This window comes from Hyphomonas sp. J20-32, from assembly GCF_055808555.1.
The window spans coordinates 1,838,955-2,068,928 of sequence record NZ_CM147873.1 but is presented as its reverse complement, the minus strand read 5'-3'; the positions used below and the strand labels follow the sequence as shown (position 1 = coordinate 2,068,928).

Annotated in this window: 205 protein-coding genes, 2 tRNA genes and 4 pseudogenes (2 of these 211 running past the window's edge); 95 read left to right on the top strand and 116 right to left on the bottom strand. The window is 59.6% G+C overall.

Annotation, left to right across the window (positions count from 1 at the left end):
- The 5 genes in view from addA to tsaE are tightly spaced (each overlapping or abutting the next) and all read right to left on the bottom strand, a layout consistent with a single transcriptional unit that may run on beyond the window.
- Positions 1-337, bottom strand: partial view of a double-strand break repair helicase AddA gene (addA, locus tag AC0L7I_RS10185; RefSeq protein ID WP_473396322.1) — the 5' end (the start) only. Its footprint begins 3,194 nt before the window's first position; the window shows 337 of its 3,531 coding nt (coding positions 1-337); it begins with the start codon at positions 335-337; its stop codon lies off the left edge, out of view.
- A complete protein-coding gene (addB, locus tag AC0L7I_RS10180; RefSeq protein WP_473396321.1) occupies positions 330-3,389 on the bottom strand; it encodes a double-strand break repair protein AddB in 3,060 nt (1,019 codons plus the stop codon). The genes addA and addB overlap by 8 nt, the downstream gene beginning before the upstream one ends.
- A complete protein-coding gene (locus tag AC0L7I_RS10175; RefSeq protein ID WP_473396320.1) occupies positions 3,379-4,104 on the bottom strand; it encodes a nucleotidyltransferase family protein in 726 nt (241 codons plus the stop codon). Before AC0L7I_RS10175 ends, addB begins: the two co-directional genes overlap by 11 nt.
- Positions 4,101-5,195, bottom strand: coding sequence for an aminoglycoside phosphotransferase family protein (locus tag AC0L7I_RS10170; protein ID WP_473396319.1), 1,095 nt, complete (start codon positions 5,193-5,195; stop codon positions 4,101-4,103). The genes AC0L7I_RS10175 and AC0L7I_RS10170 overlap by 4 nt, the downstream gene beginning before the upstream one ends.
- Positions 5,179-5,634: a tRNA (adenosine(37)-N6)-threonylcarbamoyltransferase complex ATPase subunit type 1 TsaE gene (gene tsaE, locus AC0L7I_RS10165; RefSeq protein WP_473396318.1), complete on the bottom strand. Its 456-nt coding sequence runs from the start codon at positions 5,632-5,634 to the stop codon at positions 5,179-5,181. Before tsaE ends, AC0L7I_RS10170 begins: the two co-directional genes overlap by 17 nt.
- Before the next feature lie 165 nt (positions 5,635-5,799).
- Here tsaE and AC0L7I_RS10160 point away from each other — a divergent pair, with 165 nt between their 5' ends.
- The 3 genes from AC0L7I_RS10160 to AC0L7I_RS10150 are packed head-to-tail and all read left to right on the top strand — an operon-like array spanning position 5,800 to position 8,180.
- Entirely contained in the window at positions 5,800-7,047 is a 1,248-nt protein-coding gene (locus AC0L7I_RS10160; protein WP_473396317.1) for an NAD(P)/FAD-dependent oxidoreductase, read from the top strand.
- Positions 7,048-7,064: 17 nt separating this feature from the next.
- The gene (locus AC0L7I_RS10155) at positions 7,065-7,385 is read left to right on the top strand and encodes a 2Fe-2S iron-sulfur cluster-binding protein (RefSeq protein WP_473396316.1); all 321 of its coding nucleotides are present in this window, start codon (positions 7,065-7,067) and stop codon (positions 7,383-7,385) included.
- A gap of 3 nt (positions 7,386-7,388) precedes the next feature.
- Positions 7,389-8,180 carry a thioesterase family protein gene (locus AC0L7I_RS10150; RefSeq protein ID WP_473396315.1) on the top strand — a complete coding sequence of 264 codons (792 nt, stop codon included), beginning with the start codon at positions 7,389-7,391 and terminating at the stop codon, positions 8,178-8,180.
- A gap of 15 nt (positions 8,181-8,195) precedes the next feature.
- On the opposite strand, the gene AC0L7I_RS10145 is transcribed toward AC0L7I_RS10150, so the two are convergent.
- From AC0L7I_RS10145 to AC0L7I_RS10115, 7 genes are all read right to left on the bottom strand, one after another.
- The gene (locus AC0L7I_RS10145; protein WP_473396314.1) at positions 8,196-8,603 is read right to left on the bottom strand and encodes an ATP synthase F1 subunit epsilon; all 408 of its coding nucleotides are present in this window, start codon (positions 8,601-8,603) and stop codon (positions 8,196-8,198) included.
- A gap of 17 nt (positions 8,604-8,620) precedes the next feature.
- Positions 8,621-10,048 carry a F0F1 ATP synthase subunit beta gene (gene atpD / locus AC0L7I_RS10140; RefSeq protein ID WP_473399139.1) on the bottom strand — a complete coding sequence of 476 codons (1,428 nt, stop codon included), beginning with the start codon at positions 10,046-10,048 and terminating at the stop codon, positions 8,621-8,623.
- Positions 10,049-10,374: 326 nt separating this feature from the next.
- A complete protein-coding gene (locus AC0L7I_RS10135; RefSeq protein ID WP_473396313.1) occupies positions 10,375-11,253 on the bottom strand; it encodes a F0F1 ATP synthase subunit gamma in 879 nt (292 codons plus the stop codon).
- Between the two features lie 45 nt (positions 11,254-11,298).
- Positions 11,299-12,834, bottom strand: coding sequence for a F0F1 ATP synthase subunit alpha (gene atpA / locus AC0L7I_RS10130; RefSeq protein WP_473396312.1), 1,536 nt, complete (start codon positions 12,832-12,834; stop codon positions 11,299-11,301).
- Between the two features lie 8 nt (positions 12,835-12,842).
- A complete protein-coding gene (gene atpH, locus AC0L7I_RS10125) occupies positions 12,843-13,403 on the bottom strand; it encodes an ATP synthase F1 subunit delta (RefSeq protein ID WP_473396311.1) in 561 nt (186 codons plus the stop codon).
- Positions 13,404-13,582: 179 nt separating this feature from the next.
- Positions 13,583-15,751, bottom strand: coding sequence for a primosomal protein N' (locus AC0L7I_RS10120; RefSeq protein WP_473396310.1), 2,169 nt, complete (start codon positions 15,749-15,751; stop codon positions 13,583-13,585).
- Positions 15,752-15,976: 225 nt separating this feature from the next.
- Complete coding sequence (locus AC0L7I_RS10115) at positions 15,977-17,035, bottom strand: glycosyltransferase family 2 protein (protein WP_473396309.1); 1,059 nt, start codon at positions 17,033-17,035, stop codon at positions 15,977-15,979.
- 286 nt (positions 17,036-17,321) lie between these two features.
- On the opposite strand from AC0L7I_RS10115, the gene AC0L7I_RS10110 reads away from it, so the two are divergent.
- The 3 genes from AC0L7I_RS10110 (at position 17,322) to AC0L7I_RS10100 (ending at position 20,477) form a co-directional block, all read left to right on the top strand.
- The gene (locus AC0L7I_RS10110; RefSeq protein ID WP_473396308.1) at positions 17,322-18,014 is read left to right on the top strand and encodes a hypothetical protein; all 693 of its coding nucleotides are present in this window, start codon (positions 17,322-17,324) and stop codon (positions 18,012-18,014) included.
- A 120-nt stretch (positions 18,015-18,134) separates the two neighbouring features.
- The gene (locus AC0L7I_RS10105) at positions 18,135-19,127 is read left to right on the top strand and encodes an AAA family ATPase (RefSeq protein ID WP_473396307.1); all 993 of its coding nucleotides are present in this window, start codon (positions 18,135-18,137) and stop codon (positions 19,125-19,127) included.
- A 6-nt stretch (positions 19,128-19,133) separates the two neighbouring features.
- Positions 19,134-20,477, top strand: coding sequence for a vWA domain-containing protein (locus AC0L7I_RS10100; RefSeq protein WP_473396306.1), 1,344 nt, complete (start codon positions 19,134-19,136; stop codon positions 20,475-20,477).
- On the opposite strand, the gene AC0L7I_RS10095 is transcribed toward AC0L7I_RS10100, so the two are convergent.
- The 5 genes from AC0L7I_RS10095 to AC0L7I_RS10075 all read right to left on the bottom strand — a co-directional run bounded on the left by AC0L7I_RS10095 (position 20,468) and on the right by AC0L7I_RS10075 (position 28,733).
- Positions 20,468-21,073 carry a DUF1294 domain-containing protein gene (locus tag AC0L7I_RS10095; RefSeq protein ID WP_473396305.1) on the bottom strand — a complete coding sequence of 202 codons (606 nt, stop codon included), beginning with the start codon at positions 21,071-21,073 and terminating at the stop codon, positions 20,468-20,470. The genes AC0L7I_RS10100 and AC0L7I_RS10095 overlap by 10 nt on opposite strands.
- A protein-coding gene (prfB, locus tag AC0L7I_RS10090) for a peptide chain release factor 2 (protein WP_473396304.1) occupies positions 21,060-22,179 on the bottom strand; the annotation gives its coding sequence in 2 pieces (ribosomal slippage) (positions 21,060-22,109 and positions 22,111-22,179; 1,119 coding nt in all). Before prfB ends, AC0L7I_RS10095 begins: the two co-directional genes overlap by 14 nt.
- Positions 22,180-22,265: 86 nt before the next feature.
- Positions 22,266-24,896: a penicillin-binding protein 1A gene (locus AC0L7I_RS10085; protein WP_473396303.1), complete on the bottom strand. Its 2,631-nt coding sequence runs from the start codon at positions 24,894-24,896 to the stop codon at positions 22,266-22,268.
- A gap of 107 nt (positions 24,897-25,003) precedes the next feature.
- Entirely contained in the window at positions 25,004-26,917 is a 1,914-nt protein-coding gene (locus tag AC0L7I_RS10080; protein ID WP_473396302.1) for a tetratricopeptide repeat protein, read from the bottom strand.
- Positions 26,918-27,050: 133 nt separating this feature from the next.
- The gene (locus AC0L7I_RS10075; RefSeq protein WP_473396301.1) at positions 27,051-28,733 is read right to left on the bottom strand and encodes an electron transfer flavoprotein-ubiquinone oxidoreductase; all 1,683 of its coding nucleotides are present in this window, start codon (positions 28,731-28,733) and stop codon (positions 27,051-27,053) included.
- 92 nt (positions 28,734-28,825) lie between these two features.
- Here AC0L7I_RS10075 and AC0L7I_RS10070 point away from each other — a divergent pair, with 92 nt between their 5' ends.
- Genes AC0L7I_RS10070 through AC0L7I_RS10060 form a run of 3 tightly spaced genes read left to right on the top strand, consistent with a single transcriptional unit; the run spans position 28,826 to position 30,580 of the window.
- On the top strand, positions 28,826-29,638 hold the full coding sequence (locus AC0L7I_RS10070; protein ID WP_473396300.1) for a uracil-DNA glycosylase: 813 nt from the start codon (positions 28,826-28,828) through the stop codon (positions 29,636-29,638).
- A gap of 41 nt (positions 29,639-29,679) precedes the next feature.
- Positions 29,680-29,889: a hypothetical protein gene (locus tag AC0L7I_RS10065; RefSeq protein ID WP_473396299.1), complete on the top strand. Its 210-nt coding sequence runs from the start codon at positions 29,680-29,682 to the stop codon at positions 29,887-29,889.
- A gap of 7 nt (positions 29,890-29,896) precedes the next feature.
- A complete protein-coding gene (locus AC0L7I_RS10060) occupies positions 29,897-30,580 on the top strand; it encodes a TIGR04283 family arsenosugar biosynthesis glycosyltransferase (protein ID WP_473396298.1) in 684 nt (227 codons plus the stop codon).
- 66 nt (positions 30,581-30,646) lie between these two features.
- On the opposite strand, the gene AC0L7I_RS10055 is transcribed toward AC0L7I_RS10060, so the two are convergent.
- Positions 30,647-31,705, bottom strand: a complete 1,059-nt coding sequence (locus AC0L7I_RS10055) for an aspartyl/asparaginyl beta-hydroxylase domain-containing protein (protein WP_473396297.1) — start codon at positions 31,703-31,705, stop codon at positions 30,647-30,649.
- A gap of 237 nt (positions 31,706-31,942) precedes the next feature.
- Entirely contained in the window at positions 31,943-32,500 is a 558-nt protein-coding gene (locus AC0L7I_RS10050) for a hypothetical protein (RefSeq protein ID WP_473396296.1), read from the bottom strand.
- A gap of 63 nt (positions 32,501-32,563) precedes the next feature.
- On the opposite strand from AC0L7I_RS10050, the gene AC0L7I_RS10045 reads away from it, so the two are divergent.
- From AC0L7I_RS10045 to AC0L7I_RS10035, 3 genes are all read left to right on the top strand, one after another.
- Positions 32,564-33,178, top strand: a complete 615-nt coding sequence (locus tag AC0L7I_RS10045; protein ID WP_473396295.1) for a TIGR04282 family arsenosugar biosynthesis glycosyltransferase — start codon at positions 32,564-32,566, stop codon at positions 33,176-33,178.
- Positions 33,179-33,264: 86 nt separating this feature from the next.
- Complete coding sequence (locus tag AC0L7I_RS10040; RefSeq protein ID WP_473399138.1) at positions 33,265-34,398, top strand: PA0069 family radical SAM protein; 1,134 nt, start codon at positions 33,265-33,267, stop codon at positions 34,396-34,398.
- A 185-nt stretch (positions 34,399-34,583) separates the two neighbouring features.
- Positions 34,584-35,666, top strand: coding sequence for a DNA methyltransferase (locus AC0L7I_RS10035; RefSeq protein ID WP_473396294.1), 1,083 nt, complete (start codon positions 34,584-34,586; stop codon positions 35,664-35,666).
- On the opposite strand, the gene AC0L7I_RS10030 is transcribed toward AC0L7I_RS10035, so the two are convergent.
- Complete coding sequence (locus AC0L7I_RS10030) at positions 35,663-36,706, bottom strand: A/G-specific adenine glycosylase (protein ID WP_473396293.1); 1,044 nt, start codon at positions 36,704-36,706, stop codon at positions 35,663-35,665. The two genes, AC0L7I_RS10035 and AC0L7I_RS10030, sit on opposite strands and share 4 nt — an antisense overlap.
- 42 nt (positions 36,707-36,748) lie before the next feature.
- Between AC0L7I_RS10030 and AC0L7I_RS10025 the strand changes: the two genes are divergently transcribed.
- From AC0L7I_RS10025 to AC0L7I_RS09985, 9 genes are all read left to right on the top strand, one after another.
- Positions 36,749-37,321: a DUF721 domain-containing protein gene (locus AC0L7I_RS10025; protein WP_473396292.1), complete on the top strand. Its 573-nt coding sequence runs from the start codon at positions 36,749-36,751 to the stop codon at positions 37,319-37,321.
- A gap of 26 nt (positions 37,322-37,347) precedes the next feature.
- The gene (locus AC0L7I_RS10020) at positions 37,348-38,010 is read left to right on the top strand and encodes a DsbA family protein (RefSeq protein WP_473396291.1); all 663 of its coding nucleotides are present in this window, start codon (positions 37,348-37,350) and stop codon (positions 38,008-38,010) included.
- Positions 38,011-38,072: 62 nt separating this feature from the next.
- Positions 38,073-38,738 carry a DsbA family protein gene (locus AC0L7I_RS10015; RefSeq protein ID WP_473396290.1) on the top strand — a complete coding sequence of 222 codons (666 nt, stop codon included), beginning with the start codon at positions 38,073-38,075 and terminating at the stop codon, positions 38,736-38,738.
- A 15-nt stretch (positions 38,739-38,753) separates the two neighbouring features.
- The gene (smc, locus tag AC0L7I_RS10010; protein ID WP_473396289.1) at positions 38,754-42,215 is read left to right on the top strand and encodes a chromosome segregation protein SMC; all 3,462 of its coding nucleotides are present in this window, start codon (positions 38,754-38,756) and stop codon (positions 42,213-42,215) included.
- Between the two features lie 149 nt (positions 42,216-42,364).
- The gene (locus AC0L7I_RS10005) at positions 42,365-42,715 is read left to right on the top strand and encodes an AtpZ/AtpI family protein (RefSeq protein WP_473396288.1); all 351 of its coding nucleotides are present in this window, start codon (positions 42,365-42,367) and stop codon (positions 42,713-42,715) included.
- Positions 42,716-42,732: 17 nt separating this feature from the next.
- Positions 42,733-43,491 (top strand): F0F1 ATP synthase subunit A, encoded by a 759-nt coding sequence (locus AC0L7I_RS10000; protein WP_473399137.1) that lies wholly within the window; start codon positions 42,733-42,735, stop codon positions 43,489-43,491.
- 115 nt (positions 43,492-43,606) lie between these two features.
- On the top strand, positions 43,607-43,843 hold the full coding sequence (locus AC0L7I_RS09995; protein WP_034737903.1) for a F0F1 ATP synthase subunit C: 237 nt from the start codon (positions 43,607-43,609) through the stop codon (positions 43,841-43,843).
- A gap of 72 nt (positions 43,844-43,915) precedes the next feature.
- Positions 43,916-44,464 carry a F0F1 ATP synthase subunit B family protein gene (locus AC0L7I_RS09990; RefSeq protein ID WP_473396287.1) on the top strand — a complete coding sequence of 183 codons (549 nt, stop codon included), beginning with the start codon at positions 43,916-43,918 and terminating at the stop codon, positions 44,462-44,464.
- A 4-nt stretch (positions 44,465-44,468) separates the two neighbouring features.
- Complete coding sequence (locus AC0L7I_RS09985) at positions 44,469-45,059, top strand: ATP synthase F0 subunit B (protein ID WP_473396286.1); 591 nt, start codon at positions 44,469-44,471, stop codon at positions 45,057-45,059.
- Between the two features lie 85 nt (positions 45,060-45,144).
- Here AC0L7I_RS09985 and AC0L7I_RS09980 read toward each other — a convergent pair whose 3' ends face one another.
- Positions 45,145-46,056: a toll/interleukin-1 receptor domain-containing protein gene (locus AC0L7I_RS09980; protein ID WP_473396285.1), complete on the bottom strand. Its 912-nt coding sequence runs from the start codon at positions 46,054-46,056 to the stop codon at positions 45,145-45,147.
- A gap of 147 nt (positions 46,057-46,203) precedes the next feature.
- Here AC0L7I_RS09980 and ychF point away from each other — a divergent pair, with 147 nt between their 5' ends.
- From ychF to AC0L7I_RS09960, 4 genes are all read left to right on the top strand, one after another.
- Positions 46,204-47,301 carry a redox-regulated ATPase YchF gene (gene ychF, locus AC0L7I_RS09975; protein ID WP_473396284.1) on the top strand — a complete coding sequence of 366 codons (1,098 nt, stop codon included), beginning with the start codon at positions 46,204-46,206 and terminating at the stop codon, positions 47,299-47,301.
- A gap of 84 nt (positions 47,302-47,385) precedes the next feature.
- Positions 47,386-47,475 (top strand) — tRNA-Ser (locus AC0L7I_RS09970).
- 272 nt (positions 47,476-47,747) lie between these two features.
- Entirely contained in the window at positions 47,748-48,332 is a 585-nt protein-coding gene (locus AC0L7I_RS09965; RefSeq protein ID WP_473396283.1) for a DUF4145 domain-containing protein, read from the top strand.
- The gene (locus AC0L7I_RS09960) at positions 48,325-48,699 is read left to right on the top strand and encodes a hypothetical protein (RefSeq protein WP_473396282.1); all 375 of its coding nucleotides are present in this window, start codon (positions 48,325-48,327) and stop codon (positions 48,697-48,699) included. The genes AC0L7I_RS09965 and AC0L7I_RS09960 overlap by 8 nt, the downstream gene beginning before the upstream one ends.
- A 10-nt stretch (positions 48,700-48,709) precedes the next feature.
- Here AC0L7I_RS09960 and AC0L7I_RS09955 read toward each other — a convergent pair whose 3' ends face one another.
- The 4 genes from AC0L7I_RS09955 to AC0L7I_RS09940 form a co-directional block, all read right to left on the bottom strand.
- Positions 48,710-48,961, bottom strand: a complete 252-nt coding sequence (locus AC0L7I_RS09955; protein WP_473399136.1) for an HGGxSTG domain-containing protein — start codon at positions 48,959-48,961, stop codon at positions 48,710-48,712.
- 512 nt (positions 48,962-49,473) lie between these two features.
- On the bottom strand, positions 49,474-50,904 hold the full coding sequence (locus AC0L7I_RS09950) for a YfjI family protein (protein WP_473396281.1): 1,431 nt from the start codon (positions 50,902-50,904) through the stop codon (positions 49,474-49,476).
- Positions 50,901-51,872, bottom strand: a complete 972-nt coding sequence (locus AC0L7I_RS09945; RefSeq protein ID WP_473396280.1) for a bifunctional DNA primase/polymerase — start codon at positions 51,870-51,872, stop codon at positions 50,901-50,903. The genes AC0L7I_RS09950 and AC0L7I_RS09945 overlap by 4 nt, the downstream gene beginning before the upstream one ends.
- Before the next feature lie 96 nt (positions 51,873-51,968).
- Complete coding sequence (locus AC0L7I_RS09940; RefSeq protein ID WP_473396279.1) at positions 51,969-52,187, bottom strand: helix-turn-helix domain-containing protein; 219 nt, start codon at positions 52,185-52,187, stop codon at positions 51,969-51,971.
- A gap of 330 nt (positions 52,188-52,517) precedes the next feature.
- Between AC0L7I_RS09940 and AC0L7I_RS09935 the strand changes: the two genes are divergently transcribed.
- Positions 52,518-54,275, top strand: a complete 1,758-nt coding sequence (locus AC0L7I_RS09935) for a hypothetical protein (RefSeq protein WP_473396278.1) — start codon at positions 52,518-52,520, stop codon at positions 54,273-54,275.
- Positions 54,276-54,404: 129 nt separating this feature from the next.
- Positions 54,405-58,121, top strand: coding sequence for a nuclease-related domain-containing protein (locus AC0L7I_RS09930; protein ID WP_473396277.1), 3,717 nt, complete (start codon positions 54,405-54,407; stop codon positions 58,119-58,121).
- Between the two features lie 64 nt (positions 58,122-58,185).
- Here AC0L7I_RS09930 and AC0L7I_RS09925 read toward each other — a convergent pair whose 3' ends face one another.
- Both AC0L7I_RS09925 and AC0L7I_RS09920 read right to left on the bottom strand, forming a co-directional pair.
- A complete protein-coding gene (locus tag AC0L7I_RS09925; protein ID WP_473396276.1) occupies positions 58,186-58,896 on the bottom strand; it encodes a hypothetical protein in 711 nt (236 codons plus the stop codon).
- A complete protein-coding gene (locus tag AC0L7I_RS09920; RefSeq protein WP_473396275.1) occupies positions 58,889-60,097 on the bottom strand; it encodes a tyrosine-type recombinase/integrase in 1,209 nt (402 codons plus the stop codon). Before AC0L7I_RS09920 ends, AC0L7I_RS09925 begins: the two co-directional genes overlap by 8 nt.
- A gap of 97 nt (positions 60,098-60,194) precedes the next feature.
- Between AC0L7I_RS09920 and AC0L7I_RS09915 the strand changes: the two genes are divergently transcribed.
- The 3 genes from AC0L7I_RS09915 to AC0L7I_RS09905 all read left to right on the top strand — a co-directional run bounded on the left by AC0L7I_RS09915 (position 60,195) and on the right by AC0L7I_RS09905 (position 63,360).
- Positions 60,195-60,899: an IS6 family transposase gene (locus tag AC0L7I_RS09915; protein ID WP_473396274.1), complete on the top strand. Its 705-nt coding sequence runs from the start codon at positions 60,195-60,197 to the stop codon at positions 60,897-60,899.
- A gap of 290 nt (positions 60,900-61,189) precedes the next feature.
- Positions 61,190-62,185, top strand: a complete 996-nt coding sequence (locus tag AC0L7I_RS09910; protein ID WP_473396273.1) for a DUF7064 domain-containing protein — start codon at positions 61,190-61,192, stop codon at positions 62,183-62,185.
- A gap of 107 nt (positions 62,186-62,292) precedes the next feature.
- Positions 62,293-63,360 (top strand): phosphotransferase family protein, encoded by a 1,068-nt coding sequence (locus AC0L7I_RS09905; RefSeq protein ID WP_473396272.1) that lies wholly within the window; start codon positions 62,293-62,295, stop codon positions 63,358-63,360.
- 38 nt (positions 63,361-63,398) lie between these two features.
- Here AC0L7I_RS09905 and folE read toward each other — a convergent pair whose 3' ends face one another.
- The 9 genes from folE to AC0L7I_RS09860 all read right to left on the bottom strand — a co-directional run bounded on the left by folE (position 63,399) and on the right by AC0L7I_RS09860 (position 75,696).
- Entirely contained in the window at positions 63,399-64,097 is a 699-nt protein-coding gene (gene folE, locus AC0L7I_RS09900; protein WP_473396271.1) for a GTP cyclohydrolase I, read from the bottom strand.
- Positions 64,087-65,628 carry an acyl-CoA synthetase gene (locus AC0L7I_RS09895; RefSeq protein ID WP_473396270.1) on the bottom strand — a complete coding sequence of 514 codons (1,542 nt, stop codon included), beginning with the start codon at positions 65,626-65,628 and terminating at the stop codon, positions 64,087-64,089. Before AC0L7I_RS09895 ends, folE begins: the two co-directional genes overlap by 11 nt.
- Before the next feature lie 90 nt (positions 65,629-65,718).
- Positions 65,719-67,140 (bottom strand): aldehyde dehydrogenase family protein, encoded by a 1,422-nt coding sequence (locus AC0L7I_RS09890; protein WP_473396269.1) that lies wholly within the window; start codon positions 67,138-67,140, stop codon positions 65,719-65,721.
- A complete protein-coding gene (locus AC0L7I_RS09885; protein WP_473399135.1) occupies positions 67,137-68,330 on the bottom strand; it encodes a CaiB/BaiF CoA transferase family protein in 1,194 nt (397 codons plus the stop codon). Before AC0L7I_RS09885 ends, AC0L7I_RS09890 begins: the two co-directional genes overlap by 4 nt.
- Before the next feature lie 438 nt (positions 68,331-68,768).
- Positions 68,769-70,283, bottom strand: coding sequence for an FAD-dependent oxidoreductase (locus AC0L7I_RS09880; RefSeq protein WP_473396268.1), 1,515 nt, complete (start codon positions 70,281-70,283; stop codon positions 68,769-68,771).
- Positions 70,284-70,298: 15 nt separating this feature from the next.
- Positions 70,299-71,375: a phosphotransferase family protein gene (locus AC0L7I_RS09875; protein WP_473396267.1), complete on the bottom strand. Its 1,077-nt coding sequence runs from the start codon at positions 71,373-71,375 to the stop codon at positions 70,299-70,301.
- Between the two features lie 68 nt (positions 71,376-71,443).
- Positions 71,444-72,481 (bottom strand): DUF7064 domain-containing protein, encoded by a 1,038-nt coding sequence (locus AC0L7I_RS09870; protein WP_473396266.1) that lies wholly within the window; start codon positions 72,479-72,481, stop codon positions 71,444-71,446.
- 67 nt (positions 72,482-72,548) lie between these two features.
- Positions 72,549-73,847, bottom strand: coding sequence for a cytochrome P450 (locus AC0L7I_RS09865; RefSeq protein WP_473396265.1), 1,299 nt, complete (start codon positions 73,845-73,847; stop codon positions 72,549-72,551).
- A gap of 85 nt (positions 73,848-73,932) precedes the next feature.
- Entirely contained in the window at positions 73,933-75,696 is a 1,764-nt protein-coding gene (locus AC0L7I_RS09860) for an N-acyl-D-amino-acid deacylase family protein (protein WP_473396264.1), read from the bottom strand.
- A gap of 259 nt (positions 75,697-75,955) precedes the next feature.
- Between AC0L7I_RS09860 and AC0L7I_RS09855 the strand changes: the two genes are divergently transcribed.
- A complete protein-coding gene (locus AC0L7I_RS09855; RefSeq protein ID WP_473396263.1) occupies positions 75,956-76,720 on the top strand; it encodes a tyrosine-protein phosphatase in 765 nt (254 codons plus the stop codon).
- A 115-nt stretch (positions 76,721-76,835) separates the two neighbouring features.
- On the opposite strand, the gene AC0L7I_RS09850 is transcribed toward AC0L7I_RS09855, so the two are convergent.
- Both AC0L7I_RS09850 and AC0L7I_RS09845 read right to left on the bottom strand, forming a co-directional pair.
- On the bottom strand, positions 76,836-79,307 hold the full coding sequence (locus tag AC0L7I_RS09850; RefSeq protein WP_473396262.1) for a TonB-dependent receptor: 2,472 nt from the start codon (positions 79,305-79,307) through the stop codon (positions 76,836-76,838).
- Positions 79,308-79,386: 79 nt separating this feature from the next.
- Entirely contained in the window at positions 79,387-80,493 is a 1,107-nt protein-coding gene (locus tag AC0L7I_RS09845; RefSeq protein WP_473396261.1) for a phosphotransferase family protein, read from the bottom strand.
- A gap of 326 nt (positions 80,494-80,819) precedes the next feature.
- On the opposite strand from AC0L7I_RS09845, the gene AC0L7I_RS09840 reads away from it, so the two are divergent.
- The 4 genes from AC0L7I_RS09840 (at position 80,820) to AC0L7I_RS09825 (ending at position 84,118) form a co-directional block, all read left to right on the top strand.
- The gene (locus tag AC0L7I_RS09840) at positions 80,820-81,278 is read left to right on the top strand and encodes an Lrp/AsnC family transcriptional regulator (protein ID WP_473396260.1); all 459 of its coding nucleotides are present in this window, start codon (positions 80,820-80,822) and stop codon (positions 81,276-81,278) included.
- Positions 81,275-81,754, top strand: a complete 480-nt coding sequence (locus tag AC0L7I_RS09835) for an Lrp/AsnC family transcriptional regulator (RefSeq protein ID WP_473396259.1) — start codon at positions 81,275-81,277, stop codon at positions 81,752-81,754. Before AC0L7I_RS09840 ends, AC0L7I_RS09835 begins: the two co-directional genes overlap by 4 nt.
- 373 nt (positions 81,755-82,127) lie before the next feature.
- Positions 82,128-83,216 (top strand): phosphotransferase family protein, encoded by a 1,089-nt coding sequence (locus tag AC0L7I_RS09830; RefSeq protein WP_473396258.1) that lies wholly within the window; start codon positions 82,128-82,130, stop codon positions 83,214-83,216.
- 59 nt (positions 83,217-83,275) lie between these two features.
- Entirely contained in the window at positions 83,276-84,118 is an 843-nt protein-coding gene (locus tag AC0L7I_RS09825; protein ID WP_473396257.1) for an SDR family oxidoreductase, read from the top strand.
- Here AC0L7I_RS09825 and AC0L7I_RS09820 read toward each other — a convergent pair whose 3' ends face one another.
- The gene (locus AC0L7I_RS09820) at positions 84,119-85,510 is read right to left on the bottom strand and encodes a cytochrome P450 (protein WP_473396256.1); all 1,392 of its coding nucleotides are present in this window, start codon (positions 85,508-85,510) and stop codon (positions 84,119-84,121) included.
- A gap of 330 nt (positions 85,511-85,840) precedes the next feature.
- On the opposite strand from AC0L7I_RS09820, the gene AC0L7I_RS09815 reads away from it, so the two are divergent.
- The 4 genes and pseudogenes from AC0L7I_RS09815 to AC0L7I_RS09800 form a co-directional block, all read left to right on the top strand.
- On the top strand, positions 85,841-86,677 hold the full coding sequence (locus AC0L7I_RS09815) for an SDR family oxidoreductase (protein ID WP_473396255.1): 837 nt from the start codon (positions 85,841-85,843) through the stop codon (positions 86,675-86,677).
- A 59-nt stretch (positions 86,678-86,736) separates the two neighbouring features.
- Complete coding sequence (locus AC0L7I_RS09810) at positions 86,737-87,441, top strand: IS6 family transposase (RefSeq protein WP_473396254.1); 705 nt, start codon at positions 86,737-86,739, stop codon at positions 87,439-87,441.
- A 376-nt stretch (positions 87,442-87,817) separates the two neighbouring features.
- Positions 87,818-88,045, top strand: a complete 228-nt coding sequence (locus AC0L7I_RS09805; RefSeq protein ID WP_473396253.1) for a hypothetical protein — start codon at positions 87,818-87,820, stop codon at positions 88,043-88,045.
- A gap of 60 nt (positions 88,046-88,105) precedes the next feature.
- A pseudogene (locus tag AC0L7I_RS09800) lies at positions 88,106-88,237 on the top strand (IS6 family transposase); the annotation flags it as partial.
- 257 nt (positions 88,238-88,494) lie between these two features.
- Here the strand turns inward: AC0L7I_RS09800 and AC0L7I_RS09795 are convergent.
- Complete coding sequence (locus AC0L7I_RS09795) at positions 88,495-89,628, bottom strand: iron-containing alcohol dehydrogenase (RefSeq protein ID WP_473396252.1); 1,134 nt, start codon at positions 89,626-89,628, stop codon at positions 88,495-88,497.
- Between the two features lie 62 nt (positions 89,629-89,690).
- The gene (locus AC0L7I_RS09790) at positions 89,691-90,596 is read right to left on the bottom strand and encodes an SDR family oxidoreductase (RefSeq protein ID WP_473396251.1); all 906 of its coding nucleotides are present in this window, start codon (positions 90,594-90,596) and stop codon (positions 89,691-89,693) included.
- 272 nt (positions 90,597-90,868) lie between these two features.
- On the opposite strand from AC0L7I_RS09790, the gene AC0L7I_RS09785 reads away from it, so the two are divergent.
- The 3 genes from AC0L7I_RS09785 (at position 90,869) to AC0L7I_RS09775 (ending at position 96,271) form a co-directional block, all read left to right on the top strand.
- The gene (locus tag AC0L7I_RS09785) at positions 90,869-93,187 is read left to right on the top strand and encodes a TonB-dependent receptor (RefSeq protein WP_473396250.1); all 2,319 of its coding nucleotides are present in this window, start codon (positions 90,869-90,871) and stop codon (positions 93,185-93,187) included.
- 149 nt (positions 93,188-93,336) lie between these two features.
- The gene (locus AC0L7I_RS09780; protein WP_473396249.1) at positions 93,337-94,656 is read left to right on the top strand and encodes a TetR/AcrR family transcriptional regulator; all 1,320 of its coding nucleotides are present in this window, start codon (positions 93,337-93,339) and stop codon (positions 94,654-94,656) included.
- A gap of 142 nt (positions 94,657-94,798) precedes the next feature.
- On the top strand, positions 94,799-96,271 hold the full coding sequence (locus tag AC0L7I_RS09775; protein WP_473396248.1) for an aldehyde dehydrogenase: 1,473 nt from the start codon (positions 94,799-94,801) through the stop codon (positions 96,269-96,271).
- Between the two features lie 36 nt (positions 96,272-96,307).
- Here AC0L7I_RS09775 and AC0L7I_RS09770 read toward each other — a convergent pair whose 3' ends face one another.
- Positions 96,308-98,398 carry a PQQ-dependent dehydrogenase, methanol/ethanol family gene (locus AC0L7I_RS09770; protein WP_473396247.1) on the bottom strand — a complete coding sequence of 697 codons (2,091 nt, stop codon included), beginning with the start codon at positions 98,396-98,398 and terminating at the stop codon, positions 96,308-96,310.
- Between the two features lie 46 nt (positions 98,399-98,444).
- On the bottom strand, positions 98,445-98,726 hold the full coding sequence (locus AC0L7I_RS09765) for a hypothetical protein (RefSeq protein WP_473396246.1): 282 nt from the start codon (positions 98,724-98,726) through the stop codon (positions 98,445-98,447).
- A gap of 113 nt (positions 98,727-98,839) precedes the next feature.
- Here AC0L7I_RS09765 and AC0L7I_RS09760 point away from each other — a divergent pair, with 113 nt between their 5' ends.
- Positions 98,840-99,802, top strand: a complete 963-nt coding sequence (locus tag AC0L7I_RS09760) for a hypothetical protein (RefSeq protein ID WP_473396245.1) — start codon at positions 98,840-98,842, stop codon at positions 99,800-99,802.
- A 41-nt stretch (positions 99,803-99,843) separates the two neighbouring features.
- Complete coding sequence (locus AC0L7I_RS09755; RefSeq protein ID WP_473396244.1) at positions 99,844-100,716, top strand: hypothetical protein; 873 nt, start codon at positions 99,844-99,846, stop codon at positions 100,714-100,716.
- Between the two features lie 184 nt (positions 100,717-100,900).
- Here the strand turns inward: AC0L7I_RS09755 and AC0L7I_RS09750 are convergent, their stop codons facing one another.
- Together AC0L7I_RS09750 and AC0L7I_RS09745 are read right to left on the bottom strand one after the other, a co-directional pair.
- Positions 100,901-102,886: a flavin-containing monooxygenase gene (locus AC0L7I_RS09750; RefSeq protein ID WP_473396243.1), complete on the bottom strand. Its 1,986-nt coding sequence runs from the start codon at positions 102,884-102,886 to the stop codon at positions 100,901-100,903.
- Positions 102,887-103,008: 122 nt separating this feature from the next.
- Positions 103,009-103,806, bottom strand: a complete 798-nt coding sequence (locus AC0L7I_RS09745; protein ID WP_473399134.1) for an SDR family NAD(P)-dependent oxidoreductase — start codon at positions 103,804-103,806, stop codon at positions 103,009-103,011.
- Positions 103,807-103,982: 176 nt separating this feature from the next.
- Between AC0L7I_RS09745 and AC0L7I_RS09740 the strand changes: the two genes are divergently transcribed.
- The 5 genes and pseudogenes from AC0L7I_RS09740 to AC0L7I_RS09720 form a co-directional block, all read left to right on the top strand.
- The gene (locus AC0L7I_RS09740; protein ID WP_473396242.1) at positions 103,983-104,516 is read left to right on the top strand and encodes a carboxymuconolactone decarboxylase family protein; all 534 of its coding nucleotides are present in this window, start codon (positions 103,983-103,985) and stop codon (positions 104,514-104,516) included.
- 42 nt (positions 104,517-104,558) lie between these two features.
- Positions 104,559-106,160: an AMP-binding protein gene (locus tag AC0L7I_RS09735; protein ID WP_473396241.1), complete on the top strand. Its 1,602-nt coding sequence runs from the start codon at positions 104,559-104,561 to the stop codon at positions 106,158-106,160.
- On the top strand, positions 106,157-107,113 hold the full coding sequence (locus AC0L7I_RS09730) for an alpha/beta hydrolase fold domain-containing protein (RefSeq protein ID WP_473396240.1): 957 nt from the start codon (positions 106,157-106,159) through the stop codon (positions 107,111-107,113). The genes AC0L7I_RS09735 and AC0L7I_RS09730 overlap by 4 nt, the downstream gene beginning before the upstream one ends.
- Positions 107,114-107,134: 21 nt before the next feature.
- On the top strand, positions 107,135-108,085 hold the full coding sequence (locus AC0L7I_RS09725) for a LysR family transcriptional regulator (RefSeq protein WP_473396239.1): 951 nt from the start codon (positions 107,135-107,137) through the stop codon (positions 108,083-108,085).
- A gap of 80 nt (positions 108,086-108,165) precedes the next feature.
- A pseudogene (locus AC0L7I_RS09720) lies at positions 108,166-108,297 on the top strand (IS6 family transposase); the annotation flags it as partial.
- Between the two features lie 208 nt (positions 108,298-108,505).
- On the opposite strand, the gene AC0L7I_RS09715 reads toward AC0L7I_RS09720, so the two are convergent.
- The 7 genes from AC0L7I_RS09715 to AC0L7I_RS09685 form a co-directional block, all read right to left on the bottom strand.
- The gene (locus AC0L7I_RS09715) at positions 108,506-109,174 is read right to left on the bottom strand and encodes a hypothetical protein (RefSeq protein ID WP_473396238.1); all 669 of its coding nucleotides are present in this window, start codon (positions 109,172-109,174) and stop codon (positions 108,506-108,508) included.
- 64 nt (positions 109,175-109,238) lie between these two features.
- Positions 109,239-111,356 (bottom strand): beta strand repeat-containing protein, encoded by a 2,118-nt coding sequence (locus AC0L7I_RS09710; RefSeq protein ID WP_473396237.1) that lies wholly within the window; start codon positions 111,354-111,356, stop codon positions 109,239-109,241.
- A 158-nt stretch (positions 111,357-111,514) separates the two neighbouring features.
- Entirely contained in the window at positions 111,515-112,342 is an 828-nt protein-coding gene (locus AC0L7I_RS09705; RefSeq protein ID WP_473396236.1) for a hypothetical protein, read from the bottom strand.
- Between the two features lie 194 nt (positions 112,343-112,536).
- Positions 112,537-113,436, bottom strand: coding sequence for a CsgG/HfaB family protein (locus AC0L7I_RS09700; RefSeq protein ID WP_473396235.1), 900 nt, complete (start codon positions 113,434-113,436; stop codon positions 112,537-112,539).
- Between the two features lie 73 nt (positions 113,437-113,509).
- On the bottom strand, positions 113,510-113,983 hold the full coding sequence (locus tag AC0L7I_RS09695) for a curli assembly protein CsgF (protein WP_473396234.1): 474 nt from the start codon (positions 113,981-113,983) through the stop codon (positions 113,510-113,512).
- On the bottom strand, positions 113,976-114,782 hold the full coding sequence (locus AC0L7I_RS09690) for a hypothetical protein (protein WP_473396233.1): 807 nt from the start codon (positions 114,780-114,782) through the stop codon (positions 113,976-113,978). The genes AC0L7I_RS09695 and AC0L7I_RS09690 overlap by 8 nt, the downstream gene beginning before the upstream one ends.
- 333 nt (positions 114,783-115,115) lie before the next feature.
- A complete protein-coding gene (locus tag AC0L7I_RS09685; RefSeq protein WP_473396232.1) occupies positions 115,116-116,276 on the bottom strand; it encodes a helix-turn-helix transcriptional regulator in 1,161 nt (386 codons plus the stop codon).
- A 128-nt stretch (positions 116,277-116,404) separates the two neighbouring features.
- Between AC0L7I_RS09685 and AC0L7I_RS09680 the strand changes: the two are divergent.
- The 3 genes and pseudogenes from AC0L7I_RS09680 to AC0L7I_RS09670 all read left to right on the top strand — a co-directional run.
- Positions 116,405-116,494, top strand: a pseudogene (locus tag AC0L7I_RS09680) (IS6 family transposase); the annotation flags it as partial.
- A gap of 14 nt (positions 116,495-116,508) precedes the next feature.
- Positions 116,509-116,679, top strand: a pseudogene (locus AC0L7I_RS09675) (IS6 family transposase); the annotation flags it as partial.
- A 281-nt stretch (positions 116,680-116,960) separates the two neighbouring features.
- Complete coding sequence (locus tag AC0L7I_RS09670; RefSeq protein WP_473396231.1) at positions 116,961-117,641, top strand: Crp/Fnr family transcriptional regulator; 681 nt, start codon at positions 116,961-116,963, stop codon at positions 117,639-117,641.
- An 11-nt stretch (positions 117,642-117,652) separates the two neighbouring features.
- Here the strand turns inward: AC0L7I_RS09670 and AC0L7I_RS09665 are convergent, their stop codons facing one another.
- The 4 genes from AC0L7I_RS09665 to AC0L7I_RS09650 form a co-directional block, all read right to left on the bottom strand.
- Positions 117,653-119,398: a TRAFs-binding domain-containing protein gene (locus AC0L7I_RS09665; RefSeq protein WP_473396230.1), complete on the bottom strand. Its 1,746-nt coding sequence runs from the start codon at positions 119,396-119,398 to the stop codon at positions 117,653-117,655.
- Positions 119,399-119,446: 48 nt separating this feature from the next.
- Positions 119,447-120,034 (bottom strand): hypothetical protein, encoded by a 588-nt coding sequence (locus AC0L7I_RS09660; protein ID WP_473396229.1) that lies wholly within the window; start codon positions 120,032-120,034, stop codon positions 119,447-119,449.
- 30 nt (positions 120,035-120,064) lie between these two features.
- Complete coding sequence (locus AC0L7I_RS09655) at positions 120,065-121,687, bottom strand: toll/interleukin-1 receptor domain-containing protein (RefSeq protein ID WP_473396228.1); 1,623 nt, start codon at positions 121,685-121,687, stop codon at positions 120,065-120,067.
- Between the two features lie 298 nt (positions 121,688-121,985).
- A complete protein-coding gene (locus tag AC0L7I_RS09650; protein WP_473396227.1) occupies positions 121,986-122,270 on the bottom strand; it encodes a hypothetical protein in 285 nt (94 codons plus the stop codon).
- Positions 122,271-122,295: 25 nt separating this feature from the next.
- On the opposite strand from AC0L7I_RS09650, the gene AC0L7I_RS09645 reads away from it, so the two are divergent.
- Entirely contained in the window at positions 122,296-122,556 is a 261-nt protein-coding gene (locus tag AC0L7I_RS09645; RefSeq protein WP_473396226.1) for a helix-turn-helix transcriptional regulator, read from the top strand.
- A 197-nt stretch (positions 122,557-122,753) separates the two neighbouring features.
- On the opposite strand, the gene AC0L7I_RS09640 is transcribed toward AC0L7I_RS09645, so the two are convergent.
- From AC0L7I_RS09640 to AC0L7I_RS09600, 9 genes are all read right to left on the bottom strand, one after another.
- A complete protein-coding gene (locus AC0L7I_RS09640) occupies positions 122,754-124,469 on the bottom strand; it encodes a hypothetical protein (RefSeq protein WP_473396225.1) in 1,716 nt (571 codons plus the stop codon).
- Between the two features lie 12 nt (positions 124,470-124,481).
- Entirely contained in the window at positions 124,482-125,570 is a 1,089-nt protein-coding gene (locus AC0L7I_RS09635; protein ID WP_473396224.1) for a protein-glutamate methylesterase/protein-glutamine glutaminase, read from the bottom strand.
- A gap of 5 nt (positions 125,571-125,575) precedes the next feature.
- On the bottom strand, positions 125,576-126,433 hold the full coding sequence (locus AC0L7I_RS09630; protein WP_473396223.1) for a CheR family methyltransferase: 858 nt from the start codon (positions 126,431-126,433) through the stop codon (positions 125,576-125,578).
- A 106-nt stretch (positions 126,434-126,539) separates the two neighbouring features.
- Positions 126,540-127,025, bottom strand: coding sequence for a chemotaxis protein CheW (locus AC0L7I_RS09625; protein ID WP_473396222.1), 486 nt, complete (start codon positions 127,023-127,025; stop codon positions 126,540-126,542).
- A complete protein-coding gene (locus tag AC0L7I_RS09620) occupies positions 127,022-128,842 on the bottom strand; it encodes a methyl-accepting chemotaxis protein (protein WP_473396221.1) in 1,821 nt (606 codons plus the stop codon). The genes AC0L7I_RS09625 and AC0L7I_RS09620 overlap by 4 nt, the downstream gene beginning before the upstream one ends.
- Positions 128,843-128,972: 130 nt before the next feature.
- Complete coding sequence (locus AC0L7I_RS09615; RefSeq protein WP_473396220.1) at positions 128,973-129,485, bottom strand: chemotaxis protein CheW; 513 nt, start codon at positions 129,483-129,485, stop codon at positions 128,973-128,975.
- Positions 129,486-129,487: 2 nt separating this feature from the next.
- Positions 129,488-131,509: a chemotaxis protein CheA gene (locus AC0L7I_RS09610; protein WP_473396219.1), complete on the bottom strand. Its 2,022-nt coding sequence runs from the start codon at positions 131,507-131,509 to the stop codon at positions 129,488-129,490.
- Entirely contained in the window at positions 131,506-131,874 is a 369-nt protein-coding gene (locus tag AC0L7I_RS09605; RefSeq protein ID WP_473396218.1) for a response regulator, read from the bottom strand. The genes AC0L7I_RS09610 and AC0L7I_RS09605 overlap by 4 nt, the downstream gene beginning before the upstream one ends.
- Entirely contained in the window at positions 131,871-132,182 is a 312-nt protein-coding gene (locus tag AC0L7I_RS09600) for an STAS domain-containing protein (protein ID WP_473396217.1), read from the bottom strand. The genes AC0L7I_RS09605 and AC0L7I_RS09600 overlap by 4 nt, the downstream gene beginning before the upstream one ends.
- 659 nt (positions 132,183-132,841) lie before the next feature.
- Here AC0L7I_RS09600 and AC0L7I_RS09595 point away from each other — a divergent pair.
- Genes AC0L7I_RS09595 through AC0L7I_RS09585 form a run of 3 tightly spaced genes read left to right on the top strand, consistent with a single transcriptional unit; the run spans position 132,842 to position 135,866 of the window.
- Positions 132,842-133,486: a hypothetical protein gene (locus AC0L7I_RS09595; RefSeq protein ID WP_473396216.1), complete on the top strand. Its 645-nt coding sequence runs from the start codon at positions 132,842-132,844 to the stop codon at positions 133,484-133,486.
- Positions 133,487-133,546: 60 nt separating this feature from the next.
- Complete coding sequence (locus AC0L7I_RS09590) at positions 133,547-135,151, top strand: long-chain-fatty-acid--CoA ligase (protein ID WP_473396215.1); 1,605 nt, start codon at positions 133,547-133,549, stop codon at positions 135,149-135,151.
- A 46-nt stretch (positions 135,152-135,197) separates the two neighbouring features.
- A complete protein-coding gene (locus tag AC0L7I_RS09585) occupies positions 135,198-135,866 on the top strand; it encodes a TetR/AcrR family transcriptional regulator (protein ID WP_473396214.1) in 669 nt (222 codons plus the stop codon).
- 16 nt (positions 135,867-135,882) lie between these two features.
- Here AC0L7I_RS09585 and AC0L7I_RS09580 read toward each other — a convergent pair whose 3' ends face one another.
- Both AC0L7I_RS09580 and AC0L7I_RS09575 read right to left on the bottom strand, forming a co-directional pair.
- Complete coding sequence (locus AC0L7I_RS09580; RefSeq protein WP_473396213.1) at positions 135,883-137,568, bottom strand: carboxylesterase/lipase family protein; 1,686 nt, start codon at positions 137,566-137,568, stop codon at positions 135,883-135,885.
- A complete protein-coding gene (locus AC0L7I_RS09575; protein ID WP_473396212.1) occupies positions 137,565-138,893 on the bottom strand; it encodes a spinster family MFS transporter in 1,329 nt (442 codons plus the stop codon). Before AC0L7I_RS09575 ends, AC0L7I_RS09580 begins: the two co-directional genes overlap by 4 nt.
- A gap of 419 nt (positions 138,894-139,312) precedes the next feature.
- Between AC0L7I_RS09575 and AC0L7I_RS09570 the strand changes: the two genes are divergently transcribed.
- From AC0L7I_RS09570 to AC0L7I_RS09550, 5 genes are all read left to right on the top strand, one after another.
- Positions 139,313-141,601 (top strand): TonB-dependent receptor, encoded by a 2,289-nt coding sequence (locus AC0L7I_RS09570; protein ID WP_473396211.1) that lies wholly within the window; start codon positions 139,313-139,315, stop codon positions 141,599-141,601.
- Positions 141,602-142,158: 557 nt separating this feature from the next.
- Positions 142,159-145,248, top strand: coding sequence for a TonB-dependent receptor (locus AC0L7I_RS09565; protein WP_473396210.1), 3,090 nt, complete (start codon positions 142,159-142,161; stop codon positions 145,246-145,248).
- Between the two features lie 109 nt (positions 145,249-145,357).
- Positions 145,358-146,101, top strand: coding sequence for a SapC family protein (locus tag AC0L7I_RS09560; RefSeq protein WP_473396209.1), 744 nt, complete (start codon positions 145,358-145,360; stop codon positions 146,099-146,101).
- Positions 146,102-146,114: 13 nt separating this feature from the next.
- Positions 146,115-147,146 (top strand): cupin-like domain-containing protein, encoded by a 1,032-nt coding sequence (locus AC0L7I_RS09555; RefSeq protein ID WP_473396208.1) that lies wholly within the window; start codon positions 146,115-146,117, stop codon positions 147,144-147,146.
- 21 nt (positions 147,147-147,167) lie between these two features.
- Positions 147,168-148,661, top strand: coding sequence for a tryptophan halogenase family protein (locus AC0L7I_RS09550; RefSeq protein WP_473396207.1), 1,494 nt, complete (start codon positions 147,168-147,170; stop codon positions 148,659-148,661).
- Between the two features lie 62 nt (positions 148,662-148,723).
- On the opposite strand, the gene AC0L7I_RS09545 is transcribed toward AC0L7I_RS09550, so the two are convergent.
- The gene (locus AC0L7I_RS09545; RefSeq protein WP_473396206.1) at positions 148,724-149,335 is read right to left on the bottom strand and encodes a hypothetical protein; all 612 of its coding nucleotides are present in this window, start codon (positions 149,333-149,335) and stop codon (positions 148,724-148,726) included.
- A gap of 161 nt (positions 149,336-149,496) precedes the next feature.
- Here AC0L7I_RS09545 and AC0L7I_RS09540 point away from each other — a divergent pair, with 161 nt between their 5' ends.
- A complete protein-coding gene (locus AC0L7I_RS09540) occupies positions 149,497-150,963 on the top strand; it encodes an amidohydrolase family protein (RefSeq protein ID WP_473396205.1) in 1,467 nt (488 codons plus the stop codon).
- Between the two features lie 44 nt (positions 150,964-151,007).
- On the opposite strand, the gene AC0L7I_RS09535 is transcribed toward AC0L7I_RS09540, so the two are convergent.
- A tRNA-Thr gene (locus AC0L7I_RS09535) sits at positions 151,008-151,084 on the bottom strand.
- A 62-nt stretch (positions 151,085-151,146) separates the two neighbouring features.
- Positions 151,147-151,761, bottom strand: a complete 615-nt coding sequence (locus AC0L7I_RS09530; protein WP_473396204.1) for a GNAT family N-acetyltransferase — start codon at positions 151,759-151,761, stop codon at positions 151,147-151,149.
- A 207-nt stretch (positions 151,762-151,968) separates the two neighbouring features.
- Between AC0L7I_RS09530 and AC0L7I_RS09525 the strand changes: the two genes are divergently transcribed.
- The gene (locus tag AC0L7I_RS09525) at positions 151,969-152,442 is read left to right on the top strand and encodes an OmpA family protein (RefSeq protein ID WP_473396203.1); all 474 of its coding nucleotides are present in this window, start codon (positions 151,969-151,971) and stop codon (positions 152,440-152,442) included.
- 110 nt (positions 152,443-152,552) lie between these two features.
- Here AC0L7I_RS09525 and AC0L7I_RS09520 read toward each other — a convergent pair whose 3' ends face one another.
- Positions 152,553-152,963, bottom strand: a complete 411-nt coding sequence (locus AC0L7I_RS09520) for a DUF1761 domain-containing protein (RefSeq protein ID WP_473396202.1) — start codon at positions 152,961-152,963, stop codon at positions 152,553-152,555.
- Between the two features lie 116 nt (positions 152,964-153,079).
- Between AC0L7I_RS09520 and metG the strand changes: the two genes are divergently transcribed.
- Positions 153,080-154,810: a methionine--tRNA ligase gene (gene metG, locus AC0L7I_RS09515; RefSeq protein WP_473396201.1), complete on the top strand. Its 1,731-nt coding sequence runs from the start codon at positions 153,080-153,082 to the stop codon at positions 154,808-154,810.
- Here the strand turns inward: metG and AC0L7I_RS09510 are convergent.
- From AC0L7I_RS09510 to AC0L7I_RS09450, 13 genes are all read right to left on the bottom strand, one after another.
- Positions 154,807-155,718 (bottom strand): 5'-nucleotidase, lipoprotein e(P4) family, encoded by a 912-nt coding sequence (locus AC0L7I_RS09510; RefSeq protein WP_473396200.1) that lies wholly within the window; start codon positions 155,716-155,718, stop codon positions 154,807-154,809. The genes metG and AC0L7I_RS09510 overlap by 4 nt on opposite strands.
- 49 nt (positions 155,719-155,767) lie before the next feature.
- Complete coding sequence (locus AC0L7I_RS09505) at positions 155,768-156,430, bottom strand: DUF938 domain-containing protein (protein ID WP_473396199.1); 663 nt, start codon at positions 156,428-156,430, stop codon at positions 155,768-155,770.
- Positions 156,427-158,178 (bottom strand): class I adenylate-forming enzyme family protein, encoded by a 1,752-nt coding sequence (locus AC0L7I_RS09500; protein ID WP_473396198.1) that lies wholly within the window; start codon positions 158,176-158,178, stop codon positions 156,427-156,429. The genes AC0L7I_RS09505 and AC0L7I_RS09500 overlap by 4 nt, the downstream gene beginning before the upstream one ends.
- 154 nt (positions 158,179-158,332) lie before the next feature.
- Complete coding sequence (locus AC0L7I_RS09495) at positions 158,333-158,992, bottom strand: hypothetical protein (protein WP_473396197.1); 660 nt, start codon at positions 158,990-158,992, stop codon at positions 158,333-158,335.
- Positions 158,993-159,111: 119 nt separating this feature from the next.
- Positions 159,112-159,708, bottom strand: coding sequence for a hypothetical protein (locus AC0L7I_RS09490; RefSeq protein WP_473396196.1), 597 nt, complete (start codon positions 159,706-159,708; stop codon positions 159,112-159,114).
- A gap of 61 nt (positions 159,709-159,769) precedes the next feature.
- Positions 159,770-161,692, bottom strand: coding sequence for a 1-deoxy-D-xylulose-5-phosphate synthase (dxs, locus tag AC0L7I_RS09485; RefSeq protein WP_473396195.1), 1,923 nt, complete (start codon positions 161,690-161,692; stop codon positions 159,770-159,772).
- 75 nt (positions 161,693-161,767) lie between these two features.
- Positions 161,768-162,664, bottom strand: a complete 897-nt coding sequence (locus AC0L7I_RS09480) for a polyprenyl synthetase family protein (protein WP_473396194.1) — start codon at positions 162,662-162,664, stop codon at positions 161,768-161,770.
- A 13-nt stretch (positions 162,665-162,677) separates the two neighbouring features.
- Positions 162,678-162,923, bottom strand: coding sequence for an exodeoxyribonuclease VII small subunit (locus tag AC0L7I_RS09475; protein WP_473396193.1), 246 nt, complete (start codon positions 162,921-162,923; stop codon positions 162,678-162,680).
- Positions 162,924-162,992: 69 nt separating this feature from the next.
- Positions 162,993-163,595 carry a histidine phosphatase family protein gene (locus AC0L7I_RS09470; RefSeq protein WP_473396192.1) on the bottom strand — a complete coding sequence of 201 codons (603 nt, stop codon included), beginning with the start codon at positions 163,593-163,595 and terminating at the stop codon, positions 162,993-162,995.
- Positions 163,596-163,727: 132 nt separating this feature from the next.
- Positions 163,728-164,582 (bottom strand): signal peptidase I, encoded by an 855-nt coding sequence (gene lepB / locus AC0L7I_RS09465; protein WP_473396191.1) that lies wholly within the window; start codon positions 164,580-164,582, stop codon positions 163,728-163,730.
- 125 nt (positions 164,583-164,707) lie between these two features.
- Entirely contained in the window at positions 164,708-165,772 is a 1,065-nt protein-coding gene (locus AC0L7I_RS09460; RefSeq protein ID WP_473396190.1) for an MBL fold metallo-hydrolase, read from the bottom strand.
- 37 nt (positions 165,773-165,809) lie between these two features.
- On the bottom strand, positions 165,810-166,310 hold the full coding sequence (locus AC0L7I_RS09455) for a gluconokinase (protein WP_473396189.1): 501 nt from the start codon (positions 166,308-166,310) through the stop codon (positions 165,810-165,812).
- On the bottom strand, positions 166,307-167,272 hold the full coding sequence (locus AC0L7I_RS09450; RefSeq protein WP_473396188.1) for a pseudouridine synthase: 966 nt from the start codon (positions 167,270-167,272) through the stop codon (positions 166,307-166,309). Before AC0L7I_RS09450 ends, AC0L7I_RS09455 begins: the two co-directional genes overlap by 4 nt.
- Before the next feature lie 108 nt (positions 167,273-167,380).
- Here AC0L7I_RS09450 and AC0L7I_RS09445 point away from each other — a divergent pair, with 108 nt between their 5' ends.
- Positions 167,381-168,562 carry an MFS transporter gene (locus AC0L7I_RS09445; protein ID WP_473396187.1) on the top strand — a complete coding sequence of 394 codons (1,182 nt, stop codon included), beginning with the start codon at positions 167,381-167,383 and terminating at the stop codon, positions 168,560-168,562.
- A gap of 10 nt (positions 168,563-168,572) precedes the next feature.
- Here the strand turns inward: AC0L7I_RS09445 and AC0L7I_RS09440 are convergent, their stop codons facing one another.
- Positions 168,573-170,342, bottom strand: a complete 1,770-nt coding sequence (locus tag AC0L7I_RS09440; protein ID WP_473396186.1) for an acyl-CoA dehydrogenase — start codon at positions 170,340-170,342, stop codon at positions 168,573-168,575.
- A gap of 123 nt (positions 170,343-170,465) precedes the next feature.
- Between AC0L7I_RS09440 and AC0L7I_RS09435 the strand changes: the two genes are divergently transcribed.
- The 7 genes from AC0L7I_RS09435 (at position 170,466) to AC0L7I_RS09405 (ending at position 179,144) form a co-directional block, all read left to right on the top strand.
- On the top strand, positions 170,466-171,188 hold the full coding sequence (locus tag AC0L7I_RS09435) for a YceI family protein (protein WP_473396185.1): 723 nt from the start codon (positions 170,466-170,468) through the stop codon (positions 171,186-171,188).
- Positions 171,189-171,204: 16 nt separating this feature from the next.
- The gene (locus AC0L7I_RS09430; protein ID WP_473396184.1) at positions 171,205-172,416 is read left to right on the top strand and encodes a cytochrome b/b6 domain-containing protein; all 1,212 of its coding nucleotides are present in this window, start codon (positions 171,205-171,207) and stop codon (positions 172,414-172,416) included.
- A gap of 37 nt (positions 172,417-172,453) precedes the next feature.
- A complete protein-coding gene (locus tag AC0L7I_RS09425) occupies positions 172,454-173,395 on the top strand; it encodes an L-threonylcarbamoyladenylate synthase (protein WP_473396183.1) in 942 nt (313 codons plus the stop codon).
- Between the two features lie 50 nt (positions 173,396-173,445).
- Positions 173,446-174,063, top strand: coding sequence for an FMN-binding negative transcriptional regulator (locus AC0L7I_RS09420; RefSeq protein ID WP_473396182.1), 618 nt, complete (start codon positions 173,446-173,448; stop codon positions 174,061-174,063).
- Positions 174,060-175,472, top strand: coding sequence for an FAD-binding oxidoreductase (locus AC0L7I_RS09415; RefSeq protein WP_473396181.1), 1,413 nt, complete (start codon positions 174,060-174,062; stop codon positions 175,470-175,472). The genes AC0L7I_RS09420 and AC0L7I_RS09415 overlap by 4 nt, the downstream gene beginning before the upstream one ends.
- 433 nt (positions 175,473-175,905) lie before the next feature.
- The gene (locus AC0L7I_RS09410; RefSeq protein ID WP_473396180.1) at positions 175,906-177,684 is read left to right on the top strand and encodes a DUF1800 domain-containing protein; all 1,779 of its coding nucleotides are present in this window, start codon (positions 175,906-175,908) and stop codon (positions 177,682-177,684) included.
- 23 nt (positions 177,685-177,707) lie between these two features.
- Positions 177,708-179,144: a DUF1501 domain-containing protein gene (locus AC0L7I_RS09405; protein ID WP_473396179.1), complete on the top strand. Its 1,437-nt coding sequence runs from the start codon at positions 177,708-177,710 to the stop codon at positions 179,142-179,144.
- Between the two features lie 6 nt (positions 179,145-179,150).
- On the opposite strand, the gene AC0L7I_RS09400 is transcribed toward AC0L7I_RS09405, so the two are convergent.
- From AC0L7I_RS09400 to mutL, 3 genes are read right to left on the bottom strand one after another with little or no spacing between them, the layout of a single operon-like run.
- Positions 179,151-180,299, bottom strand: a complete 1,149-nt coding sequence (locus AC0L7I_RS09400; RefSeq protein WP_473396178.1) for an alpha-hydroxy acid oxidase — start codon at positions 180,297-180,299, stop codon at positions 179,151-179,153.
- 17 nt (positions 180,300-180,316) lie between these two features.
- Positions 180,317-181,021, bottom strand: a complete 705-nt coding sequence (locus AC0L7I_RS09395) for an HAD family hydrolase (RefSeq protein WP_473396177.1) — start codon at positions 181,019-181,021, stop codon at positions 180,317-180,319.
- Entirely contained in the window at positions 180,993-182,852 is a 1,860-nt protein-coding gene (gene mutL / locus AC0L7I_RS09390; RefSeq protein WP_473396176.1) for a DNA mismatch repair endonuclease MutL, read from the bottom strand. The genes AC0L7I_RS09395 and mutL overlap by 29 nt, the downstream gene beginning before the upstream one ends.
- Positions 182,853-182,989: 137 nt before the next feature.
- Between mutL and AC0L7I_RS09385 the strand changes: the two genes are divergently transcribed.
- Positions 182,990-183,547 carry a c-type cytochrome gene (locus tag AC0L7I_RS09385; RefSeq protein ID WP_473396175.1) on the top strand — a complete coding sequence of 186 codons (558 nt, stop codon included), beginning with the start codon at positions 182,990-182,992 and terminating at the stop codon, positions 183,545-183,547.
- A gap of 7 nt (positions 183,548-183,554) precedes the next feature.
- Here the strand turns inward: AC0L7I_RS09385 and AC0L7I_RS09380 are convergent, their stop codons facing one another.
- The 4 genes from AC0L7I_RS09380 to AC0L7I_RS09365 all read right to left on the bottom strand — a co-directional run bounded on the left by AC0L7I_RS09380 (position 183,555) and on the right by AC0L7I_RS09365 (position 186,942).
- Positions 183,555-184,247 carry a hypothetical protein gene (locus AC0L7I_RS09380; RefSeq protein WP_473396174.1) on the bottom strand — a complete coding sequence of 231 codons (693 nt, stop codon included), beginning with the start codon at positions 184,245-184,247 and terminating at the stop codon, positions 183,555-183,557.
- 91 nt (positions 184,248-184,338) lie between these two features.
- A complete protein-coding gene (locus AC0L7I_RS09375; protein WP_473396173.1) occupies positions 184,339-184,833 on the bottom strand; it encodes a MarR family winged helix-turn-helix transcriptional regulator in 495 nt (164 codons plus the stop codon).
- 258 nt (positions 184,834-185,091) lie between these two features.
- Positions 185,092-185,808, bottom strand: a complete 717-nt coding sequence (locus tag AC0L7I_RS09370; RefSeq protein WP_473396172.1) for a DUF805 domain-containing protein — start codon at positions 185,806-185,808, stop codon at positions 185,092-185,094.
- A gap of 72 nt (positions 185,809-185,880) precedes the next feature.
- Positions 185,881-186,942: an enoyl-CoA hydratase/isomerase family protein gene (locus AC0L7I_RS09365; protein ID WP_473396171.1), complete on the bottom strand. Its 1,062-nt coding sequence runs from the start codon at positions 186,940-186,942 to the stop codon at positions 185,881-185,883.
- Between the two features lie 133 nt (positions 186,943-187,075).
- On the opposite strand from AC0L7I_RS09365, the gene AC0L7I_RS09360 reads away from it, so the two are divergent.
- Complete coding sequence (locus AC0L7I_RS09360) at positions 187,076-187,330, top strand: PilZ domain-containing protein (RefSeq protein WP_473396170.1); 255 nt, start codon at positions 187,076-187,078, stop codon at positions 187,328-187,330.
- An 11-nt stretch (positions 187,331-187,341) separates the two neighbouring features.
- On the opposite strand, the gene AC0L7I_RS09355 is transcribed toward AC0L7I_RS09360, so the two are convergent.
- The 3 genes from AC0L7I_RS09355 to AC0L7I_RS09345 all read right to left on the bottom strand — a co-directional run bounded on the left by AC0L7I_RS09355 (position 187,342) and on the right by AC0L7I_RS09345 (position 191,976).
- Complete coding sequence (locus AC0L7I_RS09355; protein WP_473396169.1) at positions 187,342-188,181, bottom strand: TauD/TfdA dioxygenase family protein; 840 nt, start codon at positions 188,179-188,181, stop codon at positions 187,342-187,344.
- Between the two features lie 48 nt (positions 188,182-188,229).
- Positions 188,230-190,761, bottom strand: a complete 2,532-nt coding sequence (locus AC0L7I_RS09350) for a zinc-dependent metalloprotease (RefSeq protein WP_473396168.1) — start codon at positions 190,759-190,761, stop codon at positions 188,230-188,232.
- A gap of 75 nt (positions 190,762-190,836) precedes the next feature.
- Entirely contained in the window at positions 190,837-191,976 is a 1,140-nt protein-coding gene (locus AC0L7I_RS09345) for an isobutyryl-CoA dehydrogenase (protein ID WP_473396167.1), read from the bottom strand.
- Between the two features lie 62 nt (positions 191,977-192,038).
- Here AC0L7I_RS09345 and AC0L7I_RS09340 point away from each other — a divergent pair, with 62 nt between their 5' ends.
- Both AC0L7I_RS09340 and hemB read left to right on the top strand, forming a co-directional pair.
- Positions 192,039-192,575 carry a GNAT family N-acetyltransferase gene (locus tag AC0L7I_RS09340; protein WP_473396166.1) on the top strand — a complete coding sequence of 179 codons (537 nt, stop codon included), beginning with the start codon at positions 192,039-192,041 and terminating at the stop codon, positions 192,573-192,575.
- 30 nt (positions 192,576-192,605) lie between these two features.
- Complete coding sequence (gene hemB, locus AC0L7I_RS09335; RefSeq protein ID WP_473396165.1) at positions 192,606-193,601, top strand: porphobilinogen synthase; 996 nt, start codon at positions 192,606-192,608, stop codon at positions 193,599-193,601.
- A gap of 84 nt (positions 193,602-193,685) precedes the next feature.
- Here the strand turns inward: hemB and AC0L7I_RS09330 are convergent, their stop codons facing one another.
- The gene (locus tag AC0L7I_RS09330) at positions 193,686-196,052 is read right to left on the bottom strand and encodes a TonB-dependent receptor (protein WP_473396164.1); all 2,367 of its coding nucleotides are present in this window, start codon (positions 196,050-196,052) and stop codon (positions 193,686-193,688) included.
- 143 nt (positions 196,053-196,195) lie between these two features.
- Between AC0L7I_RS09330 and AC0L7I_RS09325 the strand changes: the two genes are divergently transcribed.
- On the top strand, positions 196,196-196,726 hold the full coding sequence (locus AC0L7I_RS09325) for a GNAT family N-acetyltransferase (RefSeq protein WP_473396163.1): 531 nt from the start codon (positions 196,196-196,198) through the stop codon (positions 196,724-196,726).
- A gap of 12 nt (positions 196,727-196,738) precedes the next feature.
- On the opposite strand, the gene AC0L7I_RS09320 is transcribed toward AC0L7I_RS09325, so the two are convergent.
- Complete coding sequence (locus tag AC0L7I_RS09320; protein ID WP_473396162.1) at positions 196,739-197,287, bottom strand: hypothetical protein; 549 nt, start codon at positions 197,285-197,287, stop codon at positions 196,739-196,741.
- Between the two features lie 178 nt (positions 197,288-197,465).
- Between AC0L7I_RS09320 and AC0L7I_RS09315 the strand changes: the two genes are divergently transcribed.
- Positions 197,466-197,816, top strand: coding sequence for a hypothetical protein (locus AC0L7I_RS09315; RefSeq protein WP_473396161.1), 351 nt, complete (start codon positions 197,466-197,468; stop codon positions 197,814-197,816).
- Between the two features lie 79 nt (positions 197,817-197,895).
- Here AC0L7I_RS09315 and AC0L7I_RS09310 read toward each other — a convergent pair whose 3' ends face one another.
- Entirely contained in the window at positions 197,896-198,666 is a 771-nt protein-coding gene (locus AC0L7I_RS09310; protein WP_473399133.1) for an SDR family NAD(P)-dependent oxidoreductase, read from the bottom strand.
- Positions 198,667-198,787: 121 nt separating this feature from the next.
- Between AC0L7I_RS09310 and AC0L7I_RS09305 the strand changes: the two genes are divergently transcribed.
- Entirely contained in the window at positions 198,788-199,273 is a 486-nt protein-coding gene (locus AC0L7I_RS09305; protein ID WP_473396160.1) for a flavodoxin family protein, read from the top strand.
- 28 nt (positions 199,274-199,301) lie between these two features.
- The gene (locus AC0L7I_RS09300) at positions 199,302-200,015 is read left to right on the top strand and encodes a VOC family protein (RefSeq protein WP_473396159.1); all 714 of its coding nucleotides are present in this window, start codon (positions 199,302-199,304) and stop codon (positions 200,013-200,015) included.
- Between the two features lie 7 nt (positions 200,016-200,022).
- Here AC0L7I_RS09300 and AC0L7I_RS09295 read toward each other — a convergent pair whose 3' ends face one another.
- Complete coding sequence (locus tag AC0L7I_RS09295) at positions 200,023-200,589, bottom strand: GNAT family N-acetyltransferase (protein ID WP_473396158.1); 567 nt, start codon at positions 200,587-200,589, stop codon at positions 200,023-200,025.
- Between the two features lie 200 nt (positions 200,590-200,789).
- On the opposite strand from AC0L7I_RS09295, the gene AC0L7I_RS09290 reads away from it, so the two are divergent.
- From AC0L7I_RS09290 to AC0L7I_RS09280, 3 genes are read left to right on the top strand one after another with little or no spacing between them, the layout of a single operon-like run.
- A complete protein-coding gene (locus AC0L7I_RS09290; protein ID WP_473396157.1) occupies positions 200,790-202,955 on the top strand; it encodes a hypothetical protein in 2,166 nt (721 codons plus the stop codon).
- Positions 202,952-203,323, top strand: a complete 372-nt coding sequence (locus AC0L7I_RS09285; RefSeq protein WP_473396156.1) for a hypothetical protein — start codon at positions 202,952-202,954, stop codon at positions 203,321-203,323. Before AC0L7I_RS09290 ends, AC0L7I_RS09285 begins: the two co-directional genes overlap by 4 nt.
- Before the next feature lie 41 nt (positions 203,324-203,364).
- Positions 203,365-205,137, top strand: a complete 1,773-nt coding sequence (locus AC0L7I_RS09280) for a M48 family metalloprotease (protein WP_473396155.1) — start codon at positions 203,365-203,367, stop codon at positions 205,135-205,137.
- Between the two features lie 74 nt (positions 205,138-205,211).
- Here the strand turns inward: AC0L7I_RS09280 and AC0L7I_RS09275 are convergent, their stop codons facing one another.
- The 4 genes from AC0L7I_RS09275 to AC0L7I_RS09260 all read right to left on the bottom strand — a co-directional run bounded on the left by AC0L7I_RS09275 (position 205,212) and on the right by AC0L7I_RS09260 (position 208,047).
- A complete protein-coding gene (locus AC0L7I_RS09275; protein WP_473396154.1) occupies positions 205,212-205,646 on the bottom strand; it encodes a DUF1801 domain-containing protein in 435 nt (144 codons plus the stop codon).
- Between the two features lie 15 nt (positions 205,647-205,661).
- Positions 205,662-206,096, bottom strand: coding sequence for a DUF1801 domain-containing protein (locus tag AC0L7I_RS09270; protein ID WP_473396153.1), 435 nt, complete (start codon positions 206,094-206,096; stop codon positions 205,662-205,664).
- An 81-nt stretch (positions 206,097-206,177) separates the two neighbouring features.
- A complete protein-coding gene (locus AC0L7I_RS09265; protein WP_473396152.1) occupies positions 206,178-207,179 on the bottom strand; it encodes a TIGR00341 family protein in 1,002 nt (333 codons plus the stop codon).
- Positions 207,180-207,183: 4 nt separating this feature from the next.
- On the bottom strand, positions 207,184-208,047 hold the full coding sequence (locus AC0L7I_RS09260; RefSeq protein WP_473396151.1) for an NAD(P)-dependent oxidoreductase: 864 nt from the start codon (positions 208,045-208,047) through the stop codon (positions 207,184-207,186).
- A gap of 171 nt (positions 208,048-208,218) precedes the next feature.
- Here AC0L7I_RS09260 and AC0L7I_RS09255 point away from each other — a divergent pair, with 171 nt between their 5' ends.
- From AC0L7I_RS09255 to AC0L7I_RS09225, 7 genes are read left to right on the top strand one after another with little or no spacing between them, the layout of a single operon-like run.
- Positions 208,219-208,863 carry a flagellar motor protein MotB gene (locus tag AC0L7I_RS09255; protein WP_473396150.1) on the top strand — a complete coding sequence of 215 codons (645 nt, stop codon included), beginning with the start codon at positions 208,219-208,221 and terminating at the stop codon, positions 208,861-208,863.
- Positions 208,864-208,907: 44 nt separating this feature from the next.
- Entirely contained in the window at positions 208,908-210,752 is a 1,845-nt protein-coding gene (locus AC0L7I_RS09250; protein ID WP_473396149.1) for an SLC13 family permease, read from the top strand.
- Positions 210,753-210,769: 17 nt separating this feature from the next.
- Complete coding sequence (locus tag AC0L7I_RS09245; protein ID WP_473396148.1) at positions 210,770-211,528, top strand: arginyltransferase; 759 nt, start codon at positions 210,770-210,772, stop codon at positions 211,526-211,528.
- Positions 211,529-211,571: 43 nt separating this feature from the next.
- A complete protein-coding gene (locus AC0L7I_RS09240; RefSeq protein WP_473396147.1) occupies positions 211,572-212,681 on the top strand; it encodes a TRAP transporter substrate-binding protein in 1,110 nt (369 codons plus the stop codon).
- A 13-nt stretch (positions 212,682-212,694) separates the two neighbouring features.
- Positions 212,695-213,369, top strand: a complete 675-nt coding sequence (locus tag AC0L7I_RS09235) for a TRAP transporter small permease subunit (RefSeq protein ID WP_473396146.1) — start codon at positions 212,695-212,697, stop codon at positions 213,367-213,369.
- A complete protein-coding gene (locus AC0L7I_RS09230) occupies positions 213,359-214,942 on the top strand; it encodes a TRAP transporter large permease (RefSeq protein ID WP_473399132.1) in 1,584 nt (527 codons plus the stop codon). Before AC0L7I_RS09235 ends, AC0L7I_RS09230 begins: the two co-directional genes overlap by 11 nt.
- A complete protein-coding gene (locus AC0L7I_RS09225) occupies positions 214,915-216,069 on the top strand; it encodes a pyridoxal phosphate-dependent aminotransferase (protein ID WP_473396145.1) in 1,155 nt (384 codons plus the stop codon). The genes AC0L7I_RS09230 and AC0L7I_RS09225 overlap by 28 nt, the downstream gene beginning before the upstream one ends.
- On the opposite strand, the gene AC0L7I_RS09220 is transcribed toward AC0L7I_RS09225, so the two are convergent.
- Together AC0L7I_RS09220 and AC0L7I_RS09215 are read right to left on the bottom strand one after the other, a co-directional pair.
- Positions 216,066-216,395, bottom strand: coding sequence for a hypothetical protein (locus AC0L7I_RS09220; protein WP_473396144.1), 330 nt, complete (start codon positions 216,393-216,395; stop codon positions 216,066-216,068). The genes AC0L7I_RS09225 and AC0L7I_RS09220 overlap by 4 nt on opposite strands.
- 52 nt (positions 216,396-216,447) lie before the next feature.
- Positions 216,448-217,011 (bottom strand): LemA family protein, encoded by a 564-nt coding sequence (locus AC0L7I_RS09215; RefSeq protein WP_473396143.1) that lies wholly within the window; start codon positions 217,009-217,011, stop codon positions 216,448-216,450.
- Between the two features lie 153 nt (positions 217,012-217,164).
- Here AC0L7I_RS09215 and AC0L7I_RS09210 point away from each other — a divergent pair, with 153 nt between their 5' ends.
- Positions 217,165-217,914, top strand: coding sequence for an SIR2 family NAD-dependent protein deacylase (locus tag AC0L7I_RS09210; RefSeq protein ID WP_473396142.1), 750 nt, complete (start codon positions 217,165-217,167; stop codon positions 217,912-217,914).
- On the opposite strand, the gene AC0L7I_RS09205 is transcribed toward AC0L7I_RS09210, so the two are convergent.
- A complete protein-coding gene (locus tag AC0L7I_RS09205) occupies positions 217,911-218,507 on the bottom strand; it encodes a hypothetical protein (RefSeq protein ID WP_473396141.1) in 597 nt (198 codons plus the stop codon). The two genes, AC0L7I_RS09210 and AC0L7I_RS09205, sit on opposite strands and share 4 nt — an antisense overlap.
- A gap of 17 nt (positions 218,508-218,524) precedes the next feature.
- Positions 218,525-220,759, bottom strand: a complete 2,235-nt coding sequence (gene parC, locus AC0L7I_RS09200; protein WP_473396140.1) for a DNA topoisomerase IV subunit A — start codon at positions 220,757-220,759, stop codon at positions 218,525-218,527.
- A gap of 120 nt (positions 220,760-220,879) precedes the next feature.
- On the opposite strand from parC, the gene AC0L7I_RS09195 reads away from it, so the two are divergent.
- The 3 genes from AC0L7I_RS09195 (at position 220,880) to AC0L7I_RS09185 (ending at position 222,715) form a co-directional block, all read left to right on the top strand.
- On the top strand, positions 220,880-221,563 hold the full coding sequence (locus AC0L7I_RS09195; protein WP_473396139.1) for an extensin-like domain-containing protein: 684 nt from the start codon (positions 220,880-220,882) through the stop codon (positions 221,561-221,563).
- An 81-nt stretch (positions 221,564-221,644) separates the two neighbouring features.
- Positions 221,645-222,073, top strand: a complete 429-nt coding sequence (locus tag AC0L7I_RS09190; protein WP_473396138.1) for an MAPEG family protein — start codon at positions 221,645-221,647, stop codon at positions 222,071-222,073.
- A 30-nt stretch (positions 222,074-222,103) separates the two neighbouring features.
- Positions 222,104-222,715: a glutathione S-transferase family protein gene (locus AC0L7I_RS09185; RefSeq protein WP_473396137.1), complete on the top strand. Its 612-nt coding sequence runs from the start codon at positions 222,104-222,106 to the stop codon at positions 222,713-222,715.
- Here the strand turns inward: AC0L7I_RS09185 and recO are convergent.
- From recO to rpoZ, 9 genes are read right to left on the bottom strand one after another with little or no spacing between them, the layout of a single operon-like run.
- A complete protein-coding gene (recO, locus tag AC0L7I_RS09180; RefSeq protein WP_473396136.1) occupies positions 222,712-223,443 on the bottom strand; it encodes a DNA repair protein RecO in 732 nt (243 codons plus the stop codon). The two genes, AC0L7I_RS09185 and recO, sit on opposite strands and share 4 nt — an antisense overlap.
- The gene (locus AC0L7I_RS09175) at positions 223,440-223,724 is read right to left on the bottom strand and encodes a hypothetical protein (RefSeq protein ID WP_473396135.1); all 285 of its coding nucleotides are present in this window, start codon (positions 223,722-223,724) and stop codon (positions 223,440-223,442) included. The genes recO and AC0L7I_RS09175 overlap by 4 nt, the downstream gene beginning before the upstream one ends.
- 12 nt (positions 223,725-223,736) lie before the next feature.
- Positions 223,737-224,684: a GTPase Era gene (era, locus tag AC0L7I_RS09170; protein WP_473396134.1), complete on the bottom strand. Its 948-nt coding sequence runs from the start codon at positions 224,682-224,684 to the stop codon at positions 223,737-223,739.
- Entirely contained in the window at positions 224,681-225,436 is a 756-nt protein-coding gene (gene rnc / locus AC0L7I_RS09165) for a ribonuclease III (protein WP_473396133.1), read from the bottom strand. Before rnc ends, era begins: the two co-directional genes overlap by 4 nt.
- Complete coding sequence (gene acpS, locus AC0L7I_RS09160) at positions 225,433-225,840, bottom strand: holo-ACP synthase (protein ID WP_473396132.1); 408 nt, start codon at positions 225,838-225,840, stop codon at positions 225,433-225,435. The genes rnc and acpS overlap by 4 nt, the downstream gene beginning before the upstream one ends.
- A complete protein-coding gene (locus AC0L7I_RS09155) occupies positions 225,837-226,580 on the bottom strand; it encodes a pyridoxine 5'-phosphate synthase (RefSeq protein ID WP_473396131.1) in 744 nt (247 codons plus the stop codon). The genes acpS and AC0L7I_RS09155 overlap by 4 nt, the downstream gene beginning before the upstream one ends.
- Positions 226,580-227,161: an orotate phosphoribosyltransferase gene (gene pyrE / locus AC0L7I_RS09150; protein ID WP_473396130.1), complete on the bottom strand. Its 582-nt coding sequence runs from the start codon at positions 227,159-227,161 to the stop codon at positions 226,580-226,582. The genes AC0L7I_RS09155 and pyrE overlap by 1 nt, the downstream gene beginning before the upstream one ends.
- Positions 227,151-229,415, bottom strand: a complete 2,265-nt coding sequence (locus AC0L7I_RS09145; protein WP_473396129.1) for a RelA/SpoT family protein — start codon at positions 229,413-229,415, stop codon at positions 227,151-227,153. Before AC0L7I_RS09145 ends, pyrE begins: the two co-directional genes overlap by 11 nt.
- A gap of 8 nt (positions 229,416-229,423) precedes the next feature.
- On the bottom strand, positions 229,424-229,774 hold the full coding sequence (gene rpoZ / locus AC0L7I_RS09140) for a DNA-directed RNA polymerase subunit omega (protein ID WP_473396128.1): 351 nt from the start codon (positions 229,772-229,774) through the stop codon (positions 229,424-229,426).
- Between the two features lie 158 nt (positions 229,775-229,932).
- Between rpoZ and AC0L7I_RS09135 the strand changes: the two genes are divergently transcribed.
- Positions 229,933-229,974, top strand: partial view of a LabA-like NYN domain-containing protein gene (locus AC0L7I_RS09135; RefSeq protein WP_473396127.1) — the 5' end (the start) only. 531 nt of this gene lie beyond the right edge of the window; only the first 42 of its 573 coding nucleotides appear in the window; its start codon is at positions 229,933-229,935; its stop codon lies off the right edge, out of view.

Below are 229,974 nucleotides of genomic sequence, written 5' to 3'. Positions count from 1 at the left end.
GCCCTTCGAGCTTCGCAAGTTCCGTACGGAGACTGTCATCCTCCATCACCGACCAGCGGCCCAGCGTCTTGAACAGGCGCGACAGCATTTCGCTGGCCGCCGCCTTCGTATACGTGATGCAGAGGATGGAATCCGGCGCGGCTCCCGGTCGGCCGTCCTCGCGGCGCAACAACAGGCGCGCCACCCGGTCGATCAGGACTTTGGTCTTGCCGCTGCCCGCATTGGCAGACACGAAGGCCGGAATGGCCGGATTGGCCACGGCAGCCTGAACACCGATTGCAGCAAGGAATGCCTCGGCCGAGTTGCTTTCGAAAATGGGGGCGTCCGGATCAGCCATTGTCGCCCTCCCCGTCCTCGGTATCGCCCGCCCATTCGGCGCGCCGCGCCAACCGGTTGAAGCCATTGTCATACTTCACGAATTTCACGCGCGGCGCCGACAGGAAGGTCGTATCCGGCTGGCGATAGTTCGCGATCAGGCGTTTGACGCCTTCTTCCGCCTTGTCGGCCAGCTCATCCGGCGTTGCCGTGAGCGCCTTGGACATGCCCACCAGCCGTGCATCGGGTTTTGCCTTGAAGGCCACATATTCCAGCGCAGCAACCGACGCGGCCGCGACGCCCTTGTAGGCACCCGCGCGGGCAATCAGCGCCTGCAGCGGCATCTGCTGGCTCAGCTCTGCCGCGATCTCCTTGTCCGATGGCGGATTGCCCGTCTTGAAATCGACAATTACCAGTTCGCCGGTCGCGTTGCGTTCAATACGGTCCGCCGTCGCAGACAGCGTGAAGGGGTGGCCTGCAATCTCATAGTCGATCAGGCCTTTGACCTCGAGCTTCGGCCGCGCCCCGCCAGTGTCGCGCCCGGCCCGCCATGTGAGATACCAGTCGACTGTCTTCTTCCACACCGCTCGGCGCGCAGCCCAGTCTTCTTCAGGCTCCCCGACACGCGCCAGCTCCTGTTCCAGGAGAGCCATCAGGTGGTCCGCTGTCTTCGGCGCGCCATCCTCTTCGAGCAATTCCAGCGCATGGTGGATCGCCGTTCCGCGCGGCGCAGGCCCCAGCGGAGCATTCATCGGATCGAGGGGCGACAGGCCAAGCACGTTCTCGGCCCACATCGCATAAGGGTCGCGCTGCAGCAGGTCGATACGGGTGACAGACAGCCGTTTCGGCCAGCCTTCCGGGTGTCGGGTCGGCCGGGGTTCGGCAGAGAATTCAGGCGGCAGGCTGCCCGTGCCGCGCGCTTGCATCGCGGCCACCCATTCCAGCGGATGCCCGTTATCCGGTGCCAGCGCATTGGCCGCCTTGTCGTCCAGCGCGCCCTCGGCCAGCGTCTTCAGTCGCCAGACCCAGCGCGAGGCAACGGCTGGCGCATCGTCGCGCCGAGCCGAATGCAGCATCACGACCTTGGGCGCACAGGCGAGTTGCGCGAAGTCGTGCGCCGACAGGCCGAGGCGGTCTTCAGGGTCATTCAGGCCAAGCTCGGACCGGAACCGGCGCAGCAGGAACGCATCCGGCGAAGGTCGATGCGGCCAGACATCCTCGTTGAGGCCTGCCAGGATAACTCGCCCCGCCGATTGAAGGCGCGCTTCCAGTGGACCCCATATCGCGAGGCGCGGATGTTCCACCAATCCGGCACTGACGGTCATTTGTGCACTTTGCGCATGGATCAGGTCGACCAGCGCATGCGGCGGCATCGGCCCCAACTGGTCGGAAATATCCCTTATGCTGATGAACAGGTCCGATGCCTTGCGGCCGTCCTCGCCCGCCCAGGGCAACGGCGCTTCACTTATCCGGCCCGCCAGCGCGGCGATTTTTTCCGCTGCATCGGTGCCGTCGACCTCCGCCAACCCCGACAAATCGGCACCAGTCTCCTCAAAATCCGCAATCAACCGGTCAACAAGGGCGATGGCGGCATCCTGGTCGGCCCGGTCAAAACCCGGATAGGGCTCGATCTGGTCGCGCGTATCGATACTCTCCCGCAGGCCTGCCAGGTCGCGCCAGCGGCGTGGGCCTCTCAGGAAATGACGTTCCAGCGCGGCCAGCCCTTCCCGGTCCTTCACGAAACCATGCTTCATCGCAGCGGTCAGCGCGACCGGTTCGGACGGGTCAACCGCCCATGTCGCACACAGGCCGATCAGGCTGCCGGCAGGCGTTCGCCCCAGCGGCACACCCGCGGACGGCGGCACATCCACCCCCCAGCGCTTCAGCAGGGCCGACACCCGCCGCGCCATGCCGGCGTCGGGCGTCACGAGCGCCGCCGTGTCTCCCGGCGTTTCCAGCGTCTCGCGCATCAGCAGGGCGGCGGCCTCCGCCTCTGCGGCCTCGTCGGGCGCTTCGATCACGACCAGGCCGTCCAGCGCATCAGTCGCAAATCCGGGAACCGTGGCGCCGGTGGCCTTGGCCAGTGTCTTCAGCGTGTCCCGCCAGTCCGCCGTCGCATCGGCGGGCGCCAGTGCCTCATGGATCATTCGGCGGCGGGCCGAACCGGTGTTGCTCTCGGCAATTCCGGGCCAAGCCCCCACATCACCGGTGGCAATATCCAGGTGGTCCAGCGCATCGATCAGGGAGTTCTGCGGGTGGCTCACGGACGCGCGGATCGCATCCCACGCTGCGTCATCGGCGTCCATGTCGAGCCCCGGCAGCACAATCAGTCCCTTGGGCAATTTGAGCGCAGCCTTCATCAGCACGCGCCCGGCAGGCGTCGCACCAGTCGAACCCGCGATCACGACCGGTGCTTCAGGCGGCTTGGCGGCCCAGTCTGCCGCGAGCGCCTTGGCTGCCGCCAGCCGCCGGGCGAACGGGTCCATCGCATTATTCGCTGCCAGCCATTCCGGCCAGGCATCGGTAATGATCTTCAGGAATTCGACCGAGCCGTGCCAATGCGCCGCCAGGTCAGCTTGCGCGACAAGACCATCCAGCTTGGTCCAGTCGACTTTTTCGCTGAGCGCCGCCTGGTCCAGCAGGCGTGAAAGCTCCCGCGCGGCCGCCAGCGCCGAAGCAGGTGGCAGGTCGATCCTGTATTTTGCCGCATAATATCCGCGCACGAGGCTCGCCAGAGCGCCAAGGCGCCGTGCTGGCGACATCGCTGGCGGCAGGCCGGCCAGCGCCGTCTCGGCATTCGGCGGCGCCTCCTCGCTTTCAAGGTCTCCCAGCGTGCGCACATCCGGCGGCAGGATCGGCTTGCCGCCAGCCGCGTCGAACAGCGCAAGTGTCAGCGCCCGCGCCGAGCGGCTGTTGGGCACATAGACCACCGCCTCGCTCAGGGCATCCGGCCGGTCCGCGAGGCCGGTCTCTTGCGCCAGCGTGTTCGCCAGGGCCCGCAGGAAATCCGCCCCCGGAGGGATCGACCAGACTTTCGGACGCCCGGCGCCGAAGACCAGTGCCTCATGCGCCATGGCAGCGCAGCCACATCTCGGCATCTTTCAGCGCGCCGGGATCACCCACATGCAGCCAGAACCGGTCCAGCGACCAGCCCATCAGGCGGCGCTCTGCGATCAGCCGGTCCCAAACGCGCAGCGCCGAAAAGCGCTCGACCGGTTCGGCATCGTATAGCTGCGGCCTGATGATCCGCGCGCCGGCATAGGCCCAGGGCGCCGACTTGGCGTCGCCCCGGCGCACCATGCGGTTGTCCTCGCCAAGGAAGAAATCGCCCGCGCCGTCAAAGCCAAGGCACTTCCCCGTATCGGCCACCATCAGCAAGGCATCCGCATGGTCCGGGTCGAACGCGTCGGCCAGCGCCACGAGCGGCGCGCCCGATTCCGGCGCCCAGAAGGCATCCGTGTTGATCACGTAGATCGGGTCATCTCCCAGCAATGGCCGCGCCTTCGCCAGCGCTCCGCCGGTTTCCAGCACCTCGCCGCGCTCGTCCGAGATGACGATCTCGATATCTGTCCGCGTCGCCAGGTGCGCCTCCACCTGCTCGGCGAGATAATGCACGTTCACGATCGCCCGCTTGACCCCTGCTGCAACCAATGGATCCAGCATCCGGTCGATCAGCCGCTTGCCCGCCACCTCGATCAGCGGCTTGGGCATCTCGTCCGTCAGCGGCCGCATCCGGGTGCCAAGCCCGGCGGCGAGCACCATGGCCGTATGCGGAACGGGAACACTCATGGCTTGGCCTCGAAGACGAAGGGCGTGGTCTCGCGCACGAAGGCCGCCATGCCTTCAAGCGCTGGGTGCGACAGGTTCCGGGCGAGAATGGACAGTTGGCGCGGCTGGAAGTCGCCATAGCGCGGCTTGCCATCGCGGATCATCAGGCGCGCAAATAGGCCTGCGATCCGCAATGCGTTGAGCGCCCCGATGACCGCGAGCCGCTCTTCAAACCCGGTGCGGGTTTTCCCCGTCTTGTCGAGATAGTGCCGGATCGCCGCCTCCGCCGCTTCGGGCGACACGGCCCGGCGCGCATCCTGCGTGAGCATCGCCATGTCCCACGCGTCCCAGCCCTTCACCGCGTCCTGGAAATCGAGCAGGCCGATCCGCCCGCCCTCCAGCCACAGCAGGTTTTCCGCATGGAAGTCGCGCAACGTGAATGTCCGGGGAAACCGCATCGCCTGTTCGATCAGCGCGTCGCGCTCACGCTCCCAGCGCGCCCGCGCCTGTCCCGTCAGCGCGCCGCCGCCCGCCTGCTGCGGCAGCCAGTCGGCATAGAGATCGGCATTGGTTGCCAGCGCCAGCCTGTCGAAGTCCAGGATCGGCCAGATCTCACCCTTCGCTTCCAGCCGCTCAGGAACTGGCGCGGCGTGCAGTTTCGTCAACACATCGGCGGCCGCGACATAAGCCTCGGTCTCGTCGACCAGTCCGCTTTCGATCTGACGGGCCAGTTCCTTCCGGTCGCCGAAATCCTCGATCAGGGCGAGGCCGGCCGCCGTATCGTGCGCCAGCACCCGTGGCGGGTGAAAGCCCAGCGAAGCGAGATGCCCGGCCAGCAGCACGAAGGCATCCACGCGCGACGCCGCCAGACGGGTCTGCGCATTCCAGCCCATGGCGTTGCGCACCAATTCATCGGCGTCCGGCGGGCACGGATCGGCTTCGATGCGCGGGGCATCCATCAGCAGGGCCCGCGCGGCATCTGGCCGCACCAGCCTGATATAGCGGCGCGTCGACGCGTCCTGCCCGAGCGGAGTTCGCGTTGCATCGCCCCACCCGGCTCCCGCCAGGAAGGTATCGATCAGGGCCGTCCGGTGACTAGAATCGAAATCCATCCAGCCGCTTCTGCCAGTCTTCGCCAACCGGTTCCAGCCTTGCCCGGCGCTGCTCCCCAAGCATTTCGAGCGTCAGGTCCAGTCGCGCCGCCGGCAAATAGCGCCCGGCCCGTTCCGGCCATTCGATCAGGGCGACCCCGTCCTGGGTTTCGTCCCAGCCCAGCTCCATCACCTCATCCGGCCTGTCCAGACGGTACAAATCGAAGTGCCACAAGGGGAATCCGGGCCCGTCATAGGCCTGCACCAGCGTATAGGTCGGGCTCGGCACCTCCTCACCTGGCCCGCACAATGCCTGCACCAGGCCGCGCGTCAGGGTCGTCTTGCCCGCGCCGAGGTCGCCATGCAGTGCAATCACGTCACCAGCCTTCAGCAGGCCAGCCAGCGCCGCGCCAAGCGCCCGCGTCGCCGCATCGTCTGCAAGAGTAAACGTGTGTTCCATGCCTGACTATATAGAGGATCAGGCTATATTCGCTATCGCCATCTACCCTTGGCCGTCGGGGCAGTTCTTGACACCCGGCCCTGCGGCTGGAACTTCGGTGAGAGAAAGCATTGCAAAGTTGACGCTAGCGTCATAATTTGCGCGAACCGAATTGGGAGCGGCACTTTGGACCTGACAGGCGCATCACGTATCGTCGTCATCGGCGGCGGCCAGGCTGGCGCGCAGGCGCTGCAGTCCCTTCGTCAGGGCGGCTATGACGGTTCACTGACGCTTGTCGGCGATGAACCCGCCCTGCCCTACCAGCGTCCGCCGCTCTCGAAAGCCTATATGAAGGGCGAGATGACCGAGGAGCGCCTCTATTTCCGGCCCGCCCCCTGGTATCAGGACCAGAATATCGAAGTCATCCTGTCGACCCGCGCCACCCGCATCGACCGCGCCAATTGCAAGGTCGAACTCGCCCATGGTGGCCACCTCGACTATGACGCCCTGATCATCGCGACAGGCTCGCGCCCACGTGTGCTGCCGACCAAGGGCGCAACGCTTCAGGGCGTCCACGACCTGCGCGACCTGGCAGACGTCGAGAGCATCCGGCCGAACATGGTTGCTGGCCGCAAGATGGTCATTGTCGGGGCAGGCTATATCGGCCTTGAGGCCGCCGCGGTCGCCCGGCAGATGGGCCTCGACGTCACCGTGCTGGAAATGGCGCCGCGCGTGCTGGCCCGCGTCACCAGCCCCGTGATGAGTGAGTTCTTCGAAACCGAGCATCGCGCCCAGGGCGTGCAGATTCTCACCGGCGCCCGCCTCGACCATCTCGACGGGGCCGACGGCAAGGTCTCCGCCGCCATCCTTGCCGACGGCACCCGCATCGACGCCGACATCGTGCTCGTCGGCATCGGCATCCTGCCAAACGAGGAACTCGCAAAGGACGCTGGCATCGCCTGCAATAACGGCATCCTTGTCGACCGCGACGCGCGCACCTCCGATCCGCGGGTCTTCGCAGCAGGCGACTGCGCCAGCCGACCGCTCGTGCATTATGGCCGCTCAGGCCGCCTCGAAAGCGTTCACAACGCGATCGAACAGGGTAAGCTCGCCGCCGCCGCCATTCTCGGCAAGCCGCGCCCGGCCGAAGACTGCCCGTGGTTCTGGTCAGACCAGTACGACCTCAAGCTCCAGATTGCGGGCCTCAGCCAGGACTATGACCAGATCGTCGTGCGCGGCGATCCGAAAGACCGCAAGTTCGCTGCCTTCTACCTGCGCGACGGCACCCTGATCGCAGTGGACGCAATCAACAGCCCGCCAGAGTTCCTCGCCTCGAAAAAGCTCATCATGTCAGGGGCGAAGCTTGCGCCTGACCTGCTTAGCGATACATCAACCCCCATGAAAGATATTGCTGCGGCAGCCCTTGCCGCCTGAAGGAGACAATACAGCCCATGACCAAGATCACTTACGTAGACAATGATGGCACCGAACGCGTTGTCGACGCCACGAATGGCGAATCCGTCATGGAAGCAGCCGTGAAGAACTCGATTCCCGGCATTGATGCTGACTGCGGCGGCGCGTGTGCCTGTGCGACCTGCCACGTCTATGTCGATGCGGCCTTCATGGACAAAGTGGGCGAGCAGCAGGAAATGGAAAAGTCGATGCTCGACTTTGCCGAAAACGTTCAGCCAAACTCGCGCCTGTCCTGCCAGATCACCATCTCCGACGCACTCGACGGCCTGAAGGTCACGACGCCGGAAAGCCAGCACTAACACTTGGCCGCCTATACAGACCTTCTTGCCGGCATCACCCGTGATGCCGCGAACGCTGCTTCTGTGGTCATTCCTGACACATGGATGCAGGGCCGCACCACCTATGGCGGCCTGACGGCGGCCCTCTGCCTCGACGCCGCGATGCCATTGGCGCCCGGCATGCCGATCCGGTCGGCGCAGGTCGCCTTTGTCGGCCCGGTGGGCGGCGCAGTGACCTGCGCGCCGACCCTGCTGCGCCAGGGCAAGAACACGGTCTTCGTGTCCGTCCGCATGATGGGCAGCGAAGGCGTTGCCGCCGAGGCAATCTTCGCCTTCGGCATCGCGCGGGACTCGGCGCTGCGTTTCGCCAACCTTCCGGCGCCGGACGTCACTGCGCCGGATGCCACGCCAAGCTATTTCGGAGACAGCCCCCAGCGTCCCAACTTCACGCGCAATTTCAACATGCGCATCGCGGCAGGCGAGCGGCCCGTCTCGGCATCGGACAAGGCCGACGTGTCGATCTGGATGCGCCACATCGATCCGGCCGCACCGAACGACGCCGTTGCGCTGCTGGCTATTGCGGACGCGCCGCCGCCAGCTGCCATGTCGATGTTCACCGCGCCAGCCCGCATCAGCTCGATGACATGGATGGCCGAATTCCTGACCGACGATATCACCACGACCGACGGATGGTTCCTTGCCCGGCACATCGCTGAAACAGCACGGGACGGCTATTCCAGCCAGGCCATGACCCTGTGGAACAGCGCCGACGAGCCGATGATGGTCGGCCGCCAGACGATTGCGATATTTGGATAGCGCTGTTTGCCCGTCCTAGTGGACGAGCGCGGCTTTCAGGCTTTCGAGATAGTCGAAATGCTCCTGCAGCGTGGCCTTCGCCGTGTCACCCTTGTCGAGCGACTGGATCTTCAGCAGCGTTGCATCCATTTCCGCCTGGACCTCTTCGACCTTCACGCCGTCAAGGTTGCGCGCCTCCTCGGCGAGGATTGTCAGGCCGTCAGGCGTGATGTCGGCAAAGCCGCCCCGGACGAAGATGCGCATCTTCACGGCGTCGCCTTCGAGGACACGCACGATGCCGTTCTTCAGCGTCGTCATGAACGGTGCATGGTTCACCAGCACGCCGAACTCTCCGTCCGTGCCGGGCGCGATCACGTGATCGACCTCGCCGGAGAAGAGTTCTTTCGCGGGAGACACGAGAGAGAAGTGCAGTTTGTCGGCCATAAGGCTGATCCTGTATCTTAAGCGGCGTCAGCCGTCATCTTGGCAGCCTTGGCTTTCGCCTCTTCGATGCCGCCGACCATGTAGAAGGCCTGCTCTGGCAGGTGGTCGAACTCGCCGGCGATCAGGCCCTGGAAGCCCTTGATCGTGTCTTCGAGTTTCACCTGCACGCCTGGCGAACCGGTAAAGATTTCGGCCACGTCGAACGGTTGCGACAGGAAGCGTTCCACTTTCCGGGCGCGGGCCACGGCCAGCTTGTCGTCTTCCGACAGTTCGTCCATGCCGAGAATGGCGATGATGTCCTGCAGTTCCTTGTACTTCTGAAGGATTTCCTGCACGCCACGCGCGATGTTGTAATGGTCTTCGCCAACGATCCGCGGGTCAAGGATGCGGCTCGTGGAGTCGAGCGGGTCCACAGCCGGGTAGATGCCTTTTTCCGAGATCGCGCGGTTGAGAACCGTGGTCGCGTCAAGGTGGGCAAACGATGTGGCTGGCGCAGGGTCGGTAAGGTCATCTGCAGGCACGTACACGGCCTGGACCGAGGTGATCGAACCCTTGTTGGTCGACGTGATGCGTTCCTGCAGCATACCCATGTCGGTGGCCAGCGTCGGCTGGTAGCCCACAGCCGAAGGAATACGGCCGAGAAGCGCGGACACTTCGGCGCCGGCTTGGGTGAAGCGGAAGATGTTGTCGACGAAGAACAGCACGTCCTTGCCTTCTTCATCGCGGAAGTATTCAGCCTGGCACAGGCCGGTCAGCGCGATACGCGCACGCGCGCCCGGAGGCTCGTTCATCTGGCCGTAGACCAGCGCGATACGGCTTTCGCCTTCCAGGTTGATAACCTTGGATTCGATCATCTCGTGGTAAAGGTCGTTACCTTCACGCGTCCGCTCGCCGACACCGGCGAACACCGAGTAGCCGCCGAACAGTTTCGCGATGTTGTTGATCAGTTCCATGATCAGGACGGTCTTGCCAACGCCGGCACCGCCGAACAGGCCGATCTTGCCGCCCTTCACATAAGGGCACAGCAGGTCGATGACCTTGATCCCTGTCACGAGCACTTCGGACTCGGTCGACTGGTCGGTGAAGTCAGGCGCATCAGCGTGGATCGGGCGCTCCATGGTCGAACCGATCGGACCACGCTCATCGATCGGCTCGCCGATGACGTTCATGATGCGGCCAAGCGTTGCCGGGCCAACCGGGACAGTGATCGGGCGGCCAAGGTCAGCCACCGGATTGCCGCGAACCAGGCCCTCGGTGGAGTCCATGGCGATCGTGCGGACCGTGTTCTCGCCGAGGTGCTGGGCAACCTCCAGGACGAGGCGGTTGCCGTTATTGTCGGTCTCAAGTGCGTTGAGGATGCTCGGAAGCTCGCCGTCGAATTCGACGTCGACCACGGCGCCGATGACCTGAGATACGCGGCCTTTTGCGTTTGCGGGAGTGCTCATGCGGGTCGTCTCCTTTGGAGCGGATGTCGTCTTGGGTTTTGAAACGGGGGCGGCTGCAGCCTGGGCCGGCGCGGCAGCGGGTGAAGCGGAGGTCTTGGCTTGGGCGGGCTTGCAGACGCCGCATGCGCGGGTGTCTTTCTGGCCCAGCGCCTTGGCGGCAGCGTCGGCTTCGGCATAGGCCGCGAAGGGACCGTGCCACTTGTCGTCGTCATTGGTGGCATCGCCGCCAACGCCCGCGCCGTTATTGCAATAGCGGCAGTCGGACGCGTGGATACGCGCCCGCTTGCTGCCAAAGTTCTCGTAGATCCAGAAGCTCATCTTGTTTCCTACACCGCCTCTGCACCGGAGATGATCTCGATCAGCTCCTTGGTGATCTGCGCCTGACGGGCGCGGTTATATTGCAGCGACAGGGCATCGATCATGTCACCGGCATTGCGCGTCGCATTGTCCATCGCGGTCATGCGGCTCGCCTGCTCGCCAGCCGCGCTTTCCAGCATGGCCGACAGGAGCTGCGTATTGATATAGCGCGGCAGCAGCGTCTCGAGGATCTCCGTTTCCGACGGCTCGTAGCGATAGATCGCGCCTTTCAGGTCAACGGTCTCGGCATCTGTCGGCGCGGACGCCGGGATGATCTGCTGCGCTGTCGGAACCTGGCTCAACACGTTCTTGAACTGCGAATAGATCAGGTGCGCAACGTCGAACTCGCCATCGTCGAACCTTTTCGTCAGCGAATGACCAAGGCCGATGGCGGACTCGGTATAGTCGCCGCCCTTCACATCGCCGAGGTCGACGTGCGCGATGAACATGTCGCCATAATCGCGCGACAATTGCTCACGGCCCTTCTTGCCGACAGTCAGGATCTTGACCGTCTTGCCTTCGGCCCGCAGCTCGCCAATCTTCTGCCTGGCCAGCTTCACGACGTACGAGTTGAAACCGCCCGCCAAGCCGCGTTCAGCGGTCATCACGACGACGAGGTGCGTCTTGTCCTCACCCGTACCCGCCAACAGCGCGGGTCCGCCGGCACCGGCCGAAGCCGACAGGTTCGCCAGCACCGAGGCCATGCGCGAGGCATAGGGCCGCGAGGCCGTCGCGGCGTCTTGCGCACGCTTCAGCTTCGCTGCGGCCACCATCTGCATGGCCTTCGTGATCTTCCGCGTGGATTTCACGCTGGCGATCCGGTTCTTGAGGTCCTTCAAGCTGGGCATGTCAGGCCTTCTGGTTATTCAAACTAAGCGTCAGGACGGGCGGGATCAGGCGAATTTCGACGTGAAGTCTTCGAGCGCCGCTTTCAGCGCCTCTTCCGACTTGTCCGACAGGACTTTCTCGTCGCGAATCGTTGCCAGCAGGTCCTTCTTGGCACCGCGCAGGTGGGCCAGGAGTTCCTTCTCGTAACGGGTCACATCGCTCACGCCGACCTTGTCGATATAGCCGCGCGTACCGGCATAGATCACGCAGACCTGCTCTTCCATGAGAAGCGGCGAGTATTGCGGCTGCTTCAGCAGTTCGGTCAGGCGCGCACCACGGTTCAGCAGGCGCTGGGTGGCAACATCGAGGTCGGAACCGAATTTCGCGAACGCGGCCATCTCGCGATACTGGGCGAGTTCACCCTTCATCGAGCCGGCAACCTTTTTCATCGCTTTCGTCTGGGCGGCAGAGCCCACGCGCGACACCGAGAGGCCGACGTTCACGGCCGGGCGGATGCCCTGGTAGAACAGGTCGGTTTCAAGGAATATCTGGCCGTCGGTGATCGAGATCACGTTGGTCGGGATATAGGCCGACACGTCGTTGGCCTGGGTCTCGATGATCGGCAGGGCCGTCAGCGAACCGGCGCCAGCCGCGTCGCCCATCTTCGCCGCGCGCTCAAGCAGGCGCGAGTGGAGATAGAACACGTCGCCCGGATAGGCTTCACGGCCCGGAGGACGGCGCAGCAGCAGCGACATCTGGCGATACGCAACAGCTTGCTTCGACAAGTCATCATAGATGATCAGGGCGTGCATGCCGTTGTCGCGGAACCATTCGCCCATCGCGCAACCGGTGAACGGCGCGAGATACTGCAGCGGGGCAGGCTCGGACGCCGTCGCCGAGACGACGATCGTGTAGTCGAGCGCGCCGCGCTCTTCGAGCGTCTTCACAACCTGCGCAACCGTCGAACGCTTCTGGCCGATAGCGACATAGACGCAGAACAGCTTTTCCTTGTCGGACTTGGCCGCGTCATTGGTCTGCTTCTGATTCAGGATCGTGTCGATGCAGACAGCGGTCTTGCCGGTCTGGCGGTCGCCGATGACGAGTTCGCGCTGGCCGCGGCCAACCGGGATCATCGCATCGATGGCCTTGATGCCGGTCATCATCGGCTCGTGAACGCCCTTGCGCGGGATGATGCCCGGCGCCTTCACGTCAACACGTGCGCGCGCTGCAACGTTTTTCAGCGGGCCCTTGCCGTCGATCGGCTCGCCCAGCGGGTCGACAACCCGGCCCAGAAGGCCCTTGCCGACCGGCGCGGACACGATCTCGCCCGAACGCTTGACGGTGTCGCCTTCCTTGATGGCGCTGTCGCTGCCGAAGATCACGACGCCGACATTGTCGCTTTCCAGGTTCAGGGCCATGCCCTTGATGCCGCCGTCGAACTCGACGAGTTCGCCAGCCTGCACGCTGTCGAGGCCGTAGATGCGGGCAATACCGTCACCCACTGAAAGCACCTGGCCGACATCGGAGACTTCAGCGTCGACGCCAAAGTTTTCGATTTGCGACTTCAGGATGCCCGAAATTTCTGCTGCGCTGATATCCATCGAGCTGACTATGCTCCCTTCATGGCGGTGTTCATGCGATCAAGTTTGGCGGCAATGCTGGCATCGACGAGTTTCGACCCGATGCGCAGCTGGATGCCGCCGATGAGCGAGGGATCAACCTCGCTTGTAAGTTCAACCTCGCCGCCAACGGCCTTGGCGAGGATCGATTCGATGCGGGCGCGCTGGTCGCCCGTCATGTCTTTTGCGGTGCGAACGACGGCGCGCTGCACGCCGCGCTGCTTCGCGTAAAGTTCGTCAAAGGCGACCTGCGCCTGCGTGATCTCGCCCGACCGGCCATTCGTGGCCATCACGCCGACGAAATTCGACAACAGGGCGCCAAGGCCCGACTTGGCCATGATGTCGGCCAGCGAGCGGACCTTTTCCTCACGCGAGAAGGCGGGCGATTGCAGCAGCACGGTCAGGTCTTTCGACCCCTTCGCCAGTTCGGCGAATGCCTTGAAATCGCTGTGGACGTCGGCCAGCTGGCCCTTGTCCTGCGCCAGTTCGAACAATGCCCGCGCATAGCGCCGGGCAGCTTCGCTTGCATGTGTAGGTGTCGATGCCGCCAAGGGTCCAGGATCCGTTGCTTGTCGGGGCGGGTAAGGCCCGGAATTATATAAAGAGACAGCGTGCCCGACACGCGCGCCCCATTGATCTGTGCGCCGCTTAGCACCAGAAAATCACCCTGACAACATGACCACAGCGCCAATTTCTGCGGCGGAATGGCACGTAAGCAGGAGAACGCAGCCTACATGAACGAGTAAGGGTCGATATCCACCGATATCCTTACGGGGCGCGGCAGCTTCAACCGGGCTGTCCAAACGGCCATATAGGCTGAAAGATCAACGTTTCTGGGCGATTTGACCAGGAATCGCCGCCTGTGGCGTCCGCGCAGCACCGTAATCGGCGCCGGGGCCGGGCCGAACAGCTCGATTCCCTCACCGTTTGGCGCCGCCAGCGATATGTCGCGGGCCGCCTCATCCACCATTTCCGCGCTCGGCGCCGAGATGATCAGGGCCGCCAGCCGCCCGAATGGCGGCAAACCCAGTTCGGCACGCACATCCCGCTCGATCTGCAGGAAGCCGTCCCGGTCTCCGTCGGCCAGCGCCATCATGGCCGGATTGTCCGGCGCATAGGTCTGCACCAGCGCCCGCCCCGGGCGTTCCGCCCGCCCGGCCCGGCCCGCCACCTGGCTCAGCAGCTGGTAGGTCCGTTCCCCGGCCCGCAGGTCGCCGCCCTTCATGCCCGAATCGGCATCGACCACGCCGACCAGTGTCAGGTTCGGGAAATTGTGCCCCTTGGCCACGATCTGCGTCCCGATCAGCACGTCGATCTCGCCCGCCTCCATCCTCTCGATAATGCCCTGCGTCGCCTCGCCGCCCATCGCCGTATCCGACGAGAATATCTCGATCCGCGCCTCCGGCATCAGCACACGCACCTCCTCGGCCACCCGTTCCACGCCGGGCCCGACCCCCATCAGCGAATCCTTCGCCCCGCAGCTCGGGCACACTGACGGCTTGGGAATCGAATAGCCGGTCACATGGCACACCAGCCGCCCGCTATAGCGGTGCTCGGTCAGCCAGTTCTCGGTCCCCGGCGTCTTCAGCCGCTCGCCGCACGCCTTGCACAGGACAAGCGGCGCATAGCCCCGCCGGTTCAGGAACAAGAGCGTCTGCTCGCCCGCCGCCAGCGTCTCCTGCATCGCGTGGATCAGGTGTGGCGACAGCCAGTGATTCTTTTCCGGCGGCGCCTTGCGCAGGTCTACCAGTTCCACGTCAGGCAACCGCGCCATGCCCGGCCGCGCCGCCAGCATAAGCAGCGTGTAGCGCCCGGCCTCCGCATTCACCACCGTCTCCAGCGCCGGCGTCGCCGACGCCAGCACCACGCCCGCCCGCTCCAGCTTCGCCCGCATCACCGCCATGTCGCGCGCATGATAGGTGACGCCGTCTTCCTGCTTGTAGCTGCCGTCATGTTCTTCATCGACAATGATCAGTTTCAGGTTGGCATAGGGCAGGAACAGCGCCGAACGCGCCCCGATCACGATCCGCGCCCGCCCGTGCGCCGCCTCGCGCCAGGTCCGTCGGCGCTCCTTGTCGGACAGGCCTGAATGCCACGGCGCCGGCGCTGCGCCGAACCGGTCCTCGAAGCGTGACAGGATCGCCTGCGTCAGCGCAATCTCGGGCAGCATGACCAGGATCTGCGAATCCGGGTCCGCCCGCAGCGCTTCGGCAATTGCCTCGAAATACACTTCCGTCTTGCCCGAACCGGTGACGCCATCCAGCAGGAAGGCCGCAAAGCCCCCGGCCCGCATCGCCGTCTTCAGCGCCTCCGCCGCCTCGGCCTGCTCGGCCGTCAGGTCCGCGCCCGGCAGGTCCGGCTGCGGCACGGCAAACGGCGCATCCGCCGCCATCTCCTCGGCCTTGAGCGCCCCCGCGCTTACCAGCCCCTTCACCACCCCGCTCGACACGCCCGCCGCTGCCGCCAGCGTCGCCGCATTCGCCGGGCCTACCTCCCCGGCCGCATCCAGCACGCGCCGCCGCGTATCGGTCAGCTTCTTCGGTTCCTCGCCGGTCAGGTGGAATACGGTCTCCGTCGGCGAGGGCGACAGCCCGCCCCGCGCCCGCAATGTCATGCCCAGCACATGGCCCGGATGCGACACGGTATATTTCGCCGCCCATGAAATGAACTCGCGCATGGCCGCAGGCATCGGCGGCACATCATACACAGAGAGAACAGGCTTCAACTCGCGTCCCGCCGCCGCTTCATCCCCCAGCAGGTCCCACACAACGCCCAGCCGCTCGGTCTGGCCCAGCGGCGCGGTGACATAGCTGCCGACGCTGACATCCATCCCCTCCGGCACCGTATAATCGAACGGTTCGGGCAGGGGCAGGACAAAGAGAATCCGGGCGACAGGCATGGACGAATCCCTACCCCCTCACCTCTACCCTGTCGAACCCCTCACGGCACCCTGTCGCCCCATATCTGAAGATGCCTGCGCAGGCAGGGGCGTCCATGGACGACGGGAGCACGGCGTGCCGAAGGACAGGCCAACCCCATATTCCCTTGCCTTCGAACGGGTCTGCGGAGCATATCCAGGGCGGGTCGCGTATCGCGAACCCACTCCACGCCTGCGCTGCCGCAGTTAGCTCTCGACGGACTCTTGCGACCGCGTATCACCAACGTTTGACTGGCGGGAAATGTCATACCGCCATGACAAAACGGAAGTTGCCGCATGCAGGCACATATTCACTGGCCGCGAAGCTCGCTCAACGAAGCCCCAACGTTTCCCCAATACGGGCACATGAGAAAGAGTCGGCCTTGTGACGTGATCCATAACCCGCCAGTCAGCCAGGGCACGCCGTGAACTGATAAATCCGTCCTCTCGCATATTCCACTTCGCTTTCAACGCATCATGACTGCGTTTCTGCCACGCGCGTGACCAGCGAAGCAAGAAATAGGACAGGTCACTGACCTTAACCGGATCATCGTCGGACGGAACAAGAAAGGTAATAACGGCATTCGGTTCGAACCAGATCGTTTCCCCTGCGTCTCGCGCGCGCCATGAAAAATCCAGGTACTCCTTGGAAACGATGTCAGGATCAAATCTCCCGATACGGTCAAAGACACTCCTGCGCACCATGAAGCAGTGCATTTCGACGCTTTGCGTCCGTCGCCTCTTGAGGTGCGGTCTGATCTGATCAAGCGTATTGCCCTGCAGATAGAACTCTTCATTGAAGTCCTTGCAGCCGTCGTCGGTCTCGTCCAGCGTTTCGTTATTGTTCTCTTCGGGACCCATATGGTGCACAATTGTATGGATCGGACGGCCTTCACACGTAAGGGGGGCAACGATCCCGGCATTGGTCTCGTCTGCGCATGTGACCAAGGCCTCCAGCCAGCCTCTGGAATACACAATATCGTTTTCGACAAAGACGATATACTCGGTTGAGGCATTGTCTATTCCGACATTTCGCGCTTCCGCTGGCGTCATTGCCCCAGCGCATGACACGTAACGAAATCCCCGCCTGTCAGCCTCTTCCCGGCACCACCGCACGACGCTCGCCGGCGCCCCGCCAGTGACCAGCACCAGCTCGAACGGGAAGTCTGTGTGTTCGTAAAGGTTGGCGATTGACTCGCGCATGACACTGTAACGATCCCGCGTCGTAATCACGATAGTCGCACGCACGCTATTGCCTTGCGTCATACCCTGGCCTTTCGTTCTGTTTGGTCCGCGTCTGCTGGTTGGTGTAATTTACTTGCAGACAAGAAATTGTCAAAAATCCCCTGAAATTTGAACCGCTTGGGCGATCCACAAAGGAGATCAGACAGGGCGCTGCAAAACCTTCAGCACCGGCTCGAACCAGGCGCACTTTGAAACCCTTCCCGGCATTGGGCAGGAATCGTGACGAGGAAACGGCAGGTATCACGAGGCGTCAGCCATCCAGTTTCAACGTTGTAATGGCCCGCTCGATATTCTGGAGCAAGGTAGGGTGGCGCGATATCCACCCACCGGCCGCGCCTCTCTCATCCGCCTTATCCAACCCATATCCGGCCTGCGCTATACTGCCCGCATGACCGGCAGCGGCGATCTCATCTCCCATGGCCTGCGCGAAGCCAGCCTCGCGCTGGCCAGCATCATCGGCATGACCAACATTCACCTGAAGCCGCTGACATTGCCGCGCAGCCTCCTGCGGCGGGCCTCCGGGCGGCTGAAGCAGCTGGAAGTGATCGTGCGCCGCCTGCTCACGCTTATGGCCTTGGCGCTGGAACTGGCCCCGGTCCGTCCGCGCCTCACCCCTGCCACCCCCATGCTGCTCCCCGAGGGCACCGAGATCGCCACCTTCCCGGCCCCGCGCCGTTTCGCCCTGTCGGGACGTGTGCAGCCCGCCGTCGATCCGGACGCGTTCGGGCTGTTTCCGGGGTGTGTCCGGGCCTCCGGTCCGGTCCCCGCCGCACCCTTCCTCGCCCATGTCAGCGCCCTCTACAAAGTTCTCGAAGCGCCGGACCTCTATGCCAGACGCCTCGCCCGGTCACTGGATCGCCAGCAGAAGCGCGGCGACCCGAAGCCGGTCGCCCTGCCCATGGCCAGCGCGTACCGTCTCCGCCCCGAACTCGGCGCCATTGCCACGGCCCTTCCGGGCCTGCTCAACGCCGCGCTGGAAACATGGGACAATTCAAGCTGAGTCCGACTGGCTTGTCAGACAGGCATGCCGGGCACCGGGCGGGGTGCCCGGACAGCCGCGCAGCACCTGCCCCAGCGATATGCCTTGCCAGCCTTTCGCCCGCCCCCTACCCCTTCAGGCATGGCAAAAGACATTTCCACCGGCTATGAGCCGCTCACCTCGATCGAGGCCGTCACGTCGGGGCTCGCCAGTGTGGGCTATATTTCCACGCACGAGATTTCGACCGCTGTGTTCCTGGCCCATGGCCTGCGCAAGCCTATCCTGATCGAAGGCCCGGCCGGCGTCGGCAAGACCGATCTGGCCCAATCGCTCGGTCGCTGGCTCGACCTGCCGATCCTGCGGCTGCAATGCTATGAGGGCCTCGACGAGGGCAAGGCATTGTATGAATGGAAATACGGCAAGCAGCTGCTCTACACGCAGATTCTCAAGGAGAAGCTGAACGAGCTGATCGGCTCGGCCGACAATCTCTCCCAGTCGCTGGGCAAACTCGCCTCGTTCGAAGACCTGTTCTTCTCAGAGCAGTTCCTTGAATCCCGCCCCCTGCTGACCGCCATGCAGCAACCGGCCGGTTCGGTCCTGCTGATCGACGAAATCGACAAGTCGGACGAGGAGTTCGAGGCCTTCCTGCTGGAAGTCCTGTCGGACTACCAGGTAACCGTGCCTGAGATCGGTACGATCCGCGCCAATGTCCCGCCGCTGGTGATCCTGACCTCGAACAATGTCCGCGAGCTCGGCGACGCCCTCAAGCGCCGCTGCCTCCACCTCCATATCGGCTTCCCGGACGCCGCCCGCGAACGCCAGATCGTCCAGGCCCGCGTGCCGGATGTCTCGGACATCCTGCTCAAACAGCTCGTCAGCTTCGTTCAGGGCGTGCGCGAAACCGACGTCAAGAAACGTCCCTCCATCTCCGAAACCGTCGACTGGGCCCGCACGCTCCTCCTCATGCACACAACCGCGCTTGATGAGACGTTCGTGCGCACCACGCTCAATGTCCTGCTGAAACACGAGAGCGATATCGCGGCTGTTTCCAAGGAAGTCCCCCGCCTCGTTCGCGAGGCTACTGGGCCAGACAAGACCGGGCGCACGGCCTCCGGCTATCCCGAACTCGGGTAGCGGCGAATGGAGCGTACGCTCACCAATTTCATCCGGGCGCTGCGGTCTTCCGAAGTCCGCGTGTCCACAGGTGAAGCCCTCGATGCGACCCGTGCCGTCGCGCTGATCGGCTATGGCGACCGCTCGCTGCTGAAGGATTCCCTCGGCTGCGTGCTGGCCAAGTCGACCGAGGAGAAAGCAGTCCACGACCGCCTGTTCGACCTCTACTTTTCCCACTCCGATTCCCCGGCAGAGGCTGCCTCCGGCGAACCCGAAGGCGGAACAGACGAAAGCGCCTCCCGGTCATCGCCGGAAGATCTCGTCGAGCTGCTCCAGTCGGGCGACGAGTCGGCAATTTCAACCGCCATGGAACGCGCCGCCGAGGCCGCCGGGATCGAGGACATCCGCTTCTCCACCCAGGTCGCCTATTACGCCCAGCAGATCATCAGGCAGATGGGCGGCGAAGGCCTGCAGCAACGCCTGCTCGAAGCCCTCCAGGGACGAGAGCCCGAAGACGAGGCCGAAGCGCAGGACCTCATCGACATCCGCCGCGACCTGACAATGCGCGCGCGCGAACGGGCCGAGCGCGCTTTCGACGTGTTTGGCGCTGGCGAAACCCAGCAATTCCGCGACGACTTCGCCGCCGAGAAACGCCTCAACGCGCTCGACCGCTATGACATGGAGCGCATGAAAGGCCTGATCGCCAAGATCGCCAAACGCCTCGCCGTCAAGCATTCCCGCCGCCGCCGCAAGCGCAATCGCGGCCAGCTCGACGTACGCCGCACGATGCGCGCCAATGCCGGGCTCGACGGTGTGCCGTTCAACGTCATCTGGCGCCAGAAGAAGAAGGACCGCCCGAAAATCGTGGCGATCTGTGACGTTTCGGGCTCGGTCGCCCAATATGTCCGCTTCCTGCTGCTCCTGCTCTATTCGCTGGCAGACGCGGTGCCGGACATTCACGCCTTCGCCTTTTCCCACCGGCTAAAGCCTGTCGACGACATTCTCGCCGACAATGAATTCGAAGCGGCGATGACCAAGATCATCCGCGAGCTCGGCATGGGCTCGACCGATTACGGCCAGGCCTGGTCTGACCTCAAGGTCGGGCATGAAAACATCATCGACCGGCGCACCACAGTGATCGTCCTCGGCGACGGAAGGTCAAACTATGGCGACCCGCGCGCCGACCTGTTCCGTGAGTTTGCCCAGCGGGCGAAAAGCATGATCTGGCTCAATCCCGAAGGCCGCGCCCTCTGGGGCACTGGCGACAGCGCCATCCCGCGCTACCTGCCCTTCTGCACACAGATGAGCCATGTCGCGACGCTGAAGGATCTTGAACGCGCCGTCGATGAAGTGCTCAGCGCCTATGGATGAGGCATGCCCAGCACATTGATCTGCACGAAAGCGGCCATGTTGATGGCAACGGTCATCCAGAACAGGTACCGGAACGTGCCCTTGCGTGTCTTGTGGCGGAATATTTCCTGCGCCGCGATCGCGCCCGGCCAGCCACCAACAAGGCCAAGCAGGAGCAGGACCGTTTCCGATATCCGCCAGTTCTTCTGGATCGCGGCCTTCTTGTCGATCCAGTAGGCGATGATGCAGCCCAGACTGGCGACGCCATAGATGATGTACCAGTTCGGGGAAACCGTGATTACGCTGGCGATGGACGCAACAATGCCGATGAACGCTGCGATTACCAGGAACGGCGGCAAATGCCGCAGGTACGACAAAAGGGACCGTCTTTCCACCACGACCGGTTCCAGGATCGGCACGGCATTTTCAGCGCGCTCGCGACCGGTCGGGTCGAGCACCGCGTCAAACGCATAGACCTGGCCGATATCGAGCCGCTTGTCGGTCTTCGGCAGGCTCTTGATATGAAGGAAAACGTTCGGTCCGCCGTCATCTGGCGCGAGGAAACCGAAACCGCGGTCCGCGTACCATTCAACAAGCCGGCCTTCACGTCGCGTCATCGGTTCCGTTTCCTTGTTCCACAGCCGCGGCAAGGGCCGCACTGAGGAAGAGATCAATATCGCCGTCGAGTACACCTTGAGTATCCGAGGTTTCAACCTCCGTACGCAGGTCCTTCACCATCTGATAGGGCTGCAGCACATAGGAACGGATCTGGTGGCCGAATCCGATGGCGCTTTTGGCCGCGTTGGCATCGGAAGCGGCATCGCGGCGTTTTTGCAATTCCTGCTCATAGAGTTTCGAGCGCAGCATGCGCCAGGCCTGGTCGCGGTTCTGGTGCTGCGAGCGTGACACCTGGCAGGCAACGACAATCCCGCTGGGCGCGTGCGTCAGGCGCACGGCACTGTCGGTCTTGTTGATATGCTGGCCGCCCGCTCCGGAAGCGCGGTAAGTATCGGTGCGCACGTCGGACGGGTTGATCTCGATCTCGATATTGTCGTCGATCACGGGCGAAACGCTGACCGAGGCAAAGCTGGTATGGCGCCGCGCCGAACTGTCGAACGGCGAGATGCGTACAAGCCGATGTACACCCTGTTCCGATTTCAGCCAGCCATAGGCGTTCTCGCCCTTGATCTGGACGGTGGCCGACTTGATGCCCGCCTCTTCTCCTTCGCGTTCGTCAAGTTCCTCGACCTGCATGCCGTGGGCATCGGCCCAACGCATGTACATGCGCCTGAGAATGCTCGCCCAATCCTGGCTCTCGGTGCCGCCTTCACCAGCATTGATCTGGACGAAGGCGTCATTGGCATCCACTTCGCCGGACAGGAGGGCTGCGAGTTCGGCCTTTTCGGCGCGCTCGGCGGCTTTTGACAAGGTGCGTTCGATATCCGCGATCATTGCGGCATCACCATCGGCGAGTTCGAGCAATTCCTCAGCGTCTTTTGCTTCCCGTTGCAGGGATTCGACCATCGCGATGCCGTCGGCAAGGCGCTGGCGTTCGCGCATCATGGCCTGCGCTGCCTGCGGATCGTCCCAGAAGTCCGGGCGCTCGGAAAGGTTGGTCAGCTCATCGAGTCGTTTTGTGGCTGTATCCCAGTCAAAGACGCCTCCGCAGCAAGTCGGACGACTGGCGGATCTGGTCGATCAGGGATTTTATTTCTGCGGACATGTGAACAAGCCTTTTTGGGCGCAATTGCGGAAATGGAACAGCAGGGCCCGGGATAGCCGAGCAACCCCCTGCGGTCAAAAGCCTGGTCAGAAAATACCGTCGAGATTGTCGTCGGCAGTCGCTTCTGGCGCCTTGGGCGGCATGCCATCCTCCGGGACAGGTTGCTCGCCTGTGCGCGGATCGAAAGTGCCGAACGTACCGGAACCGGAGCCCGAATTCCCGCACGCACCCGAAATCGACAAGCAATCATCGGTGCCGTTGAAGGCCGCCATGCCGGGCTCGGTGCCCGGCCGGAATGCTTCGTCGATGACAACTGAAGTGCCAGGGCCAGGCAACTCGCCGGAACGGGCATCGATCTTCACCAGGCGCACGCCGGGAGGTATCCGGAACGGGATGGCTGGCGTGGTCTCGAGCGCCTTTTCCATGAAATCGGTAAAGATCGGTGCCGCCACCGAACCGCCCGCCTCACCTTCGCCCAGTGAACGGTTGTCGTCGAATCCGACGCGCACACCGACCACGATATCTGGTGAGAAGCCCATGAACACCGCGTCGCGATAATCATCGGTCGTACCTGTCTTACCGGCGAGCGGCTTGCCGACGCGCAGGGCCCGGCGACCGGTCCCCCGCTCGACCACGCCTTCCAGCATGTGGGTGATCTGGTAGGCGATGATCGGGTCGAGCACCTGTTCGCGATTGTCGGCCAGTTCCGGCGGCCCCTGACCATTCCATTCCTCAGCATTGCACCCTTCGCAAGCGCGTTCATCGTGCCGGAACAGGGTGCGTCCATGACGGTCCTGCACCCGGTCGAGCAGCGTCGGGGTCACCATCTTGCCGCCGTTGACGAACGACGCGTAGCCGCGCGCCAGATTGATCAGGTACGCATCGCCCGCGCCGAGGGACATGGCCGAGTAGGGCGGCAGCTTGTCATAGACACCGAGACGCTCGGACAGCTCGGAGACCGCCTCCATGCCGATATCCTGGGCCACGCGGGCCGTAACCTGGTTGAGGGACTTCTCGAGCGCAACGCGCAGCGTGACCATGCCGTAGGAACGGCCTTCGGTATAGTTGGCCGGGCGCCAGTAGTCGCCGGTAGACACATCGAACGAAACGAATGGCGCGTCCAGCATCCGGGTCGCCGGCGTGTACCCTTTCTCGAGCGCCGCCGCATAGACGAAAGGCTTGAAGCTCGATCCGGGTTGGCGCTTCGATTGCGTGACGCGGTTATAATTGCTCTTGAAGAAGGAATAGCCGCCCTGCATCGCAAGGATCCGGCCTGTGTGCGGGTCAATGGCGATCAGCGATCCATCGACCTCCGGCACCTGGCGCAGCGTGGCATTGCCCACGGGCAGGAACATGGATTGCGCCGCCGGCTTGGCGATCGGATTGCCCTCTTCGTCAAGCTGAGGCGTCTCTGGGTCCGGCGCGCCTGTCTCGCTGGCGTTCAGGACCTGTCGCTTCAGTTCGGCCAGGACGACGAAGCCGACCTGCAGGCCCGGCTTGCCAACCCCAGGCTTGAAGGTCTTGGCCCATTCGAGCTCTTCTGCTGGCAGCCTGATCTTTGCGCCATCGGTCAGCAGGAGTTCGGCGCCCTTGGAATTGATCGAGGTGACGAGGCCTGCTTCCCATGTGCCATAGCCGCCGGGCAATGCGACTGCATTCAGCGCCTCGAGCATGCCATCACCAATCGGCAGTGTCGCCACGGGCCCGCGATAGCCATGGCGGCGGTCGTAGGCAACAAGGCCATCCTGCAACGCTTGCTGGGCGGCCAGTTGCATGCGCGTATCGATCGTCGACCGGATCGACAATCCGCCCTGTCCAAGCGTTTCTTCGCCATAAGTCTTGATCAGGTCGCGGCGCAATTCCTGCACGAAATACGTGGCTGCCGCATATTCTGGCCCCCGCAGGCGTTTCGTCGTGGTCAGCGGCATCGCAATCGCCTCATCGGCCTGCTCGCGCGAAATGTAATTGTCCTCGACCATGCGGTTCAGGACGTAGTTGCGGCGGAAGAGGAGCTTTTCCGGATTGGTGTAAGGGTTCACCGCCGAAGGCGCCTTGGCCAGAGAGGCCAGTACGGCAGCTTCCGAAAGGTTCAGCTCCGGCAGGGACTTGTTGAAATAATTGAGCGCAGCTGAGCCGACGCCATACGAGCGTCCGCCGAGATAGATTTCGTTGAGGTAGAGTTCGAGAATTTGTCCCTTGGTGAACTCTTTCTCCATGCGTTGGGCGACGATCGCTTCCTTGGCCTTGCGCTTGAGGTTCTGGTCGCGGGTCAGCAGCATGTTCTTGGCTACCTGCTGCGTAATCGTCGATCCACCCTGCAGGCCGCCCGACCCGGTCACCTTGTTCTTGGCAGAATTCACGGCGCCGCGCGTGATGCCGACATAATCGAGCCCGTCATGCGTGAAGAAGTTCTTGTCCTCCGCCGCCACGAAAGCATCGATGACATGCTTGGGGATCGACTTATAGGGCACGAACACGCGGTGCTCGTCTGCAAACTCGGCAATCAGCGTCCCGTCGCCAGCATGAACTCGCGACGTGATCGGCGGCTCATATTGCTTGAGCTTGGCCACGCTCGGCACATCGCGGCCCAACGCGGCAAAATACATCCACAGCGCAATGAACCCGATTATCGCCAGAACGAAGCCGACGATGACAGTCCACTTTGCCACCGGCCAAACCCAGGTCGGAATGCGGGGTTTCTCGTAGGCATCAGCCATATGCTCGTCCTGTTACAAGGGCCAGCGATCCCTGGCGTCACGCGCCGGAATCGCATGTGTTTCCGGCGATACTAAGGCGCGTTGGCGGCGCGTTAAAGGGTGGAGTGTCAGATGTCCTGCCGATCGACTTCGCCGTCGGTCAGCGAAACATCGGGCAGCGGACGCTTCTCGGGTGCCGGCGCAGACAGGCCGGACGCGAGTTTCTCTTCCAGCTTGCGACGCTCGACAGCCGGCGGGCGATTGTCGAGCGCATATTGCCAGGCCTCGCGCGCCTCACCCTTGAGGTCCAGGTACCAGTAGATATCGCCGAGATGGCTTTCGATCTCCCAATGGCGATGGGGCTGTAGCTCCTTGCGCGAGGATTCCACCATGCGGCGCGCCGCTTTCAGGTCGCCCATCTTGAACAGGGCCCAGCCGAACGAGTCCGAAATATAGGGATCGTGTTGCGCCAGCGCCTTGGCGCGGGCAAGGACACGGTAACCTTCCTCATACTTGTCGGTGTGAATGATGAGGAAATACCCCAGTGAATTCAGCGTGTAAGGATCATTCGGCCGGGCCAGCCGCTCGGTGCGCAAAAGGATGATGGCTTCGTTGATCTTGCCCGCTTTGCCCCACGCATCGGCCAGCGCAAGGCGCCGGTCATGCGTATCGTCGAGCTCGCGGGCCTGTTCAGCGTTCGTGGCCGCTTTCTCGTAGCTGCCAAACTGGCCATAAATCTCGGCAGCGAGCCCGTGTGCGGCGGCACGTTCCGCAGGTCCCTCAGCCGACACGAGCAATTCATCCAGCAGGTCTCCTGCTGCGGCTTGGTCATCAAGCAAGGTCCGCAATTGAAGTGCGCCGTAGAGCGTTTGCAGCCGGTTCTCGTCATCAGACAGCGCGATCGCCCGGTCGATGGCGGTGCGGGCCGCATCCTCCTGCCCGGCCATGAGCAGGGCCTGGCCCGCAGCGATTTCAAGCGGTGCCGTCGACTTCGGTCCGACAAGCGCCACATGGGCTGCGGACTCATAAAGCGCGTTTTCGTAAAAGTCGTCCACGATGGATGTGCGCAAGCCGGCATCCTCGGGATAGACCAGCAGGGCCACCTGATCGAGCGCCGAGCGCTGGTCGTCAAACCCGTCCGGACGCCCGCCCATCATGATCTTGCGGATGATGCGCTGCTCCTGCATGGCGCGCGACACATCGGCCAGCGACTGCGCAAAAGCGGCCCGCACGTTGAGCGGCTCATTCCTCAGGTTCTTGCCGGTCTCGAGGCTATCGAGTGCGGCGGCATAGCTGATCGCTTCTTCAGGTTCGGCATCGGCCAGGCGCTGGTAGACGGCCTTCGCCTCATCAATACGCCCCAGCCGCTGCAACAGTAGGGCATGCCGAGAGATCACGGTTTTCACGTGCGCGTATAGCAGCCCCTTGGGATCAAACTCGTGGTCGGGAGCCTCGATGTTCGACGGCGTGAGGGACTCATAAACCGCCAACGCCTGCTCCGGCCGGCCAACGGCTTCCAGCATGGCAGCAAGCGACAGGTCGCCCGTCAGTCCGGGCATGCCCGAAGACGTGCCCCGATGCCGATCGATGGCTGCATCGGTCTGGCCGTCCATCGCGAGGAACCAGGCATCAAGATAGCCGTAGAGCCGCGACCGGCTGGTGATCTCTTCAGCGTCGTCCTCGATTCCCAGGATGACACGCGCGCCAGCCGTGTCGCCAGCCGCAGCGCGGTCGATCGCAAGGAATGCGTTGAAGAGTGGATTGGAGTCACGGTCTTCCTGGTCCAGCCTCTGGGTCATCAGCAGGAATGCCGCCATGTCGCCAGCCTTCACCGCATCAATCGGCGCCGGATAGGCCGCAATGCCCACGGGCTTTCCGTTCGCGCCGATCACGGCCGTCGAACGCGCCGCAGCCGACAGACCGGCCTCCTCGTAAGCCAAGGTGGTCGCATCAATGATCGGGGCGGGTTCGGTTGAGGCGCAGCCTGCAAGCGAAATGGCGATTGAAAGGGCAGAGGCGGCTAAGACTGGCTTGAAACGCATGGGCGTCAGGTTTCTCCGTTTCGCATGTGCGAAGAATGAAGCAGCCCCGTGAGGCAAGAACAAGGCCCCCAATGGTAAAAGCGCGGACAGGTTGCCCTGCCCGCGCCCTTGTCACGCAATCGTGTCGGGAACCCTACATGTTCGGATAGGCTGGCCCGCCGCCGCCTTCGGGCACGGTCCAGTTGATGTTCTGGTTCGGGTCCTTGATATCGCAGGTCTTGCAGTGGATGCAGTTCTGCGCGTTGATCTGGAACCGCAATTCGCCGCCCTCCTCGATCCACTCATAGACCCCGGCCGGGCAATAGCGCGCCGACGGGCCGGCATAGACATCGTGCTCGGACGATTTCTGCAGGGCCATATCCAGCACTTTCAGGTGCACCGGCTGGTCCTCGCCATGGAACGTGTTGGTGAAGGACACGCTGGTCAGCTTGTCGAAGCTGAGCACACCATCCGGCTTCGGATAGGTGATCGGCGTGAATTTCTTGGCCGGCTTCAGCGAGGCCGCATCTGTCTTGCCGTGCTTCAGCGTTGGCAGGAAGCCAAAGCCAACAAGCGAGCGCAGCCACATGTCCGGCACGCCGATCATGGCCCCGATCATCGTGCCGAAGCGCGACATCAGCGGCTTCATGTTGCGCACGGTCGACAGGTCTTTCTGCACCCAGCTGGCATGCATCGCATCGTCATACTCGGTCATCTCGTCGCCGGAACGGCCGGCCTTGATGGCTTCGAACGCCACTTCGGCGCCGAGCATGCCGGTCTTCATGGCATTGTGCGTGCCCTTGATGCGCGGCAGGTTCACGAACCCGGCGCAGCAGCCGATCAGCGCGCCGCCCGGGAAGCTGAGCTTCGGAATGGACTGCAGGCCGCCAGACGTGATGGCGCGAGCACCATAGGCGACGCGCTTGCCGCCCTCCAGGTAGCGCTTGATGTCGGGGTGGTGCTTGTAGCGCTGGAATTCCTCGTATGGGGCGAGATAGGGGTTCTTGTAATTGAGGTGGACGACGTAACCGACGGACACGAAAGGCTCGCCATTGTCGCGGAAATGGTAGAGGAAGCCGCCGCCATTGCCGTCCTTGTCCTGGACCGGCCAGCCGAACGAGTGCTGCACGAGGCCATCGACAAACACGTCTTCCGGCACGGACCAGACTTCCTTCAGGCCAATGCCGAATTTCTGCGGGTCGCAATCGGCCTGCAGGTCGAACTTGCCCATGATCTGCTTGGTCAGAGAGCCGCGCGCGCCTTCCGCGAACAGGACATATTTGCCGAGCAGTTCCATGCCGGGCTCGTAGTCGGGCTTCTTCTGGCCGTCCGCACCGATGCCCATGACGCCGGCAACGACACCGCGCACTTCGCCCTTGTCTCCATAGACGACGTCGGATGCGGCAAAGCCCGGATAGATTTCCACGCCCAGCGCTTCGGCCTCGCGGCCGAGCCAGCGGCAGACATTCGCCAGCGACCCGGCATAGCAGCCATGATTGCTCATCAGCGGCGGGAAAGGCAGCCAGCCGAGCTCGGCCGAACCGCTTTCGCCGAGCAGCTTGTAGCGGTCGATCTTGACCTCGGTCTTCAGCGGGCAGTCGCTGTTATTGCGCCAGTCGGGCAGGAGTTCGTCCAGCGCCTTGGGGTCGAGCACGATGCCCGACAGGATGTGCGCGCCGATTTCGCCGCCCTTTTCCAGCACGACGACGGACAGGTCTTCGCCCGCCGCATTGGCGACCTGTTTGAACCGGATCGCTGCCGACAGGCCAGCCGGGCCACCGCCGACGATGACCACATCATATTCCATCGACTCGCGCTGCGGGGCGTCATCGGCCATTGGTAACTCCTCATTTTGGCGTGTAGGATAACGCCGTATATTTCAAACATTAAGCAATTACAGCCTGTTTCAGGAAGGTCCAGAGCGTCGCAATGCCAAACCCCGCGTCAAGTGAGGCCCTTCAGGCCCTGACCGACTGGTGGCAGGACATGGGCGTCGAAGTGGATTCCGCCCGTATCGACGCGCTGATGCGGGAATTGAAGGCGTCCACGCCCGTTCAGAAAGAGATTGGCGGGGCTGTAAAAGCCGCACCCAAAACCGCGCCGCGCCGTGGCCGGGCGCCCACCGACTGGGTCGCCGAGGCCACGAAAGCCGCCGCCGCCTGCGATTCGCTCGAGGCACTGAAAGCCGCCATCGAGGCGTTCGAGGGCTGCCCGCTGAAAGCCGCGAGCGAACACACGGTTGTGTATGATGGCGTCCCGGGCGCCGACCTGATGGTTATCGGCGAGGGCCCCGGCGCAGAAGAGGACCGGCGCGGCTTGCCCTTCGTCGGCAAGGCGGGGCAGTTACTTGACCGGATGCTGGCGGCCATCGGGCGCTCGCGCACCGAGAACACGTTCATCACCAATGTGAATTACTGGCGCCCGCCCGGCAATCGGAACCCGGACGTCGAAGAGCTGGACGTCTGCCGCCCCTTCGTCGACCGGATGGTCGAGCTGGGAAAACCCAAACTCATCATCGCGGCTGGCGGCGTGCCGGCCAAGGCCCTGCTGGACGGCGCCGACGGCATCATGAAGATTCGCGGCACCGAACATGTCTTCACCACGCCCGGCGGCGCTTCGGTGCCCCTGATCCCGATCCTGCACCCGGCCTATCTGCTCCGCCGCCCCCAGGACAAAAGCCGCGCCTGGCGGGATCTCCTGCTGATCGAGCAGCGGCTGGCCGAGTTGGGACCTGGAAGTTGAGAGGAGGGCGAAAGACTGGAACGGACGAGCTTGCTTTCAGCATGTTCGCCTTTTTCCTATTCGGCGGCCTGACAGCAATTCCGATTTATTCGATTCTTCACTTTCCGCTTGGATTGCCAGTACAACTATCTGCCTTGGTTGCGCTCGCCTGCGGCGCGATAGCGGGTTTTTTTGCCGCGCGATCCGACAAAGGGCAGGACGTGGCGGAAACGATCTGGAATCTTGTGGTCGCATTCGCATCGTGGTCATAACCAATCCATGCCCGCTCCTCTCTCGATCATTATTCCCACGCTGAATGCCGCGGCCGACCTGCCGCTCTGCCTCGAAAGCCTGATGCCGGGCCTCGAGTCCGGCCTTATACGCGAAGTGATCGTGTCGGACGGTGGCTCCGAGGACGCCACCGCCGCGATTGCCGAAGCCTCCGGCGCGACCTTCATCACCGCCGCCAAGGGGCGCGGACGCCAGCTGGTCGCCGGGGCCGAGGCTGCGCGCGGCGACTGGTTCCTTTTCCTGCATGCCGACACGGCCCTCTCACGCGAATGGGCCGAGCGCGTCGCAGACCACATCCGCGACCGCCCAGGCAAGGCGGCTGTCTTCCGGCTCAAATACCGCTCCGACGACAAGGGCGCGCGATGGCTGGAAACCCGCGCCAATCGCCGGGCCCGCTGGCTCGGCCTGCCCTATGGCGACCAGGGCCTGCTGATCTCCCGGAAACTCCATGATGAGGTCGGCGGATTCCCGGACGTGCGCCTGATGGAAGACGTGATGATCGTGCGCGCCGTCGGCAAGAAACGGCTGAGCTTTCTTGATGCCGAAGCCCGCACATCCGCCGTCAAATACGAGCGCGACGGCTGGCGCAAACGCGCATGGAGAAATGCCTGGATACTGACGCGTTTCCTGCTCGGCACCAGCCCGGACAAGCTGGCGAAGAAATACACCTAGCGACAGGCTGCCGTCCGCCCGGACTCAATACGGCGCGGGACTGCGCCGGTGCGGGCGGAGAAACGGCTATCGGGTGATTGGAGCGCGTGCCTTCGGCTTAATCGCGTCGCGGATGCGTTTCAGGGCATCCCGTAACCGCTTCTTGTACCGGAAATGATCGGCTTCCACCAACCGCATGCGAAATGTCTTCTTCTTCCCATCGCGCAGGACTTCAAACGTGACCTTGTCCCCCGGGTTCATTGACTGTTGAACGAAATCAGTGGGCGACCTGGACATGTTGCTGGAGGTAATCCCGTTGGCGGCGACAACAATATCGCCAGACCGAAGCCGGCAATATCCCAGGAGTTTCGCCACTTTCTGTATCGAGATGACGCGCGATGCGAAACCTTCCGGATCAAGGCCCAGAGCGATTTTTTCCTGACGGTCCAGCGGCGCGGCGCGGGCGAATTTGTAGGAACGGCCGTGCCACTGGGTGGCCTGCCAGCGAACGGGATCCTCTTTTCCCGGATGATAGGTCGCGGCACTCATGAGCGCCGCGAGCTTCGGGTTCGGCAGTACATCGATGATCATGTGGACTCGCGTCTCGTCACCGTTCATCACCGAATGGACGGCCTGGTTGTCAAACGTCCAGGCACCGCCGACCGCGAAATGCAGCGAGCGGCCTTCAGACATCAGCACCGCGCCCTCATTGGAAATCAGTGGAATGTGAATCCGCACATTGCGTGTCCAGGATTCGTGATCGTCTCGATGAACCCGCGTTATTCCGCCGGGCTTGGTCCGGAAAATGAATCCGTAGGTCGTGCCGCCGAAAGGGCCCTCTGGTGCCAGCAGCGACGATATGTACGGGAAATCAGCGAGCATCGGGTTCGTGCTGACGTCCTCGGTCACGAAATCATCTTCGTCGCCTTTCGCGCCGCCGCGCAGAAGCAGCATGTCGATTGAACAGTGCGCGTCCCACAGGCTGTCGCCCCAGGATTCACCCGGAATGCGATTAAACTCATCCAACAGTCGGTCCATATCGATACTGACAGGAAGTTCGAGAAATGACCGTTTCCTGCACGCAGCCAGTATATCCGAAGATGGGGCCGGAGCAGCCATTTCGCGTTCGATTGCCAAAGCTGACATGATAATTTCGTCCCCTCAACCACGCGTCCGTTAACCATAACCTCATACGAGCATGCAGCAGAAGACGTCAATGTGACCAGGCCTGATTCGTCGGACTTTTGGCGATTTCGGAGTACACGAATTCTTACATCGGCAGTCGCGCCTTCGCAGACCGGACATGCGCGAACTCAACCAAGCGCAACAGCGGGTTGAAATCCGACCGACCGCAAGCCCGGACAAACTGGGCAGGAACCACGCTTAGTCCTCGTTCCAGAATTCCTCAGTCTGGAAATCTGCGCTGTGAACCTCGATCAGGTATTTCTTGAACGCATCCAGATCGGTCACCCGGCAGGTATAGCTGTCGGCCTGTTCGATATAAAATCGTTCCAGCGCGCCGTCTGGCGCGTCCCCGCAGGACGGCATCGCGAATTCATAGGTCGGCACATGGGTCGTCGCATCGCGCCGGAGATGCGCTACCAGGTATTGGTAGGAAACGTCACCGTCTTCACGCATCTCGACTTCGGCAAGGTAGACCGGATCGGTCGTACTGTCGGCCAGGTCTTGCTCAGGCACCAGTTCCTGGAAACGGACGAAGAGCGGCTCCTCGCCCGGATCCTCATCCTCAGGCGGCGACACCTCGTACGCGCCGTCATCACCCGCCATCACGATCCGGCAATCGTCTGCCAGGCAAAGCACAACACCATTGTAAGGCAACGTGACTTGCTCGCCCTCCGGGATCAGCGGCACGTCACTGTAGAAACAGGCGGACAGCGCGATCAGTCCGATCAGGGCAGCAAGAATCCGGGGCGGTAACATGGCATGTCTCCCTTGATTGACTTCAAGCTTTCCTCTGATTGAGGTCGAAAGTAAGGCCATGGAATGAAAAAAGCGACCGTCCTCATTTTCGCCAAGCCCCCGCGCATGGGCCTTGCCAAGACACGGCTGGCAAAGGGGCTGGGCCTGACCGAGGCGCGGCGGGTGGCCCATTTCACGCTGTCCCGCACGATGCGGGCCGCCCTTTCCAGCCAATGGACACCCATTCTCTATACAGCGCCCGACCGCGCCTTGAATGAAAGTCTTGGCCGCATCTGGCCGGCGCATCTTGTCCGTCGCAGCCAGGGACAGGGCGGGCTGACCGAACGGTTGGACCGCAGTCTTGCCGAAGCGCCCCCCGGCCCCGTCCTGTTCATCGGTGCCGATGCCCCAGACGTGATCCCCGCCCTGCTCCGCGCCGCGATCCGGGCCTTGCAGCGCCATGATGCCGTTTTCGGTCCAGCGTGCGATGGCGGCTTCTGGCTGTTCGGCCTCAACAAGGGCGCACGCACGAGATCGCCTTTTGGAAACGTAAGATGGTCAGGGCCTCACGCCATGGCAGACGTTTGGCGTAACCTGCCTGCCGCTGCCAGCGTCGCCGTATTGCCCACGCTGATCGATATCGACGAGGCGGATGACTGGCGCGCGTGGAATGCCGATCGTCGCAACTTGAGAAGCTGACGCCATCCTTTTGCATCCACAGCTTCCGCCTGAATCTCCGAAAATTGTTCTTGTTTTGTTCTTTATCTTATGGGCACATGAAAACCATGAGAACCGGACAGAAACTGAAGCCCACGGGACGCGTGACCCTGATCGAGACGCAGGCGGCGGCTGAGCGGCTGGAGCAGCGCGGGCGCGGGGCCGTGTCCAACCAGACGGGCCGGTACGAGCCCGAAACGCGGCATGCCTTTGACGATGGCTGGGATGGGTTGGAAGAGTCAGCCGAACGCATCGAGACGACAGTTACAAAGGAAACCGCGCGCACGATCATCACGTTCAACAAGTCGCCCGACATCTCGTTTGACCGGTCGATCAATCCCTATCGCGGATGCGAGCATGGCTGCATCTATTGTTTCGCCCGGCCCAGCCACGCCTATAGCGGGCTGTCGGCAGGGCTCGATTTCGAGAGCAAGCTCTACTTCAAGGCCAACGCGGCTGAACTGCTGCAGCGTGAACTGTCACGCCCCGGCTATATGCCCCGCCCGATCGCCCTCGGCGTGAATACAGACGCCTTCCAGCCGAGCGACCGCGAGAAGGGCCTGACCCGCGAATTGCTGAAAATTCTTGCCGCGCATAATCACCCGGTCAGCCTTTTGACCAAGTCTTCCCTGATCGAGCGCGATATCGACATCATCGGCCCGATGGCCGAAAAAGGCCTCGCCAAGGTCGGCATTTCGATCACGACGCTCGACCGCACGCTCGCGCGGAAGATGGAGCCACGGGCGGCGACCCCGGCCAGGCGCCTCCAGACGATCCGCGCCCTGGCAGACGCCGGCGTGCCGGTCACGGTGATGATGGCACCGGTCATCCCCGGCCTCACCGACTACGAGATCGAATCCCTGCTCGAGGCCTCTGCAGCGCACGGCGCCACCGGTGCGGGCTACGTGCTGTTGCGCCTGCCATACGAGATCAAGGACCTGTTCCACGAGTGGCTCGTCGCTCACGTACCCGACCGGGCCGCGAAAGTGATCAACACGATCCGCGAAATGCGCCGCGGACAAGACTATGACGCCCGCTGGTTCGAACGCGGAACCGGACGTGGCCCGGTCGCACAGATGATCGGGCAGCGATTTGCACGTGAGACAAAGCGACTCGGATTGGACAACCCCCGCCCGGCCCTGCGCACCGACCTGTTCCGCCCGCTCGAAACGCCCGACGGGCAGTTATTGCTGGGATTTTGACAGGCCACACACAGGAAATTCAGAAAAATACCCACAGGGTTATCCACAGGCTGCCAAATCGGTTAGTTTCGACACCGAAACGAACTCGACTGAATTCGGCTCCGCAACTATTAGGGTTTCAGAAACCGGCGTCCGTCACTGATTCGGCTTCACGAAACACGCGTTGCTTACACGGGGCTGGCAAAATGGAATTGAAACGAAATACGATCATGCAGGGCGACTGCATCGACATCCTGCGGCGCCTGCCCGATCAGTCTGTCGACTTGGTTTTTGCCGATCCACCCTACAATCTCCAGCTTGGCGGTGGCCTCACCCGTCCGGACCAGTCTGTTGTCGACGGCGTGGATGACGAATGGGACAAGTTCGACAGTTTCGACGCTTATGACCTGTTCACCCATGACTGGATGCAGGAATGCCGCCGCGTCCTCAAGGATGACGGCGCGATCTGGGTCATCGGCTCCTACCACAACATTTTCCGCGTCGGTACGGTGCTGCAGGATCAGGGCTTCTGGATCCAGAATGACGTGATCTGGCTGAAATCGAACCCGATGCCGAACTTCAAGGGCACCCGTTTCCAGAACGCGCATGAAACGCTGATCTGGGCCGGCAAGTCCGAAGCCTCGCGCGTGACGTTCAACTATGACGCGCTGAAAGTTTTCAATGAAGACAAGCAGATGCGATCCGACTGGATGATCCCGCTCTGCACCGGCGGCGAACGCCTCAAGGACGAAGCTGGCAAGAAGGCCCACCCGACGCAGAAGCCGGAAAGCCTGCTCGCCCGCGTCCTGCTGGCCACGACCAATCCCGGCGATGTCGTGCTCGACCCGTTCTCGGGTACCGGCACCACGGCGGCCGCCGCCAAACGCCTCGGTCGCGACTTTGTCGGCATCGAACGCGATCCGGACTATGTCCGCCTGTCGCGCGCCCGCATTGCCGCCATCACGCCTATCGAAGGCGAGATGCTGGAAACCGAGCGCAGCAAGAAGTCCCTGCCCCGCGTGCCGTTCGGTGCGCTCATCGACAATGGCTGGCTGAAGCCCGGCGACCGCCTGTTCTCGCCCCAGCGCCGTTTCCAGGCGCGCATCCGCGTCGACGGCTCGCTCACCACCGGCGCGGTGTCCGGCTCGATCCACCGCCTCGGCGCCCATGTCCAGCAGGCCCCGGCCTGCAACGGCTGGACCTATTGGCACTTCGAGACCGACAAGCGCGACCTGGCGCCCATCGACTTGCTGCGCCGCCGCTACCGCGACGAGATGGGCCTCAACTAGGCGTCCATCGTCGCAAGGCGGAATGCCTTGGCAAAGACTGTCGGCAATCCTTCAACGTCCCGGATGGGTGTCCACACCCCGTCCGGGCGTTTGCCGTTCAGGGTCGCGCGCTTCACGCTCAAGGTCAGGGCAAAGTGCGTGAACACATGGCGCACATCGCCAACCTGCTCCCAGTCCGCCTCGGCCGGAGGGGCCTCGTCGGGGATTCCTGCCTTGGGCCAATCCGTGCTCGGCAGGGCCAGCATCCCGCCGAGCAGGCCCTTGTCAGGGCGTCGCACAAGCAGGACCTCGTCGCCGTCTACCAGGACATAGGCACACCCTTGCCGCCCCCTTACCACCCCCTTGGCAGGCTTTACCGGATACCGTTCCACCGCCCCTTCCGCCCGCGCCGCGCACAGCTCTGACAGCGGACAAACGAGGCAATTGGGCCGCGTCGGCGTGCAAACCGTCGCGCCGAGGTCCATCAGAGCTTCAGCGAATTCCCCCGGCCTCTCCGCAGGCACAAGTGCCCGAACAGCCTTGGCGATCACTTTCTTTTCAGACGCCCAGTCGCCCTTCAGCGCCAGCAGGCGCGCAAACACGCGATCCACATTGCCGTCTACAGCTGCGGCCTGCTGGCCAAACGCAATCGCGGCAATGGCGCCGGCCGTATAGGGGCCAATTCCGGGTAGTTTTACAAGTTCCGCTTCGGTCTCCGGAAACCCGCCCAGCGCCACCACTTCGCGGGCGCATTTCAGCAGGTTGCGGGCCCGCGCATAGTAGCCAAGCCCGGCCCAGGCACTCATCACCGCCTCATCACGAGAATTTGCAAGCGCCGCCACATCCGGCCAGCGCCGCAAGAATTCATGAAAATACGGCGTCCCGTGCGGGATCGTCGTCTGCTGCAGCATGATCTCGGACAGCCATATCCTGTAGGGATCAGGGCGGATTCCCGCTGCGCGGTCTGCCGGCGATACCCGCCACGGCAGGTCGCGCGCGTGCCGGTCATACCAGGCCAAGAGCCGTTCCGGCAGCGCGCCGAGTTTTACCTTGCTGGCCACGTTCGCCTTTTCCTTGCCACCAAGCCGTGCTTGTCTTGGGGAATGGTCACAAGATCAACCCTCGACCCGATTGAAGAGGCGCGCGCGCGTGTGCGACTGCGTTACCAGCGGGCGCGCAAGGTGCATCCGGGCATCCCCCAGATCGGCCTTGCCGCCGAACGGCTGGGCCGCAAGGTTGGCGCGAAGAAACTGCCGGCCGTGCAAATCCTGCAGCGGCGCTGGCGGGAAATCGTCGGCGAGAAGCTCTATCCCTTCTGCCGGCCGGAAAAGATCACCGGCGGCAAGGACGGCCGGGTGCTCACGTTACGCGTCATCCCGCAAGCCGCGCCGATCGTCCAGCACCAGGTCGAGACGATCCGCCAGCGCGTATCCGTCTCTGCCGGAGGCGACATCGTTGCCATCAAGATTGTCCAGGGCGCGCTCAGCAACAGCGAGCCGACAAAGCCGCGGCGCAAGGCGCATCCGCTGACCGCCATACAGCGACAGCAACTTGAAGACAGCGCCTCCGCCATCGAAAATGCAGCCCTGCGCGCAGCGATTGTTGCGCTGGGGGCAGCTGTGCTAACCGCAGACGACTCCACTTCGCCCGCGCCGGACGCTGGTCCGGCCAAATAGCCCCCAATCCTTGAAGGCTCATTCCCATGGCTCTCGTTTCCCGCCCCTCTGCCCTCGTCTCGGTCCTCGCGCTGGTGATCGCCGCTTGCGGCAATGCGACTGGCGATGACACCACGCCCGCCCCGGCTGAAGTCACGGCACCTGCTGTCCTCGGCCACGTCAAAGGCGCCGAGGATGCACCACTCACAATCATAGAGTACGCCTCGCCCACCTGCTCGCACTGCAAGCATTTCCACGATGACATCATGCCGACCCTCGAAGAGAAATTCATCTCGACAGGAAAAGTGAAGTTCATCTTCCGGGAGTACCCGTTGAACGATCTCGATGTCGTCGCTTACGCGATGGCCAACTGCGCCGGAGAGGACAAGTTCTTCAAGGTGCTGGACGACCTGTTCGCGCACCAGGATAATGTCTTCGAAGCCTCAAAGACTGGAACGATCAAGCAGGTTTTCATTGATATCGCTGCCCGGCACGGCATCGCCGACGAAGCTGCGTTTGACGCCTGCATCGCCAACCGGCCGATCCGCCAGCGCATCGCGGACACGATGATGACGGGCGATGCATTCGGCGTGAAGGCGACGCCGACCTTCGTCGTCAACGGTACGGTCAAGCCTGCCGATGGCGATGTGCGCAGCCCCGAAGCCTTTGAAGCCTACCTGAACGGGCAACTGCAAAAGGTTGCGCAATAGACTGCCACTCACCGAATTAACGATTTGGCAACCAAGACGACTCAATTCTTAACGCGAAGGTTATGATGATGGAACGCATCTCCAGACGAACTGCTTTGGCCGCCGTTTCGGCGCTGGCGCTGGTTGCCTGCGGCAATGGCGAAACCAAGGGCGCGACTACTCAGGGCGGCGGCGATCCAGCCGCGATCGGCCATGTCATTGGCTCAGCCGACGCCCCTGTAACAGTTATTGAATATGCGTCCCCGACCTGCCCGGCCTGTAAATACTTCCACGATTCTGTCCTGCCCGAGATCGAGGAAAAGTACGTATCAACGGGCAAGGTGCGCTTCATCTATCGTGAATACCCCGTCCACGATATCGATGTTCCGGTCTATGCGATGGCCCTGTGCACAGGCGACGGCAACTTCTTCAATGTCCTGGACGATTTGTTTGAGCACCAATCCGGAATCACGGATGCGGCCAGCAACGGTGTCCTGAAGGCGGCGCTCGTCGCCATCGGTCAACGCCATGGCATCGCCGACGAAGCGGCGTTTGATACCTGCATGGCTGACGAATCTATTCGGCAACGCCTGAAAGCAACCTATGACGAAGCCCAAAAGGATGGTGTGGACAGCACGCCGACCTTCATCATGGACGGCCAGATGTCACGGTTCGAAGGCGACATCCGGACAGTTGAAGGATTTTCAGCGAAGCTCGACACGCTTCTCGCCAACGCGGCAGGACAATAAGGATATGAGGCCGGCATGCAGATAACAGAACTCCGCATCGCCGGCTTCAAGTCGTTCGTCGACCCGCAAACCGTTCCCGTTGAACCGGGCCTCACGGGCATTGTCGGGCCGAACGGCTGTGGCAAGTCGAACCTGCTCGAAGCCCTGCGCTGGGCCATGGGCGCAAGCTCGGCCAAGGCCATGCGCGGCGGCGAAATGGACGACCTGATCTTCTCGGGTGCCCAGGGCCGGCCTGCACGCGAAACCGCTGAAGTGACGCTCGTGCTGGACAATTCCAAACGCACGGCGCCGCCTGAATTCAATTCTTCCGACACTCTGGAAATCGTCCGCAGGCTGCGCCGCGGCGCGGGCACCTCGTACAAGCTCAACGGCCGGACCGTTCGTGGCAAGGACATCCAGCTCCTGTTCGCCGACGCATCGACAGGGGCCAACTCCCCTGCCCTCGTGCGCCAGGGCCAGATTTCGGAGCTGATCGGGTCAAAGCCCCAGAACCGCCGCCGCATCCTTGAAGAGGCCGCCGGTATCGCAGGCCTGAATACGCGCCGCCATGAGGCGGAACTGAAATTGAATGGCGCCGAGACCAACCTCGAGCGTCTCACCGAAGTCTCCGCCGAGGTCGAGCGCCAGCTCGCCAGCCTCAAGCGCCAGGCAGGCAAGGCGCGCAAATACCGCCGCCTGACTGACGAAATCCAGGCATTGGATGCCCTCGTGGCACACCTTCGCTGGAGTGAAGCAAAGCTCGCCTGTGACATCGCCCGTGAAAAACTGGAAGAGTCGCGACGGGCCGTCGAAGATCTGACGCGCCAGGACGCGGTCTGCGAACGCCAGCGCATTGAAGCGGGCGAAGGCCTCGGGCCGCTGCGGGAAGCTGAAAGCCTCGCGTCGGCCAAGCTCGGCCAGGCCCGCATCGCGCTTGCCCGACTGGAAACAGAGCGCAAGGTCGCCGCCGATACGCATGCGCGGCTCGAAGCCGAGGCAGCTCGCCTGATTGAGGACCTTGAGCGCGAACAAGCTGCGAAAGCTGAAGCCGAAGCGGCGACGGAGAACGCTCGTCACGAATTGTCAGCCCTGCCGGTGATGGACGAAGCACGCAACGACGAGATTGAAGCGGAAATCCGCGCGTCGCTGGAGGCCGCACGCAACAGGCTTTCTGCCGCTGAAGAAGCCGCCGACGCTGCGCAGGAAAAGCTTTCCGAAGTGCGTGCCCGCCGGAAGGCATCTGAAGAGAATGTCGGCGCCCAGACTCGCCGCCGCGACCAGATCACCGCTGAAATCAATCGCCTGACGAATGACATGGCTGGCTTGGAAGATGCGGTCTCTCTCGTCCGCAAGCTGAAAGAAGCCAAGGATACCGAGGCACAGGCCGAAACTGCGCTAAACGACGCCGAACAGGCAGTCGAAGCGGCCGAGGCCAAGCTGAATGCGGCGCGCGAGGCGGAAACACGTGCCCAGCCACCGCGCGATGCCGCAGACAAGGACGTCCGCGCGCTTGAAGGTGAGATTGCCGGCTTGCAGAAGTTGCTCCGCAAGGCGGAGGGGCCAAGCGCCCCGCCAGTCGTCGACCGGATCCGTACGAAGGACGGTTATGAAAAGGCCGTGGCCGCCGCTTTGGGAGACGATATCGAGGCGCCAACCGACCGGAACGCCGCCATGTTCTGGAGCGGCGCTGCTGCTGCCAGCCAAGCCCTGCCCCACGGCGCAACTGCCTTGGACGCATTCGTGGAAGCGCCTGCCGAACTGGCTGCGCGTCTGTCCCAGTGCGGCGTTGTTGATCATGCCGAAGGCGCTCGCCTGATGGCTGAACTGAAGCCGGGCCAGCGCCTCGTATCGCGCGAAGGCCATCTCTGGCGCTGGGACGGGTTCACCCGAACACCCGATGCCCCGGTGAGCGCTGCCGCGCGTCTTGAGCAACAGGCTCGACTGGATGCTGCCCTCAAGGAGATTGAGCCCCTGCGCGCGCATCTTGAGCAATGCGCGAACGCCCTGACCCAGGCCCGCGACGCGCGTCTGGGCGCAGAAGAATCGCTACGCGGCCTTCGCCAGGCCATTGCGCCTGCCCAACGTGCATTGAGTGATTCCCGCACGCGCGTGACAGAAGCCTCGCAAGCGTCCGAGCGCGCTGCGATGAAACGCGACACGACCGGCGAAGCGCTGGCCCGTGCGAATGCAGACCTCGCCGTCGTGAAAGAAGCCCTGTCGCTGATGTCGCCGCAATCGTCGGCAGATGAAGAATCGGCCCTTGAATCAACCCTGACGCAAGCGCGTATCCGCGTGACAGAAGCGCGCGACGATGAGATCGAATCCCGTGGCCGGTTGACCGACATTACACGAGGTCGCGAACAGGCTGCCGCTCGGCGCGCCGGCCTTGAGCGTGACGTGGAGACATGGTCTGCCCGCACGATATCTGCCGGTGAGCGTGTCCAGCGCCTGCTGGAACGCCGCGCTTCTGCTGCAGCGGAAGCGATTGCCGCGAAATCCCGTCCGGAGGAACTCGCTGCGGAAATCGAATCTATGTCTGCGAATGTCGAGCGTCTTGAAAACGAGCGCAAGCGGACCGCAGACCAGCTTTCCGAGAAGGAAACGGCTGTTCGGGAATCTGAAACAGCCGCACGGCTGGCAGCGACTGCTGCATCCGAGGCCCGCGAGAGCTTCGCCGGATGGAAAGTCAAACTCGAAACAGCCGAAGGCCGGCTAGAGGAAAGCGTCGAGATTGCGCGCAACTCGTTTCAGCGCACGCCCGAGGGCCTGCTGGCGATTGCCGAATCGGGCCTTGACGAGGCCGAGATGGGCGAATTCACCCCCCGCGATGCCGAGCGCAAGGTCGAAGACCTGCGCCGCGAACGCGACCAGCTCGGCGGCGTCAACATGAATGCCGAGGAAGAAGCGGCCGAACTCGAAGAACGCCTGGGCAGCCAGGTGACCGAGAAGGAAGACCTGACAGCAGCCATCGCCAAGCTGCGCGAAGGCGTCGATGCGCTCAATGCCGAGGGCCGTGAGCGCCTTCTGGCGGCATTCGAAACTGTTAACGAGCATTTCAAGGCATTGTTCACGGCCCTCTTCCAGGGCGGGCAGGCCGAACTCCGCCTCGTCGACGCCGAAGACCCGTTGAATGCCGGGCTCGAGATATTCGCCCAGCCGCCCGGCAAGAAACTCGGCACGCTGAACCTGATGTCCGGCGGTGAGCAGGCGCTGACAGCGGCCGCGCTCATCTTCGCCGTGTTCCTGTCGCGCCCGGCGCCGATCTGCGTATTGGACGAAGTCGATGCCCCGCTGGACGACGCCAACGTCGACCGTTTTTGCAACATGCTGAACGAAATGCGCCAACGCACCGACACGCGGTTCGTGATCATTACCCACAACCCGGTGACGATGAGCCGGATGGACCGCCTTTTCGGCGTAACCATGCGCGAAAAAGGCGTTTCAAAACTGGTTTCTGTCGACCTTGAGGCGGCTGAACAGCTCGTTGCGGCGGAGTAGCGCAGACGCGAAGTCGGTAATTTCAATAAAAACAAGGAATTGAGTTTCTGCAATGGCGGTTGACTTGGGTCAGCCCCCCTCATAGTTTGCGCCGAAATCCGGGGGTATCCTCGTCGGCAGGGAATCGCGGCAGCGGAGCGCTTAAATTTATGTCCAGTGAGGGTCCAAACGGCCTTGGTGAGGAGATCGCCAAGGCAAGGGCGGCCCGGGCTGAACGGGAAGCGACCAAGCAAGCGGCGACCAGGGCAGACGATGGGAACATCTCGGCTGGGGCCTATGCCCTGCGATACGGTGCAGAATTCGGCACTTCGGTCTTTGTCGGTGGCTTTATTGGCTACTGGATTGACGTATTCGCAGGCACAAAGCCCTGGGGCTTGCTGATCATGGGGGCCTTTGGCTTCGCGGCGGGCATAAGAGCCATTATACGCGCCTACAAAGAGCTGAATGCTCTGGCGCTGAAACAGACACAGGGGCCGCAGGCTCCGGAAGACGGGAATTAGGACGGATGAACCTGTTTATGCCGAGCGTTGCGCTGGATCCGATCCACCAGTTCAAGATCACCAAATGGCTCGACTTCAATGTCGGGGGCGTTGACCTGTCGTTCACGAACGCGTCCGGATTCATGGCGTTCGGCGTCATCCTGACCATTGCGTTCTTCGGCTTTGCCGCTTCGAAAGGCCAACTCGTACCTTCGCGCCTGCAGTCACTGGCTGAAATCGGCTATGGCTTCGTGGCTGACATGGTCCGCGGGGCTGCTGGCGAGGAAGGCCTGAAATTCTTCCCCTTCGTGTTCACGCTCTTCTTCTTTATCTTCTTCGCCAACATGATCGGCATGGTGCCCTACGCGTTCACCACGACCAGCCACATCATCGTGACGGCCGCCCTTGCACTGCTCGTGATATCGATCGTGATCGGTTACGGTTTCTACAAGAACGGCTTCAAGTTCCTGAAACTCTTCGCGCCGTCTGGCGCGCCCTTCATCATCTACTTCCTGCTGGTGCCGATCGAGATCATCTCGTTTTTCGCACGCCCGCTCACCTTGTCCCTGCGTCTGTTCGCCAACATGCTGGCCGGGCACATTATGCTGAAGCTGTTCGCAGGTTTCACCGTTGCCCTGATCGCCGCAGGCGGCGCGTATGTCGTGATCGCACCTTTCGCGTTTGCCATGGGCGTCGCCCTGAATGCGCTGGAATTGCTGGTCGCAGGCCTGCAGGCCTATGTCTTTGCCATCCTGACCTGCGTTTACCTCAACGACGCGCTTCACCCCTCACACTAGAGACCACTTCGCCGGTGCGGCCACATGGCCACACCAAACCGCTTGACGCCGCAGACGGAACACGCTTCACGAGCGGCACTTTGTAGAACTACAGCATTCCCATAAGGAGATCCCCATGGAAGGCGATATCACCCTCGGCCTCAAATATGTTGGCGCAGGCCTCGCAACGCTCGGCATGATCGGTGCCGCTATCGGTGTGGGTAACATCTTCGGCTCGTTCCTCGACGCCGCCATGCGCAACCCATCGGCTGCGCCTCAGCAGACCGGCAACCTCTTCATCGGTATGGCCCTTTCCGAAGCGCTCGGCATCCTGTCGTTCCTCGTCGCCATCCTGATCCTGTTCGTCGTCTAGGCATCATTTGCCTTGGGGCTGGCGGCGCCGCCGCCGGCTCTCACGACTGGACACGAAACCGAGGACTTTCCGATGCTGATCGCATTGCTTGCAGAAACTGCGGCCCATGGGGCAGAACACGGCGCGGCCGGCAAACCGCCTTTCCCGCCGTTTGAAACTTGGCACATGCCATCGCAGCTGTTCTGGCTGGCGGTGCTGTTCAGCATTCTTTACCTCACCATGTCGCGGGTCATCCTGCCGAAACTGTCGGATACGCTGGAAAAGCGTTCCGACCGGATCGCATCCGATCTCGACCAGGCTGCTCGCCTGAACGACCAGGCAACGGAAGCCCAGCAGGCCCTTGAACTGCGTGTCGCGCAGGCCAAGGCCAAGGCCCGTGAAACGTCCGACAAGGCACGCGGCAAGATGGATGCCGAGATGGCAGCCGAAACGGCCCGTGTGGATGCAGAGCTTGAAAAGAAGCTGGAGGCCGCCGACACGCGTATCGCCAGCCTTCGCGCCGACGCCATGAAGAACGTCGAACAGATCGCTGTGGATGCAGCAGATGTGATTGTCGGCCGGTTCGGCGTGTCAGCTTCCAAGTCCGATCTGAAAAAAGCCGTCACGACGGCGATGGAGTAAGCAGATGCGGCTCACACAACACATCCTGACCTTGGGCGCATTCTCGACCATGGCCACGCTACCGGCATTCGCCGAAGCTGAAGGTCACGGTGAAGGCTTCATGGGCGGTCTTGCCTATGCAGCCAGCGATCCTGTCACCCTCGTCGCCTTCCTGGCGCTTGTTGTCTTCCTCCTGATTGCTGCCCGCATGGGCGCATTCAAGACCGTCCTTGGCGGTCTCGACTCCCGCTCAAGCGCGATCGCGGCCGAACTGGAAGATGCCCGCAACCTGCGTGAACGTGCTGCCGAGGCGCTCGCGCTGGCAGAACGTCGCCAGCAGGACGCGGACAAGGAAGCCGAGGCCATGATCGACCAGGCCAAGGCCGACGCGAAGCAGATCATGAAAGAGGCCCGCAAGGATATCGCAGACCGTCTCGTGCGGCGTGAGGCGCTTGCAGAAGCCCGTATCGCCCGCGCCGAGGCCGAAGCTACCGAGCAGGTCCGCCGCGCCGCAGCCGATGCCGCCATCTCGGCCGCGCGTCGCATCCTCAGCGAAGATACCGGCGTCGACCAGTTCGAGGCCGCAGCGCGCGATATCGACCGCGCGCTGAGCTAGGTTCTCGAAGCCACTGGAACAAATAAAAAGCGCCGCCGGACTGCGATCCGGCGGCGCTTTTTTATTCGGGGAGACTCCCGGGCGCTTATTCGTCTGTGTCGTTGATGATCGGCCCCGGCTGGAGCACCTCGTTCATCAGGGATCGCGGGACCTGCCCCGATGGACAGGTCGCGGCAACTGTCACGCTGTTGCTGATAGCCGGCACCGCGGCCCCAGCCCCCGCTGTGATGGGTTGCGACCGGAAAAACCAGGCAAGGACCAGCATGCCAAGGATCGCCAGGCAGATCGCCGCCATCGTTCCCCAGCCAATGGCGCTCTCGATATCCGTTGCCGGCTCGGGCACGACAGCCGGGCGGGCAGCCGCCGCAATCGTCATGCCCGCGACCGAGCGATGTCCATTACCGTTTGACGCCCCCTTCAAGGACGCCGCAGCAAGCACTGCAGCGCCTTGCGCTGCCGGTGCGGGCGCGGGCTTCATGCCCAGGTCTTTTTCGCGCTGTGCCTTTGCGTGGAGCGCCAGCGGATCGTTCGGGTGGGCAGCCAGCCAGTCGGCCCGTTCGTCCTCGTCCTTCGACCCGTAGCCCATCCAATCACGCAGGTCGGTGCGGCCGTCCCGGCTGCCAAGCTCTTCGATCGCCTTGTAGAACCCCTCAGGCGTCTTGCGGGACGTCATGCCCGCGATCGAATGCCGCTTGGCCGTCCGGAACGGTTCGTAGGGAATGGTCTTGTCGAGCGCCATCTGCACAAGCGTGCCAGGCCGGGAATGCCCGACCGAGGCTGCCGCCCTCACCCAATCGCTCTTCACCGCGTTATCGGACCATAGCACAAGCATGGATGTGGAGTTCGTCGCGTTACGCGCGTCCTTGGCGTCGAAGGTCTCATCGACCTGTTTCTGGTTGAACCAGACCTTGAACTTGAGGGCGCGAAGCCGCCGCGCGATCAGTTTCGCCGTGTCGCGATCTTCGTTCGCGGATACCAGAAAGACGTCATATGCCATGGGGTCATTCCTGCAACTTGCGTGCCGAGAATAGCAATCCTCTCCTGCTTGGCCACCGGATTCCGCTATCAGGCGACAAAACTGCCTGTTTTTATCAGCGAAATAGCGCTAAGGCCCCGCACAGACAGACAAGAAGAGGAGGCCGGAATGGGCTTCAAATGCGGTATTGTGGGCCTTCCGAACGTGGGCAAATCCACGCTTTTCAATGCGCTGACGCAGACAGCAGCGGCGCAGGCGGCCAACTACCCGTTCTGCACCATCGAGCCCAATGTCGGCGAAGTGGCGGTGCCGGAACCCCGGCTGAACGCGCTGGCGAAGATCGCCGGCTCCAAGGAGATCATTCCGGCCCGCATGAACTTTGTGGACATTGCCGGCCTTGTTGAAGGCGCCTCCAAGGGCGAAGGCCTCGGCAACCAGTTCCTCGCCAATATCCGCGAAACGGACGCCATCATCTATGTCCTGCGTTGTTTCGAGAATGACGACATCACGCACGTGCGCGGCACCGTCGACCCGATCGCGGATTTCGAAGTGGTGGAGACCGAACTCATGCTGGCCGATCTCGAAAGCCTCGAGAAGCGCAAGGCAGGCGTCGAGAAGAAGGCCAAGTCCGGCGACAAGGATGCCAAGGCGCAGGTTGCCCTGATCGACCTTGCCCTCGCCGAACTGAACGCAGGCCGCCCTGCCCGCAAGGCGACCGTGTCGAAAGACGACCAGCGCGCCTGGAACATGCTGCAGCTGCTGACCTCCAAGCCCGTGCTCTTTGTCGCCAATGTCGACGAGGAAAGCGCCGCCACCGGCAATGCCCACTCGGCGCGGGTCGTCGAGCGCGCCCGGGAAGAAGGCGCCGGTTGCGTCGTCTTCTCGGCCCAGATCGAAAGCGAGCTGGCCATGCTCGACGATGAAGACCGCGCCGAATACCTCGAAACGCTGGGCCTCGAAGAGCCGGGCCTGACACGCCTCATTCATGCCGGTTTCGACCTGCTCAACCTGCAGACCTATTTCACCGTCGGGCCGAAAGAGGCTCGCGCATGGACGATTCGGCGCGGCTGGACCGCGCCCAAGGCCGCCGGCGTGATCCATGGCGACTTCGAGAAGGGCTTCATCCGGGCTGAAACCATAGCGTTCCCGGATTTCATCGCCCACGGCGGCGAGGCCGGTGCCAAGGAAGCCGGCAAGATGCGCTCGGAAGGCAAGGAATACGTGGTCCAGGACGGCGACGTCCTCCACTTCCGTTTCAACGTCTAGGGCGCCTGCACCAACTAACGGGTGTTTCACGGATACGGGGGCTTGCGGTTGGCCGCCGGTTTCACTAGACGACTAGCTTGCGCTGGAGAGGTGGCCGAGTGGTTGAAGGCGCGCCCCTGCTAAGGGCGTATACGTTAACGCGTATCGAGGGTTCGAATCCCTTCCTCTCCGCCATTTAATCCTTTCGATGTGAAGTATTTATTGGGATGTAAGAATTGGCACCTCCATCTACCCCGCCAGAAACCCCGCCAGCCCCTTTCGGCGATAGCGCGTTCAAGTGCCCTTACTGCAAGGTGCTTTCGCAACAAACTTGGTACGAATCTGGTCTAAAATACTTATTCAGCAGGCGGCAGCTGACGGATACTGGCGCTCCCAACGGTCCCAAGCAATGGTTCGACCAAGTTCATGCTTCCTTTCCCACGCAGCTTAAAAGCCGGAGGCCGGCAATGGCCGACTCTTCGGGACAGTCCACACCCACCGTGCTTGGGTTGCACCTAAGTCAGTGCATGAATCCTGACTGTGAGTTGATAAGCATTTGGGTGGGAGGAAAACTGGCATTTCCGCCCAGCTCTTCCGCACCGTCGCCTAACGCGGACTTGCCGGACAATATTCGTCAAGACTATCTCGAAGCCGCATCAATTGTAACGAAATCACCAAGAGGTGCAGCAGCTTTGCTGCGACTTTGTATCCAAAAGCTTTGTGTTCACCTCGAAAAGGACGTCAAAGATCTAAACAATGCTATTGCCGAACTGGTCGAGGAGGGATTAGCGCCAAGGGTCGCGACGATGCTTGATATTGTGCGGGTCACAGGAAATGAAGCAGTGCATCCCGGGACAATGAACCTCAACGACGACGAGGCTACGGTTTCAAGGTTGTTCTTGCTTGTGAACTTGATCGCTGATGAACTTCTGACCCGTCCGCGGGAATTGGAGGCCGCGTGGCAATCCATTCCTCCTGAAAAGCGCGAGGCAATAGCAAATAGAAAGCCACGAAAATCGAAGATCATGAAAGAGGATGACGGCGGTGGGTGAAGATAACAAGTCTTCATCGTTAGGACAGAAGCTACTAGGTTGTGCATTGTTCTTCGCAATGGGGATAGCGATGACTGGATGGGCGGCCTACGGAACTTGGTTGCGGTTTGAAGATATCGCTTCTGCACCTGATCTGAACGGTGATGGTCGATTTACCTTACTGGATATTCCGCAAGCAGTCGGCTCAGTAATACTTGCAGCAGGAGATCAGTACCAAGCCTTGTTCGCGGAAACTACAATCGGCCAATTTCTCGAAATGCGGGGAGATAATCCTCGATGGATTTGGTCGACAATTCTGACTGTCGCTGCGTGGGGGCTTGGCCTCGGTTGGATATCACTTGCATGGCAGACGCTCACTGAAGAGTGACTACTCAAATCTAGGCCGGGCCTACTCGGTATGGCGCCGCCAAGGCAGCAACGGTCCGACGAGCCCATCGTCGCCGCTGGGCCTCCGCGATTTTTTCCAGCCCCTCAGGAGTTCTTGGTCCGGTACTTAGCCCACCATGTAGTTTACAGCGGCGCTTTCCTTCCAACCGTTTCGCTTTGCACGGTAATCCTCTTCGCGTTTTTGCTCCGCAAGACCTCTCTGGGACGATAGGCGACTTAGCCTGCTCTTCTAAATTCGCCATCCTGTCGGTTGCGACTAATACCCCATGACGCGGGCGCGCGTCGCGCGCGCGTATTGGCCGCATAATACCCTCATTGCGCTTGGTCCAACCGACCATCTTCCGCGTGTTCCGAGCTTTCACTTTCATCGCTCCCAGCATTCTAGCCGGTGCATACCCATAGACATCGACGCGTTCTTTGCGTTCCCAATATCTTACTGTGTCAGGATGAATGCCAGAAAGTTCTGCTAATGCAGGACGCGACAGTCCACGCGATCGTCGGATGGCTCTTAGTTCATGGCCCGTCATTACCTGCTCCCGATCACTTGTGAGGCGACAGGGGCGATTGGGGCGACTGCAGTCCGGATGCCCAATGCCGAAAGAAGGATCTGCGTCGCCCCGGCTTGGGCGACAACGGGGCGACACCGCTTGTTGTCCCGCAGTGTCGCCCCGACGTCGCCCCGCATCAGGCGACAGCTAAACCGCAGTGTGAATTCAGGTTCCAGCATTGTGTCGCCCCATTCGCCCCTGTCGCCCTACTCCGCCAGCAGGCCATGTTCGACGCAAAGCGGATTGAGTAGCAACCAACCCTCGTCCGTGATCCGGATCCAACCCGCCGCCTCAAGCAAATCCGTGGCTTCCTTACGATCTCCCACACGGCGCAGACCTTTAGGCCCTTGCCTGGAAAGCATACGAGCCTGAGACTGCCCCCCTCGCGATTGCAGCCACTGTGCAATGGTCAGCGCTTTGGCGGCAGCTCTATCGGCTGGTGCGACCTCTGATAGCCGGATCAACTCCTTCAAAAAGTAAGAAGTGATGCCAAGTGCATTCTGCATCGTTTCTGGCGAAATTTCGTCTTCCTGATTGAAGACCGCGAGCACGCCCGCAATCCTTGCCGCGTTCTCGTGCGCCTTGTTCGCCAGATCGGATTTTCCGGCCAAAAGGCCGCCATCGTTCATATTCTCTTCAATTTCGTTGAAGAACTCTCGTAGCAACTCCGAAGCGTCAGGCGTCATCTGTAGGGCTGAACGAACAACGAACCCTTCTTTGTTACGTCTCGCTGCTCTTTTTAGGAGGGCTTTAACCCTGTCCGCAAACTCACGGACTCCTGGCGTAATTTGATGCGTGTTCCATTCGGAATAGGACATCATACGTGTACCAATCGTAGAAGCCGGTTCGTGCACCAGGAATCGGGCCAGGATGCCTTGGCCAGTGGACATCGGATCGTTCAAAAATGGAGCCACGGCAACGCGCTGCCCCTGAAGGTGAACGGTCAACCGGTAGTCGCGTATTGTAGTCGTCTCTGACTCCTCTCCCGTGCCTTTGAGGCGCTTTGTGTCTGGCCGGGCATCCCAGAACTTGGACAACGACGTCAGCCCCTTCATCCGGTTTTCTCTCTGCATCGAGTGTCCGGACAAGAACCGGCCGGCTTCGTCGGTACTGAATGTTTGCGACGGATACCCTTCGACGAATCCTCTCGTAATTCCTTCAGTCGTTCCGTCATTCATCCGAATGCAGGGCGGTAGCGGTGCCCCATAGTCATTTAGGTCAATTGAGCCGTCGATCTTTTTCCCCGGATTAGCCTCTCGTTGACGCAGATGTTCCTCGAACTCGCCTATGCCCAAACTAGCTAGGTCCTCAGCACTGGACTTGCGTTCACCGCTTGCTGCGATGCTCAGTATGAAAAGTGAGAGCGGTCGTGGTCGTCCTAGAAACTCAACGTCCGCACGTCCCTGAGCCGCAAGGCTGGCAACGCCGAGCACCGCAGCCCCAGCTAGCCCGGCAGGACACTTGACCGTCCTTTGAATATCATCAGTGACGGTCTTCAACGGCCCCATGAAGGTGGAGTCAAAGGGTGTCGAGACGGTTTCGGGTTCGGTAAGAGGTTCGGGCTTTGGCCATTTAATCGTTTCGCCCATCGCAACGGACCGCACGTTATCGAGCTTGGCTTTGACGTTGTCAGTCATTGGCTGCCCTCCGGCAGGCGTCGTGGATGCGACACGCCAGTCTGAAGGCCACTTTCGATGGTTTGGTACGCAGCGGTCGCGCCGTCATCATTTGTGAGGCCGCAAGCTACGGCTGCGGCAACTAGACTTTCCCGAACGTGGTCGAGGGGCAAACCTCCGGCCGCGACAATGGAGCCGAGTGCTGCGCTCGACTTGAAGAGTTGGTCATTTCGGCCTCCGCGACCGCTTAGCCGGACTGCTTCAATTTCACGCTTGTAGATTGTCTCAACGTAGCGAGTTACACGCGTTGACGAGTAAGCCCGGACCTTTCCGAGTTTGATACGTTTTTGCACGGGTGGCGTCAGAGCCTCGACAAGCAGAGGGGACGCCTCGGGCAAGTCAGGCATCCAGTTGGCCCATTGATAGATTCCGTCTGCTCTTTGTGTTGGCGGTACGGTAGCAAGCCCACCCAAGCATCGGATATCGACACCCGAAACCGGAAACCGCCCAGCTTGAGCGGTCCAGTTTTTTGGTTTGCAGTCGTCTGGCAATGAGAACCAGAGATGAGCACCGCCTGATGGAGTGTCATAAATCGGACCGTTGGGAACGTCGAAAATATCATGCAGGGCATCCAAGATGTCGTACGCCAGCCAACTTCTGGCCGGCCGGTGGTCTATATCCAGGACGACGACGCCTGGAGGCAATGCAATTGCGAGGCGGCAACCTTGAAAGCATCGGAATAGTTTGAACGTTTCAGATTCCGCAACTTGCGGCGCATTCCGCCATTTCACCAGCGGGACCCCTGTATCTCGGTGAAGCGGCACGGGCTGCCAATCGGCTCGCCGCCATGCGAGAGCCGCTTCTTCGACGCTACAGCCTTGAGTGTCCGGCAACTGACGTCGGTGCTGTCCAGCAGGCTGAAGTTGACGTCCGTTGGTGCTTCCTGGGACCTCTTGAAGATGTGGCTTATCGTGATAAGTTCTATTCATCGCTCTCGTTCCTTTAGATGGAGTGACGCGCCTGCTCAAAGACGCAAGGATGCTTACCCGCTCCAGTGCAATGGAGTGGGTAGTTTGCTTTGTGATTCAGGCTGCTTTGTCGTTGGATTTACCCACTGGAAGCGCATCGATGTAAGCTTGCAGATCAACGGTGCGGACCAGGGTTCGTTGGCCTGCCTTCCGTGTCTGAAGACGACCGGCGTTGATCTCTTCGTACAGTTTCGATCGTCCCAGACCGGCAAGCCGACAAGCCTCTGAAACGGTAACGGCGATAGGGTCGAATTGGTTATTCGTGGTGACAGTCATGATGCTCTCCAAACAGCAACGGGTCCGTTCCCGTCTGTTCAGAGTTTTCAGCATAAGCCCTCACAGAAAAAGCGCGGTTTTCTGTGAAAACGCAGGCCCTTAGGAGTCAATTCGAATGGTTCTGGCTACCATACAGATCTCCGAGCGCTAGAGTTTCCAGAGACGTCAGCGCCCAAAAGAAAGTCGCAAATTGGTAGGATGTGCCTGCTGGCGCCAACAATCTATAAAGTAGAATTCTCAATTGCGGTTTACACACGACGTTAGTCGCTTGAGAGTTCTTGCCGTATCAAACTGCCAACGACGAAGAACTCACTGATAAGGGCAACTGCATTGACTATTGATTATCTGAACCAGTTTCCAATTCCAGTAGATCAGCTTCCGCATCGCTTGCGCAACTTGCTCGCGCCGATCGGCACCGATCCAACCCTTCGAGTCGATGTGAGTTCCCGATACCAAGCCGATCAACACGGTCCAAATCGCGAGTGCATCCATATGCTATTTGCGTTGGTGCCTGAGGCTAACCTCGCCGCCCTGAGTATTCCGAGAGAGACGGGTCATGGCGTTGTAAGTTTCTCAACACCAGACGTCGGCGAGCAAGGAGGCTTATCGGATTATAGCCCCTCCGTATCTAATTTCGACTACATCGTGGCATCATGGGGCGACGGGTCTTTTTACGGCTTCAATCTTGCGGAAAAAGTTTGGATGTCGCTGGGACTTTCGCCTCGTTGTCTTGGTGGCGAGCGACAGAAAATTATATACGACGATCTTTCGTTGCCGGTCTTCGGTGTTGTCGAGGGAGAGATCTCCACGGAGTATTTTTACTCTTCGAAACGAAACGTTTCGTGGACCATGTCGAATGAATACTTACGTCGTTATCTTTGGATGCGGGGCGCTTATGGCGTTCGGGCCTTCTATTACGAGGCGCAACTCCCTGACGTGCCGATTCTCCGGGCTCTAATGGCGGGTGAGCCCCATGTGTTGCTGCAGTCGGATGGCGGCTGGTATGAGCTTGATATTCGTGAGTACAACGGCTCGCTCCTCATAAAAGTCTGGGCGGTTGTCGTGGCAGTTGCTCCAGAGTTATGCTCAGAACTCAACGCCGAGGAACTAGTGTGGCCGGGACTGGCGGGACCAATGACACATGAACGAGCCAACGCTCTCGTTCACATTGTAAACGTGTACCTCGACGACCAGTTTCTCGAACGCTACGAGCAAAGCAGCCATTTCGACACTACGCCTAGTAGGGTGCACGGACGGTGGTATTGCAATCCGTCATATCGCGGGCAATGGAGCTTTACCGAATGTGAACGGGTCGGCCGCAACTTAGTTAAAGTGTCTATTCGGGAACTCTACATCGCGAAGCCCGATCGCGAGATAGTCCACGCTCATGCACATTTGATTGATCCCGCTCAGGTCGCCTTATTCAATCTGCACGAAGAGCATATTGTTTCAAAGACGCAACGCTACTTGGATCAGCTATTGGACTTGGGCGATAACCTCTCGGCGCTCAGTGCGGCGCTTGGAAATCCTAAGTTGCCTGTAGAAATCGTTGGCTATTCTCGCGAAGAGTTGCGGGCGAATGGCTGGCTAAACCATCCGGAGTTAGCTCGCATCGCTCAAGTGGCACCTCTCACTTTGACAGAGCAAGCCTTTCTCTCGCGGTGCAAGAACATCCATGAACTTTGGCAGCGCATACCGAACGAGTTCATAAGATCTCTGGTCGAGGCGGCCGGCCACTCGCGCCCAGCAACTCGTGGTCTTGGCAGCCTTAAACTTCTGCAAGCGCTGTCGAACATTCTTGAGCGCTTGAATAGGCAGGGTGAGCACGTCGACGCATTTGGAGCAGGCATGGAAGCCGATGACCTGACCGCTCGCAATGAAAATCTTGGCGCGCTTTTTCTGAATAACGATCTCCGAATCGCCGACGCACACGATGCTGGCGGGGTGCTGAGGACTCTAGAAGCTCTCGGTTTCGACGCAGCCGCGTTGAACGCGGGTTATGGCCGCGCTCTCGATCATGCGCTCGATCAAGTTGTGGAAGCGTTTTTACACTTGAATTCTGAGCTGAGACAGTTGCGAGAACGCTGAATCGGATTTTTCAAGTTTCTACGAAAGCCACGCGTGTTGATAAGATTAATCATGCTACTAGTTATCGACGCGAATTAGTAAACCCTTGAGCGGCGACGAGCTTATTCCGCCTTTTGATCCGAGGTATCAATGCTGCCCGGCATTCCTATAGAATCGAAAACGTCGCCCAGGCGATCAAACCCAGTCCACCCACCAGAACTCGATGTGCAAGATTCTAAGTTTGCAAAAATCGAACGCTGGGACTTGCAGCATGCGCTTGCTTCGACAGCTGGACTTATGACCGAATGCGATTTTCAGGTGCATGGAATTCGTCTCGATTGGCTTCAGCGAGTAATTTTGGCTCGGGCCAAAGGTTCAGAGAAGCCCAAAAGTGCAGAAATTCGAACGGAGCTCAATGGAGGAACTAGGCTTGGTCGAAGTGCCTATTTGGAAGATCCAGTTGAAGACTTTTTTTGCACCATCGTAGCGACGTCGCGGGGCGAGTTCCGTATTTTAACCGGACACTGGGAACATGCGCGCGCAGTAACTGAAACCGTACTTACGGCATTTGAACGCCTTCCTGACTCTGCTCAAAAAGCAAAGGCCCTTGATGCCGCCTATGCGCTACTGACGTTAAGCGAGCTCGTTTGCGATTTGTCCGGTTCTCAAACCTATTCTCTGCGAGACGGTCAACCTGGCAAAAACGTTCGAGTGCCTGGCAACACTCGATTGGCCGAGCTGCGGCGTCGTGTGAGCCTAAATACGGAGATGCTGAACTCATCGGCTATTCAAGTCGAAGAGCTCAAGCCGTTCCTCTTCCCGCTCGAAAGCATCCAAAGCATCCAAGACTGGCAGCCTGGCAATTCTCAAGCAGACTACCGACCTCTTCTGGAAATTGAGGACGGTATTGTCGTTATGTTTCCCGCCAGCCTGACATTGGCGGCTCGGATGCATCTTATTGAGGCGGTGTTACAGGGCGGCTTAGAAGATAAATTTCTTGAACACTCTCTTGAAAGCCAGGAGCAGTATTCTGAGCGCACGGGTTTTTGGCCAAAGAATCTCCCAAATCTCAGTCCGCCTCATGGAGATTGGCCTCGCGAGAACACCATCCAAATAGGCCCGGAACGGTATGTTCAAGTTGTTCAGATAACGGTACCCATGACCGGCATCCCGGAGATTGGTTTTGGTTCTTACGAACGCCTCGATTCAACAAAACAAAACGCGCTTGTTAAGGGAATAGAGGCATTCCAACATTTCTTGCAAGATCGACCAAAGCACGCCGAAGGTTTGACTGTCGTTCTTTTAGGTGGGTGGGGTCCTGGCTTTCAAGTGGCCCTGCCAAGAAACAAGCCTGACAACTGGAACGTGCTATCACTTCATTTCGAAGGAACCTCGCTCCTCGGCGCCTGCGGTGACGGCAGACTAATCGATCTTTGGCGCATTCTAAAACAAAAGGCCCTTCTCGATCGCGTCGGATACCAATTTCAGTATGCGAATGGAATGCTCAATCTCTATGGACTTTGGAAATCCACGAATGGAACATTGATTCCTGAACACTGGGCAGACGTTGATCCGCCATGCATCGTTTCATTTCCTACAAATCAGTTTTTGCAGGTCCGGCAAGACGGAGAGATCAAACAGGGTTTACGCTCTATCAAAACCATAGACGGCGATTACCTGATCGTTCAGCGGACTGAATGGGGCGATGACGACGAGGACAGCCAAATTTATGCATCGATGGTTGATGCCGAAAATGGACGCCTGCGCGGCGTAGTGTGCGAAGGTGGCCGAACTTGGTGGCTCGAAGTGCTTTCAGAGGACCCTGTCCGGTCGGAATGGATATTTCAGATATGGCGCGGGTTGCTATTTTGGATATCGGAAGTTCTCAAGAAAAAAGCTGTATCCAATGCTGAACCTTATGTACTTCAGGTGACGCTCCTTATAGGTGAGGCGCCGGATGAAGCGATCCCCGAGCACTTGGATCCAAAGCTGCTAAGCCAAACTATCAGCTTTCAACGCTCGGGACCGGGCAGCGGCTTGATCACTGTATCAAGGGATTGGGCGCCATATCTGAGTCTTAGAGAAAATGACGCAGAGCGTTTACTTGCTGCTAGGACACTTCAGGGATTCGCAATTGCTGAGGGAATCGACTTGCCTCTAGCCGACGCACTCGAGGAGACACGAAGTTCCATTCCTTCGACCGACTGGCGTTGGCTCCATGTCCGCGAAGCTCGAGATGTATTAGAACTTCTTGGTGCTCAAGGACTAATTCGACCGTTTCGTAGAATCCGCATGTCAGCGCATGCTCTAGCAAAAACGGCACACGTATGGGATTTTTGGGAGCGTTCAAAGGGAACTCAAATTCTTGGCGACGATGCGTGTACCTCTTTCCTAAATCAGTATTGCGACCATTTGCTTTCCAAATTGTTGGAACGGATACGTCGCTTTGACCGCCTATCATTAGCAACAATTTCTGCTCGTCTTTACCAATCAGCTCGAGCGGATAGTAGCCGTTGGCGGACAAGCATTCGAGCCCTGCGTACAATTGGCGGGGATCGCGCCAACGAAAACGCAATGAGAAGTTGGAGTGAATCCAATGCGGCTCAGCGGGCAGCGAAAGTCGTTTGTGAAATCGCTGCGTGTGAAGCGCCGCTTAACGGAGGGATAGCTCCCTCCCGGGACGACTTCGATGAAATCGCAGCACTAGCCTTGCTCCTCTTTGGCAACGGATCGTTGCTGGCATGCGTTCGAGCGGGCTTAACGCCGGCGGAGATCCGAATCAGCCCTGGAGGAGACTTACTCATCGACAGATCTCTGTACGACGACGTCTTCGTTCCGTCGGCAAAGCAGAGCGCTACGCAGGATTTGGATGAAGCTGCGGACGTTTATGCGCAACAGCGATTGCCGGAGCATTTCCCACAACGCGACGATGAGCTCCTGCGGGCAGCCCTTTCCGCTGAGTATCGCGTTCCCGCTGAAGTTTTTGGAGGACTTGGGTATGCCTTGGCAGATTTGGCATCGACCCATAGCAGCGATGTAATCACAGTGCGCCGCTCAGAGGTTCTCGATGCATTGAGGTCAAACCCCGAGTTCGACAAAGCGGACCTCATATCGCTACTCGACCGGCTAACGCTTGCACGTCGCGAACAGTGGACAGACCTCAGCGGGGCCATGTCAAATCGAGATTTGGACATTTCACGTTTCGATCGTCGGTGCTCATTAATCAATCGACCGTTGATTATGCTGGAGCAAGGACCAGATCCATTGCTTTTAGTGGCCCCGATTCTCATTTCGGACTCGGCTGCATATTGCATCTCCGGCTTAGATCACGGGCATCTCAACAAAAACTTCTGGGAAAGCAGCGAAGCAGTTAGCTTTGCTGGGAGGCGAGGCGCCGAATTGGGAGAAGAGTTAGAAAATGACCTTCAAATAAGGCTGAATGCAAGGGGTTTTCGGGTACTAAAGAGATGCACTCCTGCGTCGTTGACGAACCTTCCGAAGCAGCCTGGAGAAGGCGACGTCGACATCTTCGCTGTGTCTCCGGATGGCGTTCGCGCTTATTGCATTGAAGTGAAGAATTTACGATTTTGCAGAACTGAGGCTGAGGTAGCCGCCACGATGTCCAATTATAGAGGAGAAGTACTTGGCGATGGAAAACCTGACAAACTACTTCGCCACCTCAGGCGAGTGCGCCACATTCGTCAACACGCGAAAAATGTTGCCGAGGTGTTCGGACTTGCAGAGGAACCACTCATTCGTGGCCTTGTAGTAGTTCGCACTGTTCAGCCAATGAATTTTCTCAACCGAAGCGGCGATGCAGATGGTCAGTCATTCACGATTGAAGAAGTTGACCAAATAGTTCTATAGCGCCGTTCAGATATGGTGATCGGGGGCCACTCGGTCAGTATCAAGAAAAACAGCGCAAAAATGTTTAATCGCGATCGGTGTGAAAATCCAAAGTCAAACATTCTCTTGCGTTGTTGAGTATTACGTTCACCAACCATTCTTTTGAGGAGAGCAATTCTTTCATATGAGGTGATGCCGTCAGTTCGATCCGCTGCCAATTTTCAAATTCTTGTCTGATAAACTCGAGATACCATTGCTGACCGTGACCCCATTCGGTTGAATGGAGATTACCTGCGTGGCCTTTTGCGCTCCAAGTCTTGAAATTACGTATCGTGGAAGCAGAGCATCTATACCCCACTTCGGCCAATTTTTCGCATAAGAGACTATTGGCTGCCGTTGGCCCCATACCGTTCTCCCCAAATTCCGCGAGGAAGACACCAACTGAGATCATCAGACGACGCTTGGCTGGATCGGCTCCCTTCTTGTTTCGCTTCTTGCCTCCTTCAATCCGAAAAAGCGGTGACTCCGCGCCAGCTTTGAGTCTCGCGAGTTCGGTTCCGAGTCTCGAAAGTGATGACTGCAAATAGGTGCCGCGCGACGGGTGAACTCCAAACTTATCCTGAGTCGACAATGCCCATTCGATAACCAATTGAGCCTTCATGAGCGCATGTTGAAAGTGATCAAGATTTGCGCTGGACAGTGGCTCAAACTCGATTGACAAATCGCTGAGCCAACCCTGCTCGTTGAGCGCTTCTTTGATGGTGGCGAGTCGCTCATCTCGAGATTGATTACTCAACTTTCGTTACCTCTTCGACTGTTTCGCTGTCTGCACAAAAGTCTGCCCACGCCTGCATCAGGATCCGACGCTTTTCCAAGGCGTCACCTCGGCGATAGGCGCGCTCAACTTCGTTCCCTACGGAATGGGCGAGCGCCGCCTCAGCTACTTCGCGTGGAAACGTCGTTACTTCTCCACACCAGTCTCGGAAACTCGATCGAAAGCCGTGGACCGTGAATCCTTTGGTGCCCATGCGCCCAAGGAGGTTTCGTAGACTGGTTTCCGAGATTGGCTTAGATGTCGTCTGCCCCGGAAACAGGTAGTCAGCCCGACGCACCACCGCGAGCGGCGCGAGTATCTCCATAGCGGCGTCTGACAACGGCACGCGGTGCTCTTTGTCTGCCTTCATCCGTTCCGCGGGAATTGTCCAAACTCGAGTATCCAGGTTGATCTCGCTCCATCGGGCCTCCCTGCCCTCACTTGAACGTACCGCTGTCAGGATAATGAACTGCAGAGTCTTCGAGGACAGGGCCTTTCGCTTACGCAACTCGGTCATGAATGCTGGCAACTCAACGAAACCCATCGCCGCGTGGGGCTTTTTGCTGCGCCTTTGCTTTGGAAGGATGGCCGCCAAATGTCCCCGCCAAAGCGCCGGGTTCTCGCCGCTGCGCAACCGCTCTGCCTTTGCCGCATCAAGTATCCGTTCAATGCGCCCCCTGAGCCGCGATGCTGTTTCAGGCTTCTCATTCCAGATGGGTTGCAGGACTTCGAGAACCTGGACCGTGTCGATCTCTGCGATGGGCGTTGACCAAATCGGCGCGGCGTATGTCTTGAGCGTGTTCTCCCACTGCTGCCTGTGCTTCGCATTCCGGAACCCATGCAGGATCCGTTCAAGGAACCGCTCGGTGAATGCTCCGAATGTCATAGCCGCAGGCTCAGCGTCCGCAGGCGCGCTCCAGATCGCTCGTGGATCGCGTTTTGGCTTCTCTGCTAAGTATCCCCTGCCCTCCTCAGCCCGTCGTCGTGCTTCGGCTAGAGACACAGCCGGATAACCACCGAGTCCTAACTCGGGCCGCTTTCCTTCCCAGCGATATATAAATAGCCAGGATTTCGCGCCCGTGGACGATACCTGAAGCCAAAGCCCGCCTCCATCTGCGACGCGGCCGGTGGTTTTTGCATCCTTTACCTGCTTCGCGGCGAGCCGATTCATTGTGACTGTCATGGGCGCCCCTAGTGTTCGAAGGCGCTGAAATACCCCGCCGGGCATTGTCAGTGGAACCGGGCTTGAGGTGACCGATTCTGTTGTTTAGCCTTCTAATATGGCCAAAAACCCACTCCGCTACTTCAAAACCTCGCCCGAAATCATCCAGCTTGGCGTGCTGATGTACGTCCGATTTCCGCTCTCGCTTCGGAATGTCGAAGACCTTCTCCACGAACGCGGCATTGATGTCTGTCACGAAAGTGTCCGCCTCTGGGTCGATCGGTTCGGCACATATTTCGCTCACAAGATCAGGAAGCGGCGCTCCGAGTCGATGCGGCGCAGCCCGCAATGGCAGTGGCACCTGGATGAGGTCTTCGTGAAGATCAGAGGTGAGCGCCATTATCTTTGGCGCGCTGTCGACCACGAAGGCGAAGTCCTGGAATCCTATGTCACGAAGAAGCGGGATAAGGCTGCTGCGTTGAAATTCCTCAAGAAAGCAATGAAGCGATACGGTAATCCACGAGTAGTCGTCACGGACAGATGCCCTTCTTATCGGGCCGCAATGAAGGTCATCGGCAATGAGACACGCCAGGAAACCGGTCGACATCTCAATAACCGAGCTGAGAATTCGCACCTACCCTTTCGACGACGGGAGCGAGCGATGTCGAGATTTCGGCGCATGCGAAGTTTACAGAAGTTCGTTTCAATCCATTCATCAGTACACAATCACTTCAACCTCGAAAGGCACATCAACTCCAGAATTCGCTTCAAACAGAAACGCGACGCCGCCCTTCGCGAGTGGCGCGACCTTCTTGTCGCCTAACACCTGCTCGTCAGCGAATATTAGAGACTGGTTCGCATTAGCCTGACAGCACCCCTTTGAGCGCTTTAGTCCCAACAAACACCCAAACACCAACTTACATTTTGCGTATATTTGTGTCGACATTTTGGCTATTATACGAAATATTATCGTGAAGTGATCGCTATTTTGCGGTCCATTTTGATGTTTTTTGTTTGCAGTATTTACAGCCACAACACCCACTGGCACCCGATTAAGAAACAAAATTCGGGTCACCTAAAGCATGCGAAGACATAAAACAGGGAGAGAGAAATTTGAGTTACGACGTCAGCTGGGATAAGCCCCACATACCCTCAAAAGACAGACACTGGCAGGAAAGTGACTGTTACTGGTTCTACGACAGGAAAAACGGGATTGGCGGGTTTCACCGCATTGGACAGAAGCCCAATCTCGGTACCGGACAAGTCACACTTTTCGTGTTCAAGGAAGGTGGGGAAAGATACATCCTAAGCTCGGGCGAGAAGGCTGAACACAAACTTGGACCGGATGATCGCCAGGCGGCCAAGCAGGTTGTCGGCAGCCACACGGCAGAAGCGCTTGGTGACGGTCGGATGCGGTTCACCTGGGGCGAGGAAGAATGCGAGGGCGATCTCGAATTCTATGAGTTTTTTCACGAGCCCCGGAACTGGTCGAAGACGGGCCATTCCGACGACTTCATGAGCAGCATCAATTCCGACGGACACCTGGAATGTTCAGGGCGTATCCGCGGAACGGTCAAGATTGGGATGAACAGCTACAATATCGACGGTCTCTGCCACCGCGACCGATCGTGGGGCTTTCGGGACAATAGCCGCGCCAGCCTGCATCGCTACCGGATGTTCTCAGGGACCGTTGGGCCCGAGCTCAGCTTTGCGAGCTTCCTTCTGGACCTGAAAGATGGTCCGAAAATGGTTGCCGGCTTTGTCGCCCGCCATGGAGAGGATCTCGACGTCCGCGACCTGCGGGTTATCACGCGGTTTGATTCAGATGGCCTCACGCCCTTGGGAGCAACTGGGATTCTGACGCTCGAAACCGGCGAGGAAGTCAGAATTGAAGCCAGCTCGGTTCAAGGCTTCATGACGCCCGTTCCAGAGGCCGGGGCAGCCTCGCAGGACCATATCTCGACATTCATGTACAATGGAAAGACAGGTTTCCTGGACCTCGAGCTGAGCACCAATCCAGGACGGGGCACCTATATTCCAACTCAGGAAGACGTCACTTTTCTGGCTGTAGACCAAGGGCTGTCATCCAGCGTCAGATACACTGACTAATCCAACATCTTTCCACGAATAGGCCCATCCATGCGGATGGGCCTATTCGCCTACTCCATTATTCGGCAGCGAGGCACAATATGTCGACAGATGAACTCAAGGGCACGATGGCGGAGTCTGTCAGGCAGGCCAAATCGCGTTTTCTGAAAATTGATACGGCGACGATCCAGCGATTCATTGAGAACCAGCCCGATGTATCAGGGCCCGTCTCTATTGAAAATGTCGTCTTTCCGGCCGATGGCGCAGGCTCAAGCAATGGCATCGCCTTCCTCAAGGCGACCGGCGACTTCGGCGACGGCGTGCAATCTCTTGACCTGGTTCTGAGATACTCGCCGGGCGAGCAGCTCCTGAAACAGAAAAGGTATGACCACGAATTTGAAACCCTGATTGCCCTGCAGCCGTTCGGGTTGCCTGTTCCGGAAGCGCTCTGGCTCGACGCAGATGGTCGATGGCTGGGCACCGCAGGCTACATCATGAAGAGGGTCGATGGCGACGTCCCGAGTGCGGCGATGTATTCTGCAGGACCTCTGGCAAACGTTTCGCCCGAAGTTCGAAACGAGCTTATGCTCAAGGCGGCGGGATTTCACGGTCAGCTCAGGAAGGCCGCGATTGGTCCAGACAAGGTTCCCCATCTCGTGAACAGAGGCGATGGCACAACGTCCATCCGCCGCGAGCTGAGCTGGTGGCTCGAAGAAGTAAATCAGGTTTGTGACGGAGAGGATCCGAAGGCCAAAATTATCAAGGCCGTCCATGACTGGATGGTTCAGCATGAACCGAGAGACCTCTATCCAGCCAATCTTGTGCACGGAGACGCGCAGATCGCGAACATCATCTATGCTAATGGAGACATTGCTGCCGTCGTTGATTGGGAATTGTCGTATCTGGGCCACAATGAGTCAGATCTGGCGCTGATCTGCTTCCTCACCGAAAGCCAGAAACTGACAGACACAGCTGTCGAAGGCACACCGACGGAAGAAGAGTATCTCGAACGGTACAGCCGCGAAAGCAGCACCGAGGTCATGCACTGGCCCTATTTCAAGCTGTTCAATCTATACAAGATTATTGCCGTTTCCCGAATGTCAGCGCACTTCATGCCCTCATTCGAGCAATTGTGGGCTTTCTATGTGCAACAACTCGAAGACGTCTGGACCGCGGCGAAAGAAACTTACGAATAGCATACGGTGTTCCTCGTCTATAGCCGAGCAAGCGGGAGCTATTGCCGCAGCCGTATCAAAGTCAGAAACTCACGCCTCAATGATGCATTATCGAGAAACTGCCCCCGCATGACGCTGTTGATCATCTGGGTATTGTCGTCCTTCACGCCGCGCCAGTGCATGCAGAAATGATCTGCCTCCATGACGATAGCGATTCCATCCGGTGTGATCAGCGTTTCCAGAAGATCGGCCAGCTGGACAATCGCCTCTTCCTGGATTTGGGGGCGCGACATGATCCAGTCCGTCAGACGCGCATATTTCGACAAACCGATGAGATTTGACCTCGCATTCGGCAAGATCCCGATCCAGACCCGGCCGATAATCGGACAAAGGTGATGGCTGCAGGCACTGCGGATGGTGATCGGGCCAACGATCATGAGCTCGTTCAGTCCTTCGGCATTTGGAAACTCGGTCGCTTCCGGCGCTGGCAGATATCGGCCGGAGAACACCTCGGACAGATACATGCGCGCGACCCGCTGAGCTGTCTCGCGTGTATTATGGTCACGCGCGGTATCGATCACGAGGCTATCAAGAACATGATCGACTGCCGCCTCGACCTCAGCCTTTATAGCGTCCAGATCACCCGGCTCCAGAAAAGCCGAAATATTGTCATTGGCGAAGTATCTGCGGCCAGCCGCTTCCAGCCTTTCTCGCACTCTTGCCGAAGCTGTTGCAGGCGTAGACGTCTTATTCGGCACGCGCTTCTCCTTGATGCCAGTATGTATCGCGGAGGGATCGCTTATACAGCTTGCCCGTGGCCGCGCGGGGCAGTTCATCGATGAAATCGATCTGCCTCGGGATCTTTACGCCGGAAAGCTTCTCTCGCGCAAATTGGGAGAGTTCCGAGGCCATGTCAGGGCCAGCCTTGGAGCTATCCTTAAGCTGCACGACGGCGATCACCTTCTCTCCCATGTCCGGGTCAGGGCCTCCGATCACGGCGACGTCCAGCACATCTGGATGCGTTACCAGGTGGTTCTCGATCTCCTGGGGATAGATGTTCACGCCGCCGGTTATGATCATGAAACTCTTTCGGTCTGTGAGGTAGAGAAATCCGTCCTCATCAAGCCGCCCCACATCGCCAAGAGTCGACCAGCCACACCTGTTTCGGCTTTCGGCAGTCTTTTCGGGGTCATTGTTGTAGGTGAACGCATTACCACCTTCGAAGAAGACAGTGCCTTCCTCGCCAACACCAAGCTCTTTGCCTTCCTCATTGCAGATATGGATCGTCCCCAGCACCGCGCGGCCTGCTGTCCCCGGCCGTTCAAGCCACTCTCCGGCGCGCACGAATGTCATGCCATTACCTTCCGAACCGGCATAGTATTCATGCACGATTGGGCCCCACCACTCGATCATCGCGCGCTTGACCGGGACCGGGCACGGGGCCGCCGCATGGATGACTGCCTTCAGCGATGAGACGTCGTAGCCGAGCCGGGTCTCCTCCGGCAGTTTCAGCATTCGAACGAAATGGGTCGGTACGAACTGAGCGCACGTCACCCCGCGCTTGTGCACGAGCGAGAGCACGAGTTCAGGGTCAAACTGCTCCATCACGACGGCTGTTGCCCCCAGCCGCTGTATGGTCATTGTCCAGCCGAGCGGTGCGGCATGATAAAGCGGCGCCGGGCACAGATAGATACTGTCTTGGCTTGCGCCGGCAAGCTTTGAAACGAGTTTCGGGAATGCTTCATCTGCCACCGCTGGCCCATCGACCGACCGAGTCGGTGCAATCCCCTTTGGACGCCCAGTCGTCCCAGACGAGTAAAACATGACAGCGCCGCCGCTCTCGTCACCAATCGGAGCAGCGTCCATTTCAGCCAATGCCTCGTCCCAGTTCCCGTAGGCTTCGTGATCCTTGCCCGTCTTGAAGAGGAGAATGTCCAGGCGTGCGTTCGCAACGCTATCAAGCTCCTTTGCGAGGTAATCGGAAGTCAGAAGCAGACGGGCCCCGCTATCCCGGAGGATATAGGCTATTTCATCAGCCGTAAGACGCGATGAAACAGGTACGTAGAAGAGCCCTGCCCGCTGCGCCGCCCAGCAGAAGTCGAAGACTTCGGGGCAGTTCTCCAGGCAGAAGGCTACCTTGTCGCCTTTGCTGATACCGAGCTGACGAAAGAGCCGGGCGCCCTTATTGGCAGTCTCTTCAAGCTCGGAATAAGTGCGCGAACGCCCGCTCGGCTCGAAGACAAGCGCCTTTTTTCCTGGATGAGACTGCGCGAATATCCGTGGATGCATGTGCTAAACTCTTGATCAAGGGATTGACGGCGGACCTTTTCAGTTCCGCCTTTAAAGCTACGTGAGACAGGTGTGACGGGTGAAGCGAACTCAAAGCTTCGCGACATAAACGGCCTGAGGCGCCATGAATTCTAGCAGTCCCTCCATACCGTTTTCGACGCCAAAACCGCTTGCCTTGTGCCCGCCGAAAGGTGTGTCCGGACGCAGGTTGAGGTTCTGATTGATCCAGACAGTACCTGTCTCCATCTTGCGCGCGATCTTCATGGCCTCGTCAGTATTCTTCGACCAAACGGCGCCTGCCAGTCCGTACTCGCTGTCATTCGCACGGTCGATTACATCGTCGATGTCAGAAAATTTGAGCATCGGCAAAACCGGTCCGAAGGCTTCTTCCTGAACCACGCGCGATCCTTCCGGCGGGTTGTCGACAATCGTAACCGGGACGAAATACCCCTTTGTATCAGGAATATCTGCGCCTTCGATCAGGGTGAGATTATTGGCGCGCGCATCGTCCAGAAGGTTCATCACCCGGTCGAACTGACGCTTGTTCTGAATCGGGCCCAGCACAGTGCCCTGCTCCGATCCGTCCCCGACCTTGGTTGCTTTTGCTATCGCAACAAGCCGGTCGCGAAGCGCATCATAGACGGACTCGTGAACATAGAGGCGCTTGGTGGCCACGCATATCTGGGACGTGTTGGCGAACGCGCCGAAGAATATCTTCTGGGCGACTTCGTCCACATCGACATCGGGCAAGACAATTGCGGCGTCGTTCCCGCCAAGCTCAAGCGTCAGCGCCTTGAGGTCGCGCGCAGCGCTTTCCATGACCTTCTTGCCGGTTTCGGTTGACCCGGTGAACGAGATTTTCGCAAAGCCTGGATGAGACGTCATCCATGGCCCAAGCTCATCCCCGCCGGAGATCACATTAAGCACGCCGGGCGGCAGTATGTCCTGCAGGAGCTCGCCGATCTTGAGCGTACAGAGGGGCGTAAAAGGTGACGGCTTCAACACCATCGTATTGCCCGCCAGAAGCGCGGGCGCCACTTTCCAGATGGCGAGGTTCACAGGGAAGTTCCACGGTGCAATCGCGCAGACGACGCCCAGAGGCACATAGCGGGTTTCAATGAACTGCGCGTCGCTGTCTTCAGAAATATGAACGGGCGGGCGCATCTGCGATACCATTTTCAGCCACTGGCCCGACATCATGATTTCGGCCGCAGCTCCTTCAGTCGGCCGTCCCTGCTCCTTGGTGAAAAGGCGTGCCAGTTCGGCCGAATGCTGAAGGATGACGTCGCCGGCCTTTGCAAGAAGATCCGCGCGCTCCTCGATCGGACGCGACTTCCAGGCCTTGAAGGCTAGGCGGGCGGATGCCACCGCATCGTCGAGCTGTTCCCGGCTACAATCTGGAGCCTGCGCGAACACCTCTCCCGTTGCCGGATTGATGACATCAATCTGCCCCTTCGCAGAAACGCTCTTGCCATCAATGGTCATTGAATAGTTCCGGTCAAAGTCGGTCATACACCTGTTCCTGTCGTTGATTTTTTTGAATGACGATAAGCTGTCGAACGCCGCTCAAGCCCGGCTCGAATTTCATCGCTGTGTTCGCCAATCCGAGGCGGCGGGAGATGCTCTCTTCGCCCGTGGGCGCCGAAACGGACGGGTCTGTTGATGTCATACCAGGCGCCCTCGCTTGGGTGATCGCGTCGCTCGAAAAATCCGTTCTGCGACAGCTGTGGATCCTTGAGCATGTCCGCGAGGTCGCGGACAGGCATGCAGGGGATCCGGGCTGCCCGGAAGCGCTCAATCCATTCAGCCGTCGTGGCCGTCGGCGTGATTTCAGCGAGGCGCTGATACAGCTTATGCTGCCCAAAAAACTGTTCTCGCGGCGTTTCGAGGTGTTCTCGTTTCAGGAAATCGAGATCGTCAATCACGGTGAATACCATTGCCCAGCTTTCGACTGTATACGGCACTATGCTGATATAGCCGTCGCTTGTTGGAAATGGCTGGCGGTCGGGATCGAGCTGACGCGGGTAACCGACCGCCGCATTGGGTGGATCGAATGTCAGCCCGCCCAGATGCTCAGCCAGCATGAATTGCGAAAAGGCTTCGAACATGGGTACTTCAACGAACTGTCCTTCTCCGGTTCGTAGCTTATGCACATAGGCCGCCAGCGCTGCCTGAGCCGCGTAAAGTCCCGCCACCTTGTCCGCAATCAGGGACGGAATGTACCGGGCCTTCCCACTGCCATCGACACGTCCAGACAGCGTCGCGACACCCGAAGCCGCCTGGATAACGTCGTCATAGGCTTGCAACCCATCATAAGGCCCGCCAGAGGCAAAGCCGACGCAGTGAATGTAAATAAGCTCAGGATTTAGCGGCGTCACCTGGTCTGGGCCAAACCCCAGCTTTTCAATCGCGTTGAGGCGAACATTGTGAATGAAGATATCGGCCGTCGCCAGCAGGTCTGCCATGACCTTGCTGTCTTCCGGCGACTTGAGATCGAGAACGATGGAGCGCTTATTCTTGTTCAGCGCCATGAAGCCTGGTGACATGCCGCGCGTTCTGGCTGGCTTGGCCGATTGACGGAACTGATCGCCTTCAGGGGCTTCGACCTTGATGACATTCGCGCCAAGATCGGCCAGCATCTGCGTCGCAAAAGGCCCGAAAACGACGCTCGTCATGTCGACGATCGTCACACCTTCCAGCATTGATGTGCCGGTGCTGTTCTCCGGTTTCCGTTTCAAGCAACTTCTCCCGTACGGTCACAACCGCCCCGGTCGCGCCGCGAAAGATGTCTCCCTAGCAGAACGCGTTGGACAGACCCGTCTTCGAGCATCAGAGAAGCGATATAGAGGCCCAGAAACACGGACCCGACCATCCAGAACGCGAGTGAGCACAGAACTGCACGCCTCCAGTGCTCTTCGCGGTAGAATAGCCAACCACACACAAAGAGGTTGAATAGCGTGATGTCCCAAAACACAGCCTTCACCCATGGATAGGCGTCTGATGCCGCGCCGATCTGCGCGACCGACACCGAGAGGCCAGACTGAGACCATGCCCAGACGAACATGACCGCGGCGGACAGTGACGCGAGCACGCCAAAACCGATCAGGGCGGACCTGTATGCTGACGCTGAAGGATTTTGCTTAAGCATCGATATGTGCCGGTGATTTTTCCGGCGAACCGTGAGACGCGATGATACCCGCAATCTCTTCCCGGCTCGGTCTCTCGGCATATTTGCGCGCCAGTCGAAGCGACGCGCCTGGCACGATATTCGCGCGCATGACCCGCAGCCAGTTGCTCGGCTTCTTCGCCCAGGCCGCAGGGGATGTTACTCCGTAATAGGCTTTGACCAGCTCGCGATAGAAAGTCGGATCGATGGTCGGGGCGATGTTCGATGTCCAGTGAGCAACTGCCGAAGCAGCGCGGGATCTGATTGTTTTTCGCGAAAGGCCCGCACGGGTTTCAAACCGGGCCTGATCTTCCCTGTCGACGGTGAGCATCATGGACCACTCGGAGCGGAACCGCTCTTCGAGTGCGTTCTGGTATCTGATGACCTGCTCTTTCGGTGTGCCGCCAGTCGCCAGAATCTCAGCGAGTATGTCGCTGCCCAACACACTCCAGGTGCAGCCGCGGCCAAATTTGGGGTTCGATCTTATGACCGTATCGCCGACCGGGAAATAGCCCAGCACTTGAGCGTTCCCTGCAGGGGCCAGTGTCCGCCAGAAAAAATCCATATTGGCCCAGCCGACAACGGGCGAAGTTGGCTTGGCTCTTTCAGGTTCAATCCATCGCGCCGCTTTCGGAATACGGCGGAGGATATCTTCAAACACGCCCGGCTTTGAAAGCGCGCGGTCATAGAGAAGTGGATCGTCTTGATTGACGACGATCGACATCACGAAATTTGTGTCGTCCGCAACGAAGGTTGTCGCAACCAGATCATCGAAAATCACGCCCGGCATGCCGACAAATTTCGGGAAGTCCTGACCAGGACGAAGTCTGTAGTGCCGGGTGAAGTAGGCCGATTTGGACTTGTAGTGAAAATCGCCGACTCGGGCGCCCCGTGCGATGATAGGATCAAGCAAACGCGTCATCCGGCCCGATGCATCGATGATCACGTCACTAGTCAGAGTATGGGTTTCGTCCCCATCTTCATACTCTAGTCCATGGACCTTGAAGGGGGCTTGTTTGTCATTGGTCAGGAGGCGCAGCACCTTCACTGAGGACCGGATCGTGATGCCGTGCTTACGCTCGGCATATTTGCGCATGGCCTGCTCTAGAACAGCGCGCCTGGAGGCAAGCACCGTCAGGTCCTCATCGCCGGGCTTCAAGATAGCATCGCTGTTGCGGGTACATGGCAGGCATTGCTCTACCGGGACTTCCTTCACTCCGGCCGCCACCATCTGCTCGATCAGTCCCGGATACCACCGATTTAGCGCATTGCGCAGGCTACTAAGGAAGAAATGCGGTTGCATGGTATGCGGAACGCCCCGCCGTTGGATGATCCCATTGCGCGTAATCTGATCTTCAACATCGATGAGTTCGTCTCTTTCGAGAATCGTCACGGGAATGCCGCGACGATTGAAGGCCAATGCCGATGAGAGACCTGCGATACTAGCCCCTATGACGACAACGCCGCGGTCCTGCAGATTAGTGCCCACACAATCCTCTTTTATTCACTGGTTCATGAGACGCTCACAAAGCGCCCAGTAGAAGCCGCTCATCGCATCGTATTGGGCGACGATATCGTCGGGGAGATAGGTGCTCATTGACCCCATGCAGATCAGGATTTCGTAACACGCATGGACTTTATAATAGTCGAGGTTTCCGAGCTGCTTTCCGCCTGCCTCTGCATACATGGCCAGCCATTGCGCCTCACTCGGCGGGCGCACCGGAAGCTGGTCGGCATGTGGCCGGTGCGGGTCCATTGAAACGATCTGGATCGCGAGATCGAGCTCTGGGGCGCCTACGGAACTTAGTTCCCAGTCGAGCATTGCCGCGACGCGGTTCTCATGAAGCAGGTAATTTCCAAGGTTGGGATCACCATGCATCAAAACCGGGTTCTCATTAGCGGGAGCATTCGCCAGAAGCCACTCGCGCACTGGAACCAGCCGGTCATAGGCCTTGGGCTTGGCCCAGTCCCACGTCTTCCACCACCAGTTCGTCAGCTTTTCCTGCGGTGTGCTGCCCTCGGCTTTCTTGGTGAAATTTTCCAGCCCCAGTGGGACGTGATCAAGATTGTGGATTTTGGCGAGATTGCGCAGAATGTCCCGGTAGATCGCCTGACGTCCCGCCTCATCGGTCTCGACCAGAGGGCCGCTAGTGAAGAGGGACGTGGGTATGGGCTCTCCAGGGACGCATTCCATGACAAAGCCGACGACGCCGATATCCTCGCCCGTTTCATCGAGGCCATAAACCGTCGGAACGGCTATGCTGGTATTCCTTAAGCGCGACAGCAGGTCGAATTCGGACTTGAGGTCATACTCAACGAAAAGCCGCTGATCCGATTTGGGATCGTAGCGCAGGACAAGCCTCTTCAACTCATCCTCGCCGTTCTGATGAATCCTCGCTGTGAAAATCAGAATCCCGGAAGACGAGCCCGATTTTGCAGCGCCCCCGCCAATGTCCTCCAACGAAACCTTGGCCCCGAACACCTTTTCCAGAAAGGGTGCCAACCGCTCAGGGTCGACCCTCGCATATGTTGACTTGGCTGCGGCAACACTTCTGTCCAGCGTATTTGCAATGTCGCTCATTTGTATTCTCGCCGTGTTTGCGTGCGGCAGAATTGGGATTCAGTGGCCAATCCTGTGCACTTGATTTCCTATTGCCGGATCCATTGCGGATCGAACTCTCTTTTGGTGAGGCCGACATCGCAATTCGCCATGAGCGTATTGGAGACGGGCTGTTCGCCCCGCAGCGGATTGTCGATCATGTTGAAATCGCATACGCCCGAACGGCCATTCCAGCGCGGGATCGAAAGTGCTTCAATGCCGGCCGGCGATGAGCCTGGGCCGCCATTGTCGAAATGCGTCGAAGTAACAACGCCGTCGACAGTGTCCACATTGATTCTGAGAATTTCACCATTCTCCAGTTTCACGACAGACCATCCTCCGATGACAGAATAGCCGTCACAGAGCGTGGAGCTGACAGTGTGCAGATCCTTGATGGCCTCACGCTTCCCGTTGAGCATGACCCAACCCATCTTATGAAGATTACCCGGCTCGTCCATCATGCTGACAAGCGAATAGGACATGTCAGGGCCGACTGTGCCTGCATGCCAGCGCGCAGCGCGGAAGACGGCATGCGGGCGATCTCCATAGCCATGGTCGCGATAGGCGAGACCGTTTTCAATGTCGATTACGCGGTTACCAAAGCGCACGCGGCCTTCGAGGCGCCCCGCGCTTTCTGGATGGCCCGACGTGCCCATCGTTGCCTGCTCGGACCCGGCAATGCTGCCTAGAAGCTTGCCATGGTAGCCCCCCCCGACGAATGACCAGTCCTGCGAAGGGAACCAGTCGTAGACCCGCAGATCGACCTCAGCGTCATCATCCCAGGCTTCAAAGCGGCAATACTTCATGTCCGGAATGGAGAACTTCGCCGTACCGGAGCTGGCAGTCGTTTCGGTACGATCGCCTTTCTCCAGTTTGCGATCGAGGAGGTGACGGCGAAAGCGTGTTCCGTCTGGAAGCGCCATACCCCAATGGGTTTGTGTCGCCCCCTGATTCACGTAGGCGCCTGTGCGGAGAAAGCCCGTTGCGCCGGTGATAGGATCGCGAAAAACCAGCACCCATGATTCCTGCCAGTCAGGATGATCAGAAGGCTTATGTGGCAGATCCACTTCAGAATATAGAGACGTCAAATCATCCTCCCTGGGACATAATCTTGTTTTGTTTAGTCAAGGTCGACGTAAGCGACCTTTCTCAAGGCTAGGCTGCAGTAAAGTTGATGGGCAATGTCTTTGGCCCGCTGATGAAAGCTGATTGCGTCCATTTTGGCTGACCCGCGAGTTCCACCGTTTCAATTCGCGGCAAGAGTTCTTCGAAGAGTATCTTCATTTCGAGCCTTGCCAGATGCTGTCCGAGGCAGACATGCGGGCCGAAACCAAACGCCAGTTGTTTGTTAGGCTGGCGATCGATCTGAAACTCAAAAGGCGCATCAAAAAGCTCTTCGTCTCGATTGGCTGACATGTACGACAGCATCAGCCAGTCGCCAGCTCGGATTTTCTTGCCGCGCAGCTCATAGTCCTGAACCGCTGTCCGCATGAAATGCTTAACCGGTGTCGTCCAGCGGATCGCCTCCTCAACGAGACCCGGGATGAGGGATGGATCCGCTTTAAGCCGGGCGAGCTGATCCGGCGCGTCAGCGAGCCCCCAGAGCGCACCAGCTGTAGAAGCCGATGTCGTGTCATGGCCTGCGGTCGCCACAAGGACATAATAGCTGTTGGCTTCGCGCTTCGCGATCGGCTTTCCGTCAATCTCGGCGTTCGCAATCACTGTCGCGACATCGTCGCGAGGGTCCGTACGGCGCATCTCGGTGAGTTGGTCGAAATAGGCATAAAAGTCGCCAAGGACGGCATTGAACACATTCAGCGCGGTCGATGGGTCACTCATCGCCCCCGCATCACGGCTCTTTTCAGGATCGCGGGCCCCAAACAATTGCTGCGTTAACGCCAGCATCATGCCCTCATCATTTTCCGGCACGCCGAGTATCTCCATAACGACGCGGAGGGGATAGTTGAGCGCAATATCTTCGACGAAATCGCACATCCCGCCGCGGTCCATCATGCGGTCCACATGATCCCGAGCGATCACCCGTATACGATCAGAGAGCTTCTTCAGGTTCCCGGGCATGAACCATGCCTGGGTCAACATACGATAGGCACGATGATCGCTCCCATCCATATTGACGACCGAATGGGTCAGATGAGGAGAGTTGAACTTCGCCCCGATCGCATCCAGCATATCGCGAGCGACCAACACGGTAGAACGATCTCCATTCCGGAAGACATCTGCGTTCTTCTCGACTTCGAGAATGTCGGCATGCTTCGTGATCAGCCAGAACGGATCGAATGACTCAGGCTCGACCCAGTGAACCGGATCCTTTGCCCGTAGATTCGTCAGCACTTTGTGGATATTTTCCGGCCGCGCAAACTCACGGGGGTCCGTGACTGCGGCGGAAGGTTCCAGTTCAGTTGCGACCAGATTGCCGCCATCACCAGCGCTCATGCTAGTCATCCATTTTTGAGATTTGTGTGGTCACACCGCGACGCTTGCGCCCGCAGCGTGAGCGGACAATTGAGATGGCCGAAAGCTATTCCGCAGCCATTGCGAGCGGCGTTGCCAACTTGCCATCCATTTCCGCACCCATGACACCGATGAGCTGGCCCGGAACCGCGCCCGTGCATTCTGTACCGTTCCGGAAGGTGACTTCACCGTTCACCAGGACGTACTCGATGCCTTCAGGCTTACAGATGCGGCGCCACTCGCCACCCGGCAAATCATGAGCGATGTCGTACTGGAAGCGCCGGTATCCAAGTGCCTCATAGTCGTAGATCACGATGTCAGCTGCACTATCCTTTTTCAGCGTTCCGCGATCCGTCAGATTGAAGACCTTCGCCGGAAGACCGCTCAGCTTGAAGTGCATTTCCTCAAGCGTCATCTGCCCGCTTTCACGCACCATCCACATGATCATATCGGTGGAGAAGTGTCCGCCAGACCAGAATTTGACGTGGGCGCCACCATCCGAGGTGCCCGGCAAAGTCAGCGGATGCTTGAGGACCTGAGCCACTTTCGCCGTATCGGCGCTCATCGCATCCGGAAGCAGGAAGTCAGATACAGCTTCCGTATCAACGACAATATCCATGAACAGATCGGTGATACAATCGCGACCGAGCGCTTCGGCAATCTCCTGAACTGTCTTGCCTTCATGGTCACACCATGGCTTTACACTGTTGGCGTTGCTCAGTTTGTAGGTTTCCAGAGGGCCGCCGGCCGGAGCCAGAAGGACGGGGCTGTACGCTTCGCGCAGACGAGCACGGAAATCTTCGTCAGCCGCCTTGGCAACCTTCGCCGCCTGATCACCCGCAAAAGTAAATTCGCGGAACGCAGGAATGATGTTCCAGATGTCCCAGTCCATCGGCTTGAACTCATTCCAGCCACGCATGGTGAGGGTCATGGAGTACATCTCAAGGCCTTCGGCTTTGGCCTTTTCCAGCAGCTCCAACATTTCCTCGTGATATGTTGGAAGATAGTCATTCACGAGCGTCACATTGTGGATCACAGGACGTCCGGACCGGCGAGCCACTTCCAGACCGACCTCGCTGAAACGTGCTCCCGGCGTGTCAACCAGGGCCTGAATCACCCCCTCTCCTCGCTCGCGAAGAACATCAGCCATCGCGTATAGATCTTCCACGTCCATGATATCGGTGGGCATCGGCTCGCCATCGCTATCGATGTGCGTGTTGTGATTGCCCTGATAGGAAAAGCCAAAACCGATCGCACCCGTGTCCATCGCGCGGTTCAGTTCAGCCTTCATCTCCTCACGCTCTTCCGGGGTCGCAGACCTCGTCTTGGCGGCTTCGAGCCCCATGACATAGATCATGAGCGGATTGAGCGGAACCATGCTCAGGACATTCACCCCCTTGGGAATGCCCTTCAGGTGCTCGAGCCATTCTGGGTATGTCTCCCAATCCCAGCTGAGCGCCGATTTCAGGGAGTTGTATGGAACTTGCTCAGTGGTTTCCATTTGCTGCATATAGCGGTCGCGGTGTTCTGGCCGGCAGGGCGCGAGCCCGAAACCGCAATTGCCGACAGCGATCGTCGTTGTGCCGTGCCAGCCTGAATTCGTCGCGTATGGATCCCAGTGCAACTGCGCATCATAGTGCGTGTGAATATCGATAATACCGGCCGCAACCACCTTTCCCGTCGCATCGATGACCTGATCTGCAGTGCCTTTCAGGTCAGGCCCGATTTCTCGTATTTTGCCGTCCACAATGCCAATGCAGCCAATGTAGCCAGGATTTCCGGCCCCATCGATAATCTTTCCGCCAGTAATCAGGGTATCAAAGTGCGCCATTGCATTCTCCCAATTTTGGCATCGTCACAACCGACGATGCTCCATATGCCCGTTTGTTTGAATAATTTCATATTTTATTGCTTTGGTCAATCTTTGCGAACTCTATTGATCATTTTTATGCGCATTTTTGATCGCGCGTCATATACTCGACGCAAGACTGTGCGATAGTGCCCCCCACCTCGATCGCTCATACATAGGGAGTTGCAATGTGAGCTACCCAAGCAATTCAGGTCGAACGACCCAGTCAGGACCTGCGACGATGCCACTGGCGGGCATTATGAACTTTCGGGAGATGGGCGGGCTGAAGGGGCAAGGTGGCAGACGCATCAAACCGGGCCTGTTTTGGCGGTCAGCCGGGCTGGACAGGCCGCATACCGAGGATATCGACCTGATCAAGGGTCTCAATCTCAAGACGATCGTGGACCTCCGCGGCGCAAAGGAGAGAGCTGCATTTCCGACTCACGCCGCTTTGGCCCAATCCTGCGAAATCCTTTGGTCCACAACGGACGCCGAAAGTACACAAGCGGAAGTGTTTGAAATGCTCACCAGAAGTCTTGATGAGGGCGCACTGACTGAGGCTGTCGCGTCGCTATATATTCAGATCGCCGATCAACACGCAGCGCATATACGAATGGTTTTTGATGCAATTGCAACAAACCACGTCCCCATTCTGGTTCATTGCGCCGCCGGCAAGGATAGGACAGGTGTCGTCGTGGCCATCGTGCTGGAAAGCCTGGGTGTCGATCGCAGCGATATAATGTCGGGCTATCTGGAGACGAACCTCCATCTTGATTGGGACCGACTCTCTGTCGCCGCCGCAGCCGGAACCGGTGTCAGGGAGAACAGTCTGGACCGGATGAGTGCTCCGGCGCTTGCGCTCATCAAACGCGCCCATCCTGCATTTCTCGAAGCAGCCTTGTCCGACATTGACTCACGCTATGGATCAATTGACCGCTTTCTTGCGCAAAAGGCTGGCGTATCGTCCGCAACACTCGCGCGAGCTCGCGAAAACCTTTTGGAATAACCACACGTGGCAAGCAGCCATAGCAGATGCTCAAAGCAAAAAATATGCCCGACAGGACAATCCTGTCGGGCACAAGTGCAATGCGTTTCCTGTGGGACACGCTGGAGGAAAGCGCCTATCTTGCCGACCCGAGCTTCATGGACAAGCGGGCCCCGAAGGTTCGAGGCGGAGAAAATTGTCCCGTTACAGATGCGGTTGTAGCTGAGGCAACGCGACTATAGGCGTACATTTCGTCACCGATGTTCTCGACAAACAGCTGAAGTTCGAACCGATCGTCGTTCGGCCGCCAAATCAAGCGGGCGTTCGATATCCAGTAGTCGTCTTCCGCCGTACCTGCCTGGAATGGCGCTTTTCCATTGAACACGTCATGAAAGACTTCGCTCGTATAGGAACTTTCACCGCGCAGGAGGAACGTCCCCAAATCGCTGACTTCCGTCTCGAACTGCGCCCCAAAGTTTAACTTCCACTCTGGCGCGCGAATTAACTGGTTGCCGCCAATATTCAAAGTCGCGAGCCCTGTTGGGTCTTGCAGCAGCTCATCACTGTATTCGGAATGAATATAGGACCCTGAACCATCCAGCTGGAAGCCATCCAACACCCTAGGCCGGAGCACATACTCAGCCTCTAGACCATAAAGAGTCGCGGCTGCCGCGTTCTTGATCGTCGAGGCATTGCCGACATAGGTCGTGAACTGAATATCCGAGAAATCGTAATAGAACGCCGCCATATTCAACAGAGCTTGATCGTCGGCAAACGTAGTCTTGAAGCCGGCTTCGTACGACCAGAGGAACTCAGGATCGAAACTGCCGACGCATTCGCCCGGATTAAAGCCACCAGCTTTGTATCCTCTGGAGACCTTGCCATAGAGCAGTGTCGTTTCCCCGGCGTCATAGTCCAAGCCCGCAGATCCGGTGACCGCTTCCCAGCTGTCATCTTCCTGTCGATCGCAGAGCGCAGCCGCCGGCACAAAGTTTGAGTGCAGGCGTCGAAAGACGTCTTTCTTGTCTTCTGTGTAACGAAGCCCCAGCGAAGCCCTCAACCGATCAGAAACGCTGTAAGTCCCGTTGCCATAGACGGCAATCGACTCTGACTTTTGGTCGGCACCGAAGGACAAAGTTCCCTCTGACAATACTGTTGGATTGTTGAGCGTCAGCCCAAGAACAGGGTCAGCAATAAGTTGAAGCAGGTTCGGGATGAAGGGCTGAGAAAGATCAAATACGGGCGGAGGGGTTGGACTGGACAGGCTTCCCGCCAGCGCAACCTGATCACCAATTGAAGGCGTAATGAGATCTGCCTTCAGGAGCGCGTCGTCATGGTAGTAGAATCCGCCGACAACGTAGTCGAGCTTGGAGTCCATCGTCACACCGGACAGCGTGAACTCTTGTGTGAACTGCTTTGATGATTGGAAGATTGGATCTTCGCGCAGGATTGCCGCCGACGTTCCATCATTGTCGACCCGGATCGTGGCTTCAGACTCGCGGTAAGCGGTGATCGACTTCAGCGTGGCACTCCCGAGATCGAACGAAACCGTTCCGCTCAAGCCATCGACGTCAAAGACCTGCTTAGACGGAAAGTTGTTGGCAAAATCTGTCGTTTCGGTCGGATTCGGCACAGCTAAGCCAGGCTGCGTCAAACCGTAGAAGTCTGCGACACTTCCACTCCCGAGAAGCGCCAGGTCCGATGGCGAAAACAGCCCAGGAATACCGGCGAGCACTGGTGCCGGTAGCGAGAACAATCCGAGAGGCGTCGCAGACGAGACGCCAGAGGCGAGCGGAATTTCTTCCACGAGCTGCACCACAGTCGACGCTGACTGACGCGTCTTGTCCGCGCGAAGCACAATTTGCACGTCAGGGGTCAGGTCTATGAGCAACGAACCCTGAGCGCTGAAGAGATCATTGGCGTCATAGTCTTTTCCGTCGAACACGTTGTGCCGATAGCCGTCACGCCTGTCGTGCTTCATTGTAAGGCGACCGGCAATCCTATCCTCGACTATGGCCCCGGTCACACCACCGGCGGCTGCCAGCCGGCCATAGTCACCGGCAGTGAGCTCCAGATTGGCGCCGTAATCATAGTCGGGCAGCCGCGTGATGTAGTTGATCGCACCACCGGTCGCGTTGCGCCCGTATAGCGTACCCTGGGGACCGCGTAGAACTTCAATCCGCTCCAGATCAAAGCTGGGCACGGCCTGGGCAAACAATTGGCCGACATAAACGCCATCCTGAAAAGTTGCGACGGTCGGCTCGCCGGCGGTTACCGTCAGGTCTGACCCGATACCCCGCATCGACAGCTGCGTGTAACCAGTGAGCTGGGCAAAGACGAGTGACGGCACGCTGAACTGAAGTTGTTGCGGCCCCTCGATCTGCTTGAGTTCCAGAGCTTTAGTGTCGAATGCACTGACAGCCAACGGTGCACTTTGCAGCGATTCTTCCTTCTTCTGGGCCGTTACAGTAATGGCTCCAAGCCGGCGTTGCCCTTCATCGGACAGGCCAGTCTCGGCAGCGTCGTCTTGCGCCAAGGCAAATGGTGCATAGCCCAAAATACAAGCTGCACACACACCTGCCAGCAAGCCTGACTTGATTAATCTCATGAGTTTCTCCTCCCAAAGAAAATATTTGATTCTTATAGCACCCGGTTCGCTCTCTACACGGATTTTGAACGACCAATTTTTAAGATATGCTGACGCCAAGCGCTTTTGCTCGAGCCCGGCATATGTCAGGGCCTCTGCGCATGACGGGGCCAAACGATCCGAGAACTTCCGGCGGAAAATGTTTCATCGCCAGGACGTTGATGATGCCCAACCTGTAAGCCACGAAAAGTTCGAAGTATTCAAGATGCTGGAGCTTGTACCCTGTCATCCGCTCATACTCGGTCTTGCGTTCTTCATAGGTCAAAGACCCTTCGGGCATCGGGACGCCATCAAGCAGGATCTGATCGCCTATATGCATGAACGCGACATCGCATTCCCGGGTACCGAGAAAGCTCATTTCCCAGTCGAGCACCGCAGTGACTTTCGTGCCCTTGAACAGGTAATTCCCATAATTCGCATCGCCATGGCAAAGAACGACTTCCATACCGTCTGGCTCGTTGGCGATAAGCCAATTGCGAATTGGCTTAAACATCTTGATGTACTCGTTATTCTCCGACCAGACGAGCGCGTCCCAATACCAATTGGTTTCCCGCTCTATGGGCCGCGCACCCGCCGCACGCTCCTCAAGCCAGCCTAGTCCGAGCGCTTTCCAGTCGACGGAGTGAATGTCTGCAAGCGCAGACAGGTATGCGAGGCTCATCTTGCGGCGGTCGGACGGTGACGCGTCGTGAATAATGCCCGACGTCATCCAAGCCATGGGAGAGCTCGTCCCCTCGACACGCTCCATTACATATCCGGGACGCTCAAGATACTCGCCTTCTTCATCGAGCCAGACCTGGGACGCGACTGGAACCGATGTCGATTCAAGGCTACGCTGCAGATTGAACTGCTCCTTCACATCATAATGGTGGAACAATCCACTGGTGGGCAAAAACCGAAGCACGAAAGCCTTCTCGACCGGCTGTCCGTCGGCGCTATAGCATACGCGAAACAGCAACGTACCGTTCGATCCGCCAGCCGCTTCCGCTACTGGCTTTACATCTCGAACGCGAATCGGCCCGGTCACTTCTGATTGTGCGGCAATCAGCGCTTCGAGCCTCTTAGTCCAGAGTTCTGGTGACGTACCGGAAAACCTAGCCTGCCTTGAATGCTCAACAATACCGCTGCTGATCTGCTCCGCATCCATTGCCTTCCTCCCATAATGCGCCCCTTTTTGAGCCTTATGGTTCGCATTACTACGCCGCTTTTGGAATTTGGCAAATTAAATCTAATTTTTTTAGCGGTTTTTAATTCGCATCGCGCCAGTATGGATACATGACAGCCCGGCTGTGGCGTGCTGGAATTGCGTTCGGCCCCACGAGCGAGTAGGCACATCGGCTGCTAAAGCGCATTTGGCGATGCCCGGAGATGGAGCACTTAAGCAATTCGATTGAATCGAAATGGATTTTACGGGATGAGTGACGCGTCTCATTGCGACAGCCGTGAGTACGTTGAGCCTGGAAGGAGCAAAGAATGTTAGTCAACGAACTGGATATCGCGATTGCTGAACTTCTCTCCGAGAGCGCTCAGATTACAAACAAGGAAATTGCTGACAGGGTCGGAAGCACAGAAGTGACGATCGCCAATCGCATACGTGATATGGAAGAAAGCAACATACTGAGGGTCGTCATGCAGCGCGATCTGCGGGCACTCGGCTTTGACCTTGTGGTATTGCTGGACATTTACGTGACAAAAAGGCCACCTGAACTTGTCGCGGAAGAGCTGGCTAAGATTGAAGAAGCTGCCAGCGTCTCCGTTCTACTATCCGATCCGGACATTTTTGTGCAGCTTAATGTACGCGATCGGAAACACCTGCTGCACACAATCGAAACCAAGATTGCGCCTATCAAGGGCATCTCGCACTGGACGGCAAACATCGCGCTGGAGGTCGTGAAACTCGACCTTCGCTACGGTACCCTGGGGGCAAAATGAGCAAAACAGACCGGTTGGACGAACAGATTCTGGAGATCCTCACCAAGGATGCCAGGATAAGCAATCGGGAAGTCGGACGACTGCTCGATGTCTCCGATGTTACCGTAGGCAAACGTCTCAAATCTATGCAGAGGGCTGGCGCTATCAGGCTAGCCGCACTGATAGACCCGGTCGCCCTCGGACTGAGTTGCGCATCCTTTATCAGATTGAAGGTTGCCCCTGAAATGGCGCGCGAAATCGCTACGGCGGCCAGCGAGCTCAAGGAAGTGCCTTTCGTCGCGCTGACAGGTGGCACCCACAATGTCGTGACGCTCGCTCTTGTTGAAGACCGTCACGCCCTTGCCCAACTCGTGCACAATCACTTTCGGAAGTGGGAGGGCGTGCACTCGCTTGAAACACACGAGATAAGCTTCTCTCCCAAACACAGGCTTGATGTGGTCAGGATTACCGAGAAAGCGCGGAACAAGGTCCGCTGATACCTGTTTATCGCGACCCAATCCAGTTCAGCCTAACGCTTTACGTGAGGCTATACGCTTAACTTCGCCAAGTCGTTAGTATGCGAATTGAAGATGATGCGCTTTCGTGCCTGGCTGGCACGGTATGCCTCCTGTCTCAAATCCGCCAGCCGGAGCGATCGAGGCACGTCAACTAGACGCATAGTGCCACTACCAAATGAGGTCACCCAAGCGTCGGAAAATTCAGACCACTTTATATTGCTAACTTTTTTGAATAAAATTGATCGATAAACACCTTTGCGGGCATGAATTCCATGTCGTATGCGTTTCCAAAATTGAAAAGCACTAGCTGGATCGGTCTGCACGCACCGAAACCGAGCGGAGAGGAAAAATCATGTCGGCAAGCGCTAAAGAACTTGGGCAAAGAATCATTGAGATCAATCGGAAGGTCCGACTGGGCTCCACGACCACCGAGGAATGGCGCGTGCGACTGGATGCGCTTTTGGCAGCTCAACCAGATTTTCCGCGCGCCTGCCATGCTCAGGATGTACGTTTTCCCGAAGGAGGCGCCGGAAGCTCAAGCGGAACGCTTTTCTTCAAGATGTCGCATGAAGAAGACAGCTCAACGCGCGACTGCGTTTTGCGGTTTGAGCCATCCGAGCGGCTGTTCCACACCTATGATCTTGATGGACAGGTGAGAATACAGAGAGCGCTTTCGTCGAGCCCTGTGCCCGTCCCCGCTCAGATATGCGAGGATATCGACGGTGAGTTTCTTAAAGTTCCAGGCTATGTGATGGAGCGCTCTTCAGGCGAAGCTGCACCTGGCGCCTGGTTTGCTGAGGGTGTGATTGCCGATGCAACGCCAGCTAATCGCCAGAGAATGATCCTGTCCTTCGTGGAGACTCTGGCAAAGATTCACCAACTGGATTGGCGCGCGCAGGGGCTGAGTTTTCTTTCGAGAAGAGCCATCGGCCCAAATTTGATCGGACGCGAAATCAACTGGTACTGGGATGGGCTGTCATGGGCGGGCGAAAATGACGCCCAGAAGAGGTTCTCAAAAGTTCGCGACTGGCTGCTTGCCAATGAGCCAGTGGTGCCAAGACCTGTCCTCTGTCACGGCGATGCCAACTTCACAAATTATCTGTTCCAGGATAATCAGGTGAGTGCCGTTCTCGACTGGGAGATGGCCTTCATCGGCGCGCCCGAAGCCGATCTTGCCTATGCCTTGATCGGCATGTCGTCCCTGTCCTCAGACTATCCCCCAGGCACGCCAAGCGACAAAGAAATGAAGGCTGCATTTGAAGCAGCGTCAGGTACGAAATTACAGCATTGGGAGTATTACGCGGTCTTCGCCCTCTTCAGGATCGTGCTGACACACATTCTGGGCCTCAGGGCATTTCCGGAAGACTTCCAGGCTGCGTTTCAATCGCATGTCGAGGGATTGATTGCCCGTTTGAATACTGCATGGGGCGCAGCAAAATAAATCCGTCAACGCCAGCCATTCGCAGAGAACTTCGCATCATGCCCATATCCTTGCAGTCTTTGTTCGATCTCAAAGGACGCCAGGCCCTTGTCACCGGCGGCACAAGCTGCATAGGCAAGATGATCGCTATAGGCCTGCTGTCTGCTGACGCATCCGTATTGATTTCCGGACGAGATGAAACCAGAGGTGCAGCAGCGGCAATCGATCTGTCCAACTACGGCGCATGCGATTTCCTCAAAGCCGACTTGTCTGATGACAAGGGAGTCGAGGCGCTCTCAACTCGGTTGAAACGTCTGGCTCCCCGCCTCTCAATCCTGGTCAACAATGCCGGCACATCTGAAACGGCGCTACCGGGCAAAGACCTCTCAAACCAGTGGGACCAGGTGCTGCATCTGAACCTCAAAACGCCGTTCATGCCGAGCCGGCTGCTTTCTCCTCTCCTCAAATCGAATGCATCCCCTGAAGCGCCTGCGCACATTATCAATATCGGTTCAATCGCCGCGCGGGTTGCGACCGCGATGGGCGCTCATGCTTATTGCGCGAGCAAGGCTGGCACCGATCATCTTACCCGAACACTGGCTCACGAACTTTCGCCGGACCACGTCCTGGTCAATGCGATCGCGCCGGGTACGTTTCCAATCGCGATGAGTGCCTGGATGCTCGAAGACGAAACGATATCCAATCAGTTTCTGGCCCAGATACCTGTCAAGCGCTTTGGCAAAACCGAAGACATCACAGCGCTTGCGGTCATGATTGCCTCAAATTCTTATATCACCGGCACGATAATCCCCATAGACAGGGGACTGTCTCTGCGCCGATCGATCACGCCGCTTCTGATAGGCTTTAGGGACTCGCATATGTATCCGGCTACGCCGGCTGGCGCCGCCTTCCGGAACCATTGATCATTTTGAGCGAGGTTTGGCGACAACCCTTAATCCACCTTCGGGATGGATGGACATACGGATCATGGGGTTGGGCAAAACCCCATCTGCAAGATCGAAGACATATTTCTGGTGTGCCATCGCCAACATGAGCGTCCCCTCCATGCGACCAACGCGTTCGCCGATACAACGCCTTTGCCCATATCCGAACGAGACAATCGAACATTTCGGCCGTGATTTTATCCCTTCTTTCGTATGCCGCTCGGGAATGAACTTCTCGGGATCAGGCCAAAAGCGCGGATCCCGATGAATCGTCCAGGCCACAAAGGCGAGTGATGTGCCTGCCGGGATCGGGTAGTCGCCGATCATTGTATCGGCTATTGCCGACCGCCCGACATAGGTAAAGGCCGGAAAGAGCCTCATGGTTTCGTCGAACACCATCCGGCAAAACTCCAGTTGATCAAGATCCTGGTAGGTCGGCACTCGGTCACCGAGCACACGATCGACTTCCTCAAGCAGCGTGTCCCGCTGGTCAGGATTGGCCGCGAGCAAGGCAAAAGCCCAGGTTATTTCCGTCGGCGTCGTCTCTTGGCCTCCAAACAGCAGAGCCATGACATTGTCGCGCAGCTCCGTGTCGGAGAGCGGCTCGCCGTTGGCGAGTTTTGCCGTCAGCATCACGTCGAGCATGTCTTCAGGTTCGTCTGCAAGGTTTGCCTTGCGATAATCGAGAAGCTTGTAGATCCGCTGATTGAGACGCTCGAGTGCTTTCAGTCCCTCGGCTTCGTCTTCGTTCTGGGGCTCATAATCAGGATTCATGGAAATGTAGCGAGAATTCATATAGGTGCAGGCACTCACGAACGTTTCGAGAATCTCCGGAATTTCCGACTTGTCGATACCGCGGGTGAAGATGGTACGCGTCAGAGCGTCGAACACACCTTCCCGTACTTTCTGTTCGAGATCGAATACATTCCCTGAGCGCGAATACTCGCCGATATGTTCGATCTCTTCAGCGACCGCCTCCACGGTGCGCTCGAAATACTGCTTAAGCATTTTCGGCGTGAACATCGGCAACATAATCTTGTGCAGCTGCTGCCAGTAGAGATGGTCCGGCGTCACGGCGATGCAGTCTCCCAGTAAGGGGTAATTCAACGCATGCGTCAGGGCGCCCATTCCATATGAGTTCATATCCATACGGAGCATCCGCTCAACGTCGTGCGCATCGTGAAGAAACACGTTCTTCGTGTCGCCGAGAGAAAGCGCGTTGATTCGACCGTACGTCTCGACGAGCTCTTCAAAGAATTTGAGGGGATCCGCTATGAACTTCCCCAAGATCTGAGGCGTTTCTTCAACTGAAGGACCGGGAATTACTTTCGTCGACGATCCATTTCGTTCATTGAAATCCGCATTTCTCACAACATTTTCCCTTGCTTGTTGCGATTACATTCTCATTTTTTTCTTCGCAAATCTACTTTTTATTGTACATTTTCGTTATTTTGCATTGTTTTTTGCCGGCCGAAATGCAGTACAATAAAGAAGGGGGCCATCCATCAGGCTTCGGGGGCCCGCCAGATTTTAATGAGCAAGGACGGTTCGGCGAATGTCGATTGAAGACGGCTATCGGCGCGGCGCGCTAACGGATCTACGGAGATCGAGTGGCGGTCTCGGTCAAAGCTGGCGGGCTGGATTCGACAGATTACCTGCCGCTCCATGGCCATGTTTGGGCGCGAAGGAAGGAAATGGAAGATGAAGAATTACGTCGAAGGAAAGTCGATTATCGTAACTGGCGCTGGGGGCGGCTTTGGGCGCCTCATCAGCCAGAAGGCTGCGGAATTGGGCGCCAGGATAATCTGCGCTGATATCAATCGCGCCAACGCAGAAGAAACGGCATCCATGATCGTCGACAAAGATGGACGCGCAAAGGCTGTTGAAACCGATGTCAGCGACATAAATCAAATGAAGCAACTGGCAGCCACAACCGTCGAGGAATTCGGCGCGATCGATGTCATGGTCAACAATGCTGGCATCATGCCGCTTGCCCTCTACTCAGACCACGAAGCGGCAGTGGATAAGTGGTCAAAATGTATCGATATCAACCTCAAGGGCGTCCTGCACGGCATCGTCAGCGTGTACGATCAGATGATATCGCAGGGCAGCGGCCATGTTGTGAATGTTTCGTCAATCTACGGAAACTACCCGGTCCTAGGCGCGGCGGTGTACGGGGCAACTAAGTCAGCCGTAAACTACCTGTCCGAGTCGCTTCGGGTTGAAGCTCGCGGAAAGATCAAGGTCACCATAGTCAAGCCAACAGGCGTTCCCGGAACAGGACTGGCTCAGGGTGTTGTAAACCCTCAAGCCGTCGTCGGCATCGTCGGTCACAATGCGCCTGAATACATCGCTCTCATGAGAGGTATGATGGAAGGCAAAACGAAGCCTGAAAAGCTCGACCCGAACAATACTGACTACGTCGTTCTGGATCCTGACTTCATCGCGGATGAAGTGATCCATGCGATCAATCAGCCGTTAGGCGTGTCCATCGGCGACATTACCGTGCGAGCCGCGGGCGACCATTTCATTCTCTGATGGACAATGTCAGGAGAACCGGGCTTGAGATGACCAATCCAGGTGCTTAGCCTTAGGAAATGGCCAAGAACCCGTTTCGCTACTTCAAAACCTCGCCAGAGATTATCCAGCTTGGCGTGCTGATGTACGTCCGATTTCCGCTCTCGCTTCGGAATGTCGAAGACCTTCTCCACGAGCGCGGCATTGATGTCTGCCACGAAAGTGTCCGCCTCTGGGTCGATCGCTTCGGCACATTCTTCGCGCACAAGATCCGGAAACGCCGATCGGAATCGATACGACGTAGCCCCCAATGGCGGTGGCACCTGGACGAGGTCTTCGTGAAAATCCGAGGAGAGCGACACTATCTCTGGCGCGCTGTCGACCACGAAGGCGAAGTCTTGGAATCCTATGTCACAAAGACCCGGGATAAGGCTGCTGCGTTGAAATTCCTCAAGAAAGCAATGAAACGATACGGTATTCCGCATGTTGTCGTCACGGACAAGTGTCCTTCTTACCGGGCCGCGATGAAAGTTATCGGGAATGAACGACGCCAGGAAACGGGTCGTCATCTCAACAACCGAGCTGAGAATTCCCACCTGCCCTTCCGAAGACGAGAGCGGGCCATGTCTCGCTTCCGGCGGATGCGAAGTCTGCAGAAATTCGTCTCAATCCATTCGTCAGTACACAATCACTTCAACCTCGAAAGGCACATCAACCCTAGAATTCGCTTCAAACAGAAACGCGACGCCGCCCTTCGCGAGTGGCGCGACCTTCTCGTCGCCTAACACCTGCTCGTCCGCGAATAACGGAGACCGGTTCGCATTGGACTGACAGCACCGCCAGCCAGCCTGCCAATATTCAGAGCATTTCCCGTCTCCGGATTTAGTGCCCAACTGTAAGGGACTTACCGGGTCGATCATTGCTGTGTCGGTTATTGTCAAAGGAAACGACATTGCTAGTACATGATAGCCGATTGTTTCTTGTTGCCCGTCTCCGCACTGTAGCTGCCACAGGATCGTTCGCCTGAAATTCGGGCGACGAGGCAAGGAGAGACGATCTGAATTGGTTCCTTTGACAATGCCGTCGTGGATACTGCACAAGGGGCTGCCTCAGCTGTGGTGGATGCAGCGGTCCAAGCCAATCAGACGATCCGAGAAAAACATGGCCCGTAGTTCAATTTTGATGGCTTACGCAATACGGGTATCAAGAAAAGTGGCAAAGTCAGTTCTGCCGATTTGCGGGTTATTTTTGGTTCCTACATCACTGCTCAGTCTCCATTTGCTGGAAGTCGGCTTAAGTCATTACTTCGCATCGTTGGGTATCGCGATATTGGCAGGAATTGTCGCTGCCTTCTTAGTAGCTACCGCAATTTCTATTTTTGATGGTTAGGAGGGCATTGTCAGGGGAATCGGGATTGAGGTGATCGATCCTGGTGATTAGCCTCGTAAAATGACCAAGAACCCATTTCGCTACTTCAAGACTTCGCCCGAGATCATCCAGCTAGGCGTACTCATGTATGTCAGATTCCCGCTGTCTCTGCGCAATGTCGAAGACCTCCTGCACGAGCGCGGCATTGATGTCTGCCACGAAGGTGAGAGCGGGTGATGTCGCGATTTCGGCGCATGCGAAGTCTGCAGAAGTTCGTTTCAATTCATTCGTCTGTGTACAATCACTTCAACTTCGAAAGGCACCTCAACACCAAAATTCGATTCAAACAGAAACGCGACGCCGCTCTTCGCGAATGGCGCAACCTTCTCGCCGCCTAGCACCTGCTCGTCCGCGAATAACGGAGACGGGTTCGCAGTAGACTGACAGCACCCTTTGCAGCATTGCCGCTGCTAGGCCTGCATGAGGATTTGCCTGATGCTTTCTGCGCCAAGCGGCAGGTCGCCTGCGAGCCCTAGCTGGATCGCTGCCTGGTAGCTCGTCTCCGTGATGGCATCTATATCCTCGTGGTCACCGCCAGCAGCCTTTAGGCTGCCAGGCAAGCCCAAGTCCCTGATGAGCGCCTCAAGCTTGTCTGCAGCTTCATCGGCGAAATTTTCGGCTGACCTGCCGCCCCTGGAGATGCCCATGGCTTTGGCAATACGGCACTGGGGCTCCAGTGTCCGGTCACGCAAGTAGCGCATGACTGTCGGAAGCAAAATACATGATGTAATGCCGTGCGGAATATGTAGGCGCGCGCCAATCTGATGACCCAGGAAATGGCTGAGCCGCATGCCAGACGCCCCGGCGCCGGCAATCGACTCCCAAGCGCCGAACTGGCAGGCTGCGCGAGCCTCAAGGTCGAACTTGTCACGGGATTTTGGCAAATTCTCGAATAGTAAGCGTATGGCATCAAGTGCGAGTGCGTCGACGTAGGGGTGAGGTTTAATGGACCAAACTGCTTCCAGGGCATGGTCCAGCGCCTTCACGCCACTGGAAAGCCAAAGCTCATCAGGCGTATGAACCGTGACTTCCGGGTCCAGGATCACGCAGCGGGGTGACGCGCGCATATCAAGGACCAGCTGCTTCGTTTGTGTTTCTTCTTCTGTGTAGCCAGCACCAGGCGTAAACTCACCGGCCGAAAGCGTGGTCGGGATTGCAATTTGCGGGATGACAGGCTGCCCTGTTGCATCCGCGTGGCGGGAAACGGCGACTTTGACTGTATCGAATACACTGCTGCCACCAATCGAAACGACTGCCTGAGCATCGAATGCCGCAAGGCGCGTGACGAGATTGGTGATGTCGCTCTCAGGGGAGTGTTGCCGGCAATTCGGGTAAATCTCGTGGGCGATGCCATCAAGCGCCGCCTCAAGTCTCTCAACATTTGGCGTTTTTGTTTGCACACTGTTTGAAGTCGCGATGATTATGCGCCCTGCTTTGAACCTGCGGACAATCTTGGCGATATCTCCAATTTTGCCAGCACCAGATTCCACGCGGTCCGGCGAGATCATCCGATAGACATGCTGTTGCGTGTAATTTGTCGTCATTTCAGTGTTCCCCGTATTCTTTGTTATTTCCGCGCACGAAGCTGCTGGAAGGTGCGCCTGTGTTACTTCGAGGGCACCGCTGAAGGTGCGATGCCGCCCATGAACATGTCTGCGATTTTCAGGCGGAGCTTTTTTCCGTCTGGATCAAGCGCCGTTTTGAGATCGCACAATGCCTCGGCCCACTCTGATGTGCGGATGCGAATCGGTGGGTTCTCGGCCAGGAGGCAATCCATGACGACATGAGCGACCTGATCGGGCGTCTGAAATACGGATTGGGTTGGATCTTTTTCAGCTGCTTCGCCGCGCGCTTGGGCATCCGTGATGTATTTTTCCAGCAAGGGGCGATATTCGTCGTCGAATATGCCACCGCTTCCCATGATCTGGGCCATTATACTATTGGCGAATTCCGTCGCGATACCGCCTGGCTCAATCGCCGTAAAATGGATACCAAATGCAGGCCCGACATAAGTCGCCAGAGCTTCGGTAAAGCCTTCAACTGCAAATTTTGAGGCGCAGTAGATTTCATTGAACGGCTGCCCGGAAAGCCCCCCCACTGACGATATATTTATGACGCGACCGGAGCGCGCCTTGCGCATATACGGCAGAACAGCCTTGGTGCAGCGCGCGACACCCATGAAGTTTACATCCACGATCTGCTGGATTTCACTCTCGGACGCCTGCTCGAGTGATCGTGCAAAGCCTACGCCGGCATTGTTTACCAAGGCATCAATAGCACCGTATTTTTCGATGATTTCAGACACGCAGGCCTCAACCGAAATCGTATCTGTCACATCCAACCTACGGATTTCGATCGGCACCGCGGCTTTCGCTGCGGCGGACTGAAGCGCTGCTCGTTTCGAAAGGTCCCGCATTGTCGCGTAGACTGTCATCCCGGCTTCAGCCGCCTGTAGCGCAATACTGAAGCCAAGTCCGCTCGAACATCCTGTCACCAGCAGTAATTTTCCCATTCCATCGCCTCTCTAACTCTGTCCTGTCGCACGCAGCGGGCAGATGCTTGTGATGGCAGCGCCCGCCACCAAACCCCCTACCCGCCAGCCGCTCCGTCTGGCCTTGCCCAGCATGCCGGTATTGTTTTCTGGCCACACCTCGAAGAAACATATTAGTCAGTTTATTGACTCATTTGTATTCTTCGTCAATCGTACATCAAGCGCAAATCAAAAGTGCGCATTACACTCCCGACGAGCAGAAGATGATCGGGGGTTCAAAGGGAACGAAAGTTATGGCGATCAACGAAGCAATTCATGCAATTCTTGCCGGAGCACGGCGAACCAATCAGCGTAAGCGATATTTGTCCTCAACCGCATTGGCGACTCGCTTCGCCGCCAGCGCTTTTGGCGCCGCCGCCCTCTTTACCGGGGCCGCTTTTGCGCAAAGCGAGGATGCGGGCGCCGACGAGTTGAAGTTCAACTCAGTCATAGTTACTGCATTGAAGACCGAACAGAGAGCTATCGATGTTGGCGCTTCTGTCACCGCGGTTCCCGCAATCAGACTGCGCGAGACGCGTACGGAGCAAGTCCGCGATCTTATCTCCGTCACTCCGAACATTGACATTAAAGACACAATCCCGGGTGTTTCACCCGTGATCAGTATCCGCGGCGTCGGCCTTGATGACTTCAGCACAACAAACAGTCCAGCAACCGGTGTCTACGTTGACGAAGTTTCGCTGTCCTCGATTGCACTATTGAACACCGAACTGTTCGACCTTGAGCGGGTTGAAGTTCTCAAAGGTCCACAAGGCACGCTTTACGGACGCAACACGATTGGCGGCGCCCTCAACATCATCACGGCCAAGCCAACACAAGAGTTCGATGCCTATGTCACGGCGGGCTATGGCAATTTCGACACGTTTGAAGCCGAAGGCGGCATCAACATCCCGCTCGGTGAGGTGGCGGCACTCAGAGTAAGCGGCAAGTCCGTTCAGCAGGACGAAGGCTATTGGGAAAGTACGCTTCTGAGGGACGGATCGGCAGGCAAACGCTCCATTGGCAAGCGCGATTTGCTGATTGGCCGCGCGCAACTGGCTCTCTTCCTGCACGAGAATCTGGACATCAATTTCAAGGTTGAAATCCAGGATTCTGATTCGGAGATGGGTCAGTACCAGACCTATGGCATCCTGGCCCCTGACTTGTCGGGACCGTGCCAGCCATTCCTGGACGGCCGGTTTGACAATACACAATGCGTGACAGGCCTGGGCTTGTCGGACCCTGACAACAACCCGTATCTTGGCGACTTCGCCGGTGATTTCCCCTCAGTTGTCACTCAGGAAAGCTACACGCTCTCGGCAAACTATAACTTCGGTTCGGTTGATCTGACGTCCATCACCGGATTCATCACATTTGATCGTGAGTATTTCATCGACATTGATGGCTCGCCTATTCCTGCCGTCGACTTCCTTCAGCGGGACAAAGTAGAGCAATTCTCGCAGGAGCTTCGCCTCGCCGGGTCTACTGACATCCTGGCGCCAGGTGGCGTCGATTGGATCGCCGGTGCGATTTATACGACAGATGACGCCAAGGGAAACAATGATGATTTCATTGCACCGGTCTTTGGTGCCGATGGCGTCACGCGGTTCGATCAAACGACCGAAGCGTACGCTGGCTTCCTGAACGGCAATTTTCATATGACTGACAAGTTCGATGTCGTTGCCGGCGTTCGGTACACATCAGAGGATCGCTCCTATATTGGCGGCACGTCGTTATTGCTGCCAACAGGAGAGTTTCCAGTCACATTCACCGACTCAGAAATCAGCGACAACAACTGGTCCTGGAAACTGGGGGTGAATTATAAAATCAATCCAGACTCCCTCCTCTATGCCAGCGCCTCAAAAGGCACAAAGAGCGGCGGATTTTCTTCAGCATTCACCTCTCGTCAGGAGCAACTGATACCTTACGAGCCAGAGGAAGTAATTGCCTATGAAATCGGCGCAAAAACACAAAGCGTCGAAAACCTCACGCTTAACGCTGCGGCGTTCTACTACGACTTTTCAGACGTGCAGACACAGGTTCGTGATCCGCTTGCCAATCCACCCCTTGAGCGTATCCAGAACATTTATGGCAGTGCCGAACTCTACGGCGCCGAAATCGATGCGACATGGACGCCAACCGAAGGGCTGACCTTGATTGGTGGAGTCGGATTGCTCGAAACCGAATTGCCAACCTTTAACAATGGCGGTGTGGATCAAACCGGAAACGAATTGCCAAACGCGCCGAATTTCACGGCCAACGGCCTTTTCCGCTACACGGTCCCAATGGGCTCCAGTCTTCGCGGAACAATACAGGCTGACTTCAACCACCAGGCTTCTTCGTTTAAAGACGCCACCAACAATCCATTCGTGGCACAAGACGCGTTCACAGTATTCAACGCGCGAGCGGCTATCGGATCTCAGGATGGACCTTGGGAGCTTGCGCTATGGGTCAAGAACCTGACAGAGGAAGAGTATCGTGTATCCGGCAGTGACTTGAGCGCGCTGGGCATCATCAACGTTACCGTGAATCCCCCTCGCACCTATGGTGTTACTCTGCGCTGGAAGCTGCCGTAAGGATTTTCCAGCGCCGGCGACACCTCTCCGGCGGACTTGCCCCGGGTCATCTTAACACGAGTTGATCCGGGGTATTTTTTAGTTTGATGAATGTCTTCTTGCACGCCTCGATCTGCTTTTCCTTGCGATGCATCGAGTAAGTTATATTCATGACCGACGGATCGGCCCAAAATCGGCAAACACAGGAAGAGGCGCATATATCCATGTCCGATAAACCGACTCAAACTGGCACCAGCAAAGAACAACGCCTGGACGATATCCTGAATAGCGTCGCGAAGGTCTTCAATGATTATGGTGCCCATGGGTTGAACATCACGGACATATCAAAGCAAATCGGCCTTACACGCTCCACTTTGTACAAATATGTCTCGGATCGGGATGAGCTTATCTTCCGCAGTTATGAGACTACCGTCCAAACGTTTGCAGACTATTTGCGCCGCGCTGACGAGCTTGGAACAAACGGCCTTGATAAGGTCCTGAAATTTGTCGAATTGTGCCTGGATAGCGACGGTCAGCTCCTGGCCGTACTGACGGACACCCACACCCTCCCGGAAAAGTACCGCTCCGCAATCGAAGCGGCCGATCACCAAAACGACATCCGACTGGAATCGTTCATTCAGCTGGGCATAGCGGATGGTAGCATTCGAAATTGCCGCACGGATTTCGCGTGCCATGCCATAGCCGGAATCGTTGCCTGCAGTGGCATCAGGTATTGGGTGCCTTCGCCCACGTCGCAACCGACATCACAAAGCAAACGGGGAAAACCCTCGGATCTGGGTACAGTGATCGAATTGCTCGAGCGCGGTATCGGATCGGACACGTTTATCAGCCAGACACACTTTCCTGTTGATGCGACACCCGTGTCGCAGCCACTGCGCAACCCGTTCGGGCGCAGCGAAATGGTCAATATGAAGCACGACTATATCCTCACCATCGCCTCCCGTCTTTTTAATCGACACGGCGTCGAGGGCACATCTCTTGAAGAAGTCGCAAAGGAGATCGGGGTCAGCAAGGCAGTTATGTATAATTACATTACCAACAAGAATGACCTGCTGGTGAAATGCTACAACAGAGCGCTCGACCTATATGAGCGTTATGCCGGCCAGGCCGAAAGCGTCGGGAGGTTCGGGTTGGAAAAAACCCTGATGCCGCTCCACCTGAATATTCAAGCGCAGATGCTCGGCCTTTCTCCGCTTATTCTGATCTCGCGAACCTTTGGACTCGAGAATGACGATCAGTCGGCTATCGGACGCCGCGCACAGGCCTTCGTCGATCACATCAATGCATTGTGCGCGGAGGGAATAAAGGACGGCAGCATACGCATGAAAGACTACAAGACTGCCATTCTCGCTTCGTCAGGCGCGGTTAGCTGGCTCCCCCGCAAGGCAAATCCCGGGCTGGCTGCCATGCCGCGACTCGTTGCTGACGAATACGTCAAACTGTTTGCGCAAGGGCTGAAAAAACGCTGAGCGAGCCAGCCCGCAACACGCACAGCTGCGGTACAGATAAGCGCTATTACAAATACGAATTTGCGAACCTACAAGAAGGCACTTCTATTTCCCCGAACAGAGTTTGATCGACGCCTAATTTCGTGACCGGAGGAAAAGAAGAGTGACAGAGCATTTCGCAGGCGTAAGCCATCCTGACAAAATTTTTGTTGGCGGGAATTGGATACCCGCCGCGAGCAATCGGTCCATATCAATTATCTCACCAGATACCGGAACAGAAGTCGGGCGCGTTGCCGAAGCCGTCGAAGAGGACATGGACGCTGCTGTGTCTGCAGCGCGCGAAGCATTCGACAAAGGTGCCTGGCCGCGCATGTCCGCTTCTGAGCGCGGGGCCATCCTGGCAAGAATGCAGGAGCATCTTCAGGCCGCTGAGCCGGACCTGGCAAAAGCCTGGTCCCTGCAGGTGGGCGGACTGGCCAGTATCGCCCCGGGCATAACCGGGCTGGGGACGATGACCTTCGGCAGCACTGTCGCGCTGGCCAACAGCTTTGAATTCGAGAAGCGGATCAATAGCGTGATGGTCCCGACCGCTATCATCGCGCGTGAGCCGGTCGGCGTAGTCGCAGCTATTGCCCCCTGGAATGCGCCTTACATCATCATGATAACCAAGGTCGCGAATGCGCTTGCGGCCGGCTGCACAGTGGTCATGAAGCCTGCGCCGGAAACGCCGCTGGAAGCCTATTTGATTGCCGAAGCCGCTGAAGCCGCCGGCATTCCGCCAGGTGTGCTCAATGTGGTTTGCGGGAATCGCGTGGCAAGCGATCACCTTGTCCGCAATAACGGCGTCGATAAGGTCAGCTTCACTGGGTCGACAGAGGCAGGCAAGCATATTGGGAGCGTGTGTGCCGGGCGCGTTGCGCGCTGCACGCTGGAGCTTGGAGGGAAGTCAGCAGCGATCATTCGCGACGACTATCCGATCGAAGATGCAGCACAGCTCCTATCAGCCACGATCACCACGATGAGCGGTCAGGTCTGCGCGATGCTCAGCCGCGCGATTGTTTCCAGGAAACGCCATGATGAACTGGCAGAAGCCATCGCCAAAAACATGAGCGCATTAAAAGTTGGGTATAGCCACGACCCTGATGCGCAGATGGGGCCGGTCGCCATGTTACGACAGTTGGAGCGTATCGAAGGTTTTATTGAGAGCGGCAAGCAATCCTCAGATCTGATCTCCGGCGGCGGGCGGCCGGCTCATCTGGATCGTGGGTATTTCGTCGAGCCCACACTTTTCGCCAATGTCGACAATAAAAGCCGCATCGCGCAGGAGGAGATCTTTGGTCCGGTTCTGTGTCTCATCCCTGCTGAGGATGACGATGATGCCATTCGAATCGCCAATGAAAGCAAGTTCGGTCTGTCTGGTTCTGTCCTGACGCACGATGCCAATGCCGCATACAACATCGCCCGAAAGGTTCGGACCGGTACCATGGGACAGAACGGCATCCGACTTGAGCTTGGTGTGCCGTTTGGCGGATTCAAGCAATCAGGCATAGGCCGCGAAGGCGGTGAGGAAGGCTTGATGGCCTATCTGGAAACGAAGACCATCCTGCTCGACGACACACCCAAACAGTTTGCCTGAACCGGGCGTGTCGCTGATACGTGAGTAGGGGTTTTGCTATTTCTTTGTGGAATGCGGCGCGTTCCCAGCCTGCTCATGCTCATAGTTTTGCCAGGCCACATCGATCAGATAGGTATGGATCGCCTCGGCATCGGCATCTGACAGCAGGTTGCCGAACGCACCCATACCGCGTTCGGCACGCGCGCCCCTCAGAACGATGTTCTTGAACTCGGCATGTGTGCCCTCTGACATCTCTGCGAGGTTTGGCACGGTGCCGCTGGAGCCTGCGTGGCAGATCGCACAGTGGCGCTGGAAGAGATCAGATCCCAGACTGACTTGCTCAGCCGTCCCGGAGCGCGGGACAGGCGGTGGCTGCTTGCCAGGATCGTTGTGTGCAATCTCCACACGGAGAGGCACATCCGTCCCATCCAGCTTGAATGCCATGATCCGGCCTGTATTGCCATATTTGTAGGCCGCTGTTCCCGGCAGATGCGCATTCCCGAATGCCCCGCCAAGGCCAGCCATGACCGCCACATATTGCTCGCCATCGACCATGTAAGTCATCGGGGCAGCCATCACGCTGACGCCCAGATCGATCTCGCGCAGGACGTCACCGGTTTCAGCATCCATAATGACAAGATCACCGGTCGCGCGCCCTTGGAACAGCAGCCCACCGGCCGATGACATCAGCCCGCCGCCATTCCACGCCGAGAAGAAGTGCCCCGTCCAGTCTCCGGATGTATCATTTTCCCAGACGAGCTCCTGTTTCACAGGATCCCAGGCTTTCAAGGATGCGCGCGGGGTATAGTCTGGTTGGCCAGCGGCCAGCGTCTCGATTGGCGGCAATTTTTTCGCCGCTTCGCCATCAAGCCCGAATGGTCCGGGTATCGGGAACGTTATGGTCGCGGCGAAATTTGCACCGCCTTTCTCGTAGGAAAAATCTCGCGACGTAACATCGAAAATCATCGGCAAGATGAATGCCGGAATATAGACCAATCCCGTTTCAGGATCATAGGACATGGGTTGCCAGTTGTGCCCCCCTGCACTTCCCGGAAAGATCAGTTTTGGCTCATCAAAGTACTCTCCTTGCCCGGTCTCTACCGGTCGGCCTGTTTCCATATCCACATGACTTGCCCAATTCACGGGAACATATTTTTCGGCGGAAATCAGTTCACCTGTCTTGCGATCAAGCACATAGAAAAAGCCATTTTTCGGCGCCTGCATGATGACTTGTCGCGGCTCACCGTCGATCTCCAAATCAGCCAGGATCAATTTCTGCGTGGCGGTATAATCCCAGTTGTCCGCGGGCGTCGTTTGGTAATGCCAGACCAGTTCGCCAGTATCGGGATTGATCGCAAGAATGGTCGACAGGAACAGGTTGTCGCCGCCTTTAGGGCTGCGGAACTTGCGCACCCAAGGCGCTCCGTTTCCGGTTCCGACATAGAGAAGGTTCAGTGTCGGGTCCCATGCCATGGCGTCCCAGGCTGTCCCGCCCAGGCCGACTTCCCACAGGCTGTTAGGGTCCCACGTCGCTGCCGCCATCTCAAGTTCGGGGCGTTCAAATCCTTTGGCCGGATCGCCTGGCACGGTATAGAACCGCCAAGCCTGCTCGCCCGTCTTGTAATCATAGGCCGAAATGTAACCCCGCGCATCGAACTCAGCGCCACCATTGCCTATGACGACGTTTCCGTTGGCGATATAGGGCGCGCCCGTCACCGAATAGGCGCGCCCTTCGTCTGCGATTGTATTGACCTGCCAGACAATTTTTCCTGTGGCGGCGTCGAGCGCATAGAGAACGCCATCCAAGGCACCGACAAAGACCATCCCGTCCCAAACGGCAACGCCGCGATTCACGACACCGCAGCATAGTTTTTGCATCACCGAGGCGTCGATTTCGGGCTCAAATGTCCAAAGCGGCTCGCCCGTCCTGGAGTCGAGCGCATAGGCTGCGCCGCGCGGCCCACTCGTAAACATGATGCCATCAACGACTATGGGCGTCGCTTCAAAGCCATGCGGCGTGTCGACTTCATATTCCCAGGCAAATCCCAAGCGGTCGACATTCTCTTTGTTGATCTGACTGGCGGGTGAAAAGTAACTTTGCTGATAGTCTCTCCCACCTGTCAGCCAGTCACCGGGTGTATTGGACACGTCAAGCAGGCGTTCTTCTGAAACGGACCCATACGCGGCTGGCCCGCTAGATTTCAGCTCCCCCTCCATCTTTGTTTCCGTGGCTCCGGGTGTTGATGAATTTCCGCATGCTGCCAGAATTATTCCGCAAAGAACCACGGCCATGCAGGATCGAATCGTTTCTGCTGATTGTTTTTGTGCGCTCATAAGCAGCAGGATTAGCCGATGGTTCAACCAATGCAAACGCGGCCCATCTTCCAAAGGCCGAATAGTCGAAATTGACACCACCGATAATGGTGCCCCAAAAGCGCAATAAACGCGGTCCGACACTGGGAACACCACGTTTCAACAGGCCATAAGTGCTCGCGTTTCAAATACTTGGGCCCGTTTCGGTATTGTCAGATACGCCCCCCCCGGTACAGTTTGCAACACGCGATATTCCTCACGCAGAACGAGACGTTTATGACAGAAACCAATGAAGCAGAGACTGGCGCAGCGCACAAAATTGGAGCTCTTGTCGAAGGCAGCGACTTCAATGCGGCCTCCTCTCTGCTGTATCGGTGGTGGGGTGTTTTCGAGGCACCTGCGAGCGTCGATGTCACGCCTTTCCTAGAGGACATGTTTGATCCCGACGTCGAGGCAAAACTGCTTGACCCTCTTGTCAAAGGTGCCGCCGCGGTAATCGAAAAAATCAAGCCGGGTCCCACGAGAACGTCTTGCTCGCATCACATCAACGACGAGGACATTCGGCTGACCTATTTAGGCGAAGATCTGTATCGGCTTGAAGCTGAATTCATCTTTCAAACAGAAACGCCCACAGAAGGGCTAAAAAGCGGGCGCGCCTGCTACCTGCATACGCTCAAGAAGCGCCCTGACGGCAAGATGGTTTTTGCGGAGCTCAATGCCAAAGCGCCTGAAGTGACCGAGATGGATGAATTTGTGCCGTCCTATATCAGGAACCGCGCCAAGGCGATCATCATCCAGTTCCAGACTCATATGGACTCGTTAAGCGGCGACGCATCGGGCCTCCGTGAATTAATGATGCCCGATCTGGAGCTACACGGTCTCGTAGCCAGCGCAGCCGATGACAGTGAAGACCGGGAAGACACGGTGACTGACTTAAAAGACCTGAAGGAATCGATTGCCGGCGGTGGTCCTGTCAAAGAGAACATCATCAGAAATTTCGACCAGCTGGCCGCATGGTTTGCGACGGGCCCCTCTCTTTTCAAATACGGCCTGCACAAGCTTGAGGAATTCACTGTCGAGCCACTTCCTGATCAACGCTATGCGGTTATGGCCCAGTTCGAATGGAAGGCAGAAACCCTGAATGGCGCGAAAATCGTGTTGCACCAGCCCCTGAACTGGATCGTCGTCGATCAGGGAGAGAAATACATGCGGATCGAAAAACTTCTGCCGCCGCAATAAAGCGGCCGCTCGGATAACAACAACAATCGGGAGGAAAGTCGGTGAGCGAACAACGCACTACCGACCCTGAGACTGAAAAACGTCTAAGGGAAAGCTACATCAAGCATGCAACATTGGCACAGCTGCACCGCTGGTGGCAGTATCACGAAAACGCCGAATCCGGGATTGCCAATCACCTTGATCTCCTTAGCGAAGACGTAATCCTGCGGTCTGCAAACAGTGAAGTCATCGGCCTGGATGCATATCGTGAAATAGCGCTCAAGAAACAATCATCCTGTCGAAACGCTCATTTCCTGAAAAGCCACACAATCGATATTTCTACAGACGGATCGATCCATCAAACGGCTGACATCATCCAATTCAATATCGGCACTCTGCCTGAGAACGGCGTTTCGAAGTCGACGGTTCATTTTGAGGCCACTCTTCAACAGACTGATACCGTCCTGCCTCTATTCACCAGTATCTTGATTTCTCAGACCGGATCGGGGCAGGTCGAGACATTTCAGAACGCATACCTGGAGAACAGAATTCGCAGTTTGGTTCATAAGTTCACTGCACTCGTTGAAGATCCGTCGCGCAATCCTGAACCATTCCGCGAGGTCCTGGCGGATGAATTCAGTCTCAACTACCTTGAGACACCCATGACAGATTTCGAGATGGTGAAAACGTGGGTGGCTAGCGCACTGTCTTCGGTTGTTGCGAGCAATCACCAAATTCACGACGTGTCGTTCGAAGTGGCCGATACTGGAGACTATCTTGTCACCATCAAAATGGATTCACGGGCCTTGTTCCCCGATGGCAGCGGCGTTACCAGCAAAAATACCCAAACCTGGACGCTGACGGACAATATCTCGGACAGATTCGCCAGGATAAAAAAGATCACGATCGACCGGGATGAAGTCCGCCGGTTCTAAGGATTTGCAGCGGCGCATTACCAGGTCGGTGAGGCACAAGTGCCCAAGACTCTGCACATTCTAAACAGCGCCGAGTGGAGGGACGACCGTATCTCCATTCGGAGGCACGGTTGTCATGTAAATGAAAACATACAGGAAGAGCCCTGGAATTGAGCCCCCTCCCAGCACCAGAAGTTGGACGAATTCAGCTTAAATCGAAATCATCTATTTTTGGTTCTTTCACGCGCGCGTAGAAGTCAGCCAACGTCCACGGCATGTTCACACCTGATCGTCCGAACTCGTTGACATAATACCCGCCGCCACCCTTCTCGCTCTCCCACAGCATTTTCGACATTTCTTCATCGAGTTCATCATTGTAGGCGCAATAGGCTTCCCGCCTGAGTTCAACCTGACTTGCGCCCTGCGCCACCATCTCGGTAATCACATTGCCCACGTACCGCACGAGAATCTCAATCCAAGAATGAAAACTGCCTGATCGTGTTCCTGCATTCGGCCCGTACAGCATGAAGAAGTTTGGGAAACCTGGCATTGTCATGGTCAAATGTGCGCGTGCGCCATCCTTTTCCCAAAGGTCTTCCAGGGTTGCCCCATCGCGGCCGACATATTCCACGGGCCAGAGATACTGTGACACTTTGAATCCAGCGCCAAGGACAATCAGGTCAAACTTCCGCTCGACACCATCATTGGAGATGATCCCATCTTCAGTGAATTTCTGTATGCCACCTGTTTCCAGTTCGACATTGTCCTTCAACAGCGTGTCGTACCATCCATTGTCGACAACAAGTCGGCGAGCAAGCGGCGCATAGTCGGGGACTAGTTTCTCAAACAGGTCGTCGCGATCCCCAACCTTATTGCGAATATAGGCCGTCAACCCGCTGCGCAATTGGTCATTCTTTTCATTGATGTGGCCGCCCTTCGCCTGCCACTCAGGATCAATTGGGTGAAAGGCCTGGTTCTGTAGCTGCGCGACATGAGCGTTATATGCGAACCAGTTGGCGTAATAAGGCATATTGTCCAGAAGCCACCGCGCGCCGGAGGAGACAGTGTCGTGATAACCTCTGATCGGCGTAACCCAATTAGGCGTGCGCTGAAATATGGTGAGGCGCTCGCCGCGTTGCGCGAGGTCCGGCGCCATCTGGGATCCTGTCGACCCGGTCCCGATCAGCGCAATCCGCTTTCCCGTATAATCATAGTCATGGTCCCACGCGGTCGTATGGAACATCTTGCCCTTGTAATCGCGGATGCCCGGAATGTCCGGAAGATGGGGCGTACTGAATAATCCGCAGGCCGTAATCACCACATTGCTGCGATGGGTCTCAGTTGAGCCATCCGGGCCTTCTATCTCAAGCACCCATTCTTTTGTCGCATTGTCCCAATGCGCCGAAAGCAGCTTTGTGCTGAGTTCAATCTTGTCGCGGATGCCGTACTCGTCGACAACATAATCCACGTATTCCTTGAGTTCATCACGAGTCGCGAAATAGCTTTTCCAAGGGTACTTCTTCACAAATTTGTATTGATAAAGGAAGGTTGTGATGTCCACGCGGGCCTCGGGATAATCATTGAGCTCCCAAGTTCCACCGATCCCGGATTGGCGTTCAAGAACGCGGCACTCTATGCCAAGGCGGTCAAGTTGGATGGCAGCCATAATGCCACTAAAGCCCGACCCAATCACCGTAACTTTGAAATTTCTTAGCCGATCCTTTGGAATCTCCCCCTTCCATTTGGCTTCGCGCGGGAACTCTTCAAAAGCAAGTTCCTCATAACCATACCCAGAAGCGGATGGATCAAGGTTATGTCCACCCTGAAACATATCCATAAGCTCAAGAGCGGTATTTCTGTCCGGCGCTGGCGCTGGCTCCATATCACCTGAAGACAGATACCGGAATGCCTTCTCCTTCAAGTCATCATGATGACTGGATTCGACAAGGTAGTTGAGGAACGGTGTGCCTCGCCTGTTGTGCGGCACGATCTTCATCTTGAGCAAATCCGGGTCTGCAGTCTGCTGATATAGCGACATGCGCAGGCAGTTCAGATTGCACTCATCGAGCGCCTCCCGGAGGAGTTTTTCATCCACTTCGACGGACTTCGCTTTGACGTCTTCGACACCTGAACCCATGCCCCACAAACCTTCCATTTGACTACTGATCTTCGCCCGAGCGGCGTGTCTCATATTCGTGGTCAAACGTAAGCTACCGTCCGGCGCAGCAACAAACCGGTAATTGGAATAGCCATTATTCGAATCGTGGGGATCGCGCTGAGGAGGCCCGGCGGACCTGCCGGCGCCGCATCCGGCTACAGCCCGACCCGGGCAGCTTGCCCACCGTCGACTGGCAAAACGACACCAGTAATGAACTGCGCCTCATCAGAGGCGAGGAAGAGCGAAGCGTACGCAGTGTCCCACCCCGTACCCATCTTGTTTGCAAGCGGGACCATGGCGTTTCGTTCTGCCCGCAACGCATCGACATCAATACCCCGTTCTTTGGTATGATGTCCGATCGCCATCGGCGTATCCATCAGTCCCGGCATGATAGTATTGGCCCGGATCCCATACCGTCCATTTCCGGACGCAATAACGTGGGTCAGGGCATTCACGCCTGCCTTGGAAACCTTGTATCCTACATATGTAAGAGACATCACGGCGGCGCCTGACGAGATGTTTACAATTGAACCGCTTTTTTGTGCACGCATGTGGGGCAAAACGTGCTTGCAGGTCATCCACATGCCCTTCAAATTCACATCCATAATCATGTCCCACCCCTCCGCACTCAAATTTGCGGGGGTATTATCGCCTGTGCCAATCCCGACATTGTTCTGGAGCACGTCGATCCGGCCATAGCGCTCCATGCACGTATCGGCGATTGATTTGCAGTCGTCCTCCTGGGTGATGTTGGCTTGCAGGACACTGGCCGTTCCACCTTCAGATTCGATCATCCTGAGCGTTTCGCACGCAGAGGTTTCATCCTTGTCCACCAAAAGCACCGAAGCGCCTTCACGCGCAAAGAGCACAGCCGTAGCTCGCCCGTTACCGATCGTATCACCTGGAGCCTGTCCGGCCCCTACAACGATAGCAATTTTATTTTTCAGCCGCATTTTCGCCCTCCGCAAACCTGTTCGTTCTTTTAGCTGAATTCCGGCATGCGCCTTATTCATAGTGGAGATACCCCCCATCCAAACTATGGATGCCAATTACCTGTCAGGGGCGCAGGCAGGCTGTTATCAACCGAACAACGCTCTAAAGCTGCATAGATATAGTTCGGGATGGAAACATGAATGACGCGAGGGTAGCCCCCCTGAAGCCAGTTGAGCTGAATGAAGCACAGAAGACTTTCCTCAAGCCATTTACTGACAAAAAGGGGCGGTTTCCGAACATTTTCGGCGTGCTCTGCCGGCATATGCCTTTGCTCAGCGCCTGGTCTGGGTTCGGTCTTTATACCATGCGGACCTCTCAAATTGACCGTGTCCTGCGCGAAGTTCTCGTTCTTCGCACATCGCACAATGTGGACTGTGATTATGAGTGGCACCATCACACACACATTGGCCGCGCGGTGGGGTTGAGCGACGCGCAAATGGCGCAGGTCCGTGACGGCAAGACGATGGAGAATGAGGACTACAACCTCATGCTAAGATGCGCAGATGACCTTGCTGGAGCCACCCGGCTTTCGGATGAGACTTGGCGCGCCATGCTCGACCGGTTCGGTCTTGAATACACTCTCGATGTGGTCTTCACGGTCGGAGCCTACACCGCGCTGGCCATGGGACTAAAAAGCTGCGGCGTTCAAATTGAAGACTCCGCGCGCTAGCGAAAAGCCTTTCGACACAATCAGCATGCAAGGACCTAAACTATGCCGCTGAACTATGGTGATATTCTCGACGCCGTCGCGCCTGTTCGAGGTGACCAATTCGCTATCTCGTCAGACTCCGGGGATCTGACATGGCGCGAGTTTGACGAACGAACGAATGCACTTGCACGCGGCCTGATCGATCAAGGCTTGAAAGCAGGCGATAAAGTCTGCTTTCTGATGTTCAATGGTGCGCCTTATCTCGAGTTGCTGGCTGCCTGCCTCAAGTCCCGCTTGATCCATGTGAATGCCAACTTCCGGTATCTGAGCCATGAGATCGAATATATTCTGGACAACTCAGACAGTGCCGCCCTGGTGTTTGATTCACGTCTTGCCGATCGCGTTGACGCCATCAATCCATCCTTGAAAGGATCGACACTCCTGGTTGAGACGGGAAATGAGGCGCCAAATGTAGAAGGGGCAATCGCGTTCGAGTCATTGCTGGATGGACAGGCAACCACCCCACTTGGCATTGAGCGGTCGCCAGATGACCTCATTTTCCTTTACACCGGCGGCACTACGGGCAAGCCAAAAGGCGTGGTGTGGCCACACGGCCAACAGGTCATCGGGCTTTTGGGAAGCGCAATAGAAGGAAAATCCGCTCCGGAGACCGTAGGTGAGCTCATCGCTCATATTGATGACCCAAAGCCTTACCTGACCCCCTTGATCGCAACGCCCCTCATGCATGGAGCCGGACTATATTCTGCGCTGACAACGCTCTGCAATGGCGGGCATATCGTGGTAACCGACAATGGCAAAGCCTTTGACGCCGCCCACCATTGGTATCTCGTTGAGTCCTACTCTATCGATGCCATCTCTATCGTCGGAGATACATTCGCCAAACCACTATTAGCCGAACTAGAACGCAGTGATTACGATGTCAGTTCGGTCCGCATTGTCGGGTCGTCAGGCGTGCTCTGGAGCACGCCAGTCAAACAAGCATTCCTTGAATACATGCCTGACGCCCTCATGTTTGACGCGCTCGGATCGTCTGAAGCGATGGGGCTCGGCACATCCATCATGTCCGCAGGCGGTGTCCTCGAGTCGGCGACATTCAAGATTGGGCCCCATTCGAAAGTTTTCAAGGAAGACGCCACGGAAGTTTTGCCAGGATCGGGTGAAGTCGGGCTACTCGCGCGCAGTGGCACCATGCCACTTGGTTACTACAAGGATGAAGAAAAGACTGCTGAAACATTTCGCATAATCGGCGGGGTTCGTTACGCGGTGCCGGGTGATATGTGCAGGGTCGACGCGGATGGGACCATACATCTTTTGGGACGTGGTAATCACTGCATCAATACCGGAGGGGAGAAAGTCTACCCTGGTGAAGTCGAAGAAGCGATAAAGACGCACGGCGCCCTGGATGACGCGATGGTTTTTGGAACGCTTGACGCGAAATGGGGAAGCGCAGTGCAGGCTGTAGCAAAGACGTCCAAAGGCTCTTCGGTGACCTCCGAAGAGGTACGCGATTTCCTTCGAAACAATCTTGCCGGATATAAGATTCCCAAGAAGATCATATTTACGGATCAGGATTTACGCTTGGCAAATGGGAAGCCGAATTATTCACTTGCCCGCGACATATTCGAAAATGCGCATGCCCTATGACACTCCCAGCCGGCTTCCATGTAGACACTGATCTCCTTCCATTTGCAGAAGAACAAGAGCGCGCGAATGAAATCCTGCGCAAGACGGGAGCGTCGCTACCAACCCCAGGCAGCGTGCCGGGAGCAGAGCTCCGAAAGTTTCGCCTCTACAACAAGGACGGGTCTTTCAAACCCCGCCTCGTGGACGAGGCGTTTGATGGTGAGATCCGCGTCTCGAACCGCGCTGTTCTGACGAGGACATTTCCTGTCGACCAGCCCGAGGGCATCATTGCGCATTTTCACGGCGGAGGCTGGGTGTTGGGCTCTGTCTATGAACAGGATGCATATTTGTGGCGCCTGGCTCAAGAAACCCGCAAGAGCGTCATCAGCATTGATTATCCGCTTGCCCCTGCGCACAAGCTTGATGAAATTCTCGGCGTCGCCACTGAAACGTTGGAGACGCTGATATCCAGTCACCCTGACACCCTCTTCTGCCTGGCCGGAGAATCGGCCGGCGCAAATGTAGCCCTGAACAGCCTGCTTCGGTTGCGCCACAGGAAGGGTCTGTTCGACCGTGTCCGCGCAGCAAGTTTTTGCTATGGAATTTATGACCTGTCGATGACGCCGTCACAGAGACGCTGGGGAAACAATCCGCTCGGTCTGTCAACGCCCTGGCTCGAGTGGTTCTATTCACAGGCTCTACCGGATATTTCGTCAGAGGAGCGCGCTCGCGCAGAATACTCTCCCCTCTATGCGGACCTGAGGGGATTGCCGCCTGCCCTCTTCAGCATCGGACAACTCGATCCATTGCTGGATGACAGTCTGTTCCTGTTCCAGAGATGGCTTGCTGCGGGCAACACGGGTGAACTGCGTGTATATCCAAGCGCACCACACGGCTTCAACGGACTGGCAACAACCATGGCCGAGAAATGCAACCAAATAATCTCGAAATTCCTTTCGGCCCAGGTAGAATGAGGAAAACAAGGAATCGGATCCATGTACCCGCTGAATCTTCGCTCGATTGACCTAAACCTCTTGCCTATCCTTGATGCGCTGCTTGAGGCGAATTCGGTTACGCTCGCAAGCGCGCGAATTAACCTGTCACAATCGGCCACAAGTTCGGCCCTGCAGAGACTGCGCGAGACATTTGACGATCCGATTGTTATTCGCCGGGGGCAACGAATGGTCCCAAGCTCCAAAGCCTTGCTGATACGAGAAGAGCTGAAAAACGCGTTAAACGACATTCGCGATATTGTCAGCAAGTTGAAAGATGAGCAGGCGAGCGGCGATCGCCGCATTCTGGCTCTCAGCGCGCCCGAGCACGTTCATTTGACACTCTCTGACGCCCTTCGAACCGTTGTAAACGGCGAGGACAAGAATCTCAGCATTCAGATTTCGTCTATCGATCGGCGAGGCATAGCCGACCAATTGCAAAAAGGGTCAATTGATATTGCGGTCGGCGCATTCGGTAGCCTCCCAAAACAGTTCCACCGGCAGGCTTTGTACGAAGAAACCATGAATGTCATCATGTGCAAGGAGCACCCGCTCATGACAGACACTGAAGGCGAACATGTCAGCTTGAATGACTTGAATCGCTATCCTCATCTTGTTGTCTCGCAGAATGAGGACATCGAATCCTCCCATCTCTCACGCTGGCTTCTCTCAAGGTCGGTCAACCGCAATGTTGGGGTCGTTGTAGAGCATATCTCGCTGGTCGCGGAGATATTACGGAATACGGAACTGATCTGCCTCGGGACAAATCGAAGCCTCGAGCAATTGCCCGCCGGCGACAAGTATCTTGCTTCGAAAAAGCTGCCCGCCGACCTGGGCGACGATACATACACGATCGAAATGATTTGGCATGACCGGACAGATCTTGACGAGGAAATGCAGATGACCCGGGAAACCATCCTCAAGTCCTGCAAGGAAATTGCTGAACGCGAATGAGCATCAATGCGTTCTGTGACCGAGGTGTTGTCAGCGGAACCGGGCTTGAGGTGACCGATCCTCGCGATTAGCCTCAGGAAATGGCCAAGAACCCATTTCGCTACTTCATAACCTCGCACGAAATCATCCAGCTCGTCGTACTGATGTATGTCCGGTTTCCGCTCTCACTTCGCAATGTCGAAGACCTGCTCCACGAGCGCGGCATAGATATCTGCCACGAAGGCGAGAGCGGGTGATGTCGCGAATTCGGCGCATGCGAAGTTTGCAAAAGTTCGTTTCAATTCATTCGTCAGTGCACAATCTCTTCAACTTCGAAAGGCACCTCAACACCAGAACCCGGTTCGAACAAAAACGAGACGCCGCTCTTCGCGAATATTAGAGACCGGTTCACATTCGACTGACAGCACCCTCGCGCTTTTGCTAGGATCCTTCGGGTGTTAGAATGCTGGGTGGCAACCCCTCGATAGAATTATCTTCTGGTGGCTTATCATCTTCTTGAGGGGATGCAGAACGCCTGGTGGGATCGCCGGAAAGAAAGCTGTTTCCGGTTGACTGAGCAGCCTGCGACGAAGCTTTTCCGCGACCAATTTCGTCTACAGCACGCGCCGGGTCGAAATTCGAAGTCGCATTGAATCCAGGTGCTATGATGGCAAGGCTGCTACCTTCTCCAAGTGATTCATCCGACTGGTCTGCGGCGGGTTTTAGACTGCTCCTGCATCGATCCGTTTTGGCAAGGTCGCCAATACAGGGATCATCCGAATTGATCGACTCTTCGATGCGCGCTACCGGATCTTCGTCGCGGGGGATCTGTCTCAGTCCCGGTGTTGAGCTCGCCCTTGGATCATCGGATTTATACGGTGCTACCTGCTCGGCACGAATGGAATTTTGTATTTGGACGAGGTCTTCTTGGTGCTGTTCAGGCGTGGGAGGAGGAGGCGCTTGCGGCTTGTTCAGTTGAGAAGAAATTCGGAGGAGGTTAACAGGCTCGATTTCAGTAACGCATCCGCTGCAAGCGACACCCAAGAGACCCACGACAACAATGCGGGGACTCCAAAACGGGAACAATAACTGTCGGAACAAGTTCTTCACTAGGTGCCTCATTGGCGGTAGGTAAAAAAAATCCCGGGCCAAGTTTTGGCCCGGGATTTTTTGACTACTGACTGATATTGGTGATGTTTCCTGTTCCCGTCTGCGAAACACTTGCAACATTTCCGGTCGCAACCGTCTGCATAACGGTCGCCTGATTGTTGTCGCCAGACTGGAATACTGTCGCTAGATTTCCATCCGTTAGCTGCGTTATGGACGCGGTGGAGAACTCTCCGCCCGACTGCATGATAGTAGCGCTGTTGTCGTCTCCATTCTGCGTGATCGACGAATCGCGATCGCGGCCATTTGAACCGGACTGGCTAATTGATGCGGTGTTAGAGTCTCCGCCCTGGGTGATGGTAGCATCATCGCGGCCAGCGCTTTGAGCAATGGTAGCATCATTGTAGTCACCAGACTGCGTGATCAGGCTGTTGTTTGCAAAGCCGCCCTGATCGATGCTGGCCATGTTGAACGCGGCGCCACCGATCTGCTCAATGGTGCTAGTGTTTGACTTTCCGATCTGGTCGACACTAGCCGTGTTGTCTGAGCCGATTTGGGTGACATACGCGTTCAAGGTATTGTCCTGCCATACGCGGCCTTCCTGATTGACGTCGGTCGTGTTGCCGGTTCCATCTTGAAGTACCGAAGCGCTGACATTGGAGTCTGCTTGAATACCAGAAGCAGGGATGTTGTCGTACTGGCTCACATTCGTCAGGTTCCCATCGCCATACTGCGTCACGCTTGCATCAAAGTTCTGCGTGCCATCCTGATTGAACGCCTGGGAGATATTTGTCGAGCTGAGTCCATCCTGCAAGATAGTTGTCGACATTCCCGATTGCCCGTCACCATTCATAGCCTGCTCGACATTGGCGGTAGCGCCATTGTCTTGCGTGATATTGGCCGAAATATCGGTCGACCCATTGCCGCTTATGCTCTGAGACACATTTGCGAGCGATCCGCCATTCTGGTTGAGGGTAGCATTTACATTCCCGGAGGTAACGGCGCCACTCCAAGTTGTTGATGGATTGTCGACAGATTGATCAACAAAGGCAGACGAACCGCCGTCCTGTGACACATTGGCCGTGATGCCTGTCGCGAGGCGACCATCGGCCGACTGATTCACCTCTGATATAGATGCACCGGACTGATTCACCGTGGCAAACACATTATTTGCGTTGCCTGTAACTGCAGACTGATTGACAGAAGAATCCGACCCATCGGCTTGGTTGACGATCGCGCGGAGCGTTCCAGTAAATCCGTCCCCGAGGCCTTCCTGCGTCACAGTGGAAGAGTTGCTGTTGCCGGTCTGAGTCACATTCGCAACTTGGTTGAAGCCGCCGCCGGTATTCGTCTGGCCAACGCTAGACGCATTATCGTTGCCGGTCTGCAGAACTGTTGCTTCAGGATCAGCATCCGGAATATTTATGGATCCGTTTGCTGAATCGTCAAGCTGCGTGACCAGAGACGAGTTATTGTCACCAGCTTGAACGTTGTCCGCATATGCGCCAATGCCGTCTTGATCGACGTTCGAACTGTTGTCCCTGCCGACTTGTTCGACGGTGGTGGTATTGTCAATGCCGACTTGTGCTACCGACGCGGCATTTGAATCACCATCCTGGCTGACGCTGGTCGTGTCGAGAGCACCTTCCTGTGTCACAACTGTACTATTGTCACTCCCAGTTTGGTAGACAAGTGCCGTTTCATCGCCCGCATCATTGACAAGGCCTTGCGCGACAACAGCGCTATTTCCAGATCCTCCGACCTGCGTCACGTCGGCTGTCTGAGCGGCTACGCCGGCTGTGTTCTGATTGATCTCCACATCGTTCGGCGCAGAGCCATTGTCCGTATCCGCAAACTGGGTAACGGTGGCAACGTTGCCAACGGCCGCGCCATTGGCGCTTGTCTGGTTGATGTCGGCAGAGTTTGTCGCAATGAAGTAGTCCTGCGACCCTTCCGGAGTGTGCCCCTGCAACACAGTGGCCGCATTGTTATCTCCGGTCTGGTCGACCGTAACTTCATTCTCATTGCTCGACAGGCCACTCGGCAGAAGCGTTGCATCAATAGTCTGGTCGATGTCGGCGGTGTTACCCAGTCCCGATTGATTAACAATAGCTTCGTCCGCGATCGCGGGTCCCCCGAAGCAAATGGCCGCAAAAGCGACAGAAGCCAATAATTTCGTGCGCATGAGATATCTCCTTGTTAGTGCACATATTCCGGCCAACTCGTTCTCGAGTTGGTCAAGTCGAAGGCCGTCCAGGGAGTAGAAAGTCTCCCCAAACGGCTTCCGCCACGCCCCGCCGTCACCCAGCCAAAAGCATGAATTGTATCAGTCCGCTCCGCCATCTAGTGCGCTCCTTGCGTCACGACGACGGTACCGCAGCCTGTCGCTACGACACATCCGGTCTGATTGATCGTGTATTCGAGCGCGTCGCCGCTCTGCACCAAGAGAGCAGATAGACCTTCGCCATCTTGGAAAATCTTGCCCTGATTACCTGAACCTTCCTGTTCGATGGACGCAGAGTTCTCTGTGCCCGTCTGTTCGATCAAGGAGTCGTTGTCATCTCCGGTCTGCGTGATGATCGCCGTGTTCCCACCTTCGGCTAGGTCATTCGGCGACACAGTCTGGTAGATCGATGCGGAATTGCCATGACCGTTCTGGGTCAGCGATGCGAAATTGAAAAACGATTCGCCAAAATCACTGGCCTGCCGGACAGTGGCGTCGTTGGAACTTCCATTGATGGCAATGTATGCATCATTTCGTCCAGTGCCCGCACCAGTCACTTTGGATGAACGCTGCTCAACGGAGAATGTATTTAAGTCACCCATGACCGAAACAGTTGCGGAAGCATCGTATCCAGATTGCTCGACGGTATTTGCCTGTGACGCGGCGCGGTTCATCTGGCCTTCGATATAAGTGTCCACAACGAGGTTGCGGCCGTCCTGAGTCACTTCGACCGCATTGGCCGAGCCTACCAGGCGCACATTGGAACGCGCCATGATTTCGGCAATTTGCTCTATATTGGCGAACGACCCTTGTGTCCCTGTGTCCGCCTGCGCGGAAATGGGCGCAGCCGCGATCAAGGCAATCGACACGATGAACGACCAGCTAGCGCAATTCCAACTATAATCACGTTGGGTGAATCCGGCTTTGATTGCAGAAAATAGCGACATGAGCGCTTCTCCCGAGTTGCTTGCCTCATCCCGAGGCAGTAGTTATCGGGAGACCTGCCGATTGGCAGGTCCCCGGGGAGAGACCGGTCCGAGCGCCAACTTGAAGTCGGCCTCTCCCCACCCTTTGCGGCTTGCACCGCTCTATTTATTCTTTATACGAACTAATTGTTTTGTTCGGCGCTAGTTGATCCTGACTATTCTGCGTCTGTGACCTCCCAATCGGCTACGTCTTCAAGCAATTCTTTTGGCACGCTTTTTAAAACGTCCTTGGAGAACTCTGTCCGATATTTCTCGTCGTAGAAGTCCACTGCGGCCTTGCCGCGTTCGGGATCCTGGAAACTCCAAAGGCCTGATTTCACACCTTCTACGATAAGTCCGTAAACCGCTTTCTCAAGCGCCTGCCGCACGGCGATGTGGCGAGGTTGGTTGAGTGTGATGCCCGCCTCAGCCTCCAGCAATTCGCGATAAGCGACGTACTTAAAGGCGTTTGCCTGCCAGGCAACAGAAGCAACTCGTTGTTCTGTCGAGATAGATATTAGGACTTCGCCAGTCTTGACGCTGACAGCGCGGAGGTAAACCGACACGGCATCTTCTCGGTACTGCGTCGTTGCTCCAATGCCCAGATAGCGCGCGCCTGCTCCGCCTGTCTGCGTATTGGTGTCATAACCGGTGATAGCACCCTCGATCAAAACACCTGCGAACAGGAGGGCCGGGAGCGCAACGGAATCCTTGGCAGACTCTCCAAGGTAGCGTTGTCGCATCTCTAGAATGATCTGACGCTCTTTAAGGAGGTTATCGAGCTTTTCGCGTTCGATTACCTTGAACCAGCTGCGGTCTCCCGCATCCTGCAAAGCCTTTATAAGGATAGGCGTTGCCCCCTGAGTTACCGCGCGAGAAAGTGTCTGAACGGTTTCGCTCGGTTTGAAGGCGCCCGTCTCATCATTGACACCATATACGGCGACCGGAATTTGCTCCGAAGGTTGTGGAAGCCAGAGAAGCGCATACTCCGTTTGCGTCCGTGGGTTCACCACAGGTTCTGCCATCTTGGTGTCAACACGTGGCGGCGTGCTGCATGAAACAACAAGCGTAGCCATGGCTGATGCAGCCAGACATTTTACGATGCCAAAACATTCCCGCATAAATTTAGTTCCCCGCCCGATATTCGGATCATCCGCCAGTAGTGAAGATCGGGACCACGATCTCTGTTGTTGTTCCTGTAGTTGCATCAAAAATGGTAAGCGTGATGGAATCCAATCCCCGCTGGAACTCGACCGTCTGATCGCCAAAAACGACTCGTCCGTAGTCCTGCGGATTGTCCCCGAAAATGGCGTTCGCAACTTCGGATGCCAGTCCGGACAAGAGCCGACTCTGAAGCTGTCGAATGAATAGGTCGGCTTGCGGGTCGCGGCTGCCATTCGCTGATGACGGTGCCTCGGTGTCGTCCTGCGCATTCGCAATACCGAGCAGGTGAGCAGAATTGAATGGATTGCCGCCGAACGATGGATTCACCGGAGTGTAGACAAGCTCCTGAGCCGCTGCGGGCAAGGCTGCGATTGTTAAAAAGCTGGACACTAGCAGGCAGGCGCCCACGGAGGATGTCCTCGCATCTAGGCTCGTTTTTTTTTGACGTTTGTCAGTCATTGATTGGCCCCTTCCAGCGCTCTCCGTCGATAATGAGGCGTCCGGCGCGCTGAAGATCGACCACGCCCAGGGTAATGCCTTTGGTGATTTTTGCTTGAGCGGTGCCTGCTACTGTCATTCGGGATTGATTGGCAATACCATCCACTCGTAGCGCCGAAGCACCGTCCAACTCTGCAACCAGCTCAAGCAAGTCAACGCTTTTCAGTTGTGTCCGGCTAGCTCCAGACTGATACACTTCCGCGGTTCCAGAGACCGTATCAGAGGTAAGACGTGAAGCGCGTCCTAAGCTGGCATTGAGCAGTCGGCGCACCTCATTGATGTGGATCTGCCCGCCATTATTCGCATCTATGTCGGCCCTGTCGGCGCTCATGAAGTCGAGGTCGGCGGAACCTGTAGTTGTTAGCCGCAGCGTATCAGCAACATTGGCAGCCACGACCTTGCTGCATCCGCCGGCCAGAATTTCCAGGTTCTCTATATCCGATATCTCGGCGTCCCCTGCTCGGAGAGATAACTTCACGTCAGCATTTTCTGGCGCAGAAATAACGATGCTGGGGAAGTCGCTGAGAGGATGCATCTTCCCGTCATCGAAGGAGATGTTGAGCAGGCCATTCGTCCGAGCGCAATTCATGGCGAGCGAGGTCGGAGCGCCTCGCAATTTGATCCGATTGGGGTTCGTTCGGTCGAACGAAACACCTCCCAGCTCAAGTGCCCCATCGATAATCGAAACGACCTCAAGTCTTTTATTGTCACTCGGAATTATCCGGACGGTTCCAACAAAATCATCGACTTCAAGTATCATTGTGTCTCGCGCCCCCGCTGGTTGCCCGGCAGATTCAAGCTGCGAAAGAATTGCGAGACCTATCGTGCTCGCAGTGAAGCATTTTTTGACCGCTTCCTTACAAGATACTCTCGAACGCATTGTACATTGCCATTCATTTTAAATTGACGGCGCGCAACCCACCGAGATGCTCAACGCTGCAACATCTCTGGAAGCGCGATTCCATTCGGCTCACCCTTCAGTTTTCTTAACGAAACATTAAGGGCGAGAGCTGTCATCCCCCGAACGGGGGACGACCTACTTTTAACCTCAAGGTTTAATGACGATTGCTTCACGCGCAGAGGAAGCCGACAACTAGTTGCCAGTTTCAAAAGCGAAGCGAGACAGTTTGATTACGATCTCAGCCTGTCGACGGGATCCCGTCTTCAGCATGACCGACTTGAGAAGCGATTTGACTGTGCTGTGTGCGACTGCACGCGCTTTGGCGATCTCCGACAAAACTTCTCCCGCAAATAGGCGCTCAGCTACGTCGCATTCCGCTTCCGTGAAGTTGAACGCTTGTCGGAGCAGCGACCTATCTAGATTTTTTGGTGATGAAAGGAGGTCGACGAACAGGATACCTTGGCCTTCTCGGTCACCAAAATGTCCCATTGGCGGTACGGGCGTGAGGGTACAAATGAAAGTGCGTTCAGGGCGTAGTCGCGTGAACGAAAATCTGCCCCCGGTGACTGAACCGGGCCCTCGCAATGTAAAGGCAAGTTGACGATTGGTGTCGTCCGACATCAGATCCAGTCGACCGACTCTATCGGTTCGGACGATGCCGGCTGCGAGCAGCTTCTCGAATTGCTCTGAATGTCGAAGAATGTTGCCCGTCGTGTCGAGCAGAGCGACACAGGCCCGGGGACCAAACATGCTAAGGAGGGTGGACTCCTGCTTACTAACAATCCGGTTTGCAAGCTCCACGATCGGTATGGCTGAGCGAACAATCTTTGAGAAACTCGTGAGAATCTCAGCCTCAAAGGGACCCTCTTCTCGTGGCCGCGCAATCGCAAGACCAGTGATCTGGTTTCTGTCGCGAGAAAGTATCGAGCCTGCAAATTGGCCGACACCAGCTGGAATTAGCAATTCCTGATAAGCAGCGCTTTTCGCCACAGTTTCTTCGTCCGCTACTTCTTTGTCCTCAATGATGCGACCAATATCGCGTGATCCGAATATTCTTGTCCTGGGGTTGATCGGCAGATAGTCCTTCTCCTTCTTGAACATTTCGAGGTCGACTGTGCCCACGATAGCTGAATCCAAAATCATATTCGAATTGCTTGCCGAGATCAGCTGCGACGTACCCGCACCGCATCGGTGATTGATCCACGCGAGCGCGTCAGGAAGTCTTTCGCCGTCACAAAGGCCTTCTAGCAGAAGCTCCTGAAAGAAATCTGACGAGGTTCTAATGACCCTCTCCCCAACGAGCGACACAAGTAGAAGATAGTTAAATAGTTTGTCACCTAAAATTGCAAGCATTCCGCATCTGCTTCATTCTTGCGACCGAAGGTGTTGTCAGCGGAACCGGGCTTGAGGTGATCGAATCTGGTGATTAGCCTTCTAATATGACCAAGAACCGATTTCGCTAATTCAAAACCTAGCCCGAGATCATCCAGCTAGGCGTACTCATCTATGTCAGATTCCCGCCGTCTCTGCGCAATGTCGAAGACCTCCTGCACGAGCACGGCATTGATGTCTGCCACGAAGGTGAGAGCGGGTGATGTCGCGATTTCGGCGCATGCGAAGTTTGCAAAAGTTCGTTTCAATTCATTCGTCAGTGTACAATCCCTTCAACTTCGAAAGGCACCTCAACACCAGAACCCGGTTCAAACAAGAACGCGACGCCACTCTTCGCGAGTGGCGCGACCTTCTCGTCGAGTAGCACCCGCTGGGCCGCGAATATTGGACACGGGGTAGCACTGGACTGACAGCACCCAATTGAGGGCGAAACCGGAGAAAATCGTCTTAGATCTACTCCGGCCCAGGGTCGGGAGGTTCGCCCTGTCGCCCCCACAATGTTCGACCAACAGCTTGAGCGTTGCCGCAGGTCTCTTGCCACGCTCATCCTGACGGTGTGATGATCAGTTGAAGCTGGCCCGTTCAATCTATTCGCAATCTATCTTGTGTCTGTGATCGCGGTCACGCATCCTGTCGATCAGGCTGATGGGACGACTGGATATGCTGAACTATGACGCTGCACGCGCTTGGGCAAAATTTTGCCAAAGCGGGGAGGAAGATTCAAATACCGCTCAGCTGGCAGGAAGCAGCAAGATTCTGGATTTCGCGGAAGGCACCAACCTGATTGAGCAGGCGGATACCGCAAAGTCTGTCTACCTGCTGCTCGACGGAACCGTGTCGATCATCCGATTTACCGAAAACGGACACAATATATGGCTTGCCAAAGCACATCCGGGTGAACTGGTGGGAGAGATTTCCGTACTCGCCGGGATGGAGACAACGTCCTACGTCGTGGCAGACGGAGATGTGAAGGTTGTGAGTGTTCCGCGCATGGTGTTTGAAGACAGTATGCGCAATGATCCCGGGCTCGCATTCGCCGTAGCGCAAATGCTGGCGAAACGCCTGGCTGAAACGTCTTCGCAGCTTTCTGAATTGATCGCCTTGCCCGTCGTGCTGCGTTTGCACGCTGAACTGGTGCGCATCGGCCGCCCTGCCGACGACGATGCGGAAAAATTCATCGTTTCACCATCGCCATCCGTGTCCGCATTGGGCGCACGCATTCACGCCACACGTGAAGCGGCCTCACGCGCGCTGAGTCTGCTCGAAAAGCGTAAGCTGGTCACAAGAGCAACCGGAGCGTGGACGGTCATTGCTGCCCGAAGCTGAACGGCGCGCAGTCAGGCAAGTTGGCACCCGGCATTGACCGTGAACAGGCGAACCGCACCCGGCGCTCCCTTGAGCCGTCGCCTGCCCGCATAAGTGGCCGTCATGCCGCAGGGCGGAGCGAGTGACAGGGCGGAGGCGAATGCCCGGCTGGCAAGGACTGTGCCAGGCGGCGAAAGCGGCTCGATTCTGGCCGCGTACGTAACCTGCGACCCGAAAAAGTTACCACGACCTGTCACGGGGTCCTCAGCGAAATTGACCGGCCCGAAATGCGCCCCGATGCGCAAGCCGATGCTCTTAGGCAGCCTGTCCCAGTCAAACCGTATTGTGCGCATGGTGTTCTGCATATCGAGCGCAGCTTTTGCGGCGACTGTAACATCATCAAATGCCGCAAAAATGCCGTCGCCCCAGCTATCGATCAGCTTCAAGGACGGACCGAGGCGCTTGAGCGTGTCGGACAAGGGTTTCAAAACGTGCTCCACAGTCAACATCACCTGTTCGTCACTCAAGCTTCCGAAATGCGTCAGGTCGGTGAACAACATGGCGGACAATTGGCGCGAATCCTTCTCCAGGATCCAGCTGGGCCCCGGATTGTCCGTATCGCTCGTTGGCTTGTCGGGTATGATGGTGACGCTCTTGTTCCCTCGGCCTGAGCGTCGCCAAATGGGTTCAAGGGATTCTGTCACGCCGCCGCGGCGCGGCGCGATCAGGAACTGAATAGCGCGAGTGGATTGCTGCTGGGCCTGTGCGATGGCATTGCCCATTGCCAGCCGGGCCGCAAGTTCTACGGACAGGCGTCCCAGCAGGGAAGAATCTTCTGTCGCGATATCGACTGAGGAAGCTCTCTCCAGGCAATAATAATACCGCGCTGTCCAGTTCTCCCCGAAGGGGATGACCGATGATCGGGCAAACGTCTCGACATCGCACGGCAGGACGACGCTGAGATGACCGTTTTTAAGCAAAACGCGCTCGGCAAAGATGATGTCGCTGCCGGCCGCCAGTGCGCCATGGGCCGAGCCAATGCGATGATCCTCCAAGTGTTGGTCGATCAGGAAGCCGAGAACATCCGGTGCTTCTCCTGAACTGTCCAATCCATGAATGCGTCCTGCATAGAAGCAGATCGCGGGCGGGCGGAATGCATCGAGCCAGTCCGACGGTGTGTCCATCGCGCGTAGCAGGCGTTCGAACTGACGCAGCGTTGTGGCGTGAGCAGTATAGTTTTGAGGGTCGACCGAAATCGTTTCTGCGAGCGCCTTGATCGCATCGGTGGTACGACCGGTTATGATGAGCGCTTCCGTACGGGTTGCTTCGCGATAGTAACGCGCCTCGGTCGTTTCACCCGCGACCGGTTTATGGGCCTTTTCGAAGACGACCTGCGCTATCGCTTCGCCCGCAGGGCGATGGCCGGTGATCACGCTCATCGTCGCCGCATTGATGCCTGAGAATATGCCGCCGGTCAGCTGGTAGGCGCGCAGATAGGCGTCGGCACTTTCCTGCAGGGCTATGCGCCGGGGCATACCTTGTAGCGCGTTCGCACGATCCTTGTGAAGACGCCCCAGCAAGGCCAGCGCGTCCTCATCATCCACGCGCGCGCCCAGGCCAAATTCGTCAAAGCGCGCGAGCGCGAACTCAGTCGCGCCACTCCGCGCCAGCGCCAGAACCGCCGCTTTGTGCAGTTCTGGCGATGCGCCCCCGGCCAGGATGGCGTCTTCTGCCGCCTCATAGGTCGCGAGAGGATCTGCGGCAGTGCGCGGAATCATGTCCATCCTTGCAAGCTTAAGTGCTCCGCCGGTCCGCCTGGTGGCAATCTATGTCGGCCACCCGCCAACACCGCCATTTTCCGTTCCGGGATCGATGATGATGGGAAGGGTCAATATAGGCCCGCTTCTTTCCTGCCTGAGCTCCGCAAGAATATCGTAGCCGAACTTCCTGCCATCGGGGGCGTTGCGAACGTAGTCCGTATTCCACATGACTGTTTGCCCGCCTTGCTCAAGCTTTACACTGTTCTTTCTGAAATTGCCGTCCCAATCTTTTCCAGCCTTCTCGGATATCACGTGGCTGCGGAAATACAGGTTGTCTATATTGGTCGTCACGAAGATCAGGCTTGTGTGCTGCACCTGAATGTCCAACAATTGTAGCGCATCTTCCTTGTCCAGAGGCGATAGGCTCATGTTTTTGACCGTATTCACGAAACCTTGGATCTCCATGGGGGTTCTTGGTTCCGAATAATACTGATCGTCTCCGGGCCAACGCTTGCCAACGATTTCAATATCTCCACCAGCAACATTTATCCCCAAACCGATAACTTGCTTAACGTCGAAAGCGTTTGCGGGAGATACGTTACCCCAATTCAATTCGGTGGCATCGCCAAGCGGAAATTTGTGTGTGTTTGTCATGTCGGTCCCCAGTTCCTTTAGTGCTGAAAATTACAGTTCAGTTTCAATTCGCGATACGGCGTCTCGAAACCGCTTCCAGTGATCATTCGACGGATCGTTTGCAACGAGGCGTTCCGCTTCCTTTGCCAGCGCGCGAATCTGCGCTTCGGCTTCTTCCGTGCGTCCGGCTTTCAAATTGATGCGGCTGATGGCGAGCTGGCTGCCGAGAACGCTGCGATAGCGGTTCCAGTCGCGTGATACATCCGTCGCATTGGTCAACAGGAGATAATATTCTGTCTCACGGTTACGGTGCGCCAGCGCATCGTCGAACTTCGCCTGGAGCTCGTCGATTTGCCCCAGCCAGCCTTCGCAATTTGCGAGTGTCGCGATCGCTGATTTTGCCGCTTTCGACAGCTTGGCAGCATCGGCCGGAATAGTGCGTTCCGGCATAGCCAAGGGTTCGATCAGGGCAAGTCCCTCTTCGAAATGCTCCCGGGCTGCCTCAAGCTTGTCGATCTGGAACATGATCGATCCGAAATTCGTCTGATTGTCCGCAGCTTCCTGCCGGTAAACCTGTTCGTAGCCGCTAACGTCCCTGAGGGACGCAATCGCTGCGTCATACTCTTCGTAGCGGATCAGGGCGGCCTGGAACATTGGCCTGGCCATTTCCAGGCCTTCGCTACGCTTCGCATCGACTGCCCTCCCCCAGTCAATTTGGCCGAGATAGAAGGCACTATGTCCGTGGGCAATCCGGAAGTCAGGGATGTCTTCGCATGCCTGTTTGAAATCCTGAGTCAGGTTCAGCGCTTTCCGGCTGCTCGTCTCAGCCTTGTCGAGGTCCGACTGTTTCAAGTTGATGATAGCGTCCAGCTGCAGCGCCCGTACCTTTCGGACAACCGCGGCGCAACCAAGTTTTTTTTCGTCCTGTTGGTCATAGTAATCCAGCGCCTCGGTCGCGACACCATCGAGGACATCCAGCCGTCCGACGGCTTCCAGTCTGTCTCTCAGGTCTCCTAACATGAAGTCCACCAACCCTTCCGCCTCAGCGCGGCGCGCCTCTGCATCATGGCGCGCCGTCACCGCGACCGCTGCCAATGCCGATGTACCTAGCGCAACTGCAGTACTGAGCGCTGTGATGGCGGTCACGCGTTGACGTCGCCTTTTGGCGTCCCGTTGCAGAAGGGCTTCAAGGCGCGCGCCGGAGATCGAAGCGGCGACCTTCAGGAATCCCAGCCGCGGGCCATCGCCCGATTTGCGAAAGTCGGCTGCGAGCGGTTCTTCTCCGCGTGCCAACAAGGCCGCTGGAAAGCAGGCTGATTTACCGTTTCTGGCGGACGGGTCACCGGATATGATGACGGCGATCACGGGCCCCCGGGGGTTGATCTCGGCAAATGCCTCGATCTCTTTGTTCACCCATTTTGACCGAACCGCCGCCGGTGAACAAATAACGATGAGCGCTTCAGACAGGCTGAGGCCGTCCTTGATGGCATCGGTCAGGTTGCCGGTGGCGGGCAGCGTTTCCCGGTCCATGAAAATGTTGCCGAGCTTTCGGCTTTCCTGCGGCGTAGCGCCTTTGGGCAACCGATAGGTTTGCAGCTTGCGCAACAGCCGTTCCCCAACGCGCCTGTCTGCGTGGCTGTAGCTTATAAACGCGGCATACCGCTTCCGGTCCATCGTCTCCTGAAGTCCCCGTCACATGTGACCCACTCAACTCATAACATAGATCTATTTCGTCCACAGCTTGAAAGCGAATAGGCGTTTCAGATTTGCGGCAAGCGAACGATGGGGTTCAGCCTTCCCCCGCCACTCGACGATGCAAATGGCCGACCGCAATCCGAAGGAAGATGCCGACACCATTTCAAACAGGAACTCGACGCCGCGATTCAGGAAGGATGTTCACCTCACGTCGCCTGATCAGTCTGAACTGCCGCCTAGCAGAGCGTTAGCCTGGCTGCACCGGCTGGACGGAACGCTACTCTTCCTCGTGTGTGCTGGCGCAAACGCTAGGCCCGTCCGCAAATGGGAGAGGCGGCGCAATGGAACCCGCTCGCCAGTCCCAAGGCTGGTCCCCCGCCTCACGGCGACGGCACATGATTTCCTCATGGATTTCATAGACGCCGGGCGGATAGAATTCCAGATACCGGTCGGCGAACTCGCAATAGCGTACCCGGATGTCATCTTCATAGGCTGAAGAGCTCTCCGGCAGCGGGGCCAACAGGCCACGCAGGCTCCGGATCTCGCCGCTGGTATCAGGCATCGCCGGGGAATTCTATCAGCCCCTTATGCTCGCTCCGAACCAGTTCCCGTCAATGGAGTCGATCGCGAAACAATTCGGCATGAACGAGCGGACGTTGCGGCGAAGGCTGAGGGACGAGAACCGGATCTACGCGGACATTGTCGACGATGTGCGCAAAGAACTCGCTCTGGAATATCTCAGCACTACCCAAATGAGTGTCGATGAAATCGCCTGGAAGATTGGTTTCAGCGACAGTTCGAACCTAAGGCCCGCCGTCAAACGCTGGACCGGAAAAACGATCAACTAAGTCCGGAGCGGCGATTGTCAGGAGACCCAGAATTGAGAATGGCGATTCCGTTGTTTCGCCCTACGGAACAAGCAACAGTCAATTTCGTTACTGCAATTCATAACCCTTTGCGGGTGGCGAGACCAACTCGTCGCGTAGCAATTACGCGTCCACGAAATCTGGAGGCCGGTTCGCAACAGACTGCGCCTTTCTGCCGCTTAAAAAAGCGCTTCATCGAACAAATCATCATCGGACGAAATGGCTTCCTTTGCGCCGTGGGTCCTCGCATGCTGGCCTGGCAACAAGAATTGTTCGTGAACGTCCCGTTCCTGGGCCATAGTGTAGCATTTACGAAACTTGGACATCAAATTGCGGACATGATGATCAGAATCGCCCGACGATTTTTCTTTTGGCCCGGCCAATGCAGTGAGTGTATCACCCAATGATTTCATGGTGTTTTCCAAGCTTAGGCTCAATTCGAGCTGCTCACTTGATTTCATGATCATGTCGGCTATCTCACCGGTCTCGGCGCCTGCTGCTTCCATTGCCCTCTCGGTTCGCATTGCGCCCTTCCCGATCGCAGCCAAAGATTGGGCCAGCGCAACACCGGTGTTGATTTGCGTGTCGTCGTCTCCCGTGCGCAACGCCTCCGAGACAACGCCCAGTTCACTTGCCCCGCGAACGATGGAACCCGCCATGCCATCAAGCTTATCGGAATAGTTGCGAACTTCATTCGCGACCACGGCCACTGGGCGGCCAATCCGGTCAACTCGGCCACTGCGGAGGCCGATATTGATTGACATCAGCTGGACATCAAGCCGCAGCTGGCTGACATTTTCGGCACGGGCGGTGAGATCATCCACCGTATCGGCGATGAGGTGAGCAATACCATCGGCTTGCTTGTCGGCCTCACGCAACTGACGCGTCACTGAGTCAGCCTCGCCAATCCCCATCTCCAGCCGGCGTAGAGAGCGGCGGCTGTCAGACAGTGAATCATCGCCGTCGCCGAAGGCCAGCAATCGTTTTGCGTCTGGTACGATCCCGCGTAGCGACCGGACCAGCGACGCCGTCTCGCGTCCGAACGCCGCCGCGGTGTCGTACAGCTGGGCCGCGAAAAGTGACAGCATGTGATGACGCAAGGCATCCTGGCCGCCGCCTGGCTGGGCCAGGCTATTGTTGAGCAATTGGAATCCCTTTTGGATATGCTCGAGCCGTTGGCGCGTGATATCACCGATCTGGATAGCGCCAAGCACAACAGCGACATTCGCCTGAATGGCGCGGGCAATTTCCTGCACTTCAATTGCGAGATCTGCGAGCTTGCCCTGCCTTGCACGCAATTCCGCTGCGTCGTTGACCAAACGCTCTGGCACTTCAGGCACGACCTTGTCGCACTCGGTGGTAAGAAGTCGGTCGCTTTTCTCCATGCCCGACAAGCTTTGCTCGAGCTCGTCGAATTTATCCTCGAAACCTTTGATTTGTTCTTTGCCCGCAGCAAGTAGACGCTGCATCTGGTCCGCGAAGTCTACGAAATCAGGAGCACCAGCAGCCGCAATCTTGACGTTGAAGGAATAGATTGTCAGCACGTCCAGGGTATTTCTGGCATCAGCAACCGCATTGCCAATTCGGGTAGAAATGGAGCGAATTGTGACAATCTTGCTCTGCCGGATAGCCTGTTGGTCGGGCACGGCGTTCAGCCGGTGCGCTACGAGCGTCAGGTTGCCTACCGCCGCGGCGGCCTCGCCTTCCTCGAATGCTTGGCCAACCTCGTCGAGGGCGCGCACGATGCGGTCGATCGTCTCGACCGCCTCCGCAAGAGTCGTCCCGACCTGCATGAAGCGCGCATCTAGGCCTGCAATGATTTCCGCCATGGAATGGCGGACTGGTGATGTCAGGTCCCTCGGCTCAAACGCCTCACTAATTTTCTCGTGCAGCACGCATCGGCCTCCTCATCTTTCCGTCGCCTGAAGCAGCTCGCTTGCAATAGCGCCCAGCGACACCACCTTGTCTGCCGCGCCACGCAAGATCGCCTCCTTGGGCATGCCGAAGATGACAGAGCTCGCCTCATCCTGAGCGAAGGTGCGCCCACCTGCCTGTTTCATTTCGAGCAGGCCGCGCGCGCCATCATCGCCCATCCCGGTCATAATGATGCCGACCGCATTCGAACCGGCGCAGCGGGCCGCAGAACGAAACAAAACATCCACCGAGGGGCGATGTCGCGAGACAAGCGGTCCATCCCGCACAGACACGCTATAGCGTGCACCCTGTCGCTCGAGCATCAAATGCCTGCCGCCAGGAGCGATCAACACGTGTCCGCGTAAGACCGTGTCGCCGTCTTCAGCTTCCTTGACATCAACTTCACAACGGCCATTCAGCCGTTTGGCAAAAGCCCGGGTAAAAACCTCAGGCATGTGCTGTACGATAACAATGCCTGGGGAATTTGCGGGCAGCGCCTCAAGCACTTCACGCAAAGCCTCGGTTCCACCGGTCGACGCACCGATACAGACCACCATCTCGGTGGTGCGGCTCATTGCTCTGCCATCTGGCGGAGGAAGCACGGCGTCGGCGGTCAGCTTCTCTACAGACGTATTCGGTTGTGGCAGGCGAACTGCTGGACGGCCCCGCACACGTGCCCCGGCCGCGGCTTTCACAGCATCGCGGATCTGGAGATTATGTTCTTCGAGGAATTCCGCCACGCCAATGCGAGGCTTCAGGATCACGTCCACCGCTCCCGCCTCCAGTGCCTGGAACAGAGTCTCCGAGCCCTCTTCGGTCAAGGATGAACACATCACCACCGGTATTGGACATTGGTTCATCACCTTGCGCAGGAACGTTATGCCATCCATACGCGGCATCTCAACGTCGAGCGTAATGACGTCAGGCTTCTCGTTCTGGATATAGCGCACAGCCATATAGGGATCGGCGGCCGTGGCAATCACTTCCAACGCTGGATCCGCCTCCAATACCGCCCGCAGCGTTTGACGCACGGTCGCGCTGTCATCGATAATCAGGACCCGAATTTTTTTCGCGGAATGCATGTGAGTCAAATCCGTTTGAACACAGTGTTGGCGACCTGCTTGATCGGCAGGTCGAAGCCAGCAATCGACTCTGAATGGCCAAGAAACAGGTAGCCGCCCGGCGCAAGACAATGGAGAAGCTTCTTCACAACCTGATACTGTGTTTCCCTATCGAAATAGATCAGCACATTGCGACAAAAAATTACGTGCATGGGATCGCCGACCCAATAGCGATCGCTCATCAAATTTCCCTGCGCGAACCCGATCGCGCTTCGCAAGGCTGGCACGATGCGGCTCTCGCCTCTTGAGGGATCGCACGACGTCATCACATATTTGCGTCGCAATGAATTTGGAACGTGCTCGACCTCCGCCGTGGGATATATCCCTTTGCGCGCGGTCGCCAGCACGTCAGTATTGAGATCGGTGGCCAGAATTCCGTAAGTGACACCCTTTTGCTCGCTGGCATAATCATCTAGCACCATTGCGATAGAATAAGGCTCCGGTCCCGTTGAACAGGCTGCGCTCCAGGCACGTATCTTCCGTACGCCCCGCTCCGACAGTTCCGGCAACACAACGCTTCGAAGATAGTCGAAGTGACCGGATTCTCGGAAGAAATCGGTCTTGTTGGTTGTGATGGCATTGATGAGGTGGGCTCCCTCATGCTTCAAATTCTCGCCTTCAAAAACGAACTTGCAGTAGTCATTTAGCGAATTCATGCCGGTCGCTCGCATGCGGCGTGCCACACGTCCTTTGAGCATCGCTTTCTTTTTCTCCGACATCTTGATACCGGAGTGCTGACTAATGAAGCCCGATAACCGCGCGCAGTTTTTCTCGTTCAACTCCTCTTCGTTGGTTGCAACAGCTTCGAAGTTCAGCGGTTTCACAGACAAGACGACTGCTCCTTTGCAATCTGCTCAAGATGAGCAACTCCACAAAAACAGGACGCAGGGAGACTTCCGCTCGTGGCTACAACTGAAGAGTACACCTCCATCAGGCGGCCGATATGGCTGGCGCTTGCAACGCCACAACTTCATCGCTCGAAAATATGCGACCCATATCGAGCAGAACTGCGAATCCTTCGGGGCGCCTGATGACACCCGAAATGTACTCAGACGGCCAAGGCACACCGATATCTGGCGCGTGCTCAATTCCATCGGTCGGATAGCTGCTAACGTTCAGCACATGATCGACAACAAGCCCGAGCACCAACGTACGATCAGCAAGGGGAACGTCTACGACCAAAATTCGCGTCGCAGAAGTGTCTTCTACTTCAGGCAGGCCAAACCGAAGCCGCAGACTGATTGTCGTCACGCCCTGGCCGCGAACGTCCGTAAGACCGCGCAAGTAGTCCGGACCGTTTGGAAGACGAAACGTGTCTCGCGCATCCAGTATCTCGCGAACCAAATTCACCGGCACTGCAAAGATTTCCGCGCCAAGGCCAAAGGTCACAACCTGAATGTCAGGATCGGCACTCATGCAACCTCCACCTTAAAGCTATCGTCTTCGTCGTCAGCCTTTCCGCTCGAAAGGTCCAGCGCGAAGCCTTTCACCCGCACCTGCTGGTCAGCAATCGAATTGGGCTTGTTCTCATTCTTTCCCGGGAGCTTGGCAACTGGCTTCGCAGGTTTTGCATCGAGCTTTCCGGCGGTATTGCGCTTGGCTTGCGAATGACTGGACGCCCCCTCTCTTACCCGGAAATAGGCCATGCCCGCTTGGAGTTCTTCAGCTCGCGCCGCGAGCTCATCAGAAGTGTCGGAAATCGACTCAGATATTCCTGAACTCTGCTGCGCAACATGGTCGAGCTGCTGGATCGCATCATTGATCTGGGAAGAGCCAACGTCCTGTTCACGGCAAGCAGCGCTGATCTCGGCAACAAGTTCGGCGGTACGGCGAATATCCGGCACCAACTTTGTGAGCATCTCGCCCGCTTCGGTTGCGGCCGACACGGTGCTTGCCGAAATTGAGCTGATCTCCGTCACTGCGCCTTGGCTCCGTTCGGCAAGCTTCCGCACCTCCGACGCTACTACAGCAAAGCCGCGACCGTGCTCACCTGCACGAGCGGCTTCCACGGCCGCATTCAAGGCGAGCAGATCTGTTTGGCGCGCGATTTCCTGTACGATGGAAATCTTCTCGGCAATGATCCGCATTGCCACGACCGCCTTGTCGACCGCTGCGCCGCTTGCTTCGGCGTCCTTAGACGATTGGCGCGCAATCTTCTCGGTTTGCGCAGCGTTATCGGCGGTTTGCTTAATATTGGCGGCCATCTCCTCCATCGAAGCCGCCGCTTGCTCGGTCGCAGCTGCCTGCTCGGCCGCACCTTGCGACATCTGCTCAGAACTCGCCGACAACGACTGGCTACCCGACGCAACGCTCTCTGCCGCATGGCTCGTGTCGCTAACCACGCCTCGAAGACGCTCTGTCATGCGAACCAACGCGTGCCCCAGCACATCCTTGCTGGACAGTGGCACATGCGTCACCGTCAGGTCACCATCAGCAACCCTGTCGGCCAGCTTGGCGCTGACCCGCATGTTGGCCGACATGCCATCAACTGTCTCGAGAAGGTCCCTGATCTCGTTGTTCGACTTGACCGACGCAACCTGATCTAGGTCGCCGATCGCCACCGCCTGGATCGCAACCTTTATTTTCTTCAAACCACGCGCAATGGCCGCCACATTCGAGATGGCACTAAAGATCGCAAACAAGAGGGCAAAACAAGAGACAACTAGAATGGTCTGGTGTGCATCACGATAGAGTACCTCCGTCGATTCGCGAATGTCGGCCATTTCTTGCTGGTAGTGTTCGACTAGCCTGTCGCTGATCTCACTCAGCGCTGTCGCAGTTTCCTGCGAATCCACCATCGAAAGCCTCGTCGCCTCCTCAATCTGACCGGCCATAACGAGCTTGTCTACGCGGGTTGCAAGCGGGCGATAGGCGTCCCACTGACGCTTCGCCTGTATCCACAACGCCTTCTCGTCTGCAGCGCGAGCCCCGGCAACACCCTCGTTCATCATCGTGTCGATGCGCCCTTGGGCACTGGTAATCGCCACGTCCGATTGTCTGCGCCGCACCGGATCATTGGTGAGAATCAAAACCTTTTCCTCAAGCCGGAGTCGCCCGATGTCGACATCCATCATCTCGGCCAAGGAAAGAGACCTTGCCGGGCCGTCAACAATGCTCGAGATAGCGCCGTTCACTTTTTCCAATCTGGTTACGGACAATACCGATACCGTCAGAAGCATCAATATTATCAACGCAAAGCACGCTGCAATTCTAGCTTTTATCGTCCATCTCATGACAAACAAACCTTCCTGTATATGCGCAAAACCATGGCGGCTTTTCTGTAGTAATTTTGATAGGTATATTTTATTCGTATACCCACTTTTTTGCCGGACGCCCTCTCCGCACCTAAGCGCTTGCGACCAATCACGACCCGCCCGCCAGCGCCGCAGAGAGATCATCGCGCACCAGGATCGAGCGAAAGATCGCCGGCAAGTCTGGGATTATTATTATGCCGCTCTCTCCACGGATCAGCTCTCGGACATAGTCGCGCCGCCAGCGCATTCCAACGACGGGCGGACATTCGCTTGCATCACGATCGAGCGTTGTAACCTTACGCACTTTGTTGGCTCGAATGCCGACCTGCATCCTCTCCCCTTCAAGCCTCAACTCGATAACGACGATGCGACTGTCTATGGTTGCTGCCCCGGTCGACATGCCAAACGCCAGCGCGAGATCGGCAACCGGAAGAATCCTGCCCCTGAAGTTCACGATGCTTCCCACAACCAGCGGGGCACCGGGAATTCTGGTTTCTGGCAGCAGATCGAAGATTTCCTGCACCATGGCGGCTTCAAGTGCGAAGGTTTCGTCGCCGATGTCGAAAAGCAACGCTTCAAGCTGATCATTCGCATCCCATTGAGTCGGAATCGGCTCGATCATGACTATCCAGCGGCGCGCAGCCGCTCCTCCTGATGCTGGCCAAGAGAAACGATCTGAATGACATCGAGGATCAGTGCGAGACTGCCATCACCCAAGATCGTAGCTCCAGCAAAGGCAGACACATCACGATGCAAGGGTGACATTGACTTGATTACCGTCTGGTGGCCGCCAATGATCTGGTCAACCACCAAGCCTACCCGCTCTCCGCCCGTAGTGATGACGACAATCTTCTGGTGCAGTTCGGGTTTGGTGCCGGTGTGGAACAAATCCCGTAGGCGCAAGAATGGCACCAGCCTCTCGTGCAGCGTGACGAAGCTTCGGCCACGCGAGCGCAGATCTTCTTCAAGGCTGAGTTCGAGACATTTCTCGACCGCCGCGAGCGGGATCACAAAGCGCTCGTCACCTACGCGCACGAGCAGGCCGTCAATGATGGCGAGGGTAAGCGGGATGCGCAACACCACTGCAGAGCCGTCACCGGGTTTTGACTTGATATCGATAGCGCCCCGCAGGCTCTCGATTGTGCGCTTGACCACGTCCATGCCCACGCCTCGACCGGAGAGGCTCGTAACCTGCGATGCCGTTGAGAATCCCGGGTGGAATATCATCTGGAGCAAATCGTTATCGCTCAACACCTGGTCGGACTGGACCAACCCCTGAGCCTCGGCTTTGGCGCGAACCCGGTCGCGATCGATGCCACGGCCGTCGTCGCGTATGGTAATAAGCACTTCTCCGCCGGCTTGGTGTGCGGAAAGGTGAATCCGGCCCTCCACGGGCTTGCCCGCCGCGATGCGCTGCTCGGGTGTTTCGAGACCATGGTCGCATGCATTGCGAATGAGGTGAAGCATCGGGTCGGCGAGCCGTTCGATAACGGTCTTGTCGACCTCCGCAGTTTCACCTTCCGTCGACAGAATAATTTTTTTGCCGGTCTCCCGAGACAGGTCGTGAACGAGACGGCGGTATCGGTTGAACAATCCAGCTATCGGCATCATGCGCAGTATCATGATCGTATCGCGCAATTCACCAGTGAGCCGTTCGATTTCTTCCGAGACAGAACTTAGCGCCACCTCACTGACCACAGCACCACCGTCCGAAAGTTGTGACAGGCGGCTTTGGGCTATTACGAGTTCGCCAACTCTGCCCATAAGGACGTCGAGGCGCTCAGCAGGAACACGAACGCTTTCCTCAGGCTTGACTGCTGCCGAATTGAACGCGGGAGCGCCGGACCTGGCTTCATCGGGATCGGCCGCATCCGGCACAACATCACCCAGGACCGGCTCGACCTGCAGCGATGCACTTGTATCCAGCGCGTCTTCGATCTCACCGCACCGGTCCGGCGCCAGCGGCTCGATCTTCATCTCCATGTCATCCATGATGAATATGAAGACATCCTCGATGTCGTCACGAGAGATATCGCCGCGCAACTCCACGTCCCAGCCTATATGGCACTCAGTCGGCGAAAGTTCAGACAAAGGGGGAATTCCGTCGGTACGCGCTCTAACGCGGCACTCACCCAACTCGCGCAGCTCATCGAGCAAGAACAGGGGATTTGTACCGTTGGCCATGGCCTGGGGCGGCAAGCGGAAGTAAAGGTGCCAGCCAGCCGGGATCGCTGCTGCTGGCTCAACCGCTGTAGCAGATTCCAAGCCTTCAGCCTCAGCGATTGCTGCCTGCAGATTCGACAAGAGAGCCTCACTTGTCGCTTCAATATCCGCACCACTGCCCTCAATCAGCGCACGCATATGATCCTGTGCATCGAGGATGACGGTGATGAGCGCAGGCGTGACAGGCACCACCCCCTTGCGGACACGGTCGAAGGCTGTCTCGCAATGGTGCGTAAATCCGGCCAGGGCATCAAAGCCGAACATGGCGCCCGACCCCTTCAGCGTGTGCAGCCCCCGAAACACAGTATCGATCAAACCTTGATCGCCAGACGACCGACTCAAATCGAGCAGCGCCTGCTCGATCCCGCCGAGCAGTTCGTCCGCCTCAATGCGGAACAAAGCGACGGGATCCTGCTGACTCATCGGCCAAGCACTTTCCGGGCAATCTTGACCAGCTGCTCGGGCACAAAGGGCTTCACGATCCACCCTGTAGCACCGGCACTCTTGGCCTGCTGCTTCATCGCGTCGTCGGATTCAGTAGTGAGAAAAACAATCGGCGTGCCTGCCTGGATTGGCAACTTTCGGATTTCGCGGATCATTGTGAGCCCATCCATATTGGGCATGTTGAGGTCCGTGAGCACCATGTCGAACTTGATCGCCTTGGCCTCGCTCAAGCCCTCCTCCCCATCTGCAGCCTCGGTGACGTTGTAGCCCGCGCCCGTCAACGCAATGCGGATGGCCATGCGCAGGCTGGAAGAATCGTCGACGACAAGTATCGAGGCGCTCATATTGTCAGCTCTCCGTGAAACCAAAAGTTTATATTTTCCGCGGTTGGCGCCGTAAGAAAGCCGGCGCGTTCCAACAGTTCCGCGAGCACAGGATTGGCGGGATTGGTCAAGGAGACCGCCTTGCCTTCACGCGCGGCCAGCGCTCGCGCCGACTCGATGAGCTGAATGAGACTCAGATCAATATCCGCGACTTCCGAAGCATCGATTTCCAAATCAGGCTGGTCCGAAAGTGCCTGCAGAACCTGCTCATAAAGAGGGCCGATCACGCTCATCGTCGCGCAGGAATCCAACCTTATTCTCGCGACCATCGGATGAGCCCTTTCCCGTCGTTTCTACTTATTGGATAGTTTCCCGTCGGTTTACAAAGAGTAAACGCCCATGAGGGGGAGAGCCTGCTCTCGGACTGTCGACATCGCGCACTTGGAATCGATTGCTAAACTGCGGCTGCCAGAAGTGTCGCTGGCAGTGAAGAAATTTGCCGATTTCATCTTTAAACACTGAGATTTTCGCTGACTGCCGTTTCGGTCTCTCGAATGTTCCTTGACCTGGCCAAGGCGTCATAATCGTGGAACCCAACGCCTTGAAGACGTTGACGCCCACCTTCATGGCCGAGTTTCAATCGTTCGCACACCACGCATTCAACTTTTGAATAGCACCTCTGGTTGATTCTCCGGAATTCATCCAAACCGCTCTCACCAGACCAGTCCGGTCTGCGCGGATGGATGTGACCAGAGCAGAGCAAGCTAAGCGTTCTCCTCCAGGCGCTGAGGTGAGAAGCATTTTTGAGGGAAACCCAACGGAACCGAATCTTCTGGTCTCTCCGCCCAGGTTTTTGGCTGCGCAGGCTGATGCCGGCAGTCGAATTCGAACCGATCTCCGTCCCTTTTGACCAGCGCGCGCCGAGGCGGCAAGACAATCGCCATGGACGCAGAGCAGCAAAAAATTGCTCCCTTGGATTGATTCTAGGATGCCGATGCTTTCGCGGCACAGCGTTCTCGGCGGAGCGGAAATAAAAGCGCCGATCCCAGCCGTCGGCCCCAACAAATGGTCAAGAACCCGTTTCGCTGTATCAGGACGTCACCAGAATCAAATGAAGCAGGCCGTGCTGATTGATGGCTTCCGAGTCCGAAGTTGTCCTAAATGCCTCTGGAAAGGGCTCTCAAGACTGCGGTCTGGTATAAACGGGTCAACCCTCGTCAATCCCGACGAAGCGTTACAAATGCAGGCAACGAATACTGTTTTTCTTTTTCGCTCGCATCTTTCCTATTCTCTTTTGGTGGATTTTTCCACTTGGCATGATGGATACGCCATCCCAATTCTGGTTCGGCCTTTAGCGGCGCGTCGATCCGGAAAGCAGCCCCTGAAGACATTCATTATTGAGAGAATAAATATTGACACACTGTCGAATGAACTTCATTTTCTGAAAACTGGCAAGTCAGCACGGCGCAACGAGGGGCGCGTTATGAAGGCACGTGAATCCGAGACAGGCTCCTTCCCTTCGACCAAGGGGATGCAGCATGTGAATTCTGGCACTGTCGCCAAACTGAAAGCCCTTCGGGCAATGCGAAGTAATCTTTCAGGTGACCCGGGTACCTGGCGCCCGAGATGCTGATCTGCAGCCCTTTCCACCGCTAGATTTTTCTCCCTTCCGAAACGGTCTCCTCCCCTTCCCATGCAAGACTATTCCCTGACGATCGACAAATTCCTGATCCACGCCGCCAAATGGTCGGGCGAGCAAACCATTGTCACGGCAGATGCAGGCACGATCACCCGGCGCCTCAACTATCGCGATCTGCATACGCGCTGTAATCGTCTGTCCGGTGCCTTGGCCGCGCTCGGCATGAAGCTGGGCGACCGGATCGGCACGCTGGCCTGGAACACACAACACCACCTTGAAGTCTACTATGCTGCGATGGGTGCCGGATTTGTCTGCCACACGCTAAATCCCCGCTTCACGCCAGAGCACCTGTCCACGATCATCAATGAAGCCGAGGACAGGGTGCTTGCAGTATCTGCCAGCCTTGCCCCGATGATCCATGACATCGCCTCCGCATGTCCCTCCCTGGAGCATGTGATCATTCTCGACAACGATTCCACAAGCCCCGACATCGTGGCACCGACCGCCGCGAAGGTTTGGTTCCACGACGCATTACTCGAATCGTTGGGACAACCCGTCACGTGGGGCGACTTTGGCGAAGAAACGGCTGCCGGCCTTTGTTACACATCCGGTACGACAGGAAAGCCCAAGGGAGTTCTGTACACACACCGGTCCAACTATCTGCATACGCTTCGCGCCTTGCAGTCCGACGCCATTGGGCTGACAGGCAGGGATACCCTGCTCGTGGCCGTGCCCATGTTTCATGCCAATGGCTGGGGACTTCCTTTCGCTGCCCCGGCCGTAGGCGCAAAACTTGTCCTTCCCGGCCGGCATGCCGATGGCGCAAGCCTCGCCAAGCTGATGCGAGACGAACGGGTCACTGTCGCCGCCGGCGTCCAGACTGTCTGGCTGGGTGTCGTCGAGCACCTAGACGAGGCAGGAGGTAACCTGCCAGACTTGAAGCGCATCCTCATTGGCGGCTCCAGGTGTCCCGAATCCCTGTTGCGCCGAATGGAAGAGCGATTGGGCGTTGAGGTGCAGACAAGCTGGGGAATGACCGAACTGTCGCCGGTCGGGACGATTGCGCCCCCTGGAACCCAATACAATGACGGTTCGTCGGGCCGTCCGCCTATGGGGCTCGACCTGAAACTCACGGACGCTGAGGGAAACACCCTTCCCGTGCAACGAGGCCCCACCGGCCATCTCAAGGTCAAGGGCCACAGCGTCGTGGATCGATACTTCAAAGCTGAAGACCATGCGCTCGATGAGGAAGGCTTTTTCGATACCGGCGACCTCGCCAGCATTAACCCTGCCGGATATCTCACTATTCGCGGTCGCTCCAAGGATCTGCTGAAATCGGGTGGCGAATGGATCAATCCGGCGGAAATAGAGGATATTCTTGGTCGGCACCCAGCGGTAGGCCAAGTTGCGGTGATTGGACGGCTGGACCCAAAATGGGGCGAGCGCCCTGTTGCTATCGTCGAGCCCCGCACTGACCATTCGCTTGACGAGCGGGCATTGCTCGACCTTCTGCAAGGACAGGTTGCAAACTGGTGGATACCGGAACAGCTGATCCTGATTGACTCGATGCCACTTGCCGCAACAGGTAAGATCGACAAGAACCTGCTTCGGGCAGATTATGAAAGCGGAAGGCTTACCATCGGGCAAGCTAGCGGTTGACGGGCGTAAAATGGTCCCTTTACCCTAAAAAGAAAGGGAAAACATAATGACAGAAACCACGAGAAAGCCAGCGCGCCGCAGCAAGGCAGAACAACGCGCAGAAAGCATCGAACAAATATTGGATGCGGCGGAGTTCCTGTTCTCACAAAACGGCTTGCACGGGGTAACCTTGCGGGATGTCGCGAAACGCGTGGGAATCCATACAACGCTCGTTCACTATTATTTTGACGACAAACAGCACCTGTTCGAGGAAGTCTTCGCACGCCGCGCCAGTTTCACCAGCGATAGGCGCATTGATGCCCTGGAAAAATACGAGGCCGAAGCAGGCGATAGCCCTACCGTCGAAGGGGCCCTGCATGCCTTCCTCGACACGGACCTCGACCTGTATTTCGAAGGCGGCAAGCATTGGATGAACTATGCTGCCTTTTGCGCGCGCGTCAGCAATACGCCGGAAGGCGCTGAACTTATGGACAAGCATTTTGACCCGGTTGTCCTCAAGCTCGTCAGCATCCTGAAGCGTGCGCTACCCGACTATACAGAGGACGACATCTTCTGGGGGTATCATTTCGTAACTGGCGCCCTGATGAACACCTTGGCCCGGACAGGTCGAATCGATCGGCTCTCTGGCGGCATTTGCCGGTCTGATGACTTTCCGGCCGTCAAGAAAAGGATGGCGCGATTCATGGCAGCCGGATTCCTGGCCCTGAAAGACTAACTGGCGCCCATTTGGCTCAAGGGCGGCAACGCTCGCCTTCGTACTCCAACGACGGAGAAACGAGTCCGACGTTCCAGTTCCAGGGAAGGTTGCCCGCAGCTTTGCGGCGGCAGACCGCCTCCTCATGCAACTCGAACATGCCCGGATAAACACCATTCTCCAGTTGCGGATGCTCCCGGAACGCCATGAACGTGCGATCAGCTCCATAAGGTTTCCATGCCTCCAGATCGGCAGCGTCAGGCGCACCCGACGTCGCAAAGCTGGCCCAATAGCTGAGCATTGCAACTGAATAAGCCTTCTCTTCTTCAGTATCCGGTATTTTTGGCCAGCGCGATGGCGTACCATCCATTGTTCCGAAAACGTAAGGCAATTCACTTGCGTGAAAACCATGCAGGTTTGCCTTGTCTGCTGCCGGATACCCGTGGTCGAACAGGTACAGAAAGGCAGATTGGCCGAGGCGGGTCTGTTCCCGCGCAAGTTTCTCGGCTGTCCATCCGTATAGCGCGTGCGTCGTGGTTGCGAACACGCTCTCCTGCATGTCCCTGCCGGGATACAGCTTGAGGAAGTCATCTGCGAGGTCGGCATACTGCCTCCGGATCGTGTTCTTGTACTCAGCAGCCGTCGCAGGCGGACGAGGCGCCAGGATAGGCATCGACCTCACTTCACCGCTATTGAAACCGAGAAGCAGTGGCACGGCGGCCTGGTCACCGCGCTCAAAAACGTCCACCATCTGGCCAGGCAGCACTACACCATCAGCAACGCCGAGCGGCACGAACAGGTTCGCCGCCGCCTTTTCGTTCAGCACATTGGCATTCATGGCCCTCATCTCTTCAATGCCCGAAACTCCCAACGCTGAAGCCAGCGCTTGCCCCGCCGCTTCGGACGGGAGTGTGCCGTGATTGACGGTTTTCAGCTCAGGCATGGAAACGAGGTACGCGCTCTGGGCTATGGCCTTCGAAAACAAGCCCCGAGCATCGGGCGATGCCATCAGATAAATTACGCTCAACGCGCCCGCCGATTCCCCTGCGATAGTGACGTTCGATGGGTCACCGCCGAACGCGCCGATGTTCGACCGCACCCAACGAAGTGCTTCAACCTGATCCAATAGTCCGTAATTTCCGGAGACGCCTCTTGGGGATTCTGCGCTCAGTTCGGGATGCGCAAGATAGCCAAGCGCGCCAACCCGGTAATTGATAGTAACGACAATCATGCCCTGTTCGGCAAGGTGAGTGCCATCATAGAGCGGTTCGCTGCTGCCGCCTGACCAGAACGCCCCGCCGTGAACCCAGACGAAGACCGGTGCGTTTTCGATGTCCTCTGGTGCCCAGACATTCAGCGTCAGGCAATCCTCGCTCATTTCGCCGATATCGCGAGCATAGACGCTCTTTGAGTTTCTGCCGTCCGGCTGGATACAGGCAGCACCGAACTCGACCGCTTCCTTCACGCCAGACCATTGCGCCTTTGGTTCGGGCGGCTTCCAGCGCAGATTCCCCACTGGAGGTTCCGCATAGGGAATACCGCGAAACATACGCATGCCACGATCAACCTCGCCTCGCATGATCCCTGCAGGAGCATGCACGAGCACTGGCTCCGCGTCCGAGGCGGCTACGGGTATATCGGCCTCATACTCCGCGGTCGAACAGGCCGAAAACAGGCAGATTGCGCCGCACGCTGCGACCTTCACAAGACCGTAAAAATTCATGACAGTAGTGCCTCCTTTTGGCGGTCGCGCCTTTTCAATACCTGCGCGAGCCAGAGAAACATCCCAATGGCCAGGAAATAGAACGGGATGAGCGTGTAGAGAGCGATCTGCAGGGAGTTGTCGGGATAACTCGCCCGAAAGAAGTCACTGGCGATACCGACATATGTCGGACCGAGGCCAAGGCCGATAAAATTCATAACAAGCAGCAGCAAAGCGCCTGACATCACTCGCTGGTTCGGCCGCACCTCTTCCTGAACCAACGCGACCGACGAAGACAGGTAGAAGTAATTGAGAAACGTTGGCCCAATCAGGAACAGCATTGCCAGAGGCCATGACGGCGCCCAAACGAAGGCAATGTAAAACGGCACCGCTAGCGCCAAGGATATCGCCGGCACAATTGCATAAGCTTGTTTCGACTTTCGCGTGAAACGGTCAATTACCCATCCAGACGCGAATATCCCGGCACTCATGCCAATTCCGACAACAAGCGCATAGTAGATGGCGACATCGCTGAGGCTCATTCCCTTTTCACGCATCAGAAAAAGTGTCGTGAAATTTCCCAGGCCGTAGGTGATGAATTGCGTTGCCCCGCTTCCCAGCGCGACAAGCACAAGCGCCGGATTCGAGAAGAACGAAATCAATGTCGGCCAAAATCCCGAATTGCTCGCTGTGGCTTCATCCTGGGCAATGTCCAATCCGCCGCGCGGCGGTTCTCGCAGGAAAACGATGACTGCCAATGCCGCAACAAGGCCAACGGCACCAAGCACAATGAAGGCAAGTCGCCAGTCGAAGATGACGGCTATGGCCGCTCCAAAAGCAATGCCGAGTGCCGCGCCGATCGGCGGTCCAAGATTGAAGATGCCCAAGGCAGTACCGCGTCGTCCTGGCGGAAAATAGTCCGTGATGATCGCATAAGATGGCGGCACGCCGCCAGCCTCACCGAAGCCCACAGTCATCCGCGCAACGACAAGCTGTGGATAGGTTTTTGCCAGCCCACAAGCAATTGTCGCGGCGCTCCAGATGGCACAGGCTGTTGCCAACACGGCAACCCTGTTCGTCTTGTCAGCAAACCAGCCCACCGGAATGGCGATGAAGCAATAGAAAAACGCGAAATAGAGGCCGCCAATCAGGCCAAGCTGACTGTCCGAAATATGCAGACTGTCCTGGATGGGCTTCGCCAGGATCGACAGCAGTTGTCTGTCCAGAAAGTTCAACACGTATACAAAGCACAACATGCCGAGCGTCGCCCACGCCCTGATGCCAGGCACTGTTGCCGTCGTTTTTGTCCCGTCTTTGACCGCACTGACGGAGGTGTCGACCGCCATGACCTAGCAGCCCCGGGTTTCGGCACGCGGACCGAATACCCATTCGGACCCCTGCTTTTCAGACCGTCTGCCGAACACCAATGTCGTCCGTTTCATATTGATTCTCCCCCGCTAAGCAGATGCGATGTTTCGCTTGTTGTTTCAGGCAGCATGCAGCTAGCTGGGGTCGCACGTCAATACTCACTCTTGTGTGTATGAATGTTTTTCTGCCGGTCCTGCCCGCTGGCAGGCATTCAGCATCCCCTCCCCTTCAATTGCGCCTCTTGCCGCTGCGCCCATGCTCGTCGTGGCCGCGTTGAAATTCCGCCGCAATCCAAAATAATTATATTCACACACACGAGAGTGAAATTGACACTTCGTAATTCTTGGTTATTCATTCCCTTTGTGCCGACGGAAGATCCGCACGAAGGGAGGAAACCATGAAGACCAAAATTTTGAGCTCTGTGAGTGCGATTCTGGCAATGACAATGCCGACAGCCATTGCGCAGGACGCAGATCAATTGCCGTCCAATCCGGAACAAGTGTCGGAAAGCGGGCAGGACGATGACGTACAAGTCCAGGATACCATCTATGTGACCGCCACACGGCGGGAAGAAAGTATTCAGGATGTCCCGATCAGTATCAGTGCGTTCGCGCAACGCGAGCTGTCTGAAAAAGGCATCGTCGGCTACGAGGGCCTGGCCACCGCAACACCCGGCGTCGTGCTGAACAAGCCGAGCGCGAATTTCAACAATTTCACGGCCCGCGGCATCGCGATCAACGGCTACAATGCGAATCTCCAGAGCACTGTCGCGATCTATATTGACGAGGTCCCGATTTCGGCCAACGGCAACTCGACCATTCTTGATCCCAATCTCTTCGATGTACAGCGGGTTGAGTTTCTTCGCGGCCCTCAAGGCACATTGTTCGGGTCAGGTTCTCTCGCCGGCGCCGTTCGTATCCTGACCAAAGATCCCGATCTGGACGAATTCGACTATTCTGGACTCGTCGACTACGGCCTCATCGACAAGAATTCTCTGCGTCAGCGCTACAATGGCATGGTCAACATCCCGGTGGTCAAGGACAAGGCCGCGCTGCGTGTCGTCGGCTTCTACCGGCATGAAGAAGGCTGGGTCGACAATATCGGCACCGGCGAAGAAGACGCAAACACGCTCGTGAACTACGGCGGTCGCGCGATCCTTCAGGTCGAACCAACTGACCGGCTGTCGATGCGGTTCCTGTATTCGCATGAGAAGAGCAATCCGAGAGACTCGTCGCTGATCAGCCCAGAGCTGGGCGACAGGGTCAAACTGTCAGACCGGCCAGACCTGTACCAGGGCAAGCTGACGAACATAAACGGCACGATCAATTATGATCTCGACTGGGCCACTTTCACCAGCTCGAGCACCTACACAACATACGACCAGAAATTCTATATCGATCTCGCCGGTACATTTGGCCAGACCATTCCTTTCGCACTGGATGCTGATGCTTATGACGACATCTTCACACAAGAGATGCGACTGGCGTCGTCCGATGGTGGAGACTGGGACTGGGTTGTTGGTGGATTCTACTTCACGAAACGACGTGACGTAGACCTGAACTATCGTTCGTCCCAGGAATTTCTGGACGCGCGCGGCCTCACTGGCCTTTCGGATGAATACTACCAACACGCCTACAATTATGCGCGAGCAAATGAACTGGCTGGGTTCGGCGAGCTCACATACCACGTTAACGACAAGCTGCGCCTGATCGGCGGCCTGCGGTATGGCAACACCGATGCACAGGGGTTCACCGAAGAAGGTGGCGTCACAAGCAACTATCTCGTCGCTGCACTCTTCGGCCTTACCGGCCCCCTGACAATTACCGACATCCCCGAGGCCAGAGGCGAAAAAGCCAAGGAAAGAGGACCATCCTACAAGTTCAGCGCCTCATATGACCTCACCCCGGACGTCACGACCTACGCAACCTATGCAACGGGTTTCCGGGCGCCGGTGCGGAACGCGCGCGCAGGTCTGGCCAGTACCGTTGACCCGACCGACCTTATCATTCCGGACGGCGCCGGTTCCGACGACCTGAAGAGCTATGAAGTCGGAATGAAGGGGTTCTGGTTCGACCGAAAGCTCAGCGCAAATGTTGCTGCCTACTTCATCGACTGGAGCAATATCCAGGTGCAGGCCAACCGCGTTTCCGACCAGATACAGTTCGCTACCAATATTGGCGGGGCTGAAAGCAAGGGAATCGAAATGGAGATGGGACTGACTCCAACCGAAAATCTCTGGTTCGGCCTCACTGCAGCGGTCAATGAGGCGAAAGTGACAGACCTGACACCGGAAGAAGCGGCTATCTCTGGCGCTGTCCTGGGGGCGCGGATGGCAGCGCCTAAATTCCAGGGCGCGCTGGCCATGAAGTACACGTTCGATATCGGTGACTCGTCTGACGGGTTCTTTGCGGCGAACATTGTGCATGTCGGATCGTTCCCCGGACAATTACCGTTCACGCCGGGCCAACCGGGCGTGCAAAGCCCGACTTACGACTTCACCGATTCCTGGGAGAAGGTGAACGTGTCCCTTGGGGCCAACTTCGATGACTGGACTGTCGTCGGCTATGTCGAAAACGTTTTTGACGACAACTCCATCACCTATGTGCACCCCGAAGCATTCGCCGAAAGCCGCTACGGCACCCATATCCCCCGCACGATCGGAATCCGGATCAGCAAGGGCATCTAGTAATGTAGGGGGCAGCTACAAACTGCCCCCTATTCCGACTACCGAATATTCGACCGCCAATTCGATATGACCGACCCGCTGCAGGCTAGTCAGCGGGAAAAACAAAGTGGTCTGCCTCTAAAAAACCAGTTCGCCGTCTATTTCGCACGAAATATCTGGCAGCAGTGATCGGCATCCATGTGTCGGAATCCGCAATGATGGTGGTATCTGGACGAACCCTACATCAGAATCCACAATGCGCGCGCTCACATCGCCTGAAACCTGGTGAGCCTTCACCTCGATGCTGGTTTGGATTGGACTTACACCGCCGCGCAGATCTGGCGCCCTAAACAACCTCAGAACAATTCAACCACAACGGGATTGCGGGACACCAGGTGTTGCCTTTGTGACACAGTGTCGCGTTATCGCTAACACTTTCGCGAGACCGCTATTGATAGCGCAAACATTTTGTGCTCGCATCACCATCAGGCAGGTGGACCAGGTACGCGGTCGGCGGCCATAAGAGAAACCAAGTTCGGCGCATCGAGCATGACGTCGACGTTCAAGGGAGGAAGTCGATGACCTTTATCAAGGAAGAATCCGGCGTGCGCGGCAAACGCTCACCGAAATGGGCAGCGTTGCTCTATGGCGCGTCAGCCATCTCGCTCATCAGCGCAATGCCTGCAAATGCGCAGGAGGCGGTTGACGAAGAGTCGCGTCAGGAAGTTGTTGTCGTGCAGGGTATTCGCGGTTCGCTTGAACGCGCGATGGACCTGAAGCGCGAGGCCAATGGCGTTCTCGATGCGATTTCCGCCGAAGACATCGGCAAGTTCCCGGACACAAACCTCGCTGAATCGCTCCAGCGCATCACCGGCGTGTCGATTGACCGCTCGAACGGCGAAGGTTCGAAAATCACCGTCCGCGGCTTTGGTCCGGACTTCAACCTGATCACCCTGAACGGCCGCACGATGCCGACCGCAGAAGTCAGCCTCATCGGCGAACGCGGCAACTATGCTGCGGGCGCCGACCGCTCATTTGACTTCTCCAACCTCGCGTCCGAAGGCGTCAGCAGCCTTGAAGTCTACAAGACAGGTCAGGCCATCCTCCCCTCGGGCGGCATCGGCGCGACCGTCAATATCACAACCCGTCGCCCGCTCGATACCCCCGGCTTCCAGGCCTCGGCAGGCGCCAAGGTCATGAACGATACGAGTGTCGAAGCCGGCGACGATTTCACGCCGGAACTGACCGGCCTCGCCAGCTGGACCGACAATACGGAACGCTTCGGCATTGGCGTGTTCGGCTCCTACTCCAAGCGCGATTTAGGTGCGCCGACGCAGCAGGTGAATGACTGGCTCGTGTTCGACCCGGCGTCCGATGGCCTGTTTGCAGACAGCAGCTACGTTCGCGGCGATGGATCAACGCAAATCACCAACCTGCCAGCTGACGACCAGCTTTATGCGATCCCCCAGGACAGCCGCTACGATTTCTCGGACATCTCCCGCGAGCGCATCAATGGCCAGCTAGTGCTCCAGTTCCGGCCGATGGACACGCTGACCCTGACGGGCGACGTGACCTATGCGCAGAACGAGTCGGAAGAGCAGCGCTACGAGCAAACCAACTGGTTCGCCACACCGTTCGACCAAATCATCTTCGACACGGATGGACCGGTCGCGACAGCGGTATTCCTGCAGGAGAACAATAACGGCTCGAAAGACATCGGTTTCGAGCAAACGAATCGCGCCACGAAAGACGAGATGACATCGCTCGGCTTCAACGCCGAGTGGGAGTTCAGTGATCGCGCACGGATGATACTCGACGCGCACTCGTCCGAAGCCACATCCGGCGGCAACAACCCGTTGGGCGTCGCGGCAACCTTTGCGACAATGGGCGCACCGGTCATCCTGCAGCACTCTGTCGACTTTCGCGGTGGCTACCCGATCCAGTCCTACACGATCGACGATTCCGTACGCGGCAATGGTAACGGCGTCCTCGACGTTGGCGACCTCGGCTCACAGGTTGCCCGTTCTGCCGATGCGGACATGAAGCACCAGGTTGACGAAATCGACCTGCGGTTTGTCTGGGACTTCGGTTCCAGCAGCCTGACGGTAGGCGGTAATTACCGTGATACCGAAATGACCCGCAACTCGCGGACGACACAGCAGGATCTCGGCAGCTGGGGCATCAGCAATCCGGGTGACGTCGAACAGTTCGCGCCCGGCGTGATGGAAGCCTACTGCCTCGCCTGTACGTTCGACGACCTTGCCGTCGGCCAAGCGGACGTGGCGTTCAGGGGAGATGCGACCAAGCTCTTTACTGCGCTCTCGGCAGCCTATCCGGGTAATTCGAACAACATCAACGAGACGTCCGATACGGTTGGAGAAGAGATCACCTCGATCTTTGCCCAGTTCGAAATGGAGAGCGAGCTCCTCAACCGGCCGGCACGCGTGAGCGCCGGCATCCGGTATGAAGATACAAAGGTCACGGCGAACACGCTGCAATCCATCCCATCCGGTATCCTCTGGACCGCTGACAATGACTTCCTTGTTCAGCAGACCGGCACAAAGGAGAACCTCTCCGGTGAGGGCAGCTATGATCACCTCCTGCCGAATGTCGACTTCCAGCTGGACATTACGGACAATATCGTCGGGCGTGCATCTTACTCCAAAACGATCGGCCGGGTCGCCTACAACAACCTGTTCGCATCGACTGCCGCCAACGCGCCGAACCGCCCGACAGGGCTGGGCGGCCAGGTGACAGGCAACTCGCAGAACCCGGCACTCCTGCCCCTGGAGTCGGACAATTTCGACATCTCGGCGGAATGGTATTACGGCGATGCCAGCTATGTCTCGATCGGCTACTTTGACAAGCGCGTGAAGAACTTCATCGGTAACGGTGTTGTTGATCGCAACCTCTTCGGTCTTCGCGACCCTGCGTCCGGCGCCGCCGGCACCCGGTCCGGCGATGCACTAGACGTGATCAACTCCCTCGGCATCGATGAATCAGAAGCGAACCTGTTCACAATGGTCGCCCTGATCGACGCCAATGGCGGAAACGTCGCGGCGGCTCAGGCAGAGTTTGAAGCCAATCTGGTTGGCGGCGCCTTGCCGCAAAGCTATGTCGACTCCATTCTGGGCCTGTATGATGTGACCGGGAATGCTGACGACCCGCTGCTGATCTTCGCTGTCTCCCAGCCGATCAACAACAAGGAAGGCAACATCGACGGCATCGAGTTTGCCTGGCAGCATTTCTTCGGCGAGACCGGATTTGGCTTCGCGGCCAACTACACAATGGTCAATGGCGACGTAGAGCTCGATCCGGCGTCCCCTCCGGGCGAGAACCAGTTCGCTCTGGTCGGCCTGTCCGATACGGCCAACCTTACGGCGATATACGAGAACCACGGACTATCGGCACGTCTGGCCTACAACTGGCGTGATACGTTCCTGCAGGCTACCAACCAGACCGGTGACCGCAGCGGCGTTTACGTGGAAGATTTCGGGCAATTCGACCTGAATGTCAGCTACGACATCAACGAACGTGTCGCGGTATCATTCGAGGCGATCAACATCACTGGCGAAGACCAGCGGATTTATCACCGCGTGCCGGAGCAATTCTACTATTCCTACGAACTGTCGCCGCGTTACCTCATCGGCGCACGCTACAAGTTCTAGCCGTCGACAGGCTGGACGTATTCGGGATAAACTTGAAAAGGCCGCTGTTCGCAGCGGCCTTTTTTGACCGGGCCGGGCTGGCCTGCCTCCAGGGACCGAAAGGCGCAGCATGACCAATACGGCACTGCTCAACAATATCGACCATCAGGACCTTAAAGTGATCACGGGCCATGGCCCTGACTATGGCGACAATATCAATCAGACGCCTGTCTTCCCGACGGAGTTCGCGGAAGTGCAGCGCGAGTATCCCATCCTCTTTCGGAAGGACGAGACCGGAAAATTTCACTGCGTCGCCCTTCTCGGCCTGGACAAGGGCGAAAACCTCTTCCTAACGGGTTCCGGCTGGCAGGCTCGATATGTACCCGCGATCCACCAGCGCGGGCCCTTCGCCATCGGCTTCCAGAACCAGGATGTTGACGGTGAAATGCGCCGCGAGCCGGTCATTTTCGTCGATCTCGACAATCCCCGCATCAGCCGGACACAAGGCCACCCCCTGTTCCTGCAGCACGGCGGCAATTCCCCCTACCTTGAATATATCAGCCGCGTTTTGCGCGTCATCAACAAGGGCGCGGAACTCGCCGAGCCGATGTTCGCTGCATTTGAGGCGGCTGACCTGATCGAACCAGCGTCGCTGGATATCCAGCTGGATGACCATACCTCCTACAAGGTGCCCGACATATATTCGATCAGCGACGAAAAACTCGCGGCTCTCGGCGGAGATGAACTGGAACAGCTGCACAAGGCCGGTTTCCTGCGGGCCGCCTACCTGGTCCTGTCCTCTCTCCCCAATGTCAGCCGGCTGATAGAACTCAAGAACGCGAAACGCGCCGCGTCCGCGCAACCTTCAACCTAGAGCGGGCCAGGTCATGGTCGAAGTAAAGCGCAAGACCAGGATCATCGAAGGGATCGCACCGGATGCGATCCCCTATGCCGATCTTATCCGGGACGAGACGCCGACGATCCTGAAAGGCGTAGCGAAGGACTGGCCACTTGCGCGCAAGGGCCGCGAGTCGCCGGAGGCGGCCATGGAGCACCTCCTGTCTTTCTACCTGGGCCGCCCGGTCGTCGGGTATACTTGCCCGCCCGACATCAAAGGCCGATATTTCTATAATGAGGATGTGTCCGGCCTGAACTTCGAGCGCGGCCGGGTCCAGCTCGGCGACTATCTGGACCGGATCCGTGAGCACCTCGGCAAAATTGATGCGCCGTCCTTCTATATCGGCTCGACCGATGCCGACCTCTACCTGCCCGGCTTTCGCGCCGAGAACGACCTCGTCCTGAACGACCCGATGTTCGAGCGCAATCCGCCGATCGTCAGCGTCTGGATCGGCAATCGTACGACCGCGACCGCGCATTACGACATGTCGAACAATATTGCCTGCTGCCTTGTCGGGCAGCGGCGTTTCACGCTCTTCCCGCCGGAGCAGGTGGCCAATCTCTATCCCGGCCCGCTCGAGCCGACGCCGGGCGGGCAGGTTGTCAGCATGGTCGATTTCCAGACCCCGGATTTCGAACGCCACCCGCGCTTCCGCGACGCGCTGGACGCAGCGCAAGTCGCTGAGCTGGAGCCGGGCGATGCGCTCTTCTATCCGGCACTCTGGTGGCACCATGTCGAGGCGTTGAGCGATTTCAATACGCTCGTGAATTATTGGTGGAACACATCGCCCGCCTATATCGATACGCCCCAGAATACCCTGCTCCACGGCCTGCTCAGCCTGCGCGACCGGCCGGACCAGGAAAAGCGCGCCTGGAAGGCCCTGTTCGACTATTATGTTTTCGGCCCTGCCGACCAGGCGGGCGCCCATTTGCCAGACCATGCCCGGGGCGACCTTGCCCCGATGGACGAGACCCGCGCCAGGCGGCTGCGCGCAAAACTGCTGCAGCGCCTCAATCGCTGACACGCGGAAAAGGAGACGATATTGGACGGTCAGACAGTCAGGAAAGTCGTTATCGCGGGCGGCGGCACAGCCGGATGGATTGTTGCTGCGGCGCTTTCCCGCCAGCTTGGCCCGTTGCTGGATATCACGCTCGTGGAGTCCGACGAGATCGGTACGGTCGGCGTGGGAGAGGCAACGATCCCGACCCATCGGACCTTCCACCACCTGCTCGGGATCGACGAGCGGGCCTTCATGCGCGCGACCAAGGCGACATTCAAGCTGGGTATCGGGTTCGAGAACTGGGGCGGGATCGGCGACAATTATATCCACTCTTTCGGCGTGGTCGGGAAACCGACCTGGATGGCCGATTTCCACCATATCTGGCTGCAGGCCCGTGAGATGGGACTGGCCGGCGAACTGGGTGACTATTGTTTCGAGCTGAAGGCGGCGGAGGCCGGAAAGTTTGCGACATCGGAAAAATCTCGAATCAACTATGCCTATCATCTCGATGCCAGCCTCTATGCGGGCTTCCTGCGCCAGTTCGCGGAATCCTTCGGCGCCAAGCGTGTCGAAGGCCTGATCGAAACGGTCGAGCAAGACAGCGAAAGCGGCGATATCACCGCGCTTGTCCTGCAGAATGGCGAGCGGATTGAGGGCGACCTGTTCGTCGATTGCACCGGCTTCCGTGCGCTGCTGATCGACAAGGCGCTGAAGACCGGCTTCGAGGACTGGACCCACTGGCTGCCGACCGACCGCGCGCTGGCGGTGCAGACCGAGGCGACCGGCCCGGCCCTGCCCTATACCCGCGCCGTGGCGCATGATGCCGGCTGGCGCTGGCGCATTCCGCTGCAGCACCGCGTGGGCAACGGGCTTGTCTATTGCAGCGCCAACCTGTCGGATGACGCGGCGCATGCGCGCCTGATGGCCGAGATCGAGGGCAAGCCGCTGATCGAGCCGCGCCTGATCCGCTATCGTACCGGGCGGCGCGACAAGGTCTGGGTGAAGAACTGCCTGTCGATCGGCCTGTCGAGCGGCTTTGTCGAGCCGCTGGAATCGACCTCGATCCACTTGATCCAGATCTATGCCATGCGCCTTGTACAGATGTTTCCCTTCCATGGCGCCAGCGAGGCCCTTTCGACGCGATTCAATGACATGGCGCGGGTGGAGCTGGAACGGATCCGGGATTTCATCGTTCTGCACTACAAGCTGACCGAGCGCACAGACAGCGCCTTCTGGCGCGACCGGGCGGCGATGGACATTCCGGACTCCCTGCGCAACCGGATCGAGCTCTTCCGCGATACCGGCCTGGCCTACCAGGAAAAGGCCGAACTCTTCCAGGTCGATTCCTGGCTGCAGGTGATGATGGGCCAGCGCTTGCAGCCACAGGGGCGCCACCATCTTGGCCGCCTGATGAGCCGTGAGCAGATGCAGACGGCGCTGAAAGGCCTGAGCACGAATATCGCCAATGCCGTTGCCCGGATGCCGTCGCACCAGGACTTCCTCGACGACTACCTGACCGAAGCCCCGGTCACGTAAAGCGCCTGCGCCCGGAAACACCTCCCGGTGCCCGGCCAACCTGTCTGACAAGCCAGTCGGACTCAGCTTGAATTGTCCCACTTTTCCAGCGCGGCGTTGAGCAGGCCCGGCAGGGCCGTGGCGACGGCCCCGAGTTCGGGGCGGAGGCGCCAGGCCGATGCCATGGGCAAAGCGACGGGCTTCGGGTCGCCGCGTTCCTGCTGCCGGGCGAGGCTGCGCGCGAGGCGTTTGGCGTAGAGGTCCGGCGCTTCCAGCACCTTGTAGAGGGCCGAAACGCGCGCGAGGAAAGGCGCGGCGGGGACCGGGCCGTATGTACGGACACTGTCCGGAAACAGCCCGAACGCTTCGGGACCGACGGCGGGCTGTACCCGGCCCGACAGGGCAAAGCGGCGCGGGGCCGGGAAGGTGGCGATTTCGGTGCCCTCGGGGAGTGGCACGGGGGTGGCAGGGGTGAGGCGCGGGCGTACCGGGGCCAGTTCCAGCGCCAGCGCCATCAGGGTCAGCAGGCGCCGTACGATCACTTCCAGCTGCTTCAGCCGCCCCGACGCGCGCCGCAGGAGGCTGCGCGGCAATGTCAGCGGTTTCAGGTGAATGTTGGTCATGCCGATGATGCTGGTCAGCGCAAGGCTGGCTTCGCGCAGGCCATGGGAGATGAGATCGCTGCTGCCGGTCATGCGGGCAGTATAGCGCAGGCCGGATTAGGGTTGGACAAGGAGGCGGAGAGAGGCGCGGCCGGATGGAGAGCAGAGCGAGGCTTGTCCCTTCCCTGCTGGATTCTCCGCGAAACTGGTTTTTAATGGGATTCGAGTCGGCACCTGGGGGGAAGGATTTGGACATGGCGGGACAGCATATCAATCTGGCGGGCCTTGTGTGTGCGGTGAGCCTGGCCGTTTCAGCCTGTACGACCGATCATGCAGCGGCGCCGGCCGAAGACACGCAGGCGCTATCCGGCAGCGTCCTCATCGAGGGTGTCAGAACGATCAGCTTTTCAAACGAGACGCCCGTCATTGTCGAGAATGCGCGCGTCCTGATCGATGGCGGAAAGATTGCCTATTCCGGAAACGGCGAACAGGCGTTGCGGGCCGACACCGTGATTGACGGACGGGGCCTGACGCTCGTTCCCGGGCTAAATGACATGCACGTGCATGTTTGGGATGAAGCCGAACTTGGCGCCTATCTCGCACATGGGGTGACCACTGTGCGGAACATGTCCGGCATGCCGTTTCACCTGGACCTGGCCGCGCGGATCGCAAGCGGGGACATCGCCGGGCCGCGGCTGCTGACCACCGGCCCCATCCTCAATAGCGACGGCCCGAACCGGCAGATCAACCACCAGATCGTGGAGGATGCGGAATCTGCGCGCCGCGCCGTAAGGTGGCAATACGAAACGGGTTTCAGGCGCCTCAAGGTCTATTCAAACCTCACGCCCGATGCCTATGACGCCATCCTGAGCGAGGCGGCCACTCTTGGCATGACGATTACCGGGCACACGCCCGAAGGGTATCGCCATGCCGGAATCCCCCTGCAGCGGCCATTCGACATTGCCTTTGACGATGTTCTCGATGACGGGTTCGAGACGATCGAACATGTGGAGTCGATCGTCTGGCACGGCCTGCGCGCGAACCGTGACGAGACCGAGGCGAGGGCGCTGGCCGGCCGTGTCGCGTCGGCCGGTGTGCCGGTCACGCCGACACTCCTTGCCCACCACAATCTCTACCGGGTCGCGCTGGAGGGAGACAGTGTTCTCCGGCGGCCGGGAACCGAATGGCTCAACCCTTTCGAGCAGGAGACCGAGGTGCCGAGCCACCAGCGATGGCTGGCGGCCGCACCGGAGCCGCTTGGCCGCGACGATGAATTCTACGGGCGGGTAGCGAAAATATTCGACGAGGAGGGCGTGCTTCTGGTCGCCGGCAGCGATGCCGGAATTTTCACCAACATACCCGGCCTGTCCCTGATCGAGGAATTGGAGCTGTTGGTTCAGGCCGGCCTCAGCCCATTCGATGCCCTGAGGACTGCGACCTACACTCCTGCCCTTGTCCTGAAAGAGCCCGACCGGGGCTGCCTGTCTGTGGGCTGCGTTGCGGACCTAGTTCTCTACGCGTGCGACCCGTTGAGCGACATTGCGTGTACGCGCCAGCCGCACGCTGTGATCCGGCAGGGCACCGTGCTGGACGGTAGCGACCTGAAGCGGCTGCTGGAGGATGCCGCGACACCCGACATCGAGCGCACGCAAGCCAACCTCTTCGCCGGGCTGGAAGCGCAGGGCACGTCGTATGATCCGCAAGAAGAAAGCGCCGAGTAGCGACGGGACACTCGCCCCGCTTGCCCATAAGTCCCTGTTTCCAGTGGTGCCGGTTGAGAGACTTCGAACTCCCGACCCTCTGATTACAAATCAGATGCTCTACCAGCTGAGCTAAACCGGCGGCTGGAGGGGTGTCACTACTTCGATCGGCGCCGGGGCGCAAGTGCGGTTTCCAGTGATGTTTCAGCCAGCCAGCCTTGGCTGGTACGCGCCAAACCGGCCGAACGCGGCGAACACGTCGCTGACGCCGTCCAGCCCCTGCATGGACCTGAGCAACCGGTCCATTCGGGCGACATCGAAGCTGAACCTCATGAAGGCCCCGTCTCGTTGCGTGCAGGTGCCGCCAAGGGCGCTGAACAGGCTGCGCGCCTTCTTGTTCTCCGAGAGCACATTGGCCTCAAGTGTGCGGATGCCCGCCGCCAGGCAGTCAGATGCCATGGTCGCCATCAGGATTCGCGCCAGGCCCGTATTGTGAAACGCATCCAGCGTCGCAATCGCCAGTTCCGCGATGCCGGTTTTCGGGTCGCGAATCACGCGGACAACCCCGATGGCCGGCAGGTCGTGTTCGGCAAGGTCGAGCGCGCCCCAGGCGAGATGGTGAACGCCATCAACCGCCAGCAGGCGCTCCAGGACCGGGGCGGGCACTTTTTTCATGCCCGAGAAGAACCGGAAATAGCGCGACTCGTCCGACAGGTTGGCAATGCTTTCACGTATGCGCAGCCCGTCCTGCGGCCGGATCGGCCTCAGGTAGATGCGCTTGCCCGTCTTGAGGCTGGTATAGATCGCCCGGTTGTCCATGACGGATATGTTGCACCGCAACATGGAGAAACAATGGCAGGGCTGCAGCCTGCCTGAGTTTTCATGTTCAGGCTGTTCGGGGCGTCCGGACACGAATTCTCGCAATCACCTTGCAACCGCCCCATTCGCCACGCCGCCTGCACCATTCGGCCCCAATTCATGCGTAGGTTCAGTCTCAAGAACGCTATACGCAAGAAGGAATTCGCCATGAAACGCTCGATGATCGCCCTTGCCGGCCTGACTGTCGCGGCTGTGATGCAGGCCCCGGCCCTTGCCCAGGTGCCGCCTGCCCCACCGGCGGTCCCTGCCCAGATAAGCCATGAAAAGGCCTGTGAAGACGTGACCGTGTCAGTCTACTTCCCGGCTTACGAAAGCATGCTGTCGGCCTACTCGATGCGCGCCGTGAACGCGGCCAGCGACCGGCTTGCCGGCTGCGCCGTCACCGAAATCAAGGCCGACGTCGTGTCGGAAGAGGCCCATTCCGATGAAGGCTTCGCCGCCCTGTCCGAAGCGCGCGCAACCGCCGTGCTCGAAGCCTTCAGCGCCCGCGGCGTCCGGGCCCCGGCAGTCCACACGGACATCAGCCCAAAAGTCGACGCCGCCTTGGCGATGAGCACAAAGGCCCCGCTGGCCCGCCGCGTTGACGTCATCCTGACGGCCGAACCGGGTTACGGCCTGTAATTCAAGTTCCCCTTGGCGGGACCTGAGGGAAGTCACCGCTCCCCTTAGATCCGCCGCACTGCCCCGGATGGTCCCTATGGCCGCCCGGGGCTTTTCTTTGCGCGGGATGCCTAGTCGAAGAAGGACAGGACCGCGCCTGCAAGGCCGAACGATACGAGGACATGGCCCCAGTCGACCATCAGGCCCGGCAGGTAATGATAGAACCCGTAGACAAAATCATAGGCCAGTATCGGCAGGGCCACGACCACGGCCAGCATCAGGGCTGTCGATACGCAGGCGGCAAGGCCCTTGGCGCCCTTGAGTTTCAGGACCCAGCCCAGCCCGAAGGCCAGCACCAGTTCGATCAGGAAACCGCCAGCCATCCAGGTCGGATTGGCATCTGCCGCCATGTCCGCCGTATAGCCGCGCGCGGCCATCCAATGGCCTGAAAACAGCATTCCATAGAAGACGAATCCGACAAAGAACATGACGATGGCGGCCAGCAGCACGCCCAGCAGGTTCACTCCACTGAGTCTTGGCATGTTAATTCCTCCCAAGTTTCTTTCTTTTCCGGCTCATCGCGCTAAAAGTCCCGTTCCAGCGGGCAGCCGACCTGAATATTGCCCGAAAACGCCCTAACCGGAAAGAAAACACGCCCATGACGCGACCCCGGCGCATCCTGATCACGTCCGCCCTGCCTTACATCAACGGCATCAAGCACCTCGGAAACCTGGCCGGCTCGATGCTGCCGGCGGACGTGTATGCGCGGACAATGCGCCTGCTGGGCCACGACGTGACCTATATCTGTGCCACAGATGAGCATGGCACGCCGGCGGAACTGGCGGCGCAGGCCCAGCAAATCCCGGTCCAGCAGTATTGCGACGAGCAATACGCCATCCAGCGCAAGGCGGGCGAAGGCTTCAACCTGTCCTTCGACTGGTTCGGGCGCTCGTCGCGGCCGGCCAACCATGCCCTGACACAGCATTTCGCGCAGGTTCTGGAGGCACGCGGCCTGATCGAGGAACGCACCTCGAAACAGGTCTATTCGGTCGATGACGGCCGCTTCCTGCCGGACAGGTATGTTGAAGGCACCTGCCCGCATTGCGGTTTCGAGAAGGCGCGCGGCGACCAGTGCGACAGTTGCGGGCGCCTGCTCGACCCGGTCGACCTGATCGATCCCTATTCGTCGGTTTCGGGCAGCAGGAATATCGAGATCCGCGATACCAACCATCTCTACCTGCTGCAGGAGAAGTCGCAGGACGAAATCCGCGCCTGGGTGAACCGGAAGGGCGCCAACTGGCCGAGCCTGGCCGTCTCCATCGCCAACAAGTGGCTGGACGAGGGCCTGATTGCCCGCGCGATTACCCGCGACCTGTCATGGGGCGTGAAGGTGATCGGCGAAGATGGCACGGTCCGGCCCGGCTACGAGGACAAGGTGTTCTATGTCTGGTTCGACGCGCCGATCGGCTATATCGCGGCGACGCAGGAATGGGCCGCGGCCACCGGCGGCGACTGGGAAACCCTCTGGCGTACCGACAAGGGCGCGGACGAGACCGAATATGTCCAGTTCATGGGCAAGGACAATGTCGCCTTCCACACGGTGAGCTTCCCGGTAACGTTGCTGGGCAGCGGCGAGCCCTGGAAGACGGTCGACAAGCTGAAGGCGTTCAACTGGGTCACCTGGTATGGCGGCAAGTTCTCGACCAGCAACAAGCGCGGCGTGTTCATGGACCAGGCGCTGGACCTGCTGCCGGCCGATTACTGGCGCTGGTACCTGATCGCCAACTCGCCCGAAGGGTCCGACGCGGCCTTTACATGGGAAGGCTTCCAGGCGGCGGTCAATTCAGACCTTGCCAACGTGCTCGGCAATTTCGTCAACCGCATTACCAAGTATGCGGCCAGCAAGTTTGACGGACAGGTGCCGGATGGCGGCGAGCCGGGCGAGGCCGAGGCGTGGATGGTGGCAGAACTCACCGAGCGCCTGCCGCGCCTGATCGAGCATTACGAGGCCATGGAGTTCCGCAAGGCGGCTGCTGAAACGCGGGCGATCTGGGCAGCGGGCAATGAATACCTGACCAAGGCCGAGCCGTGGGTGAAGTACAAGTCGGACGTGGATGCGGCGGCTGTCGGCGTGCGCACGGGCCTGAACCTGGCGGCGCTGTTCGGCATCCTGTGCCTGCCGATAATTCCGGAAACCGGCGCGAAGATTCTCGATGCGCTGGGCATTCCGCAGGAACACTGGAACTTCAACTTCCGCAGCCCGGAAGCCGTGCTGAACGCCCTGCCGCCCGGCCTGGCGATTACGCCGCCTGACGTGCTGTTCCAGAAGATCGAGGACGAGCAAGTGGCGACGTGGACCGAACAGTTCGGCGGTGAAAACCAGGCCTAGTGGATTGCCGGCGTTTCGGCAGGCGGTTCCCATTGCGTTGCGGGCGGAAACACGTCGTCGAAGCCACCCCGGATTGATGGACCATAGACCGGGTTCGGCAGTACGAACCAGCCATTGCCCCACAGTCTGGCCACAGCGGGCGCATCGGTCAGGGCCCTGCGCCCTGCCACGCCGAGCGCTTTGTCATTGAACGGATCGGCAATGTCCCCGAGCTGGTCGCCCACGAGCGCGATCACGCAATAATTATCCGAGATCATCGCGCGGCGGCCATCCTTGCCGGACCCGTCCGGCGCGTCTCCGCGCAGGAACAGCGTTGTGCCGTGGGTGAAGTCGCCGATACCGGCAGAACGCAGCGTGTCCTCCGTCCCGGCGGCATTCTCAGCCGCGCGGTTCGTGTTCACGATCACCGCCACACCCGCCGCACGAATGCGATCAAGCCCCGCAAGTGCACCCGGAACCGGTACGGCCTTGCCGGCTCCGGTCTTCTCCCACTGATCCCAAATCGCCGGGTCAAAGCCGATGCCGTTGCGCGTAAAATAGCCCATCGAACCGAGGTTCCAGATCAGGGTCTCGTCAGCGTCGAACACGGCGGCCAGCGGCTTGCCTTCGCAGGCGAGGAAGGCAGGCTCTGCGGGTGAGCTGCCAGGGGCGAGCACAACGCCATGCGTTGGTGCGCGTGCAGCCGTCGCCTCGACGAAAGCCGCTATGCTGGCCCACGCCTGGCGCATCGTCACGCTGGCTTCGGCAGACCCGTACAACCATTGCTGACCCGGTATCGGATCGGGCGCATCAGTGACGGTGTCAGCTTGTGGCACCTGGACCGGGCTGTCGGCGACAGGCTGATCCACAGGCGCCGTCTGGCAGGCCGCCAGCAGCGCCACGAAGATGAGGCTCGTGATCTGTTTCATGGCCCGTATTTCGAACGCCCACGCGGAAAAGTCTACCGCAACTTTTGTGTCACGTCCGCTCGAAGACAACCGCGAGATTGTTGGCAGGCATCTCGGTGACATTGCGCAGCACGAGGCCCGCCCGGGATGCGAGCGGCAACAGTTCGCGATCGAGGTCGCGCACGCCCCATTGCGGGTTCCGGCGCTGCAGGTTTTCGCGGAAAGCCGCATTCGAGGGCGCGATGACCCCATTGCGGGCGAACGGCCCATACAGGAACAACTTGCCCCCCGCGTCCAGCAACCGCCCCGCGCCCGCGAAGAGGCCTTCGGCCACCGCGAAGGGCGCTATGTGAACCATGTTCATCGACACGACCGCATGCCATGGCCGGACCGCTTCCGCCTCGCCCCAGCCAGGCAGGCTCGCGTCGAGGACCAGCGGCCCGTGCAGGCGGTCATGCCCGGCTGACCGGATCCACGCGCGCTGGCTTTCCAGGCCGGCCGGATCGATATCGGAATAAGTCCAGTCGAGACCGGGAAAGGAGCCCGTCAGGAAAGCGCCGTGCTCGCCTGTGCCGGACGCGATCTCGAGCACGCGGCCCTCACAACCGACATGCTGTGCGAACGTGTCCCGTATCGGTTCGCGGTTGCGCGCGACCGAAGGCGAATAGCGCCGCCCGTCCTCGCCGGTCCCGCGGGCTTCCAGCGTGACCGGTCTGGCGGGCGTATCGCTCATACGCGTTCCGTGAACCGGGCCCGCAATTCCGGCTTCAGGATCTTGCCATTGGCATTGCGCGGCAGCGGATCGTCCTGGAACAGGATTTGGACCGGCACCTTGAAGATGGCCAGCTGGTTCGCGACGTGCACGCGTAGCTCGTCCTCGGACACGGTCTTGCCGGGCTTCAACTGGACGACGGCACCAACTTCCTCACCCAGCACCTTGTGCGGAATGCCGACAACGGCCGCATCCATCACTGCCGGATGGTCGTAGAGCGCGCTCTCGACCTCGATACAGTAGATGTTCTCGCCGCCGCGGATGAGCATGTCCTTCGCCCGGTCGACCAGGAACAGGAATCCTTCCTCGTCGATCCGCGCGAGGTCGCCGGTCACGACCCATCCATTGCGGAATGTCTCGGCCGTGGCATCGGGTCGGTTCCAGTAGCGCTTGCAGTTCATCGGCCCCTTGCACCAGAGTTCGCCGACCTCGCCCTGCGGCAATGCATTGCCATCGGGATCACAGACTTTCAGCTCAACAGCCCCTGGAGGAGCCCCGGCAGACGACGGGCGGTTCACGTAGTCCTCGCCAATGTTCAGCGTGGCTGTGGCGCAAGTCTCCGTCATGCCCCAGCCATTGCCGGGCGCCGCTTCAGGGAAGCGCTTCTTGATTGTTGAGACCAGTTCCGGCGCCGACGGCGCTCCGCCATAGGAAATCGCCTGGATCGACGACAGGTCGTATTTATCCCGGTCAGGATGTTCGAGCAGCTGCCAGGCAATTGCCGGCACGCCGCCGACGGCCGTGATCTTCTCGCGTTCGATGATCGGCAGCGCCTCGCCAGCGTCCCACTTGTACATCGAGACGATCTTGTCGCCTTTCAGCAGCGACGGGATCAGGATCGCGAAAGCGCCTGTTGCATGGAAGAAAGGAATGGCCAGCAGCGTCGCGCGTTGCTCGTTCGGATCAGGCTCCGGAATCGCCTCGCCGCGGCGCAGCAACATGCGGGCCTGGCACGTCGAGGAGTTGAACATGTTCGACACGACGGCCCGGTTGGTTGCGAGCGCGCCCTTGGGCTTTCCCGTCGTACCGGACGTGAACATAATCGTCGCATCATCCTCTGGCTGAAGATCGACATCAGGAAGGCCGATGTCTTCCAGCTTGCTCCAGTTGTCGGAAACCCCGATGAATTCCTCGAGGTTCGACACGCGCGGATCGACATGGTCCTCGCCCCTGTTGCGGGCGATGACCACGTGTTCAAGTTCGGGCAGGTTCTTGAGGTGGTCGCGCGTGCGCTCGTAGATCTGTCCGTCCACGACAGCCACTTTCACCCCGGCGAATGACAGGCCGTATTCAAGTTCGTCGCCCGTCCACCATGAGTTCATCGGAGTCGCGATGGCGCCAAGGCTTGCTGCCGCAAAAAATGCGATCGGCCATTGCGGATAGTTGCGCATGATGACGGCGACCCGGTCGCCCTTCTTGACGCCGAACCTGTCTCGCAGAACGGCTGCGAAGTGCTGGACGGCCAGCATCGTGGCCCTGAATGTCACGCGCTCGTCTGCGTAGACCAGATAATCACGGTCAGGCCAGGTCGCGGCGGCCATTTCAAGAATCGACCGAATAGTCGGCGGCGCGTTGGCGTAGATTTTCAGCTTCACACCGTTGATTTCAGCATCCGCCAGTTCCAGCGGCGAACCGGGGCCTGCAAGGGCAGCATTGGCTTCGGCAATGGAGATGACAGGCCAAGTCGGTGCGGCAGTATCTGCGGGCATTCAGTATCCTCCGGTGTTTTTTGATCTGATTCACAGAAACCACGCCCGTTCGGGGGATAAAAGTGCCCTTTGTGCGGAAAGGTGCATTTCAGGGCAAAAAAATGCCCCGGAGCCGAAGCAACGGGGCATTTTGAGGCAGGTTGTCGCAGAACGCCTATTTTCCAAAATCGCAGAATCGCAGCGAGCGCGCGGTGCCGTCGCGTTCCACAGCGTCATAGGCGCGGCCTGTCAGTTCGTCGCCCTCGCACAGATAGCCGATGTCATACATCGCGATCAGCGCTTCATTGTCAGGTGTCAGGTCGTTCGCGAGCATCAGGTCGATGGCATCCTGGTGCATGCCAAGTTCCATGAGGAAATTGAATTTCTGGAGCTTGCTTGTTTCGGGCTGGCCCAGCTGGGTTTCCAGCGTTGTCACTTTGCCGCGGGCCGAATCGAGCATCGGCATCGCTGCCGTGTACCATGCCGTATCACCATAGGAATCGACAACCTCCTGGAAGTCCTCGACTGCGCCCAGCGCGTCGTAGCCACCCGGGCCAAAGCGGAGCTCGCCGCGCCGGAACAATGTCTCGGCATACTCGTCCTTGCTCAAAGCCGGGCTGCCAAGCAGCTGGGTCAGGCGGTCCGTCGCGGCTTGGGTATTGCCGGCCTCAACGAGCCCTTCAACCGTCTGCATTGCCAGCTCAAAAGCCGATTCCGGGACAGCCGAGGCAACAGTCGTGTCGCTGCCCCCGGGCACCTTGCCGGCATCAGGCGCCGAAGCGCAGGCCGCCAGCATGAGCGCGGAAGCGGCGGCGAAGAGAGAAGTACGGATCATCTGTTAAGCTCCATCAGGAATGTGATTTAGGCACGCAATGACCTTCACTAGCCGGACAAGAAGTGCGCTGACAGGGCGGATTTGTGGAGAAAGTGTGTTTCCTCCGGCCGATCCGGTATTCAGGCCCCCGGACCGGCGCACCAGTAGAGGGATTCGAGGTCGGGCCGCATGTCGCCCAGCGTGTAGACCGGTGGCTTGCCACCCTCTTCCCGGCACAAATATCCAGCCGCTTCCAGCTTGACGATTTCGGGCTCGTTCGGGCTGAGGCCAGATTCGCGATAGCGTGCCACGGCCGCCTCACGTTCACCCAGGACCCACATGCTGTCGAACCATTGCGTCAGGTTCAGCATGCGCTGAAGCCCTGCCTCGATGGTTTCAACGTCTTTCCGGGCAAATGCCAGTTCCTCCCTGGCGTTTGGCGCGAGCGGATGGTCGGGCGCCAACTCGAGCATGGCCTCAAAATCCCTGACGGCCCCGCGGCGGTCATCGCCCGCCTGGCGGCGCAGGCTGCCGCGCGCATACAGCACCCGCGCCCGCTGGTCGTCTGACAGGCGCGCGTTCGACAACAGTTCGGACAAGGTGGCATCAGCCGCATAGGGATTGGTATCGGCCCTCGCGTGGGACATGGCCTCGTCAAAGGCTGGTCCCATGCCCGCAGGCGCAGTCGCGCAGGCAGCGAGCAATGCGGCGAGGATAAGCGCGCATACAGGATTCATTCTGGACGTCATGCGACAGACACTACTCCCGGCGAGTGCCGCCGAACAAATTGCAATTCAGTCATGCGCGGGCGAGCCGGTCGATCTCGGCAATGTCACCGCGCCCGAGGGCCTCGATTGCCCGCGCCGCAATGTGCCGGGCCGTGAGGCAGGCCTCTTCGTACATGGCCTGCGGCGTATCCTGGTTCTGGAACACGTCCGGCAGCGTCATCGGGCGGATGCGGAGGCCCCGGTCGAGCCCCCCCGCCTTGGCAAGATGCTCCAGCACGAAACTGCCGAAGCCGCCGGTCGCGCCTTCTTCCAGCGTGATCAGCACTTCGTGGTTCCGGGCGAGCCGTTCGACAAGGTCAGCATCAAGCGGCTTGGCAAAGCGGGCATCGGCAACGGTTACGGACAGGCCTTGTGCGGTGAGCATATCGGCCGCCTTCATCGCTTCCTGCAGGCGCGTGCCATAGGACAGGAGCGCAATCGCTGTTCCTTCGCGCAGGATGCGGCCCTTGCCGATTTCAAGCGGCTGCAACACGTCCGGAATGTCGACGCCCGTGCCCTCGCCGCGCGGATAGCGGAAAGCGCTGGGGCCATCGTCGATCTGGGCGGCGGTCACCACCATGCGCGCGAGTTCGAATTCGTCGGCGGCGGCCATGCAGACCATGCCCGGCAAGGCGCCGAGGAAACCGATGTCGAAACTGCCGGCATGGGTCGGGCCATCGGCGCCAACAAGGCCGGCGCGGTCAATCGCGAAGCGAACTGGCAGGCGCTGGATCGCCACGTCATGCACAACCTGGTCGTAGCCGCGCTGGAGGAAAGTGGAATAGATCGCCGCGAACGGGCGCATGCCATCGGCAGCAAGGCCGGCCGCGAAGGTCACCGCGTGCTGCTCGGCAATGCCGACATCGAAGCTGCGTTCCGGGAAAGCCTTTTCGAACAGGTCCGTACTCGTACCTGACGGCATGGCGGCGGTGATCGCGCAAATCTTGTCGTCGGTCTCGGCAAGCTTCACGAGCGTCTGCCCAAAGACCTTCTGGTAAGCCGGGGCCTTGGGCTTGGCCTTGGCCTGCTCGCCGGTAATGACCGAGAACTTCGACACGCCGTGATACTTGTCGGCGGAGTTTTCCGCGTGGGTGTATCCCTTGCCCTTCTGCGTCACCGCATGGATCAGGATCGGGCCTTCGCGCATCGCTTTCACGTTCTCGAGGATCGGGATCAGCGTATCGAGGTCGTGGCCGTCAATCGGGCCGACATAGTAGAAGCCCAGTTCCTCGAACAGGGTACCGCCCATGGCGAAACCGCGAAGGTATTCCTCGGCGCGCCGCGCTGGCGATTCCAGGCCAATGGGGCTGACGACTTTCTTGGCGATCCGGCGCAGGCCGCGATACGGCCGCGACGACACGAGTTTGGACAGGTAATTGCTCATCGCGCCGACTGGCGGCGCAATCGACATGTCATTGTCGTTGAGGATGACGATCAGGCGCGACTTGTCGGCGCCGGCATTGTTCATCGCCTCATAGGCCATGCCTGCGGTCATCGCGCCATCGCCGATGACGCAAATGACATTGTTGTTCTTGCCCTGGAGGTCGCGTGCCTTGGCAAAGCCGAAGCCGGCCGAAATGGAGGTGGAGGCGTGCGCCGCGCCGAACGGGTCGTATTCGCTCTCGTCACGCTTGGTGAAGCCGGACAGGCCGCCGCCTTGGCGAAGCGTGCGCATCTGGTCGCGGCGACCGGTGAGTATCTTGTGCGGATAGCATTGGTGGCCGACATCAAGGATCAGCTTGTCCGCAGGCGCGTCAAACACGGCATGGATCGCCACGGTCAACTCAACCACGCCGAGGCCGGAGCCGAGATGCCCGCCGGTAACAGACACGACATCAATGACTTCTTCGCGCACTTCCTGCGCAATCTGTTTCAATTCTGCACGCGACCGCCCTTTCAGGTCGTCGGGCGAATTGATCGCATCGAGGAGCCGGTTCGGGCTATGTTCGGTCATCTATCCTTGGACCCTTGAATGATCTCTGGCTGCCCAGAGACAGCTCGTTTGGGGTTATATTATGACTCGACCTGTTTAACGGGTTCTATCCAATACAAAATCAACCGATTGCAGTAAAATATCAGCGCGATCCCGAAATATAGCGAGGTGTTCCTTCGCTTGAGCGGCGAGAAGCCGCACACGCTGGCGCGCGCCATCGACCCCCAATAGGGTCACAAAATTCGCTTTTCCGGCGACTTCATCGGTCCGCAATGGCTTGCCGACCTCGTTTTCGTTGCCGGTTGCATCCAGCAGGTCGTCGGCAATCTGGTAGGCCAGGCCAAGGTCATTCGAGAACCCGGCCAATGCATTGCGTTCCGGTTCGCGGGCACCACCGATAATGCCTGCCGCTTCGGTTGCGTAAGAAATCAGCGCGCCAGTCTTCAGACGCTGCATCCGCGTGATCGTGTTCAGGTCGCGGGGGCTGTCGGATTCCAGCATGTCGATCATCTGGCCGCCAACCATGCCGCGCGCGCCGGCCGCATCTGCAAGCCGCTCGATCAGCATCGCCCGCACCGTCGCGTCGTCATGCGTCTCGCTGGAGGCCAGTATCTTGAAGGCCAGCGTCAGCAGCGCGTCGCCCGCCAGGACGGCCGTCGACTCGTTGAATGCCTTGTGGACAGTTGGCTGGCCGCGCCGGAAATCGTCATCATCCATGCACGGCAGGTCATCGTGGACCAGGGAATAGGTATGCACGCATTCGAGCGCCGCTGCAGTGCGCAAAAGGCTCTTTTCCGGCGCATCGAACATGGCGCCCGTTTCCAGCAGGAAGAAAGGCCGCATGCGTTTGCCATTGGCAAGCGCGGCGTGGCGCATCGCACGCATGAGATCGGCTTCCGGGCCGCTGGCTGGCGGGATCAGCTGGTCGAGCGCGACGGTGACCTTGTCGGCAACCTCCTTCAGGCGCAGCTCGAATTCGGCGTCGTCCCTCATATGGCCAATGACCCTATTCAAAACTCGCAGGCTCGGTCGTGACGCCTCCGGCCCCCTGGACGATCTGCTCGACCTTGAGTTCTGCGGATTTCAACCGCGACTCGCAACGCGCCTTCAGGGCAGCGCCGCGCTCATAGATCGCAATGGACTTTTCCAGTTCGACCTCACCGGCCTCAAGCTGTTTGACGATGCCTTCCAGCTCGGCGAGCGCTTCTTCGAAGCTCATCTTGTCGACCGGTTTTTCTTTTGCATCAGCCATTCTTTATCGCCCGTGTTTATTCGCGGCGACTCTAGAGCGCGCGCTTGGCGTCCACAACCTCTGAAACGACTACTTGTCCCGGTATTCGTAGATGCGATGGCTCCAGTAACTGTCGCCACCATCATAGACGCATTTCCAGCCAAGCTTCTTGATCTCCGGGCGCAGCATCCGATTGAACCAGCCGTGCGCGGCGAGGTAGACTTTCTGCTCTTCCGACGCAGCGTGCAGTTTCTGCGCTGCCAGCGCCGCACGCACACGCGCCTCCGAAACACTTTCGCCATCCAGCGAGTGGCCGCTGAGCCAGGCCGCGCGGGCGAGAATGTTCCACGTCTTGGGCAGGTATCTCACGCCGGCAATCCGTGGCGGCGGCAGCGGCGCTTCGTTGAACACCGGATCATGGATCGCATCCATGTGCGGCGCCGCACGGGCGGCTGTTTCCTGCGCCCGGATCCGCGCCGAAGCGAAAACAAGCGTCGCATCCGCCACAAGTGACTTCAGCGTGTCAGGCGCAACCTGGTCGTCACGGAGCGGGCTCTCTTCGTAGCGGTCCCACCAGTCCTTGTATTCACGCCATCCGAGACGCGGGCCGGCAGTCCGGTCGAGCTGCGGCCTGCCATGCCGAGACACCACGATCGGGCCGCGCCGGGTTCCTGTCGATGTCGTTCCTGGCATCGCGATAAAGCCTGTCTTCAAGCATGCACAGGGCCCCGCGAGCCCAGTCTGAAGACTGGCACTAGCGGTGTTGGCCGCTTGCGGCAAGGCTCCAATCACCCGCCTGCACCGCATCCTGTCGAGTAATATGACCTAGAGGCCGCGCCAGACCCGTTTCTTGCAGGGTTCGTCATCTTCCAGTTTGCAGCGATACAGCGACATGATCACTGTCTCGGCCCGTCCGACGAGGTGGTCCATCGGCACGAAACCGACAGAAGCCTCCGTCGCCCTGACGCTGAGCGGGCAGCCGACGCGGTCAACCACGCCATCCACGGGTGGGCAGTGGCCGGACAGGAACCGGCTGTCCAGCGAATTGTCGCGATTGTCGCCCATCAGGAAAATGTGCCCTGCCGGCACGATGAACAGGACCGTATTGTCGCCCGCGTCGCCTTTCTCCTGCCGGTTCGTCAGCCAGTTCCTGTCCCCGTCGCTTTCGCGCCACTCATAGGCGGTGACCGGGCGGCTGCGACCGTGCGGCAGGTAACGGACAGACCGGATGAACTCGCTTTCGAGCGGCTCGTCATTGACGTAGACGGTTTCGCCGATCATCTGGATGTGATCGCCGGGCAGGCCGATCACCCGCTTGATCATCACGCGCGCCGTATGCGGGTGTTCGAACACGACGACATCGCCGCGTTTCGGGTCGCTCGCAAAGATACGCCCCGCCGGGATTGGCAGGAAACGGCCCAGGCTGAACGGCAGCGAATAACGGTCATAGCCATAGGCAAACTTGGCCACAGCCACACGGTCGCTGACCTGAAGCGTCGGCACCATGCTCTCGGACGGAATGACTCGCTGTTCGTACAGCAGGCCCGAAAACAGCAGGAAGACCGGAACGAAGACAGCAAGTGTCACGCCCCATTCATGTAGTTCGCGCTTCACCTTGTCGGCGAAGGTCAGGTCTTCATCCTCGTGATTTGAATCGGCCTTGTCGCCATCTCGTGCCATCGCGGAGTCACCTGATCTATCTGCTGCCAGCCGACTTCTTAGACGAAACCGGCTTCGGATGCGAAGGCGTAATCTGACCGGCCACTGCAAAAGGCCCGAATCGACTTGTGTTCCAGCAACCGGGATCAGGCCAGATAATAGCGCGAAACGCCATCATCACCGGCAATTGCCGTCACTTCGCCCCGGTGGATCATGCAATTGAGGTGAGCGATGGCCTCACCGGTGGCCATGCCGACTTCATCCGGCTGGATGGCCCGCCCGAACAGGCTTGTGAACGTGTCCATCACGGTCAGGGGGCCCTTTTGCATGCGCCCTTTCAGACGCGACAGCCCTGTCTCGTGGCCGTCGATCAGGTGGCGCAGCCGGGCATGCGCACCGCGAAACGGCTCATTATGCGCTGGCAGGACCAGCACGTCTTCCGGCAGGCGCTCCAGCAGCTTCTCGCAACTGGTGATCCAGTCGTGCAGCGGATCGGCATCCGGCTCGGTGGGATGGACCGACACGTTCGACGAAATGCGCGGCAATAGCTGGTCGCCCGAAATCAGCAGGTTCAGCGCCGGGCAGAAGAGGCAGGAATGTTCCGGCGAATGGCCGTTTCCGGTGATGACTTCCCAGGTCTCGCCTGCCATCTCGAACGTGTCGCCGTCGGCCAGGCGGCGAAAGGCGTCCGGCATCTGGCTGACGCCACGCCCGAACCCGCCGAAACGTTCCTTGTAATTGTCGATCTGGGCATCGTTCCAGCCGGCACGGCGATAGAAATCTATCCCGGCTTTCGGCGCTTCGCGTCCCGTGTCGGACACCAGCATCCGGCAGGTGATATATTCCAACCGGCTCATCCAGAGGTTGGCGCCATACTTGTGGCACAGCCATCCCGCGCAGCCGACATGATCGGGGTGCATATGCGTAACCATCACGCGCTTCAGCGGCTTTTCGGGCGTGATCCGGGCCTCGATCAGGCTTTTCCAGGCCGACCGCGTTTCCGGCAGGGGCAGGCCGGTGTCCACGATGGTCCAGCTATCGCCATCATCGATCAGCCAGAGATTGATGAACTTGAGCGAAAAGGGCAGCGGCATGCTGACCCACTCGATCCCCGGTGCAACCTGAATCGTCTCGCCCAGCCCAGGCCGAGAGTCGCCGTGCGGATAGTCGAGCCTGGGGCGTTTCGGGGTTTTGGTTTGAAATCCGTCCATGGCCCAGCATATGCCAGCGCGGACAGGCGTCGAGCCATCACGCCGGGTCAGGCGGAGGCAGGGCTTTCGATATGCTTTCAACGACATCTTCGACCGGCCGGGTCGCATCCACCTGCAGGGCGCCAGCCGGGACATGGAGGGCCTGCAGCTGGCTTTGCAACAGGCTGACGGGCATGAAATGGCCGGTCCGGGCCGCGATCCGCTGCCTGAGGTCCGGTTCGGGAACATCAAGCCAGACGAAATGGCAGGCTCGCCCGCTGTCCCGGGACAGGCTCTCCTGGACAAACGGGGTCAGCGCCGAACAGGCCAGCACGACCCGCTGTTCGGGTCGTCCGGCGATGTGCTGCGACAGGCTGGCCACCCAGCCTGCCCGGTCGGAATCCTGCAAGGGCACGCCGGACGCCATCCGGGTCCGGTTCGCGGGAGGGTGATGATCGTCGGCCTCAACGCATGGCCAGCCGGAGACGCTTGCCAGCCGCGATGCGATCGTGGTCTTGCCGCTGCCGGCCACGCCCATCACGATGACGAGATCCTTCATTTGATCGGTGTGCGCTTGCGGGGCGCCAGCTTGGTCCGCTTGAATTTCGGTTCGGCTGGCTTCTGCTTGGCAGGCGGGCCGTCACCGCGCGGCTTTCCCATCGGCTTCTTGCCGGGGCCTGTCGGACGCTTGCCCGGTGGCAGGGGGCGTTTGCGCTCAACCACGACCGGCGCTGCCGGTTCGGCCGAGAAACCCTGCGCTTCCCAGCGCAACAGCTCGTCGCGCTCGCGCCCGCTGACCGGACGCCACTTGCCTTCCGGCAGCCCCGCCAGTTCCAGCGGCCCGATACGGGTGCGCATCAGGTCGATCACGCGCAGGTCGACCAGGTCGCACATCCGGCGGATCTGGCGGTTGCGACCCTCACGCAGGATGAATTTCAGCTCATTACCCTTGATCACGGTCACGCTGGCCGGGCGCAGCTGGCGCCCGTCGAGCTCCAGCCCATGGCGTAGTCGCTTGACCTTCTCTTCGGTGACATCGCCGCGCACCTTGACGTGGTATTCCTTTTCCAGCTTGCTTTCCGGCCCGATCAGGGCCTTCGCCAGAACACCGTCTTCCGACAGGATGAGAAGCCCGCGCGAATCCTTGTCGAGCCGGCCAAGCGGCGCGAGCCGGTTGTTGCGTCCCGGAATGGCATGGGCCCGGCCTGACAGGCTTTGCTCAGTGATAAGGCGCACGGCGGGAATTTCTCCTGCCTCCGGCGTGCCAGAAACGATCCCGACAGGCTTGTGGAACATCAGCGACAACTGGTTATCGAGCCGCCGCGCCGCTTTTTCGGTCAAGGTCAGGGTCTGGCCGTCCTCGATCTTGTAGCCGGCCTCGGTCAGCACCGCGCCATTGATCTTGACGAGCCCCTTCTCGATCAGCGCATCGGCTTCGCGACGCGAGCAGACGCCCTCGGTCGCCAGCCACTTGTTGACGCGCATCGGCTCAGCGCCGCTATAGGTCTTGGTCCACGCCATGGCCGAATGATGCCTCCTGTGGCGGTTTGGTCACCTCTTACAGTTGCGCCCTGCCCGTCGCAACTGATGGTCGACACGCCGGGCGGCTTCATTCATAAGCCCGCGTCCATGACAACGCCGCCCGCTCCCCTGTCGACTCCTGCGCTGGCCTTTGCATTGCTGATCATCGGCACGACGCTGGGCATTGCCGGAACCGACCTTGTCCTGCCCGCCATTCCGGACCTGCCTGACGCGCTGGGCGGCAGCCAGGCCATGGCACAGCTAGTCCTTGCCGCCTTCGTCGCGGGCGGCTGTATCGGCCTTGTCCTGTATGGCGAACTCGGTGCGCGTTTCGACCAGCGAAGCCTGCTGGTCGTGTCCTTCGTTGCCTATGCCTTGATCTCGCTGGCCTGCATCCTTGCGCCGTCTCTGCCGATCCTTGTCGGCCTGCGCTTCGGCCAGGGCCTGACAGGTTCGGCCGCCGCCGTGTTCGCGCCCGGCATGATCCGCGCCATGTTCAGCGAAGCCCGCGCCGTGCGCGCCATCGGCCTGATGGGCAGCGTGGAATCCCTCGTGCCCGCACTTGCGCCCGTGATCGGTGTCTGGCTGCTGGTCGCGTTCGGCTGGAAGAGTTCCTTCATCCTGATCGGCGCGCTCAGCCTCGGGGTGGCCGCGCTCGTCGCCCTGCTGCGCCATCGCCTGCCCGCCCCCGATCCGACGCGGGGTGCCGGAGGATATCTTCGTCTCGCGACCAGCCCGGTCTTCCTGCGATACGCGCTCAGCCAGGCGTTCACGCTTGGCGGCCTGTTGATCTTCGTGTTCGGCGCACCGGCCATGATCACCAAGGGGCTGGGCGGCACCCTCAACGATTTCATCATCATGCAGGTCACTGGCATTGCCCTGTTCATCATCGGGTCCAATCTCGCCGGGCGGCTCGCCGACCGGTTCGGCGCGGAACGCATGATCCTGTTCGGAACCTGCCTGTCGGCATCTGGCCTGTTGGCGCTGGCCGCCTATGGCCTGATCGGCGGAACCTATCCGCTGGCGCTCGCCATCCTGTTCGCGCCGGTGAACCTCGGACTGGGCCTGCGAGGTCCGCCGGGCTTTTACCGGGCCATCGTCGCCGCCAATGGCGACGACGCGCGTGGCGCGGCGCTGGTGCTTGTGGCCATACTGTCCACCACCGCGATCGGCACCGCCGTGGCTGCGCCCTTCGTGACACTGGGGATTGCACCGCTCGCCGGCATCGCGGCAGCCGTGTCGTGCGGATCGCTGCTCTGCCTGCTCGCCCTGCCGAAACTGCCCGGCTGATACGCCACGATCAGACCCCGAACAGGGCCTCGGAATTCTCAAGGAACCGGCTGCCGCCTTCAGTGATGCCGGCCACGCGGCCCGGCGCGGATGCCAGCGCGGTCTCGGCAAAGAATCCCGCCAGCGCCAGTCGACGCGCCCGTGCGGCGCCGTCGCTGCTGCGTGCCGCGACCGCCGCGCGGGTCAGGAAGTGCCCACCGATGACGTCTCCAGCCAGGGCGAGATAGGCGGTTGCGCCCGCCAGTGCCTTGTCCTGTTCGCGGCTTTTCATCTGCGCCAGCATCCAGTCGCTGGCCTCGCGCAAGGCCTCTGCCGCCGCTCTCAGGCGGTCCGCGATCTGCACCAGTTGCGGATCATTGGTTGCTCGCGCCGCTGCCGCACTGGCTTCGATCTCGCCCAACATGACCCGCATGGACTCGCCATTGGTGCCGCTCAGCTTGCGACCGACCAGGTCAATGGCCTGGATGCCGTTGGTGCCTTCATAGATCGGGGCAATACGCGAGTCGCGATAGAGCTGGGCCGCGAGCGTCTCGTTCATGAAGCCCATGCCGCCATGCACCTGCACGCCCATGCTGGCCACCTCGACGCCCATGTCAGACGACCAGGCCTTGGCAATCGGCGTCAGCAGGTCTTCGCGCAGCTTCGCTGCGGCCCGCACATCCGCATCCGGCGAGGCTTCAGCCAAGTCAGCCGCAACAGCGCAGGCATAACAGATGGAGCGAGCCGCCGCGACGCGCGCCCGCATCGTGGTCAGTGTACGGCGCACATCGGCATGGTGCAGGATGGGTGCCGGCCCCTCGACGCCTTCGACCTTGCCCTGTTTGCGCTCCTGCGCATAGGCGAATGCCGTCTGGTAGGCCGCCTCTCCCACCGCAACGCCCTGAAGGCCGACATTCAGGCGCGCTGCGTTCATCATCGTGAACATGCAGGCGAGACCCTTGTTGGCTTCGCCGATCAGCCAGCCCGTCGCCCCGTCATACTCCATCACGCAGGTCGGCGACGCATGAATGCCCATCTTCTTTTCGAGGCCGATACATGTCGCACCATTGCGCGCGCCGAGGCTGCCATCGGCGTTCGGCAGGAATTTCGGCACGAGGAACAGGGACACGCCGCGTGACCCGGCGGGCGCATCCGGCAGGCGCGCCAGGACGAGGTGCACGATATTCTCGGCGACGTCGTGGTCGCCCCAGGTGATGTAGATTTTCTGGCCGCTGATCGCATAGCTGCCATCGTCATTCGGCACGGCTTTCGATTTCAGCGCGCCGACATCGCTACCTGCCTGCGGCTCCGTCAGGTTCATCGTGCCGGTCCATGTTCCCGATACGAGGCTAGGCAGGTAAGCCGCCTTCAGCTCGTCCGAACCATGCGCCAGCAGGGCCTCAATGGCGCCAAAGCTCAACAAGGGACAGAGGCCGAACGCCATGTTGGCGGCGTGGAACATTTCCATTACCGCCAGCGACAGCACCTTGGGCAAGCCCTGCCCGCCCCACTCCTCGGGCGCGGTCAGCCCCATCCAGCCGCCATCGCGGAAGGCGGCATAGGCGGCAGCAAAGCCCGGTGCGGCTTTCACACCGTCTTCCGTCAGCACAGCGCCCTGCGAATCCCCACTCTGGTTCAGCGGGGCCAGCACATCGCGCGCCAGTTTTGCGGCTTCGTCGAGGATCGGCGCGACCAGGTCGGGGTCATAGGCTTCCAGCCCGGCAAGCCCTTCAAGCCGCTTCAGCCCTGCAACGGCGTCGAGCGTGAATGCCATTTCATCAAGGGGCGCATCGTAAGGCATCAGGCCGGTCTCCGGATTGTGAATAGTTGTTATTCGGGATAAGCAGTTACAGCGCCTACGGCCAAGGTCCAAATGCAGACCTCAACCGGCCATCCGCCAACCCTTTTCTCAGGAGTCCTCCCCATGCGCCTCGCCCTAGCCTCCGTTTCCGCTCTCGCACTCGTTGCCTGCGGCGCCCCCAGTGCCCCCGCTGAAACCACCGAAACACCTGCTGAGGCTACGCCGGTTGCCGCGCCGGAAGCTGCTCCGGCTGAAGCGCCAGCCGCCGAAGTCAAATATGGCAAGACGGCCACCTACAAGCTCGACAAAACCCACGCTTCGCTGATCTGGCGCGTCAAGCACCTCGGCCTGTCCAACTACACGGCCCGCTTCACAGATTTCGACGCAACCCTCCAGTTCAACCCGGACGATGCCTCCGCGACATCGCTCACCGCGACGATCAACCCTGCCTCGGTCGAAACCGACTATATGGGCGACTACAAGGCCGGCCACGCCGACAGCGGCTTCGACAGCTGGAACGAACATCTGGCCAAAAGCGACCAATACTTCAACGCGAGCGCTTTCCCGCAAATCACATTCAGCACGACCGCGGTGGCCGCGACGGGCCCGGATACCGGCACCGTCACCGGCGACCTCACCTTCCTGGGCGTGACCAAGCCTGTCACGCTCGATGTGAAATATAACGGCGTCGCCAATTTCCCATGGGCACCGGAAGAAGACCATATCGGCTTCTCCGCGACGACGACGCTCACCCGGTCCGACTTCGGCCTGACAGCCGGCACGCCCTATGTCGGTGATGAAGTCGAAGTGATCATCGAGGCTGAGTTCGGCGAAGTTGCCGAATAGCGCGCCAAACACAGACATGTTCCGAAACAGCATTTCCCGCTACACGGCTGTCGCGATAGCCCTTCACTGGGCTATCGCACTGCTGATCATATTCATGATCTGGCTTGGCTGGAACATGGAAGACAATGAGGGCCGCTACCAGCTCCACAAATCGATCGGGATCACGATCCTGATCCTCACGGTGGCCCGTGTCGCGTGGCGTGTCCTCAATCCACCGCCAGACCTGCCATCGAGCATCAAGCCGCTCGAAAAGATTGCGTCGCACTATGTGCACTTGGCACTCTACGCGCTGATGATACTGATACCGCTGCTCGGCTGGGCCCTTGTCTCGACTTCCAAACTGCAGGTGCCGACAGTCCTGTTCGGCACGGTGAGCTGGCCCGACCTGCCTTTCCTCTCGGGCCTTCGCGGCAACAAGCTGGCTCACGGGGTTATCGAAACGCTTCACTCGAAAGGCGCATGGGTCATTATCGGCTTGCTCGTCCTGCATGTCGGCGGCGCGTTGAAGCATGAATTCTCATCCGAGGAAGGCGTGCTGAAGCGCATGATCCCCGGCCTGTTTGGCAAGACCCAGCCGCCTCGCGCCCCGGCTCGCGGTTTCTTCATCGCCTTTGGCGGCGCGGCGCTCCTGTTCGCCCTGATCGCCGCGGTTCCCGTGCTGGCCCAGTCCAGGACCGCCAGCGACACGCCGCCGGGCACGGACACGGCGGCAGCAGTCGCACCGCCCGCGTTCGAAACGAACTGGGTTGTCGATTATTCGAAATCCGAAATCCGCTTTTCTGGTGTCCATGACGGCAAGGCGTTCGCAGGCACATTCAAGAACTGGACAGCCGACGTCGCATTCTTCCCGAATGCGGTTGAAACATCTGAAGTGCGCGTCGAGGTCCAGACTGGCACGGCCGCGACAGGCAAGAAGCTCTATGATGACAGTCTTCGTGCGCCTGAATGGTTCGATGTGTCCAACTTTCCATCCGCGACAGTGGTCCTTTCCGGGTTCGCAAACACGGAAACCGGCTATGCGGCAACGGCGACGATGCGCCTGAAGAAACGCACGGTAACCACACCACTCACCTTCACGCTCGACATCAAGGACAACGTGGCCACGCTGAATGGCGTAGCGAAATTTGATCGCAAGGCGCTCGGCATTGGACAGATTTCGGACCCCAACGCCGAATGGGTCAGCGACGACGTCACGGTCACTGTGACGGGCGAGGCGACGCGCAAATAGGTTCCGCGTTGCGCCTGCTGATGCTAAGGGCGCGCGCATGACTGCGAAGATCGTCCCTCCCACGCCTGAAGTATTGGCCCGCGCTGCAGATATCCTGCGCATCGGCGGGCTCGTCGCCATGCCCACCGAGACCGTCTATGGCCTCGCCTGCGACGCGGCAAATCCGGACGCCGTTGCCGGTCTCTACGAGGCCAAGGGACGCCCGCGTTTCAATCCGCTGATTGCCCATGTCGCCTCGCAGGCCATGGCCGAACGCGAAGCCGTCTTCACCCCACTAGCCCGGAAAGCGGCCGAGTGTTTCTGGCCCGGACCACTGACCATCGTCCTGCCAGTGGCCCCCACGGCGACCGTCTGCGACCTTGCCCGCGCGGGGCTCGACACGGTTGCCCTGCGCCGCCCGGTCCATCCCATCGCCCAGTCCCTGCTCGACGCTTTCGGCGGCCCGCTCGTCGCCCCGTCGGCCAACAAGTCCGGCCATGTCAGCCCCACCACGCCAGAACATGTCCGCACTGATCTCGCCAACCGGATCGCCCTCATCCTCGACGGCGGTCCCTGCGCCATCGGAATCGAATCGACCATCGTGGACTTCACCGGCGACACGCCCATCCTCCTGCGCGCCGGAGCGCTCGAAATCGAGAAACTGGAGGAATGCCTCGGGGTCACGCTCGCCCGTCCGGAAGACGGCACAGGAATCACCGCGCCCGGCCAGTTGAAAAGCCATTACGCCCCACGCGCCGCCCTTCGCCTCAATGCCGCGACGCCCATGTCAGGCGAGGGTTATCTCGGCTTCGGCGACCATTGCCCACGCGAAGGCAATCTATCGTCCACGGGCGACCTGGCCGAGGCCGCCGCGAACCTGTTTGCCATGCTGCGGGACCTCGACATGCGGTACGAGCGTATCGCGGTCGCGCCGATCCCGCATACAGGCCTCGGCGAAGCCATCAATGACCGGCTGGAACGCGCGGCCCACCGCGACTGAGTCCCGCCACGCCTCTCGTACCTCCACCCCACCTCTGCTAAGCCACGCCCATGCACCCTGCGCCTCCCTTCCGCGAGACCGACAGCGCCACCCTCATCGCCCGCGCGCGGGCCCACCCGTTCGCGCTCGTCTGCGCGTCGGATGGCCCCCGCATGCACGCCGCCCATGCGCCGATCCTGATCGATGAAACAGACAGCACGCCAATGTTGCGCTTCCACCTGTCCGTCGCCAATCCCGTAACGTCTGCCCTTCTCGCGGGGAGCAGCGCGCTCATCGTCTTTACGGGTGACCATGCCTATGTGTCACCGGACTGGTACGGTCAGGCCGATCAGGTCGGCACGTGGAACTATCTCTCCGTCGAAGCCGAAGGCCCTGTCACGCGGTTGGATGATGCGGGCGCCACAAGCGTGCTCGACGACCTGTCCGACCTGTTCGAAGCGGGTCTTGCTCCCAAACCGGCCTGGACACGCGCCAAGATGACGCCCGGTCGCTTCGAGGCCATGCTACCCGGTATCCGCGCGTTTTCGCTCATTCCCGCCCGGTTCGAAGGCATTACCAAGCTCAGCCAGAACAAGCCGCAATCGGCCCGGGACGGAGTCATTGCCGCCCTGTCGATACGCGAAGACGGTCTCGCCATCGCCGCGGAAATGCGTAAGCTCCCAAAATGACCACGCCGCCCCCCGCCGCCTTCCTGTCCGCCGCAAAGGACCTGCTCGGTCCCAAAGGCTGGAGCGAGGACCCGGACCGTCTCGCCGAAGTCGCGAGCCCCTGGCGCGGCACGTTCACTGGCGAGACGCCTTTCCTCGCCCGTCCTGCCAGCACGGCGGAGGCGGCGGCGCTGGTGAAGCTCTGCGCGCAACATTACGTCGCGCTGACACCGCAGGGTGGCAATACCGGCCTCGTCGATGGCGGCACGCCGCATGGCGAGATCGTGGTTTCCATGGGCCGCATGCATGCCGTGCGCAGCGTAGACCCGTTCAACAATTCCCTCGTCATCGAGGCCGGCGCCCCGCTCGTCACCGCGCAAACCGCCGCCGAAGAGGCTGGGCGCCTGTTTCCCCTCTCGCTTGGTTCGGAAGGCACCGCCACGATCGGCGGACTCATTTCCACCAATGCCGGCGGCGTTGCCGTGCTGCGCTACGGCATGATGCGCGACCTGATCCTCGGCCTTGAAGTCGTGCTGCCCTCCGGTGAGGTCTGGGACGGCCTATCAGGCTTGCGCAAGAACAATACCGGCTATGACCTGAAGCACCTGTTCGCCGGCGCGGAAGGCACGCTCGGCCTGATTACAGCAGCCACGCTGAAACTCTTCTCGCAGGTCCAGCGCGCCAGCGCCTGGGTCTGCTGCGACAGCGCGGAGGATGTCGTTGCCTTGCTCGCCCTTGTTCGCAAATATGCCGGCGACACGGTCACGAGTTTCGAGATCATTCCCGTGAACGCCGTCGACATGGTGCTGACCGACATACCCGGCTCACGCGACCCGCTGCCGTCCGACCTGCCCTGGCGCGTCCTGATGGAAGTGTCGATGGTCGATGAGGCACAGGCGAGGGCCGCGCTCGAAAAGGCGCTCGAAGCGGCCTTCGAACAAGGCCTCGTGAAAGACGGCGTCGTCGCCAGCAGCAAGGCGCAGGCCCAGAGCTTCTGGCACATCCGCGAAACGATCCCGCTGTCGAAACGCGCCTATGGCACCGCCATCAACCAGGACATCGCCGTGCCCGTCAGCCGCATCCCGGCTTTCATCGAAAGTTGCAATGCGGCCGTCCTCGAAGTCGTCCCCAGTGCGGAGTTCGTCATCTTCGGCCATGTCGGTGACGGCAACCTGCACTATTCCGTCTGCGAACCGGCAGGCGCAAACGCGCCCGTCCTGAAGGGACATGTCGCCGATGTTACCCGCGTCGTGTTCGACCAGACCATGGCGCATGGCGGCTCGATCAGCGCCGAACACGGCGTCGGTCGGCTGAAGCGCGACGAACTCGCCCGGCTGCGCCCAGCCGCCGCCACCGACGCCATGCGCGCGATCAAGAAGGCGCTCGATCCTCTCGGCATCATGAATCCGGGGCGGGTTGTATCGGTTTAATTCCTGCCGCCGAAGACCGTTGCGCCCAGATGTGCGCGAAATTTCCAAGTAAAAGAAAAAATGAACTGGCGTCGGTCCCGGCGTGCCCGACCCGTAACGCGCCCGGATCGCAGGCAGGACTGCTTTAAAAACAACCCTGTTTAAAATTAATCATTGCCCGCGCGCCCGTCTCATAAATCCCAATGAACGCTGCAGGTGAAGTACTTCGAGTTCTGGTGATATTTCTCACTATACGCTGGAATCATTCGAATTTCGGTGAAATTAACTATTGCACTACTTGTCCTGCATGAGGCATTGACCCGGCCAACCTATCTCCGCGCATGGACGAAATGTCACGAAACCCCAATGGAGACAGGGGATTCTAACGAAACCTTCAGTTCACTCCGGGCGAAGAAAACGCAATAAAGATTGGCGAAGTGTAGAGGGAAGTCCAATGAAACATCCGTCGCGCAAGCAAGTGCAGACCATCGCGGCAAGCTTAGTCTTGGCCTCTGTTTTGGCCGCCTGCGGCGGTGGCGGGGATGGCGGAAACGGTGGTGCATCACCGCCCGGATCGCCCCCCGGTTCTGGATCGCCTCCACCCCCTCCGCCTCCGCCGCCTCCTCCCCCTCCACCACCACCCCCCCCGGGATCCGCCGAGACACGAATTGACGACGAGGCTGAAGCACAGCGTGTACTGGCACGCGCGACATTTGGCGGCGACTATGCGGGCATCCAGTCGGTGGTCGGCATGGACGCCGAGGACTGGGTGGAAGCCGAAATCAACAAGCCGGCAACGCTCTATCTCGACAGCCTGGCCGCTCGCCAGAATGCCGGCGAGAATATCGACGCCCAGGAACACCAGGGCGTTTTCTGGGACAACATGATCGGCGCCAATGACCAGCTGCGCACACGCATGGTGTTTGCCTTGTCCCAGATATTCGTCATTTCAGATATCGACATGTACGGTCAGACGCTGCAGGTCGGCTATTATCTCGATGTCCTCGCCAACAACGCTTTCGGCAATTATCGGGACCTGCTGGAAGAGGTCACCTATTCCAGCGCCATGGCGCGCTACCTGACCTATTGGCGCAACGAAAGGGGCGATCCGGCGACGGGGCGCATGCCGGACGAAAACTACGCCCGCGAGATCATGCAGCTTTTCACCATCGGCGTCATCGAGCTCAACCAGGACGGCACGCCCAAACTGACCAATGGCCAGCAAGTCGAGACGTTCAACAATGACGATGTCGAAGGCCTAGCCCGTGTCTTTACCGGATTCAGCTGGCAAGGCCCCAGCTTCTACAGCGGTAGCCAAAACAATAATTCCAAGCGCCTTGTTGTTTTCGACAGCCATCACTCGCAACTGGAAAAACGGTTCCTCGGCACGGTCATTCCTCCGAATACCGGCGGCACTGAAAGCGTAGAGATCGCCCTCGACACGATCTTCGCGCACCCCAATGTCGCACCTTTCGTGTCTCGCCAGCTGATCCAGAGATTCACGTCCAGCTCCCCCAGCCCGGACTATGTCAAACGCGTCGCCGATGTATTCGATGCAGGCCGGTACACCGCCAATAACGGCACCGTTTTCGGAACCGGCGAGCGTGGCGACATGGCGGCCACCATTGCCGCCATCCTGCTTGACCCATCCGTACACGGCGGCAATGGCGCCACCAATGTAGAAAGCGGCAAGATCCGCGAGCCGATCCTGAAGTTCGTTCACTGGGCCCGCGCCTTCGAGGTGACCGACATCGACTCTGCCCGCGAATACTCATTGAGGGATTCGACCAGCCCTTCGTCCGCCTTCGGCCAGCAGGCCATGCGCGCTCCTTCGGTATTCAACTTCTATCGACCGGGATTTGTCGCGCCTGGCACGGAAACCGGGGCACGCGGGCTTACTGCTCCTGAGTTCCAACTCGTCAATGAAGGTTCCGTCATCGGCTTCATGAACATCATGACGCGATTTATTTTTGACGACACGCCGCATTCTGGCAGCGAACCGAGCTTCACGCCGGACTACAGTCCGGAAATCGTCATCGCCGACAATCCCGCCGCGCTGGTTGATTATCTCGACCTGCTGCTGACCGGAAACACAATGACCCCGCAACTCAAGGCCGACATCGTCGAGGCCGTGACCGCGGTTCCCGTGGCGTCGGATGCAGATCGCCAAAGACGCGCCCAGCTCGCAACGTTCATGACGATCAGCTCACCCGCATACGCAATCCAGCGCTAAATCCAGATTCAGGGATAACCAGAATGGCTAACATGAATCGTCGCAACTTTCTTCGCTCCGGTGCCGCAACGGGCTTTCTCGCCGGCACAGGCGTTCTCAGCACCCTGGCCAGCGGCAAGGCCTTCGCGGCCAATACGAGCGGATACAAGGCACTGGTCTGTATCTTCCTCAAGGGCGGCATGGACCATGCCGACACGGTCATTCCGCGCGACCAGGCCTCCTACGACCTGTTGAGGGATGCCCGGCCCGGCCTCTATGGGGCTTACGGCGTAGGCTCCGGTTCGTCATCGCGCGACCGCGCCAACCTGCTGGCGCTCAACCCGACCAATGCGGCAAGTTTCGGGTCGCGCCAGTTCGGTCTGCCCTCGCAATTGTCCGGGCTCCAGGAAATCTTCGAGGCGGGCGAACTCGCGATTGTCGGCAATGTCGGCCCCCTGATTGAGCCGACCACACGATCAGACCTCACACGCGTTGGCGCATCGCTTCCACCGCGCCTGTTCTCGCATAATGACCAGCAATCAACATGGATGTCGCTTGGTGTCGAAGGGGCCCAGTATGGCTGGGGCGGCGCCTTCGCGGATGCGGCTATCCGCGCTGATTCTTCATTGGACCCCCGCTATGCCATGGTCTCCACCGGTCCGAACGATGTGTTCCTGTCCGGTGCCGAAGCGCGCCAGTTCACTACGAGTGCGGGCGGGGCCCAAAGCGTTTCCCTGGTTGACCAGGTCTATCTCCTCGGCGGCGAACCCCGATTCAATGCCGCGCGCGACCTGCTGGACGAATACGTGTCCCAGACCGGCTATGGCGAATCGAACCTTTTCGCCCGCGACCATGCGCGCCAATCCGGAAACGGTGTGCTCAACAACCGCGCCTATGATGCCGCGCTGCAGACTTCGCCCGGTGTCTCCACCGCGTTTCCATCTTCGAGCCTCGGCGCCCAGCTACAGAGCGTAGCCAATACGATCAGCATCCGGAACACGCTGAAATCCAATCGCCAGGTCTTCTATGTCTTCATGGGTGGCTTCGACACCCATAGCGGCCAGACGGATACCCTGCCCGCCCTGCACGCAAACCTGTCTGAAGCCATCGCGGCCTTCCGCAGGTCGATGATCACGCTGGGCGCATGGGACGATGTCACCCTGTTCACCATGTCTGAGTTCGGGCGCACGTCTATCGACAATGGTGACGGCACTGATCACGGGTGGGGCGGCCACCATTTCGTCACCGGCGGTTCGGTTGCTGGCAAGCAGATCTATGGCGACATCCCGACCCCTGATCTCGATGGAGAATCGTTCACCTCGACCCACGGCCGCCTGATCCCGAAAGTGTCGGTCGAACAATATGCGGCGACCCTGGGATCATGGTTCGGGCTGGATTCGGGCGAACTCGCCACGGCCCTGCCCAATCTCGCCAATTTCAGCCAGAAAGACCTCGGCTTCCTGGGTGGCACGACGACCTGAGCGACCTCAACTTGTCCGGAGCCTGAGAAGGCTATGATCTAGATCCGATACGTCCGGCACGCCGAGCAGGCCGAGCAGTCGGGCAACGTCGTCTGACATGATGTCGAGCGCGCGGGCCACCCCGGCCTCGCCGCCGGCGGCAAGCCCGTACAGGCAGGCGCGGCCCAGCGCGACGCTGGTGGCGCCCCGCGCAATCAGCTTGAGCACATGGCTGCCGCGCCGCACACCGCCATCCGCAATCACTTCGATGTCATCCAGAACGGCCTCGCGCACCTCCGGCACCAGGTCCACGACCGGCACGGACGTATCAATCTGGCGGCCGCCATGATTGGACAGCCACACAGCGCTCGCGCCCGATCCCACAGCTCGCCTGGCATCCTCTGCGGTGCTGATGCCCTTGATTGCGAAAGGCCCGCCCCATTCCTGCGCCATCCATTCGGCGTCTTTCCACGTCATCGTCCGGTCGAACAGTTCGTTGATCACGCCCATCACGTCCCGGCCGCCCGTATCCACACCCTCGAAATTCGCCGGCCCGATCTCGGGGGAACGCGCCATGTCGAACAGGTAGCCGGGGCGGGCGAGGGCCTGCGTCGCCGTCTTCCAATTGACCGAAGGTGGAATGGAGAAGCTGTTGCGCGGGTCGCGCTCGCGGTGACCGGCAATCACGGCATCTACCGTCAGGATGCAACCGACATAGCCTGCCGCCTTGGCCCGGGCGAGGAAGTCGCGCACCAGGCCGCGATCTTTCCAGACATAGACCTGGATGAATTTCGGTATGTTCGGTGCCGCCGCCGCAATGTCCTCCAGCTTGTGACTGGCCAGGGTCGATATCCCGTAAGCGACGCCTGCCTTCTGTGCCGCGCGCGCCGTGGCGAGTTCGCCCTGCATGGGATGGAACAGGCGCGACGCCGCCGTTGGTGACACGAAGAAAGGTTGCGCATTGGGCTGGCCGAGAACGGTCGTCGCCGTGTCGATTTTCTCGACATCGACCAGCGCGTTCCACACCCACTCATAGTCGGCAAACCGGTCGACAGATCGGCGCAGCGTCTCCTCGTCTTCCGCGCCGCCATCGATATAGTCGAACACCATGCGCGGCAGGCGGGCCTTCGCCCGACTGCGCAAATCGTCGATGTTGATGGCATCAACCGCCTTCATGGTGCCCCCCGATCGTGTCACATGTTCCCGAGTGCAAGGGACATGTCCTTGTGGGAAGAGAAGACCACGTCTGCGCCAGCCATGGCAAGACGTTCCGCGAGGCCAGCATCCGCATGGCCGCCACCCGTAAAACCCCACGCGGTCATTCCTGCGGCTCGCGCCGCCTTCACCCCATTCACACTGTCCTCGATAACCACGCAGCCTGCTGGCTGGACTCCGATCTTGTCGGCGACATGCAGGAACAGGTCCGGCGCAGGTTTGCCGCGGATAACAAGATCAGAAGAATAAATGTGTGGGGCGAAGCAATCGAACAAGCCTGTCATCTGGAGTTTTCGGATCAATTTGTCAGCCTGTGAGGACGAAGCCACAGCATGCGGCCCGGCAAAGGCAGCGACGGCCTCCAACACGCCGTCGATTGCGCAAAGTTCCGTTTCGTAGCGCTTCCAGTTATTCGCCTGCATCTGCTTCCCGAAATCAGTCGGCAAATTCAGGCCGCTGGCAATGGCGTCGGCTGCGATAGCCGCATGGAAATCCCGATTATGCAGGCCGACGAAGCGCGAGACGAAAGTCTGGAAGTCGTAGTCCAGTCCCCAACTGGCGAGAATTTCCCGTTCGCTGGCAATAGCGATCACCTCGGAATCTACCAGTACGCCATCGCAATCGAATATCAGTGCATCGAACTCGGCCATGCCCTCAGCGGCGCCCGAACAGGCGCTCGACATCCGCCAGCTTCAGCTCGACATATGTCGGTCGGCCATGGTTGCACTGGCCGGAATGGGGTGTCGCCTCCATCTGACGCAGCAGCGCGTTCATCTCGTAGCTGTTCAGCCGCCGTCCGGCCCGCACGGAGCCGCGACAAGCCATGTTGCCCATCACTTCCTCGAACCGCTCCTTGAGAGCGAGCCCGGAATCATATTCGGCAAAATCGTCGGCAAGGTCGCGGATCAGGCCGATGGCATCCATCTCGCCGAACAGGGCCGGTGTGGCGCGCACGCACACAGCGCCTGCGCCAAACGCCTCGATCTCCAGCCCAAGCTCGGCCAGTTCGTCCGTGCGTTCCAGCACACGAGCGGTTTCATCCTCGGTCAGCTCCACGACATCGGGAATGAGCAGGGCCTGCCGCTTTACGCCGCCTGCCGCCATCTGGCGTTTCATGTCCTCGTAAACCAGCCGCTCGTGTGCCGCATGCTGGTCGACAATGACGATACCATCTGCCGTCTGCGCCACGACATAGGTTTCGTGCAATTGGGCCCGCGCGACGCCAAGCGGGAAGTTGCCTTGGGCAATGTCAGGCACGTCTTCGACGCGCGCTGTAGGCGCATCATCATGAGCGAAGCGCTGCGGCGCTGTCTCGGCGAACCCTGGTGGCGGATAAGACGGCGGCGGCGCCTGATACGCATAGCCCCCGCCGGATGGCGGTCGCGACTGGAACAGGGCGCCGGACGGCATCGGCGCCTCCGGCTTTGCCCGGCCAAGCGCAAAGCCCGCGACCGTCGTCGAAGCCCGGTGCCCGGCTGCCGCCAGCGAATGGCGCAGCGCACCAATCATCAGCCCCCGTACATTTCCGGCATCGCGAAATCGCACTTCCGTTTTCGCCGGGTGCACGTTCACATCGACATATTCCGGATCGAGTTCGACAAACAGCGCTGCCATCGGGTGACGGTCGCGCGCCAGGAAGTCCTGGTAGGCGGCCCGGATCACGCCATTGAGCATCCGGTCCTTCACCGGGCGGCCATTGACGAACATGAACTGCATCTGCGCGTTGCCGCGATTGAGCGTCGGCAGGCCGGCAAAGCCTGTCAGGCGCACGCCTTCGCGCTCGGCATCAATCGCCACGGCATTATCGCGGAACTCCCGGCCCATGATCGCGCCGAGCCGCGCCAGCTGCCCCGCTTCGCCCTCAGCCTCCGCCGCGTGCCGGAACAGGCTGCGCCCATTGCTTTCCAGGCTGAAGGCAACCGACGGGTTCGCCATGGCAAGCCGCTTGACGACATCGGAAACCGCCATCGTTTCCGAGCGCTCTCCCTTCATGAATTTCAAGCGCGCAGGCGTGGCGTGGAACAGGTCGCGTACTTCGATCCGCGTCCCCGTCTCGCCGCGCCCGGTAAACGCCGCCGGGCGGGGGCCTTCGATCCGGCCTGCCTCGACGAACACGTCGGCCGCGTCCTCACCCGCCGCGCGCGATGTCAGCGTCATCCGGCTGACCGATGCGATGGACGGCAGCGCCTCGCCGCGAAAACCCATCGTATGGATGTTCAGCAGATCGACCCGGCCATCGGCCCCGGGCGACAGTTTGGACGTCGCATGCCGCTCCAGCGCCACCAGGAGGTCGTCTGCCGACATGCCGCAGCCATCGTCCTCAATAGTGATCCGCTTCAGGCCGCCTTCTTCAATGGCAATCGACACGCGGTTTGCACCTGCATCGAGCGCATTTTCGACCAGTTCTTTCACCGCCGCAGCCGGGCGTTCCACGACCTCACCGGCCGCGATACGGTTCACCACATCGGGCGGCAGCTTGCGAATCTGGGGCTTCGGGCGAACGGAATCAGGCATACCGCGACAGTAAACCAGCGCGCTGCCTTTGTCGCGGGCTGGCATCATCGGTGCGAAGTGTCGCGTTGCATACGGTTGCAACGCTCCCGGCATCGGCTCACAATGCGGCCAGACCCGTCTTGAGAGGATTCCGCGCCATGTCGCCATTTCTGAAATCTGCCACAGCCATTGCTGCCTTTGCCCTGCTTGCCGCCTGCGGCGGTTCCAGCACCGACGCGGCAACGCCTGCAGCCGTCTCTGAAACACCAGCCGAGCCGGCCGCAGCCGTCCCGACGCCAGAGGCAACGCCCGTTGCAGCGCCTGCCGCTGCACCAGCAGGCGAACCGAGCGCAGAATTCGCGGCCCTGCCCGCGCCCTACAACACGGCCGACTATGCCCGCGGCAAACGTACGTTCAAGCTCTGCCAGTCCTGCCACCTCACGGCTGAGGGCGCCGGCAACCTGGTCGGGCCTAACCTGCACGGCCTGTTCGGCCGCAAGGCTGGCGCCGTGGAAGGCTTTGCCTATTCCGATGCGCTTGAGGAGGCCGATTTCATCTGGGAGCCCACCCATCTTGACGAATGGCTGGCCAATCCCCGCGCGTTCCTGCCGGGCAACCGCATGAGCTTTGCCGGTGTACGCAAGCCTGAAGACCGGCTGGGCCTGATCGCCTACCTGATGGTGGAAACCGGTTACACGGCGCCGCCTGAGGAATAGGCGGCGGTCAACGCCTCGTCGTCAGGGCGATGAGGTAAGCGCTCTCCTCATAGGCACCGCCGAATTCCTCGCGATAGCCGACCGACAGGTCGATATGGCCGAAATGATAGCCGATCTGGCTCTCGAACTTGTTGGAGTCCGCGCTGTCATTGCTGCGCTCCAGCCAGACCTGCTGGGTGACGAAAATGCGCTCTGCAATATCGGCGCCATAGCCGAACTCGGCCCGGTTGCGCACGCAGCCGTCCTGATGGCTGATCATCGCGAAATCGCTGAACAGGTAGTAGCCAAACCCCTTGCGGACGCCGGAATAGCCGCCGCTGAGGCGGGCCTCGCCGCCCCATTCGTCACAGCCGTAGACGCCCGCGATCGCGCTGCCATAAACCGGCCCGGCCTCGGCGCCGATCACGAAGCCCTTGTGCGACCAGAGCTGGCGGCGCAGCGTCAGCCGGTAGGATTGCCGGTCAATGTCGCCGATACTGTCTTCATAGGCGACCGCCTCGGTCTTCGCCGTCAGCGTCCAGCGATCCGTCAGGCCATACTCGCCATAAGCATCGGCCCGCGTGCCATCGAGACCGTCGAGGGTTTCGGCCGATACCAGCCCGCGCAAGTAAAAACTGCCATCCGCACGCGTCCATGGTCCTGCCCCAGCAGGGCCGCAGGCGTACGCCGCCCCCAAAGCCACCAGCCACATCCGCTTCATGCGGGCAATATATAACGGAAGTTGAAATGTAAAAAAGCCCCCGTCACGAAGACGGGGGCAATCGTGATCCGCACGGCAGTGCGGTATCCGCTTAGAGGCGGAAGCGGATCTGGTCGGACCAGAAGCGCTCGAGGCGCGAAATGGTCTTGTTCAGTTGCGACAGGTCGTCGTGCCGCACGCTGGCGGTTGGTTCCAGTGCCGAGGCCTGCTTGTCGAACAGGTTGGCAACGCGGTCGCGCACCTTGAGGCCGCGCTCGGTCAGGCGAAGCGTCACCGTACGCTTGTCGTCTTCGGAACGCGTCTGGATCAGGTAGCCGCCTTCCTGCAGTTTCTTGACGTTGTACGACAGGCTGGTGCCGGCAAAGGCGCCACGGGCCCGCAGAACAGAGGCCGGGGCCTCATCGTCGCCGATCTCGTAGATCAGCAGGGCCTGGACGCCGGTCAGCGACCGCTCGCCACCGCGCTCGAGGTCGTCCTTGACGACATCGTGCAGACGACGGTGCGCCTGTTCAAGAAGCGACAAAGACTTGAGAAAAGACTCGCCAACGGAAAGGGGTGCAGTTTCCTGCATATCGGAGATCATCATTACTTCCACCATCACTCAACTTTTGTTGTAGTTTGAGTAGATTTACGCGATCAATCCTAATTATTTGATAATCATGCCACGTTCTCAAGTGTTGATTGTTAACAAATGGCCGATTTCATTAACCGTTACTGGCTCGAAACGGGTTTTTGGGTCTTTTGGTGCCAATTTTACGCCTCATGCGGGAATTTCAGCCGCCTCACAGGTGTGGGCAGCGCACAATGCATGGTGAATACTTGGTAAACCGCGCGGTTCGGCCCGTTAGATGAAAGTATCGGCTGTTGCCTGCCCCATATACTTGGGACTTGGTCCATGCTTGTTCGTCGCCGGTTTGCTGTCCAGCAACATGAAGACCAGCAGGACGAGCCCGCCGACATAAGGCACCAAATTAATCAGGTAGAGCCAGCCGCTGATATCCTGATCATGCAGGCGCCGAACCGTGATCGCGATCGACGGGAGGATGTTGTAGATCGCGAACAGGATGAAGAGGACCGGAACAACGTTTGGCTCGCCATACTGGTCAGTTCCGTAAAAGGCGACACTGAGCACGACGTCGACCACTAAGAGCACGAAATAGGCAAGGATCGCGAACAGGGTGTAGCCCCAGTATTCGGCGCGGCGCGCGCGGCCGTTGAACTGGGCGAAATTCTTCGTCAAGGCGCGCACGAAATAGGTCCACAGGCCATCACTCTTCAAGGGCATGGCTGCCGCGTAAGTTGGCTGGGCCGATGCCGGCATGTTTGGCGCCGCCCCCGCAGGAGCCGCTTGGGAAGCGGCGGGCTGCTGCGCGGACGCCGCACCGAGCGCGTAGATGTCGCGCGCTTCGTCTCCCATGCTGATGAAATCCACGGTCTGGCCGGGGTGAAGCACCGCGCCATTGCGAACCTGCAACTGCGTGAACTGGTAGCGCTGGCCATCCTCTCCCAGGATCAGGCCCACGCCCTCGATATTGTCAGGTTTCAGAACTTCACCGCGCATCGCTTGTCTCCCTCAGCCGCCCAATGGTTTCTCGCCGACAAGCAAACAGGTTGTCTACCCCGAAACCGACGATCAGTCGAAATCGAGCTCATCAGGCCCGAGCGGCTCGAAGTACCGGGCGACGTCCGCCTCGCTGACATCTTCAAGGCGCGCAGGCGACCAGACCGGCGCATTGTCCTTGTCCACGATCACGGCGCGCACGCCTTCCAGGAAGTCGGGGCTCTGCACCTTTCGCCATCCGATGCGGTACTCCATCCGCATATTATCTTCAAAACTGTCCATTCGCGCACCCTCGCGCAATTGGCGCAGGGCCACCTTCACTGTCTCGGGAGATTTCGTACGCAGCACGGCAACCTGCTCGTTTGCCCATGCGCTGCCATCGGCCTCAAGTGCTGCGATGATCCCTTCTGCACTGTCGACCGCGAAGCACTTGTCGATCACGTCGCGGTGCGGCTCGAAGCTCCCCGCCGGAACGGCATGGGTCAGGCGGCTCAGAATCTCGTTCAGCAGGCCGGCCGCATCGACCGAGAAATCGGCGCCCTCGACCTGCTTCTTCAGGTTCGCGACCAGTTCGGACGGCAGGAAATGGGTCGCCACCCGCGCCGCTGCAACGTCCGCTCCTTTCAGCCGCGCACCGGTCAGCGCGAGCCAGGTGCCCAGCGCCCCGGAAAGGCGCGGCAGGAACCAGCCCCCGCCGACATCCGGGAACAGCCCGATCCCGGTCTCGGGCATCGCGAACACCGTCCGCTCCGTCGCCACCCGGTGCGACCCATGAACGGACAGGCCCACGCCGCCGCCCATCGTCACGCCATCCATCACGGCCAGGACAGGCTTGGGGAAGCCATTCAACGCGGCGTTCATCCGGTATTCGACATTGAAGAAGGCCCGCGCCTCGCTGGCATCGCCGGCACCACTTTCCGCCAGCATGCGAATATCGCCGCCGGCACAGAAACCACGCGTGCCCTCCTCATGTTCGACCATGACCAGGTAAACGGTCGGGTCGTCCGCCCAGCGCCCCAGCGCCGACAGGATCGTCTCGCACATGGGCGCATTCAGGGCGTGCAGGGCCGACGGCCGCGTCAGGGTAATTCGGCCGAGCCCCTTGTGAACGTTTATCCGAACCTCTTCAGCCATCGGCGTTTCCTTTGTCAGTCATTGTCTGAATGCTTCAAAACTCGCCTTAACATAGGGCGGTCTGTTTACCAGTTTCTGTCACATATATAGCTGGATGCGCCAATTCATGCCGTTGCGTCCGAGAGGTATTAGAATGAATACGACGATGAATCGCAGGGGCCGCCGCACAAATATCGCACAAACCGGCCTGATCAAGCTGGGCTTTTTCAAGCGCCTGCACTGCGAGATCCGCGACGTGTCGCCGGGTGGCGCGCGCATCGTGACGCCCGATGGGGTCGACCTGCCCGAACAGTTCGTGATGCACATTCCGCAGTTCAAAAAGCCGCGCACCTGCGTCCGCCGCTGGCAGAGTGGATCCGAAACAGGCGTCGAGTTCAAGCACGACTAAGTGCCCCACGCTCAGTGTAGCGGGCACCCTTCCAGCGTGATGCGGTGCATGATGCGCCGTTGGCCCTGGTAATCGTTCAGCGCCCAGTGCCATGTCGACCGGTTGTCCCAGAAGGCCACCGATCCCGGCCTCCAGCAGAACCGATACGTGTGTTCCTGTTTCATCGCATGGCTGAACAGCCGGGCCAGCAAGACCTGCCCTTCTTCCCTTGACTTGCCGGCGATCCCGACCGTGAAACCGGGATTCACATAAAGCGCCTTCTTGCCGCTCAGCGGATGCGTGATAACGACCGGATGGACAACATCGTCAAGCTCGTCAGCCGCGGCCGCATTGCCGATGCGGTTCCCGCCCGCATCCGTCGTATTGTAATAGTTCTTTTCCTGCGACCCGAAAATGTGCTTCGCGGAATGGACCGCGCTCAGCCCGTCGATCTCTGCCTTGGTCGCATCGTCCAATGTGTCATAGGCGCGATACATGCTGGCGAAAAACGTGTCCCCACCCGTCTCGGGCAGCACACGCGCGACCAGCACCGACCCCATGGCCGGTTCCACGTCATAGGAATGATCCGTGTGCCAGCCGCCGCCGATATTGTCTTTCTGGTCGGCCTCCTTGGCCACCATGGCAATTTCCGGATGGTCGGGATGCGCAGCGAAGAAGCGGTTGATATTGATCGGCGCGAACCGTTCGCCAAAGGCGATATGCTCGGCCTCGCTGAGGTCCTGGTCTCGGAAGAACAGCACGCCATGTTCGGCATAGGCCTGCCTGATCGCGTCCATCTCGTCGCGCGTGACCTGCCGCAGGTCGACATCGGTTATCTCTGCGCCCACGCCGGGCAGCCCTTCAATGTGCATTGCGATTCTCCCGTTCGCGCCAGCTTCAGCCGGTCTCATGCCCTTACTCTAGCGCAGAAGTCCCGTGTCGCAATGCCAGCAATCCTCACCCAGGTCCGACCCGATCGGGCTGCCCGGCGGCACCTCGACGCCCGGTGCCACCGGGGCGACTGGCATGGCGGCGCGGGATAGGTGCGCCGCAATCTTTCGCGTGATGTCTGCGCGGGTCGCCATGTCGGCGGCATTGGTGCGCCGTCCCTTCGCGGCAATCCGCTGGCCCAGGGCGCCAAGATAGGCATCGGTCCGCGCAACGGTTTCCGGCGTCGCACTGGCGTCCGACGCGAGATCGATCAGCATTGACGCATATCGCGCCTGCTCCCGGCGCAGGATGCCCGCCTGACGCGGCGTGGCGGGCTTGGCGAACACCACGCCTTCGACTCCGCCCAGAACATCCTCCAACGTCAGCGCCTCGGTGTCTCGCCGTTCGGTCTCGATCAGGCGCGCCACCCGCGCCGGATGCAGCAATGCGCCCAGCGTCTGCGATGCCGCCGCATCCGCCGCCGCCATCAGGTCAAACATTGCCCCCGTCGTTCCCGGGAAATATTCAGCGCCCGCCGCGCCGGCTCCGAACGAATCGAGCGGCGTGTTGAGCACGTTCAGAGTCGCGTCCGGCAGGTCCAGCGCCGCCGGATCGAGTGTCGCGACCAGTGCGTCAAGCGCCGCCCGCTGGCGCGCGGCCGGCACCGGCGCACCAGCCTGCCCGCTATCACCGCGCAGTGAATAGCGGAAATCGTACCCGCCAATCGATTTGGCTGCCGCCGCCACTTCATAGCGATGATACAGGTAGACAGGCACCAGCACCGCACGAAGGTCATAGGTCGGCTCGCCCGCACGGATGACCTCCAGCCCGAACCGGTCAAGTGCCACTTTCCGCACTCGCATCGTCTCGTTCAGCGCCGCAACCGGATCGTTGCCATTGTCCCAGACGCTCGCATAAGGATGGCTCGTGCCCGCATCGCGGCCTTGGGCATCGTCAACGAAACGCAGACCACCGGCATAGGCGGCGCGCAATACCTTGTCGCCTTCCGCCCTTGCGTCCGAACCCTCCGGATACTGCGCATACAGCCAGGCCGCCGCCACCTTGTCCCACGCGCCGATGCCGACAGAATAGGCTTCCGAAAAGTCCAGAGCGTCATCGTCACCGACCGTCACCAGCGGCGCCGGATAATCCATCACCGAAGCGCGGTCATTGGCCGAGGCCGCGAAATTGTGCGCGAATCCCAGCGTATGGCCCACTTCATGGGCGGCCAGCTGGCGGATGCGCGACAGCGCCAGTTCCACCGGGTCGTCCGCATCGCCCGTGCCGGTCTTGTCGGCTCCGGCCAGCCCCTCGAAGATCATCCGGTCCTGACGCACGCGCTGGCTGCCGAGAATGACATTCGCCTTCAGCATCTCACCCGTACGCGGATCGTACACCCCGCCGCCATAGGACCAGCCCCGCGTCTGGCGGTGAGTCCACTGGATCACATTATAGCGCACGTCGAGCGGATGGACGCCTTCGGGCAACACGTCCACACGATAGGAATCCGGGAAGCCTGCCGCCGCAAACGCATCCATCCACCAGGACGCGCCCTCGATCAGCGCCTGGCGGATGTCCTCCGGCGCGCCGGAATCGACATAAAAGACAATCGGCTTGATGGCCGGGCTGCTCGCTGCTGCCGGGTCCTTTTTCTCCAACCGGAAGCGCCGGGCAAAAGACTGGCGCACCTGCCCTGACAGCGGCGCCGAGAAGTCGTAAAAGGGCACATCAATCGCCCCGCTGCGCGGATCGAACAGGCGCGGGCTGTAGCCATCGTCCGGCAGGCGCACCAGCGACTGGTGCTGCACCAGCGTGAAGGCCCGGCCATCGGCGGCCGTGGCGCTGACCTGTGATTGCGGGTCGTCGCTGGTCAGCGTCAGGAAGGCATCGAATTCCACATTGTCAGGAAAGGCCAGCGCCTGTGAGGCGTCGGGCATCGACCGGTCCTCGGCGATCGCAAAGTCGCCGCCGTCCGGATGGGCCTTCAGGATGCCGCGCACATTCAACGCGTCGCGCGTCAGGAAGCCCGACAGGTCGACCAGCAGCGCCCCGTCCGGCCCCTCGGCGATCACATCTCCCGCCCAGATGAACGAGCGCGCAAAGGATTCCCGCACCGCCTTGCGCTCCAGCGGATTGTCCGCGCTCGCCCGGTAGGTCCAGTTCTCCTTCTCCGCGATCACTTTCTTGCCGACGCGCCGGAAGGCAAGAATGCTGCCCTCATCGAAATAGCCCCGGTCCAGCCCGATCGGATTCGAGCCCAGCCCCGCCGTCAGCCCCGCCGAATGGATCGCCCGCAGCGACACGCCGTCTGCATCCGGCGCCGGAAAAGCTGCAAGGACGCGTCCGCCCTTGGTATCCGAATAGAATGGCAGGAAGCCTTCGCTGAGCGTTAGGCCCTTGGTGGCCGCGACCCAGTCTTCTGCCGCCGGTTGGCCTTTTGTGTCAGGCGCTTTCGCAAACGCCGCACCGGTCGGCGGGAACACGGTAAACACAGCAAGCAACAGGACGGCAACAAGGCGCATGAATTCTCTCCGGGAATGGCTGGCTGCGTCCACGCTGCCGCATCACAGAGAGGGATTCAAACCCTTTCTCGGGTCTTAGCCCTTCAACATGTCCCGTGAGATGATGACGCGCATGATCTCGTTGGTGCCTTCGAGGATCTGGTGCACGCGCAGGTCGCGCACGATCCGCTCGACGCCATAGTCGGCGAGATAGCCATAGCCGCCATGCACCTGCAGCGCGTCATTGGCCACCTTGAACGCCGTGTCCGTCACGAACCGTTTCGCCATCGCGCACCAGCGCGTTGCGTCCGGCGTCTTGCCGTCGAGCCGCCCGGCGGCCTCGTACAGCATCACCCGCGCGGCCTGCAGCTCAGTCTCCATGTCGGCCAGCTTGAACTGCATCGACTGGAACTCGGCCAGCGCCTTGCCGAACTGCATCCGCTCCTTGGCATAGGCCACCGCCTTGTCGAGCGCGAGCTGCGCGCCGCCCAGCGCACAGGCCGCAATGTTGAGCCGCCCGCCATCGAGACCCGCCATGGCGAACTTGAAGCCGTGGCCTTCCTCGCCGATCCGGTTGGCCGCCGGCACCCGCACGCCGTCGAGGATCACCTGCGCCGTTGGCTGGCTCTTCCAGCCCATCTTGCGCTCATTGGCGCCAAAGCTGAGCCCCGGCGTGCCCTTCTCGATGATGAAGGCCGAGACACCCTTGGCGCCATCATCCGAAGTGCGCGCCATCAGCACGTAGACGTCCGACGTGCCTGCGCCGGAGATGAACTGCTTGGTGCCGGTGATGACATAGTCGTCGCCATCCTTCACCGCGCGTGTCTTCAGGCTGGCCGCGTCCGATCCCGCGCCCGGCTCGGTCAGGCAATAGCTCGCGATCAGCTCCATCGCAGTCAGCTTCGGCAACCATTGCTGGCGCTGGTCCTCGCGGCCGAACGTGTCAATCATCCAGCTCGCCATGTTGTGGATCGAGATGAATGCCGCTGTCGACACGTCGCCATAGGCCAGTTGTTCGAAGATCAGCGCCGCGTCGGTGCGCGTCAGGCCCGATCCGCCGACATCGTCTTTCACGTAAATGCCGGCAAAGCCGAGCTCCGCCGTGCGCTTGATCACATCGACCGGGAAGTGGCTGTCGCGGTCCCAGGCTTCCGAATGCGGCAGCAACTGGTCCTTGGCAAATTTCTGCGCCATGTCGCGGATCATGACCTGTTCATCGGAAAATAATGCGCTCATTGGCTTTTCAGTCCTTAATCCCTAGAAGTACCAGCAATGACAAATAGCTGCAGCGAGAGTCAATGCGACGTCTGCCCGAAGACTATGCGATCTCACGGTCGACACAGGATGAAATCCCCGCGCTGATCGCCATCGATCTGGCCGCTGGCGAACTGTTTGCCGACACCGGCCTCCTGTCGGCCGACGCGCTCGCAGACCATGTTCCCCCGGAGGTTTTCGAGCAGGCCATCGCGGCGAGCGATCTTATCGTCATGCGTGGGCCCGCTCACCAGCCGGTCGGCTTCGCCCTGACATCCCGGCGCGGCGGCACGCTTTATCTCGACCAGATCAGCGTGCATCCCGGCCATGGCCGCCAGGGCCTCGGCGCGGCGCTGGTCGCGCGGGTCGTGGCCGAGGCCAGGGTCCGAAAATTGCGCTGCGTGACGCTGTCCACTTTCCGCGACCTCGCCTGGAACGGCCCCTTCTATCGCCGCCTCGGTTTCCGCGAAATCGCCCGCTCGAAACTGGCCGACTGGATGCTCGATCTCGAAAAGGTCCAGGCTGCCAGCCTCGATGTCTCCCAGCGCTGTTTCATGAAGCGCAAGGTGGGGTGGTTGTAGCGGCGCCGGATTTGCCGCATTGAGGCCAGCATGACCCAGTTTCCCCAATCCTTCCCCGCCACCCGTATGCGCCGCCTGCGCCAGGCCCCCTGGATTCGCAGCCTCGTGGCGGAAAACACGCTCACGCCCGCTGACCTCATCTGGGCCATATTCGTGCATGACGGCGAGGGCCGCGTACCGGTCGGCAGCCTGCCCGGAATCGACCGGCTCAGCGTTCAAGACTGCGCCGCCGCCGCCCGCCGCGCCAGCGAGCTTGGCATCCCTGCCATCGCCCTCTTCCCCTATATCGGCCCTGAGGGGAAAGACGCGGCAGGCTCCGGCGCGCTCAGCCCGGACGGCCTCGTGCCCCGCACCCTGAAGGCCATGAAGGACGCCGCGCCAGAGGTTGGCCTGATCACCGATGTCGCCCTCGACGCCTACACGTCCCACGGTCATGACGGCTTGCTGGACGAAGACGGCACCATCCCGAATGACGCCACGGTCGAGAAACTGGTCGAACAGGCCCTCGTCCATGCCGCTGCCGGCGCCGACATTGTCGCCCCATCCGACATGATGGACGGCCGCATCGGTGCCATCCGCGCGGCCTTCGACGAGGAGGGCTTCACCAACATGATGATTCTCGCCTATGCCGCCAAATATGCCAGCGGCTTCTATGGCCCCTATCGCGACGCCATTGGCTCGGCCAAGTCCCTCAAGGGCGACAAGAAAACCTACCAGCAGGACCCGGCCAATTCAGAGGAAGCTCTGCGCGAAGTCGCGCTCGACCTCGCCGAGGGCGCCGACATGGTCATGGTCAAGCCAGGTCTTCCGTATCTGGACATTGTCCACCGCGTATCCACCACGTTCGGCGTGCCCACCCTCGCCTACCAGGTCTCCGGCGAATACGCCCAGATCACCGCCGCCGCCCGCAACGGCTGGATCGACGGCGACCGCGTGATGATGGAGAGCCTGATGTGCTTCAAACGCGCCGGTGCAAGCGGCATCATCACCTATTTCGCGGAAGAGGCGGCGGAGAAGCTGGGCTGATCCCATGCCTGGCCTTACTCCCCACCAAACAAAAAAGGCCCCGCAGCGCGCTGCGGGGCCTTTCTCATGTCTTGGCCGAATGGCCTAGAACTTCATCCGCATCGTGATGCCGAATGTGCGCGGCTGGTTCACGTTGAAGCCGAGCCGGGCCCGTCCGCCGCGTTCACGGTCGAATGACAGGTCCGCCTCTTCGTCAGTCACGTTGTTGACATAGGCCGTCACCGTCCACGTTTCGAACTCGAGGCCCGTGCTGAGGTTCAGCGTCGTGTAGGCGCCAAGGTTCAGGTCGACCAGGTCCTGCGGGTTCTCAAGTCCTGTCAGGGCGCCCAGCGCCAGTCCGGTGGAACCCGGCAGGCCCTGCGTCGCGAGCTGGTCGCTCGGCTGGGTGAACCGGTCACCGATATGCTGCACCGAACCGGAGACGAACGCATCAGCACCCACCCAGGTTGGCGACCAGCGATAGGTGCCCGCAGCCGACAGCTGCAGTTCCGGCACGGAAGGCAGGCGGTTGCCGTCCTCGATGCCGCCGATCACGTTGCCGCCGCCATCACGCACGGTGGAGTCGAACTTCGCTTCCAGCACGCTGGCGGCCAGGGACAAGTCCAGTCCGTCTGCCGGGCTCCAGCCGAGTTCGGCTTCGAGGCCTGCCGTATGAGCCTCTTCAACGTTGAACACGATCCGCGACGAGCACGAACCCGCATCCAGCGTCACCTGCAGGTCCTGGATGTCCGTGTAGAACGCGGCCGTGTTGAAGGTCACCGTACCGGTCTTGGCCTTCATGCCGACTTCATAGTTCCACAGCTTCTCGTCGCCATAGGACTGGAAGCCCCCGAAGATTGCCTGGTCCTGCGGCGAGCAGAGCGGCACGTTGAGCGGGTCGTTCACCCCGCCGAGGCGGAAGCCCTGGCTGGCCTGCGCGTTCAGCGTGATCGTGTCGGTCGCATCAAAGCTGACCAGCACACGTGGCGTGAAGCCGTCAGACGACGTTGTATCCTTGACGTTCGAATCGCCATTGGCGAACAGGCCGCCCGAAGAAATCGTGCGATCTTCCTCGAAGTCATAGAACCGGCCGCCGGCCGTCACGGTCAGCGCCTCGGTCAGGTCATAGCTCATCTCGCCGAACACGGCATATTGCGTCAGCTTGTAGAACAGGTCGGAGTTGAACGGCGAGTCTGCCGGGAAGCCATTGGCCACGGCTGCCGATGTGCCAGCACCGAGCGTCGCGTCGGTAAAGGCATCATAGCCGGGTGTGGGCAGGCGCTGGTTATAATCGCGCTCGTTCTCCGAATAGAAGACACCGGCCAGCCACTGGAACGGGCCGTCATTGTCCGAACTCAGCCGCACTTCCTGAGTAAGGCTCTGGTAACCGGTGGTATCGCGCAGGTTCGATGGCAACAGGAACGAAGCGGTCGGATAGGCCAGGTCCGACGAGACGCTTGACGTCAGCGCGCTGGCGTCCCGGCTGACCAGGATATCCCGGTCGATATAGCTCGTGACCGATGTCAGCGTCATGCCACCGAGATCGAGGTTCGCCGTCAGGTCGGCAATCAGTGTCTCATCGGAGAACTCTTCATCCAGCAGCAGGAACTGCGAATTGTCCGGCAGTGTCGTGGCGCCAGACAGCCAGTTGAACGACTCGGACCGGTTGAAGCCGTCCGTGCCGATTTCCTGGTAGATGATCCGTGGCGTGATCGACAGCGTGTCCGTGGGTTCGAACGTCACGGCAACGCGTCCGCCGCTGCGGTGCCCGCTATTGACGTCGTCCCCGCCTGCCGGGCCAACCGAATCGATCCAGCCGCCATACTCGGTGTGGTATCCCACCGCGCGCACAGCCGCGTTTTCGCCCAGCGGCGCATTGATCATGCCTTTGACATGGCCGCCCACACCACCGTCACTGATCGTGTTGAGGTTGGCCTCAAGGCTGCCTTCCTGCTTGCCCAGCTCCGGCTGGTTGGTGATGTAGCGGACCGTGCCGCCAACCGAACCGGATCCGAACAGCGTGCCCTGGGGGCCACGCAGCGTTTCGATACGGTTCAGGTCGTACAGGTCGATGTCCGGCGTGAACAGCGACAGCGAGATCACCAATTCGTCGAGATAGATGCCAACCTGTTCCTTCACGCCCGGCTGGTCACGAACGATCTGCCCGGCCGAAACACCGCGTACGGCGACCTGGCTCTGGCCCGGTCCAAGGTTCTGGATCGACAGGCCGGCCACGCTGCGGGCGACATCCTCCAGATTGCCGGCACCTGTACGTGCGATATCGTCAGCGGTCTGGGCGTTGATGGAAAACGGCACGTCCTGGATGGTCGCGGCCCGTTTGGTCGCGGTGACGATCACGGTCTTCTGGCGCGCTTCGGCGTCTTCGCCGCTCGTCTGGGCTGTCGCCACCGGCGCGAGCGCGAGCATGGCTAACACAAGCGCAGACGCACTGAGATTGAACTTGGTCTTCATGGTTTCCTCCTAAGCAATGCGCCCTTCTTGATTGACGGGGCGTCTCAATTTGCGGAGAGACTACTTCCCTCGCGTCAGGCTCTCCAAGCGGACCTTGCAGTCCTGTCGCGCCAAAATTAAGAATCCGGGAAATTGCGGTAAAAATGTCACTTAACAATCCCCTATCGAAGACAGCCCTGCCGGCGGGCGTCAGCCTTCGCGGCGCATGGCGCCCGGGCGATGCCGGCCTCATCGTCGATCTTCACCGTCAGGGCTATGCCAGCGAAGGCGACCGCTTCGACACTGGCTTTCCGGCCTATGTCCGCAAGACGGTTGAGGAAGCCGGACTCGACGCGCCGGGCCATGCCAGTCGTGTCTGGTTTGCGGAACGGGACGGCAAGCCGCTGGGCTGCACCGCAATGATCGACCGGAACGGGCGCGGTCAGCTGCGCTGGGTCGTGCTCCTGCCTGCGGCGCGCGGCCTTGGCCTCGGCAAGGCCATGATCGATGCCGCCATGGCCCATGCTGCCGCCCAGGGCTGGTCGGAAGTCTTCCTCGAGACGACGGACGGCCTCGACGCGTCGATGCAACTCTATCTCGGCCTTGGCTTTGCCGTCACCAGCGATACCGAAGCCGAACTCTGGGATGGGCCCGGTCGCATGATCGTCATGTCGAGACCGCTTCAACCGGCCTGACCGGCAGCCTCTTCAATATGATTGTGTCGGCGCCACGACTGAATCCGCGCGGTCGACGTAAAAGGCATCGATCAGCGCGGGCAGCGGGCTGTCCGTGTCGCCCCAGCCGATACCGTCGCTCCACAAGACGGCGCCGCACAGGTCTGAGACAAATGCCATCAACCGCGCATCGTTCGGCGCCGCGCCGTCATAAGCCTCGCGCCTGATCGTGAAGGCATGTTCGTTGGTCTGATGGAACGTATCCAGGATGCAAGCCTGTTCGGCGGGGCTCGCCATCATTGTCCAGTCAGGCAGCGGGCCGCCATACTCGGTCTCCCCCTCGCAGATGGCGAACACGATCCCGGTCGTAACACCTGCACATGAGTCCGGCGCAGGCAGGACGGTCGCCATCAGCGCTACGGCCTCTTCGCGCTGCCGCGCTTCAGTCTCCTGCATCTCCAGGATCGCCTCGTGCAGCAATTCCACATCCGACTTCGTATTCACGCTTTTCATCCCGAACCAGACGATCGCCGCAATCGCGACGCCCCCCAGAATGAGCACAACCGGCCAAATCTTGTTCATCTCTTCCCCCTGATTCCCGCGTTCACAACAGACGGTGCCACAGCTTCCCCATTCAGCAAAACGTCCGCCTGCATGCCGCACCCTCTCCCCCACACCATCCGCCGCATCCTGCAGCCGCTACTGCCCGCGCCGAAAACTTGTCCCACACCCTCCGTTCCCGGCGTATAATCGCGGCATCATGCTGACACGCCGCGCACATCTCTTTGCCTTCGTGCATCCGCTGTTCTGGCCCTGGTTGTGGTTCCAGCTCTGGCGGCTGGAGGCGTGGCAGCGCACGGCGAAACGAGACGTCCTGTTCAGGGTCGACCGGTTCGGAAATCTATACATAAATGCCATCGGCGACGGCCCGCGCGACCCGCGACGCTATCACTACGACGCGCCGCCGGTGCCCGCATGGGCCGCGCCCGGCCTTGCGTCCGACATGCCGGAGGACGTCGCGCAGGCGGCCTTGCCCGCAGCGCCCCCTTGCCACACCCTTGGTCTGAACCGCGCGCCCCTGGTCGCGCCAGACTGGCTCGACACGTCCTGAACCCGCCGCGCTATGCCGAATCCAGCCCCATGCAACCGGATGGCCCTGCCATGCCGGCCGCACGTGCTGGCGCGCGAGCCTAGAAGTTCACGCGATTGGAGACGGCGCCGTCCACGATCAGGTTGGCGCCTGTTGTATAGGACGATAGCGGGCTCGCCAGGAACACGGCCGCATGGGCAATTTCCTGCGGCGTGGCGCACCGGCCCATCGGGTTGCGCGCATTCGCTTGCTTGAAGAATTCCGGCATGTTTGTCTTCACCGTGTGCCAGATGCCGCCCTCGAAATAGACCATGCCCGGCGACACCGTGTTCACGCGGATACCTGCGGCGGCATGCTGCCGGGCGAGGCCCTTGGCCATGTGGATCAGCGCCGCCTTGATCGGGCCATAGGATTCGCCGCGATCGGACTGGGCCGCAGAGATCGAAGAGATGATCACGAAGGCCGCGTCGCCATTGGCTTCCGCCGCCTTGGCCAGCAGGGGCTGGGCCGCCTCGAACGCGTTGACCGCGCCCAAGACATCCAGCTCGAAATTCTGGGTCCACGCGGCTTCGTCATTGCCCTGCGCCATGGCACCGGCATTGGAGATCAGGATGTCCAGTCCACCCAGCGTCTTGCCCGCGTCCACAATGAAGCGCTTCAGCGCGGCGCCATCGGTAATGTCCACCGCCGCGCCCGTGGCTTTCACGCCCTTCGCTTCCAGGTCCTTCACCGCCTCGGCCACCTGGTCCGCATTGCGTGCACACACGGCGACATTCGCGCCTTCGTCGGCCAGCGTGTCCGCAATCGCCCGGCCAATCCCGCGCGTACCGCCCAGGATGATGGCATTCTTGCCCTTCAGGTGCATGTCCAAAACCGTATCCTCCAAAAGTGTTTTTATGACTGTCCGGGCAACCCTAGCCCGCCCGTGCCCGTGCGGCTAGGCGCCTGCTTGTGCTGGCCGCGCTGCGTATTTGTCCCTAAGACGGAAGGCCATGCCACAGCTCCTGATCATCTATCATTCCCGCACCGGCGGCACCCGCCAGATGGCCGAGGCCGCCGAACGGGCCGCCCGCGCGGAATGCGATACCATCCTGATGCGCGCCGGGGACGCCGGGCCCCAGCACATGCTTGCCGCCAACGGTTACCTGTTCGCCGCGCCGGAAAATCTCGCCGCCCTGTCCGGCGAGATGAAGGAATTCTTCGACCGCTGCTACTATCCCGTGCTCGGCCGTATCGAGGGCCGCCCCTATGCCCAGATGGTGTGCGCCGGATCGGATGGCGAGAACGCCGCCCGCCAGGCGGCCCGCATCGCCACCGGCTGGCGCCTGAAAGCGGTCCAGCCCCCGCTGATCGTCTGCACCCATGCGCAAACGCCCGACGCCATCCTCGCAGAAAAGACGATCGCGCCGGACGACCTCGCAAAATGTGCCGATCTCGGCCAGGCCCTTGCTGCCGGCCTCGCGCTCGGCGTGTTTTGAAACGGCCCTTTCAAGGAGAGACAACGCGATGACTGAATCCCCCCCCGCCTGGCTCGCCAAGGATTGCCTCGATGTCGGCGTGTTCACCAACCGGCTCGATGAGATGCTCGCTTTCTGGCAGCAGGATATCGGCCTGCCCTTCGACCATATGCTGCCGCTGGGCGGCGGCCTGCGCCAGCATCGCCACGACCATCAGGGCAGCGTCTTCAAGCTGAACCATGCCCGCGACCCGCTGCCGTCCCGGACCGAGGGTGGCTACCTCCGCCTCCTCATCGCCCGCGACGGTATCACTTCACCCACCGAGAGGACCGATCCGGATGGCAACCGCGTCGGGTTCGTGCCGCCCGGGCATGACGGCATCACGCAATGGGCCATCGAAGTCGCCACACCCAGCCGCGAGGCCTTCCTCGCGTTCTACCATGACGCGCTCGGCCTGCCTGTATCCGACGCTCACCCCTGCGCCGTCGCCTGCGGACGCAGCCTCATCCTCGGACACACGGACCCCGCCCTGGCCGACCGCACAGAGAGCACGGAGATGGCCCGGATCGGCTATCGCTACACGACGCTGCAAGTCGACAAGGTCGACCGTGTCCATGCGCAGGTCCTCGCTGCCGGCGGCACCGAAGGCCAGCCGCCGAAAACACTGGGCAAGACCGCCCGGATTTCCTTCGTGCGCGATGGCTGTGGCAACTGGATGGAACTCTCCCAGCGCGCTTCGATCACCGGCTCTCTGGAACCATGAGGCGTAACTAGAGCGCCTTGCGCATGTGGATGACGGTTTTCACCTTGCCATTGGCCGCCACCTGCTCCTCGCGGTGAAACGGCGCATAGCCCCGCGCCAGGTACAGTGCCTCGCCCGCAATCGTTGAGCCAAGTTCGATAGTCCGAAAGCCTGCCTCCCGCGCAGCACGCTCGCCGAGGTCCAGCAGGAGCGAGCCGATGCCCCGCCGCGTCCAGTCCGGGTGCGTGTACATTGCCCGAATGCGCGCGGCATGAATGGCCGGGTCGGCCAGGCTGTCATCGCGCCCCGCTGTCTGGTCGCCGCCATACAGCGTGCGCCGCTTGCCCCAGCCGCCGCACGCCACCATCACCACTTCGCCGCCCTGCCCGGTTTCGATCACGAAATAGGTCCGGTCGCGGATCAGCGACTGGTCCAGCCCCATCGTCTCCTGTGCCGCGACGATTTCCTCAGGCGACAGGAACGCCTTCATATTCTCCGCGATCGACGCATGCATCAGCGCCACGATCGCCGGAATGTCCGCCTCCATTGCCATGCGGTGCCGAAGTGCCGCTCGTCCCTGTGGGTTGCGCCTCATGTCGTGTCCCATCCTGCCCGGTCCAGAATGACATTCGCCGCCGTTCGGGACAACGTCCGTTGGCACGGAAAACCTTATAGAACCTACAGGGAAGAGCGAGCGCCACATCCCCGGCAAAGCGATTTTTTTTTCGTTCCGGCTCCAACTGGGGGTTACGCTCTATATTAATATCTGATTAGTCTTTCATTATGGGGACGAACATGTGGCATCCGGTGGCGCGCGGGATACTATTTTCGATAGTATTTTCTGCCTTTGCCCTGTTGATATCGGCGATCGAGCCATTCGGCATCGATTCCGCGATGGACCAGCACAGCCGGAACATTCTCTACAGGGCCTTTGCCTCGCAATACGGTGCGGCGCGTACGGCAGACGAGGATTTCTTAATCCAGGCGCCCGACAAGACCAATCCCGAGCGCGAACTCGATCTCTGGCACCTTCCGCCGCCAGCCCCCGAACAGCGCCCGGGCGAGCCGCCCCCGGCGAAGGTCAGCCAGGACGAAATCGTCACCATCTATCTCAGCGAAGTCGTGCTCAATGCCATGGGCCGAGTGTTCGAGGATTTCGTCGATCCGGAAACCGACCCCGCCGGGCTCAACGGCGCTTGGCAGACCTGGCGTCCTACCTACCGCGACCATGCCTTCCTGATCCACGAACTGGTAACCCTATATCAAGGGCGTACCAATCGTGATGGCAGCCCGATCCGACCGCCGCCCGCGATCTTCTTCGATTTCATCTTCCTTGAGAATGGCGGCACTACGCAGGAGCGGATCAACTATTCCGAGTTCATAAAGGAGATCTCCGAGGCGACACGATACGAGGCCTGGAAATCGCAACCTGCCACGCGCTGCGGCACCGCCCTCCTGAAAGTCGCCTGCATCAAGGCAGCCGGGGGCATCCCGCTGATCTTCGCCCGGTCGGTCGAAATCGAACCGCTGATCGATGGCGAGGAACCTTCTCCGGCCCAGCTGGACCTCGACGAGGTCGCAATCCTGTCGCCGGTCCGCTTCCTCGCCGAGCAGGGCATGTACCCAACCTATACGACCGCCCTCAGCCGTGCCGAGCGGCAGCAATATTTCAGAAAGCACGCCTCGCGCGCCGCCCCCCGGCCGACACCGGCTGTCGTCATGTACCTGGCTTGGTGCATCGACAATCCGGGCCAGTGCCGCGAACTTGACCGCGACCCTGACGAGACAGACCGCCCCTTCAAAATGGCCGTGCGCCTGCAGAGCATCCTCAATCGCGGACGCGACGACAAAAATGACGGCGTCGACATGGCGCTCGTGTGGGGATCGAACGTGCCGCGCTATTTCGCCGATATCGAAACCTTCGTAACCGGCAAGACACCGGTATTGACCGACCTGCCACTGCTTGGAAATTCACTGGACGAATTAGGCCCCGTCGATCCTGCTGGAAAGACCGCAAGCGAAAGCCAGGGCAACTCGAACCTGACCTGCTACCGTGATCCCAACCCGTTTGTCCTGCTCTTCCGCCTGATGTTCAACCGCTCTACCAACACCGAGCTTCAGACTTATCAATCGCTGATCCAGCCCTGCCCCTACCATCTCGAAGTGCCTTTCTTCACCATCGGCGAAGGCAGTGTGTCCGACGCGATGGCCCGGGCTGTCTTCGATGGGCGGGTGATGATCGTCGGCGCCCGATTCCGCAATTCGGCCGACTGGACGCCTTCGCCCGCGCACGGACTACTACCCGGCATGCACCAGCATGCGATGGCGCTCGACAATCTGATCACTGATCACCAAGGTTACCTGAAAGGCCCCAATGGCAGGACGCTTGCCGGCCTCGGCCTCGGTCGCATAGACCTCGCCGATATCTACGAAACGCTGGTGACCTTCCTCGTCGTCCTTGCCGGGGTACTTGGCCAGTTCACCATGAACCGCAGCCTGATCGACAAGGCCCGCGCACAGGAAACCAACACGCGCGCCCGGCGCCGGCCGAGCCACTGGCTTTTCTACCTGATGACCTTCGGCACCATCCTTCTCATCGTCGGCGGCGCGCTCTATTTTCAGGTCTTCTTCCTGCGCATGGCGCCGTTGAACTGGATCGGGCTCGTGGTCCTGTCCTGGTCCTTCTTCATTTTCCTCATGCGCGATGAGATCGGCGATGACATCGCTCGCCTTCTGCGCCGGACTCCGGTGCTCCGCGGTCCGGGCAGCGCGTTCCTCAACTCCACAGCCCGGATGTCGCGCTATCTCGACATGGAGACTATCGGCTTCGAGAGCACCGAGACGCCGCTCACCGCCCAGGCGGAAAAGGAGCGGATTGTCGGTCTTCTCTATCCGCGCCATCCGGTGCCGGATTCCACCCCGCCGCCCACACAGCCTGAAACCGAAGGAGAACAGACATGACTCGCAAGATTATCGCTCTGACCATTTCATGCCTCTTGCTGGCATCTGCAGGTGCCGCCCACGCCGAGGAATCACAGCTCCTGGTCCTGAAGAAGGACACGGTGATGGGAATGAAGGACGGTTCGATGGCCCGGATATCGGCGGTCGACCTCCAAAGCGTCACCGGCCCCTATACCTCGACCGGCATTTTTATCGAATTCACCCATGAAGGGGTGAAGTACCGTCTCAAGGCGTCGGACACCAACATCAAGAACGACGCGCCGCGCACCTGCTTGCCCGGGGAGGTTAAATACGCCCAGGCCAACCAGCAAATCGGCGCAACGCAGATGGGATCGGGTGAATCCAGCTGCGCCCAAGCCAGCAAGTGAATTTCCAGGGACGCAACCACAGACACGACAAGGGGGACACAATGAAACGTTCAACAAACATCATGGCCGCTGCCGCCGGTACCTTGCTGCTGGCCGCGTGCGCGACCGCGACCGACACGCTCGGCAACCTCAATCCGAATGGCTGGACAGAGTCCGGCAAGGACGGCCCGAAGCTCGCCAACAGTCCGGTCACCGTCTACGCTTCTGATGCCGACGGCGCCAAGCTGGCGGGCAACCTCGAAAACCAGGGTGAGCTGTCACAGCTCGTTCTCGAAATGCCCTACACCGAGGCGCCTCTGAACAAGATGCTCGCCGACATCGCATCCCATTGGCCTCATCCGTTGCCGGAGCAGCCGAAGGCCAAGATCTCGATGCTCAGCGAGTATTCAGGCGTGACCTATGCTGACGGCACGATCGTCCTAGGGCTCGGCACGTTCGCGCCAGTCCTCGAAAATGCCGGCGCTGCTTCGAGCGCCCAAGGACCCACGCTGGAATCCGACCAGGAGCTGATGTACCTCATGGCGCATGAATTCGGCCATTTTGCGCTGGGACACCACAACAAGGGCGACAGCCTCGCCGGCATGCAATCCTTCGCCAGCAAGCTGACCGGCCTCTACAATACCGCGGCTGTGCTTCAGGAAATGCGCTACCAGGAAACAGCCGACGGCGGCACGATCGTTGTCCAGAACCAGAGCGAAGTCTCCAAGAACGTGGAATCGGCGATCAATACCTTCGACCTGATCAGCGCCTTCAGCAAACGCGGACTCGCCCCAGCCTGGAACCGAGCGCAAGAGGACCAGGCCGATGTGCTGGCGCTCGACCTGATCAAGGCCGAGGGCGTCAATGCGCCCTTCTACGAGGCCATGTTCAATTCTCTGCACGAACAGGATTCGCTCACCGAGAAACTCACCGAGGTCCTGCAGGCATCGGTATCGGACATGCAGCAGCAAGCCCTGCAGCCTGAGGCGCTGCAGCAGGCCCTTGCGGGAAATGCCGCGAGCGTCAGCACCAACCTGTTCGAAAACATGAAGGACCAGGTCATGCGCGGAGCGCGCGACCAAATGTTTGATTATCTCAACCGCACTCACCGGCCACCGGAAGTGCGCTTGAGGGGCGTACAGACTTATGAACTCAGCGCCTATCCAGACGTCACAGAGGAAAGCCGCGACACCGCTGCCTTCATGGAAGAGCCGGTGACCACGGTGCTCGATGCCATCAAGTCGACGGACGAATTCAAGGACGCCCAGGTCGCTACAATCGCCTACTACGAGTCGATCGGAAAACGGCTGGACCGCGACTATTCCGGCGCCGAGGCAGCCATCCTGCGCGCCACCAAGACACGCTTTGGTCAGCAGGCTGCGATCCAGTTCGAAGCCGGTCGCGTCGCCGAGTATGCCGGCCAGCCGCAGCTCGCCCGGCTGCGCTACCGCGCCGCGATCCGCGATATACCGCTGCCGGATGCCTATCGCCGCCTGGCCCGCCTCGAAGTACGCAGTGGCGACTACGCGCAGGCCGAAGCCGTGATACAGGAAGGCGAGGCCAAGCTGGCCGACGTAGAATACTTCCTGCCTTCACGGATCAACCTGTCGGTGGCGCGCGACGAAGTCGACCAGGCCATGGTTTTGGTGACCACCTGCCGGGAGACCAAACGGGCCGAATTGATCGCCGCCTGCGAGGCCAGCCATGCCGGTCTCGATCCGTCCGAACTGACACCGGAGCAAAAAGCCTTCTTCGAACGGCAGGGCGAACTCGGCAATAATCCGGCAGAAGGCCTCGTTGAAGGCATTGGCAGCATCTTCAAGCCGAAAAAGTAGGGACCATGCTGGCGGGACGCGGAACCCGCCCCTCGTCCTGCCCGTCGGATTGGTCACGCTGATACGCTTTTTGCTCAGGCATCCCAGGTCTCGTAGTTCTTGCGCATGTAGCTCACGCCGTCGGTCACGATCCCGGCCAGCACGTCCATGTCCACCAATTCCAGCCTGTTGATATAGAGGCAGCTCTTGCCGATCCTGTGCGGACCGAGCCGGGCGAGCTTGTCGCTCATGTCGCGATATCCCGGCATGATATAAAGCGTCATTGCCGCCTTGCGCGGGGCGAAGCCGGTCATCATGGCGTCGCCCTCGCGCCCGCTGTCATATTTATAGTGATACCGGCCAAAGCCAATCATGGACGGACCCCACATCCGCCCGGTCAGGCCTGTGACGGTCTCGAACCATGGCAGCAGGATTTCGGCCTCCCGCTTGCGGCGACCGTCATCGAGTGAAGAGACAAAGGCCTTGGGCGTGACGGTGGTAGGATGTGTCTTGTTGTCCGCCGCAGCCATGAATCGCCCGTCTCGTCAGCTTTCGCTGGTCTTGAAATTCTTCTCGGTGGACGCCAGTCCAAGGCGGACCAGTTCTTCGAGTGCCTCAAGGTTAACGTCTTTCAGCGCCTTGATGAAGATGCAGGACTTGCCCTTTTCATGCTTGCCGAGGTTTTCCAGCGTCGCAGTGAAGTCCTCGAAATCCGGCGACAGGTAGACCACGATATGCTTTTTCGCCGGCTCGAACCCAGCCATCATGAACTCGCTCTTGCGTCCGCTCGGCATCGCATAGGCGTAACGGCCATAGCCGACCTTGCTGGTGCCCCAGATCGTCGCTGGCAGGTCGGTTGCGCGACCAAACATGGCCAGCAGCTCTTCAGCTTCGGCCTTGCGCTGGGGGTCGCTCAGTCTGGCGATATAGCGTTCGACACGGGTTTTCGGGGCTTTAATGGCGGTATCTACTGCGGTCATATGGGTGCGACGAAGTCCTTTATGGTGAGCGAATTGTTCACCTTACACCCTCGGAACAAAAAGGTCCAAAGTATCCTGCACTTAGCCGATTTGGACGGCAGACCCGAGGTCCAGCAACAGGATCAGGGCCACCGCGAGGGCAAGGAAAAAGGCCGAAATCCCGGCATTTATCCAGACGGCCCGCGTCGCATTTTTTTGCTCGATCCATTTCCGGGGCCTGATTTTCCGCAATCTGAAGACGATCAGCGCTGAAAAAACCAGGCTCGCCACGTTCAGCGCCAGCAACAGGCCCGCGCGCAGGGCCAGATCGAATTCGCCGCCCCCAGCGAACAGGCCGACCGCAGCGCCGGGCGGCAATAGCGCTGCCGCCACCATGACGCCGACCAGGGCAGATCCTTGCCCGCGTGTCAGTGACAGGGCCGCCGCGCTGCCTGCTGCCATGGCCAGCGCCAGTCCGTCGATCCGCACTTCGGCCCGCGACATCAATTCCTCGCTCTGAAGGTTCAACGGCAGGAGGAACGAGATCACCAGCGCCGAAGCCAGCGCCGTCGCGATGCCCACCGCCAGCGTCACACCGCCGCGATTCAACAGTGCAAAGTCGCCGAGCGCCGCGCCCATCGAAAACGCCAGGATCGGGCCCAACAGCGGCGCAATCACCATCGCGCCGATCACTGCTGCAATCCCGTCGGAGTTCAGGCCAATCGCGGCAACGATGGTCGACAGCACGACCATGACCAGGAAGTCCCGATCCAGTCGCGCGCCAGAATCGATGTCGGAATACAGCTCCTCGCGCGTTGCCTGCTGGGTGCGCGCCTTATTGTCTTTCTCGGGCTCAGGCAGTTTCGGCGCTGTCGCTTCAATGGGCAGCACCGCAATGCGCCAGTCCTTGCGCCCCTCCAGTGCCGACTGGATATTGTCCATCAGCATCTGTCCCGTGCCTTCGCGCATGAAGACAGAGATCAGGCACCGGTCCTGCTGCTCGGTTTCTATCACAACATAGTCGATGGGATCTGCTGCCTTGATCGCGCGGATCACGGTCTCGCAGGCTTCGTCCCGGGTCAGATGGATGTCGAGGCGCCGCACCGCGTCAGGCGTCCCGCTTGAGGCGAGCAATCAGGCTACTCGTATCCCAGCGCCCACCGCCCATGGCCTGGACGTCGGCATAATACTGGTCGACGGTTGCCGTCGTCGGCAGGCTTGCGCCGTTTTCGCGCGCCGCCTCGAGCGTGATTCGCAAATCCTTGCGCATCCAGTCGACAGCAAAGCCATGCTCGAACTGTCCCGCGACCATGGTCTCCCAACGGTTCTCCATCTGCCAGCTCTGGGCCGCGCCGCCACTGATCGCCTCGATCACCTTGGCTGCATCGAGCCCGGCTTTCTCGGCAAAGTGCAGCCCTTCGGAAAGGCCCTGCACGATGCCTGCAATGCAGATCTGGTTGACCGACTTTGCCAGCTGGCCCGCGCCGCTGTCGCCGATCAGCGTCATCTTCTTGCCGAACGCGGCCATTACCGGTTCGGCCGCCTTGAAGGCAGCATCTTCACCGCCGCACATGATGGTCAGCTTGCCGTTGATTGCGCCAGCCTCGCCGCCCGAAATCGGCGCATCGATGAAATGCGCGCCCTTGGCCTTGCAACGCTCGTACAGCTCCCTCGCCAGGCCCGCCGACGCCGTCGTATGATCGACCACGATCATGCCTGCGCCGAGGCTTGGCTCCAGCGCATCGAACACGGTCCGCACGTCCGGATCGTCGCCGAGGCAGAGAAACACGAATTCCGCACCGAAGGCGGCCGTCGCCGGGTCCTTCGCCATTTCGCCCTTGTGCACCTTTTTCCAGGCCTTGGACTTGGACTCGGTCCGGTTCCATACACTGACCTGATGACCGGCCCGGGCCAGGTGGCCCGCCATGTGAAATCCCATCACGCCAAGTCCAAGGAATGCCGTCCGCGCCATCTGTATGTCTCCTGTTCTGACTTGGCGAAGTAGATCAAATTTCATCGAAATCCTACCCTTCGCCTCGACGTGGCCTTCACCATAGCCTGCTATGACTGGCGCATCAGATCAGAAGGATCGGACTTCGAGCGCATGGCAACTGCCACTCACTCTCGGCGATATGCGGGCAGAATGCCCGCCGCGCCCGCCCGCAAAGCGGGCACCTGGAAGATGGCCTATGCCGACTTCCTCACCGCGCTCATGGCATTTTTCCTGTTGATGTGGATTCTCAGCGGCGTCTCTCCCGAGGGCCGCGACGAGATCGCCAGCTATTTCAACAGCAATGCCAGCCCCACGGCACAGGCGTCTGCCGTCCAGCCCGACTCGGCTGCAGGTCGCCTCTTTACCGCTCTCAGCCAGCAATCAGGCCTGATCGAGGCCGGCGACAGTGTCGTCCTCGCCCGGGAAGCCGATGGTGTACGCATCGACCTCGTCGATTCGGCCCGTCGCCCGCTGTTTGATTCGGGCAGCGGTGCCTTTACCGAAGAAGGTATTGCCCTCGCTGATATGGCCGGACGGGTCCTGACACAGTTTTCCGAGCCTGTGTCGATCGAGGGACATACCGACGCATTCAGCGCCTCCGGCACCGCCTATTCCAACTGGGAACTCTCGTCAGACCGGGCCAACGAGGCCCGCCGGGCCCTGATCGCGGCCGGTATGGAGCCGGTTCGCATCCGCGCTGTCACGGGACTTGCGGACACGCAGCCTCTCGATGCGGGCCAACCGCACTTGTCAGCCAACCGACGGGTCAGCATATTGGTGCACACACACGACTGATAACCTGTAAAGGGATCAGGATGCGCTGATGAACCGGAGCCTAGATGACCGCTGAACTCCTGGCCCACTGGCCCATGTGGGCAAGCCTCGCGGTCGTTCTTGCTGCAATTGGTTGCTACATGTCGGATCGCTGGCCGATGGAGCTTGTCTCCATCGCCGTGATTGCGACTCTGCTCCTGCTGTTCACGATACCCGGCGCCTATGGCGCGGACGGCACGCCGATCGGCGCGGCCGAGCTGCTGTCCGGTTTCGGCAATCCGGCCCTGATCACCATTATGGCGCTTCTGGTTGTTGGGCAGGGCCTGTTCCAGACCGGCGCCCTCGAAGGGCCGACAAAGGTCCTCGTTGGCGGCTACGAGAAGCGCCCCGTCACCACGCTCGTGCTCGCCTTCGTCGCCGTCTTCGTCACCAGCGCCTTCGTCAACAATACGCCCATCGTCATCATGTTCCTGCCGGTCATGAGCGCCATCGCCAAGCGCATGAACGCTTCGCAGTCCAAGCTGATGATGCCGCTCAGCTACGCGTCCATCTTTGCCGGCATGACCACGCTGATCGGCACCTCGACCAACTTGCTCGCCGCCGAGGCGTTCGAGCGGATTGACGGACGCACGCTTGGCTTTTTCGACCAGACCCCGATGGGCCTGATTCTTGCCGGAGCGGGTTTCGTCTACCTCGCCCTTTTCTCGAAATTCCTGCTACCCAACCGTCGCGGCCTCAGCGACGAACTCTCCCAGCCCTCCGGCAAGCAATTTGTCGCTCAGATCGAAGTCACATTCGGCCACTTCCTGAAGGGCAAGAAGCCCGTCGCCGGAATGTTCGCCGACCTGCCAGACATGACCGTCCGCATGATCCAGCGTGGCGAACGCGCCTTCCTGCCGCCCTATGAAGATATCACCCTCCAGCCCGGCGATCTCGTCATCGTCGCGGCCACGCGCGCGGCCCTGCAAAACGTCCTCGCCCGCCAGCCGGATTTCCTCCAGCAGGTCTGGGAGTCGGCCGGCGGCGACCTTGAAGAAAACAGCCGTCCCGGCGCGCTCGCGCTCACCGAGGCGGTCATCGCGCCCGGCTCCCGCATGGTCGGACGCACGGTTGAGATGCTCGGTTTCCGCCGGCTTACCCGCGCGGTCACGCTCGGTATCCAGCGCCGCAGCCGGATGATTCGTACCAAGCTCGGCGAGATCCGCCTTGAATCTGGCGATACACTTCTCCTGTGCGGCCCGGTTGATGCCTTTGTCGACCTGCGCGCCAGCCGTGATATAATCCTGCTCGAATGGTCCCAGACAGAGATTCCGCTGACCACGCGGGCCGTCGCGTCGCGCGTGATTGCGCTCGCAATGGTCGGCCTTGCTGCGACCGGCCTCCTGTCCATCCTTCACGCTTCGGTTCTGGCCGCCGTGGCCATGCTGGTGTTCGGCTGCGTGAACACGCGCCAGGCCAGCCGGTCGCTCGACCTGCGCATATTCCTCGTCATCGGCGCGGCCCTTGCCATGGGCATGGCGCTCGAAAAAACCGGCGCCGCAGCCGCGATTGCGCATGCCGTCGTCAACTATGCCGCCCCCTTCGGCACGCTTGCGGTCCTGTCGGCGATCTTCCTCTGCGTCGCCATCCTGACCAACCTGCTCACCAATGCCGCCACTGCCATCCTGTTCTCCCCCATCGCCCTGTCGGCTGCGGCGGAACTCGGCGTGCATGACCCGCTGCCCTTCCTCCTCGCGGTGATTTACGGCGCCAATTGCAGTTTCGCGACTCCCTTTGCCTATCAGACCAACATGCTGGTGATGGGGCCCGGACACTATAAATTCGGCGATTTCATGAAATTCGGCGCGCCGCTCGTTTTAGTACTTTGGTGTGTCTTTACCGTCTTCGCCTCTTGGCGGTTTGATCTGTAAGTGTATCGTTGCGTTTAATGAAGTTCACGGATTCCCAGATTCTGCCTGCGGGGCTTGAGCGGTCGTTGCGTTTTTACGTCACGAACCCCAGTCCCTGCCCGTATCTGCCGGGAATGCGCGAACGCAAGGCGTTCACCAACCTGGCCGTCTCAGACGCAGATTCCATCCATAATTCGCTCAGCCAGGCCGGCTTTCGCCGCAGCCAGACCATTGCCTACAGACCTGCCTGCCCGCGCTGCAATGCCTGCCGCAGCGTGCGCGTGCCGACCCGTGAATTCGTCTCGTCGCGCAATGACCGCCGCACCCTCGCCCGCAATGCCACACTGGTGCGCACACCGGTCGCGGCAACGGCGACGCGCGAACAGTTCCGCCTGCTTAAAAACTACGTCCAGACACGCCACGACAAGGGCGGCATGTCCGAAATGAGCTATCGTGACTACATGACCATGGTCGGCGGCAGCCCTGTCCAGAGCCTGATCTTCGAATACCGTGACGGCGAGGCAGAAGACGCGCCGCTTTTGGCTGTCTCGATCACGGACGTCCTGCGCGACGGCTTCTCGATGGTCTACACATTCTTCGACCCGGAACAGGAATCGCGCGGCCTCGGCCACTACATGATCCTCGACCATATTCGGCACGCTCAGGATATGGGCCTGCCGCATGTCTATCTCGGCTACTGGGTCAAAGGCAGCCCGAAGATGGATTACAAGCGCCGCTACAAGCCTCTCGAAGTGCTGGACGGCGACCAGTGGCGGACGCTAAGAGACGACGAATAGACCCTGAAATCATTACAGGGCGAGTCGCTGGGGAGGACGTGTCATGATCAACCGACGCAATATAGTCGGCGCGGGCCTTCTGGGAGTAGCCGGGGCAGCCGCCGCGTTCGCAAATCCGGAAGACGCCAAGATTCTGGCTCCGGCCCGGATAAATCGCAGCCGCCGCAAGTTCAACATGGTCACCACATGGCCGAAGGGCCTGCCGGGCCTTGGCCGCGCAGCGGAGCGCGTCGCCGAACGGGTGCATGCGATGTCTGACGGCCTGATGGAGATCAAGGTCTTCGCGGCTGGCGAACTCGTTCCTGCTTTCGAAAGCTTCGATGCCGTCGCCAACGGATCGGCCGACATGTATCATGGCGCCGAGTATTACTGGACCGCCAAGTCCATGGCGTTTGCCTTCTTCACCGCTGTGCCGTTCGGCATGACCGCTCAGGAGATCATGGGCTGGATCGATTTCGGTGGCGGACAGGAACTCTGGGACGAACTGTCCGGCCAGTTCGGCGTCAAAGCCATCCAGGGCGCCAATACAGGCCACCAGATGGGCGGCTGGTTCCGGAAGGAAATCAACAGCCTCGACGACCTTGTCGGCCTCAAGATGCGTATCCCAGGCCAGGGCGGCGACGTGCTGCGCGCGCTCGGCGGTTCGGCCATCTCCCTCTCCGGCGGCGAGATTTACCAGGCGCTTCAGACGGGCTCCATCGACGCGACCGAGTGGGTCGGCCCGTGGAACGACTATTCCCTCGGCTTCCACCGCGAAGCGCCCTACTATTATGGCCCCGGCTTTCATGAGCCGGGCGCCAGCCTCGCCGTCGGCATGAACCGCAAGGTCTGGGACAGCCTCACCCTCGGCGAGCAGGCGATCATCAAGGCCGCCTGCGAATCCGTGAACCACACATCGCTCGGCGAGTTCACCTACCAGAACTCGGTCTATCTCGACCTGCTCGTGCGCGAGCACGGAACCAAGCTGCGCTCTTTCCCGCCGGAAGTGGTCAAGGCCATGGCCGAAGCCGCCGCAGACGTCCGCGCCGCCAGCGGCAAGGACGGCATTGAGAAACGCATCTATGAGAGTTTCGAGAACAGCCTGAAGCTGATGCGCGGCTGGGCATCGGTCTCTGACGGTGCTTATTATCCCGCCCGCGAACTCGGCAAATAGGCTGGCGGGGCAGATGATCGATCCTGGTGTTTTCCTGCTGATCGGCGCCTGGCTGAAGGTTGTTGGCGTCCTGTGCCTGCCTTTCTTCCTGGTGCCGCTTGTTGCCGTCGCATTTCCCGGCCTGCTCGACGGTCTCGCCCGCCGCATGATCGGCGTGCTCGATGCCGTATCCGGCGGCGCGCTCAACGCGGCGATCTTCAGCGCGCTCGTGCTGGTCGTCTCCCAGCTCGCGGTCGTCATCCTGCGCTATGCCTTCGGCCTGTCCTTCACCTGGCTCAGCGAAATCGTGATCTATGCCTTTGCCGCCATGTTCATGCTCGGCTCTGCCGCTGCGCTGCGCGATGACGCCCATGTCCGCGTCGACATCCTGCGCCCGCGCTTCGGCGAAACCGGGCGCAACTGGATCGAACTCGTCGGCACATACCTGTTTCTCTTTCCGATCTGTTTCCGCCTAATCACCACCGGCGAGCAGGGCCTCGCCCGCTCGTGGTCGCTGCTCGAAGGCTCGCGGGAATCCGATGGCCTTCCGGTCCTCTTCCTGTTCAAGACACTGGTGCCGGTCTTTGCCGTCCTGCTGATGGGCGCCGGCCTTTCGGTGGCACTCAAGGCTGCGTTGCGCCTGACCGGCGCGCTACCTCCGGCTGACACGCCCATCGAAGGCGAGACGGGAGACCATGATGGAATTTGAGATCATCCTCGCCATCGCCATGTTCGCCTGTGCGATCCTCGGCCTGCTGGCCGGATATTCCGTCGCCCTGACGCTCGGCGGCGTTGCGCTCCTGTTCGCCCTGCTCGGTATCGCTACCGGCACCTTCTCGGCCTCCTTCCTGATCGCTTTTCCCAGCCGCATCCAGGGAGGCGCGATCATGCAGAGCCAGACGCTGGTCGCCGTGCCCCTCTTCGTGCTGATGGGCGTCATACTTGAACGCTCGCGGGTTGCAGAAGACCTGCTCCACATTGCCAGCCGCCTGCTGGCCCGTGTGCGCGGCGGCCTCGGCTATGCCGTCGTCCTCGTCGGCGCGCTGCTCGCCGCCTCGACCGGCATTGTCGGCGCCACAGTCATCACCATGACGCTGATCGCCCTGCCAACCATGCTGCGCCAGGGTTATGACCCGAAACTTGCTACCGGCACGATCGCCGCGTCCGGCACGCTCGGCCAGATCATCCCGCCCTCCATCGTGCTGATCCTGCTGGCCGATGCCGTATCCAACGCCGCCAGCCAGGCCAGCCTGAAGATCGGCGCAGGCTCGGGCGTTGTCTCGGTGGGAGACCTGTTCGCAGGCGCACTGATCCCGGGCGTCCTTCTGGTCGTCTTCTACCTGCTCTACATCGCCGCGACCGCTTTCTTCCGGCCTGCCGCCTGTCCGCCTGTCAGCATCGCGGAGGATACTGAACCGCTCACGTTCAAGGAGGTTGCCTTCGGCCTCGGTGCACCACTGATCCTGATCGTCGCCGTGCTCGGCGCCATCCTCGGCGGCGTCGCCCCGCCGACCGAAGCCGCCGCCATTGGCGCTGCGGGCGCTGTCCTTCTCGCCGGCCTGCGCCTCGCCGAAGACGCAAGGAGCCGCCTCTCGCCGCTTATCCTCGCCGGCCTCATCAGCATCGTCGCCATTCTCCTGTTGCGCAACACGATGGACCTGCGCGCCGGGGTCGAGTCCATCAGCGCCGGCAATTCCGTCGGCATTGCCCTCACCCTGTTCGCCAGCCTCCTCTTCTTTGCCGGTCTCGCGGCCGGACTGCTCGTCCTGCGCAAGGTGCGCCAGCTCCTGCCGGCGCTCACCAGCGCAACCCACATCACCAGCATGGTGTTCCTCATCCTGATCGGCGCCTCGCTGTTCAGCCTCGTCTTCCGCGGCTATGGCGGAGATGAAATGGTCGCCGCCATTCTGCACCAGGCGCCCGGCGGCAAATGGGGCGCGCTCGCCATGACCATGCTTGTCATGTTCATCCTCGGCTTCTTCCTCGATTTCATCGAGATCGTATTCGTCGTCGTGCCGCTGGTCGCCCCGCCGCTGATCGTCCTCGGTTTCGACCCGGTCTGGCTCGCCATCCTCATGGCCCTGAACCTGCAGACGAGCTTCCTGACGCCGCCCTTCGGCTTCGCCCTCTTCTATTTGCGCGGGGCAGCCCCCGACGAAATCAACACTATGGATATCTGGCGCGGCGCGGTGCCCTTTATCGGCCTGCAGGTCGCCATGATCATCCTCGTCGCAGCGGTCCCCGCCCTCGCCACATGGCTGCCCAGCCTCGCCGCCAGTTGAGCCAGGACGTCTCCCCCTTCCAGGCCATCGCCGTCAGCCGCCTCGCGCACGAATTGCAGGCGGCGGGACGGTCGATCATCCATATGGAATTCGGCCAGCCCTCGACCGGCGCGCCAAAGCGAGCCGTGGAAACAGCGCACAAAGTCCTCGACACGGAATCCATGGGCTATTGGGAAAGCCCGGCGCTCAAGGACCGTATCTGCCAGCATTATGCCGACACCTATGGCGTCACCGTGAAACCGCGCCGCCTCGCCATCACCTGCGGTGCATCGCCGGCGCTGGTGCTCGCCCTGACCGCCGCTTTCGCGCCCGGCGACCAGGTCGCCCTCGCCCGCCCCGGCTATGTCGCCTATCGCAATACGATCCGGGCGCTGAACCTCGTCCCGCTCGAAATCGAATGTGGCGAGGAGTCCCGGTTCCAGCTCACAGCGGCGCAGGTCTCTGCGCTCGACCCGGCCCCCGCAGGCCTCATCATTGCCAGCCCCGCCAATCCGACCGGCACAATCCTGCCCGAGGCGGAACTGGCCACCATTGTCGCCGTCTGCGCCGAGCGCGGCATTCGCATCATCTCCGACGAGATCTACCACGGCCTGTCCTACGGCCCGCGCACGGCCTCTGTGCTCGAACACACGGCCGATGCTTTTGTCATCAATTCATTCTCGAAATACTTCTCCATGGCGGGCTGGCGTCTCGGCTGGATCGTCTCGCCGGACGACATGGCCAGCCGCACCGCCGCCTATATCGGCAACATGTTCCTGACCGCGCCGTCCCTGTCCCAGCATGCCGGTCTCGTGGCCATGGACAGCCGCGAGGAACTGGAGGGCCACGTCCGGACTTACACGCACAATCGCGACCTGATGCTCGCCGCGCTGCCCGCCCTTGGCCTCAAGCGGATCGCGCCACCCGACGGCGCCTTCTACATCTATGCCGACATCTCGCGGTTCACCGATGACAGCCTCGAATTCTGCATGCAGCTGCTGAAGGATACAGGCGTTGCCACGGCCCCCGGCGTCGATTTCGACCCCGTGAACGGCCACCGCTACATGCGCTTCTCGTTCGCCGTCTCCACGCCGGAAGTCGAGGATGCCCTCGCTCGCATCACGCCCTGGTTCACCGCGCGGGGCTAGCCGCAATCATACTCCGCTTCGGCGCCGCCATCTGCCGTGCGCACCAGCGACACGAACGTGCAGCCGTCGGGCGCGGCCGCAATGGCCGCCTCCTCCAGCTCCGCATCTGACGGCGGCCCGGCGCTGGCCACGCTGAAGTCGCCGCCCGAGCGGATCGTGAATTTCAGCTTGAAGCCCTGCCCGGCCATCGGCGCGGCAAGGAAGGCATAGTTCTGGGTGCCGATCGTCTGCGGCACCAACCCGTCCCAGGCCGACGCGCTCCAGCTGCCGCCCGAACTCGCGCACGCGCCCAGCACCAGCGCCAATGCTAAATGGGGAAATTTCATCTCATGTCCTCCTGCCGCCAGCCGAAGCCACAATACAGGAAAACCGGCGCGCCTAGAACTCCACCTTCGGAGGCGTCGACAGGGCCTCGCGGCCTTCCGTGCCCACGTCGAAGAAGTCACGCGGCTCGAAGCTGAACGTACCGGCGATGACAGAGGCCGGGAACTGTTCGCGCGACGTGTTGTAGTCCTGGACGGCGGAGTTGTAGAAACGCCGCGCTGCGGCCAACTTGTCTTCGATGGTCGACAACTCGTTCTGCAACTGGATGAAGTTCTGGTTGGCCTTCAGGTCCGGATAGGCCTCGGCGAGGGCGAACAGCTTGCCCAGCGCGCCTGTCAGCATGCCTTCGGCCTGTGACATTTCTGCGGGCGTCGAGGCCGACTGCGCCGCGTTGCGCGCCGCTATCACCTGCTGGAACGTCTCCTGCTCGTGCTTGGCATAGCCCTTCACTGTTTCAACGAGATTCGGGATCAGGTTCTGGCGTTGTTTCAGCTGCACATCGACGTCGGCGAAAGCCTGGTTGACCCGCTGGCGCTTCATCACCAGGCCGTTGTAGATCAGGATGACAAAGCCGACGATGGCGACGACCGCCGCCAGGATGACAAGAATGGGGCTCATGGGCCGTCCCTCCAGAAAAACCGATGCACTAGGCGTAGCTTCCATACCCGTCTTGCGCAAGTCAGGCGTCCATGCGCGCACCATCACCCGGGCAATGGCCAATCAGGGCGACATGGCTATGGAATGCCCCGGCAAAGTGTGTAGCATTAGGCCATGTCTGATGCAGATGCCCTCGCCCGCCTGATCGACTCCGCCTCGCGCGTCATCGTGTTCACCGGCGCGGGCATTTCGACCGAAAGCGGCATTCCGGATTTCCGCAGCCCCGGGGGCGTGTGGAGCAAGATGACGCCGATCTATTTCCAGGATTTCGTGGCCTCACGCGACAAGCGCCGCGAATCCTGGACGCGCGTGTTCAACCGTTCGGCCGGCTGGGTCGGCGCCAGCCCCAATGCCGGTCACTACGCCGTGGCGAAACTGGTTGCCGCCGGAAAGGTCACCAGCGTCATCACCCAGAATGTCGACAATTTGCACCAAGATTCCGGCGTGCCGGATAATCAGGTGATCGAGGTGCACGGCAACGCGACCTATGCCCGCTGCCTCACTTGCAGCAAGCGCTACGAGATCGACAGCCTGAAGCCGCGCTGGGAAGCGGATGAAGACCTGACCTGCGTCTTCTGCACCGGCCTCCTCAAGACCGCGACCATCTCGTTCGGTCAGGCCATGCCGGAAGACGAAATGGCCCGCGCCGCCGAAGAGGCCCTGCTCTGCGACCTCTGCCTTGTCCTCGGCTCATCGCTCGTGGTCTATCCGGCCGCCAGCATTCCCATCGAAGCCAAGCGCAACGGCGCCCGCCTCGCCATCGTCAACCGCGAACCGACCGATCAGGATCCGTATGCAGACCTGGTGCTGAACACCGAGATCGGGCCGCTGATGAGTGATGTGCTGGAGAAAATGGAGAACTAAGAACCGTCGCCACTCTGTTCTTTACCCCAAGCTTTGATTAACTCCTCCAAGCCTTGGCTTGCACCCTTCTGCACATCAAGAAGTGCGCTCCGAAGATCATCTAATTTGTAAACTTCGCCTCGAATATGAACCGTTCTCGAAACTGCATCGTAAACTAGCAATGTGACATCTCTTATTGGAGTCGGCCGAGGTTCATCGGGGAAGTAGTCCACCATCTCATATGTGAGATACGGAATACGACCATCCGTCGTCCAATCCTCGATTCGCTCATCCATATGTTCAATGTGATCGCGAAGACGTCGATTACTCATCGTATGACAATCATCTAGTTCGCACAAAGCACGCAGCTTCTCGCCGGATTCCTTTCGGCTCCTTCTTGGAGGCCAAAACACCCTCGAGACGTTTGCATAGAAATGTAGAGCAGCATGCAAAGCGTCCAGTAACGAAAGAAACGGACGACTTTCGCCGACTTCGCTAATTTCGACCTGGGTTGCTAAATCGAAAACACGGTCAAAATGACGAATCGCCCGTCCTGACTCTACCAACACATACGAGAGAAAAATCTCTTCTCGACTCGACGTCGTATGAGCCATTGCCGACCTGCTAACATCTATCCATTAAACGTGCCCGTCCGCGGGAAGCCCTTCGGCACGGTCTTGCCGGCCTGCGCGCGCTTGCCGATCCACTCTTCCCATTCCGGGAAGGCACGGTGGCGGCCGCCGGCCATCACGATCAGGCCGTCGCGCTTGTCGAACGTCATCAGGTCGGCCAGCGTGTCCTTGCCGCGATAGGCCTGCAGCTTGTTGCCCTTGCCGCGCGACATTTCAGGCAGCTCATCCAGCGGGAAGATCAGCATCTTGCGGTTCGATCCCACGACCGCCAGCATGTCGCCCTCGACCGGCATGCACACGTTCAGCGTGCCATTGCCGGTATTCACGGCCTGCTTGCCGGCCTTGCGGTTGGACTCGAGCTCCTTCTCGGTGACGACAAAGCCGTAGCCGACGGTGGAGGCCATCACGCGCTTGCGATCTTCTTCGAGCCTGAACATGGCGACAATATCGACATTGTCTTCCAGTTCGATCGACAGGCGGATCGGCTCGCCGTGGCCGCGTCCGCCCGGCAGCTTGTCCGCCATCAGCGTGAAGGCCCGGCCATCGGACGCCATCAGGATGATCTTGTCCGTGCTCATCACTTCTTCGCTCAGGAACAGGCCGTCGCCCTCCTTGAACTTGGTCGAATCCGGGTCGAGCCCATGGCCCTTCATGCCCCGTATCCAGCCCTGCATCGACAGCACCACCGTCAGCGGCTCCTTCGGACGCGAGGCCTCGAGCGCGGCCGCAAGGTCAACGTCAGGCGCGTCTTCGAAGGCAGCGCGGCGGCGGCCAAGCTCGGTGTCCGGGCCTAGCATGTCGCGGGCCGCTTTCAGTTCCTTCGACACTTTCGTCCACTGGCGCGCGGTCGACCCGATCAGCTTGACCAGTTGCTCGCGCTCTTCGACCAGCTTGGTGTGCTCGCCGCGGATTTCCATCTCTTCCAGCTTGCGCAACGCGCGCAGGCGGAGATTGAGGATCGCTTCGGCCTGGATGTCCGAAATGCCAAAGCGCCGGATCAGTTCCTGCTTCGGCTCATCCTCCTCACGGATGATCCGGATCACTTCGTCGATATTGAGATAGGCGATCAGGTAGCCGTCGAGCAGGTGAAGGCGCTTCTCGATCTTGTCGAGGCGGAATTCGGCCCGGCGCACCACCACTTCGCGGCGATGCTCAAGATAGGCTTTCAGAACGTCCTTCAGGCCCATCACCTGCGGCGCGCCCTTGTGCAGCACGTTCATGTTCATGCTGAAGCGCGTTTCGAGGTCGCAGGACTTGAACAGGCTTTCCATCAGCACGTCCGGCTCGACCGTCTTGGCGCGCGGCACCAGGACAAGGCGCACATCCTCGGCACTCTCGTCGCGCACGTCGTCCAGCAGCGGCAGTTTCTTGGCTTCCAGCAATTCGCCCAGCTTTTCCAGCAGGCGCGATTTCTGCACCTGGTAGGGAATCTCGGTGACGATGATCTGGTAGGTGCCCCGGCCTGTGTCTTCGACTTCCCACTTGGCCCGCATGCGGAAACTGCCCCGGCCCGTCTCGTAGGCGTCGAGCATGGATTCGTGCGATTCGACGATCACGCCGCCGGTTGGGAAATCAGGCCCTTTCACAAAGCCCATCAGCTGCTCGGTGGTCGCCTTGGGCGTCTCGATCAGGAAGCGCGCGGCATCGATCACTTCGGCCGCATTGTGCGGCGGGATCGAGGTTGCCATGCCCACCGCGATACCCGTCGCACCATTGCACAACAGGTTCGGGAAACCCGCCGGCAGCACGACCGGCTCTTCGTCATTCTCGGCATAGTTGGCGCGGAAATCGACGGCATTCTCGCTGAGGCCGTCCAGCAGCAGCTCGGCCGCATGGGTCATCCGCGCTTCGGTGTAACGATAGGCGGCGGCACTATCACCGTCGATATTGCCGAAATTGCCCTGGCCGTCGACCAGCGGGTAACGGACGTTGAAATCCTGCGCCAGGCGCACCAGCGTGTCATAGATCGAGCTGTCGCCGTGCGGGTGGTAGTTACCCATCACGTCGCCGACGATCTTGGCGCACTTGCGGAAACCGCCTTCAGGATCGAGCTTCAGTTCCCGCATGCCATACAGGATGCGCCGCTGGACGGGCTTCAGGCCGTCACGCACATCCGGCAGGGCGCGGGAAGTGATGGTCGAGAGCGCATAAGCGAGATAGCGCTTCGACAGCGCTTCGCTCATGGGTTCATTGATGATCCGGTCTTCCGGGCCGCCATCTAGCAGGTCGGTCATTCTGGCCTCTTTGCGTCTCGTGCCACATTCTGGTGCAGAGAATCTGTCAATTTCGACTCATTCACCGCTCAGGTTAACAGAAATCGCGGTTTGGTTAAGGAATAGGTAAAACGCAAGTAGATGACTGAGTTTCGGGCCTGGATCCTCTTGCTGGCTGTGCCGCTTCTTGTGGTCGCCCTGTTCCTGTGGCTGGCGCCGCCGCGCCACAACCCGTTCGCGCCGATCGACCTGACCGACAGGCCGGGCCTCGGCACCTGGCACCACCTGACCCGCGCCAAGAAGCAGCCTGATCTCTGTTTCGCCGCCCTCGATGCGGCGGGAATCGCCTACACGCCGCTAGAGGATGCCCCGAAGACCGAGACTTGCGGCCTCCGGGACGCGCTCACCCTCGACCGCACCCTTACCCCCTACTCCGCACCCCTGCAGATGACCTGTGCCGAAACGGCCGCGCTCTACACATGGGAACGCCATTTCGCCCGCCCGGCCGCCGTGGAAATCCTCGGCTCACCCCTCGCCCGGATCGAAACCTATGGCAGCTTTTCCTGCCGCAACATTGCCGGCAGCGGGCGTCTTTCCGAACATGCCCACGCCAATGCCATCGACATTTCGGGATTCCGCCTCGCAGACGGCCGCCTGATCGACGTAAAATCCCATTGGAAACAGGGCGGACCGGAAGCCAAATTCCTGAAACGGGTGCACAAGGGCGGTTGTGACCTGTTCTCCGTCACGCTCGGCCCCGACTACAATGCCGCCCACAAGGATCACTTCCATTTCGACATGGGCAGCGGCCGCGCCTGCCGATAGGCACCTGCCGCAAGGACTCCCCTTCTGCGCGCGCCATTCTGGGCTAAGGTGCTGGAAAATGAGCGAATATGGGAGCCCCACATGACCCACGCCATGCTTCTGCCCGTCGCTGTCCTCGCGACCTGGTCACTCGTCATGTGGATATGGATGCTCGCCACGCGAGTCCCGGCAATGGGAAAGGCCCGGATGCACCCGGAAAAGGCCCGCCACCCGCGCAGCGACGCCTACAATGCGTTGCCCTCGGGAGTCCGTCAGGTAGCCGACAACTACAACCATCTCATGGAACAGCCGACCGTTTTCTACGCCCTTGCACTGGCCCTCGCGGTCAGCGGATCAGCCGGTTCGGTTGATGTCGGCTTTGCATGGGCGTACGTCGCAATCCGCATCGCACACTCGGTCTGGCAGTCGACGGCCAACAAGGTGATGATCCGGTTCTATTTGTTCATCGCCTCGACACTGATGCTCTTCCCGCTCGCGGGACGGGCGCTCTACATCCTTTCGGCAAGCTGAAAACAACAATAATTCCAAAGGGAAACCCAAATGAAACTCTACAATTCCGTCGGACCGAACCCTCATGTGGTGCGCATGTTCATGGCCGAACGCGGCATCACACTTCCCATGGAAGAGGTCGACATCATGGCGGGTGACAATCGCAAGCCACCCTTCTTGGAGACCAACCCGGCCGGCCAGCTGCCCGCGCTGGAACTCGACGACGGCACCATTCTCACGGAAATCTGGGCGATCTGCGAATATCTCGACGAAACCCAGCCCGGCGACAGCCTTTTCGGCGCGACGCCCGAGGCCCGCGCCCAGACCCGGCGCTGGACCCGCTGGATCGATCTCAACATCATCGAACCGCTCGCCAACGGGTTCCGCTATTCCGAAGGCCTGCCCATGTTCAAGGACCGGATGCGCTGCCTGCCCGAGGCCGCAGACGGCCTCAAGGCCTGCGCCCAGGACAAGCTCGCTTTCCTGGACGGCCAGCTTGCAGGTCGCGCCTATGTGGCAGGCGACACGTTCACCTTCGCCGATGTGATGCTCTATTGCTTCCTCGCCTTCGGTATCGCGGTCGGCCAGCCCCTCAACCCGGCGCTGCAGCGCGTGACCGCCTGGTACGAGAAAGTCGGCGCCCGGCCCAGCGCGAGCGCCTAGGCCCGCTTCAGGAGCCGCGCCACAAGCTGCGCCCTTTGCGGCGGAACGGCGCGGTTCATGCCATTGAAGACACGCGCCTCAAGGAAGTAACCGGTCAGCGCGAGCCCGTCGGCAATATCGTCGACTCCAACGGGCGCTTCCGACGACACGAGAAAGCCCGGCAGGCGCAGCAGGCGGCTGACATAATCCTCCGCCTCTGATCCGCGTACGGCCCGGCCCGTCTTCGGCGAGACATGGGTCAGTCCGTCATTCGCGCCGCTGAGCGCGCAGGCTTCAAGGTCGAGCCCGAAGCCCAGCGCCGACAACAGGCCCAGCTCCCACCGCACATACAGCACGGGCCAGATGTGTTGCGCCTCGATCTGGTCAAGCAAGAGCGTGGTCGCTTCATAAAGCGCCGAACCGGCGGCATCCCCCTCGTCGAGCGCCCCGCGCAGCAGCGTCGTCACGGTAGATATAGCAGCAAGGGCACCGGCATCTTCCAGCACACGCGACGCGCGCTCCCGGCTCGCCTCGGCAACGTCAAACCGGCCGAGCTGTTCTTCGAGGCGCCCGGTCCATGACACGGAAACCGTATTGCCCGCCTCATATTGCGCCCGCCGCGCCCGAGAGGCACCGCCATAGACGAGGCCAGAGCGCCGCCCGCGCGTTTTCGTCAACACATCGAGGATCAGGCCGCCTTCGCCAAACCGGCGGCCACCAAGGACCAGTCCGTCATCAGACCAGTTCATTCTTCCGGACCATCAGGCCACTTCTCATTGCTATGCTTGAGGCGCGGCGCAACGTGCTCTTCCCAGAGAAAAGTATAGGGCAGGACTACGAACGCAATCACCAATACCGGACCGAGAATGATCGGCATCAGCAGCAGCCCCAGATGATTGCGGTTATTCAAGATACAGTCATCGTCCTGGCACCCTAGGACGCCAAGGTAAAATGGCAGAAACAGACCGAAAGCCAGCACACCAATTATGGCGCGGACTTGCCAGTATTTAAACCAGCTCAGGATGAACATTTCAGTCCCCCCCTAAACATCAAACTCCAGGCCAATGCCGGAATAGGAGTCACGCCGTTCCTGCCATTTCTCGTCCACCTTGACGAACAGGAACAGGTGAACGGGCCGTTCCAGCATCTCTGTCAATTCCTTGCGGGCAAGGCGCCCGACCTCCTTGATCACCGAGCCACCCTTGCCCAGCACCATGGCCTTGTGGCCTTCGCGCCCGACAATGATCACCTGCTGTACGCGCACGGACCCGTCCTTTCGCTCCTCCCAGCTCTCGGTTTCAACCATCAGCTGGTAGGGTAATTCCTGGTGCAGGCGCAGCATCAGTTTTTCGCGGGTAACCTCGGCGGCCAGCAGGCGCATCGGCAGGTCTGCCGTCTGTTCCGGCGGATACAAAGGCGGCCCGGCAGGCATGCGCTCGGCCAGCGCCGCGCCGAGCCGGTCCACGCCGTCACCATTCTCGGCGGAGATCATGAAAATCTCGTCGTAGACGCCGGTCTCATTCAGCTCAGCCATCACAGGCAGGACCTGATCGTGCGGAAAAAGGTCTATCTTGTTGAGCGCCAGGAAAGCGCGCTTCTCGGCCTGCTTCAATTGTTCGATTACGCGGCGATCGTCCGCAATCGACATTTTCTGGGCGCCGGATGCATTGCCAGCGCGGTCCGCCACCCAGGCTGAGCTGTCGATCAGGTGCACGATGGCATCGGCGTCAGCCGCCCCGCTCCATGCGGCTTTCACCATGGCCCGGTCGAGACGGCGCTTGGCAGCAAAAATGCCGGGCGTATCGACAAGCACGATCTGTGCATCGCCCACCTGGGCCACGCCGCGCACTGGAAAGCGCGTGGTCTGCACCTTGTGCGTAACGATTGCGACCTTGGCGCCGACAAGGCGGTTGGTCAGCGTGGACTTGCCCGCATTCGGTGCGCCGATAATGGCGACAAAGCCTGCGCGGGTGATCTCGGTTTCGGTCATTGTGTTCCAGTCAGGGTGTTGAGCAGCAGGGCCGCTGCATTGCGCTCAGCGTCGCGCTTGGAGGTTCCGGTGGCCTTGGCTTTGCCATGCGGCGGCACCTGGACCTCTATCTCATAAACCGGCTCATGGTCAGGCCCTGAACGGTTCACGACATGATATTTTGGCAGCGGCAGGCCCTGGGCCTGCGCCCATTCCTGCAGCAAGGTCTTTGGGTCGCGCGTTTCCACGGGCGCGGACTTGAACTGGTGTCCCCATCCGGCCTCGACGAATTTCCGGGCTGCAGACAGGCCGCCATCGAGATAAACTGCGCCGATCACCGCCTCGCACGCATCGCCTAGCGTGGACTCGCGCTCATTGCCGCCAGACGCAACTTCGCCATCGGACAGGATGATGAATTCCTGCAGTTTGAAGTGGCGGAACGCTTCGGCACATGCGCCCTTCTTGACGAAACGGTTCAGGCGCGGGGCGAGGTCGCCCTCGCTCTCGGTCTTGCGACGCTCGATCAGGCGCTCGGCGATGAGCAGGTTCAGGACACGGTCCCCGAGGAATTCGAGACGCTGGTTGGAGAGCCGCACCGAGTCTGCCGACGCGACCGCACTCGGGTGCGTCAATGCCTGTACTAGCAACTGCCTGTCCTTGAAGTGATGGCTGATACGGTCCTGAATCGTCTTGACCTGAGCGTCCGAGAGGCTCGGAACACAGGCCTTGGCGGCGGCTCGCAGGCGGGTGCGTTTTGGACGGGCAGGCTTCATTGTGCGACCGGCAGGGCTTCGATGATGACCTGGGCTTCCGCCCACGGATGGTCATCGGTTATTGTCAAATGGATCAGGGCCTCATGCCCCTCGGGAAGCAAGACACCAAGCCGCGTGGCAGCGCCGCCCGTCAGGGCCAGTGTCGGCTTTCCCGACGGCAGGTTCACGACGCCCAGATGGGTCCAGTGCACGCCGCGCCTGGGCACACCCGTGCCCAGCGCCTTTGCACAAGCCTCCTTGGCCGCGAACCGTTTGGCATAGGTTTCCGCCGTGCGGCGACGCCCCCGGGCCAGTGCGATTTCGGTGTCTGTAAACACCCGCTTCTCGAACCGTTCTCCAAAACGGGCCAGCGTCTTCTCGATCCGCTCGATATTGCAGAGGTCGTTCCCGATGCCGATGATCATGCCCGCGCCTCATCCATCAGGCGGCGCATTTCGCCGATCGCGGCGGGCAGGCCTATGAAAATAGCCTCACCGACAAGGAAATGCCCGATATTCAGTTCAGTAACCTGCGGGATGGCAGCGACAGGCTTCACCGTGTCGAATGTCAGGCCATGCCCCGCTTGCGGTTCTATCCCGATCCGCACGGCCTCTTCCGCGCAATTGCGGATCCGGTCGAGTTCAAGTTCGGCGAGCTTGCCTTCACCCGCTTGCATGAATTCGACAAACCGGCCCGTGTGGAATTCGCAAATCTGCACGCCCAGCGCCTGCGCCGCATGCAACTGCACCATGTCAGGCTCGATGAAAAGCGACACGCGACTGCCATTCTTGTTCAGTTGCCGGACAAAATGTGCCAGGTGATTGTGTGCCCGCGCAGCATCCAGGCCGCCCTCGGTCGTCAGTTCCGCGCGCTGTTCAGGCACGAACATCGCCGTCTCCGGCTTGAACCGAAGTGCGATGTCGAGCATTTCCTCGGTTGCTGCCATTTCCATGTTGATCGGCAGGCGCGTCGCCGTGCGGATTTCCACAAGGTCGTTGTCGCGGATGTGCCGCCGGTCTTCCCGCAGGTGCAACGTGATTCCATCAGCGCCCGCTTCGGTCGCCATCTGCGCCGCACGCGTCGGGTCAGGGTGCGTGCCGCCGCGCGCATTCCGTATCGTCGCCACATGGTCGATATTCACGCCGAGGCGTACGCGTCCTGCCATCAGGCAAGGCCCCGCGATCCCGGCTTCACGGCTTCCATCGCCGCAAGCTCTGGCGGCAGGTCATCGGCGGCATAGTCAGGGAAATCCACAGCCGCCAGCGACACCAGCTCACAGCCCACATCTGCCTTGCCGTTCGACCGGTCGATAATACAGGCCCCACCCACGACCACGCCGGGCAACTTGTCCAGCGCTTCCACAGTTTCGCGAAATGACAGGCCTGTAGTCACGATATCTTCGGCGATCAGAACACGCTCGCCCTCGGCAATCGAAAACCCGCGGCGGAAGGCAAGCTTCCCGTCAACGCGCTCAGCGAAGATCGCCCGCGCCTTCAGGTACCGTGCCAGTTCGTAGCCCGGGATAATCCCGCCCACGGCCGGTCCTGCCACGACGTCGATCTTCCCGAATTTCGTCGTCAGCTTTTCCGCCAGCGCCTTGCACAGGCGCTCGGACAGGTCCGGCTGCGAGAAGACCAGGGCCTTTTGCAGGAAAACAGGGCTGCGTCGCCCGGACGACAAAATGAAGTGCCCTTCAAGCAAGGCGCCAGCCTCGCGAAACACTGCCAGCACGTCTTCACTCGTCATCTTCGACCTCCTGATCGCGCACCGCCCGGTCCACCACGGCCAGCGATCGGAGCGCCGCAAGTATCTGCGTCAGGCGCTTCAGGTCTTCAACCTCTATCTCCATCACCAGTTCGGTAAAGTCCGTGCCACGTTCGGTTGTTGCGATCCGTATGATGTTTCCATTCGCTTGGGCGACAGCCGTGCAAAGCTTTGCCAGAACGCCCTTCTCGTTGGCAGCATTGATACGAATGCGCCCCACAGCCACGGCCCCTGTCTTGGCCAACTCGGTCCATTTCAGGTCGACCCAGAGTTCCGGATGGTCGTCATACTCGGCCAGTTTCAGACAACTCGCGACGTGCACGACCAGACCTTTTTCCGGTTCCTGCACACCCATGATCCGATCACCCGGCAGAGGGCAGCAGCACTGGCCGAGGTGCAGCGTCACACCCGGCATGAGATCTTCGCCCGCGACGAGCAACGGCGCATGCGTGCTATCGAGCGGCATCTTGTTGTCATCGTCGAACCGTTCCGCCCGATAGCCCGGGAAGGCCGCCTCCATGATATCAGACGACGAAATACGTCCTCTCCCAACGGCCTCGGCCATCTCTTCCCGGTTCTGGAATCCGGCAAGTTGGGCAGTGTGGGTCATTTTCACATCAATCGGATCGATCCCGGCCCGGCGCAGGGCCTGGTTGATCAGTCCGACGCCAAGGCGGCGGAACTCGATTTGATCGCGCTCGCGCACCAGTCGGCGGATAGCGGAGCGTGCCCGCCCGGTGATCGTCATCGCCTCCCAGCCGACAACCGGGGCCGCGACCTTGCCGCGCAGGATTTCCACAACGTCGCCATTCTTCAAAGGACGGCGCAGCGATTTCACTTCACCATTGATCCGGGCGCCGATGGCCGTGTCCCCCACAGCCGAATGCACGGCATAGGCAAAGTCCAGCGGCATCGCGCCGGCCGGCAGGATGATCAGCTTGCCCTTGGGACTGAACGCGAACACATGCTCGCGATACATTTCCAGTTTGGCGTGCTCAAGGAATTCGCTCGGGTCTCCGCCATCCTGGAGCAGCTCGGCAAAGGCTTCGAGGTTCGCCGTCGGATCAAGGCCCGCCGCGCGCGCCGAATCCACGTCAAATCCGTAGGCCTTGTTCTTGTAACCCCAATGCGCCGCCACGCCGAACTCAGCCGTCCGGTCCATCGCCTCGGTCCGTATCTGCAGCTCCACGCGGCGATTGCCGGAAGCACGAACAGTCGTGTGCAGCGAGGCGTAGCCGTTAGGCTTCGGCACCGAGATATAATCGCGAAAGCGGTCCGGGATACAGGCCCACAGCGTATGGACTTCACCGAGTACACGGTAACACGCGTCGACATCGCTCACGATAATCCGGAAGGCAAACAGGTCGGCCACGTCCCGGAACGAAATCGATTTGCGTTCCAGCTTGCGCCACAATGAATAAGGCTGTTTTCTTCGCCCCTTGATCTTGGCCTTGATGCCCGCAATCTCCATCAACTGGCGCAGGTCGTCATCGATACGCTGGAGATCGTCTGCATTCTCAGCGGCCAGCTCTTCCTGCCGGTACAGGATCGCGCGGCGCGCCTCGGGATTCAGTTCCTCAAAAGCAAGATCTTCCATCTCCGCGGCGAGCGTATACAGACCAACGCGGCGTGCCAGCGGCGCATAGATGTCCATCGTTTCGCGCGCCGTACGCTGGCGGCTCTCTGGCTTCTTGCGATGGTGCAGGGTGCGCATGTTGTGCAGCCGGTCGGCCAGCTTTACCAGAAGTACGCGCAAATCGCTCGTCGTCGCCAGGATGAATTTTTGGAAGTTCTCGGCCTGCGCCGATTCCCTGGAGGTGAATTCCAGCGCGTCGAGTTTGGTGACGCCATCGACCAGTTCGGCGACGTCGGCGCCGAAACGCACCTCAATATCGCCAATGTCGATCTTGGTATCTTCGACGACATCGTGGAGCAGGCCCGCGACGATGGTCACTTCATCGAGGCGCACATCGGCCAGCAGGCTCGCAACTTCCACGGGATGGGAATAATAGGCATCGCCAGAATCACGCGTCTGCGTCCCATGATGCAGCTTTGCAAAATCGTACGCCGCGCCGAGCAGTTCGGACTTCACCCGCGGGTGATAGGCGCGTACTTTTGCGATCAGTTCCTCACGCGACAACACATGCCGCAGCTCGGCCTGATTTTCGGTCGAATCTGTCGTGCCAGCTGCCTCGCCAGCCCCTTTGTCCTTTGCGGAAAGGGCGCTGCCGTCCATGGAGCCTCCTAGAGTCGGTCGTCGCGCCCGGACTCGATTTCAGCCTGGTAGGCACGCATGACGTCCTCTTCGGTGGCCGCCGGACCGGACAAGAGCGCAAGGCGATCGGCTTCGCGTTCGCTTTCCTCGCTCGGCCGCACTTCCTGCAGGTTCGAGATCATGGCTTCTTTCACGACTTTCAGGTCGATCGTTTCGTCCGCAATCTCGCGCAGGGACACAACCGGGTCCTTGTCATTGTCCCGGTCGATCGTCAGAGGCGAACCTTCGCGGATCATGCGGGCGCGATGCGCAGCCAGCAGGACCAGCTCAAACCGGTTCGGTACTTTCTCGATACAATCTTCGACGGTAACACGGGCCATGGGTGCTCAATCTCCTTGAAGCCGCCCCTTATATGCAGTGCAGCAAGCTGGCGCAACCCAGCTATTGCGCCATAAACGCAGCCTGAGTATGCCAGTCATATAAGATAATTCGGCATTTTTATTAGCCGCAAGCCTAAAGCACCAAAGGAATAAAGCCAATGGCCTTTTACAAGGACGAGCGCCTGGCCCTGTTTATCGAT

Excerpts from the sequence above, each read along its gene's own strand:
- addB (WP_473396321.1), bottom strand. The coding sequence starts at position 3,389 with ATGGCGCATGAGGCACTGGTCTTCGGCGCCGGGCGTCCGAAAGTCTGG.
- AC0L7I_RS10175 (WP_473396320.1), bottom strand. The coding sequence starts at position 4,104 with ATGAGTGTTCCCGTTCCGCATACGGCCATGGTGCTCGCCGCCGGGCTT.
- AC0L7I_RS10170 (WP_473396319.1), bottom strand. The coding sequence starts at position 5,195 with ATGGATTTCGATTCTAGTCACCGGACGGCCCTGATCGATACCTTCCTG.
- tsaE (WP_473396318.1), bottom strand. The coding sequence starts at position 5,634 with ATGGAACACACGTTTACTCTTGCAGACGATGCGGCGACGCGGGCGCTT.
- AC0L7I_RS10155 (WP_473396316.1), top strand. The coding sequence starts at position 7,065 with ATGACCAAGATCACTTACGTAGACAATGATGGCACCGAACGCGTTGTC.
- AC0L7I_RS10145 (WP_473396314.1), bottom strand. The coding sequence starts at position 8,603 with ATGGCCGACAAACTGCACTTCTCTCTCGTGTCTCCCGCGAAAGAACTC.
- atpD (WP_473399139.1), bottom strand. The coding sequence starts at position 10,048 with ATGAGCACTCCCGCAAACGCAAAAGGCCGCGTATCTCAGGTCATCGGC.
- AC0L7I_RS10135 (WP_473396313.1), bottom strand. The coding sequence starts at position 11,253 with ATGCCCAGCTTGAAGGACCTCAAGAACCGGATCGCCAGCGTGAAATCC.
- atpA (WP_473396312.1), bottom strand. The coding sequence starts at position 12,834 with ATGGATATCAGCGCAGCAGAAATTTCGGGCATCCTGAAGTCGCAAATC.
- AC0L7I_RS10120 (WP_473396310.1), bottom strand. The coding sequence starts at position 15,751 with ATGCCTGTCGCCCGGATTCTCTTTGTCCTGCCCCTGCCCGAACCGTTC.
- AC0L7I_RS10115 (WP_473396309.1), bottom strand. The coding sequence starts at position 17,035 with ATGACGCAAGGCAATAGCGTGCGTGCGACTATCGTGATTACGACGCGG.
- AC0L7I_RS10105 (WP_473396307.1), top strand. The coding sequence starts at position 18,135 with ATGGCAAAAGACATTTCCACCGGCTATGAGCCGCTCACCTCGATCGAG.
- AC0L7I_RS10100 (WP_473396306.1), top strand. The coding sequence starts at position 19,134 with ATGGAGCGTACGCTCACCAATTTCATCCGGGCGCTGCGGTCTTCCGAA.
- AC0L7I_RS10095 (WP_473396305.1), bottom strand. The coding sequence starts at position 21,073 with ATGACGCGACGTGAAGGCCGGCTTGTTGAATGGTACGCGGACCGCGGT.
- AC0L7I_RS10085 (WP_473396303.1), bottom strand. The coding sequence starts at position 24,896 with ATGGCTGATGCCTACGAGAAACCCCGCATTCCGACCTGGGTTTGGCCG.
- AC0L7I_RS10080 (WP_473396302.1), bottom strand. The coding sequence starts at position 26,917 with ATGCGTTTCAAGCCAGTCTTAGCCGCCTCTGCCCTTTCAATCGCCATT.
- AC0L7I_RS10075 (WP_473396301.1), bottom strand. The coding sequence starts at position 28,733 with ATGGCCGATGACGCCCCGCAGCGCGAGTCGATGGAATATGATGTGGTC.
- AC0L7I_RS10070 (WP_473396300.1), top strand. The coding sequence starts at position 28,826 with ATGCCAAACCCCGCGTCAAGTGAGGCCCTTCAGGCCCTGACCGACTGG.
- AC0L7I_RS10065 (WP_473396299.1), top strand. The coding sequence starts at position 29,680 with ATGTTCGCCTTTTTCCTATTCGGCGGCCTGACAGCAATTCCGATTTAT.
- AC0L7I_RS10060 (WP_473396298.1), top strand. The coding sequence starts at position 29,897 with ATGCCCGCTCCTCTCTCGATCATTATTCCCACGCTGAATGCCGCGGCC.
- AC0L7I_RS10055 (WP_473396297.1), bottom strand. The coding sequence starts at position 31,705 with ATGTCAGCTTTGGCAATCGAACGCGAAATGGCTGCTCCGGCCCCATCT.
- AC0L7I_RS10050 (WP_473396296.1), bottom strand. The coding sequence starts at position 32,500 with ATGTTACCGCCCCGGATTCTTGCTGCCCTGATCGGACTGATCGCGCTG.
- AC0L7I_RS10045 (WP_473396295.1), top strand. The coding sequence starts at position 32,564 with ATGAAAAAAGCGACCGTCCTCATTTTCGCCAAGCCCCCGCGCATGGGC.
- AC0L7I_RS10040 (WP_473399138.1), top strand. The coding sequence starts at position 33,265 with ATGAGAACCGGACAGAAACTGAAGCCCACGGGACGCGTGACCCTGATC.
- AC0L7I_RS10035 (WP_473396294.1), top strand. The coding sequence starts at position 34,584 with ATGGAATTGAAACGAAATACGATCATGCAGGGCGACTGCATCGACATC.
- AC0L7I_RS10025 (WP_473396292.1), top strand. The coding sequence starts at position 36,749 with ATGGTCACAAGATCAACCCTCGACCCGATTGAAGAGGCGCGCGCGCGT.
- AC0L7I_RS10020 (WP_473396291.1), top strand. The coding sequence starts at position 37,348 with ATGGCTCTCGTTTCCCGCCCCTCTGCCCTCGTCTCGGTCCTCGCGCTG.
- AC0L7I_RS10015 (WP_473396290.1), top strand. The coding sequence starts at position 38,073 with ATGATGATGGAACGCATCTCCAGACGAACTGCTTTGGCCGCCGTTTCG.
- smc (WP_473396289.1), top strand. The coding sequence starts at position 38,754 with ATGCAGATAACAGAACTCCGCATCGCCGGCTTCAAGTCGTTCGTCGAC.
- AC0L7I_RS10005 (WP_473396288.1), top strand. The coding sequence starts at position 42,365 with ATGTCCAGTGAGGGTCCAAACGGCCTTGGTGAGGAGATCGCCAAGGCA.
- AC0L7I_RS10000 (WP_473399137.1), top strand. The coding sequence starts at position 42,733 with ATGCCGAGCGTTGCGCTGGATCCGATCCACCAGTTCAAGATCACCAAA.
- AC0L7I_RS09995 (WP_034737903.1), top strand. The coding sequence starts at position 43,607 with ATGGAAGGCGATATCACCCTCGGCCTCAAATATGTTGGCGCAGGCCTC.
- AC0L7I_RS09990 (WP_473396287.1), top strand. The coding sequence starts at position 43,916 with ATGCTGATCGCATTGCTTGCAGAAACTGCGGCCCATGGGGCAGAACAC.
- AC0L7I_RS09985 (WP_473396286.1), top strand. The coding sequence starts at position 44,469 with ATGCGGCTCACACAACACATCCTGACCTTGGGCGCATTCTCGACCATG.
- AC0L7I_RS09980 (WP_473396285.1), bottom strand. The coding sequence starts at position 46,056 with ATGGCATATGACGTCTTTCTGGTATCCGCGAACGAAGATCGCGACACG.
- ychF (WP_473396284.1), top strand. The coding sequence starts at position 46,204 with ATGGGCTTCAAATGCGGTATTGTGGGCCTTCCGAACGTGGGCAAATCC.
- AC0L7I_RS09965 (WP_473396283.1), top strand. The coding sequence starts at position 47,748 with ATGGCCGACTCTTCGGGACAGTCCACACCCACCGTGCTTGGGTTGCAC.
- AC0L7I_RS09955 (WP_473399136.1), bottom strand. The coding sequence starts at position 48,961 with ATGGCGAATTTAGAAGAGCAGGCTAAGTCGCCTATCGTCCCAGAGAGG.
- AC0L7I_RS09950 (WP_473396281.1), bottom strand. The coding sequence starts at position 50,904 with ATGACTGACAACGTCAAAGCCAAGCTCGATAACGTGCGGTCCGTTGCG.
- AC0L7I_RS09945 (WP_473396280.1), bottom strand. The coding sequence starts at position 51,872 with ATGAATAGAACTTATCACGATAAGCCACATCTTCAAGAGGTCCCAGGA.
- AC0L7I_RS09940 (WP_473396279.1), bottom strand. The coding sequence starts at position 52,187 with ATGACTGTCACCACGAATAACCAATTCGACCCTATCGCCGTTACCGTT.
- AC0L7I_RS09930 (WP_473396277.1), top strand. The coding sequence starts at position 54,405 with ATGCTGCCCGGCATTCCTATAGAATCGAAAACGTCGCCCAGGCGATCA.
- AC0L7I_RS09920 (WP_473396275.1), bottom strand. The coding sequence starts at position 60,097 with ATGACAGTCACAATGAATCGGCTCGCCGCGAAGCAGGTAAAGGATGCA.
- AC0L7I_RS09915 (WP_473396274.1), top strand. The coding sequence starts at position 60,195 with ATGGCCAAAAACCCACTCCGCTACTTCAAAACCTCGCCCGAAATCATC.
- AC0L7I_RS09905 (WP_473396272.1), top strand. The coding sequence starts at position 62,293 with ATGGCGGAGTCTGTCAGGCAGGCCAAATCGCGTTTTCTGAAAATTGAT.
- AC0L7I_RS09895 (WP_473396270.1), bottom strand. The coding sequence starts at position 65,628 with ATGCATCCACGGATATTCGCGCAGTCTCATCCAGGAAAAAAGGCGCTT.
- AC0L7I_RS09890 (WP_473396269.1), bottom strand. The coding sequence starts at position 67,140 with ATGACCGACTTTGACCGGAACTATTCAATGACCATTGATGGCAAGAGC.
- AC0L7I_RS09885 (WP_473399135.1), bottom strand. The coding sequence starts at position 68,330 with ATGCTGGAAGGTGTGACGATCGTCGACATGACGAGCGTCGTTTTCGGG.
- AC0L7I_RS09875 (WP_473396267.1), bottom strand. The coding sequence starts at position 71,375 with ATGAGCGACATTGCAAATACGCTGGACAGAAGTGTTGCCGCAGCCAAG.
- AC0L7I_RS09865 (WP_473396265.1), bottom strand. The coding sequence starts at position 73,847 with ATGAGCGCTGGTGATGGCGGCAATCTGGTCGCAACTGAACTGGAACCT.
- AC0L7I_RS09860 (WP_473396264.1), bottom strand. The coding sequence starts at position 75,696 with ATGGCGCACTTTGATACCCTGATTACTGGCGGAAAGATTATCGATGGG.
- AC0L7I_RS09855 (WP_473396263.1), top strand. The coding sequence starts at position 75,956 with ATGCCACTGGCGGGCATTATGAACTTTCGGGAGATGGGCGGGCTGAAG.
- AC0L7I_RS09850 (WP_473396262.1), bottom strand. The coding sequence starts at position 79,307 with ATGAGATTAATCAAGTCAGGCTTGCTGGCAGGTGTGTGTGCAGCTTGT.
- AC0L7I_RS09845 (WP_473396261.1), bottom strand. The coding sequence starts at position 80,493 with ATGGATGCGGAGCAGATCAGCAGCGGTATTGTTGAGCATTCAAGGCAG.
- AC0L7I_RS09840 (WP_473396260.1), top strand. The coding sequence starts at position 80,820 with ATGTTAGTCAACGAACTGGATATCGCGATTGCTGAACTTCTCTCCGAG.
- AC0L7I_RS09835 (WP_473396259.1), top strand. The coding sequence starts at position 81,275 with ATGAGCAAAACAGACCGGTTGGACGAACAGATTCTGGAGATCCTCACC.
- AC0L7I_RS09830 (WP_473396258.1), top strand. The coding sequence starts at position 82,128 with ATGTCGGCAAGCGCTAAAGAACTTGGGCAAAGAATCATTGAGATCAAT.
- AC0L7I_RS09815 (WP_473396255.1), top strand. The coding sequence starts at position 85,841 with ATGAAGAATTACGTCGAAGGAAAGTCGATTATCGTAACTGGCGCTGGG.
- AC0L7I_RS09810 (WP_473396254.1), top strand. The coding sequence starts at position 86,737 with ATGGCCAAGAACCCGTTTCGCTACTTCAAAACCTCGCCAGAGATTATC.
- AC0L7I_RS09805 (WP_473396253.1), top strand. The coding sequence starts at position 87,818 with ATGGCCCGTAGTTCAATTTTGATGGCTTACGCAATACGGGTATCAAGA.
- AC0L7I_RS09795 (WP_473396252.1), bottom strand. The coding sequence starts at position 89,628 with ATGACGACAAATTACACGCAACAGCATGTCTATCGGATGATCTCGCCG.
- AC0L7I_RS09790 (WP_473396251.1), bottom strand. The coding sequence starts at position 90,596 with ATGGGAAAATTACTGCTGGTGACAGGATGTTCGAGCGGACTTGGCTTC.
- AC0L7I_RS09785 (WP_473396250.1), top strand. The coding sequence starts at position 90,869 with ATGGCGATCAACGAAGCAATTCATGCAATTCTTGCCGGAGCACGGCGA.
- AC0L7I_RS09780 (WP_473396249.1), top strand. The coding sequence starts at position 93,337 with ATGACCGACGGATCGGCCCAAAATCGGCAAACACAGGAAGAGGCGCAT.
- AC0L7I_RS09760 (WP_473396245.1), top strand. The coding sequence starts at position 98,840 with ATGACAGAAACCAATGAAGCAGAGACTGGCGCAGCGCACAAAATTGGA.
- AC0L7I_RS09750 (WP_473396243.1), bottom strand. The coding sequence starts at position 102,886 with ATGAGACACGCCGCTCGGGCGAAGATCAGTAGTCAAATGGAAGGTTTG.
- AC0L7I_RS09745 (WP_473399134.1), bottom strand. The coding sequence starts at position 103,806 with ATGCGGCTGAAAAATAAAATTGCTATCGTTGTAGGGGCCGGACAGGCT.
- AC0L7I_RS09740 (WP_473396242.1), top strand. The coding sequence starts at position 103,983 with ATGAATGACGCGAGGGTAGCCCCCCTGAAGCCAGTTGAGCTGAATGAA.
- AC0L7I_RS09735 (WP_473396241.1), top strand. The coding sequence starts at position 104,559 with ATGCCGCTGAACTATGGTGATATTCTCGACGCCGTCGCGCCTGTTCGA.
- AC0L7I_RS09730 (WP_473396240.1), top strand. The coding sequence starts at position 106,157 with ATGACACTCCCAGCCGGCTTCCATGTAGACACTGATCTCCTTCCATTT.
- AC0L7I_RS09725 (WP_473396239.1), top strand. The coding sequence starts at position 107,135 with ATGTACCCGCTGAATCTTCGCTCGATTGACCTAAACCTCTTGCCTATC.
- AC0L7I_RS09710 (WP_473396237.1), bottom strand. The coding sequence starts at position 111,356 with ATGCGCACGAAATTATTGGCTTCTGTCGCTTTTGCGGCCATTTGCTTC.
- AC0L7I_RS09705 (WP_473396236.1), bottom strand. The coding sequence starts at position 112,342 with ATGTCGCTATTTTCTGCAATCAAAGCCGGATTCACCCAACGTGATTAT.
- AC0L7I_RS09700 (WP_473396235.1), bottom strand. The coding sequence starts at position 113,436 with ATGGCTACGCTTGTTGTTTCATGCAGCACGCCGCCACGTGTTGACACC.
- AC0L7I_RS09695 (WP_473396234.1), bottom strand. The coding sequence starts at position 113,983 with ATGACTGACAAACGTCAAAAAAAAACGAGCCTAGATGCGAGGACATCC.
- AC0L7I_RS09690 (WP_473396233.1), bottom strand. The coding sequence starts at position 114,782 with ATGATACTTGAAGTCGATGATTTTGTTGGAACCGTCCGGATAATTCCG.
- AC0L7I_RS09685 (WP_473396232.1), bottom strand. The coding sequence starts at position 116,276 with ATGCTTGCAATTTTAGGTGACAAACTATTTAACTATCTTCTACTTGTG.
- AC0L7I_RS09670 (WP_473396231.1), top strand. The coding sequence starts at position 116,961 with ATGGGACGACTGGATATGCTGAACTATGACGCTGCACGCGCTTGGGCA.
- AC0L7I_RS09665 (WP_473396230.1), bottom strand. The coding sequence starts at position 119,398 with ATGATTCCGCGCACTGCCGCAGATCCTCTCGCGACCTATGAGGCGGCA.
- AC0L7I_RS09660 (WP_473396229.1), bottom strand. The coding sequence starts at position 120,034 with ATGACAAACACACACAAATTTCCGCTTGGCGATGCCACCGAATTGAAT.
- AC0L7I_RS09655 (WP_473396228.1), bottom strand. The coding sequence starts at position 121,687 with ATGGACCGGAAGCGGTATGCCGCGTTTATAAGCTACAGCCACGCAGAC.
- AC0L7I_RS09650 (WP_473396227.1), bottom strand. The coding sequence starts at position 122,270 with ATGCCTGATACCAGCGGCGAGATCCGGAGCCTGCGTGGCCTGTTGGCC.
- AC0L7I_RS09645 (WP_473396226.1), top strand. The coding sequence starts at position 122,296 with ATGCTCGCTCCGAACCAGTTCCCGTCAATGGAGTCGATCGCGAAACAA.
- AC0L7I_RS09635 (WP_473396224.1), bottom strand. The coding sequence starts at position 125,570 with ATGCATTCCGCGAAAAAAATTCGGGTCCTGATTATCGATGACAGCGCG.
- AC0L7I_RS09625 (WP_473396222.1), bottom strand. The coding sequence starts at position 127,025 with ATGAGTGCCGATCCTGACATTCAGGTTGTGACCTTTGGCCTTGGCGCG.
- AC0L7I_RS09620 (WP_473396221.1), bottom strand. The coding sequence starts at position 128,842 with ATGAGATGGACGATAAAAGCTAGAATTGCAGCGTGCTTTGCGTTGATA.
- AC0L7I_RS09615 (WP_473396220.1), bottom strand. The coding sequence starts at position 129,485 with ATGATCGAGCCGATTCCGACTCAATGGGATGCGAATGATCAGCTTGAA.
- AC0L7I_RS09610 (WP_473396219.1), bottom strand. The coding sequence starts at position 131,509 with ATGAGTCAGCAGGATCCCGTCGCTTTGTTCCGCATTGAGGCGGACGAA.
- AC0L7I_RS09605 (WP_473396218.1), bottom strand. The coding sequence starts at position 131,874 with ATGAGCGCCTCGATACTTGTCGTCGACGATTCTTCCAGCCTGCGCATG.
- AC0L7I_RS09600 (WP_473396217.1), bottom strand. The coding sequence starts at position 132,182 with ATGGTCGCGAGAATAAGGTTGGATTCCTGCGCGACGATGAGCGTGATC.
- AC0L7I_RS09595 (WP_473396216.1), top strand. The coding sequence starts at position 132,842 with ATGCCGATGCTTTCGCGGCACAGCGTTCTCGGCGGAGCGGAAATAAAA.
- AC0L7I_RS09590 (WP_473396215.1), top strand. The coding sequence starts at position 133,547 with ATGCAAGACTATTCCCTGACGATCGACAAATTCCTGATCCACGCCGCC.
- AC0L7I_RS09585 (WP_473396214.1), top strand. The coding sequence starts at position 135,198 with ATGACAGAAACCACGAGAAAGCCAGCGCGCCGCAGCAAGGCAGAACAA.
- AC0L7I_RS09580 (WP_473396213.1), bottom strand. The coding sequence starts at position 137,568 with ATGAATTTTTACGGTCTTGTGAAGGTCGCAGCGTGCGGCGCAATCTGC.
- AC0L7I_RS09575 (WP_473396212.1), bottom strand. The coding sequence starts at position 138,893 with ATGGCGGTCGACACCTCCGTCAGTGCGGTCAAAGACGGGACAAAAACG.
- AC0L7I_RS09570 (WP_473396211.1), top strand. The coding sequence starts at position 139,313 with ATGAAGACCAAAATTTTGAGCTCTGTGAGTGCGATTCTGGCAATGACA.
- AC0L7I_RS09565 (WP_473396210.1), top strand. The coding sequence starts at position 142,159 with ATGACCTTTATCAAGGAAGAATCCGGCGTGCGCGGCAAACGCTCACCG.
- AC0L7I_RS09560 (WP_473396209.1), top strand. The coding sequence starts at position 145,358 with ATGACCAATACGGCACTGCTCAACAATATCGACCATCAGGACCTTAAA.
- AC0L7I_RS09555 (WP_473396208.1), top strand. The coding sequence starts at position 146,115 with ATGGTCGAAGTAAAGCGCAAGACCAGGATCATCGAAGGGATCGCACCG.
- AC0L7I_RS09545 (WP_473396206.1), bottom strand. The coding sequence starts at position 149,335 with ATGACCGGCAGCAGCGATCTCATCTCCCATGGCCTGCGCGAAGCCAGC.
- AC0L7I_RS09540 (WP_473396205.1), top strand. The coding sequence starts at position 149,497 with ATGGCGGGACAGCATATCAATCTGGCGGGCCTTGTGTGTGCGGTGAGC.
- AC0L7I_RS09530 (WP_473396204.1), bottom strand. The coding sequence starts at position 151,761 with ATGGACAACCGGGCGATCTATACCAGCCTCAAGACGGGCAAGCGCATC.
- AC0L7I_RS09525 (WP_473396203.1), top strand. The coding sequence starts at position 151,969 with ATGAAACGCTCGATGATCGCCCTTGCCGGCCTGACTGTCGCGGCTGTG.
- AC0L7I_RS09520 (WP_473396202.1), bottom strand. The coding sequence starts at position 152,963 with ATGCCAAGACTCAGTGGAGTGAACCTGCTGGGCGTGCTGCTGGCCGCC.
- metG (WP_473396201.1), top strand. The coding sequence starts at position 153,080 with ATGACGCGACCCCGGCGCATCCTGATCACGTCCGCCCTGCCTTACATC.
- AC0L7I_RS09510 (WP_473396200.1), bottom strand. The coding sequence starts at position 155,718 with ATGAAACAGATCACGAGCCTCATCTTCGTGGCGCTGCTGGCGGCCTGC.
- AC0L7I_RS09505 (WP_473396199.1), bottom strand. The coding sequence starts at position 156,430 with ATGAGCGATACGCCCGCCAGACCGGTCACGCTGGAAGCCCGCGGGACC.
- AC0L7I_RS09500 (WP_473396198.1), bottom strand. The coding sequence starts at position 158,178 with ATGCCCGCAGATACTGCCGCACCGACTTGGCCTGTCATCTCCATTGCC.
- AC0L7I_RS09495 (WP_473396197.1), bottom strand. The coding sequence starts at position 158,992 with ATGATCCGTACTTCTCTCTTCGCCGCCGCTTCCGCGCTCATGCTGGCG.
- AC0L7I_RS09490 (WP_473396196.1), bottom strand. The coding sequence starts at position 159,708 with ATGAATCCTGTATGCGCGCTTATCCTCGCCGCATTGCTCGCTGCCTGC.
- dxs (WP_473396195.1), bottom strand. The coding sequence starts at position 161,692 with ATGACCGAACATAGCCCGAACCGGCTCCTCGATGCGATCAATTCGCCC.
- AC0L7I_RS09480 (WP_473396194.1), bottom strand. The coding sequence starts at position 162,664 with ATGAGGGACGACGCCGAATTCGAGCTGCGCCTGAAGGAGGTTGCCGAC.
- AC0L7I_RS09475 (WP_473396193.1), bottom strand. The coding sequence starts at position 162,923 with ATGGCTGATGCAAAAGAAAAACCGGTCGACAAGATGAGCTTCGAAGAA.
- AC0L7I_RS09470 (WP_473396192.1), bottom strand. The coding sequence starts at position 163,595 with ATGCCAGGAACGACATCGACAGGAACCCGGCGCGGCCCGATCGTGGTG.
- lepB (WP_473396191.1), bottom strand. The coding sequence starts at position 164,582 with ATGGCACGAGATGGCGACAAGGCCGATTCAAATCACGAGGATGAAGAC.
- AC0L7I_RS09460 (WP_473396190.1), bottom strand. The coding sequence starts at position 165,772 with ATGGACGGATTTCAAACCAAAACCCCGAAACGCCCCAGGCTCGACTAT.
- AC0L7I_RS09455 (WP_473396189.1), bottom strand. The coding sequence starts at position 166,310 with ATGAAGGATCTCGTCATCGTGATGGGCGTGGCCGGCAGCGGCAAGACC.
- AC0L7I_RS09450 (WP_473396188.1), bottom strand. The coding sequence starts at position 167,272 with ATGGCGTGGACCAAGACCTATAGCGGCGCTGAGCCGATGCGCGTCAAC.
- AC0L7I_RS09445 (WP_473396187.1), top strand. The coding sequence starts at position 167,381 with ATGACAACGCCGCCCGCTCCCCTGTCGACTCCTGCGCTGGCCTTTGCA.
- AC0L7I_RS09440 (WP_473396186.1), bottom strand. The coding sequence starts at position 170,342 with ATGCCTTACGATGCGCCCCTTGATGAAATGGCATTCACGCTCGACGCC.
- AC0L7I_RS09435 (WP_473396185.1), top strand. The coding sequence starts at position 170,466 with ATGCGCCTCGCCCTAGCCTCCGTTTCCGCTCTCGCACTCGTTGCCTGC.
- AC0L7I_RS09430 (WP_473396184.1), top strand. The coding sequence starts at position 171,205 with ATGTTCCGAAACAGCATTTCCCGCTACACGGCTGTCGCGATAGCCCTT.
- AC0L7I_RS09425 (WP_473396183.1), top strand. The coding sequence starts at position 172,454 with ATGACTGCGAAGATCGTCCCTCCCACGCCTGAAGTATTGGCCCGCGCT.
- AC0L7I_RS09420 (WP_473396182.1), top strand. The coding sequence starts at position 173,446 with ATGCACCCTGCGCCTCCCTTCCGCGAGACCGACAGCGCCACCCTCATC.
- AC0L7I_RS09415 (WP_473396181.1), top strand. The coding sequence starts at position 174,060 with ATGACCACGCCGCCCCCCGCCGCCTTCCTGTCCGCCGCAAAGGACCTG.
- AC0L7I_RS09410 (WP_473396180.1), top strand. The coding sequence starts at position 175,906 with ATGAAACATCCGTCGCGCAAGCAAGTGCAGACCATCGCGGCAAGCTTA.
- AC0L7I_RS09405 (WP_473396179.1), top strand. The coding sequence starts at position 177,708 with ATGGCTAACATGAATCGTCGCAACTTTCTTCGCTCCGGTGCCGCAACG.
- AC0L7I_RS09400 (WP_473396178.1), bottom strand. The coding sequence starts at position 180,299 with ATGAAGGCGGTTGATGCCATCAACATCGACGATTTGCGCAGTCGGGCG.
- AC0L7I_RS09395 (WP_473396177.1), bottom strand. The coding sequence starts at position 181,021 with ATGTCGAGCGCCTGTTCGGGCGCCGCTGAGGGCATGGCCGAGTTCGAT.
- mutL (WP_473396176.1), bottom strand. The coding sequence starts at position 182,852 with ATGCCTGATTCCGTTCGCCCGAAGCCCCAGATTCGCAAGCTGCCGCCC.
- AC0L7I_RS09385 (WP_473396175.1), top strand. The coding sequence starts at position 182,990 with ATGTCGCCATTTCTGAAATCTGCCACAGCCATTGCTGCCTTTGCCCTG.
- AC0L7I_RS09380 (WP_473396174.1), bottom strand. The coding sequence starts at position 184,247 with ATGAAGCGGATGTGGCTGGTGGCTTTGGGGGCGGCGTACGCCTGCGGC.
- AC0L7I_RS09375 (WP_473396173.1), bottom strand. The coding sequence starts at position 184,833 with ATGATGATCTCCGATATGCAGGAAACTGCACCCCTTTCCGTTGGCGAG.
- AC0L7I_RS09370 (WP_473396172.1), bottom strand. The coding sequence starts at position 185,808 with ATGCGCGGTGAAGTTCTGAAACCTGACAATATCGAGGGCGTGGGCCTG.
- AC0L7I_RS09365 (WP_473396171.1), bottom strand. The coding sequence starts at position 186,942 with ATGGCTGAAGAGGTTCGGATAAACGTTCACAAGGGGCTCGGCCGAATT.
- AC0L7I_RS09360 (WP_473396170.1), top strand. The coding sequence starts at position 187,076 with ATGAATACGACGATGAATCGCAGGGGCCGCCGCACAAATATCGCACAA.
- AC0L7I_RS09355 (WP_473396169.1), bottom strand. The coding sequence starts at position 188,181 with ATGCACATTGAAGGGCTGCCCGGCGTGGGCGCAGAGATAACCGATGTC.
- AC0L7I_RS09350 (WP_473396168.1), bottom strand. The coding sequence starts at position 190,761 with ATGCGCCTTGTTGCCGTCCTGTTGCTTGCTGTGTTTACCGTGTTCCCG.
- AC0L7I_RS09345 (WP_473396167.1), bottom strand. The coding sequence starts at position 191,976 with ATGAGCGCATTATTTTCCGATGAACAGGTCATGATCCGCGACATGGCG.
- AC0L7I_RS09340 (WP_473396166.1), top strand. The coding sequence starts at position 192,039 with ATGCGACGTCTGCCCGAAGACTATGCGATCTCACGGTCGACACAGGAT.
- hemB (WP_473396165.1), top strand. The coding sequence starts at position 192,606 with ATGACCCAGTTTCCCCAATCCTTCCCCGCCACCCGTATGCGCCGCCTG.
- AC0L7I_RS09330 (WP_473396164.1), bottom strand. The coding sequence starts at position 196,052 with ATGAAGACCAAGTTCAATCTCAGTGCGTCTGCGCTTGTGTTAGCCATG.
- AC0L7I_RS09325 (WP_473396163.1), top strand. The coding sequence starts at position 196,196 with ATGTCACTTAACAATCCCCTATCGAAGACAGCCCTGCCGGCGGGCGTC.
- AC0L7I_RS09320 (WP_473396162.1), bottom strand. The coding sequence starts at position 197,287 with ATGAACAAGATTTGGCCGGTTGTGCTCATTCTGGGGGGCGTCGCGATT.
- AC0L7I_RS09315 (WP_473396161.1), top strand. The coding sequence starts at position 197,466 with ATGCTGACACGCCGCGCACATCTCTTTGCCTTCGTGCATCCGCTGTTC.
- AC0L7I_RS09305 (WP_473396160.1), top strand. The coding sequence starts at position 198,788 with ATGCCACAGCTCCTGATCATCTATCATTCCCGCACCGGCGGCACCCGC.
- AC0L7I_RS09300 (WP_473396159.1), top strand. The coding sequence starts at position 199,302 with ATGACTGAATCCCCCCCCGCCTGGCTCGCCAAGGATTGCCTCGATGTC.
- AC0L7I_RS09295 (WP_473396158.1), bottom strand. The coding sequence starts at position 200,589 with ATGAGGCGCAACCCACAGGGACGAGCGGCACTTCGGCACCGCATGGCA.
- AC0L7I_RS09290 (WP_473396157.1), top strand. The coding sequence starts at position 200,790 with ATGTGGCATCCGGTGGCGCGCGGGATACTATTTTCGATAGTATTTTCT.
- AC0L7I_RS09285 (WP_473396156.1), top strand. The coding sequence starts at position 202,952 with ATGACTCGCAAGATTATCGCTCTGACCATTTCATGCCTCTTGCTGGCA.
- AC0L7I_RS09280 (WP_473396155.1), top strand. The coding sequence starts at position 203,365 with ATGAAACGTTCAACAAACATCATGGCCGCTGCCGCCGGTACCTTGCTG.
- AC0L7I_RS09275 (WP_473396154.1), bottom strand. The coding sequence starts at position 205,646 with ATGGCTGCGGCGGACAACAAGACACATCCTACCACCGTCACGCCCAAG.
- AC0L7I_RS09270 (WP_473396153.1), bottom strand. The coding sequence starts at position 206,096 with ATGACCGCAGTAGATACCGCCATTAAAGCCCCGAAAACCCGTGTCGAA.
- AC0L7I_RS09260 (WP_473396151.1), bottom strand. The coding sequence starts at position 208,047 with ATGGCGCGGACGGCATTCCTTGGACTTGGCGTGATGGGATTTCACATG.
- AC0L7I_RS09255 (WP_473396150.1), top strand. The coding sequence starts at position 208,219 with ATGCCCGCCGCGCCCGCCCGCAAAGCGGGCACCTGGAAGATGGCCTAT.
- AC0L7I_RS09250 (WP_473396149.1), top strand. The coding sequence starts at position 208,908 with ATGACCGCTGAACTCCTGGCCCACTGGCCCATGTGGGCAAGCCTCGCG.
- AC0L7I_RS09245 (WP_473396148.1), top strand. The coding sequence starts at position 210,770 with ATGAAGTTCACGGATTCCCAGATTCTGCCTGCGGGGCTTGAGCGGTCG.
- AC0L7I_RS09240 (WP_473396147.1), top strand. The coding sequence starts at position 211,572 with ATGATCAACCGACGCAATATAGTCGGCGCGGGCCTTCTGGGAGTAGCC.
- AC0L7I_RS09235 (WP_473396146.1), top strand. The coding sequence starts at position 212,695 with ATGATCGATCCTGGTGTTTTCCTGCTGATCGGCGCCTGGCTGAAGGTT.
- AC0L7I_RS09230 (WP_473399132.1), top strand. The coding sequence starts at position 213,359 with ATGGAATTTGAGATCATCCTCGCCATCGCCATGTTCGCCTGTGCGATC.
- AC0L7I_RS09225 (WP_473396145.1), top strand. The coding sequence starts at position 214,915 with ATGGCTGCCCAGCCTCGCCGCCAGTTGAGCCAGGACGTCTCCCCCTTC.
- AC0L7I_RS09220 (WP_473396144.1), bottom strand. The coding sequence starts at position 216,395 with ATGAAATTTCCCCATTTAGCATTGGCGCTGGTGCTGGGCGCGTGCGCG.
- AC0L7I_RS09215 (WP_473396143.1), bottom strand. The coding sequence starts at position 217,011 with ATGAGCCCCATTCTTGTCATCCTGGCGGCGGTCGTCGCCATCGTCGGC.
- AC0L7I_RS09210 (WP_473396142.1), top strand. The coding sequence starts at position 217,165 with ATGTCTGATGCAGATGCCCTCGCCCGCCTGATCGACTCCGCCTCGCGC.
- AC0L7I_RS09205 (WP_473396141.1), bottom strand. The coding sequence starts at position 218,507 with ATGGCTCATACGACGTCGAGTCGAGAAGAGATTTTTCTCTCGTATGTG.
- parC (WP_473396140.1), bottom strand. The coding sequence starts at position 220,759 with ATGACCGACCTGCTAGATGGCGGCCCGGAAGACCGGATCATCAATGAA.
- AC0L7I_RS09195 (WP_473396139.1), top strand. The coding sequence starts at position 220,880 with ATGACTGAGTTTCGGGCCTGGATCCTCTTGCTGGCTGTGCCGCTTCTT.
- AC0L7I_RS09190 (WP_473396138.1), top strand. The coding sequence starts at position 221,645 with ATGACCCACGCCATGCTTCTGCCCGTCGCTGTCCTCGCGACCTGGTCA.
- AC0L7I_RS09185 (WP_473396137.1), top strand. The coding sequence starts at position 222,104 with ATGAAACTCTACAATTCCGTCGGACCGAACCCTCATGTGGTGCGCATG.
- recO (WP_473396136.1), bottom strand. The coding sequence starts at position 223,443 with ATGAACTGGTCTGATGACGGACTGGTCCTTGGTGGCCGCCGGTTTGGC.
- AC0L7I_RS09175 (WP_473396135.1), bottom strand. The coding sequence starts at position 223,724 with ATGTTCATCCTGAGCTGGTTTAAATACTGGCAAGTCCGCGCCATAATT.
- era (WP_473396134.1), bottom strand. The coding sequence starts at position 224,684 with ATGACCGAAACCGAGATCACCCGCGCAGGCTTTGTCGCCATTATCGGC.
- rnc (WP_473396133.1), bottom strand. The coding sequence starts at position 225,436 with ATGAAGCCTGCCCGTCCAAAACGCACCCGCCTGCGAGCCGCCGCCAAG.
- acpS (WP_473396132.1), bottom strand. The coding sequence starts at position 225,840 with ATGATCATCGGCATCGGGAACGACCTCTGCAATATCGAGCGGATCGAG.
- AC0L7I_RS09155 (WP_473396131.1), bottom strand. The coding sequence starts at position 226,580 with ATGGCAGGACGCGTACGCCTCGGCGTGAATATCGACCATGTGGCGACG.
- pyrE (WP_473396130.1), bottom strand. The coding sequence starts at position 227,161 with ATGACGAGTGAAGACGTGCTGGCAGTGTTTCGCGAGGCTGGCGCCTTG.
- AC0L7I_RS09145 (WP_473396129.1), bottom strand. The coding sequence starts at position 229,415 with ATGGACGGCAGCGCCCTTTCCGCAAAGGACAAAGGGGCTGGCGAGGCA.
- rpoZ (WP_473396128.1), bottom strand. The coding sequence starts at position 229,774 with ATGGCCCGTGTTACCGTCGAAGATTGTATCGAGAAAGTACCGAACCGG.